We start from the raw sequence: 230,686 nt of genomic DNA on the forward strand, positions 1-230,686 counted from the left end.
GTGGTGAACCATTTGTTCGGACCGGTATAATTTCGTTTTTGCAGCGGTTGGTAGTATTAAACGGACTGGAAGAGATTACCATCACTACCAATGGAACCTTAAGTGACAGGCACCGTTCGGTGCTGAAAGAACTGAGGATCCGCAAGATCAATATCAGCCTGGACGCACTTGATGCCGGACGGTTTTTCAGGATTACCAGGAGGGACAGCTTCCATCAAGTTTATCAGGGAATAATAGAGCTTCTTAAGGATGGCTTTGAACTTAAGCTGAATTGTGTGGTCGCTGAGGGGAAGAATATAGAAGATATTATCCCATTTGTCGAATTAACTAAAGAGCATGCACTGGCCATCCGTTTTCTGGAAGAAATGCCGTTTAACGGTGTCGAAGGCAATAAGCAGCCGTTTTCATGGGACTATAAACGGATCTACGAATATATTATTGCAAGGTATCGGCAGGTGATACCCCTGCTAAATGACAAAAATTCTACATCGATTAATTATCGTGTAGATGGTTATCAGGGAACATTTGGTATTATTCCTTCATTCAGCCGTACCTTCTGCGGGACATGTAACCGTATCCGATTATCGGCGACTGGGGAACTGAGGACCTGCTTGTATGGACCGCCGGCACTTAATCTTCGTGAAATGATACGCGTAAGGATGCCGGGCGATATATTGGAGCAGGCAATAAGAAACGCAGTGAATCTCCGGGCTGGCAACGGCTTCGAAGCTGAAAGATTAAGCGGCGGTCAGGCACATACCTCTATGTCTGCTTTAGGTGGTTAGGCCTCCCAGCAGCGCTGCAGTAAAAGCCTATATGCAATTCGTTTTTTATGAAGATGGACATCATGGCATTTGGAAAAGTTTACGGAGTTAATTGCTGACAAAGCGCCGGACGTAGGATCCGTACAGGAAACGGACGGACTCAGGGATTTTCTGAAGAAATACTATCCGGCGCTTAAAGGGGCAACATATATGCTGGCGGCAGATACAAAGCAGGTGTAATCAAAATATTAAATTGGCAGCCAATGCCATAATAGTTAATATGCCGCCTTTTTCGGGTGGCTGAACAAGGATATGAATGACCGCTACAGCAGACAGATTTTATTAGAAGGCTTTGGTGAGCCAGCCCAGCAGCAACTTGCCGGCGTGTTGAACTCGCCCCGGGGCCTCACTTTGTTCAAATTTCGCACGACGACTTTCATTGCGGCCTTGATACCCGCATCGGTAACATCAAATTCGGTACTTTTTCTAGCCAGCACCTTGCCCTCGGTTAACGTGCTAAACTATATTTTAATCCTCAATCCATGTTTTTATCTGAAATTCTTATAAGGTTCAATTAATCGTATCACACCGCCAACGATTGCTTCAGCGCGTTTAAGCCATTCTCATAAATGCCCTGAAACAGGGATGAAGCTTCCGGTTCTGATGTGTTTACCGGTGTGAATTCGCCAAACCATTCCACCCGCGCTCCCATGCCATCAGCACCCGTTTTGACACGCAAAGTCGAATGATAATCTTTTACCGGGAATGGAGCTTGTAAGATGCTGTAGCTATAACTGCGCTCCTTTTCGTCGAATGCCATTAAACGTTCGATAATAACACCACCATCCGGATTAACCAGGTGACGCACTCTTCCCCCTTCGCCTAATTCCGACTTAGGTATATAAGGAAGCCAATCGGGCAGCGAGTTAAATCCGCCGATCAACCGCCAAACTTTTTCCGGGTCGACGGGTATTTCAATAAATGCAGATGCTTTTGCCATGGTGGATTTTGTTTAATTTTTATCGATTGGAAGCGGAGCTGCGACATTGACCAGGTTATGTGCCCTCAGTTCCTGCCAAAATTTGGCAGGTACAACTGCGTGGAGCGCTTCTATGTCTTCCCCAATGCGACCTGGCTTACTGGAGCCTGGAATAACCGCAGCTACAGCTGGGTTAGCAAGTGCAAATTGTAAACCGGCTGACTTCATGCTCACACCATATTGATCGGCAATAGCTTTAATCTTTTCCACCTTTTTTAATATTTCGGGGGATGCCGGAGCATACTCAAAATTTGAACCGCCAACCAAAACGCCTGAGCTATACGGGCCGCCTACAACAATGCCCAAGCCCTGGGCTGATACTTCCGGCATTAAGCGCTGTAGCGCACGATCATGATCCAGCAGTGAATAGCGACCGGCAAGCAGAAAGCCATCAGGTCGTGCATTTTCAAGAGCAAGGATAATCTCAATAGGTTCCACCCGGTTTACACCTAACCCCCAGGCTTTAATTACGCCTTCGTCACGCAATCGGTCAAGAACCTTAAACGCCCCTTTACGGGCAGTTTCAAACTTATCCAGCCATTCGTCTCCATAAAAATCCTGAGCTACATCATGTACCCAAACAATATCAATATGATCGGTCTGAAGGCGCTTCAAGCTATCTTCAATTGAGCGTAATGTAGCATCGGAAGAATAGTCATTTACCATTTTATTAGGCCGGCCATATTTGAACAGATCTCCCTTTTCGCCAAGGTCTCTCTTGCTCACATCCTCAACTTCATCAAGAATAACACGGCCAACTTTGGTGCTGATAATGTACTCGTTTCTTGGATATTGGGACAGCACATTGCCTAAACGAATTTCGGCCAATCCTGCTCCATAAAACGGAGCGCTGTCGTAGTACCGTATCCCAGCGCTCCAGGCTGCGTGTACAGTATCAGAAGCTTCATGATCAGGTATATTCCTAAACATATTGCCTAACGGAGCAGTCCCAAAACCGATTTTGCCCGGAAGTAATTTTTTGATATTCATAGCGCTACTAATTTGATTATAAACGAAACGGAAATTCGTTTTCCGTAATTCTGTTTAGTGTAAAAGTACGGCGGCAATGAAAACAAAGATAAATTACAGGAATTATAAGTGTTATCAGTATTGTTACAGCTCCGCCCTCTGTGGGCGTGAATAAAACGCTCTTTTAGATCCCGGACCTGAAAGCTGTAACTAGAGTTGACCCATGCGTCGCTTCAACTGGAGTTGTTGAGATTTGATGATACTGTCAGGAGTCTTCAATATTTGTCTGCGGATAAATGTGCATCAGCCGATAATTATCAATGGCCATATTTTTTATGGAAAGGCTGGAGGGAGTTTTGTGTGTTTTTTTGAAGAAACGTCCGAGATAGTTGGGGCGATTGAAATGCAGGTAAGTAGCGGCCACCGAAACTGTGATCAGCTGTCATGCTGCCTATGCCCTCATGGAAACGATTGCTGAGAAAGCGATCCCTAAAAAAGCAGCTACCAGGGATAAAGAATTTGTTTACTTAGTCACGCTTACAGGTTATACCACTGGGCGATGCCTCGATGCAGCGCCAGATCAAAGCGCTCACTTTAGCCGAAAACCTACCGGCTATCATTACAGTTATGACAGACATAATTTAAATGATTTCATATTATTAGTTACTGATCCGATCTTGCTGCAATCTGTTACTGAACAGAGTGCGGGGTTACGGGTACGGAAGAGGCAGGATGTACTGTATAGGACAAAATTGATAATCTTATGCTAAAAAATGCAGCGAGGATTATCGAAATATGACCGGTGTGAGAACCTGTTCCAGAGACCGCCAGGAAGAGGCATGGTAAGAGTTTAGCATAAAAGCTGTGCTCAGCGAAATGCGGATGATTATCAAACAGTATAGGAGATCGATGAACTTATTCCACAAATAGATTAGACGATGCATACAAGCAATAACATAACAGACAAAGGTGCCTCAGTTCAGCCGGTATTCAAAATGCACGCGCTTAATAATGTGAGGGGAAAGTTAGTGTTACAAAAAACAGAAAAAGGTGCTCATGAAATGCTTTTGAGTTATATCCAGCGTTTCAGTAGCAAATCGCTGTCGGAGTGGGAAAAGGATCAGATCAGAAAGGCCTGCAAGATTAAACTGCTCAGGCGTCGGCAATACCTCTTACAGCAAGGTGATATTTGTAAGTGTGTTGGGTTTATCATCCAGGGTGCTACACGTATGTATTCAATCAATGAAAGAGGGCAGGAGGCGATCATCAGCTTCTGTGTCGAGGAAGACTGGGTCGCCGACCAGGAAAGTCTGGCATTGCAGCTACCGTCGCTCTATCATATCGAAGCAGTCGAAGATACAGTCATGCTCTTGATCCCTCTTTCGCACCTCCAGTTATTGTCAGCGATCGTACCTACGGTAGAACAGATGGTGAGCATAAATTATCGTCAGCAATATATCGCTACCCAAAAACGTATTCATGCTGCCATTAGTATGACAGCCGAGGAACAATATCTTTATATGTTAACCTGTAATCCCGAATACATGCAGCGATTTTCACAAAACATGATTGCTGCCTACTTGGGTATTAAACCGGAAACGTTGAGCAGGGTCCGTACAAAAATGGACCATTAAGACTATAGTCTGCCGTCAGATGAGCTTAAGTGAACAAGCCTGGTGTCGTAGGGGCAGTGCTGGTGTTAATGCACAAGTTTTTTTGCATATCAAGCACGGCAATTAAAGCTGGCTTCTTCGAAATCATCCAATCAATGGATGATTTTGCAATTGCTGCCAGAATGCAGCGTTTGGGCAAAGCAAAAAACCCAGGTCATTAGATGGTTAATCATTCAGGTCGGGCAGGACGATTGGGTTTCTGACTGATGCCCGTGCCTTTATGAAACCATAGGCACAATATATCCTTTGGTAAGTTTGCAGCTAAATAGCAAAAACAGGTCGAAACTTTGGAACAAAAATAATAAAAGTCGATGGATCGCAGAATTCAGATAAAGATCCGCCCATATAGTCACCAGCGAATGCCGGTGACTGTTAGGATCGGAAGTGTATAAGGCTGAGGTTAGTTATGGGACATGTTTCTTTATTTTGATAACCACGCGCTTTGAAGCCGGCATATTGCTTTCGCCGACAGTATTATTGATGGAAACCAGCACATTTGTTTCAGGAAAGTAGGTGACGGTGTTGCGTTCAGGGATTGGATAAGCAACGATGATGAATAGTTTAGTGACACGCTCGATACCATCGTCGTAGTTGAATAGATCAACAAGTTCGCCGTTGACAAATCCGCCACGGTCAATATCTTTTTGGTTCATAAACACTACACGCCGCTCATTGTGAATTCCCCGGTAACGGTCCTCAAGTCCGTAGATGGTTGTATTGAATTGATCATGGGTCCGCGTAGTGGCCATCATGTACTCATCATCTGCCAGGTGCGCGTATAACAGGGGCGTTACGGTGAAGGAGGCCCTGGTACTATCGGCTTTGGAGGAAAATTTTCCTTCCCGAGGCAGATTCGGCAGGTAGAAGCCGCCTTTCTGTCGCACCCGTTCATTGTAATTATCAAACCCTGGGATACATTTTTCAATAACATCGCGGATATCATCGTAGCTATTCATGTACCGGTTCCAGTCAATCACGGACCGATCCCTGAGTGTTGCCATCGCCATTCGGCAAACAATATGCGTTTCATTAATCAGTTGATCCGAGATCGGCTTCAAGATTCCCTTCGATGATTGTATTACGCCCATGGAATTTTCTGTACTGATGAACTGTGCTTCGCCATTTACGATGTCCAGATCGCTTCTGGAAAGTGTCGGCAGGATCAGGGCTTCCTGTCCGTGGACCAAATGGCTCCGGTTCAGCTTAGTTGAAACGTGTACGCTTAAATTTAACTTGCGTAAACCTTCCGCGGTATAATAGGTATCCGGTGCCGCTGAAAGAAAATTTCCGCCCATTCCGAAAAAGGTTTTCGCACGCCCGTCATGCATGGCTTTGATGGCGTTGACGACGTCGAAGCCATGTTTTCGCGGCGGTTCGAACCCAAAAACGTCCCTGAGCCTGTCAAGTTGCTCGGTTGTTGGCTTTTCATTGATCAGCATGGTGCGGTTGCCCTGCACATTACTATGTCCGCGCACCGGGCAAACGCCGGCACCCGGCTTGCCGATGCTGCCCTTCATCAGCAGGATATTGACAATCTCTTTCAGCATTTCCACCCCGTTGGGCTGTTGTGTGAGCCCCATTCCCCAACAGAAAATGATTCGTTTGCTGCGGGCGAACAAATCTGCGGCTGCTTCGATATCAGCAACGTGTAAACCGGCTTCTGCCGCGAGATCCGCCAGCTTGAATTTTTCAAACTGATGAACGAACCCTTCGTAACCTACGGTATTTTTGTTGATAAAATCATGATCGAGCACTTGACCCGGGTTGTTTTTTTCTTCTTTAAGCAACAACAGTTCAATGGCTTTTAAAAGTGCCATGTCCGTATTGATCTTCACGGGGAGGTAAAGGTCTGCTAATTGTGCGCCGGTACCCAAAATTCCGTTGAGGTGCTGCGGATTCCGGAAGCCCATCATGCCGGCTTCGGGAAGCGGGTTTATTGCGAGGATTTTCGCGCCGTTTTTTTTTCCCGTTTCAAGGGCGCTCATCATCCTCGGCGCATTCGTTCCCGGATTATGTCCAATGATGACGATAAGGTCGGTATGATAGAAATCTTCCAATTTGACAGTTCCCTTAGCAATACCGATAGTAGGATCCAAAGCGGTCCCGGATGTCTCGTGGCACATATTAGAACAGTCCGGCATGTTGTTGGTGCCAAACTCTTTTGCAAAAAGCTGGTATAAAAACGAAGTTTCATTACTGGTACGGCCGGAAGTATAGAACAAGGCCTGGTCCGGTGATTCCAGCGAATTGAGATGCACTGCGATTTTGGCGAAGGCATCATCCCAGGTGATAGGTTGGTAATGTGTACCGCCTTTGGGCATAAACATCGGTTGCGTAAGCCGGCCCAGTCGCCCGATTTCGAAATCGGTCAATTTGGCCAGATCGAAAACAGAATTTTTGGCAAAGAATTCCGCCGTCACCTTTTTTGTGGTCGCTTCTTCTGCTAAAGCCTTAGCACCGTTTTCACAATATTCGCCGACCGGAGATCGGTCGTCGTCCGGATCCGGCCAGGCGCAACTCGAACAATCGAAGCCACCTTTCTGATTCATGGACAATAAGGCCCGTACTCCACGGAAAGGTATTCCCTCTTCGACGACGTCACTTAAGGCGGCCAGCACTGCAGGAATTCCAGCTGCCCATTTTTTGGGACCGGTTGAGGTAAGTTTCAGTAGTTTAACCGGCGGTTCTGCAGCCGGCAGTTTCTCATTTTCTTCCATATTATTAACATTTTAAAGGATCAGGATGCGGGTAGTTATCACTTTGATCTTCATCGGTTTGATCTATACATACAAAATCCTTTTCCACCAACAGGAAAAGCTTTTCATGATTCGCTTTAAATCCCACTTTATCTGTGTCATTCAATTCCCTGATCATCGCTTCGGGCATAGCTATCTCAATCGTGCCTCCGTTAAATGATGCGGTAAGCAAAGGTGCTCTTGTAACACGTATAGAATAATTGAATTGCATTGAGCCAAAGTCCACCTCTTCTGTTAAGAATTTTTCCTCGGCCAAACGGCTTACTTCCGAACGGCTCAGCCGGTACCGTATGGAGTTTCCTCTAATCCTGATTTTCATAAATTGAAAAATTGATTCTTTTTTGGTGCGTATAAATATTAAACCTGTCGTTTTTCAGAAATCCGATCAGCGTTATGTTGAATTCTTCGGCAAGCGTTACCGCAAGACTTGAGGGAGCGCCGATAGCGGCAACGATAGTTACGCCGCCCATAGCTGCTTTTTGAATAAGTTCAAAACTTGCACGGCCGCTTAATAGCAAGCCGTACCTTTTCAGCGGCAATAAATTCATCTGTAAAGCAGTGCCGATAAGTTTGTCCAGCGCGTTGTGCCGTCCAACGTCTTCTTTTAACAGGATGAGTTCACCTGAATCATCAAAAAGCGCGCAGGCATGTAATCCTCCAGTTTCCTGGAAAATTTCCTGTTGGCGGCGTAATCTTGAGGGCAGCTCCATCAGCGTGTCCAACGACCAGCAGACATATTCATCTTCTGCTGACGGCTCAAAAACACTGACAGTTCTGATGGCGGCGATCGATCCCTTACCGCAGACCCCGCAACTGGATGTGGTATAGAAATTCCGGTCTGCCTGGCTGATGTTAGGCGTTATCGACTCTTGTAAATTTACCTGGATGGTGTTCTCCTTATTTTCCGCACAAGCGAAACCCCGTAATTCGACTGACCGGATATCTGATGCAGCGCGGATAATACCTTCCGTAAACAAAAAACCTAAGGCAAGCTCCGTGTCGTTTCCCGGGGTACGCATGGTTACAGATATATTCCTGATCACCCTTTCTTCTCTCTGGTTGAAGGCCAGGCGAATCTCCAGGGGCTCTTCAACAGCCAGAAAGTCAGCCAGCGGATTAACTTCGTTGCGGGTCATTCTGATGACCTCCAGGGGCATGATGGAAAGGTTACGCGCAGGGATCATTTGTCTACAGTAGATTAATTGCCAGTCATGGTTATCCATCACGAACAAGCTGCACAATAGTAGGATGGTTTTTGACACAAAACATTGATTTATATCAAAAAAATTAGCGGGTTTTGTGAAACTTAATTCAGGAAATGGGGATTCGCAACCCGCAATGTCATTTTCCATTTACATATATCAACGTTTTTTTTTGACTTATGTCATTTCCCCCCTTTGCGCGGGCGCTTACCTTGCATTGAGGTCGGCAGACTGATCTGCAGTTTCTTAAATGCTACAATATATATCAACTAATCAAACGACAATGGATGACTTAACAGCCGCAAGGTCCCAAATGGCGCTTTCCCTGGGATTTCACATTATCTTTTCCTGTATCGGTATGGCAATGCCATTTTTTATGGCTCTGTCACACTACTTATGGCTTACCCGAAAAAAGGATGTGTACCTGCATATTACCAGGGCCTGGAGCAAGGGTGTAGGGATATTTTTCGCCACCGGGGCGGTTTCAGGAACGGTTTTAAGTTTCGAAATGGGACTGTTATGGCCTAATTTCATGAAGCACGCCGGCCCGATTTTCGGACTCCCTTTTTCGCTGGAGGGCGCGGCCTTTTTTATAGAAGCGATCGCACTTGGCTTTTATCTGTACGGCTGGAATAAGCTCAACCGCTGGTTTCATTGGTTTACCGGCTTAATGGTTGGCATCTGCGGAGTGACTTCAGGCATACTGGTTGTTTCTGCCAACAGCTGGATGAACAGTCCTTCAGGCTTCACCTACAGGAATGGTCAGTACCTAAATATTGATCCGGTTAAAGCGATGTTTAATGATGCCTGGTTCACGGAAGCTGTTCACATGACAATTGCTGCATTTGCAGCGACCGCATTTGCGGTTGCAGGCGTTCACGCCTGGCTGATCCTTAAAAAGAAAGCTGTCTTATTCAATACTGCCGCATTTAAAATAGCGATTTGCTTTGGTGTTATTGCAAGTCTCCTGCAGCCGCTCAGCGGCGACAGATCAGCCAAGGGAGCTGCGAAACGGCAACCTGTAAAGCTGGCAGCCATGGAAGCCCACTTCAAAACAGGATCCGAGGTGCCATTGCTTATCGGTGGGGTTCCGGACATGAAAAATCAAACCGTTCACGGAGCCATTGAAATTCCGGGGGGATTAAGTTTCCTGGTTAACGGAGATTTTAAGTCGGCTGTCAAGGGGCTTGACCAGTTCCCGCAAAAAGATCAGCCGCCGGTAGCTGTTGTCCACTATGCCTTCCAACTGATGGTTGGTCTAGGTTTGCTGATGGCTTTCCTGGGACTGCTTTTCCTGATTGCACAGTATTTCAAAAAAAACTGGCTCGACAGCCGCTGGTTCTTCTGGCTGTTTGCGCTGGCTACGCCCGCTGGGTTCCTGGCTGTTGAAGCTGGATGGACCGTAACAGAAGTTGGCCGTCAACCCTGGATTATTCAGGGCGTTCTGCGCACTACGGATGCGGTTACGATTATGCCAGGTATTATCTACTCTTTCTATCTTTATACGGCAGTCTATGTTACCCTGGCCGTTACGGTTATCTTCCTCCTTTATCGCCAAATGAAAATGGTGCCGGTATTATATGACATTTCTATTGTTAATTTATAATCCAGATATTATGTTGACTATTGTTGTAATATTTTTATGGGCCGCTATACTATTGTATATGGTAACCGGCGGAGCGGACTTTGGTGCCGGGATTGTTGAATTGTTTACCGTTTCAGTCAATCGTAAACAACTGCGCGGATTTATGTCCCGTGCAATGGGGCCAATCTGGGAAGCGAATAATATGTGGCTTATTATCGCCATCGTTATTCTTTTTGTAGGTTTCCCATCTTCTTATTCATTCATGTCCACGTATCTGTATATTCCGTTAACCGGAGTACTGCTGGGAATCATTGGCAGGGGTACTGCGTTTGCCTTCAGGAATAACGATGCCGTTATTGATAAACTCCAATTGGTTTACAATTTTATCTATATTACTTCGAGTATTTTAACGCCATTTTGCCTGGGATTGGTGGCTGCAAGCCTTTTTTCAGGTACGATTGACCCGGAGGGTAAGTCTTTCGCCGACGTTTTTGTGTTCGGCTGGCTCAATTGGTTTACGATATCGGTCGGCCTGTTTACGGTAGCCTTGTGCGGTAACCTGGCCTCGCTTTATATGATCGGTGACGCGGACAATGGCCCCGATCGCTTTAAATATGTAAAAACAGCGGCCGGTTTTACAATCATTACGCTGATTTTAGCCGTTAGCGTTTACATGATTGCAAAAAATTTCCGTATCGTTATTTTTAAAGAGGTGATGGCTCAAACGATTGGTCTGATTGGCGTAGTCTTGGCAATCGTTTCATTTATCACCATGTGGGTGTCGATCTTAAGGAAACGAACCGTGTGGATTCGAATCCTTGTTGGTTTTCAGGTCTTTGTTTTGCAGGCCTTTCTATTTTGGCATCGGTTCCCAACCATCATTGTCACCAAATCCGGACTAAAATTTACCGTGTTCGATCCGCTTGTGCAGCCCATGACTATTCATATACTGGGTATTGCCTTATTGGCGGGGGGCTTAGTTATCCTACCCTCCCTGATTTATCTGATATTTGTATTTGAGTGGCACATCGGTGATAGGGAAAAACAACCATTTAAAAGCGATTAGAACGCTGAAGGCGGTGAAATACTATGCGAATTATCGGGTTTTTAACGGCATTTGCAGTGAAATCATTCCCACAGAGCGTCAGCCCATGGTTTAAAGTTCACCGGTCCGGTACGGCTGATGAGCCATTATGAAATATAACGTTTACTTTGATTATTAGTCGCCGTGGAGATCAATATCAATCGTATTACTAGAGGAGGGTGCTTTGCGCAAAAAGACATCGTATACATTTCAACTGCAATCGCCCGGCTGAAGGGCTCAGATAATTTTTTATTACAAAAGACGGCGCTGCATACAATTATTTGATAAAAGGCATGCTGAGACCGTAAGTATTATCTCCGTTTACCCAAGTACTTTTCATCGCTCCTGCACGCGGATCAGGGATGGACAGAACGAAGCACAAATAAGAAAATCTTCGCCTGGAGCCCTTTAATATTGGGATCTGAGCTGCTGAGATGCGGAAATTAAAAGCCCGGAAGTTTAACATGAGTAGACAGCTTACATCTGGTACTAAAATTACGTTAGAATTGAACTACGGTAAGTTGTCAAACCTTTTTCAATAAGCGTAAGATCATTAGGGCATAAATCTATGAGTCACTGTGTTTTGCGTTTTATGCTCCAATCCTGAGCTCAGTCCCAAATCTGCACGGTGTGAAACGGTCTCAGCCGCTTGTTGTATAGATATAGCAGACGAATGGTCAGGAAAATAATTATCAGGATTCCAAGGATGACCATATCGCCCGTGATTTCCTTGGCGGCATTAAGTGAGGCTTGCAACTGGATCGTATCAGTATAGACACCTGGCGCTTGAAACTTATCGCTCTGGAAAACGTTCGCGTCGATCAGGCCGCTTAGGTATTCCAGGTGACGTATTTTTTGCGCATACAGGAAGTAAGTGTAAATCGACGTGAATACGCCGGTACCAAGAAAAGAACGTATCAGTATCCCTGCACCGACTACGGCAAGAACGTTGGGCAGAGTATGTCCGTGGGTGAAATACAGACCTATCGAAGTAAAAAGTATGCTCAGGGACATTCCTTTGAGTATAGAAGGAACCCAAAATTGCTGCATCGCAAAATTAACCCCATAATTGTGATACATAATGGCATAATGACACACACCGAGGGAAAATCCGATAATGATCAGCAAATGCGGGCTGTAAGATCGGTAATACCAGTAATAGCAGATCGTGGCACCTGCAAATATGCCCGGGATCATAAATAAAGCAACCTCCCAGGTGCTGATATTTTCATACTTTAAACCACTGAAAGTGAAAGTATTTTGCAACGTGAGCGGCGTAAATATTCCGATCAGAAAAAATAGGAACAGGCCCAGACGGAAGCTCGGCAACTTAAAAAAGTTCAAATCAAGCAGTGGCCTTTTGAGTCGAAGCTCCCGTTTTATGAACAAAAGAAAACAGATAGTCAACACAAAGATCGCTGCTTTTATCTTGTCCGAAACCAGGCCGTCTTCAACTTTGCTGTAAACAATGACGTAGTTTAAAAGCATACATGCGCTTGCCAGCAGGACTAATCCTGTCCAATCCATTTGGTATAATGGAACTTTGTGCTTCAATGGATGTGCTTCGGCAAACAGGATAGTTCCAATAATGCTGAAAAGTATCAGGACCAGCAAAATTATGTTAGCATACCGCCAGTCATAACGATAAGCGATCTGAGCGGTTAGCCAGGCATTAGCATAGATCCCCCCAAGGGCGGAAAAATAAACAAAGGGATATAATTTGCTGGTGTCCTGGTTCTTGCTCCAGATGTTCAGCCATCTGAAAAAGAGTTCTACTACTCCCGGAACTTTTGTTGCCCCCAGCACAAGGCATGTAAGAACGGTCAATTCCGGGCTATTGGTACTCGTGCAAACAACATTCGTTAGTAACAGCATCACCAAGCTGAACAACAGCAGCCCCTTGTTCGTGAAACGCGAGCGTATACGAAAGCTAATTAAAAAGCCCAGTGCTATACCAATGTATACGGCGTTATAAGAGGCAATATATGGCTCTGTATATACACCTAAATTGCTTGAGGCTGCGATGATATTTCCAGGGTAAACGCCATTGGCAATCAGGAGTAAAGTGTAAGTTAACGTCAGAAAAGATAAGCGGACCCATTTCGGTACCCAGTCATAAAATAACTCGTAAAATTCCATTTCTTTTATTTTGTCAGTTGGCCAGACGGACTTCAACATTCATTCCGGCACGTAGCAAGGGTAATATTTCATTATCACCGCGGTATCTGATGATTTCAATTCTCACAGGGACGCGCTGCCGCACTTTTACAAAATTCCCCGTAGAATTGTCAAGTGGTATACCGGAATAACGTGAGCCGGTTGCCTCCGATATCGCTGTTACCCTTCCCAAAATCTGACGGCCTCCAAGTGCATCAATTTTCAACTTTACTTTCGTGCCAATATGCAGACCCGGCAGCTGGGTTTCCAGGTAATTGGCAGTTATCCATTTGTCATCGTTCCTGACAAATGATAATAAATTCTGGCCAGCCTGTAAAAGCTGGCCTTCCTGTATAATCCTGCGGCCGGTATACCCGCTATAAGGCGCGGTGATGATGGTATAACTCAGGTTTAATTTTGCCATTTTCAATGCAGCAAGCGCATGTTTGATCTCCGCCTCGGCAGTTTTAATCCTGGTTGACGATTCATTTGCCGACAACGCAGCGGTATTCTTTTGCCTGAAAAGCGCTGTGGTCTGTGCCCGAAGTGCTTCATAATCAGATTTTTTAAGGTCGTATTGCTGCTGAGTTGCAGCACCCTCGACCAACAGATTTTCATAACGGTGCAAGTCTTTTGCTGCATTAGTCAACCTTGATAGGCTGGCTGAGACATAAGCTGAGGATACAGCGATATTGCTGGATACCGTCTTAACAGCCGAAACCGCCACATCGCTATCGGCCAGTGCTGAAAGGTAAGCCGCTTCCGCAGACTCTGCCTGGATCTTGTATTCCCGGTTGTCGATGGTGACCAAGGTGTCACCTTTGCGAACCAACTGGTGCTCCCGGAAATATACCTTATCGATATAGCCAGCCACCCTCGTATTTATAGGATTGATGTATTCCTCCACCTGTGCATCGTTTGTATAAAGGTCGTTACCAAGATCAAAATAAGTTGAAACGCCCCATACAATGGCAGCACCGGCCGCCAATATTAGCAGGCTGTTCACCATGATGACCACCCAGTTCTTCTTCGGTGGAGCATTTTCTCTTGTTGTATCGCCCATGTTTTAATATTATAGCGTTCCAATATGGTTTAGCAGCTGACAGTAGATATAAATAACAGTGATCCTAGCGGTCGTAACCTTTATTTCCGCTTCGATTTTTGTGTTGGCTGCATCGATCATGTCTGTCAGCAGTGAAAGCTGGTTGAAATATTTTTTCTCGACGATCCGGTAATTCTCTTCTGCTGAGCGTAGGTCATCGGTTAAGGTAATCAGGTCTTCTTTTGCCTGATTATATTTGATATAATCACCTTTTATCGACACCTCGACATTCTGCCTGGTCAATGCTTCTTCGAAACGGGATTGCTCCAGCACGATCTCTGCACTTTTTATTTTTTTTGGCGACTGGTAGATAGCCGAGATGTTAAATCGAATATTTACGCCCGCCCGCCAGACATTGTAGTAAATGTCCGCTGCAGGTACTGTATTAATGAAAGGGCGCTGGAGTACAGATCCTGCAAACAAGCTGATCTCCGGATAAAGGTCACTTCCCTGTAGTTTAATGTTAGTTTCCTGTAATCGATTTTTAACTTCGGCAATTTTAAGGTCATGGTTAGCACTATTTGCCTGGCTAATAAAATCGGAAAGGGTCCCGCCGGTAGCAGTTCGTTGTAATAAAGCAGGGTCTGGCTCCAGTCTGGCAGAGTCAGGCAGGCCAATGATCATATTGAGTTGTTGATTAAGTATCCGGATATCATTATTAACGCTTCTAAGCGTTAATTGTAGATCAGAAATAGTTAATGCTGTCCGCAAGACGTCGTTTTGGGTAACCATTCCCTGTTTGAACATCGTATTGACGTTTTTTAGCCGTTCTCGCGTCAGTATAATGTTGTTCTCATAAACTTTGGTCGCATTCATGAGCCGGTAAATATCCAGATACCTGGCCGCCACAAGCAGTTTAATATCCTGCTGATTTTTTGCCTGCGCTAAAACTGCGATCTGCTCCTCCAGTGTTGCACTTTTGATTGAGTTACTGATAGCTTTACCTTTAAAGATAATTTCTGAAGTTTGTGCAGTGAGGGAGGTTAAATGATGCGGGATAGGTGATACTCGATGACCAGAAAAGGATGGATCCCAAATATCTGAGTTGCTGACATATCCATATATCAATCCTGAGGCAATTTCCGGTAGCCTTTCCGACCGGGCGATAACAAGCTGCTGATGTGCCTGCTGGGTATTGGTTCCTGAAACTTTTAACTGGTAACTTTTCAACAAAGCGCGTCTGAAAGCATCTTCCAGGGTCAGAGGGCCATGCTTCAAAGAATCCTGTCCAAAAACAAGTTGCATTTGAAGCAACAAGGTGATGATCAGTAAAAGTTTATAAAGATGATTCATAAATTTGTCATCGTCCTAACGCGTAAGTGTACAGAGGCCTAGGGGTAAAGCAAGAGCGGCCAGTTACCGTTCTTAACCGCACCATGGGCCCCTGTTAGTATCAATCACTTCTGTATGTATACCGGACCTCTGTTCTATCTCCAAAATTGGCGCTTAGGCACTTGCCAAAACATGATCTATCGCAAAAAAAAACGTTGACAAAAGTCAATGTTTTGAAGGTAAATCTTTATAGCAGGGTGCTATGCCCATATATTTAAATTTCCATAGCCTTTCAATGCTTGTACGTGGTCCTTATGGTTGGCTTGTATAATCACCATATTACTGATTCAAAAACGTGAGATAGCCTTAATATCACTAGGTTGACCTATCATATTTTTGATATGAGGTATTATTCATGTGATTTTGTTTTAGGCTGTTGCGACTCGAGCTTTGGGTAAGTATTAGAGAAGCCATCATTAATCAATAAATTGTTATATCATGGAATATAGAAAATTGGGCAAAACGGATCTTGAATTATCGGTCATCACTTATGGAAGTTTCGGCATTGGCGGCACCATGTGGGGTGGAACTGAAAAGAAGGACGCTGAAGAGGCAATTGTTGCTTCTCTGGACTATGGTATCACTTCTATTGATACGGCGCCTTTTTACGGCCTGGGTTTGAGTGAAAGAATGATAGGTGATGTGATCAAAGGCAGGGACCGCTCGAAAATCCAGTTGCTGACAAAATTCGGAATGGTCTGGGACGGCAGTAATCGTGGAAGGGGCGATTTCTTTTTTAATGTTGATAATGATGGTAAAAAATACCCGGTATATAAGTTTGCTGGAAAAGACAATGTGATCAAAGAAACCGAAGAAAGCCTTCAGCGCCTTGGAACAGATTACCTTGATCTCCTGCAATTACACTGGAACGATTCTACAACCCCCATCGACGAAACGATGGAGGCGCTACAAAAATTAATCGATCAGGGAAAGATTCGGGCAGCAGGGGTTAGTAATTATACCAAAGCACAAATGGAAGTAGCGGAAAATAGCGTCCTTTTAGCTTCCAATCAGATGCCTTACAGTATGTTAAATCGGGATATAGAAGCCGATGTGATCCCTCATGCCATTCAAAACCAAATCGGAATTATTGCTTACAGTCCTTTAGAACGAGGCCTGCTGACTGGTAAATATTTTGAAGGCGCTCAATTAAGTTCTGACGATCACCGGAACGGCTATTTTGCACAATTTAACATGGGTAAAGTGAAGATCTTTTTAGAGACCATCGAACCGCTGGCAAACGAAAAGGACGCAACATTAGCCCAACTAGTGTTACGCTGGACAACCTTACAACCGGGAATTACCATAGTACTGGCCGGTGCCAGGAACTCCGCTCAAGCCATCAGCAATGCCAGAGCAATGAACGTTGAACTGAGTAGCGATGAATTGGCGTACATAAACCGCGAATTGGCTAAAGTGACGGCTTATACCTAATAGAAACGTCGGACAACAAGAAGTAACGGCTGCTGACCATATTGGCGTAGCCGGTAAAGCTATTGGTTATGAATTTGAAATTAACAGAGATCTCCAGGCTTAGCAAACGTTAGTGAAGGTCTGGTAGTCATGTGTACATAATCTACAATAGCTTTTGCTGGATTTTAACTAAAAGCAGGTAAATGATCCGGCAAAGAGCAGGATGTTCGTATTGTTCCAGAATGTCTTTTAATAATATGACATGGAAAAAGGATTATACGCACTTGCAACCGGTGCCTTTGCTTTGGGCATGACAGAATTTGTGATGATGGGAATCCTGCCGGATGTGGCCAGGTCATTAAATATCAGTATTCCGAGTGCCGGCCACCTGATCTCTACCTACGCCCTCGGTGTAGTAGTTGGCGCTCCCTTGCTTACCTTCTGGCTTCAGCGTATTCCGCCCAGGTGGGCATTGATTATCCTCGCGACCTGGATCATGGTGGGAAATACCTTGACGGCAATAGCTTCAAGTTATTACCCCATGATTTTCCTTCGTTTTTTTTCAAGCATACCTCATGGCGTTTATTTTGGCTACGCATCGGTGGTTGCCGGGAAAATGGTAGATAAGGATAAAGCTGCACAGTCGGTGGCCTTTGTCTTTACCGGGCTGACCATTGCCAATATCATCGGGGTGCCAATTGGGACTTACATTGGAAATCTGAACTGGAGGCTCACCTTTGCAATTGTAGGTGTTTTGGGTCTTCTGACCATAATCGGCGTACGATATAACATTCCGGCGCTCGATGCTGATAGCAGGGGCGACATAAAGAAAGATTTCTCTATTTTTAAAAACGCAGAACTGCTGATGGTTATCGCCATAACGACGATGGGTACCGGTTGCTTCTTCGCCTGGTACAGTTATATTGCACCGCTGTTTACCGAGGTGGCGAAGTTTGAAACCATCAATGTAACCTACCTTATGGTGGTAGCAGGAGCTGGCATGACTGTTGGAAATCTGGTCGGAGGAAAATTGGCGGATCATTACGATCCCTTGAGCGCGGTAATGATCTCTCTTTCACTATTGATGATTGTATTGCTCCTGTTGGTTTTTGTGTCGGCCGATAAGGTCATGGTAACCATTATGACCTTTATAATAGGCGTCGTCACGTTTGCTATTGTTCCACCCGCACAGATCATGATGATGAGGTCTGCAAAGGAAGCTGAAATGTTAGGTTCAGCGATCGGGCCTGCCTGCTGCAATGAATGTAGGCAATGCTTTGGGAGCTTACTTGGCTGGTTTGCCTTTAATCTTCGGATATGGCTACACGGGTCCGGATTTGGTAGGAGCGATCCTGGCATTGATTGGGCTGTTCCTTGCGCTACTGGTTCCTCGTTACCGAAAGACTGCAATGCTGATACCCTGATAAATATATTTACAGTAACAGACCTGATCAAGCCGGTATTGAGACGGCATTGACGCAGATTGTTTTGAAAAATCAAGACACCTTTAAGGCCACAGATGTACTGATGATAGATAAGTGCATTTGTTTAGCCTGATTCTAAAATACGATTATTTATCGCGACTTCGGCTAGAAGGGCCCCGAATTTTTATTAGGTGGTCGAAGTGGTTTGCCCCTGAGCGATTTATTAACCCAGGTGAATGGTTTTGAAAACATCATCTGTGATTTTTGCAGTCCGAAATGTTTTTTCGGTCAATGTTAAAAGTACAGAAATGAAAGAAAAATTAATGATTTTATGGGTGTTACTGATTCCTCCGCTAACCTCACTTGCACAAAAAAATTATGTTATCCGCTCACACGATGGTGTTAACCTGCAGGTTAATGAATACGGCCAGGGAGCACCTGTTATTTTGCTTGCCGGTGGCCCCGGTTTTAATGCCGCTTACCTGGAACCTATTTGGAAAGCGCTGCCAGATTACAGATTTATCGTACCTGATCAGCGCGGCACGGGGCATTCTTCCATGAGCAAGATTGACTCAGGGCAGATGCTTGTTGACAATTATGTTGAAGATCTGGAGCTATTGAGAAAACATCTCAACCAAAATAAGATTGTCTTTGTCGGCCACTCCTGGGGTGCAATGCTGGCATTTGCCTACGCAGCAAAATACCCCGAAAATGTTAACAGGCTGATACTACTTGGACCTGGTGGGGTTACAAAAGACTTTTTTAGCTATTTTAACAGCAATATCAAAATGCGTCTCCGCGAAGATGATTTAGCTGAGGCTAAAGAAGGTAAAACTCTTGCGAATAACCTTAAAGCTATTTGGCCGGGATATTTTTTTAACCGTGAAAGTGCACTTGCTACAAAAAAACTTGTGGATACGAATCTTGCTAACCACAATGCTGCAAAGATAAACAGGTTTACGCTGAATGATTATAATAAAACGAGTGCGTCAAGAGCCGAAAGCCTGCGTAGGTTCAGAGCTCCTGTTTATGTGATACAGGGAAGGCAGGATCCTGTTGGCGAATCAACTGCTTATGAAACGAGGCGTATCATGCCGCAAACCCAGATTTTTTTCATTGAGAAATGCGGGCACCTTCCATGGCTGGAGAATGAAGTGACAGCCGCACGATTTTATGAATTGATCAGAGCCTCACTGCATTAAACAACCCTGTTTTTAGCCTATACCATTGAAATATAAATTGTTTTGAAATTAACGCTATGGATAATAATGAAATATTGTTGCCAGGTTTTAAAATTGCGGTACGATCGCTGGCTGATAAAAACGCCGAACCAGGAGCAATATCCATTATACCGGAACAGTTTGCAGAAAAAATTTCGGACTTTATTAAAACCCGCTTGTTAACAAATGACGAAATAAATGTGCGGCTCAGTATCGAAAACTGGGACGAAACCTTCGAACTGCAAGAATCGAGCTTTAATATTCGACTCGATCTGCCTGCTAAAAATACATATGAATATGCCAGGAATTACTGGATTGAAACAAAATGAAAACAATAAAAATTAATGCTATTATGTCCGCTGTTGCCTTGTTTACTCTTATACAGTCGGCAAGTGCACAATCGGCAAATGAAAGATCGGCTTTACAGTGTAACACCATAACACAGCCTTTTTTAATTATCCAACAACTTGCACCGGTAAATCTTTCCAATACATTCAGCTCAACGCAAAAGTCTGAACTGTTTAGCTTCGACATTCCGAAAATCAAACTATTGTTGCCAGAACTGATCCGCACAGAAACAGTATGGGGGCAAAAAGGAAAGAACAATCAAACGGCGACGAGTAAAGAAACGGTGGATTTCGCCCAATTGGTACCTGTGCTTGTAGCCGCTTTACAGCAGCAAAATGCTGAGATAAACGAACTGAAATTAAAACTCGATCGGCTACAAAAACAATCGAACCCTGGCGAAGCAGCGAAATAGACGAAATGTTTTTCTTTCAAGATAGGCACGGAAATGTATCGATAGAAGCTTTAACAACTCATTTTATAAATTCAGTTTATGAAAAGCGTTGTTTAATTTACAATGGACAGCACTGACTGTCCCTTTATACATTTGTCAAATTACTGTCGTCTGATATTGTAATTCAAATATCATATTATTGATTGGTATATCGTTTTATCAATTTTCTTCGTTGTTGCGCATACGTTATGCCCTGTTTCTGGCATGACAGAAAGAGGAAATTATTTTATGTTAAAGAATATTGATGCGTTACATAATGGCGATAGGGATGGACTGTTTTATCAGCCGGTGTTAAATCATATCGAAAAAAATCTCCCTGTCGATGAAGAAATGATCTCCTTGTTCGCGCAGCATTGTAAACTAGTAAGGTTCGACAAAGGCGAACGTTTATTAAACGTTGGGAAAGTTTGTAAATATATTTATTTTATAGTATCGGGAGAGTGTATGTCATATTATACCGATGCAAATGGAAAAACAACCACCTGGTTTTTTCATTTTAATCGGCCTGAAAGTACGGTCAAAAACCTGTTTGCAGTTGATTATAAAAGCTTCATTTTAAGCGATCCTGCGACTATTTCCATTGAGGCTTTATCAACGGTTACCGCGATCCGGTTTTCAGTTAACGATGTAAAGGCTCTTAGAGAGGGGGCCAGGGGCATTGAGCAATGGGTGAACTGGGTAAATGAACAGGCATACGTCCTAACTTCGGGCAAAGTTGCAACTTTGCTGACACTTTCAGCCCAGCAACGCTATGAAAAACTGCTTGAAACCGAACCGCACCTTTTAAATATGTTTTCAAACTATCTCGTTGCAAGCTATTTGAATTTAGCACCGCAATCGTTAAGCAGGATCAGAAAACGAATAGTTTGCGGAACTCTGTAATTCTTGGTCTTGCTATAAAGGCCAGCTATTTAAACGGCTGGCCTCTATTTGAACATCCTTGAAGTGACTAAGCTAAATAGCAGATACGATAATTTCGATCACCTTCTCCGGAAAACCGTTGACCGGCCAGAGTCTGGTCAAGATTGTTGTTAAACGACTGTTAACGATATAATTCGAAAGCTTTGAACTTGATGTTGTTCTGGTAGCAATACTGGTGCTGCCAATCCATACAATGGAAAGGTTACAGGTAAGTAGTGTGATATAACTTCCTCTTTTTGCAGGACAGCTAAGGTTAATTAAAGGGCATACGCAAGTTGAAATGGTGTAGTCAAATCTTTTTCGACTTCGCCTTACCAAATTCCTGTCGAGGTCATAGGTTTAATTTACCGCGCTATTTGTGCTGTTAGATTATCCTCAAAAATGACTTTGCCTGGTGTATTCCCTTTATTTTATAAGTCAGTTCTTTATTTGGTTATAATTTCAAAGGCTTCACGTCAAACTTCTTCCTTCGGTAGCAGCAATGTCTCACTTTTTGTCGCAGTCACAAAATGAATCATACCTTTTTTCCGGGTTTCCAGTAAATATTTTCATTAGCATCAGCTACCTTCTTATTTTTCAATCATTCATGTTTGAGATCTGATAAATGTTAAACAAGGTTGTCAGTGATGGCCTTTGCCACCATTTCGGTGAGAGAATTCACCTTGAGTTTTTTATAAATGTTTTTGATATGCGCTCTTACTGTTTCTCGGCTGATGTTCAGTTTATTGCCAGCCATTTTGTAGTTGTTTCCCCTGGTTATGACCTGGAGCACTTGTTTTTCCCGGGGCGTGAGTAAGCGATCTGTTGACAGCGGTTTAACTTTGTTGTTATTTTGCAAAGTCGACAGTAATCCCCGTGAGAGTACCGGCATAGATAATTCAGGTCTCAGCTGGAGTATAATGGGCAAAAGGTTGTCCTTTAATTCATCCTTGAACAAGCCGGCGTCCGCCCCGTTACATAGCCATTGAAGAATATTTGCACTATGTATCTTTTCACCGAAAACCACAACCTGAATTGTTGTCGATGCATTCTGAAACATCCCGACTAACTCCTGTTTTTCTTTATCTATCGCACCTGCTTCTGTAATAATCACTGAGGTATTGCCAGGGATTTGATCTGCCGGACCGATTTTCGGGTTGTAGCAACGTATATTGAATTGTTTTTGAATTTTTAATATTTTCAGAACCTTGGTTTGTACTTTCCTGTCCTCGATCAGCACCAATACTTGCATAAGTATAGATCTCTTATTTACGATAATTCCCTTTGGGGATAAGGATGCAGACTTGCTTTACATCCGTTTCCCTGATCGGCTGCTACAAATTTCCTGCTTCCTACGTTTTGAATCATTCACATAGGTTAATAAATGACGACAGGACATAGAATTGTGAGACGAGATTCGACCTGGAAAAGGTAATGCCGTAATGGATGCTTATAAGGAGCGTTGCGATGCAAAATGTTGCCTGTCCCTCTTCCCTTCCGTAGGAATTTAAATATCCCCACTTTAGGTAATTGCGCTGCAATTCTAGACTGGTAATTTTGCGGAATGAGAAAACAATTGATGTTTTATTTAATTTTTATCCTTTTTTCATCTGCTGAAGCCTTGGCGCAGCGGCCTGGCGGAGGCAGAAATAAAAAATTAGCAACGAATAATAAGAATTCCGTGAAAATGACAAAACCAAAATCTCAACTTTTTCAGTATGGAGTAGCAAATGCGTTTATTGAGGGGGTTTACGAAGGGGAGTTGCCAGTTAGTGAGTTATTAGAGGAAGGAGATTTTGGGCTTGGTGCACCAAATCTAATTGACGGCGAATTAACAATCGTCGGCGGCAAGGCTTATCAAAGCAATGCAAAAGGGGAAACTTTTGAAGCTCCAACCAAATTAAACACGCCATTCGCCTTCGTTACGAAATTCAGGCCTGATACTGTTTGTCAGTTGCCTCCTGTGCAAAGCATCGAGGAACTCTTTAGCCGGATCAGGACTTTGTTGCCCAACCCAAATAGTATGTATGCCCTACATATTACCGGTAAGTTTTCTGAAATGAAAACGCGGGCGTTTCCTCCTGTTAAGCAAAAGCCTTTTATTCCCATCGCCCGGCAACTTGACCGGCAGGTTTTTATGAAATTGAATGAAACCGAAGGCGAAATGATTGGTTTTTACATGCCGGTGTACTTATCAGGGATCAATATTGCGGGCCTGCATTTTCATTTTTTATCAGACGATCGTAAAAGTGGTGGACATGTTGTGGGACTCGCTGCGACAGCACTTGCGATTGAAATTGAGGAAGTTAAGGACTTTAATCTGCAAATACCGCAAATGCCCGATTTTAAATCATTTAAATTCATCGGTAACAATAATTTGAACCTGCAAAAAATCGAAAAGGGAACTAATTGAGACCAGCACTCTTGGATGCTGTTTTCGAGCTTGATCATCGTTGTCGATGTTATAAGAATCATAATAGCAAAATACCAGGTGTGTTCTATCGGCTGTTAAGGTAGATGTACAGGAGACTATATTTTTAGTCGATCTCTCAGGAAAGCACCAAATAAAGTGAAATAATCAATGCCATTGTCGCTGCGGCGTTGAAAATGCCTGGAATGAAGACTTGGTTATAATTATTAATTCAGAAACAGACACAAACCTGTTGTAAAAATTGCTATTAAGATGCTCTTATAGATAATTACCAATGTACGATCTTTTCGATTTTCAAAGCTTAAAGCGATAACCCAGTTTTAAAGCATATTGTTGAACACCGCCGCTTATTTTATAAGCATCTTTCTTAATACCTGCCTCAACTCCGTTCGGAAAACTGAAACCTGCGGACAGGGTATACATAAATGTGCTTTCTCCGCTCACCCCGCGGTTGATGCCGCCGGGCGAAGAAGGTTTCGAGAAGGAGTAATAGCTTCGACTGCGCGTTGCAAGGCCCAACCCGCCATCGACATAAAAGGTCCGGAATAATGTGTAGCGCAGCCCGCCGTTAAGCGGAATATAAGTGTACGCGCTACTGTAATAATCTTCTCCATCGGAGTCTACATCATGATGAATTACGGCCGGGAACCTGTTGTATCCGCAGGAAATAAAAGCGCCGAGATTGGATCCAAGGATTCGGTGTAAGGACAAATCGGTCCCTGGGATCAATTGATTACCGGAAGACAAATTATTTAATCCTGCGGTCGCAGCAAGGACGACTAACCATGCATTGCTCTGGGCGTCGTATTGCTTTTCCTTTTTAAATACTGAATGATAGGCAATACCCCCTTCCCATCCCAATGAGGTTTTAAACTTGCCATGTTTTTGTGTATAATAATCGTTGGCGTTGTTGTACTGCGAATAGGCCGAAGGATTGTTCCATATATAAGAGTACCTGTTAAGCGCCGGGCCAGCCAAAATGCTGATATGCTTGCTGATACGGCAATTTATTAATATTTTTGCCTGAATCCACCGTTCATCCCAACTTTGATTGACAGGTAAGCTCACGTTTGTTTCAGCAGAAATGTATATTTTGCTCCCCAACATAAAATCGTGTCCGGCGCCCACTCCCCATGCAACAAGCTTTTGGCCGTCAAACCGCTTGATACGGATCAGGATTGTGGAGTAAAAATCGTGGGTGCCGCTTTTAAAGGTCAAATTTGTACCGGCCATGTTGTTCACGGAGTACAATAGCTCATAAAATCCGTTGTGTACGATATTAATAAGTCCGAGGCTGATTCCCTGTGATGTATCGGCTATATTGACGAGTCCGAATTGTAAGCCTTTAAGATGCCCCGTTGAATTATGAAGCAAGCCCATTTGGACTCCGTTAGCCCCGGCTATCGCACGGTTACTGAATAATGAAAGCTGCACACCCCGTAAAGTGTCTAATACAACATTGCCGGCCCCCGCAATTTGCAGTCCCGTCATATTGCCGCCAACCAGGTTGAAAATACCTGCGAGCTGTAAATATTTTGCTCCTTCCTTGTTGATATTGAAAAAACCGCCGATTTCCAACCCGTTTACGCCGGCGGTATATCCACCTGCCAGATTAAGCGAAAAGGTATTCACCACCTGCGGACTAAACATCCCGTGTGTGCTTAAACCCGGTGTGATCGATATCTGGAAGGGACGTTTGGCAAAGAAATCCGGGATATTCAGGCTTTGAATCTTTTGACGGGCAGAGATCAGCAAACTGCCTAATGCAGTTCGTTCTACGTTGTTTTTTTTATTTAAGGAACTTTTATAGGCTGGATTGTCGTTGGTGATGCTGACAGAAACTGATTGAAGAAACGTCACCATAGTGTCCCGATAACCTAATTTACTTATTGTTATACGGAAGGGGTTATTATTGTTCCGTTTGAGCTTTAACCGGAAATAACCGTGATCATCAGTCAGGGTAGAACTGAGCTGTTGCTTTTCATAAACGCTCGCATTTCTCAGACGTTCTCCCGTGCCTTCATCGGCCACTAATCCGCTGACAGAGTAGTTGCCATCTTCGTCATTAACGTCCGCGTTTAAAAAAGTGAGACGGCGAAGCGCGGGGCTGATGATCAAATAGTTTTTCCTTTCTTCATAAACGAACCGGTTGGCAAAAAGCTGCGTGAGGACCAGCATAATTTTCTGTTTTCTTACTTTTAAACTTACCGTACTATCCCTTGGGAGAAGTTCACTATTGTAGGAAAAAAAGAACTGACCCTGTCTGCCAATTTCGTCAAGTACATCGGCTAAGCGTTGATTCTCTTCGTAAAGCGTAACCTTTTTATCAAGTATAGTTTGTCCGAATAAGGGACGTGTTGGCATGTATAAAAATAGTAAGGTAAAAAAAAAATATACGACTGCAGGATTTCCGGGAGAAGGGAAACCGTAGATCGGGCGCTTTGCCTTATTTAAGTAGAATTGTTTCATTATTTTTAATTACCCTGATTTTGAAAGTCCGGCTGATAATATCAAGAATGTCGTCTAATGATTCATTTTTGAACGTGCTGTTAAGTTTAAGGCTGTCGAGTCTCCGATTTTCAATAATAATCCGGCAGCCATAAGCCTCGTTAAGTATGTTGACCAATTGCGGCAGGGGGGTGTCGTCTGCGACAAACTCCCGTGTTCGATAATATTGATAGAGATGACTGGTGACTTTTGACAAGCGCAAAATCCCTGACTTCGGGTCCATGTCTAATTTCTCGCCCTGGCGCAGGAAAAATTGATGAACGCCGTTAGTAACTGAAACCAGTCCATTTTCTACCAGTACCTCCACAGCGCCCTTTTTGTTCCTGACATTAAATGAGGTTCCTAAAACCTGAATACGGGTCTTTCCGGCATTTATAATAAAGGGTTGATTTGCCCGGTGATTGACATTGAAAAAAGCTTCTCCCTGCTCAAGCCAGACTTCTCTTTGGTGAGATTTAAACCGGAAAGGGTACTTTAAGGAAGTATTTTGATTCAGCGTAATAACAGATCCGTCAGATAATGTATCTGTTTCTACCTCCATTTTCGCTGTCGAAAGCATTAACTGCCTGTTATAACGCTGCTGCAGGAACAGCCATGATGTGCCGAGCGCCAGCAATAGTATGGCAGCCGCTTTTAACCATTTGCCAGGCCTGTTGATGGGAAAGACCTTAGATTGTGCAGCTGCTTCAGCCGGCATTTTTTGCTTGAATCGCGCCAAAGATTCATTAGCGTTCATAGGATGCTTTAAATCCAGTTTTTTGCTTGCCATCCAGATCGTCCTGAATTGTTCCAGCCGGTGCCCGTTTTCAACTCGTATGCTTTGCCAGGCCTCGACCTCTGCAATTTCCCGGGTGCTGGCCTCTCCGATTATATAGCTGATTAATTTTTCATCACTCATTTTAGTAGTAACAATTTGGTAAGGCGTTAAAAAAAGTTGACAAAAAGCCAGGCAATAAATGGCAGGTATTCGGCGAGTTGTATGCGGAGTTTTTTCAATGCCCGACTCATTTGCGTTTCGACGGTTTTTATAGATAAACCCAGCTGATTTGCGATTTCCGAATATTTCAGATCCTCAAAACGGCTGAGTTGGAATATCGTGCGGCATTGTTCAGGTAGTCCGTTAATTGCCTTTTCTAAATTCTGTACCAGTTCGCGATACTGCAATTGATGGCTGGCATCCTCTTCAGGAGCAGTTTCTTCAGCCATGCTGTGTGATTCATAGTTTTGTCGCACTTTTTGATGTTTTAAGTAGTTAAGGCATTCGTGATGAACAGATCGATACAAATAGGCTTTTAATGACGTGTGCACCTTCAGCCCCTCGGATCTTTCTAAAATTTTCCAGAACATTTGGTGGACCATTTCTTCCGCGACTATTTCATTCTGTACTATTGTATACGCGTAGCGGTGTAAAGCATCGAAATATGTCAGATATATTTCGTCAAAATCCCGCCCATCTCTATTCAGTTTTGAATACTCCGGTGTGTTGTTTGGATAGGTTACCAATGGTCTGTTTTATTGAATTCTCACACTATGACAACTTTAAGATCCCGCACCCTGACAAGCCAGCCTTTTTTAATATACAGGGGGCAATGAAAACCTATATTTCCGCACATTTACGAGCATTAGCCTGTGATCACCGGTGAAATCTCTTTAGCCTTATTTATTTATCATCTGACTTCCCGGAAAGACTTCATTGTTCGTGCTGTTATTTCGAAGATTTTCCGTTAGTGTCGATCTAATCAAATGGCAGCCCAAAAAAGTATGCCATTTGCCTGCAAATGGAATGGGTTAAAATTTAAGAATACAACTATCTGCAATTCAGTGTTTTGAAATTTATTTAGAGAGTCTCGGGCTTTTTTAGAGAATAACAGCTCCGAAAATTTCGGAGTCATCAGGCATTAACTCCGAGATATCGGAGTCAATAAACATTAATTCCGATTCATAAAGGAGTTGATATATATCTGTTTAAGAACAGAGGGTGAGCGTATTATCGTTTACAAGCCCTGTTCCGGAATTATTCGGCGATTTGGCGCGCCGGATGCCCGGGATTTTACAGGGCATTCAAATTTCAAAGAACAGGTGCAGGTAAAGCATTAAGGATGGTTTTTTATCTCGATATATCGCATAATCTTTTGGAAATAATTTGTTTAGAAAAGTAATAGTTCCCGTCTGACTGGAATTTTTTCCATTTGCCAACCCTATTCAAGAATTAAAAATTAATTCTGGCAGTAAGGGTATAAGCGGTTAATGATGTCTTAGGGAGACAAAAAAATAATAAACATGATTAAGTATTTCGTATTACCGGTAATTCTATTTTTGTTAATCAATATCAATTCTAAAGCACAGACCTTACCCGATTACAGGCTTGAATTTGGAGTTAACGGGGGGGGCACCACAACAGATCCAGTCCGGGGTATCGCGGGACTGGATATTCGCCTAGAAAAAAGCCTTTCCAGCCACCTAGCAGCCACCATAACGGCAGGGTACGAACATTATTTTGGTCCGAATTATTCGTTTGAAAAACAACGTTACGTTTACAAAGGGGCCTCTAATGTTTTTCCGGTTAAAGCAGGTCTAAAGTTTTTCTTAAATCAGAACATATACCTTGGCTATGAGGCGGGTGCAGCTTTCGGATTGTCCGCCGGATCAAGTTCTTTTCTGTACTCATCATTTGTTGGTTACAGGTTTAAAAACGGTCCAGACCTGAGTCTCAAATATGAAGGTTTTAGCCGTAGCACCGTTGCCGATGGTTTAATGCTTCGTCTGGCCTATGGCATTGACCTCGGTAAGCACGAGGTCCGCAAACCAACAGATGCGGGCGATAATCGGCAAATGGAATTTAGTATTATTTCAGGGACAACCAATAGTCATGACGCGGTATTTGGTGGAGAGATCAATTTTTTCAGACCATTAACCGGTGCCCTCGAAGCCACTGCTTCCCTCGGTGCCTTTCATATTTTTGATGCTTACCGCGTTGATATTACCAACGCGCAAAAAACCTCGGGCCAAACCCTCATTCCGGTTATGGGAGGATTAAGGTTGTTTGCCGGAAATAAATTTTATATCCAAGGTGAAGCAGGAGCTGCATTCGATACGCACGGCAAAGCTGCGTTTGCCTGGGCTCCTTCTGCAGGCTTATTGTTTCGCAACGGGTTTGATGTTTCTCTGAGATATTCAAGTTTCGGCGGGAACCATATACAGGATTTTACGGCACTTAAATTAGGCTATCACTTTAAGCTTTGATTTTTCAAATTGAAAACATTTTGCTGCTTTGGTAAGCGCGAATAAAGGTAATGTCGCACGGGAGGCTTTAGGCTTCCCGTGATTACCTTGAACCGGTAAGTCTTTTGAAAGATATGTCGTCGGTGAAGCCAAAAAGCGGGGCCAAGTATAACTTCTAATTTTGTAGGGTGATGTTCAAATCCACGCGCCAGGTTATATTTAATTTATTATCAGGTATTTAAACAATAAGAAAATAGCTTTTTTAATTCTATTTCGTGTTGCCAAAAGCCCGCCTCCTTCCGCCTATGGGCGGCATTCGGTTTTTGACTCCTTTACCGAGCCGGTTATATCTTCTTTAATAGCAAGTCGGCTTAAATAGGATCGACAAGCCTATAAATGCGAGTCAATGTAAATCCAGCCTTTCTGGAAACTTATTTTCCTTAGCTAGTATGCTTAGTCTTACCAATTATTACTATATAGTTCATCCATTGACAGCTCATCATTTGGCAATTTTTGCCGCATATCTAATTGGGTTGTTTCATTGAGTTCTGATGGTATGAATTTTCACAGCCCAGGATGTTATCCATAATAATTATTATCAGTTTACATTTAGAAGCAGCTTTTATGCAATCAGTAAAAAGGACCATCATTCATTCGAATCTTACCGTATCATTGGGACGACTGTCCATAACTTTGATAAAAAATAAATGGAAACAAAATGGACAGGAAAGTCGCAACTGAATTAATTATTCAAAGCTTCGTTAAAAGCAAACTGAAATACCAAGTGATAACGCTAAAATTTTGAATCCAATCCAGCAACATAAGGCGGATCTCCGAGCATTTTTCAAATCTCTTATAGCGGATGAAACGACGTCGGGTCACGTCTATCTTCTTTTTGAAAGCTGCATTACGGAAAGTAAAATGTTTAAATCGAATGAACTAATAGAAAAATCAAAATTAATAACTTAATAAATTAAAGTCATGGAACAGAAATTTCCCCTACCTCCATACACATTGGAGACCGCATTACAAAAAATACAATTTGCAGAAGATGCCTGGAATTCACAGGATCCCGAGAAAATCTCTAAAGCTTACACAATCGATAGCGAATGGAGAAACAGAGATCAATTCGTAAATGGAAGGGAAGAGATTGTAAAATTTCTCACTGAAAAATGGAAAAAAGAATTGAACTATAAACTTAAAAAAGAATACTGGGCGCATACAGACAACCGCATCGCAGTAAGGTTCGAATATGAATTCCAAGATTTAGAAGGTAACTGGTTCAGAGCATACGGAAATGAAAACTGGGAGTTTGATGAAAACGGTTTAATGGCGAAGAGATATGCAAGTATCAATAACCTAGCCATAACTGAGGGCGAACGGAGAGTAAAATAGCCGATGGTTTTTAAAAAGGAAGTGAAATTTGCAGGCATCCGCCCAGCATGCTAATTTCACTTCCTCTTTTTTAGACAAGCCGTAAATCCGAGTTTTAACTCCAATTTGGCCTGTATTAAATCATCGATAGGGTAGGTTGATCTGGATGTGGTTTTGGATAGTTAGTGAAGCCTATGCCAGTTCGGATTTGCGTGAGACTCTTAGGACCTTCGACATTAAACCTCCGAGTGCTGTTTGTATTTTTATAGAGGTCATCGATGCTTCCTCCTGTCTATGGGCAACATTCGGTTTTTGACTCCTTTACCGAGCCGGTTATATCTTCTTTAATAGCAAGTCGGCTTAAATAGGATCGACAAGCCTATATATGCGAGTCAATGTAAATCCAGCCTTTCTGGAAACTTATTTTCCTTAGCTGGTTTGCTTAGTCTTACCAATTATTACTGTATAGTTCATCCATTGACAGCTCATCATTTGGCAATTTTTGCCGCATAATCTAATTGGGTTGTTTCATTGAGTTCTGATGGTATGAATTTTCACAGCCCAGGATGTTATCCATAATAATTATTAATCAGTTTACATTTAGAAACACCTTTTATGCAATCAGTAAAAAGGACCATCATTCATTCGAATCTTACCGTATCAGAGGGACGACTGTCCATAACTTTGATAAACAATAAAAGGAAACAAAATGGACAGGAAAGTCGCAACTGAATTAATTATTCAAAGCATCGTTAAAAGCAAACTGAAATACCAAGATTTGGCCAAAGCCATCGGCAGCAGTCTAATCTGGACTACCCACGCGTTACACGGACAGGCAACTATGGACGAAGAGGCTGCAACAAAGGTTGGTGAAATGCTTTCTTTGACACAAGAGCTAGTAGAATCACTACAGCAAATCCCTACGAGAGCTTTTGTACAGGCTACGCCTACTGACCCTACGCTTTATCGACTTACAGAAATGATGCAGGCGTATGGTCCGGCAATTAAGGCTGTGATCAATGAAATGTTCGGTGATGGAGCAATGAGCGGCATCGATTTTAAGATGGATGTGGAACGCGTTGAAAATTCGAATGGAGCAAGAGTGAAAATTACGCTAGATGGCAAGTTTCTTCCCTTTAACAAATTCTGATTGATCATGGAAAATCAAAATGAAGCTCATCAAAATTCAGACACTGCTTCACAAAGCTGTAGTTGCTCTCATCATGCGACGGACACTTTCAGTCAAATGATTACAGGAAATTTGAATTGGGCACAGGCGACATCGAAGGAGGATCCTGACTTCTTTAATCAGTTGGCAAAGAGCCAGCAACCTGAGGTGCTTTGGATTGGTTGCGCCGACAGTCGCGCCCCTGCAAATGTTATTACGGGCATAAAGGCGGGGGGATATTTGAGCACAGAAACGTGGCGAATGTCTGTGTTAATTCCGATCTTAATATGTTGAGTGTGTTAGATTATGCTGTAAGAGTGTTAAAGGTAAGGCACGTCATTGTTGCTGGACATCATGGGTGTGGCGGGGTTACCGCTGCCTTAAGTAACAAACGATTTGGTATGATTGACAATTGGCTTAGACACATAAAGGATGTTTACCGCATATATAGTCAAGAATTGGATCAGATTGCAGACGAACAGGATAGGCTAAGAAGGCTCGTTGATCTGAATGTAGTGGAGCAGGTGAATAATGTTAGTAGAACCGCCATCGTGAAGAACGCGTGGAAAGCGGGAGCGGACCTTCAGATACATGGCTGGGTGATGGAGCTTTCCACCGGGCTGATCAAAGATATTGGCGTCACCAAACAGGGCATTGGAGGGAGGTCTGGATGGAATCTATCAGCTAGAAGGACAGAGAATTCAGAGAGGCTTTTTAGTTAAGTCCGTGGTGAGGTCAAACGCAATGTAGCCTGAGGTGAATCGCCGACTTTTGTAGGGGCAGTTAATTGGCCTTTCGTAAATTGCATAGGTTTTGGTAAGGGTGCCGGTGCATTCGGAGGCGGATGGGGCATTACTGGGTTGGTCCTGTGAGACCCATTTGTACGTTTTTTAAAGTGTGATTGGTAACTTTGAAGAGGCCATCTGATTATGAATTTTAAGCCAGGGCTCAATATGAGAAATGAATTTCCAGTTTATGATATTTGCGAATTTTCGCTGAATCAACAGGATGATGTTATTGTAAGCAGGTTTGCCATTTATTTAAAGAATTTGAAAAAACTTCATTTTCCGCACCGGCATGGTTTTTACCATCTTATTTTATTTACACATGGAGGAGGTGGATTTTCTATCGACTTCCAGAATTTTAATATAACGCCTTATCAAATCTATTTTATGGCACCGGGGCAGGTTCATGCATGGAATTTTGAAGGAGATATGGATGGTTATGTTGTAAACTTTTCGTCTAAGTTTTTTAAGTCTTTTTTATTGAAATCCGATTATCTTGATCAGTTTTTATTTTTCAGTGGCAAGGTCCAGGAATCAGTGATATCAATTCCCGAAGATTCTAGGGAATCGATCACCAGACTGCTGGAGGAATGTGTCATTGAGGCCGAGGGCGATAATTATTTTAAGATGGATTCAATAAGGGTTCTAATATTGCGTCTATTTATGTTGGTGGGTAACCTGACTGAAAAAAGGGGAGATCAAGTTTCGAATAGTTATAATATTACCTTTCTGCGGAACTATGAAAAGCTGATAGATATGAATTACCTTGACCTAAGGTTGCCTAAGGAATATGCCGCGCTTCTTTACGTTACCCCGAACCATCTAAATGCCTTATGTAATGACGTCTTGGGAATCTCAGCAGGGGAAGTCATTAGAAACCGAATAGCGTTGGAAGCCAAAAGGATGCTGATCAACTTTAGTTTGACTGTTAAGCAAATTGCCTACCAACTGAATTTCGAGGACAACTCATACTTCTGCAAGTTTTTTAAAAAGCAGACAGGTTTGACTCCCGAAGCGTTTCGTAAGCAGTTTAATTCCGCTAACGCTGCTTTTTAAGGTGATGCGGAGTTTTGGTCTCTAGCTAATAGTAAAGTAAGTGATATATGAAAAATCTTTTATGATTTAAATTTAAAGCTGAGTTAATTTATAACAATGAGTATAGAATACTAAACTAGCCGGAAAACGCAAAAATCGCTTGTGAAAACGAAATGAAAACTGCACCGAATAAAAATAAAAAATCATTGTAATTTACTTAATATCAGCTTGTTACAAGTATTCATGGTAACCGAAAGTGAAAGATTTTCGACCGGATTTGTGGAAGATTTGGAGCGTTTAAGCCGAATTGATAAACTAATCGAGAATTCGTAAATCTTATGGTTACGTGGCATTGTACCGGTGAATCTCAATGAAATTAAAAGATTATGAAGGAGAAACGACAATCACTTTTACATCCATATCATCGTATGCGAAGCGATAAAAACAGAAAACTATATGCTGAGTACTTTAAAACGTAGGGATACAAATATAGAAGCATGGTTCCAAAGTTTTATACATAAAAATATTTCTGATAATGGAACCTGTATATACAATAATCAAGGAAATGTTAACGTAACATTGGCCAATGAAAAAGATACTGTTAAGAAGTTTAATTAACAGGCCTGGTTTTTATTCAGCCAGTTTTTTAATATAGTCGCGCAGCGTGGTTTGGCCACGATGCGGGTTGGGGGCATTGTAGCCGGTTTGCAGCATTGTTTTTGTTACCCGGGTAACGTTTGCCATTGACGTTGCCGCCGGTGCGGAAAACCCCGCCTTTTCGAGTGCATCCTGCCACTCATCTTCAGGTGTGGTTGCTACCGTAACAGTTTTATTAAATGCCTCGCCAAACGCTGCCGCCACATCATCGGGCGAATAGGGTTCGGGGCCTTCTATAAAATGCAGGCCGGTTGCATCGTTCAGCATTAATGTTGCAGCAAATTTGCCGATATCGGCAGGGGCTACCATCGGCAGCTTAAAACCAGGCGGATAAAGTGTTGGCAGCATGCCCGATTCTTTTACGGTTGGCAAAGCCATATCCCAATTGCTCATATAATAGGCACTGCGGATGACGGCCTGCGGTGTTTGCAGCGATGCCAGCTGCTGTTCCATTTGGTATAATACGCCCAGGTCGCCCAATTGCTCGCCGGGTTGTGCGCCGTAAGTGGAGGCAGCCACTATCTTTGTTGGTTTTGTGTCCTGCAGGGCGTTTATGATAGCCGACATGCTTTTGGTTTCTTCAGCAACGGTGTCGGTTGCCGCCGGTGCGGGCGGATTTAAAATAAAAAGCCGTTCGCCGCGGCCGAAAAGTTCATGCAGACGTGACCTGTCCAAAATATCGGCCACTTCAAAGCCTGCGCCTTTTGCTGCCTAGTATTCTGCTTTTTTAGGATCGTGACCTATGATCATTACCGTTTCGCCGGCGCTTAACAGCGTGTCGGCCAGCGCGGAACCGATGTGCCCGGTGCCGCCTAAAATAATATGCCTGTACTTCATAATGAAGTAGGATAAACTAAAAGCGTGCCAATAGAACCAATGAATAACAGTTCCGGTAGGCTATGGCGGTGTCCGGGTGGGATGGAGCAGGAAGTTCCCACAACTTTGTGCGCTGTATACTTAGCGCCAGAAGGGTAACATTTATTGCGATGCCCTTTTTTTAATTTTCTCCTCAACGCTCCTGGGTACAGGCCTGCAGCCACGGTGTACCTGGTGGGCTGTGTGCCATGTAATCCGTTCCTCGAGCGTTGGGTATTTAGGCATCGGGTTTGCCAGGTGCCATGCTATATTTAGTTTCATAGTTTGGAGTCGGGATTAAATGTTTGGTGATTGCTGTATACTGCCGAAGATTGCGATAGGGTATTGTGACCGCGGTGTGTTTTTTTGTTAAAATACCATACGTTAAACCCTGCTACAGTTGCCGCCAGTATGATCACATTTGCTATTGTGCCGAATTTAGCCATACGCCAATATTAAAAATGAGCGACTGCGACAGACACGTGGCCACCGCAGACGGGAGCCACCACCATTCCTTTTGCGATAAAAACATCAGCGCCGCCGAAACAAACAATACAGCGCTGATAAACCACATCCAGCCATAAAGTTTATTAACCGGCTGGCTTAATGCTTTAACCGCAGCCACGTTATACGCCCTGGCCATGCCCATTAGGTGTATGGCGCCATGTGCGAACATAATTACAGCAATAATGCTTTCATTCAAGGTGTTATTTTATACCCAAAGCACGCTTTTTTGCCGCTAACAGATAATGACGGCAGGCAGGTTAAAAGCTAATGGTTATCACTTTTTTGTCATCGGTTGCAGGCGGCCGAATCTAAACTATGCTATATGGCAGCCTTGCTGGTAGTACCTTCCCATTCTTCCTTTAATTTTTTTAACCTATAGATTATTTCCCGATATTTGCCGGGCGCATTAAACCTGTCCACTCGGATTGTGTCTCAGCTATTATATGAAAAAACTTAAACTTATCTATGCCCTTGTGCCTTTGCTGGCATTTACTTCCTGCAAAAAAGATAGTCCGGCCAAGCCGGTAACGCCAGCCAAGCCTGTAATAGCTGCCGTGAGCGATTCTGTTGCTTATACTATAGATGGCGTAACGTATACCGCCGGTGGTCTGTTCCTGAGTAATATATCCTCGGGCACCGAAGATGCTAACCGGAAACTGGTTTACCCGGACAGCACCAACAAATACGCGTATGCGCTTGTCGGCAAACCCGATTCTGTACTATTTTTTGAGAAACACACCATTTTTTCTAAAAGTGCGAACATCAACGTGATCTTCGTGAAGAAATTTTTCAGGCAGCAAACGCCGCTTAATTTACCCGGCCTCAAAAGCGTGCTTACCCTGTTTACTTTGGGCAAACATCCACTTGCGGAAGATTTTGAATGGCAAAACTCGCAAAATGGCATTGCTATCGATGCAGCGATTAGTGATAACAAAGGTTATTCATCTTACAATACTTACCACGGCCCGGCCACTGTGGTGATCCCGCACGGGTTTCAAAAGAATTCGAGCTTCGAGATCACCAGCTTTGTTCATGCAACAGACGGATTTGGCGGCTACAACCTGGAAGCAAAGTTTACCGTTCTGTTATTTAGCCGCAAGGGCGAACAAAAGAAACTGGAAAACGGGTACCTGCGCCTCCATATCGACCCGATGTACGCTGTTAATGGTATGTAAGGATTGGTGATCCGGTTACCTATACCCGGTAGTTAGAAACAACCGGCATAAGTAATCTATACACGCAGTCTAAGGGCAGTGGTGGCACTTCTTCGTGTTAACATATTCAGCCTTAAGATTAATCAATATATTTACCAAATGAATAAACCCTTTTTAATCTTATCACTTTTTTGTATTGTATTTTTTTCCTGCAAAAAAACTGCCACTTCCCCAACACCGCAATACAAACCCAGGGTATTTGTTGTGCTGCTCGACACCATATATGAGCACGAGTTTGTCTTTCCGCGAGTAATGGATACTACAAATTCTAAAGGGGAAACTTATAAATGGGATTGGGGAGACAATTCAACTGATACAGGCTTACATGCGAGACATGAATATTTAGCAGAAGGGAATTATACGATTAAGCTGACAACTAATGGCGGCAGCACATCAAAAAAAAATTTCGTTTATCCAGGGTCGGGAAGCGTTGAATTTGTAAATGGATCGTCAGAGCCGATTACAAAAATAGTGATTAACTCCGAATCACAAACGGATGCACATCCTGTTGGAACACTGCTGCCCGGTGCCAGAACGGGGACTATTTTTATCACTCAACTACCTCTATACAGTAAATGCACAATAAGCGGGTACGTTGGGGGCACGACAAAGAAAACTGTGTTTTTTAAATGGGATGAAAGCTTTCTGCACCCATACTACCACGATGTATTCACCATCCAGGACAACAGTACAGTATATTTCCGAGATAGCTATGGCAACTTTCAGGGTGGTAGCCTTTCTGATTGGATAAACTATGCTTTTTAACGACAATTTAGGCGTTGTATATCGTTAAGTGATATTTATCTTGCCGTCCGAAGTCAGTTTAGGTGCGGTTATGACGGGCGAGGACTAGCGTAAAGGCTACTCGTGACCTGCAAGCTATTATTATGTACCCCATCTGGGGTTCAAATACGCCTTGTGAGAAAAGCGGGGTACCTAAACGAGGGCACGATTTAGTTGGTTCTGTCATCCTGTTTTTCCCTTATTATCCCAGTGATCTTTGAGCAATGTCCCGTCAGCGGCTGCTACGAGACGGCGTGCGAAGCGTTCGCCGCAAATTTCGTAAGTGTCAGCGAGTTTTAATTGTAATTTTTTTAGCACCTAACGTATAATTTGGTTCGGGTCAATAAAAATACGCATATACAATGGCAATATCTATAATCTGTTACTGATTACAGTTTCTAATGTCGATGTCAGCGTGACAAAGTCCATTCTATAGTCTCTTTATTGCAGAAAGCCCCTACGGAGATTACACGTTAAACATGCCAAACTAGATATTTACCTCAAAAATTTAGCTTTCATTTTGATTTGAAAAATGTTGATTTATTTATATATTTAGGTAACAAACGTCCTGAAACAACAGCAAATTGATACCCTGGACGTTCCGGGCATATGTTACACCCTATTCCGTGGCAAAATTGACCACCCGTTTGCTGGCAAAGAGATGCCACATATGCATTGGTAGCATGACCAAATAGCGATTTCGCCTTTTTTTCCATCAATACTCCAATTCAGAATTCCTACTCCGCTGTTTATTAATCGACTTGCCTTGCAACTCAACAACTTTGTTCTCTGAGCTGTTTAGCGAGCCCGCAGTGCCCTCAATTGCCCTTTCCGATGCTATCAACAGTCCAATGGGTCTTCCAGGGCCCGGAGGAGCTTCCTTTTATTTCCACAGTTTCGGGGATTGTCGAGGGTGATCATAACGCGTTAACTGCAAATCAGGGGTGGTCAGTTTGCTCCGGAATACCCTGGTCAGTTTGAACCCGGAATGGGTGGGCATGAGCATCGAAATCACCTGATGCCCAGTGCATTTTTAAGAGCGAAGAACTGGCTTTCGTCGCCAACCTGAATGGCAATATCGACATCTTTGGTTTTCCGTGTGTTGATGTGGTCACCCAACTGTATATCCCACGCAATAGTACTAACCATGTAAAAATCAATATTCAGCGATTGCAGGATCGGTTCGATACGCGCGAGCGAGTAGTTGGGGCCGTAAGACTTCTGACATATCCCCATATTGCAAGGACGTTTCGCATTATTTACTACTTTGGCATTTGTTTTACCGGGTCAAACGGTTGTGCTGCAGGGTCAATTACAACATTCTCGCCGGCATCCATTAACCATTTTCCGTTTTGTTTGACATACACCAGGGTAGCCAGGCCATCGGTAGGCTGGGATAGTTTCCCGTCTGGCAACCGCACAGGCTGCGGGTCGGAAAAGTGCCATACGATGTGGGCGATGGCCACATCTTTCGTTATAAACCGGATCACAACAGACTTTTTCTTGCATACCGTTGTTTTGAACATCGTCTTATGATAAACCTGGTGCGCATATTGGGATTCCTTTTGCCCTTTCCACCACATACCTACGACATTTACCCAATCGATATTTTCGGTAGTATAGTTTTTCCAGTCATCGTAGTTATGATTGTTCCAGCTATATATCATAGCATCGACCTGTTTATTGATGGCCGCTTCATCTTTTGTACGGTCTTGAGCAAAAATGAGCCCGCTGGTTATTAAGAGTGCAATGGTTAACAGTACTTTTTTCATATTTTGGAGGTTTCCGATAAAATTACTGTACCTTTTGGAGGAGAGCATAGTATAAAAACGACATTTTAACAGAAGAGCCTGTTAAAAAATTTCGTCTGTGATTCCAAGAGTTCTTGTTCAATAAGGGAAGGGTTAACGCCGGCAAATTCGCGGAAGTCGCGTATAAGGTGCATCTGGTCAAAATACCCGCATTCATGCGCGATCTTTATCCAGCTTATGCCCGGATGCTGTTCCTTGATGATCCAGGCCTGCGCAAATCTTACAAGACGCGAAAAGTGCCTGGGCGACAATCCTATCCTTTGCTGAAATACTCTTTCAAATTGCCGGGTGCTTAAACAGGCCTCGGATGCCAGCCGGTCTATTTTAAGTAATCCCCGTTGTTTGATCAGTAATGGGAGCACGTGATCAATAGGTAACATTTGTTTCAGCCTGCCTGCCCGCTTAAGCAGGAAGTTTTCCACTATAGTTTTCATTTCGAAAAAAGAAACTGCTTCCCGTAACCGCTCATCCACTTCGTTCATTTCACTCCCCAGCAAATCCAGCCCGTCAAATTCATCGTTACCTAACAGCTCGCTCATTGGAATACCTAAAAAACGGTAAAGTCCCCCTGCCTGAAACCCAACTTTTATCATTAAATGATGACGCCCGGCAACCATAATATGTCTATTCAGATTAGGGCCGATAACGATAGAAGAGGGCATAGGTCTCCTTTCTTTTGTAACAGGATCTTCCACATGCATGGTGTTCCGGACATAAAACATCAGGCAATGTTCAGGAAGCGGCGGGATCGGAAAAGCGCGCGGTATATGGTTCGCATCAAGCTTCACCTCATGGATCATGATATTGTTGACAAACTCTTTTAATGCCGGGTGGGGCTCGTAGAATTGTTGAAACATTGGTTGTAAGGTTATAATTGCCTGACTGCTATTCCGCAACCGGCGACATTCTTTATCCCGCGCCGATTTACTGAGCAATGCTAATATAAGCCAGTTAATATAAAATTCCTAAAGGCTCTAGGTTGAACTCGAGAGGGGAGCAGGATCGAACTGCCGACCATAGGGTTATAAACCCTATGTTTGTTTACGCTTCAGGCACATTTCGCCGTTAGTGCATCGCCATGTTCTTAATTATATCAAAGAGCCCCTTTTTCTTAAAAGTTCTTCCATGTCATCACTCACTTTTTTATCTGTTAACTTGGCATATTGCTGTGTTTGTTTAATGTTTGTATGGCCAAGCATTTTTGATACGGTTTCTATTGGCACTCCGTAATTAAGGGTTATTGTCGTAGCAAATGTATGTCTCGCTATATGGAAGGTCAGTTCTTTGTTGATACCTGCAATAGAGGCGATTTCTTTCAAATAAGCATTCATCTTTTGGTTACTGAGGATAGGGAGTGCCCGATCATTATTAAGGCACTTTTCGTGATTCCTATATTTTTCAATGATTAAAGTTGCTTCAGGTAGCATAGGTACCCTTGTTGATGTACTTGTTTTTTGACGGTTTGTAAAAATCCATTGGCTCTTATTTATTCCTTCGACAATTTCGCTGAGTTTCAATTTTTCAACGTCAGCGTAGGAGAGACCGGTATAACAACTAAATAGAAAAATATCCCTGACCGTAGTCAATCGGTCAGATGTGAATTTTTTCTTTGCCAGCTTTTGTAATTCCTGTTCTGTTAATGCGACCCGCTCAACTTTTTTTTGGGTAAACTTAAAATCGGTGAATGGATCAGTTGCCAGCCATCGGCTCTTAACACAAATCAGGACAATCTTTTTTACGTTAGACAAATATTTCATGGTCGAGTTGTGATTGCACTTTTGAATACTTTTAAACCAAAAGCAGAACTCTGTGATGAACTCGTAATCCAATTTTTTAACGTCAATGTCTTCCTGCCCAAATTTCCAGACGATAAATGCGGCTGTATGGGTCAGGGTTGTTTCGTAACGAGCAATAGTGTTATGGGAAAATTCAGATCCCATCAGGGTTTTCATTTGCTCATTGTGTTTCCTGAAAACAGACAGCAACGTTACTTTTTTTTCATCAGTTCCTGTCATAATGGCCTTGATCGCTTCAACTGTAATTTGCTTTTCAGACTCGATTAATTTCTTTTTTGCCTGGAAAACCGTTTGCTCCAGCGCATCGAGATAGCTGTTTAATTCTTTGACAGACTCTTTTTTCCCCATAGCACGCCCAGATTCGCTGCTCCAGAATGATGGATCACATTTTCGTTTGGTGGAAAGTTCTTTTGAATAGCCATCGACAGTGATTTTTAAATAAATGGGCAGCGGTCCAGTCTGGTAGTTTTTGGGTCTTCTCATGAAGAATAGTAACCCGAAGCTTTTTTCTAACATAATACTTAATAAAAAGGTTAAACAAATGTCGGAAGCCGGTCCCTGTCAATCAAGATGTTCACGAGTTGTACATGTTTGATTTTCAGTCTATTGTGAGGTTTTTATTGAGTCTTTTTTTTGTTGTAGATAACTCAATGAATCACTCAATAGAATTTTGTGTTTATTTGCGGATTTTGAGTGGGTTTTAAAACAAAAAAGCCCCTAAATCATTGATTTAAGGGCTTTTTAAGCGATTTTACGCTGCTTTTGTACTCAGAGCGGGAATCGAACCCGCACTCCGTTTACGGGAACAGGATTTTAAGTCCTGCGTGTCTACCAGTTCCACCATCTGAGCAGGTGTCTAACCTTTTAAAAATAAAACCCTTCTTTCAATCAGGAAGGGCTTTGAGCGAAAGACGAGATTCGAACTCGCGACCCCGACCTTGGCAAGGTCGTGCTCTACCAACTGAGCTACTTTCGCATTGGTATTTTCTCGCTTGAAGTAAGCTTTCGTTTAACCGGCTGCTTATCTCGTTTGCGGGAGTGCAAATATAGGTAGAATTGGATACTCTGCAAGGGAAATTTTAACTTTTTTTAAAATAGTTTATAACTTGCTGTTTTTCAAAATATCAGCTATCAACTCAGCTTCAAATCCGCGGCCCATGGCGTATTGCTGTAGCTTGTACCGGCGCTTCAGGTGGTTCTTCTCGGTTAGGGTCGCCTCTTTTTTTTGTACTAAGTGGGTCAAAGCAGCCAAATAATCGTCAGGGTCAATAGTGAGGAGAGCTTTTTTGATCAATACATCGGGCACCCGTTTAAGTTTAAGCCCTTGTTTAATTTTAATACGTCCCCACACTTTTTGGTTAAATTTACTTTTAGCATAGATCCGTGCAAAGCGTTCCTCGTTAAGGAAATTGCCCTCTATCAATTGGCTTATAATGCGTTCAACAGCGTCAGGCCATAGTCCCCACTCGTAAAGTTTGTCGCGTACTTCCTGCTGGGCGCGCTCTTGGTAGGCGCAAAAGTGCTCGGCTTTTGCAAGGGCAACTTTCTCGTCAGTAATTTTAATTGATTTGGGTTGATCCATTTAAAAACCAAAATTCGTTAAAAATTATTCTATTTGTTTTAATATCTCCAAATTAGCAGCATGCCCAATAACACGTACACCATAAGCGCTATAAAAAAGATCATCAAGGCAGATGGCAACATCGTTGAAGAATATACGATCAGTGCGCTTTTTACCGATAGCCGCCGGATCAACAACCCTGCCGAAGGCTTATTTTTTGCCCTGAGCGGCAGACGCAATGGCCATGAGTTTGTTGCCGAAGCTTATGCAGGCGGTGTGCGCAATTTTGTGGTAGAACATGGCCCGGAGTTTAACCTGCCCGGCGCAAACTTTTTGATTGTGCCAGATCCGCTGGCGGCCCTGCAAATGCTGGCAGCCTATCACCGCAGCCGTTTTAAGCTGGAGGTAATTGGCATTACGGGCAGTAACGGCAAAACTATAGTTAAGGAATGGCTTTACCAGCTGCTTTCGGCCGATAAAAATATTGTACGAAACCCTAAAAGTTATAATTCGCAAATCGGTGTGCCATTGTCCGTATGGCAAATCAACGACCGAAACGAACTGGGGATTTTTGAAGCGGGCATCTCTACCATAAATGAGATGAATAAGCTGGAAGCTATCATTAAGCCCGAAATAGGGGTACTCACCCACATAGGCCCTGCGCATGACGAGGGTTTTGAATCGCCCAGGCAAAAGCTCCTGGAAAAACTGGGGCTATTCAAAAACAGCAGGCTGCTGATCCATAATTACGATCAGTTGCTCGGTTATGAAAAAGACATCGCGGCTAAAGAGACCTTTACCTGGAGCCGTAAGTTTCGTGAAGCTGATCTGTATGTTTTCAGCGAGACGGTGATCTCCAAAAATTATTACTTCCGTGCCCGGTACCAGGGTAAAGAGATAGAATGCCTCGTGCCTTTTACCGACCAGGCCTCGGTAGAAAATGCCATAACCTGCTGGGCTACTATGTTGGCTTTAGGCTACAGTGCTGTAGAGGCCGACAAGCGCATAGAGCGCCTCGCGCCGGTAAGTATGCGGTTGGAGTTAAAAAACGGCGTAAACAACTGCTCTGTTATTGATGATTCATACAATTCGGATCTGCAATCGCTGGAGATAGCGCTTAACTTTTTATCGCAGCAAAATCAGCATCAAAAAAAGACGCTGATCTTGTCGGATATTTATCAATCTGGCCTGCAGCAGGATGTGCTGTACAAACAGGTGGCCGAATTGATCCGGGCCAAAAAGATTGATAAATTTGTTGGCGTAGGGGAGGCGCTGCTCGGCCATCAGCAATATTTTGACATAGCCCAACAACATTTTTATGCAGATACAGCCACTCTGCTGCAACAGTTAAAAGCACTCAATTTTAAAGATGAAACCATCCTGATCAAAGGTTCGCGCAGTTTTGAGTTTGAGCAGGTGAGCCGCGCGTTGGCCCAAAAAGCGCATGAAACCGTAATGGAGATCAACCTGAACTCCTTACTAAACAACCTCAACTTTTATAAATCAAAGCTTAAGCCGGGTGTAAAAGTGATGGCTATGGTAAAGGCTTTTAGCTATGGCAGCGGCACTTTTGAGGTTGCCAATATGCTGCAATATAATAAGGTTGATTATTTGGCGGTTGCCTATATTGATGAGGGGGTAGCTTTACGGCAGGCGGGGATTAACCTGCCCATCAAAGTGCTTAACCCCGAGGCTTCGGCATTTGATAAGCTCACCGAATATAAGCTTGAGCCGGTAATTTACAGTTTTGGTTTATTAGATGATTTTGTGGGCTATGCTTCGGCACAAGGCATTGCCGGTTACCCGGTACACCTTAAAATTGACACCGGTATGCATCGCCTGGGTTTTGAAAATTACGAGATAGAAACCCTGTGCGATATGCTGGAGGTCAACCGTTACGTACGGGTGCAATCGGTATTTTCACACCTGGTAGCAAGCGAAAGTCCGGAACACGACGAGTTTACTAAAAAGCAGATCAGGCGCTTTGAAAAGGCTTTTAAGGAGATAGAGCGTACACTGGGTTATAAGGTGATCAAGCACATCTGCAATACTGCCGGCATTATCCGCTGGCCTTCGGCACACTATGATATGGTTCGATTGGGGATAGGATTGTATGGAATCGATTCGTCGGTATCAGGGGCTGATGCGGGCTTGCAGCCTATAGCCAGTTTAAAAACCAGCGTTGCCCAGGTTAAAAAGATTGGAAAAGGAGACACAATCAGCTACGGGCGAAGCGGGAGCCTTATTAAAGACGGGAAAATAGCTACCGTTCGTATTGGCTATGCCGATGGTTACCTGCGTGCCTTTGGTAAAGGCGTGGGTAAAATGCTGGTGAAAGGCACACTTGTGCCTACAGTGGGCAACATCACAATGGATATGTGTATGCTGGATGTGAGCGGCCTTGACGTGCATGAAGGCGATGAGGTGATCATCTTTGATGAGCACCAGCGCATTGAAGAACTTGCAAAGCAGATAGGCACCATCCCTTATGAAATATTAACCAATATTTCGCAAAGGGTAAAAAGAGTGTACTTTTACGAGTAGAAATCAGGGGCTTAAAATGAACAGGTTAGCGCGGGCATTATTCAGGTATTTTGTAAAAGGGATGTTGGTGGTTGTACCGGTAGGCGCAGCTATTTTCCTGATGTACTGGGCGGTGGCCAGCATTGATAAAGCGCTTAACCTGAGTGATCTTTGGGTTGATAAAACCGGGAAGCACATGTATATCCCGGGCTTGGGGATCCTGAATGTGGTAGTGGTTATCATGATCATGGGGGTACTGGTTACTAATGTAATCACCGAGCCAATTAAAGCCTGGTTTAAACGCTGGTTTGCACGTTTGCCCATCTTCGCGTTCCTGTATTCGTCAATAAAAGATTTGACAGAAGCCTTTGTTGGCGAAGAGAAAAAGTTCAACGAACCGGTACTGGTTGAAGTTAATGAGTTCGGTTTAAAAAAGATAGGTTTCCTGGTTCAGAAAGACTTGGCAAAGATTGGCTTGCCCGGCGAGGTAGCCGTATACTTCCCATATTCCTACTCGTTTGCGGGGCAGGTAATCATCATTGCTGCCGATAAGGTAAAACCGATGGATAAGAGTGCAGCCGATGTGATGAAGTTTGTGATATCTGGCGGGGTGAGTGGGTTGGATTAGCCCAGCCCGGCCCCCTCTAAATCTCCCCCGGTAGGGGAGACTTTTTTGAATTTTCAAAGTCCTCCCTTCCGGGGAGGGTTTGGGTGGGGCTTGCGCGTTCCTATGGCAACACCTCCACCTGTTTTGAATCTGTCACCCCGGCTTTCTTAAAACTCCTTACTGCCAAAAAAACAGCTATCAGCATCAATACAGCCCCCAATATATAAGGCGCGCCCGGAAAATAGGTTGAAGTATTGCGATGGGTGAACAAATGAAACACCGAACTCATTAACAGGGGGCCGATGATCACAGCTAAACTACTGATACTGGTCAATGAGCCCTGCAATTCGCCCTGCTCTTTAGCTGATACCGTACTGGTAATCATACCCTGAAGTGAAGGACCCGAAATACCGCCAAGGCAATAAGGTACCATGAACACATACATCATCCAACCCTGGTTGGCAAATGCTATGAGGCTTAAACCGATGGTATAGAATAGTAAGCCGGCTACGATATTTTTCTCCTGCCCGAATTTGGGGATCGTAAACCTGATCAAGCCGCCCTGTATGGCTACCAGTACTATTCCAATAAAAAAGCCTAAAAAACCAATGCTTTTCAGCGACCAGTCGAATTTTTCAGTTACGTAAAACGATAATACATATTCAACAGCTTTTTGAGCAATGTACACCAAAGAAAATGCGCCTATCAACCCGATTAGGGATTTATAGCGCGAAAGGTTGCGTAAGGAGCTAACGGGATTAGCCTTCTTCCATTCAAAACGCCTGCGGTTTTTGATATTTAATGATTCGGGTAATACAAAATAGCCATATGCCGCATTCAGGAGGGCCAGACCGGCCGCCAGCATAAAAGGGAACCGCACATTTAATGCACCCAAAAAGCTCCCGGTGCCTATGCCAATAATAAATCCAAGACCGGATGCTGCCCCAACTAAACCGAAGTTCGCTGCCCGGTTTTTACCTGTACTGATATCGGCAATGTAAGCGGTTGCTGTGGTATTACTGGCGCCCGCAAAGCCCGCTATGGCACGGCCGATAAATAACCAGGCCACAGTAGGAGCAAAGGCCATAAAAATATAATCTATCCCAAAGCCAATAAGCGAACCTAATAATACAGGCCGGCGCCCGTACCTGTCGCTCAGGTTACCCAGTAGCGATGAAAACAGGAACTGCATGGAGGCGTACGTGAACGTTAAATAGCCATTATATTGCGCAGCGGTACTTACATCCATGTTGCCCAGCTTTTCGAGCAGCGAGGGCATTACCGGTATAATGATGCCTAAACCAAGTACATCAATAAAAAGCGTTACGAAAATAAATCCTAAGGCGGCGGTATGTTTTTTAGGTTTGGCGCTCATTAATAATGATAAAGGTTTAAGCTGATTAAAAGTTTTATTATGGGCTGTTTTACAGTTTGATATTTAATTTATACTTGCGCTTTTGCTATTCTTCGCTGTTGTTATCACCAACTTTGTGACCGGCAATAGTGCATTCATGATATTAAGACATGAGGATCGAAATGATTGTTTGCGACAGCACCAACAACGGCAGGTTGAGGGTGTTTATCTATCAATTTTACAATATGGGCGTTGCCTGCGGCCCGGGCTTTCCGTTACAAGTCCTCGCTTTTCCCGCGCAAGCCCAATCCACGCTCCGGGCTTTTCACTGCAATCCCTAACGCGGCTCCCGCTCATTGTCCCCTAAAATATATTTTAAACAGCATCACGGTTTTTACAGGATTTTCCCTGATGGCTACTTGCAATGACATGGTTTCTGTTTAATCTCCCAATAATTTCATCTTCCAAACACGTATGACAATAATACCAACAACAGCAAAGCTTTAAGCTTTGTGCATTCTGCTTTTGGCTTTTAATGCAAGGTTGCCAGGGCATCCATATCCTTTGCTGAGGTTTTCTTCACGTTTTTGAAATTACGGATAGCAAGCAAAGCACTTATCAACATCAGTATTGCACCTAAAATAAAGGGGGCTCCCGGAAAAAAGAAGGGCCTTTTATCATTGGTGAAATAATAAAATAAAGTGGTCATTACCCAGGGGCCAAAAATGGCGCTCAGGCTCATGAGGCTGGTTAGGCCACCCTGCAGTTCACCCTGTTCATTGGCGGGTACCTGGTTGGTCATGATGCCCTGCAACGCCGGGCCTGCAATACCGCCAAGGGCATAAGGCACCATAAAGGCAAACATCATCCAACCCTGGGTTGCCATAGCAAACAGGATAAGGCCGATGCTATATAGCAGTAAGCCAACCCAAATGCAACGTTCCATGCCCAGTTTGGGCAGGATCAGGCGCATCAGGCCGCCCTGTACAAGTGCTATCATCAGGCCTATAAAGGCAAGAGAATAACCAACCGTATCCTCGCCCCATTTAAATTTTTCGAAAGTAAAATAGGTCCAAACGTTTTGTACGGCCTGCCCGGCAAAATATACCAGGAACAGCGATAGGGCCAAACCAATAACCGACGGATATTTTTTAAGCTGCAGCAATGAGCCAAGCGGGTTTGCCCTTTTGATATCGAAGGGGCGGCGATGGGCCTCATCCAGCGATTCGGGCAGGATGAAGAAACCATAAAGGGCGTTCAAAAAGGCTAAACCTGCGGCAGCGAAAAAGGGATATTGAACATCCATTTTACCTAACACACCGCCAATTGCCGGGCCAATGATAAAGCCGAGACCAAAGGCAACGCCAATCATACCAAAGTTTTGGGCGCGCCTTTCGGGAGTACTCACATCAGCTATATAGGCCGATGCTGTGGTGAAGCTGGCGCCGGTAATGCCTGCAATTGCCCGGCCTAAAAATAGCCACCATATGGATGGTGCAAAGGCAAGGAACAAATAATCAATGCCAAAACCCAGTAAGGAACAAAGCAAAACCGGGCGGCGGCCATACTTATCACTCAGGTTGCCTATCATTGGCGAAAAAAGGAACTGCATTACCGAATAGGCCAGCGTTAAAAAGCCGGCATACAAAGAAGCTTCGCTCAACCCGGCGTGGATCAATTTTTCAATCAGTTTGGGCAGTACAGGTATGATGATCCCTAAGCCTACCACATCAATCAGTAAAGTAACAAATATAAAGCCTAAAGCTCCCTGGGGTTTATTCTTGGCGGACTTATCCATGGCGCAAAATAAATTATTAACGTTAATAATTGTTAAAATAATTGTATTTATAATAATTTGTATTTAACTTGAACTATATAATTAGTTAAACCTATGAAACCACACAAATCAATGCTACTATTGCCGGCACTGCTGGCTGTGCAGATTGTTTTTGCACAAAATAATCATCTTACATTATCTGATAGTTATCCATCGGCAACTGAAAAAGTTCAAATTACTTATGATCCGGAGAGTACGCCTGTTGCCGGTAAAAAGGATATTAGCGCAGAAGTATATTACATTGATGGGAAAGATAACCCCGCAGCCGACATCGAACTAAAACCTAATGGCGCTTTACTTTCAGGCGATTTTACCATTCCTGCCGCAGCGAAAGCTTTTTTTGTAAAGATTTTTAGTAACGGTGACATCGATAATAATAATGACAAAGGGTACATATACTTAATTTATAAAGATAAAAAACCCGTTCAGGGTGCTTATGAAGCAAAAGCTTACATATTGGCGAGTGGTGTTGGCAGTAATTTTGCCAAAATAAAAACCGATTCTGAAGAAGGGCTGGCCTTGTTTAAAAAGGAATACGATACTAACCCGCAGGCCGAAAAGCCCTATCAGTTTAATTATTACTACCTGTTGGCCAAGAAAAAGGACCCGGCTACCTCGGCCATGTTAAACGCCAAGGTTCAATCGCTTGAAAAAAGCACGGTAGAAAAAGATCTGATCCTGGCCGCTAATATCCTGAACTGGCGCAACAAAAAAGCCTCTGCCGATTCATTGGGAGAGATCATCAAAGCTAAGTACCCTAACGGCGAATCCGTAAAAAACGAGGCGGAGTTTGCCATGATACGCGAGAAGGACGTACACAAAAAAGATTCGCTTTATAAAGCATATATAGCCAAATTCCCGGCTATGGCTACTGATAAAGGTTCTCGAATAGATTATATACGAGGGCAGCTGGCTACCGGCTTTTTGACTGATGGTAATACTGCTGCTTTTAATGCTTATGCAGCACAAGTTCAAAACAAATCAAGCATTGCAAACAGCTATAACAACATAGCTTATGGCTGGGCTCAACAAGATGAGCGACTTGATGAGGCTGAAAAGCTATCAAAACAATCATTGGACATCGTTACTGAAAAAATGAAGCATCCCGAGGCTTCGCCGTTTATGTCGGTAAAGAGCATGCAAAAGCAAAACAAGGATGTATACAACATGTATGCTGATAGTTACGCGTTCATTTTATATAAAGAGAAAAAATATGATGAGGCCCTTAAATATCAAAAAGAGGTTTATACAGACAACAAGGATAACGACCCTATTACCAACGAGCATTACGTACTCATTTTAAATGCCCTTGGCAAATATGCTGAATCAAAAGACGTGATTGAAGGCGCATTTAAGGCAGCTAAAGTTTCCCCGGCTTTAACAACCGAGTTAAAAAAAGCCTATGTGGGCTTAAAAGGCAATGAAGCAGGTTACGATCAATACCTGGCCGGTTTATCGGCTATTGCAAAAAACAAAAAGAAAGAGGAGGTGGCTAAACAAATGATCAACGAGCCTGCTGCCAAATTTGCCCTTAAAGATTTTGCGGGAAAAACAGTTTCGCTGGCCGACTTAAAAGGCAAAATTGTTATAGTTGATTTTTGGGCTACCTGGTGCGGGCCTTGTAAAGCATCTTTTCCGGGGATGCAAATGGCTGTAAATAAATATAAGGATGATGAGGATGTGAAATTCCTGTTTATTGATACCTGGGAAAACGGCGATAATTATATTGATGGCGTAAAGAAATTCATTGCAGACAATAATTACACCTTTAACGTGCTGGTAGATGAAAAAGGCAGCGATGGCAGGCAATCAAAAGTGGTATCACAATTTGGAGTAACCGGTATTCCAACCAAGTTCATCATCGATAAAAACGGCAATGTCCGCTTTAAGGTTGTGGGGTTTGATGGCTCGGCTGATGGGCTGGTAGATGAAGTGAGCACAATGATTGACATGGCAAAAGCGCCGGTTGCTGCGGAGGTTGCTGCTACGCCAAAACAAAACATGAAATAGCTGATTGCAACCTAAAACTATATCAAAACAAAAATGCCGCCCTGTTGGAGCGGCATTTTTTATTGTATTGCCTGTTAAAAGTTCGGCTTAAGTACGTATTTGTTATAGAAACGGGTGATGTGCTCAACAGCTTCTTCCGCGGTATCAACCACGCGGTAAAGGTTCAGGTCGTCGGGATTGATATTGTGCTGGTCGTTCAGCATTTTTTCTTCAACCCATTTAAACAGGCCTTTCCAGTATTCAACTCCAACAAAAATGATTGGGAAACGGGCAATTTTACCGGTTTGGATAAGTGTAATGGCCTCAAACGATTCATCCATAGTGCCAAAGCCGCCGGGCAAAATGATAAAACCCTGCGAATATTTCATAAACATAACCTTACGGATAAAGAAGTAATCAAACTCCATGATCTTATCCCTGTCGATATATTTATTGTGGAACTGCTCAAATGGGAGTTCGATATTTAAACCTACCGATTTACCGCCGTTTTCATAGGCGCCCTTGTTGGCAGCTTCCATAATACCGGGCCCGCCGCCTGATATTACACCGTAACCATGCTCGGTAAGCAGGCGGGCGGTTTCTACCGCCAGTTGGTAATATTTGTTATCGGTATGCGTACGTGCTGACCCGAAGATGGATACGCATGGGCCAATTTTGGCCAGTTTTTCAAAGCCGTCAACAAATTCGGCCATTATTTTAAAGATCTGCCAGGAGTCGGTAACTTTAATTTCCTGCCAGTTTTTGTTCTCGAAAGCTTGTCTTATTTTATCTTCTCCTGTCATAGCTTTTTTAGTCCGTAAGTCCGGGAAGTCCGCTGTCCGTAAGCCCGGATGTTTTTTGTTTTAATTAATGCAAAGTACAAAGAAAATGAATTTCGAATAGGTAATTGTTAAGTTTTTAACTTTCGGACTTTCGGACATTTCCGACTTTCCGACTCGAATAGTTTTTAACTTTCCGACTTACGGACTTCCCCAACTTTCGGACTCGAAGTAACCCACAGCCCAATAAATGTAATTAATCCGTTTACAATGATGAGTTCGTTACCAAAAACATATCCGCCTAAAATTGATTTTGATTCGGCATTTAAAAAATAACATATGGCAGGAGAGAGTATGCAAATGAAGGGCACCAGTTTATCCATTACCTGCCTGTTGCCTACAAACAGGCCAAATGAATAAAGGCCAAGCAGCGGCCCATAGGTATACGATGCCACGGTGAATATGGCGCTAACTACAGCATCATTATTAATGGCGTTAAATATGATAATGGTTAAAAACATCAGCCCCGAAAAGGCAATGTGTACCCAATGGCGCACGGCCACCATTTTTTTGCTGTTCACATCCTTGCGCTTGTTAAAACCTAAAAAGTCTACACAAAAAGAGGTAGTGAGTGCTGTCAGAGCAGAGTCGGTAGTGGCAAAGGTGGCCGCTGTTAACCCCAGCATAAATATCATGGCCGGAACCAATCCTAAATATTGCAGGGCTATAGTAGGGTACAGGTAATCGGTTTTGGTAACATTGATACCGTTTTTAGCGGCGTACATGTAAAGCAAAGCGCCTACGCTCAGGAAAAATATGTTAATGATCACGAAAACGCCAACAAAGCTGAACATGTTTTTTTGCGCTTCTTTGATATTTTTAAGGCTGAGGTTTTTTTGCATCAGGTCCTGGTCAAGCCCGGTCATGCCGATAGTGATAAACATGGCGCCTAAAAACTGTTTACCCAAATGCAGCTTGCTGCTCATAAAATCGTTAAAGAAGAATATTTTAGAATAGCTGCTGTTTTTGATGGTTTCGGCTGCCTCGAAAATGTTCATGTGCAGGCTCTGGCAAATAAAATATATCGACAGGAAAACAGATGTTACCAGGAAAAATGTTTGCAAGCTGTCGGTAATGATAATGGTTTTCAATCCTCCCTTAAAGGTGTACGACCAGATAAGCAGCAAACAAATAAGCACCGTAACCGCAAAGGGAATATGGTAGCTGTCGAAAATAAACTTCTGCAGTACGATAACCACCAGGTATAACCTGAATGCTGAGCCAATAACCCGGCTCACCAGGAATATAGCAGCAGCAGTTTTATAGCTCCAAACGCCTAAAGCGCCTTCAATGTAGCTGTAAATGGATGTGAGTTTAAGCCGGTAATATAAGGGAAGTAATACCGTGGCTATGATGAAAAAGCCGGCAGCGTTGCCCAGCACAAACTGGAAATAAGCAAAATCATCGGTGCCAACCTTACCGGGAACGGAGATGAAAGTAACCCCGCTCAATGCCGTACCAATCATCCCGAAGGCAACTAAATACCATTTGGAATTTCGGTTGGCTACAAAGAAGGTATCGTTATCCGAAGATTTTTTTGATGTAAGCCACGAGATGATGAGCAATACCAAAAAATAACCGATGATGAATGACAATAATACTCCTGGCGACATAGGTGTTTTTTTAGTCCGGAAGTCGGTAAGTCCGAAAGTCGGGGTAAGTCCGAGAGTCGGCAAGTCCGGAAGTCCGAAAGATTTTTTATTTAGTCCGGAAGCCGGGTAAGTCCGAAAGTCCGGAGGATTTTTTGCAAAATACAAATACATTGTAAGATTTGCCAATCATAACTTCTCTGCTTTAAATTTTCTAAATATACAAACATCCAACTTCCGGACTTTCCCGACTTTCGGACTTTCCGACTTCCCAGCCTTTCGGACTTCCGACTTAAATTCCCTACCTTCGCACAATGAATTTTTCGTCCAAATTGCTGGAAAATGCTGTAGCCGAATTTGCTAAATTACCAGGGGTAGGTCAAAAAACCGCCCTGCGTTTGGTGCTGCATTTACTTAACCAGGATAAGCAGGATGTTGAACGTTTCAGTACCGCGGTAACCAAACTTCGCAACGAAATACAGTTTTGCCGGGTTTGCCATAATATCTCTGACCAGCCGGTTTGCGAGATCTGCTCATCGCACCGCCGCGACCACAGCCTTATTTGTGTAGTTGAGGATACCCGCGATGTAATGGCTATTGAAAATACCAATCAGTTTAATGGCGTTTACCATGTGCTGGGCGGCTTAATATCGCCGATGGATGGCGTTGGGCCGTCAGATTTGCAGGTGGATACCCTGGTCGAACGTCTTAAGCCAATCACTGATAACGAGGTTAAAGAAGTGGTTTTTGCCCTCAGCGCCACTATGGAAGGTGACACAACCTTATTCTACCTTCATAAAAAATTAAAAAATTTCAATATTACCATCACAACTATAGCTCGTGGCATAGCTTTTGGTGGTGAATTAGAGTACGTAGATGAGATAACTTTGGGCCGTTCCATAGCTACCCGCGTTCCGTACGAAAATTCACTATCTAAGTAAGCATGAAACTATCTATAGTTGTTGTTAGCCATAATACCTGCAACCTGCTCAGAATTGCCCTGAATGCAGCGGTCAGGGCTGCCCAGGACATTAGTCACGAGGTTTTTGTGGTCGACAATGCTTCGGCTGATAAGTCGATAGCCATGTTAAATACTGAATTTCCGGATGTAAAGATAATAGCCAACGATAAAAACGAGGGTATGGCCCGGGCATATAACCATGCACTTAAACTGGCTACAGGCGAGTATGTTTTACTGGTCAATGCGGATACTATTACAGGCAAGAAGACCATAGAAAAGGCTCTTGAGTTTATGGATCTGCATACCGACGCCGGTGGTTTGGGGGTACGTATGATAACTCCTGAAGGTAAATTTTTAAAAGAATCAAAACGCGGGTTCAAAAAGCCCTGGGAAACCTTTTTCAAGCTAACCGGCCTGGCAAAACACTTTTCAAAATCAAGGCTTACCAGCCCGCAAAGTAAAGACTGGGTTGAAGAGTTTCAAACCTCCGAATCGGATATCATCAACGGTGCGTTTATGCTGCTGCGGAAAGAGGCGCTTAACCAGGTAGGAATAATGGATGAGCGTTTTCATACCTATGGTTATGATATCGATTATTCATATCGGATCAGGCTTGCCGGGTTTAAGAACTACTATTTCCCCAAAACATATATCATCAATTTTAACATCCAAAATAAGGTTAAATTTAGCTGGGCACACATTAAAGAATATTATGGGGCGATGATTATCTTCGCGTCCAAATATTTATTTAAGGTGCCCGAACTTAAGGTGGAAGGCATCCCCCAGCTAATTCCTCCTTCGTATGAAGTTAAATGATAAGATTGTAATCATCACTGGTGCTTCGTCGGGCATCGGGAAATCACTTGCTTATGAATGTGCTAAACGCGGCGCCAATGTGGTACTGGCGGCAAGGCAATATGTTACCCTTTGCCAGCTTACCGAACAGTTGGAGCGGGAATATAAAATCAAAGCATTAGCTATACAGTGTGATGTAACCAATGAAGATGATTGCGCTCAGCTTATTAAACAAACCCTTATTACTTTTGATAAAATTGACGTATTGATCAACAACGCAGGCATCACTATGCGCGCCCTGTTTAAGGATGTAAAAGTGGATGTGCTGAAACAGGTGATGGACGTTAATTTTTGGGGAATGGTTAACTGCATCAAATATGCACTGCCCGAAATTACTAAAACCAAAGGCAGTATAGTAGGTGTATCATCTATAGCGGGGTATAAAGGTTTGCCCGGTCGTTCAGGTTACTCGGCATCAAAATTTGCCATGAACGGCTTTTTAGATTCATTAAGGATCGAAAACCTTAAAACAGGGGTACATGTATTAACAGCCTGCCCTGGCTTTACGGCATCAAACATACGCAACACCGCTTTGAACAGCGAAGGTAAACAGCAAGGCGAGAGCACCCTTGAAGAACAAAAAATGATGAGCAGCGATGAGGTAGCCAAACATATTGTTGATGGCATTGAAAACCGGGTCCGCACATTAACCCTCACCGGCCAGGGCAAACTTACTGTAGCCCTGAGTAAATTTATACCGGCATTTTTAGATAAAATGGTTTATAAGCATTTTACCAAAGAACGGGACCCGCTTCTTCGTTAGTCATTCTTTCATCGGGTCATTGAGTCATTGCACTTACGCTGCAAAAAAAAATGACTTAATGACGCAATGACCTAATGAATGATATCATATGCGCTTATCCTGCTCAAATCCAATACAACGCGGCCTGTTTCGTCGCGCTCAAAGGCTGGTTTAAATTTAGCGTCCCATACAAAATCATCATACTGATAAGAGGTGCGCGAATGGACGGTTTGCGAAAAGGTATCGTCGAAAGTTTTCAGGATTACCGAAAGGCCGGCTTGCCTGCGTTCAAGCTCCTCGGGTGTGATATCTTTAATTGGGCTGTTTTCATCAAGCGGGTGAACTACTGTCCAGTTCAGGGTTAAGATACTAACGCGGGTTCGTTCCAGTTCGAGCTGGAAAAATTTACGTACGGTTTTGCCGTTTTCCTCGTCGTTATAGCTGAAAACTACTTCCATTTCCAGGTCGATGAGGATATTTCTGCGTTCGTTGGCCAGGCGAAACATCAAACCTTTACCACCGTCGCGATAGGGCGCGATAAGCACATTGCGGCTATACATGATCTTGGCCGAGGGGCGCGAAAAACGACCGTAAAGTAAACCGGTTGCCAAAGCAAAAGCCAGCAGGCCCATCATTGATTCGAGCGCGGCGATGGTATTGGGAATCATGCCCCTGGGACTGATATGCCCATAGCCTACGGTTGATATGGTTTGTGCCGAAAAAAAGAAGGCGTCCATAAAGCGGTCGAAATCGGTATTGCCGCTTTTGCCGTCAAGCACATCAGGACCCAAGGAAAAATAAATAAACGCGAAAATAATGTTTACTATAAAATAGCAGCTAAAAACAATGAACCAAAACTTGCGCCAGCTCATGGTAATGAGCGAGTGGTAGTTGTTTGATGTAGTAAAAAACGGAAGGCCGGTACGTTTTACATTGATAGTACCATCCTTATTTATAACCGGCTGGCTTTTAATAACCGGCTGGGTACCAAAACCAAGATCATCTTCGGGATTAATTTTCTCTTTATGTATAGCCATGGAGCTAATTACTGAATTATGAGTTATTGAATTATCGATTTTTAGAAAATGTTTACAGTTTACTCTGATCTTCTACTAATTTAGTAGCTAAATCAATAATTCAGTAAATCAATAATTCAATAAATGTACTGTTCTGTTTGTTTTTATAAAAACTATTTACATATTTGTGCCAACAAGTAACAATGACAAAATTAAACAACAATTGGTGGTGGCTTAACGAGTAATCGTAAGGCAATTCCATGTTTGTTTAAAAGATATATTCAAAAAGGGTTGCCATACGGCAACCCTTTTTTTATGCCTCTCTCCCCAAAGCCCCCTAAAGGGGGAAGTGATCTGCAGGGAGGGCGAAAAAAACAATTAAACTATACCAACTCCCCCTTTAGGGGGCCGGGGGGCAAGCAAATGAAACAGATATTAAATCATCTTTTTGAACACAAAACCTTTAGCAGGGAACAATCAAAAGGCATTTTGATCAATATTGCGCAGGGTAAGTACAACAACGCGCAAATGGCAGCTTTCATGACAGCCTATTGTATGCGAAGCATTACCGTTGAAGAACTGGAAGGCTTTCGCGATGCCATGCTGGAACTTTGTCTGCCCGTTAACCTGGAAACCGATGGCCTCATTGACCTTTGCGGTACCGGAGGCGATGGTAAGGATACTTTTAACATTTCAACGCTTGCTTCATTTGTTGTTGCGGGTGCGGGGTATAAGGTGGCCAAGCATGGTAACTATGGGGTATCATCGGGCTGCGGTTCATCAAATGTGATGGAGTACCTGGGTTACCAGTTTACCAATGATATTGACAAGCTGAAACGGAGTGCCGAGGAAGCTAATATCTGTTTTCTGCACGCGCCTTTGTTTCACCCGGCTATGAAAACCGTTGCGCCTATCCGCAGGGAACTGGGTGTTAAAACCTTCTTCAACATGCTGGGGCCTCTGGTTAACCCGGCGAAGCCCGATAATCAATTGGTAGGGGTGTTTAACCTGGAGCTTGCCCGGGTATACGCTTACCTTTACCAAAAATCAACTACAAAATATACTATCATAAACGCCCTGGAAGGCTATGACGAAATCTCATTAACCTGCGATTTTAAGACCTTTTCGGCAGATGGTGAAAAGATCAACAGTGTCGAAGACCTTGGATTTGAAAAGCTTGATCCTAAAGAAATCATCGGCGGCGATACTGTGACAGCTTCGGCAGCCATATTTAGTTCGGTGCTTAAAGGCGAAGGTACCCCAGCCCAAAATAACGTGGTACTGGCTAACGCCGCGCTGGCCATTAAAACCATCGGCCCTGAAAAAACTTTTGGTGATTGTTTTTATGAAGCCGAAGAAGCATTGTTAAGCAAAAAAGCGCTGAGGAGTTTTAATACTTTATTACAAAACTAAACCATGAAAATAAAGGTTTGCGGTTTAAAACATCCTGAAAATATTAATGCGGTTGCTGCTTTACAGCCCGACTATATAGGCTTTATTTTATATGGCAAATCGCCACGCTATATGGCAAACCTGGCGACAGATGCGTTGCAAACTATACCCGCCTCTATCCAAAAAACGGGTGTTTTCGTAAATGAAAGCTCTGAAAATATTGATCGCCTGGTCACTGAATATGGCTTTAACGCGGTTCAGTTGCATGGTGATGAAAGTCCGGAATTTTGCGCTGCTTTTAAAGGTAGGGTAACCGTGATCAAAGCTTTTGGTATTAACGAAGATTTTGATTTTGAACAGTTAAAAGATTATGCCAACAATGTCGATCTTTTCCTGTTCGATACCAAAACAAAAGAATATGGAGGCTCAGGCAAAACTTTTGACTGGGCTATTCTTGATCAATATAAACTGCACATTCCCTTCTTTTTATCAGGAGGGGTGGGGCTTGAAAATATAAAAGAGGTTAAAAACATCACACATTCCCAATTTTATGGGGTTGACCTTAACAGCAGGTTTGAAAATGAGCCCGGCTTGAAGAATATCGAAAAATTAAAAGAGGCATTTAAAATCATCAAAAATAAAACACAACAGATGAAATACGGAGTTAACGAACAAGGTTATTATGGCGATTTTGGGGGAGCATATATCCCCGAAATGTTGTACCCTAACGTAGAGGAATTAAGGGAGCAATACCTCAATATCATAAATGACGATGATTTTAAAGCCGAGTTTGATGATCTGCTTAAAAATTACGTTGGCCGCCCTTCTCCGTTATATCATGCCAAAAGGTATTCGGAAAAATATGGTGCTAACATCTTCTTTAAACGGGAAGACCTGAACCATACCGGCTCGCATAAAATTAACAATGCCATAGGGCAAATCCTGTTAGCAAAACGCCTGGGTAAAAAGCGTATCATTGCCGAAACCGGCGCAGGTCAGCATGGGGTGGCAACCGCTACCGTATGCGCGCTCATGAATATTGAATGCGTTGTTTACATGGGCGAAATTGACATGGTAAGGCAGGCGCCAAACGTGGCCCGTATGAAAATGCTGGGCGCTAAGGTTGTACCCGCCACATCTGGCAGTAAAACGCTCAAAGATGCCACCAATGAGGCCCTGCGCGATTGGATAGGCAACCCGGTTGATACGCATTATATCATCGGTTCGGTGGTTGGCCCGTATCCATACCCGGATATTGTGGCCCGTTTTCAGGCTATCATATCGCAGGAAACAAAGGCTCAGTTGCTTGAGCAAACCGGCAAGGAGTTACCGCAATATGTGATGGCCTGTGTAGGCGGGGGTAGCAACGCTATGGGGATGTTCTATCATTTTATAGAGGATGAGGCTGTGAAACTGGTAGCTGTTGAAGCGGCAGGTAAAGGCGTAAATAGTGGTGAATCTGCCGCTACAACAGCTTTGGGCGATGAAGGGGTGCTGCATGGCAGTCGCACCATATTGATGCAAACCGAAGACGGACAGGTGGTTGAGCCTTATTCAATTTCGGCGGGACTGGATTATCCGGGTATAGGGCCGCAGCACGCACATTTGTTTAAAACCGGCCGCGGGCAATATGTAAGTATTACCGATGAGGAGGCTTTGCAGGCAGGCTTACTTTGCTGCCAGCTTGAAGGGATTATCCCAGCTATTGAAACAGCCCACGCTTTGGCGCAGTTAGAAAAAATGAAGTTTGAAGCCAACGATAATGTGGTGATCTGTATTTCGGGCAGGGGAGATAAGGACCTGGATACGTATATTAATTATTTTGGGTACTAATTGGTTTATAGTTGATGGTCTATAGACCATGGCTGATCAGTGAAAAAAATCAACAATAAAAAATAAAACCATGGACTATGGTCTATCGTCCATAGACAAATAAAATACAATGAACCGTTTAAACAAACTTTTTGCATCAAAAAACAATAACCTGTTATCTATATACTTTACCGCCGGTTACCCAGCGCTGAACACTACAATTGATATTGCCGAAGCCCTTGAAAAATCAGGTGCCGATTTCCTTGAGATTGGTTTCCCTTATTCTGATCCCGTAGCTGATGGCCCGACTATTCAGCATAGCTCAGAGGTCGCATTGGAAAACGGCATGAGCCTTAAAGTTTTGTTTGAAGAGCTTGCCGAACTGCGCAGCAGGGTAAGTATTCCTATTTTGCTCATGGGCTATTTTAATCCCATTGCACAATATGGTGTTGAACGGTTTTGTAAAAAGGCTGCCGAGGTAGGTGTTGACGGTATTATTGTACCCGATCTGCCGATCTATGAATATGAAAAAATGTACTCGTCATATTTTATCGATAACGGCCTGAGCAATATATTCCTGGTAACCCCGCAAACATCTGAAGAGCGCATCCGCAAAATTGATGAACTGAGCAACAGCTTTATCTATCTGCTGTCGTCGTCAACAATAACCGGCTACAACCTGAAACTGAGTGATAGTGTAGAAGAATATTACAAACGCATTACCGCGATGAAGCTAAAGAATCCAACCATTATTGGTTTTGGGATTACCGATAGCAGCAGCTATGCCAAAGCATGTAATTATGCCAATGGGGCAATTATAGGCAGCAAATTTGTGAAGCTTTTAGGTGAGGAGGGGTATATGGATAAGATTGATGGGTTTGTTAAGGGGATAAGGCCGTAAGTCCATTTTCCATCACCTCATTGCGAGTATCCATTAGGGAAGCCTTGAAAAAAATGTAATGACATGTAAAATATATTTTAACGGTGTTGCGCGTGGGCCGCGTTAGGGATTGCAGTGTAAAGCCCGGAGCGCGCAAAGGGGTTGCGGGCAGGAAAGGCGAGGACTTGCAACGGAAAGCCCGGGCCACAGGCAACGCCCATGTTATAAAATCCATCAAGAAAAATATACTTAATAATCAATAACTTACAACCACGTCATTATAAGGTACGAAGCAATCCCCGATTAGCAGAGCAGCTATGCAAGTATCTCTGTAAAGTTTGGGATTGCTTCGTACCTCGCAATGACGGGTGATAATAATTAAAACTACAAATACAACTCCAAATCGCCTTTACCTTCACGCACAATATCAAAGTCGCCGGTAGTGCAATCTACTATCGTTGATGGGATGTTATCGCCATAGCCGCCGTCAATTACAATATCAACCAAATCTTCATATTTCTCGTGGATCAGTTCCGGATCGGTGGAATACTCCACGATATCGTCGTCATCCCTGATAGATGTAGAAAGTATCGGATTGCCTAACACACGCACAATTTCGCGGGCTATATTATTGTCGGGTACCCTGATACCAACCGTTTTTTTGTTGGAGCTGAGCATCTTGGGCACCATATGACTGGCATTGAATATGAATGTGAATGGCCCCGGCAACGCTTTCTTTAGTACGCGGAAAGTAGTATTATCAATCGGTTTGATGTAATCAGAAATGTGGCTCAGGTCATAGCAAATGAATGAGAAGTTAGCCTTTTCGGGTTTGATGTTCCTGATCTTACAAATGGCCTCAATAGCGCGGTGGTTGGTGATATCGCAGCCTAAACCATAAATGGTATCGGTAGGGTATATGATGAGGCCGCCTTTTTTTAACACCTCAACCACCTGCTCAATAGCCTTTGGATTAGGGTTTTCGGGATATATTTTAATTAGCATAAGTATAAGAACAAATATAACGCTACTTAGTTTAAAAATGGCGGTAAAACTGGCTTTAAATCACGTGTTTGCAGTGATTTATCTTATGATACTGATAACTTAGTAAGGTTGGTATGAACTATATTAATAATTTGAGTACTGGAATGTCCGGGCACTTTTAAGATAGAAGTAATCAGTTATTAAACCATCCAGTTCTTTTACGGTTTCAAATAGCTCTTTTTTTTTATCTGATTTTTCGCTTTCGAGAAAATCGCCATTGTTTAATTCATCTGTTATTTGCTGTTTTAATGCATTAATATATAGCATTTTTTGTTTAGTTATATCGTATGATTTATCGTAATAGTAGTTATCTTTTCCCTGATAAATACTGTATTCGGCTTCGCCTAAAATTCTGTTATATTGATGTCCGAAATACGTGCCGCCTTGGGCTAAGGCATCAAAAATGGAATTTATATCACGATAAATTTTAGTTAACGTTTCCCGTTCTGTTTGATATTTCTCCCCTCTATTTTTCTTCTTTAAAAAGTAGGCATATAACAGGTAATACTCGTCTTGTCCAATTTCACTGTTAAAAATATCAACCGGGTCAGATTTATCGATGGTTGAATCTCCCCATATCCCTCGTTTGCCATATGTAATATCCGGATGAACAGGCGTACTATCGTTGAGTTCAGGGTTATGCTTTAAGATCTTTCTTAAATCAACTTTTGAATATTTAAACGTATCCGTTTTAATAGTACTGATGTTTATTGTGTCTGCGCCACCAGCCAATATGCTGTCTTTTTTGGGATGTTGACCCGCATTTTGAATTGTTTGGCTTGTAGGAGCTCGCTGGCTACACCCCAACATTAGTGAAAGAATAAACGGAATCAGAAGGTATCTCATGGGTTTTGGTTTCACCCTAAAACTAACTAATTATAAACTAAAAATCTTCCTAAAACAACAAAGCCATCCCGATTAAATCAGAATGGCTTTGCTATTTAAATTTTAACCTGTTTTGCTGTTTCAATAATGCCGTGTTGTTTGGATCCTTTAACAACAGCGGCATTTTAAAAGTTAAAACACAGCAACAGTATTAAAACAATTAAGCTTGTTTAGTGAACTGGATGTTGATCAACAATTTAATGTCTTCGCCAACTACAATTGAACCGGCTTCGGTTACACCGTCCCAGGTTAAACCGAAATCTTTACGGTTGATTTTACCGCTGATTTCGAAACCAGCTTTAGTATTGCCATAAAAGTCGGCAGCCGAACCACCAAATTCTACGTCGAGCGTTACCGGTTTGGTTTGATCTTTAATGGTCAGGTTACCTTTCAGTTCGTACTCTTCATCATCAGTTTTGGTGAATGAAGTTGATTTGAAAGTGATCTGAGGATATTTTTCGGCGTCAAAAAATTCGGCCGATTTCAAATGCTCGTCGCGTTGTGTCTGATTGGTGTCAATGCTGTTGATATCTAAAGAGAAATCAATTTCAGCATTTTCAAAATCATCATTATCAGTTAATAACTCACCGTTAAAGCTTTTGAAAAAACCACTCACGGTTGAAATAACCAGGTGTTTAACTTTAAATTGTACTTCTGAGTGCATAGGGTCAATAACCCATTTTGTTGCTGTTTCTGTTGCCATGATTTTTATTTCTTTTTTGTTGATACAAAGATAAGCACAAAAATAGATGTTTAAACATGTATTTTTACTTTGTGACTTTAAACCGACATTGAGTAAGTTTCTTAACCACAAATTTGCCCTATTGTTTAAATTATAAATCTATTTTTATCAAACTTAATAGCCGCTTCATATAAAATTAACTATCCATGAGAAAGCTCTTCGTTGTTTCGTTCTTTATCATATTCAGTATGCTTGCCTTGTGGACCGTCATCTGGCCACCCGCTGCATGGTCGTTCCTGTTCATGGGGCCGGTATATCTTATCGGTTTTTATGATATGGTGCAGCCTAAGCATAGCATTGTGCGCAATTACCCGGTGTTTGGCCACCTGAGGTATTTGATGGAAGAGTTAAGACCTAAAATATACCAGTACTTTATTGAAAGCGATACCAACGGTACGCCCTTTAACCGTCAAAACAGGAGTGTAATTTACCAGCGAGCCAAAAAGGTTGATGACACCCGTCCCTTTGGTACCGAGCTTGATGTTTATGATAATGGCTACGAATGGCTTAACCATAGCATCGCCGCTATGGATCACCATCAATTAAATATGGATCCGCGTGTAAAGGTTGGCGGGGCGGCCTGTACGCAGCCTTATATGGCCAGCGTATTCAATATTTCGGCTATGAGCTTTGGTTCGTTGAGTATGAATGCCATACTGGCCCTTAACGGCGGTGCAAAACTGGATAACTTTGCCCATAACACCGGCGAGGGAGGATTAAGCGATTACCACTTGCAACCAGGCGGCGATATCATTTGGCAAATAGGCACCGGCTATTTCAGTTGCCGCCATAAGGATGGTACTATGAACTACGATGCCTTTGCCGAACGCGCGGTGCTGCCACAAGTGAAAATGATCGAGATCAAGCTGTCGCAAGGAGCAAAGCCTGGTCATGGGGGGATATTGCCCGCTGCCAAGGTAACACCTGAAATTGCGCGGATCAGGCTGGTGGAGATGGGGGAGGATGTGGTTTCACCGCCATACCATACCGCATTCACCAATCCATTGGAGCTGATGGTATTTATTCAAAAGCTTCGGGATCTTTCAGGCGGCAAGCCAATCGGATTTAAATTGTGTGTAGGTCATAAAAGCGAGTTTTTAGCTATTTGCAAGGCTATGGTCAAAACAGGCATTACTCCTGATTTTATTACTGTTGATGGGGGAGAAGGCGGCACCGGCGCTGCCCCGCTTGAGTTCAGTAATTCAGTAGGGATGCCGCTGCGCGAGGCTTTGGCTTTTGTTTATGACGCGCTGACCGGGTTCGATCTTAAAAAACATATCAAGCTTATAGCATCAGGAAAAGTGGCCACGGGTTTTGACCTGGTCAAAAATTTTGCCCTCGGCGCCGATATGTGCAACAGTGCCCGTGGTATGATGTTCGCCCTTGGCTGCATCCAGGCGCTGGAATGCAATACGAACACCTGCCCAACCGGTGTGGCTACACAGGATAAAAGCCTGATGAAAGGCCTCGTAGTGGATGATAAAAAAGTACGTGTGGCTAATTTCCACCGGCAAACCGTGGGCAGCGCCATCCAAATGATAGGTGCCGCCGGTTTAAGCAAACCGTGCGACCTGCACCGCATGTATATTTACCGCCGTGTTAACCACAGCCAGATCCTGACTTATGGTGAGCTGTTCCCTTACATCCCCAAAGGCAGTTTGTTAAACACACCTTATCCGGCATCGTTTGAGTTTGATATGGCCATCAGCAGCGAAAATACGTTTGTGCCTGATTATAGCGGGATTACAAATGTTGACTATAGCAATGTGAGTTCGTATTGAAGAAATTTGAGGCTTGGTGATTAGATATTAATTAAAAATGGGGCGATTGCCGGCTCAAGCACGAATGCCTGAACCGGCGGGTTATATTGCGAAAGCCCCGCGCTTAAATAGGGATTGAAAACATTTAACAGATCTGTTAGCATAATTAATGTCCTACACTTACCACCCTCGTCACTTTCCATTGCCCGTCCTTATACTGCCAAATGTGTACAAATTTCATCAGACCGATTACCGGTTGGCCGTTTTCGGTATGTGTGAAACGATGCGTACCCATTTCAATAGCGCCAAAGCCGGGCATGGGGTAAACCTCAAGCGTTTCTTTAAGCAGGTCGCGGCGCAGGTCGGCGGCTTGTTTGTTTTCAAAAATTCCTTTAAAGCCGGCCATGGTGCCTTCATAACCGGTTAAGCCCTTACCATCGTTATAAAATTCAACATCGGGCGCAAACAGCGTTTTCATCACTTCTAAATTACGGCTGTTAAAGGCGTTGAACATTACACTGTCCATGTGTGCGATGGTGTTAAATAACTGCTGGTCTTTGGGTTTAAAGGCCTTGGTTTGCGCTTTGGCAACGGAGGCAGACAGTATTGCGGCAAAGCCAATAATAAACAGGGTATAGGTTGATTTTTTCATGATATGATAGAGCGTCTAATAATTAATTTACATAAAATAATTATATAATGTTAATAAACAGAATGTTAAGTTTTTGGCTTTGTGCGTTCAGTTTTTAGCTTTATATAAATGTATTAAATATATCATCATGACGCGCCACCATGACCGATAGTGACAGTTGTACCGACCATTTTCATGGTGAAAAAAACTGTATAATGCTACTGCAATTCATAATTAAGTAAAAATGCTCCCGATTAACATAATTTAACGGTTTATGCCCGGCGCCGGTGTAATATTTAGACTGCATTTTACGTAACTTTACTTATAAAATTAAGCGCAATGAAAAGGAATATCTTTATGATAGGCTTGATGCTTTTAGGCGGTTTGTTTAGCGGCACCGTAAAGGCCCAGGAAACTGCATCGCTGGTTGCCGATCAAAATCCACGCTACATGGAAAGCCAGGCAAAATATATCAGGGTTGCCGATACCCTGAACAGCCTGCACGGGGTAACTATACAAAATACTTACAAAGCTTACGATTGGTATGAAGCCAAACTGGAACGCCGCCGTCAAAACCGCGCGTGGCGGCATGAGGAACGCATGAACGGATATTATGATTATTCACCGTCATGGGGCTTATATGGCGGCTACTCTTATTCGCCATTTTTAAACTATGGATGGGGCAATCGCTGGGGCGGCTATTATGGTGGCCGCTGGGGTGGCCGTACAAGCATCGGTATCGGTTTTGGCTGGTAACAAATTAAGCAGCATTCAATCTAACACATCATAATTTATAATATACTACAAATGAAATTTAACAGGATTTTAACAGTTGCTGCAATAGCAGTTTCAGGGATTTTTATAGCCTCATGTTCAAGGCAGGTTACACGCGTTAGCACCGACCAAACTATTGATGTTAGCGGCAACTGGAATAACAGTGATGCACGAATGGCAGCCGATGAGCTTACCGGCAAAATTTTAGGTGCTAACTGGATAGATACCCACCTTAGCGAGCACCAGGGTAAACGCCCGGTAGTTATAGTTGGCTTTGTACAAAATAAAAGCCACGAACATATTGATGCCGAAACATTCTTAACCGATATTGAAAGCTCATTCATCCAATCGCAAAAAGTACGTTTGGTGCAGGGCGGTAAAAAACGTGATGAGCTACGTGCCGAAAAGGCCGATCAGCAAACAAACGCTACGGTTTCGAGCATGAAAAAATTTGGCATGGAAAACGGTGCCGATTATATACTGCAGGGTTCAATCAATTCAATAGTTGATTCGCACAAACGCCAAAAAGTTGTTTACTACCAGGTAAATCTGGAGCTTACCAACATTCAGACAAATGAAGTGGTTTGGATAGGCGAAAAGAAAATTGCCAAATACGTTAAAAACTAAAGCTGGTAAACATCATTGCCCTGAACACGGTACGCCTGTGTTCGGGGCAGTTTGCATTTAATAATGATCAATTTACGTACGCATATTCTCCGGGTATTTTCTTTTATCGGGCTGATGCTTTTTTTATCGGCGTGTTCAACCTATAATCAAAGTGTTGCTCCTTATTATAAAAATGTATCGGCCGGTAACTATCCCCAGGCCGAGAAGGAGCTTGATAATAACAGCCTCATTCAAAAGCCCCGAAATAAACTCCTGTACCTGATGGAGAAGGGGAGGATCTGCCATTTAAAAGGCGAGTACGAAAACAGCAACAACTACTTTAACCAGGCCGATCAGTTGCTTGATGAGGGTTTGACCAGCGCATCTGACGCCGCTGTTGGTGTTTTGCTTAACTCGGCATCGCAAAGGTATAAAGGCGAGGATTTTGAAAAGTTCATGATCCATTATTATAAGGCACTCAATTATTTGTACCTGAATAAAACAGAGGACGCTATTGTTGAAGCCCGCCGCATTACTTTACAGGCTCAGGAACAGGGCGATAAGTATAACAATAAAGACAGCCGTTACTCAAACGACGCATTTTCGCTGACGTTGCAGGGGATGTTGTATGAAAGCAACAACGATGTAAACAATGCATTTATATCATACAGGAACGCGGCGGAGATCTATCTTAAAAGTCCTGATAAAGCTTATTACGGTACCCCAATGCCCGTTGAACTGCAGGAGGACGTGATCCGCACGGCAAAGCTGAACGGTTTTACAACAGAAGCTGACCAGTTTGAAACAACCTTTGGCATTAAATATGAACCTGTAAAACCATCGGAAGGCGGTGAGCTGATATTTTTTTGGGAGAACGGCCTTGCCCCGGTAAAAACGCAGGTCGACCTGTTTTTTAGCCTGATCCGTAACAGCAACGGCGACTTGTTTTTTACCGATGCTGCCGGAGGCCTGGTAATTCCCTTTAATTACGACGGCGACAGGAACAGGGTAAACACCAAGTCGGTTGAAAGCCTACGGGTTGCATTTCCTAAATATGTTGCGCAAACGCCATATTATTCAAGCGCAAGTATCTCGGTTAATAACCAGGATGCGTCATTGGTAAAAGCTGAAGATATTAATGAGCTGGCATTTAAAACTTTGCAGCAGCGTGCATTAAAAGAGATGAGCGGGATCCTGTCGCGCCTTGCGGTGAAGAAGATAGCCGAATATTCGATACGTGCAGCTGCCAAAAGTGATGGCAAAACCAACGGGTTATTGGAAGGACTTGGTTACGGCATCCAGCTTTACAGCTTACTATCTGAAAAAGCGGATACCCGCAACTGGCAAAGCCTGCCGGCTTATATTTCTTATGCACGGATCCCTTTGCAAAAAGGAGATAACCAGGTACATATTACCCTTAAAAATGCCCAGGGCTCTACTGAAACCAAAACCATTACTATACAAGGGAATGGCAGGTTGCAGTTTTATAATTATGCTACCTTGCGATAGCTGGCAACAATATTTGAGATTTTTATATAAATAAAAAAGCCATTTGCTGTTAAGGGCAGATGGCTAATTTATATTGATAGGGTTTAGGTTCGATATTTAAATACTTTTCTAAATATTTTTTAAAAATAGCGTTAATATTATCACCTTGAAATACCCCTTTTTCAGTATATTTCGTTATTTTATGGGTTGCGTTAAAAAAAAACTAAAATATCTACTCAATTATCAACGCAGTAATCTTTCGGGCGTATTGAACCATCAATAGTTTTCATCACATATTGAAAGCAGGTTTAAGCCAGTTGTTTTTCTGTTACCGAGATCAGGTTTACCAGTTCGTTCCCGGCAAGTTCAATAGCACCGTCATTTTGTATTTCGATGCAGTTTTCGAGATTGGTATTGAGTTCGGCAGTGCGGGCTATACGATTGGCTATTTCTTCAGCGTTTTCCCGGCCGCGCCCAACCAGGCGACTTGCAATAACTTCGGGGCTCGCCGTTACTAATATCACTATCAGATCGGGGTAGAGCCGCTGCGCAACAGGCAGGTACTCGCGCGATCCGTTAACCACCACATTGAAGCCTTTATTAAGCCAGTTGTTTATTTCCTGGCCTATGCCATAGTATTTATCGTGGCTGCCCCAGCTTAAAGCAAACGTCCCGGCTTTGCTCCTTAATGCAAATTCCTCATTGGTTAAGCTAACGTGGTTCTCATTGCCAGAAAATGGCGGACGGGTAATATAACGGTGTGCAAATACCACATTTTCCGATCCGTTAATTTGCTTGCGGGCGTAATTCATCAAGGTGTCTTTGCCTGCTCCGGATGCGCCGATAACATAAAATAGCTTGCTCATGGTGGTTTTTTATGGATGAAAAGAGCGGATTGTTTGAACCGCTATATTTTGGATGGTAAAATTACCGATTGACGGCAGGTTGTTTATAGTCAATTTATTACAAGTGTTGTGGTGATGCCGAAATGATCGCTCGGGTACAAGCCGGTTTCTTCATCAGGCACGTTTAATACCACTGCCGAATCGATAAACCGCGGGTAATTATCCGTACCAGGGAAGGGCAAAGTAAAGATCTGGTCAACACATACCTGTTTGTTGGCTTTGTAATAGGCGTCCGTAAGGCTGTATCTCGGTTCTGTACCATTACCTTCGGTATAACAATCAGCAGCTTTAGATAATTCCCGGAAAGCCATAACTGCTTCCGAATCGGGTGTAGCATTAAAGTCGCCGCAAATAATGTAGTATGGCTTTGGGCTTTCCTCAGTAACAAAACCCGCGAGGGCTTCGGCCTGGGCTTTTCTTATGCCTTTATGCTGGCCCAGGTGTGTAAGATGGGTAGTGGTAACAGTAACTATTTTTCCCGATGGCAGGTTTACGTTTGCCCGGAAAGCTTTACGGTCGTTATCTTCGGCTACTACGGGTAAATCAAAACTCCCGGTTTCGGTAACCGGGTAAACTGATAATATGCCCAGGCCCGACGTACTGTCAACCACCCTGCCTTCAAACAGGCGTTTTTTCGATCGGCCGGGTAAAAAACAGTAGTTCATATTTAATTCGGCAGCCAAAAATTTCAGGGTATCGGCATTTGCTTCTTCGCTGTAAAAACATTCCTGGCAAGCTATAACATGAGGTTTTAATTGTTTAAGTTGTTTGGCAAGTATGCCCATGCGCACCCGATACTCACCATCACATTTCCATGTATTTATGGTGACAATTTTAACATTTTCCACTCAGGCAATATCAGCAATCTAAATTATACAATCAACATTCGGTAATTATTAACTGATAACACCGGCCTGGTGATACTGACCAGGAGCCTGCCGGTTAACCCGTGTAAAATTTACAGTATAAAAGTTCCAATTGAGCATGGCAAGAGGCAAGGTGTTTTCAGTAAACAGGTTAATAAAACTGGTGGATATTTATTTTACCTTTTTAAACAAAGCAAGTGAAAGTGCATTGCCTTTTAACCTAAATTTTCATTTTTTTTTGAAAGTTTAAAAACTTGTTTATATTTGTGCATGGAATTGGCAGAGGCAAAGTTAAAGTTCATTGAGGCCTGGGGTAAGCTGGGGTCGGAGTGGGGGATTAACCGCACCATGGCCCAGGTACATGCTTTGCTGATGATCTCGCCAGAGGCTTTGACCACTGAAGAAGTGATGACCGAATTAAGTATATCACGCGGTAATGCCAATATGACCCTGCGCGATCTCATTGACTGGGGTTTGGTTGAAAAGCAGCATAAAACCGGCGAGCGTAAGGAGTTTTTTTACGCAGAGAAAGATGTGTGGACTATTGCCCGCCGTGTTGCCGAAGAACGTAAAAAGCGCGAGCTTACACCAATCATTAAGATACTTGATCAACTTGCCGGGGTGAATGGCGATGCAAAAGATCCGGCTTATAAAACATTTAAAACCACGGTTACTGATATAAATAAGCTGGCTAACAACGTGAACAAAACACTTGATACCATGCTCAAGGCCGAAGAGAACTGGTTTTTTGGTTCGATATTGAAAGTGTTTAAATAAATTTTTTTATAAATAAATTTCAATTTTTACTGAAAATTCTAAATAATTAATAATAACTAAATCTTTAACATTATGAACTACTTTATTTTAACCTATGTTATTTACCTGTTGGCAAGTGTAGCATTAACAGTATGGGTGGCCAAAGTGCTGTTTAAAAACGGGCGTATATTTTTAGTGGATATTTTTCACGGCAACAGTGAACTGGCAGATTCTGTGAACAAGCTGCTTGTAGTAGGCTTTTACCTGGTAAATATAGGCTATATGAGCCTGGCCTTAAAGGAGTATGGCAGTATTGCCAGTATGCAGGTAGTGGTTGAAGTACTGAGTTATAAAGTGGGCTGGATAATTTTAATATTGGGCGGTATGCATTTCCTAAACCTTGTCATTTTCTTTAAGCTGCGTAACCGCGCTAAACGGGAAAATGCATTTACTATAAATGCTTAGTTTTTAGTTTTGATTTGACGGGGTAGGCGATTATTTGCCTGCTCCGTTTTTTCGGGAATATATCCCGTATATCAGGCGGCACTTCTTAACTGCCTGTTTATACTATCCAGCAAAACATCAATGTCAAAAGGTTTGGCTATAAAATCATCGGGCGAACCGGCCTGGCTTAGCATACCCGGATTATGGCTTGCCGAAATTAATATTACAGGTATGTTTTTAGTTTCCTGCTGATTTTTAAGGGTTTTGCAAAGTTCACGGCCATCTAAATTGCCGAGCATAATGTCAAGCAAAATTAAATCAGGCTCGTGTTGCTTTATCCGGTCAAACAAGTTTCTGCCTTCAGTTAAGGTATCAACCTCATAGCCTGAATCTTCCAGTATATATTTTATGATTTCTAAAATATCTTTGTCGTCGTCCACCGCTAAAATCCGTCGCATAGGTAAGTTGTTAAAAAGATGTATCAGCAAAAAAAGTCAATGGCGATATGGCTTTATACAATATCGAGAAACACTATGCAATTTTTATACCAAGTATTAGGCGTAACTATCTTAGTTCAAATTTGGATTTTATGAGGCTTTATAAGGGAATGCTCTGTAATTCTGTACTTATAATGATATACAACGGGTATATTGTTGTATACAAATAAGGTCGGGGCTTTAAAATGACAGTACAAGAAGGTTATAAACGCAGATTACCTGCATTTTCTGAAGTAACAGGGTATCAAAACACCAAAGAAAATTGATTAATGGAAAATTATTTGATGAAAACGTGAGCCGGCTTTTTGCACTTTGCGCAAAAATATTTCCTGACCGGTATAAAAAACAGGATGTTTTTCAAAAACCAACTCCTTCGCATCTGGAAATGGTAAGGGGCTCCGCATTTTGAACAATAATATCTTTTCTTTGACTTGGCTTCGTTTTCTTCCACAAACTTAAAATAACAGGCAGCCAAAATACAATATCTATATTATTGGCGAAGAAGAAAAAAAGGAAAAGTACTTTTAAGTAAGTGTTAATTTCTTTTTATGAAATTAATTATCGTAATATGTATCTCTTGCGCTGGCATTTGTAGCACATGTACCTCTTTAGCGGGAGAAAAAACAAAACTTTTTTCACAAAAAAGCCTCTGGGCACACGGTTATCAAGCTCTGATTTACACCTTGGGCATACCGGCGCCTTTTTTACTTCTGTTTTCTCGTGTTCGTTTATTGATAGTACCATAATACAATCAGGGGCTTATTGTATTTAACTAATTATTTTGCTTTAACCTATAAAACAAAGTTAAAATAATTACCAATATTTCAACCGTGCTGTTTAAGTATTGATAATTAATCAATTTATGCGTTAAAAATGTGCTGTATTTATAATGCAGGAAGCTTTAAAGCGCTTTCTTTGCTTTTTTTATAATTATTATCCCGGTTTGGCAGAATAAAGGAATGAAATAAAGGTTAAATGGATAGTGCAAGGGGAGGTAAATTGACCGTTGAGGCAGGGATTACGTTTTTAAAGCAGGTTATTAACCTTTTCAACAAGTTCGGTCAAATCAAATGGTTTGTTGATTATTGCGTCGCACCCGTAGCTGATGAGCTCATTTTCATTGTTCACATAGGCCGAGAATATAATAACAGGAGTATTGCCAAATTTAGGATGTACTTTTATGTTTCGGCAAATTTCGCCGCCATTAGTACCAGCCACCCGGTAATCAAGTATAACAAGATCCGGTTCAAAGCTCTCAATCAGCGGAAGTACATCATTGCTTATTGATGTGCTTTTGACTTCAAATTGTTCATAAGTAAGGGTTTCATGAACAATATCAAGTATGTCTTGATTGTCGTCCAATACTAAAATACGCTTTACCATAATAAAAGTTAAAGAAATAAATGCCGAAAAGGTATTAAAGTATGCGTTAAAATTACAGTATCCTGTAAAGTAGTGGTTTGGGTTTAATCTTATCGGATAAAACTTTAATGCAAAATTAAAACTATTTTTTATAAAATTAATAAAACAATGCTATAAATAGTAACATGTTGTATGTTAGTTACACAAACTGCTTGTTTTTCAAGTACAAATGGCAAAATTAAAAGGCTTATTGATTATTGAGACCGGGTTATCAAAGCTTTTACCATATAAAAACCCTAAACTCAAATTTTGTTATTACTTTAGTTGGCATCAGCAGGTGCCCTATACTGAGGTTGCACGCCCGCTGGCCACACATAACCTATAACTTAATGGTACTGTTAACTATCTTTTTTTGTATTGTTTTACTGGTTTTGTTGGTGAGCCTGGTAAAAATAAACCCTTTTATTGCCTTTCTCATTGTTTCGATAATTGCAGGTTTGTTGCTGGGCATACCCATTAATAAAGTAACCGCTTCCGTTCAGAAAGGCATGGGTGATATTTTAGGTCAGCTGCTCATCATTATTTGCCTGGGCGCTATGCTGGGCAAGCTGGTTGCTGTAAGCGGGGCCGCGCAAAAAATAGCAGGTGTACTTGTAGCCGCCGTAGGCGAAAAATATATTCAATGGGCGCTGGTTGCAGCCGGGTTTATTATAGGTATTCCGCTGTTTTATGGTATTGGCTTCGTGCTGATGGTGCCGCTGATATTCTCGGTAGTTTACAAGTATAAACTCCCGGCTGTGTATATAGGCTTACCCATGCTGGCTTCGCTGTCGGTAACGCATGGTTTTTTGCCCCCGCACCCGTCGCCATCGGCGTTAGTGGCCTTGTTTCATGCTAATATGGCAACCACCTTTATTTACGGGCTTATGATAGCTATTCCGGCTATTATACTGGCGGGGCCGGTATTTGCACAGTTTCTTAAAAAAATCCCATCGGAGCCGCTGGCTACTTTTAGGGCTGAAGAATTACCTGCCGAAAAGCTGCCCGGCGCGTTCAATAGCTTTTTTACAGCTTTATTGCCGGTTTTGCTTTTAATGCTTACCGCGTTTTTTCCATACCTTAACATACAGGATCCGGGTGTAGCAAAGTTCATCACATTTCTTGGCGATCCATCAATTGTTATGCTGATAGCGCTTATGGTTGCCACCTATACTTTAGGTGTAAAGCAAGGTAAAAGCATGGGCCAGCTTGCGGGCAATTTTACTGATGCGGTGAAGGATGTGGCCTTGATATTATTGATCATAGCGGGATCGGGCGCCTTTAAGGAAGTTTTAACCGCCAGCGGTGTAAGCAGCCAGATAGCAGCGCAACTGCAATCGTTTAATTTGCCGCCGCTGTTATTAGGCTGGGTGATAGCCGCTATTATCCGCGTTAGTTTGGGCTCGGCAACAGTTGCCGGACTAACGGCTGCAGGCATTGTTGCGCCGCTGGTTTTGCAAAATCATATTAATCCCAATTTAATGGTATTATCCATCGGGGCCGGTAGCCTGGCATTTTCGCACGTAAACGATTCGGGTTTTTGGCTATATAAAGAGTATTTTAATTTAAGTATTAAGGATACTATAAAATCGTGGTCGTTAATGGAAACGCTTGTTTCTGTTATAGGGCTTGCGGGAGTAACCGTTATTAACCTGTTTATTAAATAAAAATATGCTTGTTATCAAAAAACTATCGGCAAGTTTAGCTCTGTTAATTTTTATGCTGATTACCGGCAATTGTGCATTAGCCCAGCCGGTTACTGCCCCGGGCAGCTATTATAGCTCGTTTGATGGTGTTAAAATCCATTATGAAGTGAAAGGCGATGGCTTTCCGGTGATACTGGTACATGGTTTTTCGGGTACAGGTGAAGGCTGGAAAAAAGGAAAGCTTTATAATGATCTGTTAACGAATGGTTATAAAGTGATCATACTGGATCAGCGGGGCAACGGACTGTCGGACAAGCCCCACGATGACGCGGGTTATGCTAACGATGCCGAAGCTAAAGACATTATGGGCCTGGCTACAAGCCTTGGGCTGAAACGATATGATATTGTTGGATATTCGCGCGGATCGATCATTACTTCGCGCGTGTTTGTGCTGGATAAGCGGATTCAAAAGGCGGTAATGGGTGGTATGGGCGATGCTTACACTAACCCCGAATGGCCGCGAAGGGTTCATGCTTATAAGGCTTTAATGGGCGATACCAGCTTTCATGATGTTGATGGGATGATCAATTATATCCACAGTAACCCTTTTGATGAACTTGCTTTAGCCTATCAGCAAAAGTGGCAGCCATCAACCAGCAAACAGGAATTAGCTAAGGTAAAAATCCCGGTACTGCTCATAGACGGAACCGAAGATCATGATAACGGCGACGAGGTTGCTCTTCATAAACTCATTCCCGGCTCAAAGCTGGTTCACGTTCCGGGCGATCATAACAGCGCCAGCCGCACTCCCGAATTTTCAAAAGCTGTAATGGCTTTCCTGAAATAAACATTGTTGATTAATGTTCAGTTGTTGAATTTTTGTGCCGCTATTTTCGATAATGGTCTGTTATTTGCATGAGTGTTTATGTTAACACTTATAAATACATACCATTATGAAAAAGCTAATGATATATATGTGCTTTTTAATTGGCCTGATGCTATCCATCAGTATCACTGCCAATGCACAAACCACAAAGAAAAAGGGAATAAGTAAACAAGGTAAAGGTGCAATCATAGGTGGAGCAGGCGGCGCGGTTGCAGGCGGGCTTATTACACATAGTGCCGGAGGTGCCTTAGTTGGCGGTGCGCTTGGTGCCGGAGGCGGTTATATTATAGGTAACGAAGCCCGCCGCCGCGAAGAGAAAAGGCAGCGTGCTGCCCGCATTGCCTGGCGCAGGGCACATCCCCATCACCATTATACCACAACCAAAACAACCGTAACTAAACAAACAACCTACCATTAATTTAAATGGTTGTTATAAAGGCCTGTAGGTTTCAATACTTACAGGCCTTTTTTATTTAAATTAAAATTTAGCTAAATTGAAGCGATTGCCCTGTTTTATCCGTTATTAAACTTATTAACAGCCAAACAGCACGGTAATATTTTTCGTTTAAAGTACGATGGTAAAAGGGTTATCTGTAATAGTTTTATGTTTGATTCCGGCAATGGTACTGGCACAGGAGCCAGTTGCAGATACCATCAGCATAAAAAAAGATACAGTACCGCAACGGGATGTTATTGACATTGTACGTTCGCTTTTTAAAATAAAGCCCCGGCAGCAGGCAACTGAGCGAAAGAAGATCTACTTTTCTGTTTTTCCCACCTCAACAACCGACGGGCGGAGCGGCGGAAAAGCATTGTTTACTTCAACAACAGCTGGGTTTTACCTGGGAGATGAAGCTACTACTAATTTATCAAGCTTTACTTTTACCCCTTATTTTAATCTGAAAGGGAGGTATGGCTTGCCGATCCGTTCAAATATCTGGCTTAATAATAACGAGTGGAATATACAGGGCGATACCAGGCTGATGGTTTATCCTCAATATACATGGGGTCTGGGAGGTAACCAGGGTCCCGAAGATAAGTTCCTGGTAAATTATAATTACCTCCGCTTTTATCAAAGCGTGTTAAAGCAGATTAAGCCATACTTTTATGCCGGGTTAGGCTATAATCTTGACTATTACATAGATATTGAAAGCAACGGCGATCAAAACCTGCGTAAGTTTACCGGTTATAAATATGGTACTGCGACCGATCAGGATGCGTTTTCATCGGGTGTAACAGTCAATTTATTATACGATTCGCGCAAAAACTCTATCAATCCGCTGCCCGGAGCTTATGCCAATATAGTTTACCGGGTTAATGCCAAGGCTTTTGGAAGCCATACCAACTGGAGTTCTCTATATATCGATATGCGTAAATATGTGCAGTTAACCAACTCGGGGCCTAAAAACGTGCTGGCTTTCTGGGCCTATTACTGGACAACACTTACACCCCGCACACCTTATCTTAACCTGCCAAGTCTTGGCTGGGAGCCTTATCAGCGATCGGGCAGGGGATTTCCGCAAAGCCGTTACCGGGGCGACAGGCTGGTATATTTTGAAACTGAATACCGCCGCGATATCACCCGCAATGGCTTATTGGGTTTTGTGGTATTTGCCAATGTAAATTCCGTTACCGAGCCCGAGAACCATGCCTTTGTATATTGGCACCCGGCCGCCGGCACAGGCCTGCGTTTTAAGTTCAATAAAAAAACGGGAACCAATATCAGCCTCGATTATGGCGTGAGCAAAAACTTTTCATCAATAAGTCTTAATTTAGGCGAGGCGTTTTGATGCTTCGGTTCATAGGTTATGGATCATGGTTCATAGAATTTTAGCATGACCATTATACTATTGTGCCCATTCACAGCTATGAACTATCAACCATGAACCATCAACTAACTAACACACGTATGACCAAACAAAAATATACAGTACTGATCCTCATATTGGGTTCGCTTACAGCACTTGGCCCTTTTTCTATAGATATGTACCTGCCAGGCTTTAAAGCCATAGCTAAGTACTTGCATACCAGTACCGATGAGGTAGCGCTGTCATTATCGAGCTATTTTATTGGCATCGCCGCCGGGCAATTACTTTATGGACCTTTGCTCGACAGGTTTGGCCGTAAAAACCCATTATACTGGGGGCTTGGGCTTTATATCGTATCATCAATGGGCTGTTTTTTCTCTTCATCGCTCGAAATGCTTATTGCACTGCGTTTTTTTCAGGCGGTGGGCAGCTGCGCTGCAAGCGTAGCCGCTATGGCCATGGTGCGCGATTTGTTCCCGGTTGAGGATAATGCCAAAGTATTTTCGTTGCTGATCCTGGTACTGGGTGCTTCGCCAATGCTGGCTCCAACCGCAGGTAGTTACATTACCGCGGCTTTTGAATGGCAGGTCATTTTCCTGGTATTAACTATTATAGCGGTGCTCATATTGCTGTCCGTAATATTCTGGCTCCCCGAAAGCTATCAGCCCGATCCTGCTTATTCTTTAAAGCCAGGGCCGATTATAGGGCATTTTATAACGGTTTTAAAGGATGCACAGTTTGTAACCTATGCCATAGGCGGCGCGTTCGCTTTCGCGGGTTTGTTTGCCTATGTTTCGTCTTCGCCCATTGTGTTTATTGAGGGCTTTAAAGTAAGCGAAAAGCAGTTCGGCTGGATCTTTGCCGGGCTTTCGGTCGGGTTTATTGGTTCAAGTCAGCTAAACAGTGTGCTGATAAAAAAATACAAAAGCGAACAAATGATAGGCGCATCACTTATTTTAATGGTGATTATTTCCACAGTGTTTTTGGCGGGTTCATTAAATCATTGGTTCGGGATAGGTGGTACTATAGCTATGATATTTGGAGTTTTGTGCTGCGTTGGCATTTGCGCGCCCAATACATCGGCATTATCCCTTGCTCCCTTCTCTAAAAATGCGGGTTCGGCTTCTGCAATATTAGGCGCATCGCAAATGGCCGTGGGGGCCTTGTCATCCATCGGTATTTCGGTAATAAAACAACATAGTTCGCTGCCCATGGCGGCGGTTATGGCGGCGTCATCAATTTTGGCACTTCTGATTGTTTTTATTGGCAAGCGGTTTATAAAAAACAAGGTTGAAGCCAGTGGAGAGGTTGTTGCGGCACATTGAGCCTTGATTTTAGGATTACAGGATAGCGTGATTTCGCGCCGTTGTTGGTGTTGTCACCAACAACTTCCTATTCGTTGCTTTTATTAATTACAAGCTAATTCAGCATTGCAATTGCATAGCGCAGAGTTGTTGGTGACAACACCAACAACGGCGAAGGATTACAGGATTAGCTTGATTTTAAATTACTTGTAAGTGCAGGCCACAAGACAGTACCTTGTGGCCTGCAAGCAAAGAATTAACTGATTTAAAATTTGCTTGCCCGCAAAGCTGTAACCTTTGAGCCTTCGGGGCCGGTACTTTCAAAAACTATCTTATTTTCGGTTAGTTCCGAAACGTAAAAAACGAAATTACGGGTTTTGCCATCAGGGAGTTTCTCGGTTACATTCATGTTGCTTCCATTCAGCGTAAAAGAGCCGTGCGACAGGAATTTGCCGCCCCATACAATCAGGAATTTCATTTCGGGCGTAAACTGAATATAAGGTACGTTGGCATCCAACTCGGCTTGTTTTACGGTATCGGGCGGGCTTGCATTTGGATGCTCAATTTTTATATATTTCCATTTGCCGGTAAGCGTCCTAACCGAAACTTCAGGTTTACATGATGCTATAAAAAGCACCACTACAGCAAACAATAAAAAGCCTTGTTTTATCATAACAGAAAAATGTTTGGATAAAACTATACAATTGCTTTTAAAATTGAAAGCGAAGGGTTAGTCTTTAGTCTAAAGTCATAAGTCTGAAATGCGGTGAGGAAAAAGAGATCTTTTGACATCCGACTTAAGACTATTGACTTTACACTATCTCTTCTTCAAACCTTTATTAGTACGCTCTTCGGCTTGCTTCACTTCGTCTTTTTCACTTAGCGGGCCCTCGGTTTTGATCTCTTTGGCTTTCTGTCCACCCGCTTTTACCGGACTTATCCTGGTACCTTCTTTTTTGATGTCTTTGGGGATACTCATAGCGGTAATGTTAAGTATTCATTAAACAATAGGATACTTATTTAACTACACCTGTTGTAAAATGTTTCCTGAAAATTATTTTAAAATTTACTTTCTGTGTATCAATTAATTACATGAATTTGACGACGCTCCTAAAATATTTTTATGATTTTTCGTAACAAAGCATAATTGCAACTGTCTTAATGACACTATATAGCCAAGGTACTCTTCCAGGTAAGCTATAAGTATTGTGAGGGCCCGCACCTTAAGGGTTCCGTTAAAAAAATCAAAAACAATCTTAAAAAAAATGGACAATCTAATTGTTAGTCTGTGGTGGGTTATACCCGTCATAGTGTTATTGCTGATGTACAAATTTGTTTTGCGCGTGTTTTGCGGCATGGTTATCGTTCCTGACGACCGTATCGGACTGGTGATCAAAAAGTTTGCCCTTACAGGTAATAGCCGCCTGCCCGACGGCCGTATCATAGCTACCCAGGGCGAAGCCGGTATGCAGGCCAAAGCGCTTGCTCCGGGTTTATACTGGAAAATGTGGCCATGGCAGTACACCATAGTCATGCAACCTTTTACCATCATTGAACAGGGCAAGCTTGGCCTTGTGAAGGCTAAAGATGGTGCTCCGTTTGATACTGGTCGTGTACTGGGTAAACCGGTTGAATGTGATAAGTTTCAGGATGCTATCGCCTTTTTAAATAACAACGGCCAGAAAGGCCCGCAGGCCGCTTTCCTTACACCAGGTAGTTACCGTATCAATGCATTTTTGTTTGATATTGAGATGGTGCCTATCACGCAGATCCACGAAAATAAAGTGGGGATTATTACCACACTTGATGGTGAACCATTGAATAAAGGTGAGATAGCCGGCGAATCGGTACATGGACATAAAAACTACCAGGATCCGATAGCCTTTATCAACGCCGGCGGCCGTAAAGGGTTGCAGGAGGATGTGATACTTGCCGGTACCTATTATCTTAACCCATGGTTTGTGAGTGTTGAGCAGGTAGATATGATCTACATCCCTATTGGTTATGTTGGTGTTGTGAACTCGTTCGTAGGCCCCGAAGGTAAAGATACCAGTGGTGATAATTTTAAACATGGTAACATAGTTAAACGTAACGAAAAAGGTGTTTGGGACGAACCACTCGACCCCGGTAAACACCCGGTAAACATCTATACCCACGCTGTTGAAATTGTACCGACCACCAATATCGTATTGAACTGGGCAGATAGCCGCACCGAGTCGCACGAATTGGATAAGAACCTTTGTACCATTACGGTAAGGTCAAGCGATGGTTTTACTTTTAACCTGGATGTGTCACAGATCATCCACGTGCCACGTAACGAAGCACCGAAAGTGATAGCAAGGTTTGGTAAAATGAAAAACCTGGTATCGCAGGTATTGGAGCCAACCATTGCCAACTACTTCCGTAACTCGGCCCAAAAAAGTGATGTGATCGGCTTCCTGGCCAATCGTATCCAAAGGCAAACTGATGCCCGCGAACATATTGGCCGGGTACTGGAAACCTACAACGTAATTGGGGTGGATACCCTGATAGGTGACATCGTACCTCCTGCCGCCCTGATGAAAACCCTTACCGACCGTAAACTGGCCGAAGAGGAAAAGGTTACTTATGAAATTCAGCGCCACGCGCAAATTGAACGTAAGGAATTTGAAAGCGCCCGTGCCGGTGCCGATATGCAGCCTGAAGTAGTAAAATCAACCCGCCAGGTTGAGATTAACACCCAGATGGCCGCTTCAAGGGTTGCCGCATCAAAAGGTGAGGCCGAAGCTAAAACCATCAACGCAAAAGCCGATGCCGAGGTAAGGATTACGATAGCCAAGGCCGATGCCGAAGCCAAAACCGTGAATGCTAAGGCTGACGCTAATGCTACCGAAGTAAATGGTATGGCCGAAGGTGCCAAGATCAAAGCCATAGGTTTATCAGAAGCCGAGGTTACCAAACAAAAAACCGAAGCTATGGGTACCGAACAATATGCTATAGTGCGTGTGGCCGAAGCCTTGGCTGCTGCAGGTATCAGGTTGGTGCCTGAGATATTGGTAAGCGGTAAAGAGGGCGGTAGCGGCGGTATGATTGATGCCTTGATAGGTACCGAAATGCTCAAAAAACTGCAGATCGAAAACCAAGGCAAGGGCGGTGCCACCACTAAAGGCGAATAATTAAAATAAATGCATAAAAATTAAAGGTTGATTATGTAATCCCTTCAAATTATGCATCATGACAAAGGTTTGTGATTAGAGATTTTTGAGGGAGAGTACAGATAACTCAAATCCTAAACCTTTTGTTGAAGAGATCAACGGTTGGAGGTTGGTGGTTAGTCGCTCCCTCCGGCCAAAGATAATACGTTCTTTATACCTAAACCTTTTTTATAGTGATCAGAGGTTGGAGATTAGAGGTAAGTTGCTGTGATAGTATCCGGCTTTATGATTCAACCGCACTGATTTAATTGACGAGGCTTTTAACCTAAACCGATCAATTGAACAAAGGCATCCGCGAGGGATGCCTTTTGTGTTTTTATAAGTTAAAGAATCAACGGAATCATCGAAATCAAAACTAATCAACGGTCATAGGTCGCTTAGTTTAAATGTGTCCTTAACCCTGATGCCTTTTTCTGTTTGCTGTAAAGTGCAGCATTCATTAACCGGGTCGTGCTCAAAATATAGTACGTATTCTTTTTCAAGGGCCTCGTTTAAAAAAAGTTTTTTCTCAGTAAGTGTTTGCAGTGGAAACATATCGTAGGCCATTACATAGGGGATAGGCAGATGTCCTATAGATGGCAGCAGGTCCGCCATATAGAGTACCTTTTTCCCTTTATAATTAATAAGCGGCAGCATCATTGATTCGGTGTGCCCGGATACAAAGCGGATCTCAAAATTTTTCATAAAGTTAATGCCGTCTTCAGTATCAACAAATTTTAGCTGGCCGCTTTCCTGTATAGGGATGATGTTTTCTCTGAAAAAGGAAGCTTTTTCCCGTTCGTTAGGGTTAATTGCCCAATCCCAGTGTTTGGGATTACTCCAGTAGATGGCGTTTTTAAAGGCAGGGAGCAGGTTTTCGCCCTCGCGTACAACCGCACCGCCCACATGGTCAAAGTGCAGGTGGGTTAAAAATACGTCGGTAATATCATTCCTGTGGAAACCAAGAGAGGCGAGCGAAGTATCTAAACTTGCATTGCCGTGAAGATAATAGTGGCTGAAAAACTTTTCGCTTTGCTTGTTGCCTATGCCGGTATCAACTAATATCAACCTGTTTTCATGTTCAACCAGCAGGCAGCGCATGGCCCAGGTGCAAAGGTTGTTTTCATCGGCGGGATTGGTTTTGTTCCAGATGGTTTTCGGAACAACGCCAAACATAGCCCCGCCGTCTAATTTGAAAAAGCCGGTATCAATGGTGTGTAGTTTCATTTTTAGTTCATGGTTTATAGTCCATAGTCCATAGTCGATGGTCCATAGATAATGGGTGTGACTTATAATGTGCTGATAGGGCTAAATTAGAATAATATTTTAAAGATAAGTTGTGGTTATAAAGTATGAAACTAAAAAGCCTCAAACCAAATGCAATGCATTTAATTTGAGCCTTTAAATATTTATTGTAGCTATAACTATCAACCATGAACTATGATCCATGAACCATACCCCATGAACCAAAAACTACAAGTGGATACACTCGCCGTAAGCTTCGGCAGCGGCTTCCATTACGGCTTCACTCATGGTTGGGTGAGGGTGTACCGATTTGATGATCTCATGACCGGTAGCTTCCAGTTTGCGGGCGGTAACTACTTCGGCAATCATTTCGGTAACGTTGTAGCCAAGCATGTGAGCGCCTAAGAACTCGCCGTATTTGGCATCAAATATCACTTTTACAAAGCCATCTTTGGCGCCGGCAGCACTTGCCTTACCTGAGGCTGAGAATGGGAATTTACCAACTTTAACTTCATACCCAGCCTCTTTAGCCGCTTTTTCGGTATAACCAACAGAAGCAACTTCTGGTGAGCAATAGGTACAGCCCGGAATGTTGTTATAATCGAGCGGGTGAGGGTTTTGACCGGCAATTTTTTCAACGCAGATAATACCTTCGGCAGATGCTACGTGTGCAAGAGCCTGGCCTTTAACAATATCGCCAATGGCGTAAACACCTTCCACATTGGTACGGTAAAAATCATCAACCAATACTTTGCCGCGCTCGGTTTTAACTCCGTTTTCTTCAAGGCCGATGCCTTCAAGATTGGTGGCGATACCTACTGCAGAAAGAACGATCTCGGCTTCAAGCACTTCAGTGCCGGTAGCTGTTTTTACGGTTACCTTGCACAGGTCGCCGCTGGTATCAACCGACTCCACATTGGAACTGGTCATGATGTTGATACCCTGTTTTTTAAGAATGCGGTTTAATCCTTTTGAGACATCCTCATCCTCTAACGGAACAATATTATCTAAAAACTCAACTACGGTAACTTTTGTACCTATTGAGTTGTAAAAATAAGCAAACTCAATACCGATAGCACCCGAACCAACTACAACCATTGATTTAGGTTGCTGCGGCAATACCATGGCCTGGCGGTAACCGATAACTTTTTTACCATCCTGTTTCAGGTTAGGTAACTCGCGCGAGCGGCCGCCTGTTGCTAATATAATGTGTTTTGCACTGTAGGTTTTAGCTGTACCGTCGGCGGCTTTAACTTCAACAGCGCCTTTGCTTTTTAATTTACCAAAGCCAACAAGAACATCTATCTTGTTTTTCTTCATCAAAAACTGAACGCCTTTGCTCATGCCATCGGCAACGTTACGGCTTCTTTTAACAACCGCGGCAAAATCAACTTCGCCGGCGCCGTTAATTTTAATACCGTAATCGGCACTGTGGTTAAGGTATTCAAAAACCTGGGCGCTTTTTAATAAAGCCTTGGTTGGGATACAACCCCAGTTCAAACAGATACCGCCTAATGATTCTTTTTCGACAATGGCGGTTTTTAAACCAAGCTGGGAAGCGCGGATAGCAGCAACATAGCCACCCGGACCAGACCCAATAACAATTACATCGTAATCCATATTATTATTGATATACTTTAATTTCGTTTCAAAGGTAAATAAGCTGCGCGGATTTTTGTGGTTTTTCCGCAGCCCCCTATTTTTTGAATGCCAAAGCTAAGGAAAAGGGCTGAAACCAAAAAATGTACTGCCGGTATATATCACCTGCCACGCGTTATTTATATCTGCGCTGTGTCATAAAAGTAAAGGGCGTAAAGCAACCGTTAAGCCCGGGTATGATTTAAACCATATTATTTGTAATATTTTCATTGTTTTTGACGATTGTTTTATGGTTTTTATGCTTATAATGTAAAATGTTGATAAATATATAATAATTGTTAACGTTAACTTAACATTGGTAATTAATTCATTAATTATCTTTGCGCCAATTAATTAAACGTATAATTAAAAAAGCAATTTATGAGGAAGCATTACCTTCTTTTATTCATTTTTTCGCTGCTCACACTAAACTTTGCGTTCGCGCAAAACGTTACTACAAGTAGCATGTCTGGTACAGTGGTTGATGAAAAGGGATTACCACTCCCTGGTGTAACCATTACCGCGTTACACACACCCACAGGTACTAATTATTCAACTGTTAGCCGCGCCGACGGCCGTTACAACTTACCAAACATCCGTGTTGGTGGTCCGTACACTATCAGTTTTAAATTTATTGGTTTTAATACCTTTAGCCAGGATAACATCACGCTATCTTTAGGTCAGGACTTTAAGATCAACGCTAAACTTGCACCTACCAATACCGAACTTAAGGAAGTTGTGGTTTCGGGTGTACAGAACAAGGTTATCAATACTTCAAGAACCGGTTCTCAGGAGATTATTAACCGCGCCCAGATCGATCGTTTACCAACTATCAGCAGGTCAATTTATGATTACACTAAATTAACTCCAACTGCAAATGGTACTTCATTTGGCGGCCGTAACGGTAATGGTAACAACTTAACTGTTGACGGTGCCTTGTTCAATAACTCATTTGGTTTATCAAACACCTTAGGTGGCCAGGCAAACTCACAGCCAATTTCATTAGACGCGATTGAGCAGATCCAGGTTTCTGTATCTCCTTTCGACGTAAGCCAGGGCCGTTTTGCCGGTACCGGTATCAATACCGTAACTAAATCAGGTACCAACGAATTTAAAGGCAGCGTTTACTACTACAAACGTTCGGCTGGTTTATTAGGTTTGCATACGCTTACTACTGATGTTCAAAAACCAACTATTGACTACAATCAACGTGGTATCAGCTTAGGTGGCCCGATCATCAAAAACAAATTATTCTTCTTCGTATCTGGCGAGCAGGAAAGGATTAAAGATCCGGCTACTTCTTATACAGCTTTACGTGATGGTCAGACAGCAGGTGGTAGTATCTCCCAGGCTTCTTATGCTGATTTAACCGCATTGTCTTCATTCCTTCAAAAAAATTATGGATACAATCCCGGAGCATTTGAAAACTACCAGTTACGTACGCAATCAGATAAAATTGCTGCCAAATTAGACTGGAACATTGACAAGAACAACACTTTATCATTGAAATATTTCTATTTGAAATCTTTCCGTGACGTGCCTCCAAGCAGTTCAGGTGCGCCTACCGGCGGCCGTGCGCCAAGCAGCACTTCGTTGCCGTTCTTTTCATCTTACTATACCATCAACAACAACTTCAATATTGGTATTGCCGAGTTGAACACCCGTATTAGCTCAAACCTTGCCAATAAATTAACTGTAGGTTACCAGGCCCTGCGCGATTTCCGCGAGTCTCCGGGCGGTGGTTCATTCCCGTTGGTTGATATCCAGAATCCTAATGGTACTACTTTAACCTCTTTTGGTTATGAGCCGTTTACTGCCAACAACGTATTGAATACTGATACCTGGCAGGCATCTGATAACTTAACCCTTTACAAAGGTAAACACGAGTTTAACTTCGGTTTATCATACGAATCGAACAAGTTTAAAAATGGTTTTGCCCCTAACTATTATGGCGGTTACCGTTTTAAAAGTTTAGCTGATTTTTATGCATCGGCAGACCCTAACAACGGTCTTACAGATGCACAAAGAGCACTTGCTACCCGTTATGATTTCCGCTATTCAGCGCTGCCTGATGGTTCGTTCCCCTTTGCTATCGTAAAATCATATACTATTGGTGCATACGCTCAGGACAAATGGACAGTTAACGATAACTTCAAATTAACTTACGGTGTTCGTTTTGATTTGCCGGTTTATAATACTGACAGCCAGTACAATACCAATGCTGCAGCTTTAACAGGTTTCAGGGATGGTTACAAGATCAATACTGCGCAGTTCCCTAAAACAAATATTCAAATTTCACCAAGGGTAGGCTTTAACTGGGATGTTAACGGCGATGCCAGCACACAAGTGCGTGGTGGTGCAGGTATCTTTACCGGTCCGGTTCCTTATGTATATATATCAAACCAGGCCAGCAACAATGGTGTACAGTTTGGTTCATATAGCATTGTGCCTGGTGCCGGTGGTGTATCAACAACCGACCCTCGTTTGATCTTCAGCCCGGATGTTAACAAAAACAGGCCGCAAGGCGCTGCAGCCAATACATCATACAACCTGGTTGTTACCGATAAGAACTTCAAGTTCCCCTCAAACTTCAGGCTAAACTTAGCTGTTGACCAGAAATTGCCATTAGGTATTATCGGTACTTTAGAAGGTATCTATTCAAAAGATATCAACTCGGTATATTTTGTTAACCTTGCGTTGCCTACATCAGGTCAGGCTTTAAAGGGTAATGATAACCGGATCCGTTACAGCAGTACTACTGTTTATCCTTCAATCCCTGCTGCCCAGGGTGGTAACACAGCGGCGGTACCTAATATTACCGATGCTATCCTGATGAAAAACACCAGCAAAGGTTATACTTACAGCGTTACCGGCCAGTTACAAAGAACGTTTAAAGAGCTTTACTTTAACATAGCTTACACTCACTCTGATTCACGCTCGGTTAATGACGGTGGTTCTATCGCCCAGTCAACCTGGAGAGACCGCGTTGTATCCGGCGATCCAAACGCTGATGTTACTTCATATGCTAACTTCTACCAGCCAAACCGTATCATCGCTTCGGTATCATTCCGTAAGGATTATATCAAACACCTTACTACTTCGGTTGGTTTAACTTACGAAAGCGCTAACAACGGTGTTGCTTCATACACTTATAATGGCGACTTGAATGGTGACGGTCAAACTACCAACGATTTGATGTACATTCCTAAAGATATAAATGACATCGTGTTAGTAAAAGATAATAATAATGATCTTCGTACTACGGAACAGACTTATCAGCAGTTGAACGCGTTTATTAACCAGGACCCATACCTGAGCAAACACCGCGGTCAATATGCTAAGCGTAATGCTTTGGTATTGCCATACTTCCACCTGGTTAACTTTAACTTTACCCAGGACCTGTATGCTTCAACCGGTAAGTTTAAAAATACTTTACAGTTTGAATTTAACATCATCAACCTTGGCAACTTCCTGAACAGGAACTGGGGTAACTTTAAGTTTGTTAACCGTACAAGCCCGTTATCATTTAAAGGTGTTTACGCCAACAACGCTAACCCTAATGATCCTAACATCGGTAAGCCAACATTTTCGTTCCCTTACTTTGATGATAAAAACCAAATCCCGCTTACATCAACTTTTGGTAACGGTATTTCGCAGGTATCACGCTGGCAAGCTCAAATTGGTTTAAGGTATCTCTTTAACTAATTGAATTTACCATATGATTTAAAGCCCCGGTCAATTTGACCGGGGCTTTTTTCGTTAGAAATAATTTGATCATATATTTATATTATTTCATAGTGAGTGAAAGTTAATGTATTGGTTAATAATTATTAATCAATACATTAACTTTGTTTTGAATTATACTTTTATATTTGAATAATACTTAAATTTTATCACCTATGAAAACAAATATCAAAATCATCGCGCTCATCCTCTTTAGTTTTTTAATCGGCTTCTCCATACACTTAGGCTTTACTATGTCAATTGTGTCGTTTGAATTTACGTTATTGAAAGATATATTAAACCCCGGAAATAGCTTTTGGAATCAACTAAATATCTCACTTTTAGTGTTGTTTCATCTTGGATTGTTAGCGCTGCCTTTCATAAGATCATCAAAGTATTATAAAACTCTTTTGATCTTTATTCCGGCGTGTTTTCTGTTAACTGTTTGCACAAATACGGTCATCTTTTTATTAATAGCGCCGGATTTGGCAGTCTCGATCATTCCCTTTATAGTTATGTGGATCATCTGCCTGGTTAAAAAAGATAATTCTAAGCGCATACCATATGAGGTGTCGTTGAACATATAAGCAAGGATAAAATTCAATCTAACCAATTATAGCCGGGAGCATTTGCATCGCCTCCGGCTTTTATTTTTTATAAAAGGTGAGCCTATAAGCTTATTGTTTAAGGCTTATAAGTTTTAAATAACCTATCCCAGATGTTGGTATAAAAGCCGAAATTAAAATCAATTTCCAGGTGATGCCGATGGTGAAAAGATGGCGTACCTAAATATTTAAAAGGAGCCATTTTTCGAACAGAGGCGGGAACGGGCTCAATACCTAAATGGCCCATGATACCGAAAAATACATTGACTGTAAGATAGATCAACACCGCGTAGAAATTGAAGCTATATAAAGCCAGTATTATCAGCCATAGCGAACCAAAGCCTATGGTTTCAACAGGATGGAGAACAAACAGGTCGATAGGGATAGGATCGGCGTAATGATGGTGAAATTTGTGGATCGCTTTATAAATAACTGAGTGGTGGATGAAGTAATGGAAAATGAACATGGCCAGGTCCATCAGCATAAATAAGAGCAAGAAATCAAGAAGGGTGTACCACTTTAACTGGAACGTGAGTGTTATATAGTTGTGCTTAAAAAGCCAATAACCGGCATAGGTGATCGCTGTGTTGATGGCATTGGTTAACATGCATACCAGAATCTCGTTTCGGCTTGCCCGTTTTATTGGTTTGTTGGATAGTTTTAAGATCAACCATCCGAATAGCAGGGCCAGGGTAGTAACAAAAAGGTTTTCGGCTAAAAATATCGCCCATAATTTTAATGGGGGCAAAGTAGCCAAAAACCTCAGCATAAATTTATGTCGTTATTATTTACTCGTACTCAAACACTCCAAACTCCGATGTCACGGTTACTTTCTTAGTATCAGCCTTTTCTACACGGCCAATGATCTGTGTATCAACACCAAAGCTTTTTGAGATACTGATCAGGTCGGCAGCAATAGCTTCAGGTACATAAAGCTCCATACGGTGCCCCATATTAAATACCTTGTACATTTCCTGCCAGCTGGTTTTTGATTCCTCGTGAATGAGTTTAAACAATGGTGGTACAGGGAACAGGTTGTCTTTTATAATATGCAAACCTTCTACAAAATGCAATACTTTGGTTTGCGCGCCGCCGCTGCAATGTACCATGCCATGAACCTGGCTGCGGTAGCCATCAAGTATTTGCTTAATGATTGGCGCGTAGGTACGGGTCGCGCTTAAAACGAGCTTGCCTGCTGTTACGGTTTCACCGTTGCCAATGTCAATAGTGTCGGTAAGGTTTTTACTGCCCGAAAAGATCAGCTCGTAAGGGATGGCCGCGTCATAGCTTTCGGGGAATTTATCGGCAATAGTTTTATTGAAAACATCATGACGGGCAGATGTAAGGCCGTTTGAGCCCATGCCGCCGTTGTATTCTTTTTCATAAGTAGCTTGTCCGTATGAGGCAAGGCCTACAATTACATCGCCGGGCTCAATGCGATGGTTCGAGATCACATCTTCACGTTTCATACGGCAGGTAACTGTCGAGTCGACAATGATGGTGCGCACCAGGTCACCTACGTCGGCAGTTTCGCCGCCGGTTGAGTAAATGCCGATGCCGGCCCCGCGCAGTTCGGCTAAAATTTCTTCGGTACCATTAATGATAGCGGCAATAACTTCACCGGGAATGAGGCCTTTATTGCGGCCGATGGTTGATGACAGCAGGATGTTGTCAGTAGCGCCAACACAAAGCAAATCATCAAGGTTCATGATGATGGCATCCTGGGCTATGCCGCGCCATACAGAGATATCGCCTGTCTCTTTCCAGTAGGTATAAGCTAATGACGATTTAGTGCCCGCGCCATCGGCATGCATAATATTGCAATACTCAGGATCGTTGGTTAAGATATCGGGTACTATTTTGCAGAAAGCTTTTGGGAAAATGCCTTTATCGATATTTTTTATGGCATTATGAACGTCATCTTTGGAGGCTGATACGCCACGCTGATCATATCTTTGCGAAGAAATCATGGGCAAATATAATGCTATTAACCTTAATTTTAAGAAAGAGTGCTACTCCTTATACGGAGTTTAAATTATGAGTGTGACCTGATTAATAAAATTGACCGAAATTGTGTTTCTTTGTAAGAAAATCGACTAATACACGTCATTAGTCTGTTTTATCAGCTTAATTGAAAACAATTCGCGCTCATAACTCTTCATCAGCAGAATTGGTAGTATATACTTCTTATGTTAAAAACGCTTTCCTACAAAATAAACCGCTGGCGGTTAAAACGCAATAGTCAACGTAACTTTTTAATTTATTGCAGCGTGTTTGTAGGTTTTATGGGCGGACTGGCCGCCGTTGCCCTTAAGTTTTTAGTGCATTTAATGGAAGAGTTAAGCCGGAATATCTCTTCGCACCTGTATTATCATATAGCATATGTGTTTTTGCCAGCAATAGGCATTTTGGGTACGGTGCTGTATCAGCACCTGATCAATCGCGATAAGATTGAAAAAGGGATAGGTAAGGTGCTCATCAATATCAAAAAGAACCGCTCAAACATCAAAGCCAATAATATTTATTCGCATTTAATAACCAGTTCATTAACCATAGGCTTCGGCGGTTCGGCAGGGTTGGAGGCGCCTATTGTTTGTACAGGTACTGCCATTGGCTCAAATGTGGGCAAGTTTTTTAAGCTTACACCGTATGAGAAAACAGTACTGTTGGCAGCGGGGTGTTCGGCGGGTATAGCTGCGGTATTTAACAGCCCTATTGCCGGGGTGCTTTTTTCGCTGGAGATATTAATAGGAGAGATCACCATTCCTACTTTTATACCTTTATTGATAGCCTCTGCTACGGGAGTTGTGGTTTCCAAATTATTATACTCGGGGCAATTGTTCCATTTGGTTACCGAAGGCTGGGCAATGAACGCCCTGCCCTTTTATGTGCTGCTTGGCATATTAAGCGGATGGATAGCGATATATATATCCAAAGTAGGGGGTAAACTTGAAGGAGGGATACTTAAAAAGCAAAACCGGTACGTGAGGGCAGTTGGTGGCGGTGTGATATTAGGGTTGATCATTGCTGTGTTTCCTCAATTATTTGGCGAGGGGTATCATTATCTCACCGAAATTTTAAATGGTAATATCAATGTATTAAAGGAAGAAAGCTTTTTTGCCAACTGGCTTTCCGAACCGCTTGTCATGCTGTTATTTATAGGGGCACTCGTGTTTACCAAGATCATTGCTGCGGGTATTACCATTGGTGCCGGTGGCAATGGCGGTACATTTGCACCTACGGTATTTACCGGCGCTTTCCTGGGCTTGTTTGTGGCTTACGGGGTTAATCAAACCGGGCTGATACATTTAAATACGGTTAATTTTATTGCGGTGGGTATGGCGGGGGCCCTGGCTGGCGTATTGCATGCACCCTTAACTGCTATATTTTTGATAGCCGAAATTACCGGTGGATATGTGCTGTTTATCCCGCTCATGATCGTATCAGCTATGTCATACATCATATCGCGTTATTCATCGCCCCATAATATGTACTGGAGCCAGCTGATTCATCATAACAATATTCACCCGGGGCAGGATTATGGCATGCTTAACAGTATAATGCTTGATAGCATCATTAACCGCAAATACACCCCGGTTGATAAACAAATGCCGGTTGGCGAATTTTACCAGGTACTGGCCAAAACCGATGCCAATATTTTCCCGGTGCTTAAAGAGGACGGAAGTCTTGAAGGTGTTGTATTGATAGACGACATTCGCCGGCGCTTGTTCAATAAAGACATCGCGGATGAAAATATAGCCGATATCATGATTGAACCACCGGCTATAATTGATTATGATCAACCGGCCAGCAGCGTTATGGACACCTTTGATGCCATTGACGTATGGCAGTTACCGGTAGTAAAAGATGAGGTTTTTATCGGCTTTATATCCAAATCGGCATTGCTGTCAAAATACAGGGCTGTGATCATTGAACAGCATAAGGCGAGTGATTTGTTTGCGTAGATAGTAAGCTATATAAAATATGAATCAAGGCGACGTGTTTACTTTTTTGGCGGCAGATAATCGGTATAAAGTGATCATCTGTACGAGTATTTACAAAGCGCGGAGCCCGCATTATTACATTTTTGCTGCCTTAACGTATGATAATGAAGAGATCCCTGTAATTGAGGATGCCATCAATAGTGGCTTTTGGGGGAAGGCCGTTTATAAGGACGGTAATTTTAAATATCCGGACTCTCAAATTCAATGTATGTGGCAATATCATCCCGAAATTAAGCCTTATTATTTAGGTAGTTACGGGTTACTTATTTGGCGAAAGGATTTTTTGCAGTTTAAGGATAATATGAAGTTTGTCGGCAATCTGAAAATTATTAATGACTTGGATAAAAATGTAAATAGCAGCATGAATGCAAGCAGTTGGTTAACTTTGCAGCGTTTTTTTAACAGTGAAATTTCAAAGGTATTAACATATCGGTCGCAAAAAGTATTTGAGGTACGTTCAGTACTTTGCCAATAGTGGTGAGGTTATAGTGCTAAAACAAAAATGCCGCTAACGTTTAACATCAGCGGCATTTGTATTTTAAAATCAAAGTTCTATTTAATAAACAACAACTCCCTGAATTTTGGCAGCGGCCATTGGCGGTCATCAACCAGTTGCTCCAGTTTATCAACGTGGTAGCGGATAGGCTGGAAGAATGATTTTACCTTTTCATCGTAATCAATAGCGCGCTGACGAAGGTCGTCAATAACGTTAGCTTTTTTACGCTCTTCAACCATTTGCTCGGTATTGGTTTTAATGAAGTTCACATGCTCGGAGATCCTGTTAATGATGTCCAGCTGCGAAGCATAAGTTGCTTTATCCAGGCCAATGTCTTTTAGTCCTTTTACATTTTCAATCAGTTTGCTTTGATAAGCAATTGCTGCCGGAATAATCACGTTCATCACCATTTCGCCAATTACGCGGGCTTCTATCTGTAGCTTTTTGTAGAAAGCATCAAGCAAGATCTCGTGACGTGCATGCGCTTCACGCACGGTGAACACGCCGGTTTCGGCAAAAAGATGTTCCGACTTATCGTTTATTAAAGCATCCAGCGCTTTTGGTGTGGTTTTAACATTGGGTAAACCTCTTAGCGCGGCTTCTTTTTCCCATTCTTCGCTATAGCCATTTCCCTCAAAGCGGATGTTTTTTGATTCTTTGATGTACTTTTTGATCACCATTAATAAAGCCAGATCTTTTTTCTCGCCTTTTTTCATCAGCTTATCTACATCGTATTTGAATTTTTTAAGCTGATCGGCAACGATAAGGTTAAGAATGGTCATCGGGCTTGCCGAGTTGGCTGATGAGCCTACTGCGCGCAGCTCAAACTTGTTACCGGTAAAGGCAAAAGGTGAGGTACGGTTACGGTCGGTATTGTCGGGTAAAATTTGCGGGATCTTAGGGATGCCCTGCCATAACAGGTTTTCTTCTTTAATTTTTTTGCTGATGCGGGATGTTTCTATCTCATCAAGCACGTCGCTAAGCTGGCTGCCCAAAAATATAGATATAATGGCCGGAGGGGCTTCATTGGCGCCTAAACGGTGGTCATTGTTAACTGATGCAATGGATGCCCTTAACAGGTCGGCATGCTCGTGTACCGCTTTGATGGTATTCACAAAAAAGGCCAGGAACATGAGGTTGTTTTTAGGCGTTTTGCCTGGCGATAACAGGTTTTTGCCTGTATTGGTTATCAGCGACCAGTTATTGTGCTTGCCCGAACCATTAAGGCCTGCGTATGGTTTTTCATGAAGTAATACCTTAAAGTTATGGCGCCTGGCAACACGGTCCATCAAATCCATTAACAGTTGGTTATGGTCGATAGCGAGGTTGATCTCTTCATATATCGGTGCACATTCAAACTGGGATGGAGCAACCTCATTATGACGGGTTTTAAGCGGGATGCCTAATTGCAATGCTTCGGCTTCCATATCCTGCATGTAAGCATACACGCGCTCAGGTATCGAGCCAAAGTAATGATCTTCCAGCTGCTGGTTTTTGGCCGACATATGACCGAATAAAGTGCGGCCGGTTAAATAAAGATCGGGACGGGCATTAAATAAGGCCAGGTCAACCAAAAAGTATTCCTGCTCAATACCTAATGACGCGTTTACCTTTTCAATGCCTTTATCAAAATAATGGCAAACATCAACGGCTGCTTTGTCAAGCACGTTCAGTGCCTTTAATAAAGGTACTTTATAATCAAGTGCTTCGCCGGTGTACGATACGAACACCGTTGGGATACACAGGGTACGCGCCATTAAAAAGGCAGGCGAAGAAGGGTCCCATGCGGTATAACCGCGGGCCTCAAATGTATTACGGATGCCGCCACTCGGGAAGCTTGAGGCATCAGGCTCCTGTTGTGCAAGGGCATCGCCCGAAAAACGTTCTATAGCGCCGCCATCTGCGGTGGGCTCAAAAAAAGCGTCATGTTTTTCGGCCGTAGTGCCGGTAAGCGGTTGAAACCAGTGTGTATAATGGGTTGCGCCTTTGCCTAAAGCCCAGGCTTTCATTGCAGAGGCTATCTGTTCTGCCAGGTCGCGCGGGATCGGCTCACCTTTTTCAATTGAATTTACAATTCCCTGGTAAGCCTCTGATGAAAGGTATTCTTTCATCTTCTTTTTATCAAAAACATTCGATCCGAAATAATCGGAAATTTTTGGTGAAGGCGGTTTTACTTCAGGGATAGTTCTTGAAAGTACATCCTGTAAGGCTTTAAAACGGATATTGGACATATTTTATGAGGTTTAAATAAAGGTTAGTGTTCAAAATTATAACTATCCTTTTAAAATACGGGGTAAAATTAAATGAAATATAACATACCACCTAATGATTAAAAAACTGAGATAATTTAAAGGAAAGTCTTAATTCTTTTAAAATTTCTATCTGAAATTAATAAAATCCTGTTTTTTTAAGGCTTTTATCCGGATTTTTTATTTTAAATTGGATTAATTGATGTTTTAAACTGTAAAAATCAATCTTTTTAATTTTTTTAATGATAGAATTGAATTTATATTGAAAATATCATTTTTAAATAATCAAAAAATGACATTTTAAAAGCCTTGTTTTTGCAATTTTCATAATTTTTTGATTTTTTACCATTAATTTATCATTAATAATTTGTTATTCTTAAAAATACTACCTAATTTCAGAAAATAATTTACGAAAACACACCAATTATTATGCTTTTTATAAAAAAATGAAAAAGATTAGAGGCGGGATTGAGGATTTGGAGGTGAAAAGGGTTTTGTAATTCAGGATAGCAATCAAACTAAATTTAAATACAACAATCAAACTAATTAATTTTTAAAAAACAATCAAACTAAATTAAACGATGAAAGTAGGTTCTACAAAACACAACTTCCTAAGTGCAGTCCGACAGCTGACACGTGAAAAATGGGCGCTGGGAGCAACCATTTTTACAGGGAAAATGATTGGCTTATTGCTGGTGTTTGCCGCAATGATGGTTTTGCCAGGTGTATTTGGCACAAAAGCTAACGCTGCCGAAACGTACACCGCCCATGAAACAGCGTTAATTAACACGGTTAATACTGTTTGGACACTGGTTGCTGCCTTTTTGGTATTTGGTATGCAGGCGGGTTTTGTTATGCTCGAGGCTGGTTTCGCCCGTAAACGCGAAACAGTGAACGTGCTGATGGAGTGTATTTTTGATACTTGTCTTTGTGGTTTACTATTTTATGCTGTAGGTTATGCCTTTATGTTTGGCAACGGTAACGGCTTTATTGGCTGGGGTGGTGCTGATGGCAAAACCTGGTTCTTCCTTCAAAACACACCTGAAACTTATGGTTCAACCGGCATCCCGGTATTGGCACATTGGATTTTCCAGTACGCTTTTGCTGATACCTGCTCAACCATCGTATCTGGCGCAATGATCGGTCGTACCAGTTTCCGTGGCGATATCCTTTACAGCATCGGTATTACCGGCTTTATTTATCCTATCATCGGTCACTGGGCATGGGGTCCGGATGGTTTCCTTGCGTTAATGGGAACTTCAGGCTTCTTTAAATCAATAAGCGCTCAGCCTTTCCGTGACTTTGCAGGTTCAACAGTAGTACATACTATTGGTGGTGTGGCTTCTTTGGCTGGTGCAATGGTATTAGGCCCACGCTTAGGTAGGATATTTGCCCGCGATGATAAAGAAAAAGGCGGTTTGCCTCCAGGTCACAACTTATTGGTTGCTGCTGTAGGTGGTTTTATACTTTGGTTTGGTTGGTATGGTTTTAACCCTGGTTCAACGCTATCGGCAATGGATATGCAGGGTATTGGCCGTGTTGCTGCTAACACTACGCTTGCAGCCTGCGCCGGCGGTTTTGCTGCTATGCTTGCCGCTTTATGGTTTGGTCCAACTAAAGGTAAATTTGATTTGGCCTTTACAATAAATGGATTTTTAGGTGGCCTTGTTGCAATTACCTGTCCTTGTTATTGGGTAAGCCCGCTTGGCGCGATCCTGTTGGGTGTGGTTGCCGGCTTTGTAATATTTGCAGGTGTTTACCTGATCGAGTGGTTCCGTATCGATGATCCGGTTGGTGCGGTGTCAGTACATGGTCTTTGCGGTATCTGGGGTACTTTATCATTGGGTTTATTTGCTTCAGGCCAGTACGGTGCTACAGGCCCAACAGGCGCAGATAACTCTGCTCCGGTAGCAGGTTTGTTCTATGGCGGCGGCTTTGATGTGTTGAAGGCGCAGCTTATAGGTAGCTTAACTATTACCGTTGCTGTGTTTGTAATTACTTATGTGATGATGTTTGTGATCAACAAATTAGGTCATCCATGGAAATTACGTATCGAAGAACACGGTGAAACAGGCGCAGGTGGTATCGACGTATTTGACCACGGTATCGAAGTTTACCCAGTTCAGGATGATGAGATCAGCTTAAGCGGCCTTTTTGATAATGGCGCTAAGGTTGCTTCTGAAGCCTGATCATATAGGAGCTTAATAGCTTAAACAAAGATATTGATGCCTTGTGCGGTTGGAGAGTGGTAGTATTAGCCTATAGTCCTCAGTTTAAAGTCGGGAGTTCATTTCTGACTTTAAACTAAGGTGGTGGCTTAAGACTAAACAGCATTTCATATTAAAACAGCATTAGTTGTTTAAATGAACGTTGCCGTTGCCAATCGTGCAGGGATTTTTTATGCCGACACATAAACTATCCTTTTAACTGCAAGGTGTTGATAATCAAATAATAACAGTGTATTTCCCCGAAAAAAACAACAATTAACAAATAGTTTATCAATTCACAATTAAATCGTTATCATGAAAAAAGTATTTCTACTCTTCTCATTTTTTTCAATTGCGGCCTTTACGGTTAAGGCTCAGGACACGGTTAAAACAACCTCAGATTCCCCTCTGGTGATCTACGGTTCGGTAGATACCTATTATAAATATGATTTTTCTGATAAGGGTTCGCAAATCCCTACCAGCTTTGCAAGTGATCATAATTCAGTATCAATTGGTATGATTGATCTGGGTTTGAAGAAAAAAGTTGGTAAAGCAGCTTTTGTGGGCGAGCTTTCATTTGGTCCGCGTGGCCAGGCCCAATCAATTCCTAATGGTCCTAATGGCGATTCATTCCACATTCAAAATTTGTATGTATCATATGATTTAACCGATAAATTAAACCTTACCGGTGGTTATATGGCTACCTTTATTGGTTATGAGGTTATTAGCCCGGTAGGTAACTTTAACTACTCTACTTCGTATTTATTTACCAATGGTCCGTTCCAAAATCCTGGTGTTAAATTAACTTACGCGTTTAGTGATAAAGTAAGTTTAATGGCGGGTATTTTTAATGATACCTGGAACAATTATACTTCAACGCATAAGGTAAATACTTTCGGCTCACAGTTGTTTGTATCTCCTGTTAAAGGATGGACTGCTTATCTTAACCTTGCTACCGGAAGTACTTCAGGTACCGAAGTTGATTTAACAACCGCTTATCAAATTACTGATGCCTTTAAACTGGGCTTAAACGGCGCTACTTATTCTGCTCCGCATGATGGTGGTGGTTTTAGCGGCGTTGCTTTGTATCCGCAGTTAGCAGTATCAAAAACAGTAACTTTAGGTTTAAGGGGCGAGTACTTTAAAACTAAAAAAGGTGATTTAGTAACTTTAGGCCCTCCTCCGGGACAAAATGTTAAAGCATTTACCTTTACTGCAAATATTAAATCAGGCCCGCTTACTTTCATTCCTGAAATCAGGTTAGATCACGGCTCATCTACTTCATTCCTGAACCACTCTGGCGATCCTTCGAAATCAGCCGGCCAGTTTGCTGTAGCTGCTGTGTACGCGTTCTAAAAAAAATTAATTTAATCTATTTTTATCGCGAGCCGTTCCGGGTTTATCCGGAACGGCTTTTATATTTGTTAAATGAAAAAGATACTATTAGGCTTTGTTGGTCTCCTTTTTTCGTCAGGCGCTTTTGCGCAGAAGGATTCGCTGGCTTTTGATGAGAATAATAAATACATTTATTATAAAACGGTTGACCAGCCCGGCTCCATTGCAGATTCGCTTTATAGCAGGGGATTGTATTTTTTAACTAAGGCCTATCCTAAAAAGGTGCTTAAACTGGCAAAGGCCGATAAGGATGGCAATGCGCTTACCGGTACGGGTATTTTTTTGGTCAACAAAAAAGGCCTGATGGGTAATAGTGAAGGCGGTGAGCTAAGCTATACGCTTAAAGTAGAGGTAAAAGATGGCAAATACCGTTATTGGTTAACGGATTTTGTTTATCAGCCATATCAGCGTAACCGTTATGGTAATGTGGAACATATGCATGGCAAGGATGTAGCCCTGGAAAAGGCGTCGGAAAAATTATCAAAGGTTGATTTTAACGCCTGTTTAAACCAGGTGCTGAGCAATAGCAAGCATGTAGGTGATAATTTAAAGGCTTATATGCTTAAAACCTCGTCGCTTGAAAAGCCGGCGGAAGTTAAAAAAGTAAAAAGGGTATCTACTAAGGAATGGTAATAGTGTTGAGTTTGCAGTTGCAGGTTTGAAGCAGGCAGTAACTAATGTGCAAGATCAAATAAAAGAGCCGCACGCTGTAAAGGGTGCGGCTTATTTTTTATGTTGTTAATTGGGTTAATCAGGTAGGGGTAGGATCTGGTTACAGTTCCTCGTCGTGCTGGCTGATGTCAAGACCTGCAAGCTCTTCTTCTGGTGTTACACGCAGTGTGCTGATCATGTCGGTGATCTTTAATAAGATGAATGAGCCGAAGAAAGCAAAGGCTGATACACCTACAAGGGTAATTAAGTGAATGATGAAAAGGTGTGTTTCGCCGTAAAATAAACCATTGCCGGTTGTATTAGCGGCGTTTACGTTTTGGTGTGCAAATACACCGGTTAATAACATACCAACCATGCCGCCTACACCATGGCATGGGAATACGTCGAGGGTATCATCAATGCTGGTTTTTGTTCTCCAGATCACAACCAGGTTGCTTACAACTGCTGCTATGATACCGATAATTAATGAATGAGGGATGGTTACATAGCCCGCTGCCGGAGTGATAGCCACCAAACCTACAACCGCGCCGATACAGGCACCTAATACACCTGGTTTTTTACCGCGAAGGATATCAAAGAACATCCAGGCCATAGCTGCTGCAGCTGATGCCGTAGTGGTTGTTGCCAAGGCAGTTGCGGCCAATGTACCCGAGCCAAGGGCCGAACCTGCGTTAAAGCCAAACCAGCCAAACCATAATAAGCCTGTGCCTAATAATACATAACTGATCCGGGCCGGATTGTGTGATGTTTCATTACGGCCTTTTAGATATATAGCTGATGCCAAAGCTGCCCAGCCTGCACTCATGTGCACCACGGTGCCGCCGGCAAAGTCAAGTACGCCTTTTCCGAAAAGGAAGCCTTTTGGATGCCAGGTAGCGTGAGCTAAGGGTGCATATATAAACACCATAAACAGGCAAAGGAAGATAACATAAGAGTTGAAGCGGATCCTTTCGGCAAACGCGCCGGTGATGAGGGCTGGGGTGATAACCGCAAATTTTAGCTGGAACATAGCAAATAGTATCAGCGGGATAGTTGGGGCAAGCTCCCAGGTGGCGTTGCCTAATGTGCCTTTCATCATAAAGAAAGTGCCGGGGTTGCCGATAAAGCCACCAAACTCATCTTCGCCAAAGGCAAGGCTAAAGCCGAATATTACCCATATAACAGTAATTACACCCATACAAACAAAGCTTTGCAGCATGGTTGACAATACGTTTTTTTTGCTCACCATACCGCCATAAAAAAATGCCAGGCCAGGGGTCATGATCAGCACAAGGGCAGTACTTACTAATAGCCAGGCGGTATCACCTGTATCAATTTTGCTGTCTTTAATGGTTGTAAGAGTAACTGAAGGGTATAGAAGGGCTAATACAATTACAATTAAAAGTATGCCGAAGGGTATGAATTTTTTCATGTTTTGGGTTTAAGGGAGGAAAAATGAAGATTTGAATAATACTGCCCGGTATCCAATCAAAAATACCGGACAGCATTAAAACTAAATTTTTTTAAAAAACAATAAATCCTGCATGCTTAATCAGAGCATGAGGGTTGGTTTATTGTTTTTTGCCTACCAAAAATCGTGAAACGGAAAAAGGATGAGCTTGCGGAACCTGGAGAGTTTACTTGTATCCAGTCCGCAAATGAAATCAAGGTATTTAAATTTAATGGCGTAGCCGCCGGGCGTTGCTACAAAGGCCTGTAAAGAATGTGCACCCCTATGCTGGTGTATATTAATAGCGGGCGTGAGTGCATTATTGAGTGCGAATTCAAAATTTAACGGGCAATGATGTGGTATTGTAGCGGATACCGTGGTTTTTTTTGTGGTTTTGTGGTAATAATGGTATAATCCACCCTTAGCGGATGCAGTGAGTCCGCTAAAGAGTAAAAAAAATAAGGCGATAAGTTTATAAAGCCTGTTAACCATATCTAAAAGTAATAAAAAAATAAAATAACTGTACTTTTTTTTAAAATATTTTAAGTTTTTGATGATTTATATATAAAAATTGTGTTTAAATGAATGTTTTTGTGCTGTTTTTATTTAATTGATAATAAAAGATGGGCGTGGTTGTCGGTTTTTTAACAAATTATTATGATTTGATGATTTTTGTAAGAAGATGAAAATTTGATGAAAAATTAGACGAAATTATTTTCGATAAATTTAGTTTTACACGAAATATAATATAAGTATATTCGTTATAATTGAAATTTAATTCTGAAACTATGCTTATCACCAAATTTGATTTGTACAATGCCGAGTGGCTCGACCTTGTATTTGCCCATCGCAACAAAAATTACGGCGCTTATGAATTAAGACAAAGCTATGGGCGTACTATGGCAAAATCCATGGGGATCGCCTTTGCGGCAGTAGCCCTTTTATCGGCTGCAGCCATTATTTTTAAGGCAAAGCCGAAGCCAATTGATAATAGCCGGACAATTGAAGTGACACTTGATCCTTCCATCCCCAAACCACCTGTTGAGGCTAAACCCAAGCAGCCAGATGCTCCTGCTCCAATGGAGCATCAAAAGCCGGCTGCCCCGGTTGAAGCAAAAGGTTTCACCACGCCGCACCTGGTAACAACAGAGCCGCCAACAGACCCGCCTACAATAGATCAACTGAAAAATGTTGCCATTGGGCCGGTAGATGCAGCAGGGAAGAGCGGAACAGATAATGTAGCCAAAACAGACGAAGGAACTCCCGGGGGAACCGGAACTGCTAAAGTCGATGATGGCGTTCATACATTAGATGGGCTTGAAGTTATGCCCGAACCTGTTGGCGGTGCTGCAGCATGGGCTAAATTTTTGCAAAAGAACCTGCGTTTCCCGGCGGTTGCCCAGGAGCAGGGTGTTTCAGGCAAAGTTCTTCTGAGTTTCATTATTGAAAAAGATGGCACTTTATCAAATATAAAAGTGGACCGTCCTGCAGGCTATGGTTTTGATGAGGAAGCTTTACGTGTACTTAAATTAGCCAAAGCCTGGAAGCCTGGTGTGCAAAACGGCCAGAATGTGCGGGTTAGGTACAGTATCCCAATAAGCTTTCAGTTAGCGACAGAAGAATAGGTAATAATTTGCTGTGTGTTTTTAATTAAATGTGTGTTATATAGTAGCTAACTGTTTCGGCCCCGCGCAAGCGGGGCTTTTTGTTATTCATCATGCCTCCCGGAAGTTATTTATGAACAGGTAAAAGATTTTTGGTAGAGACGCATCACATGCGTCTCCCATAGGGCAAGCTGGTTTGTAAGTCATTAAGTTCAGGAATTTGCATGCGGGAGACGCATGTGATGCGTCTCTACATAAAAAAACAAAATTCGTCATTGCGGGTAGCCACCCTTGGGAGCCCGGAAAAAATTGCGGTGATGTATAAAATAGATTTTAACGATGGTGCGCGGGGGCCGCGTTAGTGATAGGAGCGGATACCGGCCAATGAGCATAAGGCCTGCAGGCGTATGAGCGTATAGCACGGCCGCAGGCAACGCCCATATTTATAATATTGATCGGGAAAACACATTTAACGATCAGTAACTTACTGTCGCGTTATTTAAGTAATGAAGTTATGAGGCCTTTTTTTATAAAATCTTCATCAGGCTGTTTTTAAAAAGCCTCTTAATACCTCATTATATAAAGACTGTGCCGAGACTATCGCCGAGTATTTTCCACTTTCTGTTATCACAATAAAAGGATCTTCATTTGCAAACAGGGCATTTGTTTGCTGCTCATTATCCCAGTTTTTGTCTATCTGTTTTTTTATCAGTACCGGCTTAAATAAATTATCAAGGTGTACGGTGCTGATATGCTTTGCGCCGCCTGTGCTTTCAATAGTTTGGCCAAGTTCGTTCTGTAAAAGCTGCTCGGTTAATAATTCGTTAGGTAAACCGGTGGTAGTTGAAAATGCCATCCAGGCGTGGCTCAGGGCAAGGATACCCTGCATCCAGGGCGGTGGCGGCGGAGCATTATAATAACTGCCGGGCGGCAAGAGGGCTAACGGACCTAATAATGCCCATTGCGCGGCAGCCGCGCGGGCGGCATAAAAGGTTCTTAAGTATCGGGGGTCTTCTTTTAGCAATTGTTCCAGGAGGTCGCCGGGGCGGGCCCAGCCTAAATAAGTTTGCTCTCTTGCTTCGACAGTTGCTACAAAAACAATTTTATCGGGCTTTTTTAGGCGGTCGGCGCCGGCCAGCAAAACTAATAACCGGGTTTCCCACCAGGCGTGGCCATCTTCAAGGTCGATCACAGCGACGCCCGAAGAAGTAGCTGCGCGCAGTGTTTCGAGGATATTGGAGGTGCCGCTGTCGGCAACATACTGTCCCCGTACCCCAATATTGGCGGGCACGGTAAAACCCGAATTTGACAGTTGCTGGATTTTTGAAAAGTCGATCTTGAGGTCGCCATAGCCTATGCTGCCCCCGCGCTCAATAACTACGTTGAGAATTGCGAGGACGATAGGGAGCAGGCTAAGGATAAAAATTCCGATCAAGACGGTGTTATTGGCCGAGTCGGCAGGCCAGCCTGTATAAACACGGAGCACCCCCGTAAGCAGCAGGAGCACCAATAAAACAACAACGGCGGTAATGATACTCACCTTTGGCGTAAACGGCCAAAAACTATGATCGCGCGGTTTCATTTATTTCGCCAATTGTGCTTGTGTAAATTCTAATTGCTGGTTGGTATGGTTTTATTGTTGTTAGATGAATGAAATTATATATAAATTATTGAAAAACAATGCGTTAAATCACGTTTTAGGTGTGCGGTTTTTACGCGAATGTAAAAAGCGGCGTTATTTTACTGACAGCTGAGCCTGAACAGAATTATTTGCAACTTCAGGAGCCGCCTGTGCCATTTCCCTTATAGAAACCCAACCATAGGGGCTGTTTTTATACCTGACAAAAACGGTCATTGACCGCCCCCGGCCTACAGACGGCTTGCCGCCATTTACCGGGGTTGCCCTGAACGCGAATATGCAGGTTTCGATAATGGTGTTGCCATTAAAGGCGGTACTTTCAACCTGGTTCTGGATTAATTCCATCCTGGATGTACGGAACATGGCCGTTAACTGCCGGGCCAGTTGCGCGCGGCCGGTAACCACATTGCTGCCGCCAAAATATTTAACAATATCAGGATGGTGCAGCGCCACAATAGCCTTTACATCACTATGAGCAAAAGCCGTAGTAAAAGCGGCCTTGGTTTTTTGAAGGGCAAGTTTGTCGGCGGCAAGGTTATCGCTTTGGGGAGCTGACGAACAGCCGCAAAATATTAAAACGATGAAAATAAGGTAGCGCGATGTTTTCATACCGGTTATTGATTTTTGATAACAAAATAGCGAATGCTAACGGTATGGGTTTGATGAATTGATGATTGTGTTGGGATAATTGACGAGATGCGGGTTGGGAGGGATGAAGGGGGCGGAAGTTACGCTATCGGTAAACTTGGGCCAGTGAAGGAGACCTGTGAAGGTAAAACAGAACGGCCATTACTATAAAGTATCGGCTGTTTTAATGAATTTAGGCTTAAGCGCCGGATAGCCCCATTTGCTGCTTAACACATATGAGAGATTGTGCCTTTTAGTGTTCCAATGTTTCCTGGGCTTTTTTGATCCAATCGTCTTTTTCCTGCAAATAAACGGCGGGCTTTATACCCGTTTCATCAATTCCCTGGCCTACATCCACGCGGCGGCTACGAGAGGAAGAATAATGAAGAACGTACGGCATGCAAGAAAACGGAGCTTGTATTACGTTAGAATAATCGAGCGTTCCTGATGTGTTCTGCCCCATCAGCGTAACTTTTTTACTTTGGCGGCTTTGTAGTAAAAACTCTTCGGTAGTACTGGCGCAATTATTATCAATTAATATAACAACCTTAGCCGGGTTGGGCTGTATTTTGTATCCGGTGATGTCAAAATCGTTAGCATTCATTACCATTTTACCCCTGTTTGCTTCAAGCGAGGCAACTGTTTTTCTGAGCGATTGTTTGTTTTCTTCGGATCTGTCATTGTCATTTAATATATTTTTCCAGCCGGCTATATTGGCATCGGTAGACAGCAAATCATTACCTATATGTTTAATCGGGCCGGTATACACCAAATCCATTAAGGGGGTAAAGGTATAGTCGGCGCCGCCGCCATTGCCCCTTAAATCTAAAACCAAATTAGGGGTGTTTGAAAGTATCGCTGTATTTGCCTTAACAATAGAATCAATATTTGTTGCATTTGACGGAGAAAAGGTTGATATTTTCAGATAGCTGGTTTTATCAGATAGTTTACGGAATGCCACCGGTTCGTATTTGGATGAGGCGGACTCAGTAACTGTAGTCCCCTCGCGATGCCAATCGCCATAAATCCGGTTGCCTTTAAAATAAAACCCTTCTACTTTTGGCATCCCGTTAAGTATATATAATACACCACGCCCAATACTGTCATTAACCATTTTAGCTTCCCATTTGATCATGCCTGGTTTCCATCCCGGCAGGTTGGAGCTTATAATCACGGCCATATAGTCGTGCAAGGGTGTTTTATCTTTTATTACCGCTATCTTATATTTGGCCGGATCATGAAAATCATAAATACCCTCAAAGCCTTTGGATTTTCTTAATTCGGCAATTTTTTCTGCTGTTATAGGAACGATCTCCCGGTTTGCTATATACGCCGAATCAATTTTAGTTGCATCAAATTTAACACCAACGGATACATGGTGGTCTTTAAATTTACCAAGATATTGGGCGATGATCAGGAGACAATGTTCATTGGCATGGGGCTTTTTTGCAAGCCCGATATATTCACTGAGCATTTTATCGTAGCCGGCTTTAGTCATCAGTGCCTGCTTGTCCTTAAAACCGGCGTAATTCTTTTCCATAAAGCCGGCGATATATTTTACTTCGGTTTCGCAGTTACAGGTTTGCGAAAAAGCACGGTAACCGATAAGTGTTAAAGTAAATAGTAAGGCGATTTTTCTGATCATTGCGAAAGGCTTAAGTTTTACCGTAAGTTACAATAAAACACTTTACTTCAAAGCAGAATAACAAAATAGTTACTGAAAATATATATGCTATGCATATTTATGACCCGAACGCGGGACACAATCAAAGACGCTTGCGGGAGCCTCGCTTGCATACCTCAGATATGCAGCTTGATATTCATATTTGATGTTGCGCCGTTGCTAAATTTCGACCAGTAAACGATCCCCTCCAAATTATTTTACCGCCATTTTCTTATCATACTCAGCCTGCAGTTCATTTATTTCATCGTAGTAATTCTTCTTATCAGCAAAAACCATCGGATTATAAGGGCTGCCGGGCTTGTGCTTGCTGAGGAGATCAAATTGGATGCCATGGGATGCTAACCAGATATCAAATTTTAAATCCTTCATTGCTTTTAAGGTATACGCATAATCTTTAGCGATGTTAGGGTAAGAAGGTATATCTGTGAACTTTTTATCGGTAACGATAGTGGGCATGTTGGCGATCAAAACCCTGTAGTTTCGTTTATTATCTTTTACATCAAATAAATAGCTGCAAGACCCCTTGGTATGGCCCGGATGGTGAAGTATGGTTAGTTTCATGTTACCCAGCTTAATACTATCGCCGTTGTGTAAAATACGGTCTGCTTTTACAGGGTTGAATGTGCGCACATCCCCTTTAAGATCATAATCGGAAAGCCCCCCGTCGGCTGCTACCGCCGCGTCACCTTCATCTACCATCATTTTGGCTTTTGTGATCTTCTTTATTGCCGCCATCGCACCCATGTGATCAAAGTGTGCCTGCGTTGTTAAAAGAATTTTTGTGTCTGAAACCTTGAAGCCCAGGGTCTTGATATTTGCTGTGATTTGCTGTTCGGAAGACGCAAGCCCGGTATTGATCAGGATATTGCCCGCTGAAGTGGTGATGAGATAACAAGCCAGATCGGCAGTGCCCACATAATAAAGATTGCCCGCGATTTGAAAAGGCGGAAAAGAGCGGGTCCATTCCGGGTGCTTTGCTGCTGATGGTTCCAGTACTCTTTGCGCCTGGACTATTAAAGCGTTGCAGAAAAATAATAACAGGATAAGCGTTCGTTTCATTTCATCAATCTTTTAAAGGTGAAGGGATTTATTTATGCGCGCATGGTGCTGCAACAAAAATGCAACAAACTCAAAAGTATTTGCAACATACGCGTAAGTGTTTTTTTTACCGGTAATGTAGCTTTGTAAGCTAATTGCATTTGCGTTATAGCCCCGGCAGCAAAGCCTGCAATTTACACTAAACCTAATATCCATTAAATACCCTATGAAAAACACTTATCCATTCGGGCTTTATAGCCTATCGTTTAATGCTTTGAAAGTCAGTAAATTAATTACTATTGCAGGTCTGCTGCTTTTTGCCGCCTGCAAAAAGGATGCGCCTTCTGTAACTAAAACAAACAACGGTGCAGATACAACCGGTAAAGGAACGGGTACAGGCACCGGTACAGGTACAGGTACAGGTGGAGGAACGGGTACCATTATTGATACCCTAACCCCCAGTAAAGTTGCTGTTGCCGCTTTAGATGATGAGGTAAATACCTTTATGGCTACTTATGATGTACCGGCTGTATCTGTAGCGATTACCAAAGGCGAAAAGCTGGTTTACCTGAAAGCTTACGGCGTAAGCGATAAATCTAAAGGTACCAAAGCTGTTATTAGCGACCGTTACCGGTTGGCCAGCTGTTCAAAACAATTCACGGCGGTTGCCATCATGAAACTGCTTGAGCAGGGCAAAATAAAACTATCGGACAAAGTATTTGGCGATGGCGCTATTTTAGGTAAAACCTATGGTACTAAAGCCTATGGCTTACACATTACCGATATTACGGTTGATGAATTGCTGCACCACACCTCGGGCGGCTGGGGGAATGAAACAGATGACCCGATGTTCAGTAACCCGACAATGACGACGGCACAGCTCATTACCTGGACTTTAGATAACCGCCCGCTCGATCATGTACCAGGTACCAGGTACGACTACTCTAACTTTGGATATTGCATATTGGGGCGTGTAATAGAAAAAATTACCGGGCAAACCTATGCTGAAGCTGTAAAAACGTTGGTTTTAACTCCAATCGGAATTACGGATATGACCATTGGCGGTAACACACTGGCCGATAAACAGGCCAAAGAAGTTACCTATTACGGTCAATCCGGAGAGGATCCTTATGCTTATAATATTACGCGGATGGATGCGCACGGGGGCTGGGTTGCTACCGCTGCCGACCTGGCCAGGTTCCTTGTTTATATTGATAAATTTCCTGTAAGGCCAGATATCCTTACCTCGGCTTCGCTAACCACCATGTATACCGGCTCAACGGCCAATGCCGGCTATGGTTGCGGCTGGGCCATTGCAGGCGATAGCTATTTTCACCAGGGAAGCTTGCCGGGTACGGCTACAGAACAAGCCCGTTTGGGTAACGGGTTTAATTTTGTGATCCTGACCAACACACGCAGTTTCAAAGCTAATTTCGATTTTGCCCTCGATCAGATCTTCTGGAAGGCGTTCGCCAAAAACCCAACCTGGGCTACAGGAGATCTGTTTCTTAAATAGTTAGTTAATAGTTAAGTGGCTGCAGTCCCTCGCCGGTGGGAGACCGGTGGGGGATGACTTATTTTTGCTTCAGTTTTACAAAGAAGCCGGTAATAGCGCCAATAACCGCGCATGGCGAATTGGCCGGGCAGTTACTAACTACGGGAACATAGAAAATCCTTCGGCTACCGGCTTGCCCGTCGGGGTTTATCTCTACAACATAGGTTTCCTCACTGATGCCGCCGCAATTACATTCCCGCTTGTTGATATTTTCAAAATTTTTGGCGGTCAGCTTGCTCATGAAGTTGTTCATGGTAGCATCAGCTATGTATTTGCCGTTTTCGGCTGATAAAGGTTTGCCTATTTGCACATGCGGCACTTTTTTAAAGTAATAACACTTAGCCGCCAAAAGTGCTATGGCCTTAACCTTATGGTCTTTTTTGTGGTGCGGATTGTACCGGTAAATGATAACCTGCTTTGAACTGATGTTTGACGAGGATGGGCTACCGGCTTGGGCAAAAGCATTCTCTGTGCTTATAATAAGCAACGCTGTCGATACGATTTTTATAAATATTGACATGGGTTTAATTGGTGTTTGCCGGTAGATGCCTTTTGCGTGTGCCTAATAACTCTTCACTATTCTAATCAACATATCCGCTGTGTGATTTGCCTGGCATCAGAAGGGTGGAGATTCTTGTAAGACGTGTTCAGTTTGATAATTGGTTGAATAAAATTAGGGATTTGTTGGGGGAATGGCAATTGTTATTATAGGGCCGAGCAAGCCAAGCTTTTTCCCGGCGCTGCATAATCGCGATAGTGGGTACATGTCTGCCAGTAGAGGAAAATAAGTTTAAATGATCGGAAATATTAAAATATATACTTATGTTTATTAATATTTGTAATTATTGACCTAATTACTTAAACCCAATCATGGCAACAAAAAAAGTTAATGTTCCGTCCAAAGAACCAGACGCGCTAATTATTTCTAAATCTGAATTTACCTCTAAATTATTGAATAGGATAGAAATAGGCCAGAGTCTTTATGATAAAATCATCAGCACGGTAGAACAACTCGAAGCTCATTCAGAAGAATATTATAAATGGGACTCATATAACTCCGAATTGTTGAAAAACTCATTTAATAATGAAGGTAACAGTTATAAGATTAGTTATGATCACGTGAACTTTTCAATATTCGGTGGTGGCTCACACCCAGAGGAGAGGCTTATAAGGCTTAAGCAAGATATAAAAAATAAAGTCGCAAATTTGCAGGACTTATTGGAACGGGTGGATTTACTTAAATCAGACGTCGAGATTACGGCTTTAGCAAAAGATGCTACGCAAGAAGCATATACAGGTCCGGAAGTATTTATTGTACACGGTCATAACACCGATGTATTGAATTCAGTCGCAAGAACTGTCGAACGATTAGGTTTAAAACCAATAATTCTACATGAGCAGCCGAACGCAGGTAAAACGTTAATTGAAAAGTTTGAAGAACATTCTAATGTTGGTTTTTCAATTATACTTTTAACTGACGATGATGAAGGTAAAGCCAAAACTCAAATAGAGCTTAATAAAAGAGCCAGGCAAAATGTAATTCTTGAATTAGGTTATTTTATAGGCAAATTAGGCCGACCAAGAGTGCTGCCTTTATACTCTGCTGGAGTAGAGCTACCAAGCGATATATACGGTTTGGTTTACGTTCCAATTGATGGTAATGGGAATTGGAAATTTGCCATAGTTAAAGAACTTAAGGCAGCTGGTTATAGTGTAGACGCAAATAATATTTTATGATTGGTTACATTTTTGCTGACGCAGATGTATTCCCCAACTGGCACGAGTATGTAGCATCGGCAAAAGCGTAGCGTACTCGAGCCTTTTATACAAGGTAAGTTATAAAATGAGCTTGATACATTTAGAAAAGTCATGAGTACCCGACCGCCGTTTCCCTACGCTGCATACTCGCGCCAGTAAAAGTTTTTAATAAAGAATTTTCTTTGAATTCAATTAGCTTCTTTATTAAAGACGTTACAAGCACATTTGCAAATGCCAATTGTTTGTTGCATTTTGGTTTAAATTAATATTGTATTAATGCCAGCAGCGCCTAAACCCATTCAAAGCTTACAGGAAGTTAAGTTTTATTTACACCATATAAAATTCATTCCTTTTGCAAGCTCTCAAAAGAAAACAAATGATATCCTTTTTGATACGCTTAATTTTTTAAATAAAGAGTTTGTGGCCGGTAAGGCTTATGCTATAGATAGAAATAAGGGCAAGCCTGAAATGGAAAGACGTGAGATGTTCATGAATAATCCGGTTAGGGTTCCTCGTACCAAAAAATTCAAATGTTCTATAGCTCTTTTGAAAGATAAATCTTTAATGGTTAAGCCAAAAGATACTTTTGAATTAGTGCCTTTCGATACAGCTACAGGGCTTATTGCTACAGTAACGCATTTTTATATCGATTATAGTGTAAGTCCAGCTATTATTTGCGCACAGTTTAACAATGATGGACCAAGAATAAGCGATATAGAATTTTATTTTAGGAGTTTATCAATGGAGTTAAGATATTCAAAAGGTTGTCAAACAACAACGTGTTTGTATGCTCCAATAGATATCACGTTAGAACACTTGCAAAACGTTTTAAACTTCGAAATAAAGTTACGCCCTCAAAGCATCGCTCAAATGGATAACGATATAAAAAATGGTTTTATATCTGATTTTGCAGTGATGGCTCAAAGGCTTAAACCAACCTTTATGAGGGTTGAAGCAATGTTTCAAACTCCTGGTTCAAATGTAAAAAGCAAGCTTTTAAATAAAGAAGCGACATCTTTTATCAAAAGTTTATTAAAAAAATGCCAAGATCAACCACAGCACATTGATCAGATTGAGGAGTTTGAAATCAAATTTGTAAATCAAGATGGAGAAGATGAGGTTTTCAATTTGATAAAGGGCAAGCGAGAAATAGTTGTAAAAATTAACAGGGATGAACACATGACAACGTCCAAATATTACAACCTAATTGAAGCTGATTTTGAAGCATTTATTCAAACATTCAATTTATGATTAATTGGTATTTTAAGCATCCTTTACTTATTGACTACTTTGTAGGAAGTGTGATTAGTGGACTGCTATTTGGATTATACCATTTTGACGTTATCAAATTGCCTGAATCAACAAGCAGCATATCAACTATAACAGATTTGTCAACAATTTCATTGACGCTTGCAGGGTTTGTTCTAACTCTACTAACTGTATTGATTACTTTTAAAACTGGAGCAAAATTGCCAAATGGTCAAGATAATGAGGCGGTTCCTTTATTTGATTTATTCTTTTCTACGCATCTCTATTTTCAAACTACAGACCTGCTTAAGGGCTGTATAAAATCACTTATTTTTATTGCGGTTTTAGGGTTCTCTTTAAAATTATTATTACCGGAACGGCTCGCGATTTATGTATTCTTTTCAAACGTACTGGGGTTGGTAATAATAGCAACCACATTATTTAGAAGTCTGATGATACTAACGAGAATTATTAATTTACAAAAGGAAAACGAAACTTAGCCCCCGCTACCGCAAGCAAATTCAAGACTTAGCATATTTACCACAGGGCACAGGCCTGCGGTAGCAAAAAGATTAAAAACGCTGCCGCAAGGCTGTGCCTTGTGGCCCACATGCAAGGTATAAGCCAGCAATGATGAATACGGTAAAAATCAAATGCGATAATTTAACAATTTTAAACCTTAATAATGGTGACGCTATTCTGTCAGTACCATTTGCAACTAAAGCGCTGATTGCAGAAAATCTCCAAAAAACCATAAAAAATGAGTGAAATAAATGGAAGATGAAAAATTGATGATTTGATCCCATTTTTTACTCATAAAAGTTTTATTCGCTGATTATGAGTTATTTAATGGTGTTTCGGGTAAAATGGTAGTTGGTTGATTATTAGCGTGTTTCAATAAAAGGATGTCCCACGTTTTCACATTTAAAATTTGGAACATGCCCATTTTTAAAAAAAGACGCCGGAGATTTTTTTATTTTTTTTTCGGGAATCAAAAAATTGGGACAGCCGCTTTGTTACAATTGAATGCCTTAACTTATGCAATCATCCGCTCGTACCTTTCGCCTTTCAGCTTTTACCTTTCACCTAAACCTAAACTCCCTTTCACCTTTCCGCCTTTTTTCATACTTTTGCGCATCCTTTCAAATAAAACAATATTACATTGGAGCACCAGGAATTAACCACCGTTGAAACCGCTAAAGATCTGGGCCTTTTACCCGAAGAATTTGCACGTATAAATGAAATATTAGGGCGTGTGCCCAACTTTACCGAGCTTTCTATTTTCTCGGTTATGTGGAGCGAGCATTGCTCATATAAAAATTCAATTACATGGCTTAAAACTTTACCAAAGGATAGTCCGCGGATGCTGGCTAAGGCAGGTGAAGAAAATGCCGGTCTGGTTGACCTTGGCGATGGCATAGGCTGCGCCTTCAAAATCGAATCGCACAATCACCCTTCGGCCCTTGAACCTTATCAAGGTGCTGCAACAGGCGTGGGCGGTATTAACCGCGATATTTTCACCATGGGCGCAAGGCCAATCGCACAGCTTAACTCATTACGGTTTGGCGATTTAACCCTCGACAAAACCAAATGGTTAGTTAAAGGTGTGGTTAAAGGTATCAGCCACTATGGTAACGCTTTCGGTATCCCAACCGTTGGCGGCGAATTGTTTTTTGACGATTGCTATAATGTTAACCCGCTGGTTAATGCTATGTCGGCCGGTATTGTTAAGGCCGGCGAAACCGTTTCTGCTACATCATACGGTGTGGGCAACCCGGTTTATATAGTTGGTTCGGCTACAGGTAAAGACGGGATCCACGGTGCCGCCTTTGCTTCTAAAGATATTACCGAAGATTCGGTGAACGATCTTCCTGCCGTACAGGTAGGCGACCCTTTCCAGGAAAAACTGTTACTGGAAGCTACCCTTGAGGTTATTAAAACCGGCGCCGTTGTTGGTATGCAGGATATGGGCGCTGCCGGTATCATCTGCTCAAACTCAGAAATGAGTGCCAAAGGTGAGCACGGGATGCGTATAGACCTGGATAAAGTGCCAACCCGCCAGGACAACATGAAACCTTATGAGATCCTGCTTTCTGAATCACAGGAGCGCATGCTGATCGTTGTTCATAAAGGTCGCGAAAAAGAGGTTGAAGACATTTTTGACAAATGGGACCTTAACTGCGCCATTATTGGTGAAGTTACTGATACCAAACGTTTAGAGTACTTCATGCACGGTGAAAAAGTTGCCGATGTACCTGCCGATGATCTGGTATTAGGCGGCGGTGCCCCGGTTTACCAGCGCGAATACCGCGAGCCTGCATACTTTGCCGAAAACCAGAAATTTAATATCGACGACGTTGCCGAGCCAGCAAACCTTGTTGAGGTTGCCGAGCATTTGGTTGGGCACCCTAATATTGCTTCAAAACGTTGGGTAACCGACCAGTACGATAGCATGGTAGGTGTACAAACCATGACTGCTAACCGCTCATGCGACGCTGCTGTTGTTGCCGTTAAAGATACCGACAAAGCTATCGTATTAACTACCGACTGTAACTCGCGCTACGTATATGCCGACCCATACAAAGGTACTGCCATTGCTGTTGCCGAGGCAGCACGTAACATTACCTGTGCCGGTGGCGAGCCTGTGGCTATTACCAACTGCTTAAACTTTGGTAACCCTTACATTCCTGAAGTTTACTGGCAGTTTGTAAGCGCTATTAAAGGTATGGGTGATGCCTGCCGCAAATTTGAAACCCCTGTTACCGGCGGTAACGTGAGTTTCTACAACCAGTCGGCCGATGGTGGTTCGGTATTCCCAACGCCAACTATTGGTATGTTAGGTGTGATGGACAACGTTGAAAACATCATGACCGCCGACTTTAAACAGCCTGGCGATTTGATCTATCTGATCGGTGAATCGGTTAATGATATCGCGTCATCACAATACCTTGCTTCATGGCATAAAATAACCAAAGCGCCTGCGCCGCATTTCGATATCGATAAAGAGTACGATATGCAGCAAACCGTTAAGGAACTGATCAAACACAAAGTGGTTGAATCGGCCCATGACGTTGCAGATGGTGGGTTATACATTGCCCTGTTAGAGTCGGCCATGCCTAACGGTCTTGGTTTTGATATAGCTACTGATGACAGTATCCGTAAAGATGCCTTCCTGTTTGGCGAAGCGCAAGGCAGGGTAGTGGTAAGTGTTGCACCCGAAGAGGAGGAGCGCTTTGTTGAGGTGATGGCTACCAGTGAGGTTGAATTTACCTTATTGGGCACTGTAACCAACGGTGGTTTAACTGTTGATGAAGAAGCCTTCGGTCATGTTACCGACCTGAAAATGGTTCATGCTAACATCCTTCACGGTATTTTAGGCGAATAATGTTAAAACTTAACCGGGTACATCATATAGCTATCATCTGTTCGGATTATGCAAAATCCAAGCGGTTTTATACAGAGGTACTCGGCTTAAAAATAGTCCGCGAAGTTTACCGCGAACAACGACAATCATACAAGCTTGATCTGGCATTGGGTAACCTCTACCAGATCGAGCTTTTTTCTTTTCCTGATCCTCCCGCGCGCCCGTCGCGCCCCGAAGCGGCAGGTCTGCGGCATTTAGCTTTTGAGGTTGATGATCTGGATGAGGCGGTAGCGCATATCTCATCTTTTGGTGTGGATATTGAACCTATTCGTGTAGATGAAACTACGGGCAAACGCTTTACATTTTTTGCCGATCCGGATGGTTTGCCGCTGGAGTTGTATGAGATCTAATTTAGGTAGTCGTGCCGAATTTATTTCGGCGATCCCACAGGACAAGTCTGCTTCGTTTTTAAATAGCTTTTGTTGGTATTAACAATCATTGGCCCGCTCAATTGCCGCGGGATGGCTGTTACTTTTGTCTTGACACAAAAGTAACCAAAAAGTCAAGTCAGCAGGGAGGCTTCTTTGCCGCACTGGCCTGCCCACTTGCCTTTGCTTGGCATTTGCCCTGCAAACCGGGCATAACCACGGGCTGCAATTATTTTGCCCCGCTTCGCATGTGCCCAATGCTTCTGCAAAAACTTGCTATGCCCCTGCAGCCGCACAAGGCCACCATTGTTCTGCCCGCTTTCTCCCGAAGCTTACCTGCTGACGAGGAGGGGAGGAGATTCAGGACAGTGAGAGCCAAGAAACAAGAAAAGAAATTACGACTTCATGAATGGATGGATCTTTGGGCAAATAAAATAATGTTATAAATCCCAAAACGAAAGCGGGTAAAGGCCCGGCAAAAAAGCGGGCCAGGGAGTATGGCCTGTGGGTTGAAGCATTTTTTTGCCTTGATGTTTGGTTACTTTGCATCTAAGGTAAAGTAACTGGCCCTCGCCCGGCCAAGAGGGCGACGATGTAAGTTATTTAGCAGAAATATCTTGTTTTTCCCCTTAAACTCTAACTTCGCCCTCATGTTCCGTTTCAAACAATTCAGCGTTGACCAAACCGGCTGTGCTATGAAGATCAATACCGATGGTGTATTGCTGGGCGCCATTGCCGGCGAAGGAAATCCGCTAAGCATACTTGATATTGGCACCGGAACTGGCGTAATCGCCCTGATGCTTGCCCAGCGTTTTACCGGGGCCAAAATAGACGCAGTTGAAATTGATGTGCAGGCGGCTATAACAGCGAAAAACAATTTCAGCAATTCGCCATTTAAAAACAGATTAACACTTTATGCAAATGGATTTGAACAGTTTTTTGAAGATTATCCTGGAAAGAGATATGACCTCATTGTATCAAATCCGCCGTTTTATATTAACTCCCTGCAATCACCGGGAGCAAAGACCAATCTGGCCAAGCATGCTGATGAAGGCTTTTTTGAAAGATTGATCATATCGGTGGCAAACCGGCTCACAGAGCAGGGTACTTGTTGGCTGATACTGCCCACAGATACTTCGGTATTGGTGAAAGACCTCGCCTCGCAAAACGGACTTTATCTGCAAGAAACGATCGGTATACACTCCTTTAAGAATGATGCCGCACACCGGGAAATTCTTGCTTTTGGAAAAAACGACACGCAGACGATAGCCGATAAATTTGTGATCTACAACGAGCCAAAAGTATACACAGAAACATACCGTGAAGTGCTAAAGGGTTTCCTGACGATATTTTAGCCTCTATCTTGATTCTTGCATCTTAATTCTTAGCTCTTACTACGTATCTTTACCCCATGACCCGCATAGGCCTGATTTCTGATACTCATAGCTACCTCGACGACGCCGTTTTTAAACATTTTGAAAATTGCGACGAGATCTGGCATGCGGGTGATTTCGGTACTATTGAACTTGCCGACAAGCTTGCCGCTTTCAAGCCCTTAAAAGGTGTATATGGCAATATCGACGATAAAGATGTACGAATTGTTTACCCCGAACATTTACGCTTTAAATGCGAAGAAGTAGATGTATGGATGACCCATATCGGGGGCTATCCCGGCAGGTACAGCCAAAATATCAAAGCCGAGATTTATAGTAATCCGCCAAAGCTTTTTATCACCGGGCACTCGCATATTTTAAAAGTGATGTTTGATAAAAAGATCAATTGTTTGCATATGAACCCCGGCGCGGCAGGCAAGCAGGGCTGGCATAAGGTGCGTACCCTGTTAAGGTTTAATGTCGATGGCGATAAGATCCAGGATCTGCAGATAATTGAATTGGCGTTGTAAAGTGATTGGTTGATTGAGTTGATTAGGTGAGTGGTTGTAATACAATTACACCATCCCCGCCCTTGCATTCTCCGCCTCAAAAACAGAGTCGATAAGCAGGGGAGGACGTTTACCTGCCGCTACAGCCAGTTGATCGCAGCGTTCATTTTCAGGGTGTCCGTTATGGCCACGTACCCAGGTGAATCTAATTTTATGAAGCTTGCTGATCTCTAAATAGCGCATCCACAGGTCTTTGTTTTTTTTGCCGGCGAAGCCTTTGGCTACCCAGCCGTTAACCCAGCGTTTTTCGATAGCGTCAATAACATATTTAGAGTCGGAAAAGATCATTACATTTTGATTGGGCGCTTTCAGCGCTTCCAGGCCTTTGATCACCGCAAGTAGCTCCATTCGGTTATTGGTGGTTTTGCGAAACCCTTCCGAAAGCTCTTTGTAATGTTGTCCAGAACGCAAGATCACACCGTATCCACCCGGTCCCGGATTTCCGCTTGAAGCCCCGTCTGTAAAAATCTCGATCATATTTTAAGTCCATGGACAATAGTTTATAGTCCATGGCAAAAGTAAGAAACTTTAAATCATACGTTGCATTGATCTAAAGCAAATAAAACTATGGACTATGGTCTATCGACCATCAATCTTTTTAATCTTCAACCTCAATGAATTACCTATCACCACTACATCCGAAAATGCCATGGTCAGTGCGCCAACCATAGGATTAAGGAAACCCATTGCCGCCACCGGGATAGCTATGATATTATAGGCAAAAGCCCAGAAAAGGTTTTGTTTTATGGTAAGCAGCGTATGCCTGCTGATCTGCAAAAACTTAATCACCGACTGTAGGTCGGTATTTAATAGTACCACACTGGCCGACTGAATTGCCACCTGACTGGCGTCATTCATAGATATGCCAACATCTGCATGGGTTAGGGCAGGCGCATCGTTAATGCCGTCACCTATCATAATGGTTTTACCTTTTTGTTTATAAATGTCAATCACCTTCAGTTTTTCTTCGGGAAGTTTTTCGCCATGAACCTCTGTGATACCTAATTGATGAGCTACGCTAAGGCAACGGTCTTTTTTATCACCGCTCAACAGTACCGGGATAATACCCATTTGTTTAAGTTGAGTTATAAGCGTGGCGGCTTCAGGTTTTACCTGATCATCGACAGCAATTTGGGCCATCAGTACCTGGTTTTTATATAGCACAATGTTGAAATTGGCCTGATGGTTGGTTTTCGCTGTACCCAAAAAGTAATTATTGCCGTGGATATCTTCGGCACGCATACCCAGGCCTTTTTCTTCTTTAACCGATTTTAAAATGAGCTTTTGCTGAGGTAATCCTTTTAAACCGTTTACAAGCGATTTGGCTATAGGATGATTAGATCGTTCCTCAATAGCAGTGATCATGCCCCTGATGTGTTCTATATCCGCAGCATTCTCAATCCTGATCTCATTAACGGTAAACTTGCCGGTTGTAAGGGTACCTGTTTTATCAAACACTACATATCTGGTATTAGTAACGGTTTCAATCGTATCTCCGCCTTTTACCAGGATGCCGTTCTTGGCTGCCCGGCCCAAGCCAACCATAACAGCGGTGGGCGTGGCTAAACCCATGGCACATGGACAAGATATCACCAGCACAGCAATTGCATTCATGACAGCATGTTGTAAACCCGAACCGCCAACAAAGTAAGTAAGCATAAAGGTGATCAATGCTATCAGTATTACCGCAGGGACAAATACAGCCGCAACTTTATCACCGAGTTTTTGAACAGGTGGTTTAGCCGCTTGGGCTTTTTTCATCAGGTCGATAATTTGGGCGAGGATGGTATTTGACCCAACACGGGTTGCCAACATGTGGAAATTGCCGTTAATTAATATAGTGCCGCCAATAACCTTATCATATTTTTGTTTTTCAACAGGGATGCTTTCGCCGGTAAGCATAGCTTCATCAACCGAGCCTTCGCCCGAAAGGATTTCGCCGTCAACAGGTATTTTATCGCCCTGCTTAATGAGCAGTGTATCACCAGCGCGCACTTCTTTGGCATTAATTACCTCAACGTTGCCGTTTATTATCCGGTTAGCATTTACTTGCTGAAACTTGATCAGATCTTTTACTGCTGAAGTAGTTTGGCTTACCGAGCGTTTTTCAAACACATTGCCCAGCAGTACCAGTGTTATAATGGTGGCACAGGTTTCATAAAACTGGTATTGTGGCCCCAGGTTACGTATTGTGCCGATAAAGCTATAGACAAATGCCGACGTTGAACCCACAAAAATGAGCACATCCATATTAGGAACGCCGCCTTTAAGTGAGCTGATGGCGCTTTTACCAAAATGCAAACACCCAATAATAAAAACCGGCAGGCATAATAACAATTGAATAATGGGCTGATGTAGAAAATGCCAGGGTAATATCATGTGCAGCAAAAGTGGTGCGGTAAAGATGGCGCAGAAGATAAATTTGTTTTCTACCCGTTCGTAAAACGGTACCGAATGGGTGCTGAGATCCTCGACAACTTTAAAACCTAAACTTTCTATCCCTTTTTTTATTTCAGGCAGCCGGGTGTCATCGTTGGTTGAAAATTTTACCTCTTCGCCGGCAAAATCAACCAGGATATTGTGTAAACCTTTTTTTTCGAGGAATTTATGGACGGACATCGCGCAATTATTACAATGCATGCCGGTCACATTTAGTTCTATCAATTGCTCAGCCATTTTACAAAAATACTTATTATGCATAATCATTCTAAATTAAACGGGTAAGCTTAATGTAATTTTAAAAAAGAGTTTGCAATTAACCAGGAGATTTCTATTTTTGCACACTCGAAAAACAAAACGGTAGGCATAGCTCAGTTGGTTAGAGCACCAGATTGTGGTTCTGGGGGTCGTGGGTTCGAGCCCCATTGCTTACCCGCTTTTATAAGCTCATTTACATACGTAAATGGGCTTTTTTTATGCCCGTGGGGCAGTTTTACATGGAAAATTTGATTTAGTCAGGTTGATCGGCTTTGCTCAATTAAACATGGAAAACTGCTCAACTTGACGTAATTGTATTACAAATATATTACAAGAATTACATCAATATGGCAACAATTAGAGAGGTGGTTTTAAAACACCATAAAAAAAGCGATGGTACTTTCAATGTCAAATACCGATTGACGCACAGGGGCAAGCAAGTTTACATTAGTAGCCCTCATTACATTATCGAAAAACAATTAAAAAAAGATTTAACAATCAAAGACAATTTTATATTGACCGAAGTGTCGTTAGATCTCGCATCATATCGCAAGAAATTAAGTGAGGTTGGTTCGATGGTTGACCTGTATACGGCCGAAGAGTTGGCCAAATTATTGAAAAATAAAGGCGAAACCCCATCGGTGGAATTTGTACAATTCAGCAAGGCCTACATTGCTGAACTAAAAAAAGATAACCGAAAGGGTTCGGCCGCGAACCTGCAGACCGTTGTTAATAGCTTGAGTGATTACTTTGGAAGTACCATTATCCCAATTGAAAATATCAATTCACTCATGCTGCCTAAATATGAAGCCTTTTTGCGTGGAGAAAGGAAAATAACCAGACTGAACCAATTCAAAAAGGAAGTTACCGTAATGCATAAGGGCTTATCTGATTCTGGATTACACAATCATATGCGGGATTTAAGGGTTTTGTTCAACGCAGCTCGTGATAAATATAACGACGAAGATCGTGGCGTGATCGCGATAAGGCACTATCCTTTTAAAAAGTATAAAATTATCGATGCACCAGCTACTGCAAAACGAGCGCTTTCAGTTATGGAGATCGCGCGGATTAAAGAATTTAAATGTGAGATCGGTGGACGTGCAGAGCTTGCCAGGGACATGTTCATGTTGTCTTTTTATCTGTGTGGAATGAATGCGAAAGACCTTTATCTGCTCGATGGGATATCAGGAGATAGGATCGAATATAATCGCTCTAAAACTAAGAACCGTCGTAAGGATTCTGCTTTTATAAGTGTCAAAATCATCCCAGAGGCAGAAGAGATACTGGTTAGATATATGGGGAAGTTGAAAGAAAGATATGCGGATTCCAAAAATTTTAATAAAGCGATCAATAAGGGGCTTCTACAAATCGGCGAGAAATGTGGGATAAAATCGTTAACCCATTATTGCGCGAGACATAGCGTTGGATCCCTTGCTCGAAATGTTTGTAGATTTTCAAAAGATGATGTGGCTTTTGCGTTAAATCATATCGATCAAAATAGGAAGACCACAGATATTTACATCATACCGGATTGGAAAATATTGGATGAAGTTCAGGCTGCTGTTGTTAAATTGATTTCTTAACAATTTTCCGATTCCGCTGAATGTTGAGTTCGAAAGTATTTAAACAACAACCAGTTTTTGTAAATAATTTATAGATACAAAACCATAATGTAGGATTTTAGTTGTGTGTTGATGTTGTACAAGTGGTTGTAAGTAAGACTGTTGGTAGTGAACTGTAGCTGACTGTAGACCATTTGTAGGCGGTTATATTTTTAAAGAACTATACAATGGTTTTTCTGCTCTAACTGGAGATTCTGATGAATAAGATATCTGTTCCATATGAAAGCTGCAAAGTGGCGTAAGCATGTCTTAGACCCTGGACAAAGGCTCATTGATTATCACGAGGACCATCCCCACACTTCCGACAGGCGTTTTCTGCTGCCTCGGATGAGCAACGAAAAAGTCAATCAGTATCTCAAAGAGATCATGAAGAAGTTGAAGTGGACCAAGCTATGACCTATCGTACATAATAATATCCGCACCACCCAGCATTATTATGCGCGGGTGACAGATGCCAAGATCCCGACGGATATGCAGCCGCTGAAGATCAAATATGCCGGTCAGCCGCTGACCCTTTCGGAGGAGATCGCCTGACGCCGCACTTACAGAAATTTGTGTATTTTTAAGTCCCAAATTACCATAAAAATGCCTGGGCCGGAAAAGATCCAATACGAAGAGCGTGTAACTGTTTTTATCGACATCCTGGGTTTTAAAGACCTGCTGGCCGAGACCGTCAGCCGGGACGAGGTCCAAAACCAGGCCAAAGTGCAGGAGATCGCCGGCGCGTACCGCATTATGCGGAACGTGTTGGAGGTGGATACCACAGAAAAGCGAAGAGTTGACCTCAAAAAAGACTCCCGGCAGATCACTATCTTCTCGGATTGCGTTGTGATTTCCTTTAAAGCCGACCAGCCGGACGAGATCTTTTTCACCTTGATGGATATTCAGGGAATGATCATTGAACTGGCCGCCAAAGGTATCCTTTGCCGGGGGGCGATCACCCATGGCGCACTGGTACATAAACCGGAAATGCTATTCGGCCCGGCACTTGTGGAAGCTTACCTGCTGGAGTCTAAGGCTGCGCTTTATCCCCGGGTGATCTTACACCGGGATATTATCCGCCTGGCCAAGCTGAACAGTGTCCTGGATAGTGCCGAAGCCTTGCGGGAGTTACTGGTCAAGGATTCGGACGGCATGTATTACGTCGATTACTTCAGCAGCGCGCAGGACGTACTGGATGATCCCGAAGAGGGTTTTCCCGAGTACATCCGCCGGTTGGGCGATAAGATCCGCAGAGGGCTCCAAGGCTCTTCGAGCGCTTTCAAGGCAGATGTCCGGGTCAAATACAGCTGGATGAAAGAGCGCTATAATCAAGTCGTCAAACAGGGGCAATACCCTGCATTTCAGGGCCGATTGCGAAAAAAAGGGCTTGATGATGCGGCCGATGCCTATATGGCCTTAAAAAGGATCAATCCTTACGAATAAGATCTCATGGCTTCTTTTTTTCTTGTTTACGGAATTTGAGGATATAATTGTCGTTGAGCACGGTGAAGCGGTCGTTCTCATTGAACGATTTACCCGGCTGGTAGTTAAACAGCCCGGCAAGCCGGTCGATCTTCAGTTTGGAGACGTCCGATAAATTTCGCAGCAGAAAAAGTTCATGGGATTTTTTGTGCAATTCGCCGAAGCGGACCTCGGTCGAAGAGATATGAAAAGCATCATCCTGAGCCATTACCTTGACCTCGACATAACGGGGCAGCCCGTCCTCACGCGATACGTACGAAATGTCGTAACCGGCACCATTGCCATCTTCGCTCGCCAGCCCGCATTCCTTTGCATATTTGGAAACCCATTGTACACTGCCCGGCACGGCATAACCGCTCTGCAAAAAGTGATAGACGAAGAATTCGCCCAGGAAGCCAGTTTCCTCATGCTGGGCCGGGGTACGGCCGCCGCGTTTAAAAGTGGTCTTTTCGCCCAGCTCTGTCTTTTGCACAGGCGAGCGGTTGATCTTGATATCTTCCAGCGCAATCGCAGAGATATCGATGTCGCTCAGCCTGGTGTCCAGTTGCTGCCGGAGGTCAAAAAGGTCGTCGTATAAGACAGGCTCGCCGTTGAACTGGAGACGCCGGCGTTTGGCCCCGCCGGTCGGGCTGCCACCGCTGCCGTTAGCCGGCCTTGTCCAGCGCATGAGCAGATCAAGTACCGTTTCCACGTCGTCTTCAAAATAAAGAAGGGAATCCGCTTCGCGCTGATCATCCAGAAAGCTATCCAGCAATGCGCGCTGAATACTTTGTGCGGCAGCAAGGGCGGTCAATTGTGCTTTATTGGCCAGATAGCGTTCGTCGGCTGTCGGCGAATCCGGGTCCAGTGCTGGTAATTCTCCAAAAAGCTTGCTGACCGCCTGTTGCAGAAATCGTTCCGCGTCAAATGGTTCGGTCACCTGACCAGGCAGGGTTAATTCGTGGTACCGGTTGATCTCCCGCCGGAAACTCTTGTGAAGTTCAGGCCGTTTCAGGCAGTATTGATAATAACGTTCGCGGTAAATATTGCGTTCCGTTTCCTTCACGGTCCGGAAGCGGGCGGCATATAATGCTGCAGTTGATACGGGCGGATAGCAATACGTATTGAACTGCGATAAACCGATGCCATACTTTTCGAGGAGTTTCAGAACGTTCGCGCAGGTTTGCTCACTGCTGAGATCATCATAATCGATCACATCGAACACGGTGCCGATGACCTGCGCTGATTTGGGAAAGCGTTTGATGAGTTCCGCCAGCATTTCTTTATCGGAGGTCGTTGTCCGGAGGCCTTTGCGGCTCAGACAGCGGGTGAACGCCCGCCAGAAATCGGCTTTGGCATCGACCACCAGTTTAAGATCCGCCCGCGCGGCTGTCAACAACCGGAGTTGCGGGTCGTCGAGTTCCGTACGGAGAATCTCATCCCGGCCGTTCCGGGACCGGGAATACAATTCTCTGATCTGCTGCCGCTGTGCCTCCACATCGATCAGGGCAGAGAATATTTCGCCGACCGCTGAACAAAAATGGATGTCCTCCTTAAGTTCACCGAATTGGTAAACCGTTGCCGGAACTTTGATATAGATTACATCGTCTTTAGGAAGGATCAGGAATTCAAAGTCGGACAGTTCCAGTAGATGTTCCACGCTTTCTTTGACCAACCGAACCTGTAGCTGGCTGACCAGTCTGAAGCGTGCTTTACTGATCGCCTCCCTTTCGGCGCCTTTGTCGGCTGCCCGGCGGAACGCATAGACATAGGGTTTGAACTGCATGATATCCTGGCCGAACTGAGTGTCCATGTCTTGGCGTGCCGGGACGGCCGCTTCCAAACTCATCTGGAGGTTTTCGAGCGGCAAAACGCCGAACAACTTTTCGATCTTGTCTTTTCCGCGCCTTCGGTCGATATAAATGGTATTGAATTTATCGGTTATGCTCTCCCCCAGATGTTTATCGTTCAAATAGAAAACTTCACGGTAAGGTGCCCAGCTGCCATCCCGGCAAAACACCTCCCCCGACTCAAAATAACGTTTGCGGACCGGGTCGTTGCGGTCAAGCCGACGGACCGATTCATCGTCGTGATGCTGGGCTAGCTGGTTATAAATGGCGCGGGCCTTCCTGCCGCTCTCGTCCGCTTTGCGCAAAGTGAGCAACATCTCGTACAACATACCAGTCGAAAAACTGACCACGCTGCGATGTACACCGCAGGCATAAAGCAATTCATCGCTGCGCCGGCTGTCGATCTCCAGTTTTCGCAGCAACAGAGGGTCGAGTTTTGGGCGCTCGATCAGCGGGCTGAACTCCGGGCTGATACTGGCGGCGGTTGTACAGCGATCCGGGATCGCTTTCATGCCGCTTTCGGCAGGCAGCCAGCTAGTCTGCGCGATACGCCAGCGCAGATAGCTGGGTAAGCGCCCGCCGTCAACGTACCGCTCTCTGGAGCGTGGAAGTTTGATGCTGAGATAACTCTTATTGGGTTCCCGGTCTTTGCGCATCGACTCATAAACGACGGTATCCGCATCCAGCCAGGCCAGCAGGTCCTCGGCTTTATTATGAGCAAAGATATCCTCCAGATCGTCGACCGTGAGCACGTAAAGTTCATCGTAGTGATCAAGCGACTGCTTGAACTCCGAAAAGTTATCAAACAGGCGGTCCTCGATGGGCTTTTTATAATCGTAAAGACGCATGGCATGGTCGCCGTACGCACGGAGGTATTGTTCCGGGCTGGATAATCTGCGTCGTGGCAGGCGGGCCACGCCCATCCAGCTCAAATAGCGCTGCCAGGTTTCGCCACCAGGCTGCTGGAAGCGCTCAGGCCCCGCGACCAGTTTGCCGGTATCGTAATGAAAAAGTGTTTCAGCGATACGGCCACCCTGATCTTTTCCAAAATATACCTTGCCGGCCAGGGTCATTTTACCGTTACGGTTCAAGATCGGGATATCGGAGCCGGCCCAGGCTTCCGGTGGCGTTTTTTCCGCGGAATAAAAACTGAAAATATGCTGGTGCAGGGCGGGTAGTTTTTTCACCCGGTCCGGCTGCGCGTTGAAATGAGCGATCAACTCCTCCACGACCTCTTTGAAATGGAACTCCCGCAGGTGAAAACGGCTGAGTTGCTCGGCCAGCACCGCATCACTTTCCGTTCCTAAGACCCGCTTTAATGCCTTGGTGAGGTCCTCATCGAGAATCTGGGCGCCGACATCCGGGGGAAGTGCGTACTGCTCGTCGCCTGTCGGAATAAAGATATGTTTGGGTGGCGAAAGGATGGATCCACTAGCATCATAACAAATGCCCTGGGTAAGCTCCTCCTTGTCAAGGTATTGGGGCAGCGCGGCAATGAGCCGTGCATAATCATCAACAGGAATGATCTTCCGGGCCGCAGCTAGGGCAGCAATAACCTCATTGACATTGTAGGTTGTCGGACCGTAGGCATAGATCAGTTCCCTGATCCCTTGATCGTCACAAGAGATAAGCACATCGCCGAATTCATCGGGCGGCAGGTAGGCCGCGAACTCAGGTTCTGCATAATAGACCGGGGCATCCGCCCAAGTGATATAGGCGCCACTGATCGCCGGGAAAATGCTTTGGGTTTTGATGGCCGCCGCCAGTTTGGCCGCGAACCCGGATGCTTGGATCAAACTGTGTAAAGAACTTGTTTCCACCATCGCTAGCTGGAGCGGCCGGTAGTCGGTCGGCCCGGACAGTTTGGCTGCAAGCTGACCGGCAGCCCCGGCGATGAGCCAGGCGGCTTCGGAAAAAAGCAACTGGTTAAAACCATCACGCTGGCTCAGCTCATTGCGGGTATCGCTGAGTTCAAAGGTGCCGTGCAGCAGACCGGGAAACCGGAAAGACACCGAGGTCTGGAAAAAAGAATACAGTACGCCGGCGGTCAGCCTGGGTTCATCCTGGAAGGCCACGGTCAGCTCATAATTCTTTTCCCCGAGCACCCCCCTTTTGCCATAAAGGGTCCATTCCTCGGGTTGTTCCGCACGGCTGTCCCGCAAGTTCATGGCCCGCAGATAGTGCCCCCCGGCTAAGGATATTTCTTTACCTGGCTGACGCCCAAAATCCCGGTCGTGCCCAGGAACACGGATGCTGACCGTTTCCAGGTTATTGAGAAAAAGCATCATTTCCGCGTTGATCCGTTCATCCAATTGTTCGGTGATCTGCGCAGTGATGCCTGACCTGAGGTCTATCATGATGACGGTGTCGAATCCCTCATAGGCGGCCGGGAGCAGGATCTCGTCCAGCACATCGGGCACACGAAGCACGGAGATCGCCGGGAACAAACGGCCAAAGCGTTTGGTCACGCGCTCCCGTAGTTCGGGGCCTTTATCGCCATCCAGCAGTTCTTCAAATATCTGGTGGCTGAATTGTTCGGAAAAGGCGATCTGCAATGCGCCGCTTTTGATCGTCACCCGCGTTGACCAGTTCAGGATGGAACGAAAGCCAAGTCCTTTGTTGCCGATCTGGTTCTTCTGATTGTATTTCGGGCTCAGGTGACCGCTGAAGATCGAGTCGAGGCCATCAGGGGAAAAGGTTTGGCCCTGGTTGGCGACGATCAACCGGTCGCCTTCCAGGGAGATCAGCATACGTGCCCGTGGTGTACCCTGAGCAGCATCATCTGCATTCTGGATCAACTCCAGCAGTTGACGCCCGTTATATTCACTTGTCGTATTGAATTCAAAGAGATAGTTCTCCAGTACCTGCTTGGGCTGTATGGCATAGATCTGCCGGATCTGATCGAGTTGATCCCGCGCCATTTGCTGGATATCGGTAGGTCCGCTATAATTTATGGCGGAAGACGTTGCGGGTTTAGGTGTGGTGATCATCTGCTCAAGATAAAACAATCGCTATAAACGGCCAAATCCTAAGGGCGGGCAATTGGCGTTCCGGTATTTGTGTCCAGGTGTTAACGGTTTTTACATACAGGTCAATAAACCGTTTCTGCTGATAACCGTTCAATGTATTGGAAGGTTGCATTGAAACTTTAAAGCATGTCTTTATCCGTTTAAAAACGGGTTTTAATTGAGCACTCCCCGTGGCCGAATTATCGATGCGTTCAGCTGCGTCCCCAAATATATTGAAGCTTTTATGTTAGATATCTTTGTAGCCGAGCTGGTTTGGATGTGATCAGAGAAGTCTTGTTAGATCGTTTTCATTTGACGGAAAAATCGCCACAATTGATATCCCGGAATTGAACAGTTACCGGCGAATCGCTTTCATAAGCCAGTGTTGCTAAATTATCGCTATCAAGTCTGAAACTTACAAGTTGTATTGTTTTGGAAGAGTTAATGATATTACGGTTTGTCTGGTGATTACCGTTGAGGCACGGGATCTCTTTAATTCTCTCATCCAGGCCCTGGCCTGTAAGTTTAGCAATGGCTTCTTTGCGTGTCCATAAAAGGATGAATTTATCTGTAGGATTGTCCTGGTTGATGAAACAGATTTCTTCCTCACTAAAATTATCGGCAAGGATTTCTTTATAGGCGAATGACCTGTCGATTTTCTCTGTATCGATACCAACTGCGGTTTTTGATACTGCGAGGGTTACCCATTCGTCCGAATGGGATACATTATAGTTAACTGCAGCTCCCATAGTTTTTACAAAAGGTTTTTTATTAGGGCCAGCCTCAAAGCGGATATCCTGGGGACGCAGGCCCATATATTTGCCCAATATGACCCTTAAGACAGCCCGGCTCACAATAAAGCGCTTCCTGTCTTTTTCATGGTAATACCTTCCTGCCCGGCTTATTTCATCAGGCAGCAATAATTTTGTGAGCTGGCCAATAAATAAAAGATGATCGGCAATTTTAATTTTCCATACATCTGCTTCAGCACCTATAGTAAAGTCGCAGGCAGTAGCAGGCTGCCAGTTAGCTGCATCAAGATATCGGATTTCAACTTTTACCGGACCCATAAACTATTTTTTCCACGAAAGTTAGGTAATTTAGCAAGATACTCGCGAAGATCTAATCATCAGGTGCTTTAATATCGAATTATGTTCTTACATGTTTAACGCGTAAAGCTATAAAACAATGGTCTTAAGTTTATAATCATTGTTTACTGCTTCCGCCGTACCTTTTCCAAACCGCGCCTTGCTGGGTGCTAAAATAGCGGAAAATACCGTCCAGCACTGGATGCTTCATAAAACAAAAATGATGGGGATGAAAAGAATTTATACGGAGCTGCCGTTTTTCCATTATCAGCGCAAACAAGGCGAGGAGATAAACAATAGCTGCGCCAATAAAAGCCCCTATATGACTGTTTCTGACCGCATTGACTCTGACATCGATCGGCTCAGATTTATTGAGCAAACAAAGAGAAGATCATGCACTGGAGCCGTACGCCGATTGGTTTACCGATTACGATCTGATAACAGGCTTCCGGTACGCGGACGCTATTGGTATACGTTACGGATCCGGGGTGCGAATACCGCAAGAATTCAGTTAGAGTCTCCCGTCGAATTTCTTTAAGCTGTTTTACTATACAATGAGGGCCTCGTCAGAACACCATCTTCCTCCTTCTCACGCGAACGCGGTTTCCAGGCCGTAAGCCTTTCAACTGCCTTTCTAATAATTTGTAAGATTTTGTAATTGCGCTTGTAAATAAGATTGATAAATAAATTAGAAAAGTAGAATGAGCTTGTAGGCGCTGAATGATGATTTGGGCTTGATTGTTTGGGTTGACATTTCCACCACTCGACTTAAAAGGTCCTGAATTCAATGAATTGTTAAGGAATTTGCAAGTGAGTTTAACAAACGCTCGGAATCAGCTACCTTTTAATAACAGCATCCAAACGTTTCCCTCGTTAATCTGTAGTAATATTATTACTGACATGGCGGAAAATACAACTCTTATAGTTAGCGCATTCTCCGGTCTCGCTGGTGCTTTAATCAGTCAGGCATTAACCGGCTTATTTGCGTACTTTGGCGATAAAAGAAAAGCCGAGACCGAACTAAAAAAGGAGTATAGAGCAAAGCAGGTTGAGGTCGTGGAGAATTATTATTATGTCACGGGTGAAACAATGGCTATACTTAAGAAAAGCATCCTGCTATGGAAAGGGAGAAACATACAACGTAGTCAGGCAAGTTATAGCTCAATGACCGAGGGTTTAAGAGAGGCCGATGCTCAGCTTAAACAAATGAACATTGACAACTGGAAACATAATTTGATTGGTTTGTATTTCGACGTTGCGTTATCTTATGATGAACTAATTGCCGCCAATAATAAATCACATGAGTTGTATTTGAAAGTATTGGATATCGAAAGTAAATTACGACAGGCTGATAATGATGAAGGTAAAGAGTTATACCTCGGTCAATATAGCGTTGCCATTTTCGATCTGTGCAGTCAATACGATGCCGTCTATAATATCCTTGCAGCTGATATGAATAAGGTTAAAGAGAAGTTATTAAGCACTTTTGTCGTATAGATCAGGTTGAATCTTAATATGTAAAAGGTTGCTGAATCCAATGACTTGACAAGTGAATTGTCAAATAACTATACGGGCCGTCGAAAATCAGTAAGGGCAAAATAAAGTTTAGGGTTATCCTCTATCCATCGGATTAGATTTAGCTGTGCTATTTCATAAAACTTACCTATCGGGAGCTCAGGCATCGTCAATCAATTACGACGCAAATTTGCTAATTAATTTAGCTAAAAGTCAAATAAAGATTTCCACCTGTCATTTGCTTTCATACATTTGCCATATGAGAAAACAAGTACTATCGGTGGCTATGATAGCGATATCGGCTGCTTTAATTTCATGGGGATATAAGGGGCATAGAGCCGTTGCAACAATAGCACAAAAGCATTTAACATCTAATACAGCTTATGCAGTTTCAGCTTATTTAAAGGGTGAAAGCATGGCAGATGTAAGTACCTGGGCAGACGAACATCGTAACCCGACAACGGGCAAATGGCATTTCCTTAATCTGCCTTTAGGTTTGAATCATCAACAGTTTGTCGACTACGTTAATCAGCAAAGCAATGATAATGTATATGGTGCCATCCTTAAAGAGGAAGCTATCTTAAAAGATAAAGCTTCAACGCCCGACCAAATGAACTCTGCGCTTAAATATCTCATTCACTTAGTTGGCGATGCACATCAACCTATGCACATTAGCCGTGCTGAAGATAAAGGCGGTAATACTATTCAAGTACGTTTTGATAATGCAGGTACTAACCTCCATAGCCTTTGGGATAGCAAATTAATCGATCATGAGGGATTGAGTGAGGAACAGATTGCGAAGCAGTATGATTGGGCTAACGAAACTCAAATTAAAAAATGGCAGGCAGCCAGTCCTATGGAATGGCTTTGGGAGAGTTACCAGATCAGTAGTGAACTATATGCTGATATTAAGCCAGGGCAACAAATTGATGAAGCTTATTATAAACAGTACATTCAAACTATTCACCTCCGTATAGATCAGGCAGGCATCAGGCTTGCCGGTGAGCTAAATAAGCTATTGAATAATGCAACTGTTCCAAAAGTTGCAGCAGTTAATCAGACTTCGGATAAAACAACAAATCAAAAGCTTGTTGATGTGCCCGGTAAGCTTCAAAATATGCCTGTACTAATACCTTTGGCTGATGTTGGTAAACACAAAGGTGAATTAATCGCCACAACTGGTAAGGTGTATAGCAGTAAGGATATTGGTAGTATGGTTCTTGTGAACTTAGGGGCGGCCTATCCAAATCAATTGCTAACTATCGTATTAAAAGGCAACGCTAAACAATTAGCCGGTCAAATAACTGATAAGACGATAACCGCACAGGGAAAGGTTATTGACTTTAAAGGTAAACCTGAGATTGTTGTTACAGATACCAAAGCCATTGTTATAGCTAAATAAATTTTCAAAAGAGTTGTAATGAAAACGCCAGGCTGATTAAGCCTGGCGTTTGTGTTTGTTCCTTTCCATAAGAAATTAAAGATGAAAAAATAGTGTTATACAAGTACTCATCGGCTGTACAGCGCATCATGCGCATTCATTTCTGAGGGGCGTTTGGCCTTGCAGGGCAGCCGCTTCGACATCCGGCTAAGTTTCATGTTCACTTCGTTCCCATTACACTACGCCGTATTTACTGAGCCGCTTTCCTGCCTCCACGCAAAAAGCCTGGCAATTGTTAGCTGGTACCGTCCAGGCATTTCGCTTATCCCTGTTGGATCGATTTAATGATTATTGGGCTGAAGTGCCAAATCCTGACCAGGCCCTGCGGGTGCTGCGGCCGGCACCAATACCGGCATGCAGTCATGATTTGCCCCTTCTTTACTGTTCTGTAAATTATTCCTTTTTGTTTTTGCGAATGAATGCCCTCTCGCATCGCTTTTTTCAATGGTGTTTTTTGTTTAATCAGCTTCATTTAGCCTTTGCTGAGGCAAATCTACACCTCTTCATCGGTCAAGGCCATGCTGCGTGCCGCTAAAAAATCTCCACACCTCCGCTGCGCTCCGGGTAGTATTTTTTGCGGCAGCCTTGGCCCGCCAACCCAGCGCGCAAGTGTATTGCCTCTATCAAAGGCCAAATGAGGTACCGCCGAATGGCCTGAAAATACAGGGAAAACTTAACAATAAAGTCGATGGAAGAAACAAAGGAAATGACCACCACCCGGACGACAGCAAAACGGGAAGCAGCGGAAGTGCCGTGCGGGAATGCGCGGACCGGTAAGGTAACCTCATTGCATATGGCAAGGCGCATAGCCATGGACTGGCATGGCGGACAGTGGAGCGCCTTATATGCGCTTGGCTCAAGTGGTTTGTTACCCGAAGGGCAGCGGAATAAATGTTTAGTCGAAGTTACCAACTGCCTTAAAGGGGAAGTTTTATCGCTTTGCCAAGCGCGGCAGCTGCGATTGCTGCAAACATTTATTGTGATCAGGTACGGCGGGGACATCACAACATTAATATAAAAAGCGATATGTATACGATAGGAAACAATATTTATACGCTCGATGGACTGACCCTGGAGGCAAGGGAGTATTCCTCTAAACGCTTTGTGGACATTACGTCGAATCGGATTTCGCCCGGGGGCGACCGGAGGTTGATGCAGTTGCTTCGGAATGGCGAAATTTTACGTTTCGTGAATCCTGTTCGACCGAAGAAAAGGCTGTTTATCCGGGCGCAGGTACTGGTCAAAACCCGGGCCATTAACAAATTCCGTGACCGGCTAACCTCCAAGCCGGAATTGCCCGAGTATTGTCTGCGAGGCGCTGCCGGCTGTCTGGACCGGTATCTCTCCAATTCAAGGGGATCTGATTTTCAGGCGGGAAGCGAGGCCATTGCCGAAACGAACACATCCAATAATTACCATTTTACCATCGCTGGCAGCTACGCCGGGAACCTCGGGAAATTCATAAACGACATAGACATATCCAATGAAAACTAACTTTTTTACCAATATGGCAGAAATGGGATGCCCCGGCCAATGGAGCATTACTGTACTCACTGATGAGAATGGCTTATTTACTGTATCGACGCTCTTTAAACTTCCAGTCAGCGGCGACGCTGCGGCCAAACACATCAAACCTTTTGTCTGCAAAGGCCGGGCTGCTGATTTTGATGCGCAGTATTTTGATATGATAGAGCAGCCGGTAAAAGAGACGGCTGGCCTGCTTCACAATATGGAAGATTACCTCAAAAGCTTGTCCAGGGCAAAAGAGCAATCCAAAATGGTACAGGATACCAAGGGCAAAAATAAGGCCAAAGGCGATACACAATGCGAAAGCCTTGAACTGGCCGATGGAGTGAATGCGGAGGCGAAACGAAAAGCTTATACCGATATCATCCGCAAGGTAGTAGAACTCGATTCGCTTTGCCAGTACACCGATGCTCTTGCCCTCCTGCCAACCGTTGCGGATTATCCCGACAAGGAGGCAGAGATCAATAAGCGCAGGGCGGAACTCGAACGCAAAAAGGAACAGAAAGCTAACCTATTATTTGACATTTAAAATAATCACCATGTTAAGCACGACAATACTGCAAAGAGTTTTTATCCATAAGGAAAACGGGCAGGACATACTGCTCACTGACCCGAATGAGGCCTTGAGCCCCGAAGCGGTCATGAACTTTTATGCCGCAACTTATCCCATTCTGACCAACGCGAGGCTGACCGGTCCCGAAATCAAAAACGACAAAATCCAGTACCGCTTTGAAAGCACGATGGGGACGAAAGGATAACCAGGGCAATGAAAAATGACACACGCAAATTAAGCATCAATAAAGGAGGAAGGCAATGGAAACTATACCAGCAGTTAGGGAAGTTCACCCGCAAACTCAACGAAACACCGGACGCCGCTGCCGTGCAGCTCAACCCGCCCGCATGCGCACCGCAGGCGCTGTCGGACTTGGTTTTCTGAAGCATCGTTTCATGCCCTTCGAGGGCTACAACTTCAGCGACCGGCGCAAGGCGGAAGCTGAAGTTTTCAGGTCGGTACAATATATATGCAGCCTATATGAATTATCCCTGCCTGACACTTCCGGCCTCTGCTTCCCGGCCAATATGGTGAGCGCGCACCGGCAAATATCAGATGCACTCGAAGCTAAAAAGGGGGGCGGCTGCTATATTATGCAGGACAGCAAACGTATGGCGACACTAGCGACGGTTCAGCCTTTTTCCACGGGATTAACCCTTTACTATATCCCTGTCCGGCCTTTTAAAAGGCTCGGGGAGCTGCCGGAATTAAGACCCCTCGCTGATCTCCTGACGCTCATTTGCGCCTATTTATTTCAGGTTACAAAAGTGGAGTATTACCGCTCTTATTGTTATGTCGGCGGTAACTATGAAAGCATTGAGGACTGGCTGAACGAAGATTCGGAGGAAGCAGATTATTTCGACTTGCAGATGGCCGAACTGGTGGAACTGCGAAAGTTTGGTGACAGTTTCCTGCCAGAACTGAAAAAGACGTTTCGGCTCGGGAGTCTTGAACGTTCGCTGAAAACTTACCACCGAAGTCCCTGTTTCGATCCCACCTGCTTTGACCTTGCTGCCGAGTTTGTCAAGCTGATCAAAGATTATCCTAAACGTTCCATTTTTGACTGTATCCCACAGGATTTATACGGGCAGGATGATTATTCGCTGATCGAAGTCGACCAGTACCTCTCGTTTTACTGGGGCGGCTCCGATAACCTCAATGAGTTGTTTTTTGATATGGTCAACAATGACCTTCAGGAAAGCGGCGAACAGGTTTCCCCGGTTGCCATCCAATGGTTCGATACCCCCCCGCAGCGGGAACATTTCAACCATGACTACGAAGCGCGGCTGTTTGCGCTCATTCCCGAACTCAATTACATTTTATACCAATACGACCATGCAAAGGAATATCACCCATAATTTCAGTAATGTCTATACGCCCGTAAAGGCAATACTCATTTATCAGAAAGAGAACAACGAACAAGAGCGCAGGTCCAGCGACGATGAGGTTTATGTGGAGAGCTACGACATCGGCAGGAACGGAAGACCGGTCAATGCACACCCGCTCAGCCTCAAAGAAAGCCTGTATTTCAGCGATATGCTGCGAATCCGGCACGTGACAGAAAACAGCTTCCTGAAATGCAGGGGGATACTCCCGGCAAACCTGCTGTATCTCGAAAAGGAAAGTGACGGTTTTGCGATATGGCATACGCCACCTATGGAGAGGGAATTGTTTTTTGTGCCGGAACTCGGAATCCCCTGCGGGCACATGAAAGTACCGGCGATGCTCTGGAAAGGCAGCGGCGACCAGCTTTCCGTATTCGCTTTGAATGATAGACGGAAACCCATGCTCAACTCGCCGTTATTTCATGCCCCTTATTTCAATATGTACAGTGATGGCAGGGTGTGCATGGGAACAGTAAAGCTGGGTATCCACGGCGATACCTGCCTTGAAGACTTTATCGGCTTGTGGGAAAAATATTTCTTCAGCAGTTATTTCAGCCATACCATCGGCGGTGGCAGTATCGCAGGTATGAACATCGTGCAGCTTTGGCAACAGCAGGCGAAATCAGGACAGAAATTCCCGGGAGGCCATTTGGTCAGGACAGGTAAAACCCTTAAAGACATACTCGTATGAAAATGAAAATAAAAGAGCTTAAGCCAATTGTTCATATGGTGGACAATGAACTGTTACAGCCCCGCAACCGGGTGACCGTTAACCTCATAGGTGCGGGAGGTACGGGAAGCCATGTGCTGACAGCACTCGCAAGGCTGCATTACATGCTCAATGAACTTGGCCATCCCGGCATTGCCGTAACCGTAATCGACAGTGACGTCATCGAAAGGAAGAACCGCCTGCGTATGCTGTTCACAGATGCGGATGTCGGCTTTCCAAAATCAGTTGTGCTGGTTAATCGGGTTAACCGCTTTTTCGGGACGAACTGGAAAGCTGTAACGGAACGGTATGATGAGGATTTTGTCAAAAGTAACCTTGAAATGGCTATGGCAACCATCACCATCAGCTGTGTAGATTCCGTAGCATCCCGGTTCTGTGTTGCCGCCATCCTGAAGGAAATACATCAGAAAGCAGGGTACTCCCGAAATGTTCCCAAATACTGGCTCGACTATGGCAACAGCCGCCATTCAGGGCAAGTCATATTGGCTACGGTAGGGGAGATCGGCCAACCCAAATCAAAGAAGTTTGAGACCGTAGGTTCACTGCCGATGGTGACTGATGAGTTTCCGGGCTTGCTGGCCGAGGCCGAAGAAAAAGATAAAGGCTATAATTGCTCGGCCTCGGTCGCACTCCTGGAGCAGGACCTGTTTATCAATACACCACTGGCCTATATCGGTGTGGAAATACTCAAAAAAATGTTCTGCGAAGGCATGCTGTTCGACAGGGGCTTTTTTATGAACCTCAAAGATTATCGGACGCAGCCGCTGAAAGTAAGCCGAAAGGAGGGCATATGCATATCATAGATTTACACGGCAAGAAAGTCGGGGTCACCGACCTGCAATTGGCCATCATGCAGGCCGACGACTACCGCCATTATCGACTGTCGGGACCGGCCAATCAGAAATTTTACCGCAGGCAACAAACCTATTGGGAGGATTTTTATGTTAAATTGCTCCTGTTGGAGAATCAGTTGAATTCCGTAAACCTGAAACATGAACCATGATAACCTACAAAAATGGAAACCTGCCAGATGACAGCGCAGAGGGACTAGTAAACACCGTGAACTGCGTGGGCGTGATGGGAAAAGGCATCGCCCTCGCTTTCAGGAAAGCTTTCCCTGATAATTATGCACTTTATCGAGCTGCCTGTATTGCAGGCGAAATACAAGTCGGTAAGCTTTGGGTGGTATCGGATTTTAACCTGATCTACGGCCGAAAGGTCATTATCAACCTGCCGACAAAGAAACACTGGCGGGACCCTTCCCGGTATGAATATATAGAGGCGGGGCTGTCCGCACTTGTAGCTTACCTTAAAATAAACCCGCTGCACAGCATGGCCTTGCCGGCCCTCGGCTGCGGCAATGGCGGCCTCGACTGGAAAAAGGTCAGGCCGGTGATCGAAGCGTATTTATCGGAACTGAATATAGATATCAGGGTGTACGAACCGGAATAAACAAGTTGGAATTGCTGAAGGCTAAAGATGCGGCATATGATGTCCGGGGAGGGAGAGGCCAAATAGAACAGCAGGACGCCCCCTGCATCTGCGCCGTTTGCGGGCGGCCCCGGCGGAGCCGGGGCGAATCGTTGTGGCACGTTTACCGCAGGCACCAGTTGATATTTGGTAAAAATAATTTTTGCCGGTGAGTTCCTTAAAAAACTACCAGGACGGGATGTTCAATGGCGTTGGTGTTCCATACAGCAGATATAACCCGGGCTCATCATTTCTGTCTTGAGTAAATTCAGCAGGGGCATTGTGAGGTGTCTAAAAAAAAAGAGCCACGCTTCTCCCGAAACGCGGCTTTAATGTTATTTAATACCCCTATTAAAATAACAAGTATTCATAAATATAACTAAATACTGACATCGAGGACGTGTGTAATATGAAAAATACAAAAAGCCCGTCAGGGGACAGGCTTTGGGCAGATATAGGATATGTAGGGGTACCGAATAATTCTGAAGAGTAACTGATCAAATATAATTTAATAAATCCATACCTGAAGTGGCAATGTTATGAAATATTGGTAAAGATTGGATGGATTTCTTGCGGAATAGAAATGCAAAAGGCTGACTAACCTGACGTGGGCAAGCATTTACTTTACAGGCAATCTTTGCTGCTGTGATAATTTATGGTACAGCTTATAGTTCACCGGCCGCAAGCATAACTGCAGCGATCACGCCGCTTTTCATTTCCATTAAGTTGCCCGCGTAGTTTATCCAGCGTTCCCCCGAGTGCAGGAACGTGTATGGGGTTCCGTACATCATGATCTTCAGCTCACCAGGCTTGCGGCTTTCAATAGTAAAATAGTAAGTGCGGTTCTCATGGTGCGCCGCAAGACGTTCGGACATGGCGCGAAATTAGGAATTTAAAGATATAGCCACGAAAAACATTTGCGAATTAACAAAAATCATCATGATAAATTAAATACGATTTGAAACTTTTAGTTACCCGGTCTTTTGCTAAGGTGCTTTATCCATAGAAAAGGTCATAAAAAAAAATGAAAATTTTTATTCCGGTAAGGCGCGGGTTAACTGTCTTGTCCTGTAAACCGGGTTTTACCGGGCACAGCATATGGATAAGAACGAAATTAAAGACTGGTCCCAAAAATACACCGGGGGAAAACTGACCGAGCAGGAAAAGTCCATGTTCGAGAAGTGGTTCCTGGATACCGGCGAGGAAACCGAATTGCCACCCGATGACAGGATCGAAAATCTGCGACAAGAGATATTGCACCAGCTACCCGGGCATCCGGCCGGGAAATTTTCCGGCGGATTCCTGATAGCGGCAGCGGCTATTGCTTTAATTATGGTATCACTGATCATGCAGCTTGTATTCCACAAAAGCGAGCTGATCATTGGAAACCAAAGCCCGGACATTCCGCCCGGAGGCAACAGGGCAGTGCTCACACTCGCAAACGGCCAAAAGATCGATCTCACGAATGCAGCGGACGGACGGCTTGCCGTCCGCCCGGGCCTGGGCGTGATCAAAAAGGCGTCCGGGCAGATCCAGTACCTGGACGATGGCCACCGCAACAGGAACGACGGGACGGGTGAGGACATGATTTCCACTCCGCCGGGTGGAACCTGGCAACTGCGGTTGCCGGATGGAACGAAGGTTTGGCTTAATAATTCTTCGTCACTAAGATATCCCGGCACTTTTGCGGGGCAAAAACTGAGAACGGTCAAACTTGAAGGAGAAGCTTATTTTGAAGTTGCCAAAGATAAGGCACATCCTTTTGTGGTGAAAAGTACCGGACAGGAGGTCAAGGTGTTGGGAACGCATTTCAATGTTTCAGCTTTTAAAGACGATCAATTTACACGGACTACTTTACTGGAAGGAAAAGTAGCTGTCAATAAAGAGGGAAGTTCCCAGGCCAGGCAACTGGTTCCCGGTGAGCAGGCGAGTTTCAGTAAAGGGAGCTGGACTGTCAGGGTCGTAAACACGGAACAGGCTGTGGCCTGGAAAAATGGCTATTTCAGGTTTGATAATAGCCCGCTGGAGCAGGTGATGCGTGAGCTGTCCAGGTGGTACGGGGTCGAAGTCCGCTACGACGGGCCTCTATCCGGTGAAAGAATGACCGGCCGGATCTCCCGCGCTAAAAATATCAGCAAAGTGCTGATCGCCCTGGAAGCAACCAAAACAGTACATTTTAAAGTTGAAGGAAGGAGGGTGACCGTGATGAAATAAACCAGGAATAAGAATCAGTTAGTTAATAAGCCAGGAAACCGGATCCGACCCCGGTAGCCTGGCTTTAGCTGGCACCCTAAATTAAAAACGATTAACTCATTGCGCTGCCGCCGAATCCTTCAACATGAATAGCTGCAGCGCTGCCAAACTTCAGCCCGAATGTACAATTTTTATAAAGAAAAATTGGTACGGCCACTCCGCCGTTCCTCCCTGGTCCTTAAAGCTTTCCGGCTTGCGGCCCTATTAATGGTGATCCTCAACATGCAGGTCAGCGCGAGGATTTTAATTCAAAAAGTCAGTTTAACCGAGAAAAACAGCACGTTGCTTTCTGTCATGGAAAAGATCAGCAGACAGACCGGTTTCGATTTCATTTTGCCGGAAGGCGTAATCCCGTTTGCGAGGCCGGTTACGATCACCGTCCAACAGGAAGACCTTGCGCTGGTCCTCAGGAAAATATTTGATGAGCAGCCGCTGAACTACGAATTGCAGGAAAAGATGGTAGTGATCAGCCGTAAACTTCCTCCCGCAGCGCAGAAACATGCAATTGCTACACAGGTCAGGGTAAGCGGGGCGGTTCTTGATTCAACCGGCAAATGGCTGAACGCTGCAACCATTCAAATCCAGGCACGGGGAGCCGTAACCTATTCCGATGAGCGCGGAAGGTTCGGGATCACCGGGGAAGCGGGTGACCTGGTCTCCGTTTCCTTTGTAGGGTACCAGGCTTTTGATTTTAAACTTCGTGAAGGTATGCCTTTTCAAAGCATCAGGTTAAAGCCCGTCACGACCTCAATAGCCGAAGTCGCAGTCGTATCGACAGGATACCAGAACCTGCCGAAAGAACGGTCTACCGGATCGTTCGCCCAACTGAATAATGAAATGGTCAGCCGCCGAGTAAGCACAGATATTTTAAGCAGGCTGGAAGGCATCGTGCCCGGATTGTTGTTCAACCGGAATACAAGTGGCTCGTCGAGGGGCGGTAATGACATCAGCATCAGGGGAACAAATACCCTTTTTTCAAACAGTCAGCCCCTGGTGGTTTTGGATGGTTTCCCGTTCGACGGCGACATCAGCAATATCAATCCCAATGATATTGAAAACATCACTATTTTAAAGGACGCAGCCGCAGCAAGTATTTGGGGCGTGAGGTCCGGGAACGGCGTGATTGTTTTGAACTGCAAAAAAGGGAATCGCAATGAAAAGCTTTCGGTGGAACTCAATGCCAACCTGACCGCATCCGCTAAACCCGACCTGTTTTATAATCCCGGTTATCTGAATTCCTCGGATTACATAGATATTGAACAAAAATTATTTAATTCCGGCTTTTTTGACGGGCAGATCGGCGACCCGTTCCAGATCACATCGCCGGTTGTCAATATCCTTGCCGCCCGCCGTGACGGCTCCTTAAGTTCGGAACAGGCAGAAACGCAGATCGGTCAGCTCCGCAAACAGGATACCAGGAAGCAATCGGAGAAATATTTTTACCGGAATGGCATTTTACAGCAGTATAATCTCAATTTCCGGGGTGGCGGCGATAAAAGCGATTACTATTTATCTGCCGGCGAGGATCACCATACGGCAACACTCATCGGTAACCGCAATAACCGCATCACGCTTAACGCCAATTACAATTTCTACCCGTTAAAAGGCCTCTGGCTGTCTGCCGCAGTCAACTATATTCAAACGACTGCAGCAAATAACAGCACTGCGGACAATATTAATCCCGGCGGAAAGTATTATGCGGTTTTTCCTTACGAACAGGTCGCTGACGGGAACGGCAATGCCCTGGCCATTGTAAAAGGTCTGAATTATGAATTTGCAAAAAATGCGCAGCAACAGGGTTACCAGGATTGGCTTTATCGTCCATTGGATGAACTCAGATTTGCTGATAATATCAGTCATTCGATCGAGAACCGGATCAATACCGGTGTACAGTACCGGATCATCCCCGGACTGGATATTGCCCTGAAATACCAATACGAAAAGCAAGTAAGTAATGCCGATAATTATTTCAGCCCGTCAACCTTTTATACCCGCAACCTTGTTAATGAATACAGCCAGCCCAACGTGAGCGGCGGTTTTACTTACCCGATACCGAATTCCGGGATATTACAGCAATCGACCGGCAACCTGACCTCGCATCATGGCAGGGCGCAGGCAAGTTTAGACCGGACCATCGGAAAAGGCCACCGCGTGAATGCCATTGTTGGTGCAGAGATCTCTTCTGCAACGACAGAAAGCAGCGGCGGAACGGTATACGGCTATGATAAGGGTACCAGGAGCAGCTTTGCACAGGTGGATTACGCCACTTATTTTAACCTGAACCCGGAAGGCGCGGCCGCGCAGATCCCAACAAACCTGGCGTTCGAAAAATTTACTGACCATTACATTTCTTATTTTGGTAATGCGGCATACACCTATCTTGACCGTTATACCTTTTCGATCAGCGGAAGGATCGACAGATCAAATCTTTTTGGCGTAGAAACCAATCAAAAATCGGTACCTCTTTATTCTACCGGTCTGGCCTGGGACATGAGCAAAGAATCATTCTTTCATCTAACCTGGCTACCCAATCTGAAAATCAGGGCGACTTATGGTTACAATGCCAATGTCAACAAGACAGCTTCAGCAGTCACTACCCTGGAGCAGCAAAGTAATTCCTATTATTCGGGTTTGCCCTATAACACGATCAACAGCCCCGGAAATCCCGAACTTCGCTGGGAGAAGGTGCGCATCGCAAATTTTGGAATAGATTATGCCGTGAAAGATAACGTGTTGTCGGGAAGCCTGGAATACTATACCAAACAGGGAATAGACCTCTTTGGCAGTTCTCCCTTAGCGCCCTCAGCCGGCTTCAGCTCTTTTTTCGGTAACACGGCCAACACTTCCGGCCACGGTTTTGATATCGTCCTGAATTCGCGAAATTTCTATAAAGATGATTTCAAATGGGCTTCAACCCTGATGATCAGCTATGTGACCGATAAGGTCACCGTTTACGACAGCCCTGCTACGACATTGACTTATCTGGCAGCAGGCGACGGCAACGGCGGGACGATCACGCCATTTGCCGGTCAGCCTGTTTACGGTATTTACAGTTTCAGGTCCGGGCCGCTTACACATGACAATGGTGACCCTCAGGGTTATCTCAATGGTGAGTTAAGTACTGACTACAAAAATATTATTTCAACAATCACGATCGCCGACCTGTATTTTAACGGCCCGTCGAGGCCGACGACTTTCGGCGCGGTTCGCAACACTTTCAGCTATAAGAACTGGACTTTGTCCGCAAATATTATTTTTAAGCTGAACTATTATTTCAGAAAAACTTCAACGGGATTATCCTATGACCAGATTGTCTATGGCAGCGTAAACCGGGACTACGCTGACCGATGGCAAAATCCGGGGGATGAGCTTCGGACCACGGTTCCCTCTATAGCTATGCCACCGGCAAGCAGTGACCGCCAAACATTTTACCAATATTCGCAGGGGCTTGTTGATAAAGGCGACCATGTCCGTCTCCAGGATATCAGGCTCTCTTATACGATCAAACCGTTTGGCAGAACGACGCCGTTATTCAAAAGGATGGAAGTTTATGCCTATCTGAATAACGCCGGTATTTTGTGGCGTAAAAATAAAGACCATCTTGATCCTGACCTGTTTTCAGGTGCTTACCCGCTTCCAAGAACCATATCCTTCGGCTTTAACTCAAAATTCTAACCATGAGAAAAACATTCACCGGCCCATTGTTCGGGTGCATCGTCTGCATCATGGGCATCCTGCTTTACAGTTGTAAGAAACAGGACGAGTTCCTGGATACGAAGCCTAATCAGGCTTTAAAAACACCTGCTACACTGGCGGACCTTCGCGGTTTGCTCCAAAATGAAAGTGTCTTCAATAGTCAGCCTGACCCGGGGCTCGGCGAGATCGCCTCTGACGATTTTATGATCCAGGACGCGATATTTCCCACACTATCGTCTACCGATCGCAATGCATTTACCTGGGCGCAGGTGGTATTCGATGCGGCGACGATACAGAACTCGGATTGGAACTCCCCGTACCAGATTGTTTATTACGCCAATGTCGTTTTAGATGCGCTCCCCGCCATTGTACCTGCGGCAAATGAGAAACAAGCATACGATCAGGTAAAGGCAAGTGCGCTGTTTTACAGGGCATGGGCATTCTATGGCCTTTTACAAACATTTGCGATGCCATATGACAAGCGGACGGCGGCAGATCAGCCGGGCATCATCCTGCGATTGAATTCGGACCTGAATACACATCCACCGAGATCGAGTATAGCAGCTTGTTACGCCCGCGTGATCTCCGACCTCAAAACTGCCCTGCCGGCTTTGCCCCTAAGCCCTGCCTTGAAGACCAGTCCTTCTCAGGCCGCGGTAAATGCCCTTTTGGCCCGGATCAGCCTGGGCATGGCTGATTATTCCTCGGCGCTAAACTACGCTGATGCCTGCCTTGTACAATTTGATACGCTGACTGATTATAACACGTTAACCAAGCCGACTACAACGACGCTTAGCAGCACTTACCTGAGCGAGGATATTTATCACAGCAATATGGTGGGACACGTCGTATACAGTGTGCGCAGGGACAGTTATATAAGTCCCGACCTTTATCAAAGTTATGATATCAATGATCTTCGCAGGTCTAAGTTTTTTGCCATCCTGGACGGCTTGCCTCAATTTCCCAGGTTTGTCGGCTCCTACGACATCAAAGGGCAAAAGTATGATGGCCTGGCCACCGACGAAATCTACCTGATCAAAGCGGAGTGCCAGGCAAGGACAGGGGATGCAAATGGCGCGATGTCGTCTTTGAATACGCTGCTTCGCATGAGATGGAAAACAGGCACTTTCGTACCCTATACGGCGGTGTCTGCGGATGACGCCCTGTTGCAGGTACTCAGGGAACGCCAAAAGGAATTGCTGTTGCGGGGCCTGCGCTGGACGGACCTGCGGAGGTTGAATTTGGAAAGCCGTTTCGCAATAACCCTTAAGAAAACGGTAAATGGTGGCAGCTTTGTTTTGCCGCCGAATGATCCGAAATATGCTTTTCCCTTACCGGATATTGAAGTTAAACTGGGTGGAGCAACCCAAAATCCCAGATAAATGAAAAGAATCAACGTCACCATGAAATTTATTTTTGCGATATTATTATGCCTCTCCTGTGCGGTGCAACTTTGTTCGGCGGAGCCAACGGTGAGGATCGCGGGGCGCGCGGATTTTTTGAAAACGGGAGATACCATTATACTTTCAGTTTCTCCCTATGCCGGACGGCTTAATGAGATAAAGTCCGTTTATCGCTGCGCTGCAGGAGAAGGTACCTTTGAATTTCTAATCCCGGCGCAAAGCAAACCGGTTTATGTCCGGCTTCAGTTTCAAAATGCGAGCGCTAATGATCTGTCGAACCTCCTGCTTTTTCCAGGGGACAACCTTGATCTGCGGATCCAATCCGGGAGTTTGTCATTCGATGGTCCCTCAGCGGCACGATTTGAGGTACAAAAGGAACTTTTATCATTAGGCAGGCAAAGTGCCCGGGAATTTCATACTATTTACCGGCCGGAATTCCTGGCGCAGACATTCGCGCATCTGGACTCCCTTGCGTCCGGTTCGTTGAAAATACTGACAGACCGAAAAACAGCTATAGGTTCGGCCTGCTTCCTGCGTTTATCGGAGGATATTTACATGGCGGCAGCTACTGCGAAATTCAATTTTATCAATTATGGTTGTATGAATAAACCGGCCGAAATTGAGGAAAGCTTTAAGTCGGCTTTTAAGATTTACGGAAAGCCTGTCATTCCCGCAACCAGGGAGATAGTCTTTGATAAATCAGGCAAACCGGTTTCAGGATATGCTACCGAACTCGTTTACCAGCAATACCTGGTCGACTCCTGCATATTTATGCACAGGCCGTTTGACCTTCATCAATGCTATCGTTATGAGGCCGGCAGTTTCTCCGGGGAATTCAGGGATGAACTGGTCATTGAACTGTTTATCATGAAAAGGGCGGCCGCCGGTAGCGTGACAGCAGACATGGATGAAGCTCTTGGTTATTTAACAGATAACAAGTTAAGAGACCTGTTGGCAAAGATCAGATACACCAATACCGCAGGGAAAATTGCTCCGGACTTTACACTGGTCAATGCCATGGGCAGGCAAATAAACCTCAAAGATTTCAGGGGAAAACTTGTTGTGCTCGATTTCTGGTTTACCGGCTGTGGCGCGTGCAGGCAAATGGCACCGGTAATGCAGGCTCTCGAAAAAAGGTTTGATGGGCAACCTGTTGTTTTTATTACCATCAGTATCGATAAATCCAGGACGCTTTGGCTCGAAACTTTAAGAAGCAACATATATACATCGCCGATGAGCATTAACCTGTTCACAGAAGGCAGGGGCGAGTCCCATGACGTTATCCGTAATTTTGATGTACACGGCTATCCGACCATCATCATGATCGATAAGAACGGAGCCTTTTGCCCTAAACCGGACCATAGTGAAGCAGGGATCTCCGGAATGATCGACAAATATCTTTAAGAAAAAAAGACCATCTGCCGAGGCCGGCAGATGGTCTTTTCAATTACAAACTGATATATACCTTGTTGGTAGGGGTGTGGTTCGCAGGAACTACGTTATCAGTGGGTGCCACGCTGGTTGTAATGGTGCAGATGCGGCTGGTCTGCGTTAAACATTGCGCAGTGCCCGGATTCGGAACTGTTTTGGTCCAGTGGAAGCCATTACCGGCTGTTTGCCTGGCGTAATAGGTTGTTGCCAATGGTTTGGGGCTTTGTGCAAATGCACTTCCCAAGCCGGTTAACGCTGCGATGGCCATCAGGCCCATTCTGATTTTTTTCATGGTCTTTAATATTTAGAAATGTTCACGGGTTTTACCACAGGACCCGTATTAACCTGATTTCGCGCGCGAGAAATATCTTGTGCCACTGAGGCTGTTGGTGTTCGTGTTATGTTTTGTAACCGGCGATAGTACCGCAGGCTGATCGCCGCGAGGAATACAAATGCCAGGTTAATTAAAAAGTGCGGCCCCCAGCCAAGTGATTTGATCACGCCGCCACATGCGCAGGGCGCTTTGGGGAAAAGGTGAAGCAGTGCCGCGCCTACATATCCGGTAAAACAGCTCATCATCATAAGGAATGCGTATAACCCTGCGATACGGGTTTTATCACTCACCAGCAAGGCCGCGACGATGATCTCAATTCCGGGCAGCAGGTAGGTCATCGACGAAGTGAGCCAGTCCGGCAGGTGTTGAAATCGCATCGATATTTCAAAATCCTTAAAGTCCAGTATTTTACTGAAACCTGTATAAAGGAACATCAATACCAGCAGGCTGGTAATAAGCTCGTACAACAATTCTTTTTTCATGGTTTATTTGATGAGTTGAATAGGGAAATTGATTTCATTTGGATGCGATAACCGTAGCAGAAAATGGAGCACCCCCGCGTTTCCAGACCAGAAATCTGCTGTCGGTTCAAGTTGTGCGCCGTCGAGCCAGTAACATTGGCCCCGGTCACGAAAACAACTGTTGAGCAATGCGCCCTGGACTGCGCTTGCGCGCAAATGCCACGCTTCCTCGCCGAATACCCGGAAGGCTTCGAGGTAGATTTCGCCAAGGCCCGCAAGCCCGTTGCCAAAGGAACTATAGTTGCTGGTAATCTGAATGGGATGGACGGCAAGAACTTCTGTGGCGATCTGCTTATATTCGGGGACACCAAGTATTTCGTAGGCTTTAATAAAAGTCAGCGCAACGCCCGAAAAACCGTGTTCGAGCCATGGATCGATCGCTTTGTTATCTGCACTTACGGACCAGGTTCGCACCCCGTTCTCTGACCTGCGTTCATTTTTCAGCCATGTTAGCGCGGCATTGATCCGTATGCCTAATTCTTCCGGGCCGTATTTGGCATAGTAACACAGTAAAAAGTAGGTAATACCTGCAACGCCATGGGAAAAACCGGTTACCCGATATCCCTTTCCGTTAGGCGCGACGGGGTTTGTCGTCCAGGAACCATCGGTTTGTTGCATTGTGGAAATTTGTTGTACAATACCGGCCAGCAGCCGCGGATCGTGCACAAGTGCCGGACAGTCGATGAGGTAAAGTAGTTTTAATCCTTTGCCCGAAAGGCCATTGGAAATTGAAGCCGAAAAAGCTGGCTCCGTGTTGTACGACCCGGGAAAATTCCTGCACATAAAATCGGGAGCCCGCTTGGCGCTGTGGCTTTCCATTCCTGAAATTTCTGCGGCCAGCAAGTGTAAGTCAAGTTCCGGAAGTTCGATGAAGCCGGTGGAGTTGAGCAAGGTATTTATGCTTTCAGCCAGAACGTCATCCAGGATTTGCGACTGAGTATATCTTTTGAATAATACCAGAATGGTTAATTCAGCAAGACCAAAAGTTGGCATCAGGGAGCAAAGTGTTTTGAGGCCTTCGATCAGGACGTTCGCCGGTGTTCCCGGGCTGATCGACGGAAATTGATCATTTCCGATATCATCATTCGTAAGCAAAACGATCTCATAAAGCTCCAGAACCTGGCAGATGTCGTTGAGGGCGGGCCGGGATCCGGGATCGCGGTTTAGGCAGGAAACAATCATTGATACCACCGAGCTCGACTCGATAAACCAGGCCAGGTTGATCGCCAGCAGCTCTTTATCGCTGTGGTTTAGCTTATTGGGTAGAACTCCGCTTAGCACAGACATTAGCAAAGCACCCAAACTATAAATGTCGTCTGTTTTCGAGGGTGCCTTGCCTGCCGCCTGTTCCGGCGACATATAACCCGGCGTGCCCAATGTAAAAGGTGGCTCCGGAGCAGCATTCCGCAAATCATAGCATAATTCAATATCAATGGCAAATACCTGTCCTTCGTCTGGGACTATAAAATTTGCAGCTGTTACATCCCGGTGTACAAATCCTTCCTGGTGGAAAATCCCTATTATCCTGACAATCTGTAACAGGTAGCCAATCACCGTTCTTTTATTTTCACGGGACATCGTGCGCCAGGTTTTACCTTCACTTAATTGTGCAGCCCTTTCGATGAGGGAAACAGATTCTTTGTATTCCATCGCGAAGAAACCGTCGCCATGGAGTTCGAAATAAGCTATCGGTTTAGGAAGGATTCCCAGGTCGGCAAGCTGCTGATGGATCCGGTATTGCCATTTTAATCGGTCTTTGGCATCCCGGCCACTATTGTCAAAACTCTGGTGACGCCTGCCCTGTTTCAGTACGCACCACTGCATATTGTAAATACTGTTGAGCTTTAATGCTTTGATGACATTGCCCTTCGGTTCCTTTTTAAATGTTTCTATCGGAATGTATTGCCTGTTAAGCAGGCGACTTTCCTTGTATGGTTTGATCGGACTGGTATCCTGGAACGGCCAGGTTTGACGATTAGTTTTCATTAATGCTATTAGCGAATCTGCAATTGCAGAACCGTAAAAGATTGTTTTTTTGACCTGGCCGGTATTTGAATTTCCTAATAATGGGCCGTAACTTATAGCAATGACACCGGTAAGGTGATAGGCGCATGGCATCGCCGGGCCGAATAAATCCCGGGTAAGATCGGTCAGTTTATTAAATAATCTCCTTAAGTCCTTTTCGGGGCTAACATAGATCGAGATGACCTTGCCGGTGAGCTGGAAACCGCTTGCACCGACCAGTATGTTATTGTGCTGTTCTGCGTCTGCCGGAATAGCAAATGGCAGTTGCTCCAATTGCAGCAAATTCAGGATTGGTTTGATGTACGAATCAAATTGCTGGCGTACGAGCGATATATGGATAAGCCAGCTTTCAATACCGTCAGGTGAGCCTGAGATTAGATACGGCGCGATATGCGAAAATGAAATGCCTTGTTCCCGGAGGTAAAAAGCATATCCTGGTTCCTCTTTTCTGAAGGAGTTGATCGCTGTTTGCGGTGTGGCTTCAACTGATCCTGAATCTTTTATCGATGCTTGTGCCATTTCCTTTGCTTGGTTAAGATTACTTTCTTACGAGCAAAGGAACAGGGTTTTAGAAAGCGAAAACAGTGGGAAAAGGGTGGTAATCCGGCATAAATAAAAATGTCAAAAAAGTAACATGGAAAGTCATATTTTTCATTAGAATGGGCTATTTCGGCTTTCGGATCATCAACTTAAGCTTAAAGTAGAGCAAACGTTTTACCACCCCCAAAATGAAACTTCGATAGCAGGCCGGAAGCAATCTGCCATCACTTAGAAAATGTTTTTAAATCAGATCCCCTGGTAGCATCTAACCTTTTCATGATTGCGGAATTCTCGCGCTGCCCTGCCTGGTCTGTCAACCGCCGTTAAATGATAGACAACAAAAATAAGGCTCGTAGATTTGGCACCGTTTACAGTGCTTCTATTGATCCGAATTTGTGATTAATAAAAGCTTCTCAGTTCACTCATTTGATATTGATTGGTTCGAAGCTAAATGGAATCGATCCGATGACAAAAGGATTTTGTGTCGTATCCTCTACGATCTTGTTACATATGTTAAAATAATCAACATATTGCTCTATTATAAAATAGGATTTTCAATAGTTTACATTTTATTTATATTTTATTTGTTATATCTTTAAGTGTAACAATCAAACCCATTATCACATGAAATACGCACTTGTCTTAGCTTCGGATCTCAATAAAAGAGATTGGGTATGTTATCTGATAGCAGACTCTACAGCAGCCATCAAAAATTTGAACTGTTATAACCCTACGGTCGTCAAACTTCCCAAATCCTCTTATCCTGGTACTGTTGATCCTTCGCCTGTCTTCAAGCAAAGCTGTGTAACGGGGAATAACGCTGAGTTCAGAATAGTTAGCCTACAAAACTTAAATCTAACAGGGGCATTTAATCTGGCATAGATATGAAAAAGCTTGCGCTATTATTAGGTGCCGCCATAGTTATTTCGGCATCATGCACAACGCCCAAAGTAATGCGGTACTACCGCTCTATCGCAGAAACTAAAACGCTTTCTACCAAGACGGAGGTTTCCAAGTATTTTGAGGTAAATGCTTTCATTCTTGATCCGACGGCGGGAGCGAACAAGACAATCACCGATCTTTCTGACCGCGGGCAGGGCTCATTGGTTGAAGCATTAAACACAAAGACAAAAACGCCAAAGGAACTCGTATCAGCGTTGGCTGGCTCACTTAAGGAATCCCAAACTGCTGGTGGGACAAAAGGCACTCTCTTATGGAAGAAACGGATAGTATTAAACGTGTTAAAAGTTGACAAGGAAAGGGCCAACCGACTTCAGCAAATCCTTTTTACAATGGAAATTCCGGTGGCGCTTCAGAATAATGTTGAATTTGTCAGTTGGGATAAAATCGCTACTGAGTCCCAGGTTATTGACCTCGGCAAGATTACTTCTGGCAGTACAACCTCAACCTCTTTCTCTCCCGAAATCACGCTGGCCGGCACGGTGCAGGGTAAAGCACCCGGAGCCTTTTCCAGCAGCAAAACATTCACTGAAGAAAAGTCATTCGCTTCTAAATTCGTAGGATTAAATGCCGCATTAGCTAGTAAGAGTAAATTCCAGGTTGTATACCAGCCACTGCCCAATGAAAGTAACTCAGTCAATATTGTAGTGGAAGTAACACTACGGTCGAAGCTATCCAAAGAAGTAACGGTACTTGATTTCACTGGTTTATACGATGGAACAATCGCTAATACAGATCAGTCAAAAGTAGGCATTACCGGCACAGTTTTGATCAGGCCGGACTTCGGTGCCGGAACTCCAGAAGTTCCCATTGACTTGAGCTACGATTTTCGGTACCGGACAGCTGAAAACGGAAGGCGAACCGAGCCTGAATACGACGATGAAGTAACGTATCTTGATGGCTCCATTTCGGAACCGACAAAATTTAAGTTGTTCGATAAAGAAGAAAGCGAAGCCGTAAAGACATGGGAGATCACCGATGGCGTGAATATTCTTCATCTGTTCAAAGCCGGGAGTGCCGAACAAATATTGTTCGATAATTCAGCCAGCGCTTATCAATTGCTAAACTGGATAAAGCAAACGGGCAGCTTGAAGGTTTCGGACTACGAACTTCGCTCTGGACCATACAATGTGATAACTACAGCAAATATTCCTAACCTGCAAGTTCGAATAACCCCATAATCATCAATTATAGTTTATTTGTGCGAAAAGCGGCCTTCATCGTTGTACAAGCGGGAGCAGTGAATATTTTGCCAATTTGCCCAACAATTCAACAGTGTTGAATGTGATATGTCTTTTGAATTTAATAATCCCACATAGCAATTGTTATCAGATTATAATATCGAGGTTCACTACAGTACCAAAACAGCTGGTGTTCTAAAGAATATAAAAACTACCGAATATGGCCATAGGGTGGGCATTATTTCAATCCGAAAGATCATTGGAAAATATGTATGTATTTACATTGAATGTTGGCCATCGCTAAGCCAGGCGCTTTCTGCTAAAAGAGATTTTCAAGGCTGTAGATATAACCAACAATTCCGAGGAATACACTTAGAATTTCTTCAATCTTATCATCCAAAGGAATAATTATTTGACTTTAAACTAATATTGGAATGCTGAGAATTCAGCTTAAGGTGTAGTTTACCCTTAATTAAATGGCTTATGTTCAAATTTACGTATATTACACATAATCTAAAAATCACAATCATGAAAAAAATCCTGTCACTAACCTTCTTTTGTTTAACTTGTTTTATGGCATTTGGCCAAGCTGACTCTGTACAGTTTAAACTGGGAGTGAAGACCGAAACAAAGTCTTCGTTAATTTCCAAAATTAAGATTAACAATGTCGATGTTGCCACCGACGCCGATAACTCAAAGTATTTCTCTATTAATTCTACCTGCAATTTTAGTATTCCCAAATATTCTACCTTGACTGGCGGCGGAACGTTTGTTTTCCGAAGAATTAAGACAGATGCGCAGGGTAGCCTTAGTGCTTTTGGAAGTTCTCTTTCCTTTGATAAAAAATCAGATTTTTATGTATTTTATTTTGCGAGAAGTAAAAGTTACGAATGCGATGCACTAGGGCAAAAGTCCAACGTCTCCTTTGGAGTAGGTGTTTACGTCATTTTTAAAATAAGTGAAGTTAAAAGTAATATAAAAATTAATACCGTTTATGATATATCGGCAGCGGGACAGCTTGGCTTAGCTAGAATAGAATTAGATGTTAGAACTTACGGTATGACCCCGTCCTTACAAAATGAATTTATACCTGAAAAACTCGCGAATATAGCAATTGAGTCAGCTCAATATTTTGACAAAATAGTCGGGGTAGCAAAAAACTCTATTAACGACACTAACACTGAATGCAACACCTTACCTATAGCAATTTGAAAGGGCTATCGTTATACTAAACGTGTTTCTGTTCGTAGAACAAATTGGACGGAGTAAGCCTTTCAAAAAAGAATTTGAACTGCAAGTATTCCCTTAAAACAAAAAAATTAAAAATGCTTCAACACTAGGAAAACTCTCCCTCGAATTTATTAACAGAATCCGCTTTATTTAAAGCGTTCAAACAAAATTTAATTGAAAAGCTAGTGTGAAAGTCGATCCTACCGTTTTAAAGTTCTTCTTTGTAATGCCTACTAAATATAACACCACCTAATAGAATAATCTGCTAACCGAATCGGACTTTTTCAAAATCTCGAACCACTGATAATTATCTATAGTGCTGACAACACGTTTATTGAAGTTAATAGGCGGTTCGAGGTTAGTCCTGTTCGGGCTACCGAATCGGACAAGCTTGAAAAATCAGGTATTTTCTGATTTTTGTTATGCCTACCTCATTGTTTATTAGCCACATAGGCAATACGCTTCCGTTATCTTGGCGGTTCGATGAACATTTCCGTCAAAACTTAGCTTTTCAGGATAAATCGGACCAATCAATGTTCGCTTTTCTACCGTATCTGATTGATTAAAGATCACATCAATATTAGGACGCCACGTGATAGCCTTGCGAGTGATATTGGATTGATCTTAAAAAACAGCTTTCCCATAAACGCGTCTGCAATCTAAACCAAAAGTGATTACATTGAATTAGAAGCAATTTTAGTGATCTTTAAAGGTTTGCTCGTCGTACCAGATAACTAAGATTATCGATTAACCCTGACCTTAACTGGGTGCAAGAAAAATGATTTCTACTGGTTAGACTATTTTTATTAATTCACTGCAAATCAATTATATGTATTTTAATTTCTCGACTTTATAACTATATTAGATTAGGTGAACGCTATTTAAGTTTTTTGATTACCAAATCGATCACTAATAATTATAGACCTTTCATAATATTAAAAAATTCAAAAACATGAGACATGCAGTAATTATTATCGCTACGATTGCCATAATGTTGACAATTATGGCTTTTACACATTCTAACGACCAAGCAATAGGAGCGATTGGAGATGTAAAGTACTCTGTCCTACCGCCTGACAAGTTCAAAGAAGAAAATGGTAATGGCTGGGCGCTAATGGATGATAAGATTCCACTTCAAGGCTCTGATTTAAACACAAAACACGGAATAACATCTTTACCTGATGCTAGAGGTCTTTTTATTCGTAGTTTAAACTTGAATAGAAATGATGAAAAAGGAGACCCATACGCAAAAGAAAATAAGAGAGCAAGATCAGTAGGAGAATATCAAGGAGATGCTGTAGGAAAGCATACCCATCCAATTGATATGAAAACCGGATACATGCTTAATTTGGGCGCTTTCCAAAATCCTCCACCTGTTAGTATTTTTGTTGGAGATCGACCTGCATACAATAATTCCTACGGAGGGTTAACCGCTACTGACGCGTCGCTCCCAATTATCGAAACGAGACCAAAAAATATTGCACTATACACTTATATTAAGATAAATGACTAATATGAAATACAATACTATCCATTTCGTATGCATCATTTTTTTGCTATCAGGGAATATTGTTAAAGGTCAACAAGTGATTGACAATTATAAAAATTATAACATTAGAAACTCATCCTGTGAAATTATCAATTCGGTCAACATTGAAATGGGTAAGCCTGCTTACAGCAACGCCTTTTCATCACTAAGAAGCGAGGCCCAGGCTGTTTACCCACTACAGAAACAGAGTGACGTTGATGGGTATATAAGGGATTTTAATTTGACTCTCGACAACACAAAAAAACGTTATGAGTCACAAGAATTTCTTTGGAAAACTGGAAGAGAAATTGGAAAATATGGTTTGAGTGTTTTAGGAAGTTATGCCGATGCGATACCTTCAAAATACCTTACCAAATTTTTAACACCGGCGATTCAGCAAGGGTATGAGCTCTATGTTGATCATGAAATTGAGGAGGGAGTCAATGAACATAAGGAAGATATTGACAAACTTATAAAAGACCGAATTAATCTTCTGTATACAAACGGGATAGATGTAAGGACAGCAAGTGACGGAAAGGCCTTTGAAGATATGTTTGCGTTAGCACATGGCGAAATACCAGCGTTGAATCGTGATCAATATGGAATATTTAACAAAGAGCTTACTAAAAGAGCTTACGATTTTATTGCGGCAAATAGAGCTGAGATTCAGTTAATAAATTTAAAGACAACTCAGCAATACGAAGAAGTTAAACAACAAGTAAATACTAAAATCGACGATTTTCAAAAGCAAATAACTAATGAAGTAAACACCAAATTTAAAGAATTAGGTAATTCAATTGCTGAACTTACAGAAAACCAAACAGAAATTTTCAAAACTTTAAACAATATTCAGGATAGAGTAAAAGCGAATGAAACCAAAATCGCTTCGTTGGAAAAGGAGATGGTCCAGTTTAAAGATGATGTTGTACAATTAAAAGCCATACAAGAAGAACATGATAAGTTAATTGCGCAAAATTCATTTCAAATAGACATCTTAAGCGGATATACTTTCCAAAATCTCAACACCACACAAAAAATCAACGCACTTGAAAAGGGGCATTTTGACAACATTTTCAAGCCGGACGAAAAGCAAAAGTTACTTGGAGACCTAAAGGACATTAAGACTAAAGAAACTATAATCAGTGTAGCGAGCGATATCAATAATTATTCGCAAGCTGCCTATGGGGGATTGGTCAATGCTGGAATTCTAAAAGGAAAAGCAGCTCAAACTGTTGGGAAACTGATGAATGTTGTATCAATTGCAACCGGAATCGCGCGTGTTTATGCCGGTGACCTTACAGGCTTGGTAAGCATAGTTTCTGGAATTGGAGGACTTTTTAGTAAACCAACTCCAAGCCCCGAAATGCAAATGCTCACCCAAATGTATGAGGTTATGAACAAAAGGTTTGATAAAATAGACCAACACTTAGATATTATTGAAACAAAGCTGGACACGCTTGCAAGCATAACGATAAATATGTATAAGACAATGGTTTTAGCCTTCCAATTTACGGGAAATCAATTAGACCGCATTAACTGGAAGGTTGATAATCTTAACGTTAAGGCCACAGCCTTGCTATACAACGATTATCAGGCTTGTAAAACATTAAAAGACATTTGGAAATCGCGAAAAGTATCCTTTAATTCCTATTCCGATTATCAGGCATATTACGGACAAGAATGTAAGCAGTGTCTGCAAGGACTTACAGATTTTACCATAGGTAAAAATAATTCTTACTTCTATGTTTCATCAAACGAACAGTTAAAAAATGAAGAGGTTGTAAGAAACGAGATTACGGAAATTTACGAGCCAACAAGAAATCTTTTTACGTTATTTTATAGCCAAAACCTTAACAGTGCAACTTATGCACTCATGTTTCCTTTCGCGTTAACAAAGGATGCAAATAAACCTTTATATTATGTGTCCAAAATAGACAATCTAAAATTATTGGACACTAAACAGGTTTTCGATAACTATTTCAGTTATGAAATGATCAATGAGTTTACAGATTTATTTTTAGTGTTTGGAAATTATTTTCTTATTAAGGGAAGTAATGACAATTTCAAACCTTTAACGATTAATAATTACCTCAGGAGCGATCAAATTAACGGCGTCAACCAAGATCTTTTGGAAACCCGACTAACTAAATTATTGAATATCGTACAATATTCGATATCTCAACAATCTCTGATGTCCGGAAATCTAATGCTTGATCCAATTTATTCGACATTGTTTAACTTTTCCTCGGATGAAAACGCTAAAGATTTGGCCATTAAGACACTCAATAACAATAAGCTTTTGGCAACAAATTTTGCAATCTATTTGCTAAACAAAAATTTGGACTTTACAGACACGCTGAAAGTTAAAAAGCTCTTTAGTGAGGCAGCGACCGACAGCCAATCGTTAGATAACTTAAATTCCCTTGTCTCATTAAATGATATTAAGTTTAGTGTAGACGACAGTAGCAAAAAGCTACAATTATCTTTTGAGCGAAAGGGGCAAACCATAAATATACTTTGTCCTGATTTTACTTCGGTTTTAGAAAACAAAATGATCAACTCAGACGCGATTTATTCGTTGCTTGATAGCCGCCAGAAAATCAATTCAAAACTTATTGACTTGACATTTACAAATAATTTACAATCGACAAGTGAGACGGCAGAAAGATTTAAATACTACTACGACATAACAAAATAATAGGAGCAATCGAAAACCGTTAAGATTTCAGCAATTAAACCATTTGCAGCAATACTCTAATATTACTATCAAGCGGGTTAAATATTCAATACCTCTCGGACTTACAAGATGGGTCCAAGCAAGACAGGATCATTTATAATAAAGCAATTTTTTTAAATCCTCGAGAAGATAGTTCGAAAATTGACCAGCAAGGGCTAATAGCCCTTACTGGACATTTCTCGAACTACTTTCTAGCAGATTGCACCTAGTAGCTTTTTAAATGACATGATAGACAATGTCAGGCAAAAATTTGTGATGACTTCTATTAACAATCATATAGAGAGTGATATTCAATTTCAAACAGGTACTTATGATCCCACGACTCAAGAATTCACCTTTTATGGAAAAAGTGAGTTGATCAGAGGCGAGGTTAAAAAAGATAAGCGTATCCTGAAAATCATCGACGCAACGCATTACAGTGAAACCTACTACGAAATCAATGACGGTAAATCCGAAAAAGTGAGGGAACTTGATTTTGTTGCTACTTATGCACCTCTTTTGCACGGGATACGGATTGCGGAATAAATCCTGTATGCCACATAGCAGGAAATCATTTCAGGATAGCGACGAGCCATTGCGGAAGCTCAACTCAACATGAGATACAAAATTCGGAACGCTTTAAGTAACTTAAGCCGTGTGAATTGTTATATAATCGGTGATGAAAAAAACTTACTGGCGGAAATTCATTTATTGGGCTTGATTTCGATCACGAAAGCTTTTAATTCGGCCATTTTATTATCGCGAAAACTCCAGACATCGCAATAGGCGTAGTCAATTATTTTTCCATCTTCGTCCTTCGTACTGATTTTACCGATTGCTGTGACAAAATCACCTTCTGCTATTAAATTTTCAACATCAAACCTGGGTGGTTTCACGTATACTTCCTTCATATATGCCCGTACGGCTTCTTTTCCTATTAAAGTCTTGTCGCCTACAAAATCCCATTTTATATCTTCGGTACATAAAGACAGAAACCCCTCATTATTGCCTTCAGCAACCAATGCGTTTGCTTTTAAAAGCACATTCTTATTATCTAAATCCATTCTATTGAAAGCATAGTTTTGATTAAAAAGTTTTATTATAAGTTCTAACATATGCGTTTATTGGGGCTTAGACTTGTTGAAATCGTTGGTCTGGCGGATTGCTTACTTTCATGTGTGCAGGGAAAAAGTGGCGGTAATCTATCGCGGTAGGGACTCTGTACAATACTTGGGTATTACCAAGGCATTGGATTTACACGACCAGCTTCCTTGGGAAAACCAGCATTATTTTGTGCGGGAATTAGTCCGTGGAAAATATTTGTTAGAGAATAGCGATTTTAAAGCCGGTTACAAATTACTCGAACGGGGACTATTGGAAGGTTTGGGTAACGCCAAATTTCCGGGGTACCACCTCAGCCAGCAAACAATCAATAACGCTATTGAACAATTAGGTTTCCGAGAACATCGGGATTATCTTTTTGATCTAATCCGACTGTTGCCAGCGACCACAGGCCTGAGTCTAAATTCCTGGGTTGATCAAACTAACCAAGCTCTGAAAGTAGCAAACAAAGATTTAGTGTTGAAGGTAAAAAAAACAAGATCAAATTTACGAATCACCGATATCTTTGGCATGGAGACTCATGGTTCATTTAATTTTCCGTTCACTTTAGGCACGATCCATTCTGTAAAAGGAAAAACATTTGAGGCTGTTCTGCTGATGGTAGGTAAAAAAGCGGGCAACAAATCTAACTACACGACTATGTTGGTCCATGGCTGCAAAGAAGGCGAGCAAGAAGAACTGCGTAATATTTATGTCGGTATCACGCGTCCTCGAAAGGTACTCATTTTGGCGGTTCCTAACGAGTACCTTGGCGCATGGAAAACTTTTATGACCCAACGGGCAGTCAAATAATCTGTTCCTATTTTCGAACCCTTATTTCAAAGATTACCTTGCCATACTTGGACATAACGCTGATATGGTCGGCTATAATTGCAATTATGAAAATTGATGTATAGAAAATACGTCTTCGAGGCAGGATAAATACCGAATGGGGTAGCGTCCAATTGTCGGCCTTTCTCTGTCGCCACTCCATCTAACGCAAAACAAATTCTACGCCGGATCAAAATTTCACATCAAGCTTTCAATACTCCGGTAGTTCTTTCTCTCTAATTGTAATAATTTGGCCATGTGAAAGGTCTGATTATAATCAAATATAAACTAAATACCTCATTGTAAATTTTAATCATACATTAGTTTTCATTAACTTTCACCATGCCTGCTGTTACGATCAATACGCAATATGTTCCTTTACCCGGATTATCCGGCAGTAATTTTCTAAAGGCGGGGGCTCAGGGGGAATTCAGAATAGAAAGTACACTTCAATATTTACCTATAGATGCGGGCGACGGGCTTATTTTTATTAAACCACAAAGCAGAGATCTTCTGTTTACCAATCTTGCTATAGTCGAAAAGGTTGGAGAAAAAAGATTTATTAAAGGGACACCAGGTAAAGGCAACACAATTATCCACAAAGACCATTATGAGCATTATTTTAATTTTGAAGTAGAAAAGACACTGACTAAAAATAACCGATTAAGCGAGTTAGAATACAGTTTGCCTGTCATCGACAATTATCATAAGCCCGAAGTCCATTTTCAATCTCAATTCAGAACACTGCCAGATAAAGACTTTGAAACTATCCTCAATGGATGGGTTTATGCCACAAGAACGGTATTTGGCAAACTGGTTAATGCATTGCCGCGGCAAAATAAATTAGAATTCATGATACAGGCAATGGACCATTTTTCGACAATAGATTTTCGCGAAACAGCTCTTGTAGACGGGCTTGACTTTTTATATCAATACATTGAACGCCGTATATTAAGTCGGGGTAGGTTATTAGTCGCCACTGACGGAATTATAAAGAAAGAACTGGAAGGTTTATTACCGCCGGAAGAAGTCGGGTTCATTGATCCAGAAACAAAAGCTATTCAAAACATTAGCACCCAGGCAAAAATCTTTAAAAGTCTTTTTGATATTGAAAAACAAAAGAGTTTGAAGAAATCACTTCAGGATACTATAAAAAACAATGAAGGTTTGGAAACTAGGTTTCAAAAAATGTTTAACCGCCGTCTTTGGCCAGTTGACCTAGAAAAATGATTGATTTCATAGATCATATTACTAATTACGCATCACTTTTAAAAAGTGGTTCTGTCTGGCACGATTCAACTGAAGTACTCGCTCCAGTACTTGGCGACGATGATAATGACCCAGCAATGAACGATTATATTTATGAATTTTATTGCTACCTAAGTGTCATAGTTGACTTAAAGACTAATTATGAACTAAAATTTGTAGAGGGTGATGGCGAATATAAATTTAATTTCCCCAGAAAAGCTGCACCCAAAAAAGGAAAGCCCTTATTTCATGCATTTGAAAGTGGTAAACTTGCGTTTCAAATATGTGCTGGAACGATGATAAATTGTGATTACCAACGTGAGAAAAATCATCCAGACATTTCATTTCAATTAGCAGATGCATCCGACGACCCAACAGAAGAGGACCTAATTATTATTATGGACGCGAAGTTTACCGAAAATCATAAGTCGAGATTGTCGAAAACCGAGTTTTACAAATTCGGGGGGATCACTGATGTTTTTGATTTGCGGGGAAAGCCGAAGACAATAATTAAGTTTAACAAACTGGCAGATATGTTTGGAAATTGCCTAATCACAAACGGGCGTGCTTATGCTGACCCAACAGACTTGAAATTGTCCAAACGTTGGGCAATCAAAGAGGTTGAACATTTTTCGCCAGGCAATAGAAAAATTTCAGTAATTGGGTAGCGAGAAAATAAATCACTATGATTGATCATTATGATTTTATCAATAAGGTCATCGATCTAAATTTTCTTCAAGTTTAAATGTTCTCGCAAGCAAATAAAGGAAATCTAAAATTATACTCACTTGATCTTCACTGATTTCAACACCGCTACGTTTTAAAATTTTGATTGCCTGAGTAATTGAAATCTTTCTGCTTGAAAACTCTTTAGGTTTTTTGTAAAGTGATGCTTCCATTTTCTATACGTTTTCTGTTTAGGTTTTGATTAGATGAATAAACGATGTTGGTAATAAACGGGGGCAAACCATTTTACATTTCGGGGTAATCGACGATTAACGATAAAGTTTTGTAGAGTTGTAAAGGTTGCAGTCTTTTGTTAAATGGATTTACTCCTGACGGGGTAAACAGATTTATAATTTTACGTTTTCCTTCAATACCTTGATTTATATAAGATTGGAAAATATCGGAGCCGGTTTGTGACCAAACATTACTATTCTTATTGCTATTGACTAATTTGGCAGTAATCGCCCGGCTCTCACTGAAATATGTCATTAAATAAGATTTAATAGCTTTTTTTGATTGGTGACTATTGGTAAATCCTGAAATATGAAGTCACCATCGTGAGTTACAATAGGAATGTCTTTACCATGTAGATAATAAAAGTAATAAAAGTCATTAAAATCATTGTCAGCGTTCAACTGATGAATGATGCTGAAAGGGTCAATTTTTTTGAAGTCATCGTCTTGTATGTCTATGTAATCTTCAAACGCTTGCAAGTCGGAAATTAGGCTTTTAAGCTTTGCACGGTAATCGGCAGACGGGCGGTAATCTTTTTTAAAATCAAAATCTTTATAACGATCTCCATAGTAAAGCTTCATGGCGACCTGACGCATATACGCGTTGATAATTTCCGAAAGCAACAAAGAACACATAACGAACTTAGGGAAATTCTTTATTTTCTTCGCTTGCGGGGTGTCTTTATGCGTATGGGTATTGACGATTGCCTCAAAGAAATCGACGTAAACCTGTTCATATGAATCAACCTTGCCGCTGCCTGTCGATTTAAGGGCTGCAATCCAGGCATTCGCATCAAAAAAATACAATGGCTTGGCGTCGGGTGTATACTCAGAAATTTTATTGATAAGATAGGCCATTATTCAAATAGCTTTGCAATTGCAAAATCGATTTCGGAAGCCTGTTGTGGATTTTTAACCAGGTTAATGGCCTCTTCATATTTTTCTTTCCAATCATCTTTTTTGTCAATGCTTGAAACATTAACCAGTTGGAAAAAATCTTCACCGTATTTTTTATAAAGGTTCCCAATTGAGGCGTGAAAGAATCCCGTCGTCGTATTTTTTAAATTGCTGAAATCTAAAATAACCTGATTGCCGCTATCAATGATTTTTACGGCTTCCTCAAGCACCTGTAAGCCAAATTTTTGAATAATGGCATTAGGAGTTCCGATAAGTTCCGCGATATTGATGACTGTCATGATTAGCTAATTTACGAGAAAAAGGGTGCAAAGTTATATATTATTGTCAATTATTGTAACTAAAAATCAAATGTATTGTTGCGCCAACAAACGGATTTGCAATTTTTGTATTGCTGATTGCGCCATCGTATTGCCAATAGCAATCATCAGAAACGATGTGAAAATGGCCATTGTTTTTCATGCAATAAAACAGGATTTTTTTTAATCCGGTTCCACCTGCCGCCTCCGTTTTTGTTGAATGGCCTTTGATAGCCCAACTGATGGCATCTGCTGCAGTATTAATTTTATCGGTAGTGTTAGTGAATTCCCGGATGTTTTTTAGAAATCCTACGCCAAGGTCTACCAGTGTAAAAATAAGTTTGTTTTGCTGCGGAAATAGCTGGCCACAGGCGAATATTGGCATGGCAGTTTGAGCGTGAATTTCAATGTTGTTAAAGATTTCGAAATAACTGTTTTTTACTTTTTCCTTATCGCCGAATTTCACATCTTCCACACCCCGGTGTTTCAAAAGTTTTTTTTCAATATAGTCCGTAAAACTATCTACATCTGCAATCTTAAAAGCCTTAATTGGTATCGTACTGTCACGCTCGTCCGATGCCTGTTTACCTGTATTAAAGATGTAATGGGCCAATCCGTTTCGCCAAAAAATATTCATACCTCCTTTTAGATCTTCATAATTCAGATAAAACTTCAGGCCCCGCTCTTTTTTTAGCTTATGAACCATGGCCAATATAACGGCAGAAAGGTTGGCATCCATGTAATTCAAGCCTGACCAATCTATGGTTATCCAAACGTTGGTATAACCACAACAGAAATGATAAAAATTAGTTAGCGCCTGGTTTCCCGAAGCATTGGTTCTGATTTCATTGGGGAATTTATAGATTAAGGTCATGGCAAAATCAAATATAATCTTCTTATATCTAAGAAACCATATAATAAATATCATTTATAAAGATATGAACGCTATTCAGCTGGGTCAGCCCTTCCGTTATTGTTAAAATGGCCGTACAGAGGCGAATCTTGGTTGTTCATTTCCAGCCACATCCGGTAATCTGCGGTTGTGGGTTCCCCTAAATTGAGGCAAAACTCGATACCAAATATGACCAAAACTAAATGCCATGCATTTTGCGTGGTTTGAAAAAGCTGGTATTCGTGCAAAACTTGAAATGTATTGGAAATATTTTCTGCTGAAAAATATTTATCTTCTATGTATAACTGCCTCATGTGGTGAGGCCAAAATTTTGTCCCTTTTCCATATCTGACATAATCTCTCAAAGGGGGCAGTCCACTGTTGTAGGTCACCTCCGTTAGTCCTTCCTCGATTTCAAGCCCGATCTTTGCCAATGTCACCGGAGCGACTTTTCCTAAAAACTTAGAAATTTGACTATTATCATCGGGCGGCATCGAGTTAGCGGGTACGATCATCGAAAAAGTTTTTTGCTGAATGAGCCACTGATAAGTTTGTTCATCGAGCAGGTCAATACTTGGATTTTTATAGTTTTCGTGACGCAAATGAATCTTGCTACCCCTTGGCGAAAGCAACATTCCCCAATCTACTGGAACCCGACGTTTTTTATTTTCGACAGCCATACGGTTGCGAGCGCTGATAAAATAAGGTAACTCCAACATAGGGCGTTCTATTTTAGTAGCAAAATAATTATTGCAACGGTCGCATTCGACCCCTTTAGGTAGAATATGTTCTTTGTTGCCCAGTGATTCCGGAATAATGTGTTCAACGCCAATTGCGTTCTCCGAATTTTGTTTACAAAATATACAGACCATTAAAAGCTAAACTTTAATTGGTTGTCTTTGGAATAAGTTTCTACCGGGATAATCGGTGGATAAAAAACACCAATGATCACGAACGGATTTTTAGCCCTGCGGGTATGCCATTCTTTGGTTGTTCCTAAAAAGAAAAACAGATCACGAGCAATAAACTGATCCCAATATTTTTCCTTTACCTTCTGTATGGCTATTTTTTCGTCCCGGTAGGTATTTACACAATTGAAATAAAGTTGTCCTATTTCCCAATCTTCTATCATAAGTCTCGAAATGCGGCCATTGCAATCCTCAAAGCGGTAAAAAAAGCGATAAGGCAGCTTTGGAATGAGTTTCCGCGGTGCTTGATCGCCATTCTGAGGAACAAAAAGCTCTAGCTGATTTAACTGCTCTTTCCACTCCTGTTTCCATTCCCTTTCATCATCTTCGTGATCGAGGCTTAGCAGTTTTGTGGGTTTAAAAGTAATTAACGAAACATTCTTCGGCTCCTGACTATCTTTAATCAGTTGCGTCATATCGGAATATACATTATTTGCACACCATAACTTACGTTGTTTCCATGCATTCAGCTTAGCCTTGTTACCCCCTTTTATTTCAATACTCCCACAAACTGTTAGATCGGAAAAACTGTAATTAACAGGCGAGTGGCTTTCTGGCCGAAAATCCTCAGTTCTGCGGCGTAAATCTAATTCGATCCAGGTGAACTTGTAGGTGTTAACCATCCCATCATTTCGCAGCCCCCTTAAGAATTTAAATGGTACCGGATATATTCTTATCCAAGAGCCGTCTTCACAGATCCCCGCTGTACATACCAATTCGTCATAGCTTCTGGATGGAAGCGGATAGGTTGTAACAGTAATCAATATTTTTTTTCGTGGCATTCAGGCTATAGGTGGCGCAAATCATAAGCCCACCCATCCAATTTTACTATAGCCTCTGCCAGTGGTTTACGGTGGCATTGACAGATGTTTGCCTCAAAGCAGGTAAGCGCGATTCGCTCGTGTTGTTGTAGTAAAGATAGGATAAATTTTTGATTTTCGGTAGTGTTTTGTAACGTGGTTTCACGATAGACCTTAAACAATTGATCATAATCCGCTTGGTTTTTCAAATCCTGCCGATCTTCCGACTGTATACCGACTTGCGGTAAATGCAAGTAATTAATCCCTATGCTACTACAGGCGTTTTCAAGTTGATTTTTAGAAAAGCCGAACTTCATGCTTATGGGATTATTGCGCACGTCACATAATATTCTAACATCGTTTAAGAGTAGCCTGTTGAGATATTCTTCCAAAGTAATGCCTTCATAGCCAATCGTAAAAAGAACAGTCTTACTTTTTACCGGACGGGCTTTTAATACACGTTGATATTGTTCGGGCGATAAGATGTCTTTGGCTATCAAGCTATTGATAGCATAGTAGGGATGAGAGATATAGGTTGATTTGGTTAGCTCTTCTCCGCTTTTGTCACCGTAAGCAATTTTTAATTCACCGATGGCCTTGCGATCAAAAGGTTTCAGGTCCTTTAGATAATCAGTATCGCTGTATTTAATCAGCAACTGGTCGTCTTGACGTACAATGTTGTATTTCGTTAGGGTTTTAAGGTCAGCCACACTTTGAAACGAATAGGATCCATATTTATAAGGAACGAACTCATAACTACGATCCTTTTGGTATCTGCTGAGCAGAAACAACAACTTTTGCAGCCGGGTTCTTTCTAACTGATTCCCGAACGCTTGTAACAATCCTAATAATACTTTCCGTCTGTAATACACAGGACAAAGTTAAGATAATATAATTTATCATTCTAAGAGAGATACAGGCTTGACTCGCGCATTTTATTGAAAATACCACGTATTTAAGAGCGCTTTTCTTGACCAGCACATACGCTCCAACGCCGATCCAAAACTTTTAAGACGGGGATTCCAAACTTTATCTCATAGAAAGAGAAATATTTTTTTCGGATAGTGAAACTTTTCGGCATCCCTGAGTACTATCTCAAAAAAATCAAAATCCGTCTTTCTCCCAAGGTTAAAACCTTCGCGCAGAATTCTCATTGCTTTCGGCGCTCTTAGCATTTGACAACGCTTTGGGGGCATGGTATCACCCTTTTTAAATATTCAAAATGAAAACAATCATTGATCTCGTAACGAGCTTAATCAACTTTGCTGTTGCCTTATTTTCTCTTACTAAACCGAAACGTTCAACCCTAAAAACTCAAAATATGACTGAAAAAATGTTTACGATTTGCGCCATTGTGTTTTTTGGCGTAATTCTTTTAGCCGCGATCTGCTATGTATTTAAACAAAAGTGAATTGAAGATTACCAGCCTTAATACTCCATTCACATTGATTGCTTTATTTTATACCATACTTTTGGCATATTCGTTTGGATTTAAGTATGGCTCCCTCAGTGAATTATAGCGATTCAGAATTACTAGCCTTATTGAAGGACAGCGATTCCCATGCTTTAAAACTCATTTACGAAGGTTACTGGAAACGGTTATACCTTGCCGCTTTTTGGATTATTCAGGATGTTCATCAAAGCGAAGACATCGTGCAGGAAGTCTTATTGCAACTATGGATCAGGAAAAATGATGGTAGTGATCAGCTCACTCAAATCCTGGCTGTTTACCGTAGTCCGTTACAAAGTACTTTCTTACATTTTTTTATCTAAAAATCGCAAGGTGATAGTGGAGCTACATGAGCTGGCAGCTTGCCGGGTTATCCGAGATCAAAGACCGCCTAAACGAAAAGGATATGCAGCAGATGCTGGAATTGGGTATTGCCTTTGCCAGAACATTGCCAGAGGTATTCGTGGTCAGCAGGCAGGGACACCTGAGCAATAAAGAAATTGCAGAACGCATGGGTATCAGCATCAAAACCGTTGAAACGCAGATGACCATTGCACTCAAATCACTGCGTTTATCTATGGGGGCTACCTGTTTTGGGCCTGTGTCATCCTCCCGGCTTTATTCATGTGAATCCCTTTTTAGCAGTACTTTTTCAAGAATAAAGGTATAACGCCTAAACCGCTTTCAGAATCCTGACAGGATTGGTCATCGCACTTCATTCCCTTCCTTCAACACAGAGATCAGTTCAGCCTCCATTCTCATGTTATGTTTCGGCGCAGCCGGGTGGATTGCGGATTTTTATTAAATTAGCGGATAATTAACACTAATTTAGTTGGATCATCGCGGACGTTTTCAGGCACAAGGGAAAGATTTAGAAGCCTCCAGAGGCTGGGCGCAAATGCTGCCGCTGACGGCTGTAGATGGCCTGCAGTTATTAAATGACCTGGAAAAATCCATCCCGGCTAAGGAAGCTAAAATTAGGGCAAGAGGTTTTGCCCAATGCCGGAAGTTCGTTACCGATGCCCAGAAAAATGGTGGCATCCAGGTTGCTGCGATCGGAAAGGTTTTGATGAAGTCCTTTCCGAAAGGATTTAAAGAACGTGTGGATGTGGAAGTTCACGCGGGCACAGCATTTGTATAGATCAGTTCATGAAAGAATTAAGGAGCATATTACGCATTAAAAAATTTACCGGGGACCCGGCCAAATATGCTGTGCTCCAAAAGTTCTGGGCCGGTTTAATTAAAGAGTTGACCGGGACTGAACCGGTGCCTTATGTAGATAATGTCTATGCCAACGGTCAGGAAATCCTGGACGGTAACCCCATACTCACTACGGTCTTTAAAGATCAGAAAGCTTTGCGAATCATCCAACTGGAGAAAGATCCGGAGGAACCGATATTTGCGGCCTGGACTGGCGACATTAAGCTTCAAAATACCGCATTGGAGGAGTTGGTCGTTTCGCTGCAATTGCGGCCGGACACCTACACGGAAGTCCGGAACCTGACCAAATTGTACGTAACCGGTGCGCTCACCGCGTCCATTTTGCAGGGGGTTAACGAAAAATATGAAGCCAACTGGAACTTGGAAAAGTTGGGACATGCCGTACACCAGTCCAATTATGAGCAGTTGTTTAACGAGTTTCTGCAGGTGAATATCGATACACTGCAAAGTGGTCATATCGACTTAGCTGCATTCAAACGCTTTGACCAGTATTATTCCCGGATTTCCTGGCAACACATCATGTTCACGAAGCAGTCGCCATTAAAAAAGACCTATATAAGTTTTTCAAAGAATATTACCGATATCCACGACCTGATTAGCATTCATCAAACCGTCGACCTGCGTCGGGTAAAAAGCGGGCAACGTTATCTGAGGCTACTCAGTTCCACATGGACGCCGAAGCAGTACATTACGAAATTGCACAACTACAGTCAACGGGCGGAAGAAGAATTTGATTACCTAAAAGAGCACGTGCCCGAAGTGCAGGAATAGATTTTATCCCACCTCTTTATTCAGCGCCATGATTTCCATTTTTAGAATCATCCCGCAATAAAAGCGGTAAGGTTAATCCGTTTTCAGACTCCTGACAGGATTAGCCATGGCTGCTTTCAAACTCTGGTAGCTGACGGTCAGTAAAGTGATCAATAACGTACCGCCTGCGGTCAGCGTAAAAATCCACCAGGAGACCTCCATGTGGTAGCTATAACGTTGTTGCCAGCCCTGCATCGCATACCAGGCGATCAGCGAAGCGATCAGCAGCGCAACCCCCACCAGGACGATAGAACCCTTGGATAATAAACGCCATAACCCGGCGACCGATGCACCCAGCACCTTGCATATGCCGATCTCTTTGGTGCGCTGCTCCGCCATACCGTATAAGCCCAGGCAACTGATCAGAATAGCCAGCAGGGTAAAAAAGCCGGCCAGCTGCCCGATGGGATGTCGATGGCGACCTCGGGTTCATCGCCAAGGTCTACGGGAAAACCTTTAAGCATTTCCCGGAGTTTCAGGAGGTATTTATTTAGGACATTTTTATTCTTTACCAAAAGCAAGCAGAACTTGGTTTTGGTAAAGAATAGTAAGCCATGTTTCAGTCATACTAAAACGGCTTGACGGGGTAACGAATCCTTTATAATTCACTTTGTTCAGCATTCAAAAGGAACTATCATAGGCTCTTTGGAGCTTACAGGAAAAGTATCGGATTTTTTTAACGGCCAAATTGGGTTTGTTTTTTCAAAGGTAACAGCGGTGAAAATCGAATTAATTATAAAGTGCAATGTTTTCCCGAACGAGTCAAAGAACTTTCAATTCAGTTTTCTGAAGATGAAACTCAGCAATTGTTAGATCCCTGGGATTTATAGTCAGTCTTTAATTAAATCATATATCATGATTTTTAAACAAATGGACCCATCATAGATGCGATTTTCCATCGTTTGGTTTCACTGCTATCTTCCTGCAAACTCTATAAGCTGATACCAATATTCCTTGATGTCTCAATTTTAATTTCTCACTAATAAGCAGCGTGGTTCCCGATTTAATAAATCTGATATCCGTGAAGCACTTTTAACAATATCTGGTACTGCCTTGCCCATTTATGCTAATACATTTATGCTAATATGTTTTGGTAGAATCTACCGCGATTTGTCGCGAAGATTGCACTATTTAAATCAGCATTGTGAGTTTCTATTATCTGTAATTCTTTTGAATTTCTTTCGCTCTTAACTCGTTTTGTTTTTCCAAAGAGTTCAATTGGAGATCATTAAACAATTCCTTGAAAAGGTCGCCTGGAGTTTTTCCTAAAGCCATCTCAATTAAAATTAGTTCGTGTGCTAATACTATAGCCGTTTTCTTTTTTGAAAGATCTTTTAAACGTTGGAGTGCGATGCCGGTTTTAAGCGATATACCTTTTAATGAATTATCTTCGTAGGGTTTCAAAATGGCACCTAATGATGTTACATCGGTCGAATTTGGCAATCGAGTTATGACACCTTCATTGACCAATTTAAGGTTGCTGTAAGCCCTTTTTAGGAAAATATCTATCGAGATATTGATGGCTAAAGAGATTAAATAAAACTTGTCGGCATTTATTGCAACAATTTCACCGTTCCTTATCCGGCTGATTTCGTAAGATGGAATATTAGTCTTGACTGTTACATCGATATTAGATATACCTTCGTTCACAAAAATCCTTCCTATTTCGTTTACTGGCGCCGCGATCTTCAATTTATCTAATACTTTGCATAAAAGTATGTAGCTGGATATTCACCCCCAATTTTCTAAAGTTTAGTTGTATTTATTAATTAATTTGCATATTAAATACAATTATTTTATATTTGGATATTGTGAATGATTAAGGTTTTATAAATACATTTGCGGATATTTTAAGAATCCGCATACGAGCCGCGCCCACAAATCTGGTAAATTTCACGCGTTGGTAAGTTGAGCAACCATACCCTATTTCAATAGGGCTGGTGCTCGCTTATGCTAATGTGTGAACCATTCCGAAAGGAATGGAGGCTTTACCAGAGCCAGTGGCATTAGACTTGCGAGTACCAGCCCTATTAATCGCGCTGATTTCTCTATATTCTTTTAGGCTCGTTTGTTAAAAAAACATAATGAGCGGAATTCAACATAGATATGTATTAAAATTCCAGCTGAAATCTATTGAATTCAGCGGACTTGTCTTCCGTCATTGCTTATACTTAAGGCATACTGGAAGATGAGTTATGAAGGCATATTCAACATTTTCTGATACCCAACTGCTCGGGCTCCTAAATAAGTCAGATCATTCGGCCTATATGGAGGTCTACTACCGGTATTTTGATCCCGTTTTTCGCCATGCGTTTAAAAAACTGCGTAACGAAGAGGCGGCCAGGGATATAGTACAGGATGTGTTTGTGAATTTATGGGTAAAGCGTTCGACTTATGCTATAGGACCAAATTTGGGCGGGTATTTATTTACCGCTGTGCGTAACCGTATCTTTAATTTCTGGGCACATGAAAAGGTGGAAAGCGCATATTGGGAGTCGTTTATTGATGATATTGGTACGGAAAGGTATGCCGATGCGCCAACAGATCACCGGATCAGGGAGCGGCAGCTGATGGAATACATTAACCGGCAGGTGGAGGCGTTTTCGCCGCGGATGCGGGAGGTTTTTGAATTAAGTCGGAAGCAACATTTATCGCACCGGGAGATTGCTGAACAGTTGAATACAACGGAAGATAATGTGGCTAAACAGATAGGTAACGCGCTAAGGATATTACGTGCGAAAATGGGTATCCTGATTTTTTGGATCCTGATAATCCTGGTAAATGTACACTATATTTTTTTAAAGAATAATGGTTAATCCGGAGCATATCGAATTTCTGGACAAGGTCTTTGTGAGAAGGCCTTATTTTGATGCTGCCGGCTATAAGGTCGGGAAGCTTCAGGAGGTGCTTAAAACGAATGTTTTTAAAAATGCGATATGGCTGGCTTCAACGGAGTTTTACAAAGAACTGGAGAAGAAAGGCTTTGAATATGATTTATTGAATCCGAAAGAACGGTTGACCGCGCTGAAGTTTTATAACCGGATGACCTTCAGGGCTACGCCATTCGGCGCCTTCTCGGAGTTTAGCTTGGCAGATTGGGCGGAGGGCGGAAAGAAAGCCGGAGGTAGAGTGCAAAATGCTGTTTTACATTTGTTGCCGTCCGTGCAATCCGAATTGGATGCATTGGATATGTTGCCGCCCAAAGATGATACATTAATAGCAATTAATCCCACCTTGTACGCGGTTGGTCATGACTGGCGCTTTACTAAATATGATACAGAAAAGTCGGGCAGGCTTTCCTTTTATGTTTACATGCTTCAACGAAATGAAGTGGATGCGCTGTTACTGAAATATTTGAAAAGTAATTCCCAGCCGAAGGCTAAAATAATTGCTTATCTCAAAGAACTTACAGATTGTACCGATAATGACGCATCGGCACACGTTAATGGCCTGTTAGATGAACAGGTTTTGGTGTCGGAGCATGGCTTGAATTTGTTAACCGGAAATTCTGACGGTAAAAAGATCAGTTTGAACTTTGATGAAGATTCAAATATGCTGATAAGCTGCGATCAGGCTCTGGCCGGCACGGGGAACTTGGTTGATGGAAGCTCGATTTACTCCGGCCTCGAAATTAAGGAATTGAGTAGCGTTAGCACGGAATGGCAAGAGGTAATCAGGGATGCAATGGCAGTGCTGGACTTATTGGCGCCAATTTCTTCAAAAAATGACCTGATCACGTTTAAGGAAGCTTTTGAAAAAAAATTCGGGGAGCGTAGCGTCCCGCTTCTTGAAGCCCTCGACCCTGACCTTGGCGTAGCATATGGCAATGCTCAGCAGGCCGGTGTAAACGGGTTAATTCAAGGCTTGGAATTTGCGCAACCGCGAAAACAGTCCGATCAAATACAGTGGACTGCCGTTCACCAATTGCTGTTGAAAGTCTGGCTACAAAATGGTAAGCGAAATGAATGGGAGCCTGTGGTGCTGACAGATGCCGATCTTTCCGCGCTAAAGCCTTCGGGGCTGCCGCTGCCACCTTCGACAAGTGTTATTTGTTCAGTTGCCGGAGATAAGCTGATCTACCAAAATATCGGCGGTTCGACAGCAACGGCTTTGACCGGCAGGTTTTCTGCTTTCAGTGATGATTTTATGACTTTTTGCCGCCATGTTGCCAGCCAGGAAGCCGCCGCAAACCCGGATATCATATTTGCGGAGCTATTACAGGTCAGTCACAGAAAGATCGATAATATCAACAGGCGTCAGCAGGTTTACGATGCTGTTTTGCCGCTGAATACGTTTCCGGTTAATGGCAGCATTTTGCCGGCGGATCTGGAACTTTCAATGCAAGGTGGTGATTTGATGCTGGTACACCGGCCGTCAGGTAAACGGGTAATCCCAAGGTTGCCAACTGCCTTTAATTTCCATCATAATGGCATGCCGCTATTTAAATTTCTTTGTGCATTACAATACCAGTCCACAAGGGCTAACCTGGATTTCGATCCGGAGAAGCTGTTCCCCGGTTTGAATTTTTACCCAAGGATATCCTATGGTAAAAGTATTTTGAGCCAGGCGCGATGGCATATAAGCACGGAGGAAGTTAAAGTGCTAACACAGCAGCCATTATCGATAAGCCGTCTGCACTTGTTCTGTAGGCAGCTCGGAATCCCTGTTAAGGTGTCAACAGGGAGAAGCGACCAACAATTATTTTTCGACCTTTCCAACGATGCGGAAGCGTTATTTTTTCTGGAAAACCTGCGTGGGGCAGGGGAGGCCGTAGTAACCGAGTTTTTGGGATGTACCGGTCCCGGCGAAAAAAACGCAGATCAATACAATACGCAGTTAGTCATCTCACTGCTCAATCGGGCTAAGGTATATCAGCCCGTTCATAACAAATTCAGCAGGGAAACGATTGCGCGTGATTTTCAACCAGGATCGGAATGGGTGTACATGAAAATCTATGCGACATATGAAAGCGCGGAGAATATATTGTTAAATACATTGGTGCCATGGATTGCTGATAATCACTATCGTATTAGTCAATGGTTTTTTGTCCGCTATTTCGATACGGATGCGCATCTCCGGATTCGTTTAAAGGTTGATATTGAAGATGTTAAGCAAATGCAGTTTGACCTTCAGGGGCTGATCGGAAATCTTACGGTTCGTGGTTTGGCGCAAAAGGCCTATTTTGATACCTACCAACGCGAGATCGAACGTTATTCGGCGGACTTAATCTGCCAGGTGGAGGAAGTATTCTTCAGAGGCAGTGAATTCGTTTGTCAAAGCTTGCTGAATAAGCCGGGCAGCGGCAATGACGGGTTTATGCTGTGGCCGGTTAGGCATTGCTATCAAATGCTGCTGGTTTTCTACAGGAACGACCTCGAAAAAGCAATGGCCGTTTGTCAATGGGTTAGTCATGCTTTCTTTATGGAACACGATGGGGATAAAAAGTTAAAGAGGTCAATGGACGACCGTTATCGGGAGATTCGGGCGGCCTTGCTGTATGACGAAAAACAATCATTTGGAGATTGGGAATTAATTACTCATTTGAATGCCTCGTTGAGCGACCTTTCCAATGCATCGGCAGGTAAACCAGAACCCTTTCGTCAAAAGCTGATCGCCGATATTATTCATATGCAGGTAAACCGCATTTTCAAGTCTGAGCAACGTCGCCATGAAACATTTATATGGCACTGCTTACTGAAAATGTTTGTTAGTGCTGTTAAGAGCGGTGTTAAAGTTGGAGAGGGCGCCAGCGTGACTATGGTTGGCGACGTTTGATTATCAGCTGTTCCAGAGTGGCCATAAAACGTTCTTTATATTGCCTGCCGATGGGAATGATCTTTCCGTTTTTGAGGATTACCTGCCCTCGGTCGACCGCGTGTACCTGCTGAAGGTTCACGATGTAGGAATGGTGAATGCGGGAAAATTGTTCCGGTGGGAGCCAGCTGTAAACCTCAGTAAGATTGTGCATGGCTGTTACTGTACCTGAGTTGCTGGTGATGCGGACAAGATTGTCGTTGCTTTCAATGAACACGATGTCGTTCACGGTTACCTGTAAATATTTTCCGCGGGTTTCGGTGCGGACAAAGAAAAAGCTTGGGTTGGTTCCGGTCGTGACTTGTAAGGGTTTCAACTTTCCAACGGCGGCAAGGAAACGCTCATAGGAGAAAGGTTTTAAGAGGTAATCACAGGCTAAAAGTTCAAAGGCTTCCGGCCCATATTCACGAAAGGAGGTCGTAAAGATGATTTGGGTTTTGCCAGAAATAATCCTCGCAAAATCGAGTCCATTCATCCCGGGCATATCGATGTCCAGAAAAGTCAGCTCTGGAGGTTTGGCTCCATTATAAATGCCTATGGCTTCTGCGGGATCTGTGAATGCAGCCCGCAGCGTCATAAATTTTGTTCTTTGAATGTATGAAGAAAGTAAAGTAATAGCAGGTGGTTCGTCGTCAATAATTGCTGCGTTCATAGGCCAGGTTGATCGTTAATTCAAGGGTGAAAAGGTCGTTGGTGTGGCTGATGTCAAGTTGATAATTGTCCTTATAGGCATAATCAAGCCTAAGCCTCGTGTTGATCAGGCCGATGGACGTGGTAGGTTCTTCTTTACCTGGAACTTTGGGGACATTTTTGCCCACAAAGGTCAGGTGCCCATTTTCAGATATCGTTATTTCGACCGACCTGGGTATCATCCGTAGGTCGCCATGTTTAAACATATTTTCAGTTAAGGTTATTAAGACGAGCGGGATGATCTTGTAATTTTGAGGGTTTCCCTTGATCCGATAATCTAATTGAACATTACTGCTGAAACGATAGGAATTCAAGTGGATCAGGTTTTTTAATTGGCTCAGCTCCTTTTCCAAAGGGACCAGTCCCTGGCCGTCGGGTTCTTCGTAGGAGTAGCGCATGATTTCAGAAAGCAGCAGAACTGCTTCAGATTCAGTCGGCGCATTTACGTAAACAGCACTATAGATCGTATTCAGTGTGTTGAATAGCAGGTGGGGATTGATTTGTTGCTTCAAAAAAGCATTTTGAGCTTCGGCATATCTGAGCTGGAGGTCCGATTTGTCTTTTTCAGCAATGGTTTGCATTAACGATGCTTCCATTGTTTTCTTTCGAAATCTATCAAAATTGATTGCTGACCATATAACCGAGGAAATAAACAAATAGTAAAAATTGCGATATAGATCGAGCCCAACGAAAAATTTCAATTTTGTCGCTAATTGTGGTGCGGGGACAATCTTTGATAGCGTGAAATAATCCCAGGCTGCCTTCAAAATGAGAATAACTGCCATTTCTGTAACAATCCAAATGAACAGAAAGACATACCTGACCGGATTTGTCAGTAGCCCGCGATTTAAGGTATTAAAATGCCAATAAAATAGTAAAATATTCAGGCAATAATAAAAGATGTATCCAATAATTGGCGTGTTTCCCAAACCAAAAGCCAATACGTAGAAAGTCTCGTAGCCGATATACACTGTCCAGCATATTATGTGGAAAATGATATGTCGATAGTTACGGTTAATGGCGTAATTCATCGTGAATATTGTCGTTTGCTATCCCAAATACACTGTTTGCAATTTATTATAATATACTTATAAATTACTTATTAATATTAATCTTAATCTTAAAATCAATAATCATGAAAACACAAAAATTGAAATTAACCGAATCAAAAGTTCTCAAAGTGTATGGAAACAATTCAATGTACATAGGAACTGAAACAACAACATCTAATTCAACTACCGGAGATCCGACTACCTATTGCTCTACAGTAACGTCGACAACTCATTTAAAGTAATTGGGATAGCTGGTCTTCCTGACTAATCATGCACGGGTTTAAGGTATTCAAATTTATACTGCTACCGACGTGTTTTTGGTTATTCAACTGATCATGGAGGCCGCAAGATTTGCATTAACCATGTAAAATGGAAAGTAAAATTCTAAAAATTAATGTCGCCGAAAACGCAGGAATCTGCAGCCCGGTTACTTTGAATGCCGGATTTGAAACAGGGGCGCAAAATTCAGGCCCTACAATGTTTTTGTTCAACAGCCGCGACGCCGGCACATGTTTTTAAATTCTAAAATGTTGAAAAACGAGCTTGAGACATTGGCCAATTGCCTGGCCCCGGAGCGGGGTGGAAAAGGTATTGCCAGGACAAAGCTCAGGCCGGATTTCAATAAAATTCTTTCCGAAAGCTGCATGAGGGCCAGGGAATCCTGGGCCTCGGCAGCTTTTTCAAATGAGGCTAATGATGTCATCTATCGTTATTTCGATTTTCATTTCAAGTTTCTTTGCGGCTTGATCTCGGAAAATTCCGGATCTGAAGATGATGCAGCGACCCGGGAACTTTGCCATTTGCTGGATCATTTGTTATTGTACTATAAAGGTTATATCAATTACCAGCAGTTAATACCATCCGAATATATGCGGCACCGACTGCGGAATTGTCAGGTCATGTACCAACAATTTATGAAGCAACTCTATAAGCTAAATTCGGATATAGATCTTCGGGTATGCCTGGAAGAAAGCCTGTCAAAAATTTATTGCTATGTCCCGGCTGAACCTGTCGATTTGAATTCCCTGTTTTACCGGGAAGCGCTCCTGACCGAACTTGCCGGTAAAAGAAATTGTGCGGAACTGATGTCTTCCGAAAGCCTTATTTCAACGTTGATATCGCTAAATTTCAATCACTTCCTGTTTTTGGCATATCTCCGTAAAAAGGTAATCCTTAAACTTGAGCAAATACCGGCTGTTGACTATGACAAGCATATCGCAGATTTGATGGCAGCAACTCCCGTGATGCCGGACAGGGGGCAGTTAAAATTTGATACAAACTGGCCTCATGTGGCTAACATGTATAGGGACTGCCTGAATGATTTCCAGGTAATGTTTGCATTAACCCGTGTGAAGCGCAACCAAGAACCTGTACCAGCGAAAATCCCGTTGAGTATATCGGTTAAACACCTGGCCTGCATGATAAGGGTCTTGTATGAAACTGGTTACTATGGTAACATAAGCCTGACCGCGATTTTCGATCACGCTGCCGCTGTTTTTACAACGAAACGGCAGCAATTTATTTCCCCCGATAGTCTGAGCAATGCCTATTACGAGATCAGCCAGGCTGCGGCTATCAAGATGAGCAGGATGTTTGCGGCTGCCATTGAATTTCTTAAGCCTTACTGTTTCCCTGCATAGACTGCAGGAGATCTAACAACTCCTTTTCTTTCAGGAATTCTATCAGTTCTACCAGCCAGAAATAGCTGAAATGTTGCTTTGCACGTAGGTCTTCGGGCCTTTCCCTTAAAATCGATGCCAGCGTTTCATAGCCCATCTTTTTACAACCTTCGCAAAATACGCTGCTCGCCCCAAGTTCGGCAATCGGTTTTTCAAGAATGGAATCCTTCTTTTCCATATGTTAAAAATAGGAAAAATAAGATAAACTACTATATATAGTGGGTTTTATAAGGGGTACCAAACCGTTTTTCTTTTCTTTTATTTTGAAGTCATGGCTACCCGAAAGAAAGTAAAGCCGGTGACCGAAGCCGAAAAGAAGTATTTAATACGCGTAGGAGAGCGATTAAAGCACTACCGGTTACTGCGCGGTTATACCAATTATGAATCTTTCGCCAACAAATTTGACTTATCGAGGTCAACATATGGGCAATACGAGCGCGGTGCCAATATTACCTTACTTACCCTTCACAGGATTCTCGATGTACTGGAGGTAGATCGCGATGAATTTCACCGCGGCCTATAAGCAAAGTATTCCTGAGCAACATTCTGCGCCTATTTATCATTGGAAGTTTATTGGCTGGTTAGGCAGCTCAATACTTTTTATTAGCAACTCCAATACAGTGTATGCTCTTTGTTATTTTGTTTTTTTGTATGAGTTAAATATGGTAGTGCGGTGATTAATATTAATATTGGAGAGAAATAATTAATAATTATAGATAATTTTATTTCGTTTGCGTATTATTGTATTAGCATTTTGCTTATCATGTATTATTAAACAGTATTTTTCCTAACGCCGAATCAATTCGACGGGCTGAATTTTAAGTCTTGGATAGTTGTGCTTAAACCTTAATGAAGTTTTCATGGTAAAGGAACTTTTGCAGCTCAATGATTTTATTACAGAATCTATAAAACCGGAACGGTTGCTGAATGCAGAATTAACTGACAGCGATTTCAACAAGTGGTCTCAATATATTATTCTCAATACGGATTTGATCAGGGGCCGTCTGCAGGAGACCCTAAATGTCTTAGGCGCCAACAGTAGCCGGAAATTGTTACCCCATTTACGCCAGCTGCTTTACTTAGTCAACCTTAGCCATTCCTACAGGAGTTCTGCCGTTTGGAAAAGTCATGCAAATCCTGGCAGGATTAGGGCATTTTATCGGTTTACCTGCGAGCGGATGGAAGGCCTTTTAACACTCGTTCGCTCCCATAAATCATTTGCCGAACTTCCCGTGTCTGATTTTGCGGTTGGAGAGGTAAGAATGGAATTGAAAGTTTCTCTAAAAAAACTTAACACTTCCCTGCTTGAGAAAACGGGCCATAGCGCGCTTGTTACACTGATTGCCGAAGTCTTTTCGCGGCGGATCAGGAAAAAGGGCCTTACGTGGTCGGAGGTAAACCGCCTGAAGCATACCTTTAACTTTCTTCAACAGGGAGGATTTAACAACGACACCGAATTGCAGGCCGCGCTTATTGATGCTGATTTCAATTATCCTGAGTTTTTCCTGTACTGTGTGCATAACTGGCGCTCCCGCCTGTTAGAATTTTCGGACATGAGGAACCAGGTTGAATTCCTGGTACGCGAAAGGCACCGGGTTCGTGAGATTTGCCTCGGTTCTTCGCACGGCAACCGGCCAGGATTAAATGGCATTGCAGCGGATTTGCTGGGCTACCTGGGAGAACAGCAGGAATTTATTGAAGAATTGCTTGGACTGCAAAGGGCTGCCCTTCAGGATGAAGCTATCAGCAAATCCCGCGAAAGGTTTCCCGTTGGGTTCTCCGTCCCGCTTCTTGGCCTGTTTATCAGGTTGCAGATTGAAAAAGGGATTTTACCAAGGGATAATATCGGCCAACTGTTCGCATTTTTTGCCGCGCATTTTTATACGGCCAATGCCTTATTCATTTCGGCGGACAACCTTCAGAAAAAATCTACCGATGTCGAATTTTCCACAGCTCAAAAAATGAAGGCGCAGCTGATCGGAATGCTAAACTGGTTGAATACCAATTATAATCTCTCCAATTACAGTTGATCCGCCTGGAACTTTTTTAGCAGGTTATGCGCCTGTAGCAGGTCGAGCATATTGGCATACCAGGTGTACGTAAAGTTCGGATGTTTCTTCAGCCGCGGCAGGTTCACGGCCATAACATCAGCGATCGTCTGCAAACCGAGAAGGCGCGCCTGCTGGACAAAAGAGGGGTCCATTCCGAGTTCGGCAAATGTGCTGTTCAATTTAGTGGCTTTAACCATTACTTTAGGTTTGGAAAATTTAGGCTACTTTCTCAGGCAAAAATATAAACATATTACGCAATTGGTACCGCTTTTAGTAAAGTCCCCATTATTTATTGGTATTTTATAAAAATGTATGACAGTAGATATGGAATGCAATTGATGTTGCCATGCACTTTTCTTTCCTGGTATTAAGTTGTTCTGCCCCGGTCCATTTTTTATTCGCAGCTGCCAGCCGGAATCAAAGACCATGCTGTAAGAGGCCTGTACGCTGGCCGATCAGCTCCTTGTATTGCCTAATCGTGTCGTCCGAAAGGAACGATTTGTCGAGCCACCGGAACGCTGCACCGGTATTTTGGATATGCCGGCGTATGGCGTTGCTGACTTGCCGTTCGCTCAATCCGAGCCCTTTGCCAAAATCTTCAAAATGTTTTCTGCCAAGTTTCCTTTTCCTTGCGGCAATAGGCAGGGCTAGTTCCTCCGGATCTTCCGGTATAACCAGGCTGACGTTTAGCAGGTCATATGCGGGCGCCAGTCCCCATTGCCGGTCGTTTAGGATCATCGAGAAATTTTTCAGGTGCATATCATTGTTCCCGGAAATAAAACAGAACAGTGTAAGCTCGAAAAATGCAAGCTGATCAAGTAATGTGTTTTCGGAATAGGCAGCTATAGCTTTGCCAATCCGTTCCATGGATCCTTTGTATTTGTTGAATGCTTCGAGTATCTGGAACATATCCAGCATATGGATTTTTTTCCCGTCCGGTGTACTGTCAATCCGCTTGGTTATATAGGCAAGTTCCCCGGAGGCAAGCCTGACCAGGCTGGACGGTACCGTTTTTATATCGTATGCATCTTCAGCTATGCGCATGGTGACATGTTCATTTTCCGGCATTTCCGGGAAGTGCTGGTTTGGCGGTTTCAGGATATAATCACCTCCTAATGCGCCGACAATTGTCAGCCGGCCGCTGCCATCGTTTTCCAAGGCATCGCTGACCGCGGTCATGGAAAGCTTGGGCTGTACTCCCGGGACTGTAATGCTTCGTTCCACAACGTTTTTGGCGAGTTCTGCCATCTGCCCCAGTGAGTAATCCAGTTTCGGGGGAACCTTCGTACCAAAGAACATCAGGCTGCATTTTTCATGAAAATCCCCGGCTTCGGCAAGTTCGTTATAGCAATATAGGCATCGTTTAATCATTTTTGTTCTCTTTTGGTATCACGCTTACTGCGCCGATACAGTTTTTACAACAGGCAAGCAGCAGGCCCATTCTATCATTGGCGTTGATTTTCCAGCTTTTGGAAGCGATCTCCAGTAGCCATCCCTCCGGGATCAGCCCTTCAAAAAAAGGGAAGAGGCGGTTATCGCGGTAAACTTCATTCCGGACCGGCATGGTGAAGGTCAGGAATTGTCCTGGTGCCTTTTCCTGGTAGGAGGCATCATATTGAAACTCGTACAGCCCCTCGTCCGTTTCGGTTAACAAGCCTGCCAGTGCTTCCCCGTAGTATATTTCGGCCTGTCTCATGGTATCGGATTATTTTGATTATCCAGTTCTTTCCTGCTGACCGGTGCCAGCTCATGGCCAAACATTTTCAATACCTGGTTGACCTTTTCCAGGTTCAGGTTCCCGTGACCCTGTTCGATCTTCCGGATGACGGTCAGGGCAACGCCAGACTTATCTGCCAGTTCCTCCTGCGTGAGGCTTGCCTTCTTGCGCCGTTCCTTAACAAAATCTGATAATGACTTCATGATTATATGCTATTGCATATAACAAATATACTTTATTTAATGATTATATGCAAAAGCATATAATTTAACTGTTTTTAGTAATTTATATGCTTTTGCATATAAATCCCCGCTTTTCATACTTGCTATATGCTTTTGCATATAAAATTCAAATCTTGATCTGAATTCTAAATGCTTAAATTCAGATTCCGGTAACTTTCAATAATTCCTTGATTCCTCACGCTAAGTTCGTTTAAAGCAGCAGTGCCTCCCCTCAAAATTATAGCCGGAAAAAGTTTTGCGATTTATTTAACACCGGTTGTGTTAACATTGATGTTTTCTTTTTTTATTGAATATCAAATAGATAACGATACCAAAATAGCCTGAAAAGAAAGGGGGTGAAAGATTTGTTTCACCCCCTTTCCCTGTTTCAGCATACCCTGAAATCCGTGCTTTGGATCATGAAGCAAACGGAATTAGCAAGCTTTCTTAAACGTGTCACCATTCGAAGTACGGAAAAGGTACTCTCAGAGAGCGGCATGGTTAAACAACTCCTCACGCCAGCAGAGGCTTACCGGCTTTATGGCCGAACCAACGTTGACCGATGGGTGGCAGAAGGACTAATCCGGACTGCCGGCATATCCGGTAAATCTTCAAAACAAAATTTCGACAGGGCTGCCCTGGAGCGGATAGCCGCTGCCAGTAACAGGGGGACATATACCCCTGTGGCAGAACGCTAAACAGGGAATAAGTCTCCCTGGATTAAAGTTCTTTGACGTATTGGGATGAAGCATTATTCCGTACCTAACGGAAAATTTTGTGAAGGTGAGGTTGAAAGTATACCAATAACTGAAAGCACATTGGCAGGCGAAAGCCCGTATCGTAGGATATGACGCTGGTAATCCCGAAATATTAACCGGTACAAATGAATTGACGGGATCGTTACCCGGTGCCGGTTCATGGAAATCTCCACGATACAGTTAGAAAAGTTCATGCAGGATGTTACAGAACTGGCTGCGATAACCACATTGGTCAAAACCGGACTGCTCAAGCCATACCTCAAAAAATCTGAAGCCTTTAATATCTATGGGAGGCGTAATGTTGACAGGTGGCTCGCAAGCGGCTTGTTAACGCCGCGAAAAGACGGTAATTATTCTGCAGCCTGGCGATTAGACCGCGTAGAACTGGAAACTATCGCCAAAGCCATATCAATCAATCAATTCCTCCCTTTTTAACCATTTATCTTATGACAGAATTTTTAAGTGCAGCGGGGCTGAAGGACCAGGCCTCCCTTGTTGATTTGCTGGCCAGACTCGGATTTAAACCCGCAAAAAAGTCAGGCAAGGAGTATATGTATAAAAGCATGCTTCGGGACGATGACGATACGCCTTCACTCAGTGTCGATGACAAAATTGGGGCGTGGTATGATCATGGAACCGGCATTGGCGGCAATATTATTGACTTTGGCCTGAAATACTGGCCGTCCTTATCGTTTAAAAATGTTGTTGCCAAAATCAATGAATTGTTAAGCAGTGCCGCAGTACCGGTGGAGCAGCATCGGGAGCGCCGCAAACGGGCAGACGTTAAAGTTCCTCATTTCGTCGTCGCTGAGATTAAACCTCTGGGAACGCACCCGGCAATTACCAATTACCTGAAGGGAAGGGGGGTATTTGAGGCGGCCAGGAATTTAATGAGCGAAATATATTATTACGCCCAGGGTATTGATAATCCCAAGACCTATTTTGCAGCAGGCTGGCAAAATGAAAATGGTAGCTGGGAAGTGCGCAACCGGTATTTTAAACGCTGTATTGGTTTAAAGGGAATTACCTTTATTGATGGTAATTCCAAGAAGCTTGCTGTTTTCGAAGGAGCAATGGATTATTTGACCTGGCGCATAGATAACAGCGACGACGATCACAGCATTTTGATATTAAATTCGCTATCGCTTATTAACGCCGGACTTGCCAAAGCTAAGCAGTTTCCACATATCGACATTTTTTTTGACCGGGACGGGCCCGGATTGAAATCCACTAAGGAACTGATCGCAGAAATACCCTATGCAGTTGATCGCTCGGAGGCTTATCGTGGGTTTAAAGACTACAACGCGATGCTGGTAGGTTTTATCCGCCAGGCGGATGCGATCGAAGCCGCAGAACTCAATAGCAAAGTGGAAATTGAAAGCGCCCAAAAATCCGGTATCTCCCGTTAAGATCGCGCTAAAGCACTCCTTGAATACCTCTTGGCGGCTTTGATTTTCTAACGGCAAGATGTCTTTTTGTCGGACAAAAAATACCGTTCCGGTCGATTTTTCATCCCTCCAAAAACATCTTGCCCTCCGGGGGAATGGCAAAACTTCGCAACTCGTTTTTCTTATGGATGATCCCGGAAAGCTTAAGGGGCGGCCCTTAATGGAAAATGGTAAACGGAATAAAAAAATTGATGTCAGGTTTTCCGAAACGGAATATGCCGAGATCCTTGCCATGGAAAAGGAATTTGGGATCGCAAGGGCTAAGCTCATTAGGATGCGGGTACTGAAAGATTCGGGGACGATCATTGTTAATTCGAAAGAACTCATCAGCAAACTCGATCAGGTCGCGGGTGAGATCGGGAGATGCGGTAACAACATTAACCAACTGGCCAGGTACAGCAATATTTTGCAGCTGAAGGAAATCCTTGATCCGGAGGTTGGTATTCAATTCAATAAGTTATTGATTGATTATATCAGCGTTCAGGCTTCAGTTGAAATAGCCTTGCGCAAAGTAATCCGTCTGATGGGGAAATGATGCCCCTTGTTCCGCTTAGCGTATTTTATTAGGGAGTTGATATAGAGCTATAACGCTAACTATATAACACCATAGCTAAATGTGCCGGTTCTGCGGTTATAAAGTTATCCTGATTGATAGCGTCTCGATTATTCGTTTAGATTGTTATTGTGCTGCTGACGTATATTGAAACAGTGTTTCCACGCTACCGGGTGATTTGATTATATGGTTCCATTGCTCTGGGGTTATTCTGATAGCAGGTTGCATAGTTATGGTGTTATATAGAAAGATCGCCTGATCGTTATAGTGCTCCGTTGTCATTACGATCAATGGTTAAGTAGTTATATAAATCTCAAGTTATTCTGAAATATCTTTATGGTGATATTCGAACATATCAAATGTCCCCTTCATCGTTATACTTTTCGCGCAGCACCAATCCGATCCTGGGTAGAGCGCCATTGTGAAGGCAGGGTGCTCAATTTATTTGCTGGCAAGACATTACTGAACGTGTATGAGGTACGAAATGACCTTGATCCGGATATGCCGGCAGAGTTTCATCTCGACGCCCTGCAATTCCTGAAAACCTGGAATGGCAAAAAGTTCGGAACTGTTGTGTTGGACCCGCCATATGCCTACCGCAAAAGCATGGAGTTATATAATGGCCACATATGCAGTCCGTTCCGGCAATTGAAGGATGCCATTTGCCCGGTTATTGAACCGGGGGGCCTTGTGATCACCTTTGGCTATCATTCCATAGTGATGGGACAGGGCCGGAAATTTTCCCTGGAACATGTCGCGTTATTCAGCCAAGGTGGTGCCATTCATGATACAATTGCCTGTGTCGAACGATATAATCGTCCGGGCGCCTTGGATGACATTTAACGACAGTTTTGGATCCCTCGTGTATTTTGAGCATTTATGATTGTCAAATTCTTAAAGCCCTCCACATCGTTCGCGGGTGTGTTCTATAATATGAATAAGGTAGATAAATCGCGTGCTGAATTGATGAAAGCAGCAAATTTTCGGGTTTTAGCTGCACTTACATCGCCCAAGCTTCAGGACTATATCAACTACCTGGAAATGATAACCTCAGCAAACGAGCGGATAGCGTATCCGCAATTGCATGTGGCCATTTCAGGTAAAGGCAGGATGTATGATAAACAAGCCTTGACAGGAATAGCGGAAGGTTGGCTCCGGGAAATGGGCTATGCGGAACAACCTTATTTACTCGTGTTTCATAAGGATACCGGTAACAATCATCTGCACATCGTAAGTACCAGGATCGACCGTAACGGCAGTAAGATTTCAAGCGCATTTGAACATCGACGTTCAAAGACCGCAATCAATCAGGTGCTTGGTTATGATACAGCTATGAAATACCATTTCAGCACTAAAGCGCAGTTCCTGATGGTGTTGGAGACGCTTGGTTATCCGGGTAAAGATCCCGATGAAATAAAAGTCCTTGAACGTGCCGGACGCTATAAGCGCGACCTGAAAAGGGCGGCAGTCGTTAGGGCGCTGCTTGAACAACATAAGGCTGATCCGAAGATGAAGCAGGTCATGAAAGAAGTGTATGGCATTGATATTTTATTTCATGCAGCCGAAGGCAAGACACCTTACGGGTACTCTATCGTTGACCACGGGTACAAAATTGTTTTCAAAGGAAGTGAAGTGATGCCAATCCGCGAGCTGTTGTCAGTCAATCCCGGGACGACTCAAGCATGGCTAACCGATGAAAAGCCAAATGTGGCCCAAAAGCTTGATTCATCCGGCTATATACCCGCAATAGTTATAGCCGATGATGTGGACGATCAGGAGATCCACGGCATGCGGAGACGGCGGCAAAAGAAGGCACGGACGAATACCCGTTAATTAAAATTTTATAGATATGACCATATTGATCGCCAACCAAAAAGGGGGCGCGGGGAAAAGTACGCTCGCGCTCATCACCGCCAATTACCTGACAACTGCTAAAAACTGCAATGTCACTGTTGTGGATATGGATTACCAACAGTCCATCTCACAGAAGTTTGACAAAGCGAAAATATTAGAGAATGCGGAACCGTACCAGGTAGTTGCCACAAGTCTTGAAGCCTATCCTGTTTTACGCGGCATCGTCGGAAAAAATAAGGATGATATCGTTTTAATCGACCTGCCGGGAAAACTGGATGACGACGGTTTGATACCCGTTTTTCAGTCTGCGGATCTGGTGATCTGCCCTTTTTCTTATGACGAATTCAGCTTTACTTCAACCATTCTTTTCACGGTAGTATTACGGAAGATCAACCCGAAAATACCGATGGTGTTTATTCCCAACAGGATCAAGGCTAATGCAAAATTCGAGATCATGCAGGAGGTGAACGAGCAGCTTGCCAAATTCGGCAGGATCAGCAGCATACTACCCGACAGGGTAGATTTTCAACGTGTCAATACTTTTCAAACGCCTTTATCACTGTTGCAGCTCATTGTCCCCGTCTTTGAACCCATATTTAACGAATATATCCATGGAAAACATGAAGTCGCTGGCCGACCAGCTTAGGGAAGAGTTAGGTAAACCTGGTGCCGGAAATGCAAAAAAAGGCATGAAATCTAAACCTGCTCGTTCAGTACCGGCGATCCTGCAGGCAATTATGGATTACGATAACAGTGATCATAAAAGTATGGTACATGCCCGTTTTAACGCGGACCAGGTTGCGCTGATGGCCAGGTTTAAGATCGCTACGAACATCGATACCACCAAGCTCGTCGCTTTCGCGGTTAATTACCTGTTCGATCAACACCCCGAACTCAAAAAAGCAATTACACAATTTATGCAAAATTCAAATTTATGAGCTGGATCAAATTTACCTTATGGCTGATCGGAATCTATTCAGCCTATTATTCATCATTAATCTTCTGGGACAGTCGCAATGCAAAAAAAGGTACCCGGGCCCAGGACGGTGATGAACTCACGTTTGCTGAAAATATAGCGCCTGTCAGTACTGATGATACTGATACTCCTGACCTCCTCAAAGTCCCGCCATCACCGGTCGTATCCTCCGGGGGCGTTTCGATCAGGCAGTTGTTCAGCCTTGCCCAACAGGAAGCTATCGAATTTACCCGTCCGGTAAGTTTCTCATGAGGCGGGTTTTCTGCCTTCTCTTGTTTTGCCTCTTACCAGCTTATACATGCGCACAGCCAGGAATTTCCGAAATGGAACAGGCAAGGCGTGACCTCGGTGCAGATTTTTACGCTGCTGCAGACCTCTCATTTGTTATAGCAGGTATCCTGGGTATAACCGCAGGTCTGAAGATCTACAAGCGGATCCAGGATGGAAACAAAGATATCACACCGGAGATATCAGCCTGGTTCTACGCCGCATTGTTCATGTTGCTTTCCGGCCTTTTCCTCAAGGCGTTGTTCGGGATCTGAACGCCTTTGACCAATACAAAGCTGCCTCCCTGCAGCATATAAAAGTTCCCCGTCCCTTTACTTCTTTTTCGGTTTTCTTGTGACCATGGCCGCTGTTATCGCGGTCTTTTTTGGCCCTTGGGCGTATTCACAATGGCATTGCTCGTGATCTGAATGCCTGTTTGCCATACCCGGCTGCCTTCCCCGGCAGCCCTAAAAGATCTCCGCATTAATCCTCATACCTCGATGAATGTTTATCAAAACAAAGAAGTTATGGGCAGCGGCGGTCCTGCTTGCCCTTTCAGTCCCTGCATTTGCCCAAAATGGTGTTAATGGCCTGAACACCGCAACAACAACCCTCAAAACCTATATCGCACCGGTGACGAACATTACGCTCGTGATCGGCGGCATTGTCGGTATCGTCGGCGCCATCCGCGTGTACTCCAAGTGGAATTCCGGTGATCAGGATATTAACAAAGAATTAATGGGATGGGGCGGAAGTTGCGTCTTTCTGGTCGTATCCGCTTTAGTGATCAAAGCTTTTTTCGGCCTGTAAATGCCGCCAAAGTTTGCTGTTTATAAGGGGCTTCAGAAGCCCCTTATTTTCAAAGGCTTCAAAGGAAAGTTCATTTACTGGGGCATTGGTTTCCTGTTGGCTGGCCTGGTACTGGGAGCGCTCACCATGTCGCTCATCAACATGTGGCTTGGCGCAATGGTGCTGATCGGATGCATCGTTGGCGGCCTGGTGTTCACCGCAACGAGGCAAAAAAAAGGCCTCCACTTGAAAACCCGCTCATCAGGCACTTTTATCCTCAATCATTATGGGCGCAAAAAAATTATTTAATATACCTTACGCGGGAATCGACAAAAATGGCCCGTATCACATGCTGATCGGGGAAAGGGGAGATTGTTCTGTCATATTCCGGATGACCAACCCTGTTATACGTTTTTCTGCAGATGCCGCAGGATACGAAGAATTTCAACGCTTACTCATCAATATGATCGGCATTTTGGGGGATGGCTATATTGTCCAGAAATTGGATATCATCAGCAAGGTCGGGTATAATGCTGGGTCCCATACGGAATACCTGCAGCAGAAATACCATGAGCACTTCGATGGCAGGGAACGGTTCGTTGTCGAAACCTACCTGACGATAACACGGCCGCTTAAAAAAGGCAGGCTTTATGTGAAAAACCAGCAGACACAGAAGGAGTTTTTGCAGGCGATTGCTAAAGTCGCTGGGATCATTCCCGGAGCATCTTTATTGCTGGAGCCGGATATCAATTATCTCGTATTGCGATTGCTGAGTATGGATTTTAAAAATGGGAAAGTAACACTTGATAATATCGCGGCCGCAGATGACAGGATCCGGATCGGTAAGCGCCATGTAAAGGCCATTTGTCTCGTTAATACGGATAATGTTGATCTACCACCTGAAGTCAGTCCGTATATTGAGCTTAATCAAAATGAGGCCCTTCGGGGTTTCCCTGCTGACCTGATGTCCTTTTTGTTCAAAGTACCCGGCTTTGAAGTTATTGTGTTTAATCAATTGCTGGACTTGCCCGAACAGGTGATGACCTTGAGGATGCTCGAAGCCAAGAAAAAAAAGCATAGTGGCATACCTGATCCGGTAAACCAGCTTTGTGTAGACGATATTGACCGTTTACTTGCTGACGTGGCGAGGGACAAACAGCCGCTGGTCAGGGCGCATTACAATGTTCTTGTCGCCGCACACGGAGAGCAGTTGACCGCAGCAACTAACTTTATAGAAAATGCCTTATTTCAGCATGGTATTATTTGCAGTGATAACAGCTATAACCAACTGGAACTTTTCAGGACAACCTTGCCGGGAAACGGGGTAGAAGTAAAGACCTACGATTGGTTTTTGACCACTGCGGCAGCTGCGACCTGTTTCTTTTTCAAAGAATCACTGCTCAATGATGAACCCTCGGAATTCCTGATACGGTTTACAGACCGCGACGGCATACCTGTCGGTATCGATCCGGCAGACTTACCGATGAGGACAGGCCGGATCAACAACCGCAATAAGTTTGTATTGGGGCCGAGCGGCTCCGGAAAGAGCTTCTTCATGAACGCGCTGATTGAACAGTACATGTTGTATAATATGGATGTTGTGATCGTGGATACAGGGCATTCATATTCGGGCCTGTGTAAATACTACGAAGGAAAATACATCACTTATACAGACGAACGCCCCATTACGATGAACCCCTTTCGATTTACCAGGGCAGAATTCAATATTGAGAAGAGGGATTTCCTGTGTACTTTGATCGGGGTTTGCTGGAAAGGCGCGGACGGGACCATCAGTACCGTGGAACGTGATGTGATCGCGGATGTTATTTCCGCATATTATGACCAGGCATTTCTTGATGGCAGGGACCTCGGCTTTGATACTTTCTATGAATTTGCGCTGGCACTCATTCCTGGTATCAGGTCTACAGAAAAGATCTCCTTTGATTTTGACGAGTTCAGATATGTGCTTAAAAAGTTTTACAAAGGCGGAGAGTTCGCAAGGATCCTGAACGAAGATCTTGACAGCTCCCTGTTTTCGGAACGCTTTATTGTTTTCGAGATCGACCAATTAAAGGAAAACAAGGTATTGTTCCCAATAGTCACGTTGGTTATCATGGATGTCTTTATTCAAAAGATGCGTTATCGGAATGCGATGCGCAAAGCCTTAGTTTTGGAAGAAGCATGGAAAGCTGTTTCGAGTCCGCTTATGGCTGGTTTTCTGCTTTATTTGAATAAGACAGTTCGAAAGTTTTGGGGCGAAGTCGTTGAAGTTACCCAAGAGGTTGGTGATGTAATAGGTAACCCGATAATAAAAGATAGCATCATCAATAATTCGGATACCATTTGTCTCCTCGACCAGTCCGCGTTTATTGATCGTTACGACGAAATAGCTGCACTGCTTTCCATCAGCGATACAGAAAGAAAGAAGATCTTTACGATCAACCAGTTTGAAAAAGCTCCCGGCAGGAAATTCAAGGAGGTCTACATTCGCAGGGGAACCACGGGCGAAGTGTATGGAGTTGAAGTTTCCCTGGCGCAATACCTGACGTACACGACGGAGAAACCGGAAAAATCAGCGGTTGAATATTATTCCGGAAGGTTTGATTCCTACACCGCCGGGGTGGACGCCTTTATCAGCGATTTAAAGCAAAGCGGTTTATTACTCCATGAATTTATAGCCAAAGTCAATGCGCGAACATCTTTGCTGCAATAATGGTTGCCCTTTTTTTCGCGCAGAAACCAATTTTTCATCCATTTAATTTCAATACCCATCATGAAAATCTTTCTGATTGTCGCGGGCATCTTTTTTGCCCGCACCCTATTCGCCCAGGAACTGGTCGTCGATCCGGCCACTTCCGCTGCTATTGCAGTAAACGCCGGCGTGATCAATGGTCAACTCAATACGACCAACGACAAATTGAACTTCATCGGCCAGGGGCAACTTGCGGTAAGCAGCCAGCTTGTACTGATTAACAACCTCCAGAACAAAATTTATAAAGGCTTGAGTGAAGTGGCCGCGGTGATTAACAACCTGTATACCGTCAAAGATATAGCCGAATGTGGTAAAGGTATCGTTAGTGATGTCAGCGCTGCGGTAACGATGGCCCGGACAAACCCGGCCTTATTGCTATTCGCGGAACAGGGCGCCCGTGATTTTGAAACAAGGGCCGCAATGCTGGCTGCCGACGTCAGCGCCTTTGCCCTGAAGCCGGGCGGGAATAACCTGATGGATTCCGGGGAACGGGGAAAGCTCCTGAACCATATCGCTGACAACATGCGCATTTTACGGGGGATCGCCTTCGGTATGAACCGGGCCATCTACTGGGCGAAAATGAATGGCATTTTTCGTTCCCTTAATCCCTGGTCGGAATGGCAAAGCCAGGACACGAGGATAGCCAATGAAGTGTTAAACAACGCCAAATATCTGCGAAAATGAACTGTTCAGGACTTATAACCCAAAGAGCGACCGTTTTGAGGTTGTTTTTCTGTTCGCTGTTTTTGATACTTCATATTCGTGTATCCGCTCAGCATAAACAATTGAACATTCCGGCCATTCACCAGCTTGTGGAAGAATCGAAGTCGGAAAATAAGCAACAGGTGACAGCTAAAGACAATCAAGCCAAAGCGCTTGCCAACGAGCAGGCGAACCTGACCCTTCTTGCTAAACTGAAGGTTACCTACCGTGATCTTCAACAGCGCTATAACTCCCTGGGAACCGCGATCAGTGCCGCAAATATCGGCGTATATGCTTTACCCATGGTCGAAAGGATCGTCAGCAACCAGGGACAAATCATTAAGGCGGTGGAAAAGAACCCTGCGCTTATGGCTATCGGGTTCCAGTCAGCCTTAAGTTTTGCGCAACAGGCTAAAGCATTATCACGCTATGTCGTCGGGCTGGTTATTTCTATCGGTGATGTCAACCAGATGAAGCCTTCTGACAGGAAGCTCTTATTTGATTTTGTACTCTCTGAGTTGAGCAGTATACAGGACCTTTCAAATAATATGCTGGCCATGTTGCAGTATTCGAGGTTATCGGACCTGCTAAAAGCCGCAAACCCTTTTCAGAATTTCATCGATGCCGATCGCGGGCTTGCATTGGATATCTTACGTAACGCCAAATATCTCCACCAATGAAACATCTGGTCATTATCTTGCTCGGGACGTTTGGTTTTACCGGTGTTCAAGCGCAAAAAGCCGTCTTTGATTCCAAGCAATATCAGTCGGTCATAGCAAATGCCGGTGTCAGAAGCAGCGCTGAGATCACCCATCAGCAATATCTTTCAAGAATTAATACGGATCTCGATGACCTGAATACCAATACGGGATCCGTTGTATTAGCACAGAACATGATCTACCGCGGCCTTTCCAATGTGAATTCCGCTTTAAGAGATGGTATGCAGGTTAAATATATCGCCTCAGTTTCTGTCGACATAACAGCTTATCTAAACGGCTGCCTCGAATTGACGAAGGAAGACCCGTTTCTGCTCGTCTTCGCAAAACCGATGACGGCCGAACTGAGACAGCGGTGTGCCGCACTCCTCAGCGAAGTCTCTGGCTTTGTATTGAAGGAGGGGGCCAATGTACTCGCCGACTATAACGCCAGGGACGAATTGCTGCAAAAGGTCGTAACGCACTTGCAGATCATTGACGGGCTTGCCTATGGTGCCTGGCGGGCGATGTATTGGGCAAAACAACAGGGGCTTTGCAAATCTATGAACCCTTTCAGGGATTTCATCAATCATGACCGCGATTATGTAACCCGGATTATCAGCAACGCAAAATACTTAAGACCATGAACAAAGAAAAACGATTTCAATCGAAATGCATTTTGTTATTATTCATGTTATTCGTCGCTGTCGGCAGTTATGCGCAGCAGAAAGTCAACGATGAAGCGCTGCGTTACCAGCAGCAGCGCATGGTGTTCCAGCAATGGGACCAGAACAAATTCAAACCCTCTTCAGGTTTCCTCGGCCTCAACCCTTTTTACTGGCTGGTCTGGGGCTTCCCGTATCCAAACTACCATAAAAAGGACCTGCGGCCTTTGAGCGCAACCGGTCCCCAAACCCAAAGGCTCGCCCTCGTCAGGGCAATGCAGGCCAGCGACGATAAATATAAACTGCAATCCGACACCGTTCGGAGCACTGCGATCTCCCAAATTGCTTCGCAATCGGGGCTATTTAGTGATGCGGACCCGCTTTGGCTACTGTACTATAAAGATCAGTTTGATCCGGTATTGAAGCATACCAGGACTTCCATTCTTGCTGGTTTATCACCAGCGGTCAGCGCAAAATTGGTTTCCGAGGGATTGTATGATTGGTATGCTGCTGAACTTGACCGCCTGAAAGAACGGATCGATGGTGCCCATACGACAGACATGGATCGGGGCGCCCGGATCATGGCCTATTACCGGCTTTTGCTCGACTATCGAAAAATTGCAGGGGTTTGGGCTATTAGAACGGCTTCTGCGGAAACTTCTATCAGGATGACCGCGCAACAGCGGCAATTGCAGGCCGGGCATCAGGAGGTCACTAACTGGACGCCGCAGACGGACGTCGAGACCGCCCGCAAAGTTTTAAAACATATCCAATGAAAAAGAAAATTCCCTTTTGCACATTAGTTTTTTGCCTTTTTTTTGTAGTCACACCCGCGCAGGCGGCCGATGACGATCACACAAAAACGCTCGAGTTCCTGCAGGGGGACGGGGTTTACGAATCGGGTGTGATGGTGTTTTTGAAAGGCCTGAAAGATTCGATCTGGACCCATTTCGATCTATTTATTACTGACGCCAAAGCTTTGGCGGCGATCTTTATGATCATATTTTTCGCCATAAAATCCTATGAAATGATGGTGGGCGATAAACAATTGGAGATCATGCCACTCATGCGGCCCTTCGGCCTGGCCATGATCATTCTTTGGTGGGGGCCTTTCGCAAAAATGGTCGCATTTCCCACTGATGTCGTCGCGGCACAAACCGAACAAATGTTTAACAGCGAACAGGCTATTGTCAATAAACTACGGGTTCAGCGTTCCGAATTAATGCTCTCCGTGGCAAACTCCCTTTATACCTACCAATCTCAAACCGAAGTAGCTGAGAAGGAAAGTGATACCTGGTACGGCGAAGCATGGGACTCGGTGACGAGTACGGTGAAGGAAGGGATAAGTACCGTTGTCGCTCCGCTGCTTGAGCTCAAGAACAGACTTGCGGTCGGCATGCAGTTGTTATTTACTCAGTTAGTTGAATTGTTGGGTATCTGGTTATTGCGGATAGCAGTTTACGTCATATTCATGCTGCAGATCATTTATTCATCGATACTGATCATACTCGGGCCATTTGCCGTTGCGGCAAGTATATTACCGGCCTTCAGGGACAGTTTCAGCACCTGGATAGCACGTTTTGTTTCTGTGAACCTTTATTCCGGGATTGCTTACCTGATCATGTACCTCACGGGCCTGATGCAGGAATATGCGTTGAGTTCAGAGATCAGTAAATACCAGGAACTGGTAGGAAAGAATGGGACAACAGCGGATATGACAAAGTTTGCCGTATTCGCCGGGAACGGACTGTTGTCCTTCGGAACGGTCATCATCGTTTTCCTCATCGGCGCGATATGTATGTTCACCGTTCCGAGTATTTCTACCTGGATCATCTCAACGTCCGGTATCAGTTCAGCCTCCTCCACCTTTGGCAGAAGTGCAGGAACCGTCGGCGCTGCTGTCAGGAAGGCAGCGATCGCCGTGGTCTGATCAATAATAAATTTATTAATGCTGGCCCTTCGGGGCCTTTTTTGTTTATTTTATGATCATTAAAAATATCGAAGATAAGATCAGGCTGGCAACGATAATTGCTATTGGCAGCCTGATAACCAGTGTCACCATCGTGGCGATCACCAGTTTTTATGCCTACAGGCTGGTTGGCGCATCACAGCGGAACATTTACATCCTGGACAATAACGTTCCTATCTTTGCCAAGCAAACCGATATGCAGATAAACCGCCCGGCCGAGTACAGGGCGCATGTCGACGTATTCCATTCCCTGTTCTTTTCGCTCACACCGGATGACAAATACATGGAATACCAGATGAAGAAAGCGATGTACCTCGTCGACGAAAGCGGCATGCAGCAGTATAACGACCTCAAGGAAAAGGGATTTTTCAATTCCATATTAAGTTCAAGTTCCGTCTTAACGCTGCAAACCGATTCGATCGTGCTGGATATCCCCAAACATTATTTCAGGTATTATGGCCGGCTGAAGATCGACCGGCGCAGTTCGACCGTGATCAGGTCATTGATCACCGAAGGTTATCTCAAAGATATCCCGCGAAGCGATAACAATCCCCACGGCGTGCTGATCACTAATTGGAAGACCCTGGAAAATAAAGACCTCGAAGATGTTGAAAAAAATACGTTCTAACCGCGATCCCAGGGATACGCTGTTCAGAGAGGTGCGCAGGGAGTTCGGCCGCTATTTTTTATATGCGGAAAAGGCGCTTGAACGGAGTTCGTCGAAACATCCGCGCAGGTATTTCTATACGATGGTTTCCGCCATGTTTCTTTCCATGATCCTGTCATTTACCTTTTTTCGAAATCGGGAAAGACTGCGGATCATCCCCGTCGCTAAGATCATCGCTCCCGCATCGGACGGTTTTGAAAGGATCCTGCAGACCACCGGGGAAATCAGGCAGACAATGGCACTGAAAAAAATCATTGACAGTATCGCGTCGAAGAAAACTTTGTCCTCCCGGGATAGCCTGCTGCTGGATAGCGCACTTAACCGATTTAGGGAGATCCACCCCATACATTAACTATAACCCTCATGAAAATAGATTTTAAACAGCCCAAATATGTGCTGCCTGTAATTGTTTTGCCCTTTTTAGTGCTCTTCTTTTATGCCTGGCAAACCGGTTTCGCAAAAAAAGAACCGGCAGCTAAACCCGCAACTGATCTAAATGCCAATGTTGGTGATGTATCATCCTACGTCCGCAAAAAAGATCTTGCAGATAAACTTGACGCTTACCGAAATACCTACAAGGATGCCGATGGACCCTCCGCGGTCAACGTAATACCTAAAGAGCAATCCGGTAACGCAGGTTTTCATAACCTCTACACGAAAAGTGAAAGATTTAAGCTCGATTCGGTTGAAAAGGCCATGAAAGCCAAATATGCCGGAACAGAGTTCCCGCAACATGCGCAGCAGGACCGCGAAATGGCAGCTGCCCTGAATAATTACAATTCAAGGCAGCGAGTCAGCAAGCCCGCGGCTCCTCCGAAGGAAATTGATCCGATGGATGTCTTTAAACAACAAATGGCCTATATGGACAGCATGAGCAAGTCGAATGATCCGGAATATAAGGCCGAAAGGAAGAAAATGCAGCTTGCGGAAAAAACGGCGCGTGAAAAAGTGGCTGTACCTATCCTTACTGTCTCTAAGAACGGTCTCCTGGATACTGACTTCAATAGCATCAGGCCTGAAAGCGAAGATGCCTTCATCACCGCAATGATCGATGAGGGACTTACCGGGTATGCCGGTTCAAGGTTGCGCCTGAAATTACTGGAGGATATCCGTGTGGGCGATAAGCAGGTGGCGAAGGGGAGTTTGCTTTATGCGCAGGTCAGCGGCTTTTCGGAACAGCGGGTGGCGTTGTCTATCAACTCGGTTTTGTCAGATGGGAAAATCCTGCCGGTGAAGCTGGAGGTGTATGACCTTGATGGTTTGCCAGGCCTGTATGTGCCCGCTTCCGCCTTTCGGGATTTCAGTAAAGACCTTGGCGGGAGCTCCGTTCAGGGGGTAACACTCGATGGGACTTCCGGCAGCCAGTTCATCATGAGCTCTGTAAGTAAAATGTTCCAGTCCACTTCTTCCGCCATCGCAGAGCTGATCAGGAAAAACAAGGCCAGGTTCAAATACAATTCCTACCTGTACCTCATCGACCCTTCAGAAATCCAAAAAAATAGATAACATGAAAACTTTATTATTCATGCTGTTGGCCATACTCATGGCCCCGGCACTTTATGCGCAGGATAAGTTGCCGCTTATCTGCTTACCGCTTAACCAAACTATTCATTTTCTTTCCCCTGAACCTATCCGTTTCGTTGATATATCCAGTAAAGGAATGGTTGGTGACCTCCCCTTAAAAAATGTGTTTCGGATCAAAATGCGTGATTCGACTGTCAGTTTTCAGGATGCCGTACTGACCATTATCGGTGAAACTTTTATTGCGCAGTACCGCATTGAGCCGGGTGGGGCAGGAGGTCCGTCCGAAGTGGAGATCGGGCCCGCCGATATGCGGCCGCTCGATATTTCGGGAGTCGGTTTTTCAGTAAATGACCTTAAAAGACTGGCACTTCAGGTATTTGCAGAAAATAGGAAACATCGTGTCACCAGCGCTTCCGCATTTGGGATAACAGGGAAGGTTAACCAGGCATATACGGCGGGAGATTATATTTTTCTGGATCTGAGTTATCGCAACGATTCCAATATTTTCTTCGATATAGAGGATATCCGGTTTCGCATCGACGATAAAAAGGTGACGAAAGCTTCCAATGTTCAATCCGTTGAAGTGGAGCCCGCATTCGTACTATTTGAGGCCCACAGTTTCGCAACGCGATACCGGAATATTTTTGTCTTCAAAAAGATCAGTTTTCCAGGAAATAAAGTGCTGTCTGTTGAACTGTCGGAAAAACAGCCATCTGGAAGGGTGCTCACCCTGAACATATCTTATAAAGATATCCTGAGAGCGGATATCATTTCCAATTAAACTTATGACCGAATCCATCGCCTACGATTATCTGAAAGCGGTACTGGAAGAGGAATTCCGGGAAACCTTTCTTCGGTTCAGCAACAATGGTTTCCTTTACTATGAGCTGACCAATATCCTTGAATTATGTGATCCGCTGATGGAAGGACTTGATGAGGACGACCGCTTTTTACGATACGAGGTGATCGGCACCATTGCCGAATACTTGACGGAGGAATAACCATGGCTTTTAATACTGCTCAAAAGCTGGCCGCCAATATTGCGGCCATTCGCATCGCCCTGGATTTTAACGGACAAACACTTACGCCTGCAGAAGTGCAGCAATTGGGAAACTACGCAGGTTTCGGTGGGCTGAAAGCTATTTTAAACAGGCCGGGAACTTTGGACGACTGGAAGAAAGCGAACATTTCAGAAGCAGATCTTAAACTGTATCCGCAGGTCATGGAAATGCATAATCTGCTGAAAGAGAAGTTTGAGGAACAGCAATACAGGGACACTTTTAATTCTATTAAAGGTAGCAGGCTGACGGCATTTTACACTCCTGCCTTTATCCCGGAAAAGATCTACTCAGCTTTGAAGAACAGTAATATTGTTCCTCGGCGATTGTATGAACCCAGCGCCGGAGCCGGCGTATTTATCGCAAAAGCTGCAGAAACATTTCCCGGAATTGCCGTTAACGCGGTTGAAAAGGACCTGATGACGGGAAAGGTACTTGCTGCATATACGGCCGGTCTCGGTATCGCTGCCAACGTACAGATCAAAGGACTGGAAGAAACCGATGCAGCGGAAAAAGGACAGGCAGACCTGGTCATCAGCAATATCCCCTTCGGTAATTTTGCCGTTTTCGATCCCGCATACCTGGGTAGTCCGGTTGCTTCGAAAATTCACACCTACTTTTTTGCCAAGGGGATGGATAAGCTTGCAGATGGCGGTATACTCGCCTACCTGGTAACGGACGCTTTTTTAAACAGTCCCTCCAACGCCACGGCGCGTAAGTTGCTGATGACATCGGCCGATCTGCTTCATGTATCGGTGTTGCCGGCAAACCTGATGAAGGAAAATGCCGGGGTTGAAGTAGGTACGCACCTTATTTTAGTGCAAAAGAACACGGCTAAAAAAGAAATGACATCGGCCGAAAGCCTGCTGATAGAAACTGTTGAACGCGAAAATGAATTTGGCAAATATTCAGTGAACGCCTATCTGAATGAACGGTTCAACCTGATCTTAGGCGACGAACTCATTGAAGGTCGGAATGCCTACGGAGACGCCTGCCTGATGATATGGCAAAACGGCCGGATGGAAGCGGCAGGCGATACCTTGCTGGAATTGCTCAGCAAAGATCTGCAGGCAAACTTTGACCGGCAGAAGTGGGAGTCCATTGCTTTTAATGAGGCAATCAGTAAGGCTAAGCAGTTAACCTTTCTTCCGGCCCCGGAAGAAAAAAAAGGTGAAGTGACTGGTCAGTTGGGCCTGTTCGACATGGCCCCTAACCATAACCGTGCCGCTGCCTATCTCAGTGATGTCGACAAGGCATTGGTTGACAGTTCTTCTGCAAGGCAGGTTAGCGTAATCAGGACCACGCAAAATCCGCTGCATGATAGCTTGGTCTTGCTGACTGCACGTTCGAAGGCGAATGGCCGCTACCTGTATAAACTATTCAGTAACGTTAAGGAGCTTAAGTTTTCCAACAAATGGTTGAGCGGACAGACGCTGGGGCAGGAACTCGATATCCTTTCAGCTAAATTGAAATATTATTCCCACGACTACGTGTATGAAGGTGACAGTAGCCTGGAACCTGCATTCAAGCTCATGCCTGACCGGCCAAAAGCATTTACCGATCTACGTTCTTTTTATATTGATGGTACATTAGTTGTTTTTGAAGGTCGGATCGGGAGGATCGGCAGCGCGCAAAACGGTGAGGCTCCCTTTGATCCCCTGGAAATCCAGGAAGACGTCCCATTCTACCGTGACTATATCAGGTTACGGGATATTTATCTGCAATTGTCCGGCGATGAGGCGGAATACCTGGTCCAATATCCTGAATTGCGGAAAGATCTGAATTCCTGCTATGACCGGTTCGTTTCAAAATATGGGGAACTCAACAAAACGGCCAACCGCAGCCGGATCTTTAATGACGTAGCGTTCGGCTTCAAAATATTATCATCGCTGGAGTTGCGGTCCGATGAAAAGTACCTGCGCTCAGATATTTTCCACGGGCCGGTTTTTCCGCGGAAAAATTTGCTGCAAACCGATGATCCGGTGGAGGCGCTCGCCATCTGCCTCAATGAATTCGGCAGGGTAGACCTCCCTTATATCTCAGAAACAACCGGTCTTCAGGAAGCTGAGATAATCCTTCAGCTTGAAAAACAGATCCTTTTTAACCCGTGGGATCGGACATGGGAAACAACGGACAAGTATCTTTCAGGAAATGTAGTCGATAAGCTGAAGCGGGCAGAACTGATGTTGCTTGACGAGCCTGAAAATATCCAGATCGCCCGGAGCCTGGCCGCCCTGCAAAGGGTTCAGCCCGAAGTCATACCGTTTGAACTGCTGGACTTCAATCTTGGTGAGCGCTGGGTGCCGATGGGATTTTATAACCGGTTTGCGACAGCTTTCTTTAAGACCGACGTGGATGTTAATTATTTCGCATCAGTTGACACGTTCAAGGTTAGCCTCAAAAACCGGCAATCGGTTGTAGCCGAGGAATATACGGTAGTCCCAAGATCTGGGAATAAAATTTACGCCGCCACATTACTGGAGCACGCACTCGAAAATACCTCGCCCCAGATCACATATCCTGTGGAGCGCGATGGAAAGGTTGTCCGGCTTCCTGATACCGACGCGATACAGTCGGCGCACAGAAAGATCGAAACCATTCGTGAACGTTATGGGGAATGGCTGAAAGGGCTCGATGCCGGTGACAAAAAAGTATTGCAAAGTACCTATAACGAACGCTTCAATTGCTACGTGCTCCGGGAATATAACGGAAGCCATCTGAAGTTTCCCGGCCTTGACAAAGCAGCGCTGAAGATCGACAGCCTTTATCCTTCACAGGAAAATGCCGCCTGGCGAATTATCCAAAACCGTGGTGGTTTGATCGATCACGAGGTTGGCCTGGGCAAAACACTGACCATGATCGTCGCCGCCATGGAAATGAAAAGGCTTGGTGTCATCAACAAGCCCATGATCCTCGCCTTAAAGGCGAATGTAGCCGATATCGCCGGTACGTTCAGAAAAGCTTATCCCAAAGCAAGGATCCTGGCACCCGGAGAAAATGATTTTACGCCCGCGAAGCGCCTGCGGCTGTTCCACGAGATCAAAAATAATAACTGGGATTGTGTAATACTCACGCATGACCAGTTTGGAATGATCCCTCAGGCCCCGGAAATACAAAAGGAGATTCTTGGAACCGAATTGGAAAACCTGGAAAATGACCTCGAAACATTGCGCGATCTCGGCGGGGATATCAGCCAGTCGATGCTGAAAGGGTTGGAGATCAGGAAACAAAACCTCGAAGTGAAACTCGAAGGGATTCTATATGCGATTGAACATAAGAAGGATACTGGTATTAATTTTCAGGAAATGAACGTCGACCATCTATTTGTAGATGAATCACACAAGTTTAAGAACCTCACTTTTACTACAAGGCATACCAGGGTGGCAGGCCTCGGCAATATGGCCGGTAGTCAGAAATCGCTCAATATGCTTTTCGCAGTGCGAACTTTGCAGGAAAAATTTGATGCGGACCTCTGTGTAACCTTCCTTTCAGGCACACCTATTTCCAACAGTCTTACGGAAATGTACCTGATCTTCAAATATCTCAGGCCCCGTGAACTTGAACGCCAGGGCATCAGCAACTTCGACGCCTGGGCGGCAGTTTATGCGAAGAAAACAGTTGACTTTGAATTCACAGTAACCAATGAGATCAAAGCGAAGGAGCGGTTCAGGCATTTTATCAAAGTACCGGAACTGGCTTTGTTTTACAACGAGATCACGGATTATAAAACCGCGAAACATATCAACCTTGACCGGCCGGAATTGGATGAGGAGCTTATTAACATTCCTCCGACCCCTGATCAGAGTGATTTCATCGACAGGTTGATGCAATTCGCAAAAAACGGTGACGCGACATTGCTTGGAAGAGCCCCGCTTTCAAGGGAAGAGGACATCGGGAGGATGTTGATTGCGACCAATTATGCGAAGAAAATGTCCCTGGATATGCGCCTCATTGATGAAAGCTTGTATGATGACCATCCCGGCAATAAAGTTAATACCTGTTGCCGCATGGTGTCAAAATACTACAAAGAAAGCATGGACCATCGTGGCACGCAATTGATATTTTCCGATCTGGGCACGCCCAAACCCGGCGCTTTTAATGTTTATGAGGAGATCAGGGACAAGCTGGTCAGGGATTTTGATATTCCTCGTGCGGAAATATCTTTTATTCATGACTGGCCCGGAAAAAAGCGTGCGGAAATGTTCCGCCTGATGAACTCCGGCTCGCTGCGTGTCATGCTCGGCAGTACCGATATGCTCGGCACAGGTAACAATATACAGGAAAGAATCGTCGTCATGCACCACCTGGATACGCCCTGGCGCCCAAGTGACCTTGATCAGCGTAACGGTCGCGGAGCCAGAAAAGGTAACTGGCTTGCCAAGTTGCATTTTGACAACAAGGTAAAGGTTTTCATCTATGCGGTAGAAAAGTCACTCGACAACTATAAGTTTGGTTTACTCAAGAACAAACAGACGTTTATAAGCCAGATGAAGAATAATGATCTGAGCGTCCGTACATTGGACGAAGGCGGTATGGACGAACAGAGCGGCATGAATTTCTCGGAATATATCGCTATCCTTTCAGGCGACACCTCATTATTAGAAAAAGCAAAGCTTGATAAAAAGATCGCTGTGCTGGAAAGTGCCCGTTCGTCACATTACCGCGAAGTGGCGAGAGCGCGGATGATCCTGGAAAGTCTGGAAGAGGAAAGCCAGGCAACGTCAAAGACGCTCGAACTGATGGCTACCGATGAAGCGGCCTATAAAAATGTGTTGCAGTATGACGGCGAAGGAGCAAAGAAAAATCTTCTCGTGCTGAGTGATTTTCCATCCGCGGATCCCGTTGAGATCGGTAATTATTTCATCAACCTCTATTTGAAGTGGCGGCCTGCCGGCCAGGAAAAGAATGAAATGCGCATCGGCAGCCTCTATGGATTCGATCTTTTTGTACGACATAAACTTAGCGGGATAGGTGATCCCTCCGCTAAACTGGAATTTACCACGAGCCTTTACGCGGAAAGCCCTCTTACCGGCATTAAATACATGCTCAGCAACGGCGCGCCCAATATCGATAATCCGAAGACCGCTGCACGTTACTTTTTAAATGCCATTGACCGGGTTGGCCATCTGGCAGAAAAATACCGGACGACACTTGCCGGAATTTCAGAACGTTTACCGGCCCTGACCGAATTGTCGCAACGAACCTTCGATCAGGAAACGGAATTGATCGGTTTAAAGCTGGAACAGGAGAAACTCGAAGCTGAGATCAATAAAAATATCGCCGAAAAACAGCAACCGAATTCCGACGAAGAAAATCCCGATCAGGATGAGGTTTTGTCTCCCGGTTTAAATCCGGGCGGCCCCAAACGCTGATTTTAATCTTTCCCACCATTTCTAATCATTATTCTATGGAAGAGACCCATGAACAGCAGAAGCTGCATGGCTTCCTCCGATGTGGTATATACCTCTCGGTACTTTTGGAAGCAGCAGTGTTTGTTTATATCGACGCCCCTTTCTGGGGCGTTTTTGCTTTGCCGCTTCACCGGCTTGCTGTACTCGCAGTTTATCACAAACTCATTTACAGCAAGCTGGCCACGATGTTCCTGATCTGCCTCGTCAGCATCGGGACGCTGGCAAAAAAAGAAAGAGAACTCGATCCGAAAAAGCACATTGTTTACCCGCTGGCGCTTGGCTTGCTGCTTTTTTTCGGTTCTATGGTTTATATGGGCCGGGCTTCTCCGGTTTTGCTGCCCTTTACTACCGGGTTTAACCTGCTTTACCTGGTCTGCTCGCTTGCCGGGGCACTCATGATCAGCCTGGCGATGGACAATATTTCCAAAATGATCAAGACTGGTTTGGGTAAGGACAAATGGAATGTTGAGGCCGAAAGTTTTATGCAGCCGGTGAAACTGGAGGAAACACCTTATTCGGTCAATATCCCGATGCTGTTCTACCACGACAAGCGCATCTGGCGGGGATGGATCAACCTTTGCAACGTTTTCAGAGGTACCATCCTGATCGGGACACCAGGAAGTGGGAAATCCTTCAGTATCGTCAATCCCTTTATACGCCAGCTGATCGGTGACAAAAATTTCGCGGTATGCGTGTATGATTTCAAGTTCCCTGACCTTGGGAGGATTGCATATTACCATTATCTGCTGGCGAAGCAGCGCGGAAAAATGAAAGATTTCCGCTTTCATGTGGTCAACCTCGATGACATAGAAAAGAGCAGGCGCATCAACCCATGGCGGTCAGATTATATCAACACCCTCGCGGATGCCGCTGAAACGGCAGAGGCCCTGGTACTGGCGTTAAAAAAAGGCGATAGTTCGGGTGGCAGTGATCAGTTCTTCACGCAGTCGGCAATCAACTTCCTGGCATCATGTATCTATTTCATGAGCAAGCATGATGGTGGTAAATATTCAAGCCTGCCACATGTACTTGCGCTGCTCAACCGCTCCTATGAGGAGATCTTCAACGCCCTGACTTCTGAGCCGGAACTAAAGTCAATGATGTCTCCTTTTATGACAGCCTACAATGCAAAGGCATTCGATCAGCTGGAAGGCCAGATCGGTACTCTGAAGATATTCATCAGCCGTTTGGCGACAAAGGAAACATTTTGGGTGTTTTCAGGGGACGATTTCAATTTGAAGATCTCGTCAAAAGAAAACCCGGGCATACTCGTGCTGGCCAATGACCCCAACACGCAAAATATCAATTCGGCCTGCTATTCGATCGTGATCAACAGGCTCACCAAGCTGATCAATACCAAGGGAAACCTGCCTTCAGCACTGATCGTGGATGAGGTGCCTACGCTTTTCGTTCATAAAGTTGAAAACCTTATAGCCACCGCGAGAAGCAACAAGGTCGCGGTATTGCTCGGCCTGCAGGAGTTGCCTCAGTTTGCGCAACAATACGGCAAAGACACGGCAGCGACGATCACCGCGGTCGTGGGGAATGTGCTTGCGGGTTCGGTACGCAACAAGGAAACACTCGACTGGCTGGAACGGCTGTTCGGCAAATCCAAACAGATCGGCGAAAGCCTGTCCATTGACCGCAATAAAACATCGACATCACTAAATGAAAAACTGGAAGAACTCATTCCTGCTGGAAAAATAGCATCCCTCAATACGGGTGAGCTCGTCGGGATCATAGCCGCTGACGCTGAAGAGAAATTTACCGGTAAATATACAACCTCAGCTATCCATTGCCGGGTAAACCTCGACATGGAACAAATCGCCAGGGAGGAGCGGGAATATAAACCATTGCCGCAGTATTATGATTTTGGGGAGGCTAAGGACACCACGCTCACAAAGAATTTTTTCCGTATCACCCAGGAGGTCCAGGAGATCGTACTCAAATTCAAATCTCCTTCAATCTCCCCTTCGGGTATTATCAAAGGCACCTTTAAATCTAATCCAACTTGAACAACGAAGAATTAATTGGCCAGCATGTCCTGGTCCATCCGGTCCTATGGGATGATCCTGCTGAAAAGAACGGCGAAATAGGAATGATCACTGAAGCCGATCTTGCTGATGATGTCATCCGTGTGAAATTCGAGGACCAGAAATATGGTTTCTATGGCAGTGACAGCCTGCTTGTATTTCGTCCTTCCAACGATATCTACGAGCAACTGAAACAAAATGCAGGTCAGCTCTCCGCTGAACAGTTCAAGGACCTTAAAAACATTGCGCTCATGCTTGATTACGGAAAAGAACCACAGTTGCTGAAGGCGATGGAAATGGTGCGCGAAAACCCAGAATCCTTGGAGGATAGCATGATATCGCTTGAAGATAAACTCAGAAACGCTGAAGTACGTCAGGTTGGCCGCTGAAACTGATCTTAATATGAACATCAAAAAACGAAAGGCATGACATGATGAACAATGAATTATTGGGCACGCTCGCGCTCGTGCACCCCGGTCTCGAAAATGACCCGGCGGAACGGCAGGGAAAGATCGGCGTCATTACCTATGTGGACGCGCTTAAAGAGCAGGTCTACCTGAGCTTTGAAGGCGGACAGGAGGGACGCTACCAGGCGGATGAACTGCTACGCCTGAAGGAAAGGGATAAACTGTTCCCCGACCTGATGAAAAATGCCGGCAGCCTTGATCTGCACGATTTTAAAACCCTGTTCAAGATCAGTAACCTGCAGGATATGGGCAGGGGACAGGACCACTGGCAGGCATTGGAAATTGCCAGGGATAATCCGACAGTTTGGGAAGGCAGCCTGGTGAGCCTGAGCGATAGCGTATCTCAAAAACAGGCACAACCTTTAAGCCGGTGAAGTCAATTTGGCTTTGCGCCCTCATCTGCCTGCCCCTGAAACAGCTGCGTATCACTTCCGGATATGGTTACCGTATCCACCCGCTGTCCGGAAAATATGCCCTGCACGCCGGAATTGACCTGCGCGCCCGCCGAGACACAGTCTATGCGGTCATGGATGGCCGGATCAGCGTAACTAGCTACAATTCAACGATCGGTTACTATCTCCGAATCGATCATGGCGGAATCTCTTCGACCTATGGGCATCTCAGTAAAATACTGGTAATGGCCACTGATACGGTTACCGCAGGACAGCCAATCGCGGTTACCGGGGCGACCGGCCGGGTGACAGGAGAACACCTCCATTTTTCTATTCGGCTGAACGGCCGCAGCATTGACCCCCTCAAATTTCTTTATCAAATCTTAATCAATAAAACTATGGCAAACAATTTTAAATCCTTACCTGAGCTTGTAGCCAACAAGCTCGCTTCTGATCTGAAGAACGGCACATCTTTTCTTCAGAAACCCGTTAAAGACAATGGCAATCCGGCATTTGTGTTGCCTGTTAACGCCAATTCAGGAAAAGGCTACAGTGCCCTGAATGCCGTTAACCTGGCCACGCGCGGCCACGACGACCCGCGCTGGCTTTCTGCAAAAGAGGCCAGCTTCACTGGTTATGTTGTAAAAGCCGGGTCAAAGGCGACCATGATCAGCTTCCTGAAAGACAACGATATCCAGGCAATCCGCGATCATACCGGAGGCAAAATGCTGGATGAGGAAGGTAAGACTCAGGTAAGGGTGGTGGAATATGAAAAGCCCCGCAATGCTACCTTCTTCCTGTTCAATGCGGAGCAGATCAACCGGATCCCACCGCTTGAGGAGTTTCTTGAAAAAAATAAACAGCAAACAGATCAGTCGCCCGTTGAAAAAGTGGAGAAATTGATTGCGGAACGTAAAGCCGTGATTGTCCATGGTGGCCAGGAAGCTTTTTATGATAACGTAAAAGATGAGATCCACCTGCCGGAAAAAGATCAGTTTGAAAATGAAACGGCTTATGCCCAGGCTGCAGTTCATCAGCTTGCACATTGGTCAGGGCACGAAAGCCGCCTGAACCGGCCAATGGAGGGGAACTTCGGATCGCTTGCCTATGCTAAGGAGGAAATAAGAGCAGCGATTGGCGCAGCCATGATCGGCGCGGAGCTGGAGATCGGCCACAACTTTCCGCACCATGCAGCCTACGCCGGTACCTGGGCGAAAATGCTCAAGGATGAACCCTTCGAAATGTTCAGGATCGCCATCGATGCACAAAAAATCAGCGACAAGGTTTTAGGCGTAAACAGGATCCGCGAACAGGAGCAGGCACCGGTCCCGGAAGAAAAGAAAGAATTCAAAAAGGGCGACGAAATAGGCTATAACGACATGATCTATAAAGTCCTTGAAGTGCATAAGAACAGTAACATTAAAGTTGAAGATCAGCAGGGATCGAAAAATGTATTTAAACCAACGGACGGCATTTACAACTCATTGCTGGAGGTGAAATACGCACCGAAGCAAAATGATTTGGATGCTTCGGAATCGCAGGAACAGGAACAAGGTGCTAAAATAGGGAGGTAAGTATGGACCTGGTGAGATTTAAAGAATCCGAGCTCCCAATAAAGGATCTCGAAACGATGGGGCTGGCCGCAGATGGCCGGCTCCTTTTGGAAGAGGCAGACCTGCGAGCTTTGCTGACAGGCCGCCGAACCTCCCTGCTGCAGCTGGAAAACCTCAAAAATGATAAAATAGCCATTAAGGCCCTCGACGCTAAAATTTCACTGCGAACCGCCGGTAACGGCAAAACTGAATTGCTGATCCATCCTGTTTACCATAAACCCCCGACACCGGATTTTCTCGACGATGATGAAGCTGCTCAGCTCGAAAAAGGCGAGGCGGCCAATCTGCAGAAGATCGTTGATGACGGTGAAGGCGGAAAAAAGGAAATGCTGGTCGAATATGACCCGGAAACACGGGAATTCATCGTTTCGGATACCGACAGGATCCTTGCTCCGGATATGGTGAATAGTGAATATCTGACTCCGGCACAAAAAGAGCGTTACCGGAAAGGCAAAGAAGTGGAGATCGATGACCGCACCAAATTCAGCTATTCAGCCGTTGATAAGCACGGTATCCGGGCAAATAAACTGGCGCTGATCGCTTCCATTCTCATGGATGCAGGAATGTCCTATGTTTTATATAAAGGCTTGAACGCGCTTTTTAACAGGAAACATGATCCCATAGATTCGGCGGAATTAAGCCCGGGTTATCACCAGGCCTTAGAACAACTGCAGGCCGATAACGCCGTAATGAACAACAGCCATATTCGTTTCGGCGCAAAGCAAAGATATTTCAGGTAATGAACAGGCTGTTGAACAGTTTGGGCATTCCAAGCGAAATTCAATCTTTTTTCGACATTGAAAATCAACTGCAATTTGATTATGGGGCAGGGATTGAAGTTTTTGATGCCGGATATCATTTCGTGCCATCTGCAGAAACTTACTATTTACGCGGCTCGCCCGCCTCCAGGAAGGTCGTCGTTACCTGTTCTGTTATGGAAGCGATAGCATGGTCGTTTTTTAACCTGCATGACTACCCGGATATGGAGCATCATGCTTTTGCTGCATTGGGTAACCGGCCTGATCTAATCAATTTTCAGGGCCTTACGGCATTGTTTCCCAAACGAAAATTTGTCCTTGTCTTCGGCTGCGATCTCCTGGGACGGGCGACAGATATTTATGTTGCGGCTACCTTAAACCGGCATTTGGTCAGGCTCGATATAATAGATCGCGAAACCATCGGGATCAGGCTGGAGCAGCGCATTTTTCAGTTTGAGCAGGAACGTTTGTCATTGAACGCTTTCCAGAAATCTTTCCGAATAAGAACTGCTTGCCGTACATCGAAACCCAAAGCATATAATTCTTACCTGGATCAATTGATTGCGGGCCACTTTCCACATGAACTATAATATTGAAAAATGAATGATTGGTATGGAAACAAGGTGTCCTTCAGTGGTAGCGAAGAAAATATCCTGGAGGTTCTCGCATTTTTTAAGGAGATCATCTATAATCATAGCGAGGAGTTATCAGGCTATGGCGACTTCAGGAATTTTGGATTTTTGAACGACGGTAGGGTGGTATTTGAGAGTGACGGGAATTCAGGTATTAATGCGCTGAAGGACGTCGCCGAACATTTCCGGGTTGATTTTCGATTACGCTTTTCGAACCGATATAGTTATGGCGAAGCTGTTTTTACAGATGGGCAACTGGACGTGCTGGTACTCGATGAAGATGAAATGCGGTTTCCAGCCTATTATCAGGAACTAAAAGCTTACACTTACGGCAATTTGAAATTTGCGACGCATCTCAAAACATTGCAATATATCCTGGACCAAAAAAGGTTGAAATTATCCGAAGATCGCCAGATAAATCAACCACAAAGAGGCTTCAAACGATAGTTTTCCACGATTTCTTTTGCCAAATGTTAGTTTCTTTTCCGGTTTTATGTGCCTGTTTTCTTGATGCTTACTAAAGAATTTAGTACTTTTAAGGGTTGAATATGATGAAGACCATTTTTTATTTTATTGTAACATCCTGTATCTCAACGTTCGCGTTCTGGGGCGCTCTCGGTGCGAAAAATCCGTTCCCGCTCTACGCGGTCGCTTTCGGGATCTGGGGGCTATTCTTATGGGGCTATAACAACCGCATGAAAAAGGAAGCCGCAAGGAAGTTCAGGGAGCGCGCATTTGAAGATTACATGCGTTCAAGGGGACGCGGGCGCTACCCCTTTTAAGTATGCAGGGAAAAATCGTATATTACATTGTCCATTGGTGCAGGACTAAATGCACCTGTGATAAGGTTTAGGTTAAAATCCCCGGCGGCGAGCGCTTTGGGGATTTTTATTTAATAATCGGTTCCATGCTCTTTTATTTAATCTGACACTTATGGACAAACCTGAGCACGCTTTCTTCAAATCGGAAAGCCGGATCTCGCCTGTAGATATCGTGCTTCGATATGGTAAGATCAACCCCTGGGAACTCTATTTCAAACTTGCCGAACACAAAAATTTTGAGGCAGCGAAAGCGGTATTTGACAGGTGGGACGATGATTTCGTCAAAGAATCGGATCGTTACCTGATTACAAGGTTTGTTCATTCCGAATGGGCGAAAGAAGAAAGACCACTGTATATCGCCCATTGTTACCTGATGAAGCTTATCCGTGACAGGAATGTACGTGACGAATGGGCAGTCGAAGAGGATGACGAAGAGGACGTAAAGACACTGAGACGTCTTTCCGGCATACTCCCTCGTATTGATATCGATGGTCATGATTTCATCGTCGACTGGAAGCTCCGCGAAATGAGGGAAGCCGCTAACCCTGCAAACAAGATTGACATCCGTCAAATGGAAGCAACACGGTTTAACGACGGCTACATGGCGTTCTATCACATGAAAGATAAGGCTTTGGTTACGATTCCCGGGGATATTACCGTGCTGCCGGAGAATGTTATGCTACTGCGGATCCCGCACGAACTCAAACTTGATCCGCTGGCAGCAGCGCTGGACCGCGGATTTGATGAGTTGGCCCTGTTGAATGGAAACCCGGTAAGGGAGTCGCTTAAAGCCGAGTTCTCGGAGCTAAAATATACTGATCTGCCGGAGATCATCGAACGGAACCTTCAGGGAATACGGGCAGGCGGTATCGAAACAGTGCAAGGAAGGAAAAAAAGTATCTGACCAGACATTTAAAACTTTAGAGATTATGGAACAGCCCGAAGACATCCTTTTCAGGACCACAAGCAATATTACCGTGGTTGAGCTCCAAGGGATACATGGTGACCTGTTGCCGGCAGACGTCGTTCTCACAATGGCTGAAAATAAGAATTTCGACGCGGCAAAAGCGGAGTTTGAGACCTGGGACGATATGGCTGTATATGATATGCAGTATTTCCTCAATGTCGCATTTCCACACAAAGAATGGCTCGAAGGATCCGCAGACACCTTTATTGCTCGTGGTTTTGTAATGAAACTGATTGATGAACACAATGGGTGGCCGCGTGAAATCCCGGGACAGCCGCTATCCGCGGATGTATTAACACTTCGGAGGTTAGCAGGATTTCTTCCTCATATCGACATTGCCGGCGAAGACTTTACCGTCGACTGGCGATTAAAGGAATTGCGCGAAACGGCAAAATCATGGAACAGCCTCCAGATCCACGAAATGGAATTGTCTCCGGAAGGAGATGCCTACCTGGCCTTTTACGACAAAAAAGATCATCGGCTCTACAAAGGAGACCCTGCTTCGCCGGAGGCGCAGGATAATGTGGTCATCATCAAAATCCCCAATGAATTATCGCTCGACCCGATCGCCGTTGGATCGGAGTATGGCCTTAAGGACCTGTCACTGCTTGCGGCGAACCCAATACGCGAGAAGCTCATTGCCCAGGTCATACCATTGAATGCATACTTATCCAGAGAAAATGTCGAAAATAAGATGCCGGATGAGAATGATCGAACAAAGGGCGGAAGAGGCAGGCGGTAAACGCGTTTGCCATGATAAAAAATAGGTATTAAATATTGTATCTCGCTGAAAATCATTGTAAATTCAGGTGTACATTTTGCCATTTACCTAAACTCAGCATAATATGCCAGCATCAATACTTCCCGGAATCATCGAAAAAGCACCCGTCGGAAAAAAAGGGTTCGATGTTAATTCGCAACTTTCTGCAATTCATGCCAGTAACATTAAAAACGCCGGTTACGATTTCTGTATTCGCTATATCCCGCGCAAAGCCAGCCTGATCAAAGGCAACATCACCCACCAGGAAGCGCTGGACATTTTGAATGCAGGCCTGGCACTGATGGTCGTGCAGCATGTTGACAATCCAGGATGGGTTGCAAGCGCTGATCTCGGTAAGGCCTATGGGGCTTATGCCGCCGAATACGCGCAGGAAATAGTTGGTTTACCGCCTGGAGTAATGATCTGGCTTGACCTGGAAGAAGTATCGGGATCAGGAGGCGATCAGGCGATCATCGATTATTGTAATACCTGGTATGAAGAAGTAAAAAATGCGGGTTACGAGCCGGGGATTTATTGCGGTTTCGGGACACAGTTATCATCTATTCAACTTTATCAAAAGCTCAAATTCCAGCATTACTGGCGTGCCTACAACGGCCCCGACGTCGCTGTGAGAGGATATCAGCTGCTGCAAAAAACGCAGAAACTCATCGACGGTTTTTGGATCGATCCTGATGAAACCAGGGATGATAACCTTGGTGGAAAAGTGCAATGGCTAACGCTGACAACTTTTAATCCAGTGCCAATTCCTCCGCCTGTTGTGTAACAAGCGGAGGACAATGGTTATATGCTGTTATTAATGCCCTGGCGGAGGCATTAGCAATTGACCGGCTTTTTTGACCTCAATCTCAGATTCCCCCCTTGAAGTCGATCAGTTTGCCCAAGACAATGAGCCTTGTATCTTTTTCTTTGATCTTTTCACCCAAAGCTTTGGCATCCCCCCCTGAACAGAAGGGTAAGCTGCTGGTTAGGATATGCCGCGCCGAGGTTGACCAGTAATATTTCTCCCAGCTCTTTATAATCTGCTACGGTTGCAATGACATTGACTTCCTCGCCGATATGCTTGCTGACCTCTTCCAGCTTAACGGGAGGGTAAGCCTTTTGATCCCGGCTCGCTCTTTACTACCGGCGGTGGGATGCTCTCGGTTAAAGCAGCAACATACTCCTTGCTGAACAGTTCGTTCAACAGGCCAGCCAGCCTGATACCGGCTTTCTCAATACGTTCGTCGACAATAGCGATGTGCGAACGGTAATAATCTTCTCCCGGTTTACTGCCCGGCAGGCTTTCCGGGTATAATTTCGAACTGATCTGGTAACTTTCCCAGATCCACACCAGCAGGCTATCGGCCTGCCATTGTTTGACTTGTTCTGCCGACGCCTTATCAAACTGCGCGGCAATCTCCCCCGCCTTCAATCTCTGCTTATCAATCATCCGGCTGTCCCACAGCGCATGCATATTGGTTCCTTTGTCCTCAAATTGCAGTTGGATTGTATTTTCGCCCTGATCTTCCTTTCTTGAAACGTGCATCGGCTGATGCAAATCCCCCACGAAATGCACAATAAATTTCAATGCATTCTCTCTCTCCTGTTTACCGGCCGCAGGGTTTTTCAGAAAACCGCCGAAAAAGAAGGACAGGCTTTCTATGAAGAAAACAACAAAGCGGCAGGCACACGTTTGCGTAATGCTTTACAACAAATCAAAGTGATAGCCACTGATTTGCGCAAAGATGTTACTAAAAAGAAAAATGCGGAAAAATAATTAACAACGAAGATTGTTTTGGGAAGGGTGCTGCGAAACCGCAGCACCCTTTATTTCAAAAATGCTTTAAACAATTTGGGAATTTCATGCTTATAGAGTTGTAACAAAGCACCATCACAATTATTTTCGCCTTATGTTAGTGCCAGTACACCTCGAAAAAGAAACGCTGATCATTCAATCCTTCGGCGCTGAAGACCTTCAGAAATGGCCGGCAATGGTTACAGATATTTATGCCTTGCTTTCAGATAACCAGACGCTTAAGTATTTGCCTTTCAAGCGGCTCAATTCCATCAATGATGCCGATGTCTTATTGAAAAACGCCCTTTTGAATCTGCACTGCGGGAGAAATTACCTGCATTTTATTCGTAAAAAAAGTGACGGACGTATCATCGGCTTTATAGATGTTATTTCGCCGGAAATGGCCAGGGAACATTACCGACTTCGTCAATATCCTTATTTTATCGAGTTCTGTATCAAGACCGAATATTCGAAAAAAAAGGTGATGTCCTCTTTGCTGCCGGAGTTTTTGAACTCACTGCGGAAGCAACGGATTGGGGATATCGCAGCCGTGATCAACCGCCGGAACATCGGCGCTAAAAAAGTGCTTAGCAAATCGGGCTTCAGTTACTACAGTTTTTTTGACGATCACCAGGATATTTACCAATTTTCTGACAACAGGTCCGCTGTTGCCTGACCTCCGAGAAAACCTGACAACTGTTGGTTATTTCCGAATGCTTTTTAATAATTCTTCCATTTCCCGCTGACAGCCGGTAATCACCGCGGCGACATCTTCCTGTTCTCCGACCTCCAAAAGTTCCCCATCGTAGATCCAGTTATCCTCCTGGTCGAATAACAGCCTTCCCAGTTTCTGTTCTGGTAAAGGTTCGTAAAGCCAGTAACCGCCTGTTGTATCCGGAACAAGCTGGATCCAGCGTCCGGAGCCGGTTTTTACACTTATCGGCTTATCATCGAATAACTTACTTTTCATTAAAAACAAAGGTGGATAAAAAATTGTAAAAAGTATAGTGGTTTGCTAAAAATATTAGTATAGTTTTGTAGTCCCCAAATTGAAACGTTATGGCAGGCGAGAAACAGGCAATCATCGACAAGCTTAGGCAGGATATCCTGGCCTGGGAAGGCTTTAAGCCCGCAGCAACCGAGGGCGCTCATTTCGGCCTCGGTCCGCTCGAAGCAGCATTCCCCAATAAGGTTTTTCCAACAGGGGCGATTCATGAATTCATCAGCGGCCGGCCCGTTGAAACGGCGGCATGCGGTGGTATCATTGCAGGCATACTCCGTGTACTTCTGGAAAAAGGGGGGATTTGTGTATGGGTAAGTTATACGAGGCGGATCTATCCGCCCGCATTGAAACGGTTTGGACTGAACCCTGACCGCGTAATCTTTGTCGACACACCCTTGCAGAAAGATGTACTGTGGGTGATGGAAGAAGCGCTCAAATGCCAGGGGGTAGCGGCCGTGGTCTGCGAAACGCATGACCTGAGTTTCATGGAATCCCGACGCCTGCAGCTCGCGGTCGAGCAAAGCCATGTAACCGGCTTTGTGCTTAGGAAAGATGTCAAAAAAGAAAATACGACCGCCTGCGTTTCACGCTGGCATGTCCAACCTGTCCGGAGCCAGCTCAGGGCAGGAATGCCCGGCGTTGGCCTGCCCCGCTGGCAGGTTGAGCTGACAAAAATCAGGAACGGAACTCCTGGTACATGGACCCTGGAATGGTTTCAGCACCAGTTTCGCACCGTAACGCCTTTTGCCGCACCCGAAAAATTGCACCGGTATGCCTAAACGTTTTTTGTCCCTTTGGTTCCGTTACCTGCTGACGGATTGGAAAGCGGTCCGCCAGCCGGAGCTCAGGGGAAAGCCTTTTGTTTTCGCTGAGCCTGATCATGGACGACTGATCGTTACAGCGGCAACTGCAACAGCGCAACAATTTGGCATTGAAGAGGGAATGACTGTAGCTGATGCAAAGGTGATCGCTCCTGACCTAACCGTTTTTGATCATAAAAAAGGCAGGGAAATAAAATTACTTGGCGGCCTCGCGGAATGGTGTCTCCGCTATTCTCCTTTGATCATGCTGGACCCACCTGATGGTTTATTACTGGATATTACCGGCTGTGCCCACCTCCGGGGAGGAGAGCGCGAATTTTTAAAAGATATGATCGGGAGGCTTAAGGTGATCGGCTACGATGTTCGCCCGGGGATTGCCGATACAATCGGTTGCGCCTGGGGTGTTGCCCGCTGTGCGCAAAAAGGCCTGATCGTTCCCGAAGGAGGTCACCGTAATGCCTTGATGCCACTACCTCCATCGGCGCTGCGCTTACCAATGGACCTGTTAATGAAATTGCAGAACCTGGGGCTGGATAAGATCCGCAGTTTCGTGCATATGCCTCATTCGGTGCTCCGCAGGCGCTTTCAAAAAGAGCTGGTATTGCGGCTTTTACAGGCGCTCGGTCAGGAGGAAGAATTTCTCATTCCGCTGAAAGAAGCGGTGCCTTATACCGAACGGATAGAATGCCTGGAACCTGTCCGCACCCGTGAGGCTATCGAGATCGCGGTTTTTAAATTGTTGGACGCACTCTGCAAACGCCTGTACGGTGAAGGCAAGGGCTTGCGTCAATCGGAACTGATCTGGTTTCGTATTGACGGTAAAAAGGGGCAAATAGCTATTGGTACCAGCCAGGCCAGCAACCGCACCGATCATCTTTTCAAGCTTTTTTCATTGAAGTTTGATCAGATTGAACCTGCACTCGGAATAGAGCTTTTTGTACTGGAGGCCTCACTTGTGGAAGCTGTCAATGATAAGCAGGCAGGCCTTTGGGCCGGAAAGCCGGGGCTGGAAAGCGAAGAGATCGCTGAACTGATCGACAGGATTATGGGGCGGATCGGTAATGAGGGTATCAGGCGTTACCAGCCTTCGGAACATTACTGGCCGGAGCGCGCTGCGGCGCCGGACTACCACGAGGATAACCGCATCGATGGTGAATGGTGGAACGACCGGCCACGGCCTATCCAGTTGCTGGAACAGCCCGAGCTGATCCAGGCGATGGCTTTGACCCCCGATTATCCGCCCAAAATGTTTACGTACCGCGGTAAACGCCATGTGATCGTCGCTGCCGACGGGCCGGAACGGATCGAGCGGGAGTGGTGGCTGGATCCAGGTGAACACCGCGATTATTATGTGGTCGAGGATGAAGAGGGTGGAAGATACTGGTTGTTCCGTTCAGGCCATTATGATTCAAAAGAGTCACAGTTGTGGTACTTACATGGTTATTTCGCATGAGCTACGTAGAATTACAGGTAACCAGCAATTTTAGTTTCCGGCGAGGCGGGAGTCATCCGGAAGAACTTGTCGACCAGGCGGCCGATCTCGGCTATGATGCGATTGGCATTACTGACCGCAATACCTTCGCCGGCTTGGTGAGGGCTTACGTGGTAGCGAAGGACAGGAATATCCGCTTAATACCAGGTGTACGTTTGGATCTTGTCGACGGCCCTTCTTTATTGGCTTATCCGACTGATAAGGATGCCTATTCCCGAATTTCGGCCTTGCTGACCAAAGGTAACCTGCGGGCCGAAAAGGAAAAGTGTTTTATCTACAAAAAAGATGTTTACGAGCACAATGAAGGCAGTATTTTCATCATCATCCCCCCCGGCAAACTGACAGAGGATTTCGAGTTTGAACTGGTATTTAAAACCCATGTTCAGGAATACCGGGCTAACCTGAACGAACTTTATGTGGCAGCCACACGGTCATATCTCGGTGACGACCTTAAACGGCTTTTCCTCCTGTCGGAGTTAAACGTGCCGCTTGTAGCTACAAACGATGTGCATTATCATTCGCCGGAACGTCGCGAGCTTCAGGATGTGCTCACATGCGTGCGGGAGAAATGCACCATATTCAACGCCGGGTACCGGCTGCATCAAAACGCCGAACGTTTTCTCAAGCCGGCTGTAGAAATTGACCGGCTCTTTAACCAGTACCCGGAGGCAGTAGCAAATGCCCGCAAGATCGCGGATGCCTGCACATTTGATCTCAGATCCTTAAAATACCAATACCCGCATGAATTGACTACGGACGGCCGGACTCCCCAGGAACAATTGGAATGGCTGACCTGGAGAGGGGCGGGAGAGATGTATCCGGACGGGATACCTGATAAAGTCCGGGCGTCGCTGAACGATGAACTGAGTATCATTCAGGAAACGGAAACCGCAAATTATTTTTTAACGGTGGAGGATTATGTCCGCTGGGCGCGAGGCAGGCGGATCCTTTGCCAGGGGCGCGGCTCTGCAGCTAACTCGGCAGTGTGCTTCGTGCTCGGTATTACGTCCGTCGCTCCGGATAAATTCAACCTGCTTTTTGCGAGGTTTTTGTCCAGGGAGCGTAATGAGCCTCCTGATATCGATGTCGATTTCGAACACGAACGCCGGGAAGAGGTTATCCAGTACGTTTTTGAAAGGTTTGGGCGTGACCGTGCCGCGATATTACCAACAGTGACGATGCTGCACTTTAAAGGCGCTGTCCGGGACGTTGGCCGTGCGATGGGTTTGTCATCAGATGTGGTCGGCAAACTATCTGATGCATTTGGTGATTTTTCCGAGGAAGATATGGATGCGGGTCAGCTGAGGTCGTTTGGCCTCAATGCCAAAGAGCCCCTGCTCCTGAAAGTGATGCAGCTGACTTCCCAGATGATCGGCTTTCCAAGGCAATTGGGACAGCATACCGGTGGCTTCGTGATCATTGACGGCAAGCTCAGCGACCTTTGCCCGATTTTTCACGCCCGCATGGAAAACCGTACCAATATCGAATGGAACAAGGACGATATTGACGCGCTGGGTTTCATGAAGGTGGATATCCTTGCCTTGGGTATGCTCACCTGTATCCGTAAAGCTTTCGACCTGGTTGAAAAACATTACGGCAAACAGCTTACCCTGGCTAACATTCCGCAGGATGACCCTGCGGTTTACGAAATGATCACCGCTGCTGATACCTTAGGGGTGTTTCAGATCGAAAGCCGTGCCCAGATGTCTATGCTGCCGAGAATGAAACCCAACTGCTTTTATGACCTCGTGATTGAGGTAGCTATAGTCAGGCCAGGCCCGATCCAGGGTGACATGGTGCATCCTTATATCCGGAGAAGAAACGGTGAGGAAGCGGTTGATTATCCTTCAGATGAAATCAGATCGATCCTGGAGCGTACACTTGGTGTACCGCTTTTTCAGGAACAGGCCATGGAACTGGCTATCGTTGCTGCCGGTTTTACGCCTGGCGAGGCCGACCTGCTCAGGCGAAGCATGGCGACCTTTAAGTTCAATGGGTTGGTTACCAAATTTGAACACAAGCTGATCAACGGCATGACCTCCAGGGGATATAGCAAGGACTTTGCGCAGCGCATTTTCAAGCAATTGGAAGGCTTCGGCAGCTATGGTTTCCCGGAAAGCCACGCTGCAAGTTTCGCCCTTTTGGTTTATGTTTCCTGCTGGCTTAAACATTATTATCCGGACGTCTTTGCGGCCGCGTTATTAAACAGCCAGCCTATGGGATTTTATCAGCCCGCTCAAATTGTCCGGAACGCGCAGGAGCATGATGTTAAGATTTTAGAGATTGACGTCAATTATTCCAACTGGAACAACACATTGGAAAGTAAAGACGGACGCTACTGCCGGTTACGCCTCGGCTTCCGTCAGATCAAAGGTATCCGTGAAGAAGAAATGGAGAAATTGGTAGGGGGGAGAATGGTCCATTACACGGAAGTGCACCAACTCTGCGATGCCGGTGTAAGCGTAGCTACAATGGAGAAACTGGCTGATGCAGATGCATTTCGCTCCATGGGCCTTGACCGGAGACAAGCACTGTGGCAGGTGGCGGCATTACACGACCGGCCGGTTGCACTTTATGAAGGGCAGCCTTCCCAAAGTAATTATGAACCACAGATACAGTTACCCCTTATGAGGGATTCCGAACATGTTGTGAAGGATTACGCAACGACCGGCCTCTCTGTGAAAGGACATCCGCTTAGTTTTATCAGGCATCAGATGGATCTGTTGCATATCATCACCGCTGCTCAGGCCAATAAAACAGAAAATAAAAAGGTGATTAAAACAGCAGGACTCATCCTGATCCGTCAGCGGCCGGGAACGGCCAAAGGAGTTTGCTTTATCACCCTGGAAGATGAAACCGGAACCTGTAACCTTGTCGTATTCCCAAAACTGTTTGAGAAATATCGAAGGGAAATACTTCATGCACGCCTGCTGATGGTCGAAGGCATGGTAGAGCAGACCGAGGTAACCCACATAATTGTTCGCCGCTGTTTCGATGTAACCAGGTTATTGGGCGATCTTACTGCGATCCGAAACGAACAACAACCGGTATTGACCTTATCGCGCGGAGATGAAAAGGCTTCATCATTTATCCCGATGGAAAAGCCGCTGAAGACACAATCACCTGAAGATAGCATTCATAAGGGAAGAAATTTTAAATGATTCACTCCCAAGAGCTCAATCGTGAATTATAAACAACCATATGGGTATACTCGCTAATGGTATTGTGGTGTTTTTTCCCTTGATTTCTTCAAATTAACTTGTCTCATTAATTTATATTCAATAAATTAAGTGTTTTATAATCAGTTGTTTATTGATGTTAGAATTGATTTTGAACTCGTTCTGCGTATTTTTAAATTTAATATTTTCAAAACCTGAACGATGCTGACTATTGAATTAATCGAAACGAAATTAAAGATCATGAACCCGGACGGGTTTCACCGTCTATGCGATGCTTATTTATTTTTTGAGGGTGAGGATGAATTCGATAGCATCGCTCCGGTTGGCCAGGTGGAGGGTAAACAAAAAGCAAGAAAAGGAACCCCGGATACAAGGATCAGGCGTGCAGATGGTAGTTATATTTTTATTCAATACACTACACAGGAGGACTACCCGAAAACTGACCTGCTTTATAAAAAGCTGGAAGAAGATTTAAACAACTGTTTTAATCCCCGTAAAACGAAAGTAAGCCTGGCTTACCTGGAATTGGTGATTCTTTGTTTTAACAGCAATATTGGGAACGCCGAGGAACAAAAGCTTAGGGATGTAGCGTGGGCTAACGGAAAAAGGCTACAATTGATAAACCTATCTACGCTGGCACATAAAATAGTAAAGGATTATCCATTTTTAGCTAAAGAGCACCTCGGAATTGAAATAGAAAGTTTTCAATTATTACCTATAAAAAAATTCATTGAAGAATATGAACGTGGGGGGATTGCAACGCCTTTGTCCAACACGTTTCTTTATAGGGAAACGGAAATGGCTGCTATTGAAAGTTCTATAACAGCCAATATGATTACCGTGATTTCAGGAAAAGCTGGAGTTGGTAAAACGAAACTTGTTGTCGAAAACTTAAAAGCTTTTACTAAAGGCCATAGAAATTTCCAGGCTTTTTGCATTCGTAACAAAGATCAGCCCTTATTAATGGACCTCAGGCGTCAGCTGTCAGCGAAGAAAAAGAAGTACCTCATTTTCATTGATGATGCTAATAAAAGCATAGCGCAGCTAAGAGATGTTCTCACTTTTTACCAGGAAAATCAAGCTGATTTCCGGCTAATCTTAACAGTTCGCGACTATGTATTAAAAGATATTGAGCCATTTATCAAGGGGTATCGAAATGGCATTATCAATGTTAAAAATTTTGATAGTCAGCAGATAAAAGCAATTGTAAAAGCCAAACCATTTTCAATTCGGCACCCCTTATTTTTAGAGCGCATCAGAGAGGTTGCCAGAGGTAATCCCCGTCTCGCAATTATGACTGCTATTGCGGCAAAAGATAGGACACTTGAAGAACTTAATAATGTGGCAGAGATATACAAGCTATATTTTGAACGCATCACCGGCGATAACCCGCTATTAGCTTCAGAAAATTATTTACGCGTACTTGGAGTTTTAGCCTTCTTTCGATCCATAGATAAGGATGATCAACGTGTTTCAGAAAAGATCCTGCCGACCTTCGGCCTTGATGAAAATGATTTTTGGACGAAGCTTTACGAGTTAGAAAGAAATGAGATCGTGGATGTTTTTACAGATCGTTCTTCTGCCCGTTTCTCAGACCAGATCCTTGAAGGTTATTTATTTTTCCGTGTGTTCTTTGTCGACAAACTGCTTGATTACAGTATTGTACTTGAAAAATTTTATCCAGATTATGCCGGCAGGGTTAAGTATACTGCAATTGATGCGAACAATACTTTCGGATTTGAAGATTTTGGCAATTTGATAAGGCCTTACATCTATCAGAAATATCAGCATATCACTGAATCCGGAGGCAATGTCAAAGATTATCTGGGAATTTTCTGGTATCATTTACAGGATGAAACTTTGCTATACATCAAACAACAGATAACTGCAATGCCTGATGCAGAGAACTTCGTTCTCGAAAATAGAATAGCTACAGCGAGGTTTAATGAAAAGGTGTTTGGTGTTGCCGGAGACATTACCCTGGATAAAGATGCGAATGATGACTTACTTGAGCTGCTTTCGCCATTTATTTATAATCTAACAAACGATTTTGAACTTGCTGTGCAATTAACATTTGATTTACTTGAAAAGAAACCCATTTTGGTCGAACGGATAGCAAGGGAAATCAAATCTTCATTTAACTTTTCTGTAAAGGACGGTATATATCATTACTATCGCGAGGAGCGATTTGCTAACTTATTGGTTGAAAAAACTAAAACAAACAAATCGGTCTTTTTTTACCTGTTCTTTAAGTTGGTACCTCATTTCCTGAAAACCAGGTTCGATACTTCTTTTTCAGAAGGCCGAAATATCAGTATCAGTTATATTGAACCATCGGCGTCAGAAAAATACCTTAAGATCAGGTCCTTATTTTGGGAAAGATTTAATGAAATATATGGACTGTATCCCTTACTTTCTATTTTTAGCTTTAAGGCGATTCTGGATTCTTTCGGTCCTGATTTTCAAAAGGATGTACGTACATCTGACTGGGCCTTTATTGAAGCAATATTTAACAGGCACTTTAGCTTTGACCATTTTCCGGATGTCTATGCTATCAATGAGTTTGTAAACCGTGGTGCACGTATGGGCCTAGACAAGAAGTTATACACGGAGATTAAAAATAAAGCTCAAACGCCTGATTACAAGAAGTTTTTGGTATTGGACTATAATCAACTACGAAACAGGGAGCGCTTTCCACGGGATGATCAACAATTTCATGACTGGCATAACTGGTTTCTTGAAGAAAAGAAGAAAGAGATCTTAAATGCGTTCAATCACAAAAATATCGAAGGATATAAGGACACGTTTAATTTTATCAATACCTGTATGGAATTACAGTTATGGGATTTTTATAACGTCAGTAATGCAGCGCAGATCCTGTTTAATGCTGCTGTTAAAAAGGGAATCCCAGTCCGGGAATTCTTGGTCTATCTTATCCATTTGCCGAAATTTAATCAGATTTTCAGTTTTGACAGGCTTTTCAATTATCTGAGGGATTTGGCTCCGGCATCTATACCGGAACTGGCGAATATTTTAAGCACAGAAAATTACCCTAATAAATACCATGTTTTATTAGCCTATTATAACAGCCTGGATGACCGGAATATTAATGAAGCCAGTTCCCAAGCCTATCTTAATCTTTTAGAAAATTTTGAAGGTCGATTCTATCTATACTTTAGCAATGTGGCAAGTTACCTGAAAATTGATCGCTTATTTCTAATTAAAGCTTTAAGGGTGCTTATCGCCAATATCGAGTCCGGCAAAAGCGACTATATACTGAATGACGAATTTTTTGAAAATCATGAAAATGATGTCCGGGATACAGGGCTTATGGAAAAGGCTTACCTTCAAATGCTCAAAAAAGAGGATCATTATGATTTTGATGGTAGCGAATTAATGGTCATATTGAAACGCCGTCCATCATTTTACCTCAAGTTTTTAGATCAGTTATCAGACGAACGTTCAATACATCGAAGTGATGATAAAAAAATTGCAAAGGTTTGGGAACTACCAGGTGCATTTAAAATCATTGAAAAAGCTACTAACTTTTTAGCTTCTCACCAACGTTACTACTATCACGCTGAAGAATTACTGGCTGATTTGTTTGAAAACACAATCACAGTCCCTGATTACCGGGAAAACAGGCGAAAATTTTTGAAAGATTATATAGTAGCAAATGCCGAAAATATTAAACGAATGAAAGCTGTATTTAAGGTAATTGGTGGTAAAGTACAGGGAGACTATGATGAATTATTAACGGTTTTTCTTCAATCAAATAAAAGCTTTACTCAGTTTGAAAAGATTCGATGGGATGAAAGAACCATGCGCTTATTAAGCGGCGATGCGATATCCGGCGAAATTGACGAACGGGCATGGCAAAGAGTAAAAGCCGTCCTGGAAAAAATGCAGCCTTCCGGCGATTACCTGGAACACCGGGTTTTTGTGGGCAAACAAATTGCCTACTGCCAGAGAAGTGCGATTCGGGAACGGAAACATAATTTTTTAAGAGATGATTATTAAAGGCAAAGTTAAAGCCCGTAGCTAAATCTAAAAATATTTACAATCATATTCATGCTCAAGTAAATTTCGTACAACACTCTACTTCCCTATATATTAGCATTATGGATCAAAAAATAGTAACCCTTATCATAAGTATTGTTGCCATATTGGCTACCCTTACCAGCAGTTTGGTCGGGCATTATTTTACAGCCAAAGCCCGTACCTCTTCTTTTAAACAGTTGTTATATGGAAGGCAAGTCGACCTGTTGATCAGAATAATGCAAAAACAAGGTAGTTTCAAAATATATGCGAGCTTGCTCATCCCGGGCGAGGTGGACTATCGGGAACAGGCGCGGAAAGACGGTGTCGAAATTCTTAAAGAATATAGCGCTCTATCAGAAGAAGCAGCAGCGATCATTCCATCAGAGTTATGGGGAGGAATCAGAGATTGCTGTCGGAGCATGAGCGATCTGATCGAGCAATTTGACAGAGGCGAACTTAATTCAAAGGATAAACTGTTACCGTTTACGGCAATAAATGTAAAGGTCGGTTTAATGATCCGGTCATTCATCGGCGCTGATAAGCTTTCTTATGAAAGTGTTGCCCTATTTGAAACAAAAAAGGACCTGCAAAGGATCACTAAAATGGAAATCAGTTCCTTTGTAGAAATGCCCAGCAACAAGAACGCAAGTGTCTAACGAAATAAAGGCGGTACACTATACCCAATCGCTTCAGATGGAGCTACCAAATGGTGAGTAAATCATTATAAAATACTTATCTTGTAAACTTAAAGCCATAAACATATTCAACTAAGCCAATACCAGTTCTTCCGGTGGCCAATGGTCGAATTGCAGCACCTCGGAAATATCCAGATAGGTCATATCAAGAGGGGCGAGGTCCGGGTAGCTTTTCGGTATGGCCTCATAGGCGGTGCGGTAATTAGAATCGATTGTGCAAAACTCCATCATTTTTGATGGGATCTGGGTTCGCGCAATTTCTGTAAGCCTTTGTTCGGGCGGATTACCAAGAAGCCACTCGTATGCTAAATCTTCCGGCGGAATTGAAGGCATCCGCATTTTGGTATTATGTACCTGTGTCATCAGCATGTTGGCTTCTGTTGTCGCCATTGCCACCGTATTTACAAATTCGCTCGTACCCGGGTCGAGCCATTCGTTGTATAAACCTGGCATGAAAAAGTACTCCATTCCTTTGACCTTAAGAAAATAGGGGTACTTAATGGTTTCTTTCAGTTCTTGTCCCTTTTTACCGATCTTGGGAATATGACGTGATTCGACGAATCCTGTTGATAGTATAAGACAACGACGGTTTTTGGCAGCGTCGGCCCACATAGAACGTTTACCGTCTTCTTTTACAAAAAGATTTTCTGATTTGAAATTGAGCGTAGTGAATTTTGCCCGGAATATATTTGCTTCTGTCCGGGTTTTTACAAAGCCCGGTACATAGCCCCATTCGGCCTGCACGATCTCAAAATCTTTGCCGTCTTCAGTAGCGACGAGAATGGCACAGGGTGGATAGTTAAAGCCATTGTGAACACCTGTAGTCAGGAAATTATATCTTCGTACCTCTTTTTCCAGGTTCTTCAGTCGAATAAACTCAGAACGGGTGACTTTTTGGCCGTTGTAGTAACACATATTTCTTTTTTCTTATTTCTGATATAAGCAGCAATAAGCTTGCCGACCTGCTCTGCCAGTTCCTGGCGACCTTCCGGGATCGAGGTCCAGAACTTTTTATCATCAGCGTCGCAGGCAACGGTTATGATCAAAGGCTTAATGCCTGGTTCTGCAAAGTCAATATGAAATACCCTGCCGTTTTTAAAGCTATGTTCAGCAACTTTCGCCGCTGAACCTAAATAGGTGATTTCAAATTCCTGTATTGCCGCCATGTTAAAGTTACTGATTGACGCGAAAAAAAACAACTATGCTAAATTAATTAGTATTATTGTATATTCAAAGATTTGTCGCGAAATTTATGTTGGTTTCGTAACTAACATTAGCTATTCTATCTGTAGTAACTGTTTATCATGGAAATGAAGCCTAACCCCGAAGCAAACATTATAGCAAAGCCCCGTTGCCCTGGCTGTGGCAGATCACTTGTTTATGAAGTAAAATTAGGTTGGTTCTACAGGCTGATCAACAGAATTTACCCTGTCCGCAAGTTTTTTTGTGTGAGCTGTATGTCAGGTAAATATATACGCAGTAAATAATTCGCAAATCAGTGGCACTATTAAAAGCTACTCAGCTTCGCGTCGATCTGTTCACCAATCGCATTGACATCGTCCCTGGTCAGATCTAATGGACAATGACGATGTATACACCTTCCGCTGTTTTGCAGATTTTTCCTAAAACAATACTATGCCGGACCAGCTCAAAACAAAGTCCCTTATGTCCGGAGCATGCTATTTCGTTGGCCTCTATACCGCAAAATGTGTACCTCCCCGGCAGTTAATCTTAATTGGGCCCGTAATTTAATCGTGACTTGCTTCAATCTTTGCTGTTATTTTAGCGAACAGCTCATCGTCTAATGGTTTCCCCTCAGTCTGCTGCCAATCTTTAAGATGTTCGATAACTGCGATAAATATTCCATCCTTTTCGATCCCGAAATGTCCTTCGTTGTCCGAGATACGGAAATGGCTCGTTATCCCATTTATGGTTTCCGTAAATGTAATGGAATCAAACGGCTCTTTTTCCCTGATGAAATTGACGATCTGTTCCTGTTCCTCTATGCTGAACCGGTCGCCCGTAAACTCCCAGATCTGATTGTCATCCTGGTGGAAGGCAACTTCTCCAAGTTCGTTCCCGGTCATATCGGTTTCCAGGATACGGTATACCCCTGAAAAAAGCCTGGCTTCGGGCAGGGTGATAAAGATGGGTTCGAGCGTTACGGTGATCCGGGTGCCGTCATCTTTGGATAATGTTAGCGATGAGATATCAATCATAACAGCTGTTTAAAATGTAAAGGATTGAGCATCGAAAATGTTTCAATACCTGCATACATAGGCTTAGATCAGCTTTAGGAAATTATTGAAATAATAATATAGGGCATGGCGCCTATTAGGCTCAGAATATCCATATTTGTCTGCGGTAATAAATCGAAAACCCGGTAAATCAGCCTATGCACTTTGGAAGAAATGACGCGGAAATTTTGAACTTTGATTATCATTTGCCGGCCGATACAAGCCCGACAACAGCTTTGCTGCAGAAATCAAAAAACTCCGGAAACTTTAAAGCTTATGTGGGAGCACCCAAATGGGGCTATAAAAACTGGCTGGGTGGCATGTATCCAAGGAAAA

General features: G+C 43.7%; 213 protein-coding genes and 3 tRNA genes (2 of these 216 cut by a window edge). 135 read left to right on the forward strand and 81 right to left on the reverse strand.

Annotated features, from left to right (window positions below; all coding sequences use genetic code 11):
• Together moaA and FHW88_RS24545 are read left to right on the forward strand one after the other, a co-directional pair.
• A protein-coding gene (gene moaA, locus FHW88_RS24540) for a GTP 3',8-cyclase MoaA (protein ID WP_176628495.1) crosses the window boundary here: on the forward strand, positions 1–785 show its 3' portion. Its footprint begins 211 nt before the window's first position; the window shows 785 of its 996 coding nt (coding positions 212–996); its start codon lies beyond the left edge, outside the window; it ends in the stop codon at positions 783–785.
• A 69-nt stretch (positions 786–854) separates the two neighbouring features.
• On the forward strand, positions 855–1,004 hold the full coding sequence (locus FHW88_RS24545) for a hypothetical protein (RefSeq protein WP_176628290.1): 150 nt from the start codon (positions 855–857) through the stop codon (positions 1,002–1,004).
• Positions 1,005–1,347: 343 nt separating this feature from the next.
• Here FHW88_RS24545 and FHW88_RS24550 read toward each other — a convergent pair whose 3' ends face one another.
• Entirely contained in the window at positions 1,348–1,764 is a 417-nt protein-coding gene (locus tag FHW88_RS24550; RefSeq protein ID WP_176628291.1) for an SRPBCC family protein, read from the reverse strand.
• Positions 1,765–1,776: 12 nt separating this feature from the next.
• Positions 1,777–2,793 (reverse strand): aldo/keto reductase, encoded by a 1,017-nt coding sequence (locus tag FHW88_RS24555; protein ID WP_176628292.1) that lies wholly within the window; start codon positions 2,791–2,793, stop codon positions 1,777–1,779.
• 917 nt (positions 2,794–3,710) lie between these two features.
• On the opposite strand from FHW88_RS24555, the gene FHW88_RS24560 reads away from it, so the two are divergent.
• Entirely contained in the window at positions 3,711–4,406 is a 696-nt protein-coding gene (locus tag FHW88_RS24560) for a Crp/Fnr family transcriptional regulator (RefSeq protein ID WP_176628293.1), read from the forward strand.
• Between the two features lie 443 nt (positions 4,407–4,849).
• Here FHW88_RS24560 and FHW88_RS24565 read toward each other — a convergent pair whose 3' ends face one another.
• From FHW88_RS24565 to fdhD, 3 genes are read right to left on the reverse strand one after another with little or no spacing between them, the layout of a single operon-like run.
• Positions 4,850–7,162 (reverse strand): FdhF/YdeP family oxidoreductase, encoded by a 2,313-nt coding sequence (locus tag FHW88_RS24565; RefSeq protein WP_176628294.1) that lies wholly within the window; start codon positions 7,160–7,162, stop codon positions 4,850–4,852.
• Between the two features lie 4 nt (positions 7,163–7,166).
• Positions 7,167–7,520: a DUF7009 family protein gene (locus FHW88_RS24570; protein WP_176628295.1), complete on the reverse strand. Its 354-nt coding sequence runs from the start codon at positions 7,518–7,520 to the stop codon at positions 7,167–7,169.
• The gene (fdhD, locus tag FHW88_RS24575; RefSeq protein WP_255485425.1) at positions 7,504–8,553 is read right to left on the reverse strand and encodes a formate dehydrogenase accessory sulfurtransferase FdhD; all 1,050 of its coding nucleotides are present in this window, start codon (positions 8,551–8,553) and stop codon (positions 7,504–7,506) included. The genes FHW88_RS24570 and fdhD overlap by 17 nt, the downstream gene beginning before the upstream one ends.
• 133 nt (positions 8,554–8,686) lie before the next feature.
• Between fdhD and FHW88_RS24580 the strand changes: the two genes are divergently transcribed.
• Together FHW88_RS24580 and FHW88_RS24585 are read left to right on the forward strand one after the other, a co-directional pair.
• Positions 8,687–10,009, forward strand: a complete 1,323-nt coding sequence (locus FHW88_RS24580; protein WP_176628296.1) for a cytochrome ubiquinol oxidase subunit I — start codon at positions 8,687–8,689, stop codon at positions 10,007–10,009.
• Between the two features lie 10 nt (positions 10,010–10,019).
• Positions 10,020–11,054, forward strand: a complete 1,035-nt coding sequence (locus tag FHW88_RS24585) for a cytochrome d ubiquinol oxidase subunit II (RefSeq protein ID WP_176628297.1) — start codon at positions 10,020–10,022, stop codon at positions 11,052–11,054.
• A gap of 627 nt (positions 11,055–11,681) precedes the next feature.
• On the opposite strand, the gene FHW88_RS24590 is transcribed toward FHW88_RS24585, so the two are convergent.
• The 3 genes from FHW88_RS24590 to FHW88_RS24600 are packed head-to-tail and all read right to left on the reverse strand — an operon-like array spanning position 11,682 to position 15,624.
• Positions 11,682–13,211 (reverse strand): hypothetical protein, encoded by a 1,530-nt coding sequence (locus FHW88_RS24590; protein ID WP_176628298.1) that lies wholly within the window; start codon positions 13,209–13,211, stop codon positions 11,682–11,684.
• Positions 13,212–13,224: 13 nt separating this feature from the next.
• Positions 13,225–14,292, reverse strand: a complete 1,068-nt coding sequence (locus tag FHW88_RS24595; protein ID WP_176628299.1) for an HlyD family secretion protein — start codon at positions 14,290–14,292, stop codon at positions 13,225–13,227.
• Positions 14,293–14,301: 9 nt separating this feature from the next.
• Entirely contained in the window at positions 14,302–15,624 is a 1,323-nt protein-coding gene (locus tag FHW88_RS24600; RefSeq protein ID WP_176628300.1) for a TolC family protein, read from the reverse strand.
• Positions 15,625–16,101: 477 nt separating this feature from the next.
• Here FHW88_RS24600 and FHW88_RS24605 point away from each other — a divergent pair, with 477 nt between their 5' ends.
• The 6 genes from FHW88_RS24605 to FHW88_RS24630 all read left to right on the forward strand — a co-directional run bounded on the left by FHW88_RS24605 (position 16,102) and on the right by FHW88_RS24630 (position 21,401).
• Positions 16,102–17,097 carry an aldo/keto reductase gene (locus FHW88_RS24605; RefSeq protein ID WP_176628301.1) on the forward strand — a complete coding sequence of 332 codons (996 nt, stop codon included), beginning with the start codon at positions 16,102–16,104 and terminating at the stop codon, positions 17,095–17,097.
• Positions 17,098–17,338: 241 nt separating this feature from the next.
• Positions 17,339–18,553, forward strand: coding sequence for an MFS transporter (locus FHW88_RS24610; RefSeq protein ID WP_218117293.1), 1,215 nt, complete (start codon positions 17,339–17,341; stop codon positions 18,551–18,553).
• Positions 18,554–18,808: 255 nt separating this feature from the next.
• On the forward strand, positions 18,809–19,702 hold the full coding sequence (locus FHW88_RS24615; RefSeq protein WP_176628302.1) for an alpha/beta fold hydrolase: 894 nt from the start codon (positions 18,809–18,811) through the stop codon (positions 19,700–19,702).
• Positions 19,703–19,758: 56 nt separating this feature from the next.
• Positions 19,759–20,049, forward strand: a complete 291-nt coding sequence (locus tag FHW88_RS24620) for a hypothetical protein (protein ID WP_176628303.1) — start codon at positions 19,759–19,761, stop codon at positions 20,047–20,049.
• Complete coding sequence (locus FHW88_RS24625; protein ID WP_176628304.1) at positions 20,046–20,480, forward strand: hypothetical protein; 435 nt, start codon at positions 20,046–20,048, stop codon at positions 20,478–20,480. The genes FHW88_RS24620 and FHW88_RS24625 overlap by 4 nt, the downstream gene beginning before the upstream one ends.
• A gap of 267 nt (positions 20,481–20,747) precedes the next feature.
• The gene (locus FHW88_RS24630) at positions 20,748–21,401 is read left to right on the forward strand and encodes a Crp/Fnr family transcriptional regulator (protein ID WP_176628305.1); all 654 of its coding nucleotides are present in this window, start codon (positions 20,748–20,750) and stop codon (positions 21,399–21,401) included.
• Positions 21,402–22,047: 646 nt separating this feature from the next.
• Here FHW88_RS24630 and FHW88_RS24635 read toward each other — a convergent pair.
• On the reverse strand, positions 22,048–22,671 hold the full coding sequence (locus FHW88_RS24635; protein WP_176628306.1) for a response regulator transcription factor: 624 nt from the start codon (positions 22,669–22,671) through the stop codon (positions 22,048–22,050).
• 312 nt (positions 22,672–22,983) lie between these two features.
• Between FHW88_RS24635 and budA the strand changes: the two genes are divergently transcribed.
• Positions 22,984–23,832 (forward strand): acetolactate decarboxylase, encoded by an 849-nt coding sequence (gene budA, locus FHW88_RS24640; RefSeq protein ID WP_176628307.1) that lies wholly within the window; start codon positions 22,984–22,986, stop codon positions 23,830–23,832.
• A 312-nt stretch (positions 23,833–24,144) separates the two neighbouring features.
• Here budA and FHW88_RS24645 read toward each other — a convergent pair whose 3' ends face one another.
• The 3 genes from FHW88_RS24645 to FHW88_RS24655 form a co-directional block, all read right to left on the reverse strand.
• A complete protein-coding gene (locus tag FHW88_RS24645; RefSeq protein ID WP_176628308.1) occupies positions 24,145–26,214 on the reverse strand; it encodes a carboxypeptidase-like regulatory domain-containing protein in 2,070 nt (689 codons plus the stop codon).
• An 82-nt stretch (positions 26,215–26,296) separates the two neighbouring features.
• Entirely contained in the window at positions 26,297–27,256 is a 960-nt protein-coding gene (locus FHW88_RS24650) for a FecR family protein (RefSeq protein ID WP_176628309.1), read from the reverse strand.
• Positions 27,257–27,282: 26 nt separating this feature from the next.
• Positions 27,283–27,861: an RNA polymerase sigma-70 factor gene (locus FHW88_RS24655; protein WP_176628310.1), complete on the reverse strand. Its 579-nt coding sequence runs from the start codon at positions 27,859–27,861 to the stop codon at positions 27,283–27,285.
• 777 nt (positions 27,862–28,638) lie between these two features.
• Between FHW88_RS24655 and FHW88_RS24660 the strand changes: the two genes are divergently transcribed.
• The 6 genes from FHW88_RS24660 (at position 28,639) to FHW88_RS24680 (ending at position 33,963) form a co-directional block, all read left to right on the forward strand.
• The gene (locus FHW88_RS24660; RefSeq protein WP_176628311.1) at positions 28,639–29,601 is read left to right on the forward strand and encodes a hypothetical protein; all 963 of its coding nucleotides are present in this window, start codon (positions 28,639–28,641) and stop codon (positions 29,599–29,601) included.
• Between the two features lie 960 nt (positions 29,602–30,561).
• Complete coding sequence (locus FHW88_RS24665; protein ID WP_176628312.1) at positions 30,562–30,975, forward strand: nuclear transport factor 2 family protein; 414 nt, start codon at positions 30,562–30,564, stop codon at positions 30,973–30,975.
• A 688-nt stretch (positions 30,976–31,663) separates the two neighbouring features.
• Positions 31,664–32,104, forward strand: a complete 441-nt coding sequence (gene cynS, locus FHW88_RS24670; protein WP_176628313.1) for a cyanase — start codon at positions 31,664–31,666, stop codon at positions 32,102–32,104.
• Positions 32,105–32,110: 6 nt separating this feature from the next.
• On the forward strand, positions 32,111–32,416 hold the full coding sequence (locus tag FHW88_RS30255; protein ID WP_255485443.1) for a hypothetical protein: 306 nt from the start codon (positions 32,111–32,113) through the stop codon (positions 32,414–32,416).
• Positions 32,377–32,844 carry a carbonic anhydrase gene (locus tag FHW88_RS24675; RefSeq protein ID WP_317171389.1) on the forward strand — a complete coding sequence of 156 codons (468 nt, stop codon included), beginning with the start codon at positions 32,377–32,379 and terminating at the stop codon, positions 32,842–32,844. The genes FHW88_RS30255 and FHW88_RS24675 overlap by 40 nt, the downstream gene beginning before the upstream one ends.
• Before the next feature lie 231 nt (positions 32,845–33,075).
• Positions 33,076–33,963, forward strand: a complete 888-nt coding sequence (locus FHW88_RS24680; RefSeq protein ID WP_176628314.1) for an AraC family transcriptional regulator — start codon at positions 33,076–33,078, stop codon at positions 33,961–33,963.
• Positions 33,964–34,572: 609 nt separating this feature from the next.
• On the opposite strand, the gene FHW88_RS24685 is transcribed toward FHW88_RS24680, so the two are convergent.
• The 5 genes from FHW88_RS24685 to FHW88_RS24700 form a co-directional block, all read right to left on the reverse strand.
• On the reverse strand, positions 34,573–35,286 hold the full coding sequence (locus tag FHW88_RS24685; RefSeq protein ID WP_218117294.1) for a hypothetical protein: 714 nt from the start codon (positions 35,284–35,286) through the stop codon (positions 34,573–34,575).
• A 24-nt stretch (positions 35,287–35,310) separates the two neighbouring features.
• Complete coding sequence (locus tag FHW88_RS30050; RefSeq protein WP_218117295.1) at positions 35,311–35,436, reverse strand: NAD(P)-binding domain-containing protein; 126 nt, start codon at positions 35,434–35,436, stop codon at positions 35,311–35,313.
• Positions 35,437–35,577: 141 nt separating this feature from the next.
• Positions 35,578–35,736 (reverse strand): hypothetical protein, encoded by a 159-nt coding sequence (locus FHW88_RS24690; protein ID WP_176628315.1) that lies wholly within the window; start codon positions 35,734–35,736, stop codon positions 35,578–35,580.
• Positions 35,733–35,900 carry a hypothetical protein gene (locus tag FHW88_RS24695; RefSeq protein WP_176628316.1) on the reverse strand — a complete coding sequence of 56 codons (168 nt, stop codon included), beginning with the start codon at positions 35,898–35,900 and terminating at the stop codon, positions 35,733–35,735. Before FHW88_RS24695 ends, FHW88_RS24690 begins: the two co-directional genes overlap by 4 nt.
• Positions 35,879–36,157, reverse strand: coding sequence for a hypothetical protein (locus FHW88_RS24700; RefSeq protein ID WP_176628317.1), 279 nt, complete (start codon positions 36,155–36,157; stop codon positions 35,879–35,881). Before FHW88_RS24700 ends, FHW88_RS24695 begins: the two co-directional genes overlap by 22 nt.
• A 247-nt stretch (positions 36,158–36,404) precedes the next feature.
• On the opposite strand from FHW88_RS24700, the gene FHW88_RS24705 reads away from it, so the two are divergent.
• Entirely contained in the window at positions 36,405–37,136 is a 732-nt protein-coding gene (locus FHW88_RS24705) for a hypothetical protein (protein ID WP_176628318.1), read from the forward strand.
• Between the two features lie 138 nt (positions 37,137–37,274).
• Positions 37,275–37,940 (forward strand): PKD domain-containing protein, encoded by a 666-nt coding sequence (locus tag FHW88_RS24710; RefSeq protein WP_176628319.1) that lies wholly within the window; start codon positions 37,275–37,277, stop codon positions 37,938–37,940.
• Between the two features lie 1,029 nt (positions 37,941–38,969).
• Here FHW88_RS24710 and FHW88_RS24715 read toward each other — a convergent pair.
• The 7 genes from FHW88_RS24715 to FHW88_RS24745 all read right to left on the reverse strand — a co-directional run bounded on the left by FHW88_RS24715 (position 38,970) and on the right by FHW88_RS24745 (position 43,147).
• Entirely contained in the window at positions 38,970–39,194 is a 225-nt protein-coding gene (locus FHW88_RS24715) for a hypothetical protein (protein ID WP_176628320.1), read from the reverse strand.
• 26 nt (positions 39,195–39,220) lie between these two features.
• Positions 39,221–39,730 carry an SgcJ/EcaC family oxidoreductase gene (locus tag FHW88_RS24720; protein ID WP_176628321.1) on the reverse strand — a complete coding sequence of 170 codons (510 nt, stop codon included), beginning with the start codon at positions 39,728–39,730 and terminating at the stop codon, positions 39,221–39,223.
• Between the two features lie 65 nt (positions 39,731–39,795).
• Complete coding sequence (locus FHW88_RS24725; RefSeq protein ID WP_176628322.1) at positions 39,796–40,626, reverse strand: helix-turn-helix domain-containing protein; 831 nt, start codon at positions 40,624–40,626, stop codon at positions 39,796–39,798.
• 231 nt (positions 40,627–40,857) lie between these two features.
• Positions 40,858–42,081: a site-specific integrase gene (locus tag FHW88_RS24730; RefSeq protein ID WP_176628323.1), complete on the reverse strand. Its 1,224-nt coding sequence runs from the start codon at positions 42,079–42,081 to the stop codon at positions 40,858–40,860.
• Positions 42,082–42,330: 249 nt separating this feature from the next.
• Positions 42,331–42,415: transfer RNA gene (locus tag FHW88_RS24735), tRNA-Leu, on the reverse strand.
• Between the two features lie 53 nt (positions 42,416–42,468).
• Positions 42,469–42,541, reverse strand: a tRNA-Gly gene (locus tag FHW88_RS24740).
• Positions 42,542–42,664: 123 nt separating this feature from the next.
• Entirely contained in the window at positions 42,665–43,147 is a 483-nt protein-coding gene (locus FHW88_RS24745) for a regulatory protein RecX (RefSeq protein WP_176628324.1), read from the reverse strand.
• A gap of 60 nt (positions 43,148–43,207) precedes the next feature.
• On the opposite strand from FHW88_RS24745, the gene FHW88_RS24750 reads away from it, so the two are divergent.
• Positions 43,208–45,670 carry a bifunctional UDP-N-acetylmuramoyl-tripeptide:D-alanyl-D-alanine ligase/alanine racemase gene (locus tag FHW88_RS24750; RefSeq protein WP_176628325.1) on the forward strand — a complete coding sequence of 821 codons (2,463 nt, stop codon included), beginning with the start codon at positions 43,208–43,210 and terminating at the stop codon, positions 45,668–45,670.
• Positions 45,671–45,686: 16 nt separating this feature from the next.
• Positions 45,687–46,277, forward strand: a complete 591-nt coding sequence (locus tag FHW88_RS24755; RefSeq protein ID WP_112654514.1) for a DUF502 domain-containing protein — start codon at positions 45,687–45,689, stop codon at positions 46,275–46,277.
• A 100-nt stretch (positions 46,278–46,377) separates the two neighbouring features.
• Here FHW88_RS24755 and FHW88_RS24760 read toward each other — a convergent pair whose 3' ends face one another.
• Positions 46,378–47,631 (reverse strand): TCR/Tet family MFS transporter, encoded by a 1,254-nt coding sequence (locus FHW88_RS24760; protein WP_176628326.1) that lies wholly within the window; start codon positions 47,629–47,631, stop codon positions 46,378–46,380.
• Between the two features lie 511 nt (positions 47,632–48,142).
• Positions 48,143–49,408, reverse strand: a complete 1,266-nt coding sequence (locus FHW88_RS24765; RefSeq protein ID WP_176628327.1) for a TCR/Tet family MFS transporter — start codon at positions 49,406–49,408, stop codon at positions 48,143–48,145.
• 93 nt (positions 49,409–49,501) lie between these two features.
• Here FHW88_RS24765 and FHW88_RS24770 point away from each other — a divergent pair, with 93 nt between their 5' ends.
• Positions 49,502–51,457: a redoxin domain-containing protein gene (locus FHW88_RS24770; RefSeq protein WP_176628328.1), complete on the forward strand. Its 1,956-nt coding sequence runs from the start codon at positions 49,502–49,504 to the stop codon at positions 51,455–51,457.
• Between the two features lie 74 nt (positions 51,458–51,531).
• Here the strand turns inward: FHW88_RS24770 and FHW88_RS24775 are convergent, their stop codons facing one another.
• Together FHW88_RS24775 and FHW88_RS24780 are read right to left on the reverse strand one after the other, a co-directional pair.
• Positions 51,532–52,239 (reverse strand): TIGR00730 family Rossman fold protein, encoded by a 708-nt coding sequence (locus FHW88_RS24775; RefSeq protein ID WP_090533093.1) that lies wholly within the window; start codon positions 52,237–52,239, stop codon positions 51,532–51,534.
• A 164-nt stretch (positions 52,240–52,403) separates the two neighbouring features.
• Positions 52,404–53,888, reverse strand: coding sequence for a sodium:solute symporter (locus tag FHW88_RS24780; protein ID WP_176628329.1), 1,485 nt, complete (start codon positions 53,886–53,888; stop codon positions 52,404–52,406).
• Between the two features lie 290 nt (positions 53,889–54,178).
• Here FHW88_RS24780 and recR point away from each other — a divergent pair, with 290 nt between their 5' ends.
• From recR to FHW88_RS24795, 3 genes are read left to right on the forward strand one after another with little or no spacing between them, the layout of a single operon-like run.
• On the forward strand, positions 54,179–54,805 hold the full coding sequence (gene recR / locus FHW88_RS24785; RefSeq protein WP_176628330.1) for a recombination mediator RecR: 627 nt from the start codon (positions 54,179–54,181) through the stop codon (positions 54,803–54,805).
• Between the two features lie 2 nt (positions 54,806–54,807).
• Positions 54,808–55,641, forward strand: coding sequence for a glycosyltransferase family 2 protein (locus FHW88_RS24790; RefSeq protein ID WP_090533087.1), 834 nt, complete (start codon positions 54,808–54,810; stop codon positions 55,639–55,641).
• Positions 55,628–56,443: an SDR family oxidoreductase gene (locus tag FHW88_RS24795; RefSeq protein ID WP_090533085.1), complete on the forward strand. Its 816-nt coding sequence runs from the start codon at positions 55,628–55,630 to the stop codon at positions 56,441–56,443. Before FHW88_RS24790 ends, FHW88_RS24795 begins: the two co-directional genes overlap by 14 nt.
• Before the next feature lie 71 nt (positions 56,444–56,514).
• Here FHW88_RS24795 and FHW88_RS24800 read toward each other — a convergent pair whose 3' ends face one another.
• Positions 56,515–57,459 carry an ion channel gene (locus FHW88_RS24800; protein WP_176628331.1) on the reverse strand — a complete coding sequence of 315 codons (945 nt, stop codon included), beginning with the start codon at positions 57,457–57,459 and terminating at the stop codon, positions 56,515–56,517.
• Positions 57,460–57,861: 402 nt separating this feature from the next.
• Here FHW88_RS24800 and trpD point away from each other — a divergent pair, with 402 nt between their 5' ends.
• From trpD to trpA, 3 genes are all read left to right on the forward strand, one after another.
• Positions 57,862–58,851: an anthranilate phosphoribosyltransferase gene (trpD, locus tag FHW88_RS24805; protein WP_090533082.1), complete on the forward strand. Its 990-nt coding sequence runs from the start codon at positions 57,862–57,864 to the stop codon at positions 58,849–58,851.
• Between the two features lie 3 nt (positions 58,852–58,854).
• Entirely contained in the window at positions 58,855–60,663 is a 1,809-nt protein-coding gene (locus FHW88_RS24810) for a bifunctional phosphoribosylanthranilate isomerase/tryptophan synthase subunit beta (protein WP_176628332.1), read from the forward strand.
• A gap of 109 nt (positions 60,664–60,772) precedes the next feature.
• Positions 60,773–61,543, forward strand: coding sequence for a tryptophan synthase subunit alpha (gene trpA / locus FHW88_RS24815; protein WP_176628333.1), 771 nt, complete (start codon positions 60,773–60,775; stop codon positions 61,541–61,543).
• 363 nt (positions 61,544–61,906) lie between these two features.
• Here trpA and FHW88_RS24820 read toward each other — a convergent pair whose 3' ends face one another.
• The 3 genes from FHW88_RS24820 to FHW88_RS24830 form a co-directional block, all read right to left on the reverse strand.
• On the reverse strand, positions 61,907–62,527 hold the full coding sequence (locus tag FHW88_RS24820; RefSeq protein ID WP_176628334.1) for an L-threonylcarbamoyladenylate synthase: 621 nt from the start codon (positions 62,525–62,527) through the stop codon (positions 61,907–61,909).
• Between the two features lie 123 nt (positions 62,528–62,650).
• Positions 62,651–63,427 carry a hypothetical protein gene (locus FHW88_RS24825; RefSeq protein WP_176628335.1) on the reverse strand — a complete coding sequence of 259 codons (777 nt, stop codon included), beginning with the start codon at positions 63,425–63,427 and terminating at the stop codon, positions 62,651–62,653.
• Between the two features lie 184 nt (positions 63,428–63,611).
• On the reverse strand, positions 63,612–64,154 hold the full coding sequence (locus FHW88_RS24830; protein WP_090533071.1) for a YceI family protein: 543 nt from the start codon (positions 64,152–64,154) through the stop codon (positions 63,612–63,614).
• A 185-nt stretch (positions 64,155–64,339) separates the two neighbouring features.
• Here FHW88_RS24830 and FHW88_RS24835 point away from each other — a divergent pair, with 185 nt between their 5' ends.
• Positions 64,340–65,974 (forward strand): FMN-binding glutamate synthase family protein, encoded by a 1,635-nt coding sequence (locus FHW88_RS24835; protein WP_176628336.1) that lies wholly within the window; start codon positions 64,340–64,342, stop codon positions 65,972–65,974.
• 145 nt (positions 65,975–66,119) lie between these two features.
• Here FHW88_RS24835 and FHW88_RS24840 read toward each other — a convergent pair whose 3' ends face one another.
• Positions 66,120–66,605: a nuclear transport factor 2 family protein gene (locus tag FHW88_RS24840; protein WP_090533067.1), complete on the reverse strand. Its 486-nt coding sequence runs from the start codon at positions 66,603–66,605 to the stop codon at positions 66,120–66,122.
• Positions 66,606–66,923: 318 nt separating this feature from the next.
• Here FHW88_RS24840 and FHW88_RS24845 point away from each other — a divergent pair, with 318 nt between their 5' ends.
• The 3 genes from FHW88_RS24845 (at position 66,924) to FHW88_RS24855 (ending at position 69,473) form a co-directional block, all read left to right on the forward strand.
• Positions 66,924–67,340 (forward strand): hypothetical protein, encoded by a 417-nt coding sequence (locus FHW88_RS24845; protein WP_090533065.1) that lies wholly within the window; start codon positions 66,924–66,926, stop codon positions 67,338–67,340.
• Positions 67,341–67,391: 51 nt separating this feature from the next.
• On the forward strand, positions 67,392–67,985 hold the full coding sequence (locus tag FHW88_RS24850; RefSeq protein WP_176628337.1) for a penicillin-binding protein activator LpoB: 594 nt from the start codon (positions 67,392–67,394) through the stop codon (positions 67,983–67,985).
• 63 nt (positions 67,986–68,048) lie between these two features.
• The gene (locus FHW88_RS24855) at positions 68,049–69,473 is read left to right on the forward strand and encodes a COG3014 family protein (RefSeq protein ID WP_176628338.1); all 1,425 of its coding nucleotides are present in this window, start codon (positions 68,049–68,051) and stop codon (positions 69,471–69,473) included.
• Positions 69,474–69,760: 287 nt separating this feature from the next.
• On the opposite strand, the gene phnN is transcribed toward FHW88_RS24855, so the two are convergent.
• The gene (gene phnN, locus FHW88_RS24860; protein ID WP_176628339.1) at positions 69,761–70,318 is read right to left on the reverse strand and encodes a phosphonate metabolism protein/1,5-bisphosphokinase (PRPP-forming) PhnN; all 558 of its coding nucleotides are present in this window, start codon (positions 70,316–70,318) and stop codon (positions 69,761–69,763) included.
• Between the two features lie 89 nt (positions 70,319–70,407).
• Positions 70,408–71,205: an endonuclease/exonuclease/phosphatase family protein gene (locus tag FHW88_RS24865; protein ID WP_176628340.1), complete on the reverse strand. Its 798-nt coding sequence runs from the start codon at positions 71,203–71,205 to the stop codon at positions 70,408–70,410.
• A 288-nt stretch (positions 71,206–71,493) separates the two neighbouring features.
• Here FHW88_RS24865 and FHW88_RS24870 point away from each other — a divergent pair, with 288 nt between their 5' ends.
• Both FHW88_RS24870 and FHW88_RS24875 read left to right on the forward strand, forming a co-directional pair.
• Positions 71,494–72,000, forward strand: coding sequence for a GbsR/MarR family transcriptional regulator (locus tag FHW88_RS24870; protein WP_090533055.1), 507 nt, complete (start codon positions 71,494–71,496; stop codon positions 71,998–72,000).
• 72 nt (positions 72,001–72,072) lie between these two features.
• Complete coding sequence (locus tag FHW88_RS24875) at positions 72,073–72,444, forward strand: hypothetical protein (RefSeq protein ID WP_176628341.1); 372 nt, start codon at positions 72,073–72,075, stop codon at positions 72,442–72,444.
• 71 nt (positions 72,445–72,515) lie between these two features.
• On the opposite strand, the gene FHW88_RS24880 is transcribed toward FHW88_RS24875, so the two are convergent.
• Together FHW88_RS24880 and FHW88_RS24885 are read right to left on the reverse strand one after the other, a co-directional pair.
• Complete coding sequence (locus tag FHW88_RS24880; RefSeq protein WP_090533051.1) at positions 72,516–72,881, reverse strand: PleD family two-component system response regulator; 366 nt, start codon at positions 72,879–72,881, stop codon at positions 72,516–72,518.
• Positions 72,882–73,946: 1,065 nt separating this feature from the next.
• Entirely contained in the window at positions 73,947–74,303 is a 357-nt protein-coding gene (locus FHW88_RS24885; protein ID WP_090533049.1) for a response regulator, read from the reverse strand.
• A gap of 368 nt (positions 74,304–74,671) precedes the next feature.
• Here FHW88_RS24885 and FHW88_RS24890 point away from each other — a divergent pair, with 368 nt between their 5' ends.
• From FHW88_RS24890 to FHW88_RS24910, 5 genes are all read left to right on the forward strand, one after another.
• On the forward strand, positions 74,672–75,988 hold the full coding sequence (locus FHW88_RS24890; protein WP_176628342.1) for a gluconate:H+ symporter: 1,317 nt from the start codon (positions 74,672–74,674) through the stop codon (positions 75,986–75,988).
• Positions 75,989–75,992: 4 nt separating this feature from the next.
• Complete coding sequence (locus FHW88_RS24895; protein ID WP_176628343.1) at positions 75,993–76,814, forward strand: alpha/beta fold hydrolase; 822 nt, start codon at positions 75,993–75,995, stop codon at positions 76,812–76,814.
• A gap of 106 nt (positions 76,815–76,920) precedes the next feature.
• Positions 76,921–77,271 (forward strand): DUF456 family protein, encoded by a 351-nt coding sequence (locus FHW88_RS24900; RefSeq protein ID WP_176628344.1) that lies wholly within the window; start codon positions 76,921–76,923, stop codon positions 77,269–77,271.
• A gap of 157 nt (positions 77,272–77,428) precedes the next feature.
• Positions 77,429–78,643 (forward strand): hypothetical protein, encoded by a 1,215-nt coding sequence (locus FHW88_RS24905; RefSeq protein ID WP_176628345.1) that lies wholly within the window; start codon positions 77,429–77,431, stop codon positions 78,641–78,643.
• A 119-nt stretch (positions 78,644–78,762) separates the two neighbouring features.
• Positions 78,763–79,986 carry a multidrug effflux MFS transporter gene (locus FHW88_RS24910; protein WP_090533395.1) on the forward strand — a complete coding sequence of 408 codons (1,224 nt, stop codon included), beginning with the start codon at positions 78,763–78,765 and terminating at the stop codon, positions 79,984–79,986.
• Between the two features lie 244 nt (positions 79,987–80,230).
• Here the strand turns inward: FHW88_RS24910 and FHW88_RS24915 are convergent, their stop codons facing one another.
• The gene (locus tag FHW88_RS24915) at positions 80,231–80,638 is read right to left on the reverse strand and encodes a hypothetical protein (protein WP_176628346.1); all 408 of its coding nucleotides are present in this window, start codon (positions 80,636–80,638) and stop codon (positions 80,231–80,233) included.
• Positions 80,639–80,782: 144 nt separating this feature from the next.
• A complete protein-coding gene (locus FHW88_RS24920; protein WP_175490081.1) occupies positions 80,783–80,944 on the reverse strand; it encodes a hypothetical protein in 162 nt (53 codons plus the stop codon).
• A gap of 286 nt (positions 80,945–81,230) precedes the next feature.
• Here FHW88_RS24920 and FHW88_RS24925 point away from each other — a divergent pair, with 286 nt between their 5' ends.
• Entirely contained in the window at positions 81,231–83,120 is a 1,890-nt protein-coding gene (locus FHW88_RS24925) for an SPFH domain-containing protein (RefSeq protein WP_176628347.1), read from the forward strand.
• 405 nt (positions 83,121–83,525) lie between these two features.
• On the opposite strand, the gene FHW88_RS24930 is transcribed toward FHW88_RS24925, so the two are convergent.
• Together FHW88_RS24930 and lpdA are read right to left on the reverse strand one after the other, a co-directional pair.
• Positions 83,526–84,365, reverse strand: a complete 840-nt coding sequence (locus tag FHW88_RS24930; protein WP_176628348.1) for an MBL fold metallo-hydrolase — start codon at positions 84,363–84,365, stop codon at positions 83,526–83,528.
• A 246-nt stretch (positions 84,366–84,611) separates the two neighbouring features.
• The gene (gene lpdA / locus FHW88_RS24935; protein ID WP_090533040.1) at positions 84,612–86,003 is read right to left on the reverse strand and encodes a dihydrolipoyl dehydrogenase; all 1,392 of its coding nucleotides are present in this window, start codon (positions 86,001–86,003) and stop codon (positions 84,612–84,614) included.
• Between the two features lie 399 nt (positions 86,004–86,402).
• Between lpdA and FHW88_RS24940 the strand changes: the two genes are divergently transcribed.
• Positions 86,403–89,726 carry a carboxypeptidase regulatory-like domain-containing protein gene (locus FHW88_RS24940; protein ID WP_176628349.1) on the forward strand — a complete coding sequence of 1,108 codons (3,324 nt, stop codon included), beginning with the start codon at positions 86,403–86,405 and terminating at the stop codon, positions 89,724–89,726.
• 702 nt (positions 89,727–90,428) lie between these two features.
• Here the strand turns inward: FHW88_RS24940 and FHW88_RS24945 are convergent.
• Both FHW88_RS24945 and FHW88_RS24950 read right to left on the reverse strand, forming a co-directional pair.
• Positions 90,429–91,118 (reverse strand): sterol desaturase family protein, encoded by a 690-nt coding sequence (locus FHW88_RS24945; RefSeq protein WP_176628350.1) that lies wholly within the window; start codon positions 91,116–91,118, stop codon positions 90,429–90,431.
• 19 nt (positions 91,119–91,137) lie between these two features.
• A complete protein-coding gene (locus FHW88_RS24950) occupies positions 91,138–92,319 on the reverse strand; it encodes an AIR synthase related protein (RefSeq protein ID WP_176628351.1) in 1,182 nt (393 codons plus the stop codon).
• Between the two features lie 219 nt (positions 92,320–92,538).
• On the opposite strand from FHW88_RS24950, the gene FHW88_RS24955 reads away from it, so the two are divergent.
• Both FHW88_RS24955 and FHW88_RS24960 read left to right on the forward strand, forming a co-directional pair.
• Positions 92,539–94,314 (forward strand): chloride channel protein, encoded by a 1,776-nt coding sequence (locus FHW88_RS24955; protein ID WP_090533033.1) that lies wholly within the window; start codon positions 92,539–92,541, stop codon positions 94,312–94,314.
• 19 nt (positions 94,315–94,333) lie between these two features.
• Complete coding sequence (locus FHW88_RS24960; RefSeq protein ID WP_176628352.1) at positions 94,334–94,828, forward strand: hypothetical protein; 495 nt, start codon at positions 94,334–94,336, stop codon at positions 94,826–94,828.
• 77 nt (positions 94,829–94,905) lie between these two features.
• On the opposite strand, the gene FHW88_RS24965 is transcribed toward FHW88_RS24960, so the two are convergent.
• Positions 94,906–97,080 (reverse strand): glutamine synthetase III, encoded by a 2,175-nt coding sequence (locus FHW88_RS24965; protein WP_090533030.1) that lies wholly within the window; start codon positions 97,078–97,080, stop codon positions 94,906–94,908.
• A gap of 599 nt (positions 97,081–97,679) precedes the next feature.
• On the opposite strand from FHW88_RS24965, the gene FHW88_RS24970 reads away from it, so the two are divergent.
• The 3 genes from FHW88_RS24970 to FHW88_RS24980 all read left to right on the forward strand — a co-directional run bounded on the left by FHW88_RS24970 (position 97,680) and on the right by FHW88_RS24980 (position 101,333).
• Positions 97,680–99,287 (forward strand): ammonium transporter, encoded by a 1,608-nt coding sequence (locus FHW88_RS24970; protein WP_090533028.1) that lies wholly within the window; start codon positions 97,680–97,682, stop codon positions 99,285–99,287.
• A 333-nt stretch (positions 99,288–99,620) separates the two neighbouring features.
• On the forward strand, positions 99,621–100,661 hold the full coding sequence (locus FHW88_RS24975; protein ID WP_090533026.1) for a porin: 1,041 nt from the start codon (positions 99,621–99,623) through the stop codon (positions 100,659–100,661).
• 72 nt (positions 100,662–100,733) lie between these two features.
• A complete protein-coding gene (locus FHW88_RS24980) occupies positions 100,734–101,333 on the forward strand; it encodes a DUF4468 domain-containing protein (RefSeq protein WP_176628353.1) in 600 nt (199 codons plus the stop codon).
• A gap of 139 nt (positions 101,334–101,472) precedes the next feature.
• Here the strand turns inward: FHW88_RS24980 and FHW88_RS24985 are convergent, their stop codons facing one another.
• Both FHW88_RS24985 and FHW88_RS24990 read right to left on the reverse strand, forming a co-directional pair.
• Positions 101,473–102,783, reverse strand: coding sequence for an ammonium transporter (locus tag FHW88_RS24985; RefSeq protein ID WP_176628354.1), 1,311 nt, complete (start codon positions 102,781–102,783; stop codon positions 101,473–101,475).
• A 153-nt stretch (positions 102,784–102,936) separates the two neighbouring features.
• A complete protein-coding gene (locus FHW88_RS24990; RefSeq protein WP_176628355.1) occupies positions 102,937–103,293 on the reverse strand; it encodes a hypothetical protein in 357 nt (118 codons plus the stop codon).
• A gap of 296 nt (positions 103,294–103,589) precedes the next feature.
• Here FHW88_RS24990 and FHW88_RS24995 point away from each other — a divergent pair, with 296 nt between their 5' ends.
• A complete protein-coding gene (locus tag FHW88_RS24995) occupies positions 103,590–104,426 on the forward strand; it encodes an energy transducer TonB (protein WP_176628356.1) in 837 nt (278 codons plus the stop codon).
• Between the two features lie 520 nt (positions 104,427–104,946).
• Here FHW88_RS24995 and FHW88_RS25000 read toward each other — a convergent pair.
• The 4 genes from FHW88_RS25000 to bla all read right to left on the reverse strand — a co-directional run bounded on the left by FHW88_RS25000 (position 104,947) and on the right by bla (position 109,414).
• Entirely contained in the window at positions 104,947–105,987 is a 1,041-nt protein-coding gene (locus FHW88_RS25000) for a hypothetical protein (protein WP_176628357.1), read from the reverse strand.
• Between the two features lie 153 nt (positions 105,988–106,140).
• Positions 106,141–106,653 carry a YybH family protein gene (locus FHW88_RS25005; protein ID WP_176628358.1) on the reverse strand — a complete coding sequence of 171 codons (513 nt, stop codon included), beginning with the start codon at positions 106,651–106,653 and terminating at the stop codon, positions 106,141–106,143.
• A 271-nt stretch (positions 106,654–106,924) separates the two neighbouring features.
• Positions 106,925–108,316, reverse strand: coding sequence for a S41 family peptidase (locus FHW88_RS25010; protein ID WP_176628359.1), 1,392 nt, complete (start codon positions 108,314–108,316; stop codon positions 106,925–106,927).
• Between the two features lie 231 nt (positions 108,317–108,547).
• Positions 108,548–109,414: a subclass B3 metallo-beta-lactamase gene (bla, locus tag FHW88_RS25015; protein ID WP_176628360.1), complete on the reverse strand. Its 867-nt coding sequence runs from the start codon at positions 109,412–109,414 to the stop codon at positions 108,548–108,550.
• A gap of 205 nt (positions 109,415–109,619) precedes the next feature.
• Here bla and FHW88_RS25020 point away from each other — a divergent pair, with 205 nt between their 5' ends.
• The gene (locus tag FHW88_RS25020; protein WP_176628361.1) at positions 109,620–110,909 is read left to right on the forward strand and encodes a serine hydrolase domain-containing protein; all 1,290 of its coding nucleotides are present in this window, start codon (positions 109,620–109,622) and stop codon (positions 110,907–110,909) included.
• Positions 110,910–110,967: 58 nt separating this feature from the next.
• On the opposite strand, the gene FHW88_RS25025 is transcribed toward FHW88_RS25020, so the two are convergent.
• Positions 110,968–111,468, reverse strand: a complete 501-nt coding sequence (locus FHW88_RS25025) for a hypothetical protein (protein ID WP_176628362.1) — start codon at positions 111,466–111,468, stop codon at positions 110,968–110,970.
• 350 nt (positions 111,469–111,818) lie between these two features.
• On the opposite strand from FHW88_RS25025, the gene FHW88_RS25030 reads away from it, so the two are divergent.
• From FHW88_RS25030 to FHW88_RS25060, 7 genes are all read left to right on the forward strand, one after another.
• Positions 111,819–112,685 carry a TIR domain-containing protein gene (locus FHW88_RS25030; RefSeq protein WP_176628363.1) on the forward strand — a complete coding sequence of 289 codons (867 nt, stop codon included), beginning with the start codon at positions 111,819–111,821 and terminating at the stop codon, positions 112,683–112,685.
• Between the two features lie 297 nt (positions 112,686–112,982).
• Positions 112,983–113,957: a hypothetical protein gene (locus FHW88_RS25035; protein WP_176628364.1), complete on the forward strand. Its 975-nt coding sequence runs from the start codon at positions 112,983–112,985 to the stop codon at positions 113,955–113,957.
• Positions 113,954–114,454, forward strand: coding sequence for a hypothetical protein (locus FHW88_RS25040; protein ID WP_176628365.1), 501 nt, complete (start codon positions 113,954–113,956; stop codon positions 114,452–114,454). The genes FHW88_RS25035 and FHW88_RS25040 overlap by 4 nt, the downstream gene beginning before the upstream one ends.
• Positions 114,455–115,116: 662 nt before the next feature.
• Positions 115,117–117,339: a phosphoribosylformylglycinamidine synthase subunit PurL gene (purL, locus tag FHW88_RS25045; RefSeq protein WP_176628366.1), complete on the forward strand. Its 2,223-nt coding sequence runs from the start codon at positions 115,117–115,119 to the stop codon at positions 117,337–117,339.
• Complete coding sequence (locus FHW88_RS25050) at positions 117,339–117,728, forward strand: VOC family protein (protein WP_176628367.1); 390 nt, start codon at positions 117,339–117,341, stop codon at positions 117,726–117,728. Before purL ends, FHW88_RS25050 begins: the two co-directional genes overlap by 1 nt.
• Before the next feature lie 668 nt (positions 117,729–118,396).
• The gene (locus tag FHW88_RS25055) at positions 118,397–119,101 is read left to right on the forward strand and encodes a tRNA1(Val) (adenine(37)-N6)-methyltransferase (RefSeq protein WP_176628368.1); all 705 of its coding nucleotides are present in this window, start codon (positions 118,397–118,399) and stop codon (positions 119,099–119,101) included.
• A 56-nt stretch (positions 119,102–119,157) separates the two neighbouring features.
• On the forward strand, positions 119,158–119,649 hold the full coding sequence (locus FHW88_RS25060) for a metallophosphoesterase family protein (RefSeq protein WP_176628369.1): 492 nt from the start codon (positions 119,158–119,160) through the stop codon (positions 119,647–119,649).
• A 45-nt stretch (positions 119,650–119,694) separates the two neighbouring features.
• On the opposite strand, the gene rnhA is transcribed toward FHW88_RS25060, so the two are convergent.
• Together rnhA and FHW88_RS25070 are read right to left on the reverse strand one after the other, a co-directional pair.
• Positions 119,695–120,165 (reverse strand): ribonuclease HI, encoded by a 471-nt coding sequence (gene rnhA / locus FHW88_RS25065; RefSeq protein ID WP_176628370.1) that lies wholly within the window; start codon positions 120,163–120,165, stop codon positions 119,695–119,697.
• A gap of 102 nt (positions 120,166–120,267) precedes the next feature.
• Positions 120,268–122,364, reverse strand: a complete 2,097-nt coding sequence (locus tag FHW88_RS25070) for a heavy metal translocating P-type ATPase (protein ID WP_176628371.1) — start codon at positions 122,362–122,364, stop codon at positions 120,268–120,270.
• A gap of 123 nt (positions 122,365–122,487) precedes the next feature.
• Between FHW88_RS25070 and FHW88_RS25075 the strand changes: the two genes are divergently transcribed.
• From FHW88_RS25075 to FHW88_RS25085, 3 genes are all read left to right on the forward strand, one after another.
• Positions 122,488–122,561 (forward strand) — tRNA-His (locus FHW88_RS25075).
• 171 nt (positions 122,562–122,732) lie between these two features.
• A complete protein-coding gene (locus tag FHW88_RS25080; RefSeq protein WP_176628372.1) occupies positions 122,733–123,971 on the forward strand; it encodes a site-specific integrase in 1,239 nt (412 codons plus the stop codon).
• Between the two features lie 624 nt (positions 123,972–124,595).
• Positions 124,596–125,435: a hypothetical protein gene (locus tag FHW88_RS25085; protein WP_176628373.1), complete on the forward strand. Its 840-nt coding sequence runs from the start codon at positions 124,596–124,598 to the stop codon at positions 125,433–125,435.
• A 4-nt stretch (positions 125,436–125,439) separates the two neighbouring features.
• Here FHW88_RS25085 and FHW88_RS25090 read toward each other — a convergent pair whose 3' ends face one another.
• A complete protein-coding gene (locus tag FHW88_RS25090) occupies positions 125,440–130,293 on the reverse strand; it encodes a DUF3883 domain-containing protein (RefSeq protein ID WP_176628374.1) in 4,854 nt (1,617 codons plus the stop codon).
• Between the two features lie 326 nt (positions 130,294–130,619).
• The gene (locus FHW88_RS25095; RefSeq protein WP_176628375.1) at positions 130,620–131,381 is read right to left on the reverse strand and encodes a 4'-phosphopantetheinyl transferase family protein; all 762 of its coding nucleotides are present in this window, start codon (positions 131,379–131,381) and stop codon (positions 130,620–130,622) included.
• A 918-nt stretch (positions 131,382–132,299) separates the two neighbouring features.
• Here FHW88_RS25095 and FHW88_RS25100 point away from each other — a divergent pair.
• From FHW88_RS25100 to FHW88_RS25150, 11 genes are all read left to right on the forward strand, one after another.
• A complete protein-coding gene (locus tag FHW88_RS25100; protein WP_176628376.1) occupies positions 132,300–132,896 on the forward strand; it encodes a hypothetical protein in 597 nt (198 codons plus the stop codon).
• A gap of 145 nt (positions 132,897–133,041) precedes the next feature.
• Positions 133,042–134,316 carry a S1/P1 nuclease gene (locus FHW88_RS25105; protein ID WP_176628377.1) on the forward strand — a complete coding sequence of 425 codons (1,275 nt, stop codon included), beginning with the start codon at positions 133,042–133,044 and terminating at the stop codon, positions 134,314–134,316.
• Positions 134,317–135,043: 727 nt separating this feature from the next.
• Positions 135,044–135,373, forward strand: a complete 330-nt coding sequence (locus tag FHW88_RS25110) for a hypothetical protein (protein ID WP_176628378.1) — start codon at positions 135,044–135,046, stop codon at positions 135,371–135,373.
• 8 nt (positions 135,374–135,381) lie between these two features.
• Positions 135,382–135,849 carry a hypothetical protein gene (locus tag FHW88_RS25115; protein ID WP_176628379.1) on the forward strand — a complete coding sequence of 156 codons (468 nt, stop codon included), beginning with the start codon at positions 135,382–135,384 and terminating at the stop codon, positions 135,847–135,849.
• The gene (locus tag FHW88_RS25120; protein WP_176628380.1) at positions 135,839–136,411 is read left to right on the forward strand and encodes a hypothetical protein; all 573 of its coding nucleotides are present in this window, start codon (positions 135,839–135,841) and stop codon (positions 136,409–136,411) included. The genes FHW88_RS25115 and FHW88_RS25120 overlap by 11 nt, the downstream gene beginning before the upstream one ends.
• A gap of 10 nt (positions 136,412–136,421) precedes the next feature.
• Positions 136,422–136,640, forward strand: a complete 219-nt coding sequence (locus FHW88_RS25125; RefSeq protein ID WP_176628381.1) for a PRTRC system protein C — start codon at positions 136,422–136,424, stop codon at positions 136,638–136,640.
• Positions 136,641–136,695: 55 nt separating this feature from the next.
• Positions 136,696–137,793, forward strand: a complete 1,098-nt coding sequence (locus tag FHW88_RS25130; RefSeq protein ID WP_176628382.1) for a hypothetical protein — start codon at positions 136,696–136,698, stop codon at positions 137,791–137,793.
• On the forward strand, positions 137,771–138,511 hold the full coding sequence (locus FHW88_RS25135; protein ID WP_176628383.1) for a PRTRC system protein B: 741 nt from the start codon (positions 137,771–137,773) through the stop codon (positions 138,509–138,511). The genes FHW88_RS25130 and FHW88_RS25135 overlap by 23 nt, the downstream gene beginning before the upstream one ends.
• Positions 138,508–139,353: a PRTRC system ThiF family protein gene (locus FHW88_RS25140; RefSeq protein WP_255485426.1), complete on the forward strand. Its 846-nt coding sequence runs from the start codon at positions 138,508–138,510 to the stop codon at positions 139,351–139,353. Before FHW88_RS25135 ends, FHW88_RS25140 begins: the two co-directional genes overlap by 4 nt.
• Positions 139,341–139,553: a hypothetical protein gene (locus FHW88_RS25145; protein WP_176628384.1), complete on the forward strand. Its 213-nt coding sequence runs from the start codon at positions 139,341–139,343 to the stop codon at positions 139,551–139,553. The genes FHW88_RS25140 and FHW88_RS25145 overlap by 13 nt, the downstream gene beginning before the upstream one ends.
• Complete coding sequence (locus FHW88_RS25150; RefSeq protein ID WP_176628385.1) at positions 139,550–140,002, forward strand: macro domain-containing protein; 453 nt, start codon at positions 139,550–139,552, stop codon at positions 140,000–140,002. The genes FHW88_RS25145 and FHW88_RS25150 overlap by 4 nt, the downstream gene beginning before the upstream one ends.
• Before the next feature lie 683 nt (positions 140,003–140,685).
• On the opposite strand, the gene FHW88_RS25155 is transcribed toward FHW88_RS25150, so the two are convergent.
• Complete coding sequence (locus FHW88_RS25155) at positions 140,686–140,895, reverse strand: hypothetical protein (RefSeq protein WP_176628386.1); 210 nt, start codon at positions 140,893–140,895, stop codon at positions 140,686–140,688.
• Between the two features lie 295 nt (positions 140,896–141,190).
• On the opposite strand from FHW88_RS25155, the gene FHW88_RS25160 reads away from it, so the two are divergent.
• From FHW88_RS25160 to FHW88_RS25175, 4 genes are all read left to right on the forward strand, one after another.
• On the forward strand, positions 141,191–142,234 hold the full coding sequence (locus FHW88_RS25160) for a FecR family protein (protein WP_176628387.1): 1,044 nt from the start codon (positions 141,191–141,193) through the stop codon (positions 142,232–142,234).
• Between the two features lie 159 nt (positions 142,235–142,393).
• The gene (locus tag FHW88_RS25165; RefSeq protein WP_176628388.1) at positions 142,394–145,948 is read left to right on the forward strand and encodes a SusC/RagA family TonB-linked outer membrane protein; all 3,555 of its coding nucleotides are present in this window, start codon (positions 142,394–142,396) and stop codon (positions 145,946–145,948) included.
• A gap of 2 nt (positions 145,949–145,950) precedes the next feature.
• Positions 145,951–147,351 (forward strand): RagB/SusD family nutrient uptake outer membrane protein, encoded by a 1,401-nt coding sequence (locus FHW88_RS25170; protein WP_176628389.1) that lies wholly within the window; start codon positions 145,951–145,953, stop codon positions 147,349–147,351.
• On the forward strand, positions 147,352–148,776 hold the full coding sequence (locus FHW88_RS25175; RefSeq protein ID WP_176628390.1) for a TlpA family protein disulfide reductase: 1,425 nt from the start codon (positions 147,352–147,354) through the stop codon (positions 148,774–148,776).
• A gap of 43 nt (positions 148,777–148,819) precedes the next feature.
• On the opposite strand, the gene FHW88_RS25180 is transcribed toward FHW88_RS25175, so the two are convergent.
• The 3 genes from FHW88_RS25180 to FHW88_RS25190 are packed head-to-tail and all read right to left on the reverse strand — an operon-like array spanning position 148,820 to position 152,202.
• A complete protein-coding gene (locus FHW88_RS25180; RefSeq protein ID WP_176628391.1) occupies positions 148,820–149,095 on the reverse strand; it encodes a hypothetical protein in 276 nt (91 codons plus the stop codon).
• Between the two features lie 5 nt (positions 149,096–149,100).
• Complete coding sequence (locus FHW88_RS25185; protein ID WP_176628392.1) at positions 149,101–149,619, reverse strand: MauE/DoxX family redox-associated membrane protein; 519 nt, start codon at positions 149,617–149,619, stop codon at positions 149,101–149,103.
• 3 nt (positions 149,620–149,622) lie between these two features.
• Positions 149,623–152,202 carry a lanthionine synthetase LanC family protein gene (locus tag FHW88_RS25190; RefSeq protein WP_176628393.1) on the reverse strand — a complete coding sequence of 860 codons (2,580 nt, stop codon included), beginning with the start codon at positions 152,200–152,202 and terminating at the stop codon, positions 149,623–149,625.
• Between the two features lie 905 nt (positions 152,203–153,107).
• On the opposite strand from FHW88_RS25190, the gene FHW88_RS25195 reads away from it, so the two are divergent.
• The 5 genes from FHW88_RS25195 to FHW88_RS25215 all read left to right on the forward strand — a co-directional run bounded on the left by FHW88_RS25195 (position 153,108) and on the right by FHW88_RS25215 (position 160,384).
• Positions 153,108–154,364, forward strand: coding sequence for a hypothetical protein (locus tag FHW88_RS25195; protein ID WP_176628394.1), 1,257 nt, complete (start codon positions 153,108–153,110; stop codon positions 154,362–154,364).
• A 528-nt stretch (positions 154,365–154,892) separates the two neighbouring features.
• A complete protein-coding gene (locus FHW88_RS25200; protein ID WP_176628395.1) occupies positions 154,893–155,576 on the forward strand; it encodes a hypothetical protein in 684 nt (227 codons plus the stop codon).
• A 970-nt stretch (positions 155,577–156,546) separates the two neighbouring features.
• Entirely contained in the window at positions 156,547–157,107 is a 561-nt protein-coding gene (locus FHW88_RS25205; RefSeq protein ID WP_176628396.1) for a hypothetical protein, read from the forward strand.
• Between the two features lies 1 nt (position 157,108).
• Entirely contained in the window at positions 157,109–159,820 is a 2,712-nt protein-coding gene (locus tag FHW88_RS25210; RefSeq protein WP_176628397.1) for a hypothetical protein, read from the forward strand.
• A 264-nt stretch (positions 159,821–160,084) separates the two neighbouring features.
• The gene (locus FHW88_RS25215) at positions 160,085–160,384 is read left to right on the forward strand and encodes a DUF1579 family protein (RefSeq protein WP_176628398.1); all 300 of its coding nucleotides are present in this window, start codon (positions 160,085–160,087) and stop codon (positions 160,382–160,384) included.
• Between the two features lie 158 nt (positions 160,385–160,542).
• Here FHW88_RS25215 and FHW88_RS25220 read toward each other — a convergent pair whose 3' ends face one another.
• Positions 160,543–160,953 (reverse strand): nuclear transport factor 2 family protein, encoded by a 411-nt coding sequence (locus FHW88_RS25220; RefSeq protein WP_255485427.1) that lies wholly within the window; start codon positions 160,951–160,953, stop codon positions 160,543–160,545.
• Between the two features lie 115 nt (positions 160,954–161,068).
• Between FHW88_RS25220 and FHW88_RS25225 the strand changes: the two genes are divergently transcribed.
• The 3 genes from FHW88_RS25225 to FHW88_RS25235 all read left to right on the forward strand — a co-directional run bounded on the left by FHW88_RS25225 (position 161,069) and on the right by FHW88_RS25235 (position 163,686).
• Positions 161,069–161,752, forward strand: coding sequence for a 3'-5' exonuclease (locus FHW88_RS25225; RefSeq protein ID WP_176628399.1), 684 nt, complete (start codon positions 161,069–161,071; stop codon positions 161,750–161,752).
• Between the two features lie 360 nt (positions 161,753–162,112).
• Positions 162,113–163,000: a hypothetical protein gene (locus tag FHW88_RS25230; protein ID WP_176628400.1), complete on the forward strand. Its 888-nt coding sequence runs from the start codon at positions 162,113–162,115 to the stop codon at positions 162,998–163,000.
• Entirely contained in the window at positions 162,997–163,686 is a 690-nt protein-coding gene (locus tag FHW88_RS25235; RefSeq protein WP_176628401.1) for a hypothetical protein, read from the forward strand. Before FHW88_RS25230 ends, FHW88_RS25235 begins: the two co-directional genes overlap by 4 nt.
• Positions 163,687–163,734: 48 nt before the next feature.
• On the opposite strand, the gene FHW88_RS25240 is transcribed toward FHW88_RS25235, so the two are convergent.
• The 7 genes from FHW88_RS25240 to FHW88_RS30355 form a co-directional block, all read right to left on the reverse strand.
• The gene (locus tag FHW88_RS25240; protein ID WP_176628402.1) at positions 163,735–163,917 is read right to left on the reverse strand and encodes a hypothetical protein; all 183 of its coding nucleotides are present in this window, start codon (positions 163,915–163,917) and stop codon (positions 163,735–163,737) included.
• A gap of 315 nt (positions 163,918–164,232) precedes the next feature.
• Positions 164,233–164,835, reverse strand: a complete 603-nt coding sequence (locus tag FHW88_RS25245; RefSeq protein ID WP_176628403.1) for a hypothetical protein — start codon at positions 164,833–164,835, stop codon at positions 164,233–164,235.
• Positions 164,835–165,173 (reverse strand): STAS-like domain-containing protein, encoded by a 339-nt coding sequence (locus FHW88_RS25250; protein WP_176628404.1) that lies wholly within the window; start codon positions 165,171–165,173, stop codon positions 164,835–164,837. Before FHW88_RS25250 ends, FHW88_RS25245 begins: the two co-directional genes overlap by 1 nt.
• Before the next feature lie 46 nt (positions 165,174–165,219).
• Positions 165,220–166,065: a hypothetical protein gene (locus FHW88_RS25255; RefSeq protein WP_176628405.1), complete on the reverse strand. Its 846-nt coding sequence runs from the start codon at positions 166,063–166,065 to the stop codon at positions 165,220–165,222.
• 71 nt (positions 166,066–166,136) lie between these two features.
• The gene (locus FHW88_RS25260) at positions 166,137–166,955 is read right to left on the reverse strand and encodes an HNH endonuclease (protein ID WP_176628406.1); all 819 of its coding nucleotides are present in this window, start codon (positions 166,953–166,955) and stop codon (positions 166,137–166,139) included.
• Entirely contained in the window at positions 166,955–167,833 is an 879-nt protein-coding gene (locus FHW88_RS25265; protein WP_176628407.1) for a hypothetical protein, read from the reverse strand. Before FHW88_RS25265 ends, FHW88_RS25260 begins: the two co-directional genes overlap by 1 nt.
• A gap of 5 nt (positions 167,834–167,838) precedes the next feature.
• Positions 167,839–168,561 (reverse strand): DUF488 family protein, encoded by a 723-nt coding sequence (locus FHW88_RS30355; RefSeq protein WP_218117296.1) that lies wholly within the window; start codon positions 168,559–168,561, stop codon positions 167,839–167,841.
• Positions 168,562–169,073: 512 nt separating this feature from the next.
• Here FHW88_RS30355 and FHW88_RS25275 point away from each other — a divergent pair.
• The 5 genes from FHW88_RS25275 to FHW88_RS25295 all read left to right on the forward strand — a co-directional run bounded on the left by FHW88_RS25275 (position 169,074) and on the right by FHW88_RS25295 (position 171,293).
• Complete coding sequence (locus FHW88_RS25275; protein ID WP_176628409.1) at positions 169,074–169,262, forward strand: hypothetical protein; 189 nt, start codon at positions 169,074–169,076, stop codon at positions 169,260–169,262.
• An 86-nt stretch (positions 169,263–169,348) separates the two neighbouring features.
• Positions 169,349–169,624, forward strand: a complete 276-nt coding sequence (locus tag FHW88_RS25280; RefSeq protein WP_176628410.1) for an RNA polymerase sigma factor — start codon at positions 169,349–169,351, stop codon at positions 169,622–169,624.
• Between the two features lie 26 nt (positions 169,625–169,650).
• Positions 169,651–169,971 carry a sigma factor-like helix-turn-helix DNA-binding protein gene (locus tag FHW88_RS25285; protein ID WP_176628411.1) on the forward strand — a complete coding sequence of 107 codons (321 nt, stop codon included), beginning with the start codon at positions 169,651–169,653 and terminating at the stop codon, positions 169,969–169,971.
• 162 nt (positions 169,972–170,133) lie between these two features.
• The gene (locus tag FHW88_RS25290) at positions 170,134–170,442 is read left to right on the forward strand and encodes a hypothetical protein (RefSeq protein WP_176628412.1); all 309 of its coding nucleotides are present in this window, start codon (positions 170,134–170,136) and stop codon (positions 170,440–170,442) included.
• 8 nt (positions 170,443–170,450) lie between these two features.
• Positions 170,451–171,293, forward strand: a complete 843-nt coding sequence (locus tag FHW88_RS25295; RefSeq protein WP_176628413.1) for a hypothetical protein — start codon at positions 170,451–170,453, stop codon at positions 171,291–171,293.
• A gap of 72 nt (positions 171,294–171,365) precedes the next feature.
• On the opposite strand, the gene FHW88_RS25300 is transcribed toward FHW88_RS25295, so the two are convergent.
• Both FHW88_RS25300 and FHW88_RS25305 read right to left on the reverse strand, forming a co-directional pair.
• Positions 171,366–171,737 (reverse strand): ABC transporter permease, encoded by a 372-nt coding sequence (locus FHW88_RS25300; protein WP_317171390.1) that lies wholly within the window; start codon positions 171,735–171,737, stop codon positions 171,366–171,368.
• Between the two features lie 750 nt (positions 171,738–172,487).
• Positions 172,488–172,982 carry a hypothetical protein gene (locus tag FHW88_RS25305; protein WP_176628415.1) on the reverse strand — a complete coding sequence of 165 codons (495 nt, stop codon included), beginning with the start codon at positions 172,980–172,982 and terminating at the stop codon, positions 172,488–172,490.
• 545 nt (positions 172,983–173,527) lie between these two features.
• Here FHW88_RS25305 and FHW88_RS25310 point away from each other — a divergent pair.
• Together FHW88_RS25310 and FHW88_RS25315 are read left to right on the forward strand one after the other, a co-directional pair.
• On the forward strand, positions 173,528–174,148 hold the full coding sequence (locus FHW88_RS25310; protein ID WP_176628416.1) for an RNA polymerase sigma-70 factor: 621 nt from the start codon (positions 173,528–173,530) through the stop codon (positions 174,146–174,148).
• A complete protein-coding gene (locus FHW88_RS25315) occupies positions 174,141–177,107 on the forward strand; it encodes a lantibiotic dehydratase (protein ID WP_176628417.1) in 2,967 nt (988 codons plus the stop codon). The genes FHW88_RS25310 and FHW88_RS25315 overlap by 8 nt, the downstream gene beginning before the upstream one ends.
• On the opposite strand, the gene FHW88_RS25320 is transcribed toward FHW88_RS25315, so the two are convergent.
• Together FHW88_RS25320 and FHW88_RS25325 are read right to left on the reverse strand one after the other, a co-directional pair.
• Complete coding sequence (locus tag FHW88_RS25320; protein ID WP_176628418.1) at positions 177,088–177,798, reverse strand: LytR/AlgR family response regulator transcription factor; 711 nt, start codon at positions 177,796–177,798, stop codon at positions 177,088–177,090. The two genes, FHW88_RS25315 and FHW88_RS25320, sit on opposite strands and share 20 nt — an antisense overlap.
• Positions 177,779–178,432, reverse strand: a complete 654-nt coding sequence (locus FHW88_RS25325; RefSeq protein ID WP_176628419.1) for a sensor histidine kinase — start codon at positions 178,430–178,432, stop codon at positions 177,779–177,781. The genes FHW88_RS25320 and FHW88_RS25325 overlap by 20 nt, the downstream gene beginning before the upstream one ends.
• Before the next feature lie 983 nt (positions 178,433–179,415).
• Between FHW88_RS25325 and FHW88_RS25330 the strand changes: the two genes are divergently transcribed.
• Positions 179,416–180,528, forward strand: coding sequence for a hypothetical protein (locus FHW88_RS25330; RefSeq protein ID WP_176628420.1), 1,113 nt, complete (start codon positions 179,416–179,418; stop codon positions 180,526–180,528).
• Here FHW88_RS25330 and FHW88_RS25335 read toward each other — a convergent pair.
• Positions 180,503–180,745, reverse strand: a complete 243-nt coding sequence (locus FHW88_RS25335) for a hypothetical protein (protein ID WP_176628421.1) — start codon at positions 180,743–180,745, stop codon at positions 180,503–180,505. The genes FHW88_RS25330 and FHW88_RS25335 overlap by 26 nt on opposite strands.
• A gap of 93 nt (positions 180,746–180,838) precedes the next feature.
• On the opposite strand from FHW88_RS25335, the gene FHW88_RS25340 reads away from it, so the two are divergent.
• A complete protein-coding gene (locus tag FHW88_RS25340; RefSeq protein ID WP_176628422.1) occupies positions 180,839–181,090 on the forward strand; it encodes a helix-turn-helix domain-containing protein in 252 nt (83 codons plus the stop codon).
• A 655-nt stretch (positions 181,091–181,745) separates the two neighbouring features.
• The gene (locus tag FHW88_RS25345; protein ID WP_176628423.1) at positions 181,746–182,597 is read left to right on the forward strand and encodes a hypothetical protein; all 852 of its coding nucleotides are present in this window, start codon (positions 181,746–181,748) and stop codon (positions 182,595–182,597) included.
• Here the strand turns inward: FHW88_RS25345 and FHW88_RS25350 are convergent.
• From FHW88_RS25350 to FHW88_RS25365, 4 genes are all read right to left on the reverse strand, one after another.
• Positions 182,588–182,815 carry a hypothetical protein gene (locus tag FHW88_RS25350; protein ID WP_176628424.1) on the reverse strand — a complete coding sequence of 76 codons (228 nt, stop codon included), beginning with the start codon at positions 182,813–182,815 and terminating at the stop codon, positions 182,588–182,590. The two genes, FHW88_RS25345 and FHW88_RS25350, sit on opposite strands and share 10 nt — an antisense overlap.
• Before the next feature lie 220 nt (positions 182,816–183,035).
• Positions 183,036–183,989, reverse strand: a complete 954-nt coding sequence (locus tag FHW88_RS25355) for a HipA domain-containing protein (protein ID WP_176628425.1) — start codon at positions 183,987–183,989, stop codon at positions 183,036–183,038.
• Positions 183,982–184,314: a HipA N-terminal domain-containing protein gene (locus tag FHW88_RS25360; protein ID WP_176628426.1), complete on the reverse strand. Its 333-nt coding sequence runs from the start codon at positions 184,312–184,314 to the stop codon at positions 183,982–183,984. The genes FHW88_RS25355 and FHW88_RS25360 overlap by 8 nt, the downstream gene beginning before the upstream one ends.
• Positions 184,311–184,538, reverse strand: coding sequence for a helix-turn-helix transcriptional regulator (locus FHW88_RS25365; RefSeq protein ID WP_176628427.1), 228 nt, complete (start codon positions 184,536–184,538; stop codon positions 184,311–184,313). Before FHW88_RS25365 ends, FHW88_RS25360 begins: the two co-directional genes overlap by 4 nt.
• Before the next feature lie 515 nt (positions 184,539–185,053).
• Here FHW88_RS25365 and FHW88_RS25370 point away from each other — a divergent pair.
• The 35 genes from FHW88_RS25370 (at position 185,054) to FHW88_RS25540 (ending at position 215,871) form a co-directional block, all read left to right on the forward strand.
• Positions 185,054–185,254: a hypothetical protein gene (locus FHW88_RS25370; RefSeq protein WP_176628428.1), complete on the forward strand. Its 201-nt coding sequence runs from the start codon at positions 185,054–185,056 to the stop codon at positions 185,252–185,254.
• A gap of 219 nt (positions 185,255–185,473) precedes the next feature.
• Positions 185,474–185,749: a hypothetical protein gene (locus FHW88_RS25375; protein WP_255485428.1), complete on the forward strand. Its 276-nt coding sequence runs from the start codon at positions 185,474–185,476 to the stop codon at positions 185,747–185,749.
• An 11-nt stretch (positions 185,750–185,760) separates the two neighbouring features.
• Positions 185,761–186,723: a toprim domain-containing protein gene (locus FHW88_RS25380; RefSeq protein ID WP_176628429.1), complete on the forward strand. Its 963-nt coding sequence runs from the start codon at positions 185,761–185,763 to the stop codon at positions 186,721–186,723.
• Between the two features lie 163 nt (positions 186,724–186,886).
• Entirely contained in the window at positions 186,887–187,297 is a 411-nt protein-coding gene (locus tag FHW88_RS25385; protein ID WP_176628430.1) for a plasmid mobilization protein, read from the forward strand.
• Positions 187,298–187,651: 354 nt separating this feature from the next.
• Entirely contained in the window at positions 187,652–188,158 is a 507-nt protein-coding gene (locus tag FHW88_RS25390; protein WP_176628431.1) for a hypothetical protein, read from the forward strand.
• A gap of 90 nt (positions 188,159–188,248) precedes the next feature.
• Complete coding sequence (locus FHW88_RS25395) at positions 188,249–189,148, forward strand: relaxase/mobilization nuclease domain-containing protein (RefSeq protein ID WP_176628432.1); 900 nt, start codon at positions 188,249–188,251, stop codon at positions 189,146–189,148.
• A gap of 16 nt (positions 189,149–189,164) precedes the next feature.
• Complete coding sequence (locus tag FHW88_RS25400; protein ID WP_176628433.1) at positions 189,165–189,815, forward strand: ParA family protein; 651 nt, start codon at positions 189,165–189,167, stop codon at positions 189,813–189,815.
• Entirely contained in the window at positions 189,781–190,107 is a 327-nt protein-coding gene (locus tag FHW88_RS25405; protein WP_176628434.1) for a hypothetical protein, read from the forward strand. Before FHW88_RS25400 ends, FHW88_RS25405 begins: the two co-directional genes overlap by 35 nt.
• A complete protein-coding gene (locus FHW88_RS25410; RefSeq protein ID WP_176628435.1) occupies positions 190,104–190,397 on the forward strand; it encodes a hypothetical protein in 294 nt (97 codons plus the stop codon). Before FHW88_RS25405 ends, FHW88_RS25410 begins: the two co-directional genes overlap by 4 nt.
• Complete coding sequence (locus tag FHW88_RS25415) at positions 190,394–190,687, forward strand: DUF4134 family protein (RefSeq protein ID WP_176628436.1); 294 nt, start codon at positions 190,394–190,396, stop codon at positions 190,685–190,687. Before FHW88_RS25410 ends, FHW88_RS25415 begins: the two co-directional genes overlap by 4 nt.
• A 229-nt stretch (positions 190,688–190,916) precedes the next feature.
• Positions 190,917–191,222: a DUF4134 domain-containing protein gene (locus FHW88_RS25420; RefSeq protein WP_176628437.1), complete on the forward strand. Its 306-nt coding sequence runs from the start codon at positions 190,917–190,919 to the stop codon at positions 191,220–191,222.
• A complete protein-coding gene (locus tag FHW88_RS25425) occupies positions 191,223–191,510 on the forward strand; it encodes a plasmid transfer protein (RefSeq protein ID WP_176628438.1) in 288 nt (95 codons plus the stop codon).
• Positions 191,488–193,914, forward strand: coding sequence for a TraG family conjugative transposon ATPase (locus tag FHW88_RS25430; RefSeq protein WP_176628439.1), 2,427 nt, complete (start codon positions 191,488–191,490; stop codon positions 193,912–193,914). The genes FHW88_RS25425 and FHW88_RS25430 overlap by 23 nt, the downstream gene beginning before the upstream one ends.
• A 60-nt stretch (positions 193,915–193,974) precedes the next feature.
• Complete coding sequence (locus FHW88_RS25435; RefSeq protein ID WP_176628440.1) at positions 193,975–194,637, forward strand: hypothetical protein; 663 nt, start codon at positions 193,975–193,977, stop codon at positions 194,635–194,637.
• The gene (locus FHW88_RS25440) at positions 194,634–195,335 is read left to right on the forward strand and encodes a hypothetical protein (protein WP_176628441.1); all 702 of its coding nucleotides are present in this window, start codon (positions 194,634–194,636) and stop codon (positions 195,333–195,335) included. Before FHW88_RS25435 ends, FHW88_RS25440 begins: the two co-directional genes overlap by 4 nt.
• Positions 195,332–195,997 carry a hypothetical protein gene (locus FHW88_RS25445; RefSeq protein WP_176628442.1) on the forward strand — a complete coding sequence of 222 codons (666 nt, stop codon included), beginning with the start codon at positions 195,332–195,334 and terminating at the stop codon, positions 195,995–195,997. The genes FHW88_RS25440 and FHW88_RS25445 overlap by 4 nt, the downstream gene beginning before the upstream one ends.
• Positions 195,994–196,791, forward strand: a complete 798-nt coding sequence (locus FHW88_RS25450; protein ID WP_176628443.1) for a hypothetical protein — start codon at positions 195,994–195,996, stop codon at positions 196,789–196,791. The genes FHW88_RS25445 and FHW88_RS25450 overlap by 4 nt, the downstream gene beginning before the upstream one ends.
• Positions 196,788–197,945 (forward strand): plasmid transfer protein, encoded by a 1,158-nt coding sequence (locus FHW88_RS25455; protein WP_255485429.1) that lies wholly within the window; start codon positions 196,788–196,790, stop codon positions 197,943–197,945. The genes FHW88_RS25450 and FHW88_RS25455 overlap by 4 nt, the downstream gene beginning before the upstream one ends.
• A 52-nt stretch (positions 197,946–197,997) precedes the next feature.
• Positions 197,998–198,612 (forward strand): conjugative transposon protein TraK, encoded by a 615-nt coding sequence (gene traK / locus FHW88_RS25460; RefSeq protein WP_176628444.1) that lies wholly within the window; start codon positions 197,998–198,000, stop codon positions 198,610–198,612.
• Positions 198,590–199,003, forward strand: a complete 414-nt coding sequence (locus FHW88_RS25465; RefSeq protein WP_176628445.1) for a hypothetical protein — start codon at positions 198,590–198,592, stop codon at positions 199,001–199,003. The genes traK and FHW88_RS25465 overlap by 23 nt, the downstream gene beginning before the upstream one ends.
• Positions 199,004–199,014: 11 nt before the next feature.
• On the forward strand, positions 199,015–200,157 hold the full coding sequence (locus FHW88_RS25470) for a conjugative transposon protein TraM (protein ID WP_176628446.1): 1,143 nt from the start codon (positions 199,015–199,017) through the stop codon (positions 200,155–200,157).
• Between the two features lies 1 nt (position 200,158).
• Positions 200,159–200,956 (forward strand): DUF4138 domain-containing protein, encoded by a 798-nt coding sequence (locus FHW88_RS25475; protein ID WP_176628447.1) that lies wholly within the window; start codon positions 200,159–200,161, stop codon positions 200,954–200,956.
• 4 nt (positions 200,957–200,960) lie between these two features.
• Positions 200,961–201,176 carry a hypothetical protein gene (locus FHW88_RS25480; RefSeq protein ID WP_176628448.1) on the forward strand — a complete coding sequence of 72 codons (216 nt, stop codon included), beginning with the start codon at positions 200,961–200,963 and terminating at the stop codon, positions 201,174–201,176.
• Between the two features lie 2 nt (positions 201,177–201,178).
• Positions 201,179–206,605 (forward strand): helicase-related protein, encoded by a 5,427-nt coding sequence (locus tag FHW88_RS25485; RefSeq protein ID WP_176628449.1) that lies wholly within the window; start codon positions 201,179–201,181, stop codon positions 206,603–206,605.
• A 35-nt stretch (positions 206,606–206,640) separates the two neighbouring features.
• On the forward strand, positions 206,641–208,659 hold the full coding sequence (locus FHW88_RS25490; protein WP_176628450.1) for a type IV secretory system conjugative DNA transfer family protein: 2,019 nt from the start codon (positions 206,641–206,643) through the stop codon (positions 208,657–208,659).
• A complete protein-coding gene (locus tag FHW88_RS25495) occupies positions 208,656–209,066 on the forward strand; it encodes a hypothetical protein (protein ID WP_176628451.1) in 411 nt (136 codons plus the stop codon). The genes FHW88_RS25490 and FHW88_RS25495 overlap by 4 nt, the downstream gene beginning before the upstream one ends.
• Before the next feature lie 41 nt (positions 209,067–209,107).
• Positions 209,108–209,518, forward strand: a complete 411-nt coding sequence (locus FHW88_RS25500) for a hypothetical protein (protein WP_176628452.1) — start codon at positions 209,108–209,110, stop codon at positions 209,516–209,518.
• Positions 209,515–211,110 carry a zincin-like metallopeptidase domain-containing protein gene (locus tag FHW88_RS25505; protein ID WP_176628453.1) on the forward strand — a complete coding sequence of 532 codons (1,596 nt, stop codon included), beginning with the start codon at positions 209,515–209,517 and terminating at the stop codon, positions 211,108–211,110. The genes FHW88_RS25500 and FHW88_RS25505 overlap by 4 nt, the downstream gene beginning before the upstream one ends.
• A gap of 2 nt (positions 211,111–211,112) precedes the next feature.
• The gene (locus FHW88_RS25510) at positions 211,113–211,889 is read left to right on the forward strand and encodes a DUF4099 domain-containing protein (protein ID WP_176628454.1); all 777 of its coding nucleotides are present in this window, start codon (positions 211,113–211,115) and stop codon (positions 211,887–211,889) included.
• Entirely contained in the window at positions 211,889–212,497 is a 609-nt protein-coding gene (locus FHW88_RS25515; protein WP_176628455.1) for a hypothetical protein, read from the forward strand. Before FHW88_RS25510 ends, FHW88_RS25515 begins: the two co-directional genes overlap by 1 nt.
• A gap of 9 nt (positions 212,498–212,506) precedes the next feature.
• The gene (locus tag FHW88_RS25520) at positions 212,507–212,986 is read left to right on the forward strand and encodes a hypothetical protein (RefSeq protein WP_176628456.1); all 480 of its coding nucleotides are present in this window, start codon (positions 212,507–212,509) and stop codon (positions 212,984–212,986) included.
• Between the two features lie 101 nt (positions 212,987–213,087).
• The gene (locus FHW88_RS25525) at positions 213,088–213,321 is read left to right on the forward strand and encodes a hypothetical protein (RefSeq protein WP_176628457.1); all 234 of its coding nucleotides are present in this window, start codon (positions 213,088–213,090) and stop codon (positions 213,319–213,321) included.
• 151 nt (positions 213,322–213,472) lie between these two features.
• The gene (locus tag FHW88_RS25530) at positions 213,473–214,264 is read left to right on the forward strand and encodes a hypothetical protein (protein WP_176628458.1); all 792 of its coding nucleotides are present in this window, start codon (positions 213,473–213,475) and stop codon (positions 214,262–214,264) included.
• Positions 214,265–214,289: 25 nt separating this feature from the next.
• Positions 214,290–215,069 (forward strand): hypothetical protein, encoded by a 780-nt coding sequence (locus FHW88_RS25535; RefSeq protein ID WP_176628459.1) that lies wholly within the window; start codon positions 214,290–214,292, stop codon positions 215,067–215,069.
• 103 nt (positions 215,070–215,172) lie between these two features.
• Positions 215,173–215,871 (forward strand): glycoside hydrolase domain-containing protein, encoded by a 699-nt coding sequence (locus FHW88_RS25540; RefSeq protein WP_176628460.1) that lies wholly within the window; start codon positions 215,173–215,175, stop codon positions 215,869–215,871.
• A 315-nt stretch (positions 215,872–216,186) separates the two neighbouring features.
• Here FHW88_RS25540 and FHW88_RS25545 read toward each other — a convergent pair whose 3' ends face one another.
• Complete coding sequence (locus FHW88_RS25545; RefSeq protein WP_317171386.1) at positions 216,187–216,663, reverse strand: S1/P1 nuclease; 477 nt, start codon at positions 216,661–216,663, stop codon at positions 216,187–216,189.
• On the opposite strand from FHW88_RS25545, the gene FHW88_RS25550 reads away from it, so the two are divergent.
• Positions 216,658–216,864, forward strand: coding sequence for a hypothetical protein (locus FHW88_RS25550; RefSeq protein WP_255485432.1), 207 nt, complete (start codon positions 216,658–216,660; stop codon positions 216,862–216,864). The two genes, FHW88_RS25545 and FHW88_RS25550, sit on opposite strands and share 6 nt — an antisense overlap.
• Before the next feature lie 133 nt (positions 216,865–216,997).
• Positions 216,998–217,558, forward strand: a complete 561-nt coding sequence (locus tag FHW88_RS25555) for a GNAT family N-acetyltransferase (RefSeq protein ID WP_176628462.1) — start codon at positions 216,998–217,000, stop codon at positions 217,556–217,558.
• A 27-nt stretch (positions 217,559–217,585) separates the two neighbouring features.
• Here the strand turns inward: FHW88_RS25555 and FHW88_RS25560 are convergent, their stop codons facing one another.
• Positions 217,586–217,852 (reverse strand): hypothetical protein, encoded by a 267-nt coding sequence (locus FHW88_RS25560; protein WP_176628463.1) that lies wholly within the window; start codon positions 217,850–217,852, stop codon positions 217,586–217,588.
• Positions 217,853–217,941: 89 nt separating this feature from the next.
• Between FHW88_RS25560 and FHW88_RS25565 the strand changes: the two genes are divergently transcribed.
• The 5 genes from FHW88_RS25565 to FHW88_RS25585 all read left to right on the forward strand — a co-directional run bounded on the left by FHW88_RS25565 (position 217,942) and on the right by FHW88_RS25585 (position 228,074).
• On the forward strand, positions 217,942–218,664 hold the full coding sequence (locus tag FHW88_RS25565; protein ID WP_176628464.1) for an ImuA family protein: 723 nt from the start codon (positions 217,942–217,944) through the stop codon (positions 218,662–218,664).
• The gene (locus FHW88_RS25570; protein WP_176628465.1) at positions 218,657–220,159 is read left to right on the forward strand and encodes a Y-family DNA polymerase; all 1,503 of its coding nucleotides are present in this window, start codon (positions 218,657–218,659) and stop codon (positions 220,157–220,159) included. The genes FHW88_RS25565 and FHW88_RS25570 overlap by 8 nt, the downstream gene beginning before the upstream one ends.
• On the forward strand, positions 220,156–223,359 hold the full coding sequence (locus FHW88_RS25575; RefSeq protein WP_176628466.1) for an error-prone DNA polymerase: 3,204 nt from the start codon (positions 220,156–220,158) through the stop codon (positions 223,357–223,359). Before FHW88_RS25570 ends, FHW88_RS25575 begins: the two co-directional genes overlap by 4 nt.
• Before the next feature lie 633 nt (positions 223,360–223,992).
• Positions 223,993–227,397 (forward strand): hypothetical protein, encoded by a 3,405-nt coding sequence (locus FHW88_RS25580; protein ID WP_176628467.1) that lies wholly within the window; start codon positions 223,993–223,995, stop codon positions 227,395–227,397.
• Positions 227,398–227,498: 101 nt separating this feature from the next.
• A complete protein-coding gene (locus tag FHW88_RS25585) occupies positions 227,499–228,074 on the forward strand; it encodes a hypothetical protein (RefSeq protein WP_176628468.1) in 576 nt (191 codons plus the stop codon).
• A 111-nt stretch (positions 228,075–228,185) separates the two neighbouring features.
• Here the strand turns inward: FHW88_RS25585 and FHW88_RS25590 are convergent, their stop codons facing one another.
• The 3 genes from FHW88_RS25590 to FHW88_RS25600 all read right to left on the reverse strand — a co-directional run bounded on the left by FHW88_RS25590 (position 228,186) and on the right by FHW88_RS25600 (position 230,332).
• Positions 228,186–229,028, reverse strand: a complete 843-nt coding sequence (locus FHW88_RS25590; RefSeq protein ID WP_176628469.1) for an SOS response-associated peptidase — start codon at positions 229,026–229,028, stop codon at positions 228,186–228,188.
• Entirely contained in the window at positions 228,977–229,279 is a 303-nt protein-coding gene (locus tag FHW88_RS25595; protein WP_176628470.1) for a hypothetical protein, read from the reverse strand. The genes FHW88_RS25590 and FHW88_RS25595 overlap by 52 nt, the downstream gene beginning before the upstream one ends.
• Positions 229,280–229,861: 582 nt before the next feature.
• Positions 229,862–230,332, reverse strand: a complete 471-nt coding sequence (locus tag FHW88_RS25600; RefSeq protein ID WP_176628471.1) for a hypothetical protein — start codon at positions 230,330–230,332, stop codon at positions 229,862–229,864.
• Positions 230,333–230,508: 176 nt separating this feature from the next.
• On the opposite strand from FHW88_RS25600, the gene FHW88_RS25605 reads away from it, so the two are divergent.
• Positions 230,509–230,686: the beginning of a DUF72 domain-containing protein gene (locus FHW88_RS25605; protein ID WP_176628472.1), read on the forward strand. It continues 716 nt past the right edge of the window; 178 of the gene's 894 nt are visible here — the first part of the coding sequence; its start codon is at positions 230,509–230,511; its stop codon lies off the right edge, out of view.

Origin of the sequence: Mucilaginibacter sp. SG538B, assembly GCF_013376065.1 — a bacterium.
Classification (GTDB): Bacteria; Bacteroidota; Bacteroidia; order Sphingobacteriales; family Sphingobacteriaceae; genus Mucilaginibacter; species Mucilaginibacter rubeus.

What these genes read in the sequence shown, in the direction of transcription:
- FHW88_RS24550 (WP_176628291.1), bottom strand. Translation starts at nt 1,764, where the DNA reads ATGGCAAAAGCATCTGCATTTATTGAAATACCCGTCGACCCGGAAAAA.
- FHW88_RS24555 (WP_176628292.1), bottom strand. Translation starts at nt 2,793, where the DNA reads ATGAATATCAAAAAATTACTTCCGGGCAAAATCGGTTTTGGGACTGCT.
- FHW88_RS24560 (WP_176628293.1), top strand. Translation starts at nt 3,711, where the DNA reads ATGCATACAAGCAATAACATAACAGACAAAGGTGCCTCAGTTCAGCCG.
- FHW88_RS24565 (WP_176628294.1), bottom strand. Translation starts at nt 7,162, where the DNA reads ATGGAAGAAAATGAGAAACTGCCGGCTGCAGAACCGCCGGTTAAACTA.
- FHW88_RS24570 (WP_176628295.1), bottom strand. Translation starts at nt 7,520, where the DNA reads ATGAAAATCAGGATTAGAGGAAACTCCATACGGTACCGGCTGAGCCGT.
- fdhD (WP_255485425.1), bottom strand. Translation starts at nt 8,553, where the DNA reads ATGGAAAATGACATTGCGGGTTGCGAATCCCCATTTCCTGAATTAAGT.
- FHW88_RS24580 (WP_176628296.1), top strand. Translation starts at nt 8,687, where the DNA reads ATGGATGACTTAACAGCCGCAAGGTCCCAAATGGCGCTTTCCCTGGGA.
- FHW88_RS24585 (WP_176628297.1), top strand. Translation starts at nt 10,020, where the DNA reads ATGTTGACTATTGTTGTAATATTTTTATGGGCCGCTATACTATTGTAT.
- FHW88_RS24590 (WP_176628298.1), bottom strand. Translation starts at nt 13,211, where the DNA reads ATGGAATTTTACGAGTTATTTTATGACTGGGTACCGAAATGGGTCCGC.
- FHW88_RS24595 (WP_176628299.1), bottom strand. Translation starts at nt 14,292, where the DNA reads ATGGGCGATACAACAAGAGAAAATGCTCCACCGAAGAAGAACTGGGTG.
- FHW88_RS24600 (WP_176628300.1), bottom strand. Translation starts at nt 15,624, where the DNA reads ATGAATCATCTTTATAAACTTTTACTGATCATCACCTTGTTGCTTCAA.
- FHW88_RS24605 (WP_176628301.1), top strand. Translation starts at nt 16,102, where the DNA reads ATGGAATATAGAAAATTGGGCAAAACGGATCTTGAATTATCGGTCATC.
- FHW88_RS24610 (WP_218117293.1), top strand. Translation starts at nt 17,339, where the DNA reads ATGGAAAAAGGATTATACGCACTTGCAACCGGTGCCTTTGCTTTGGGC.
- FHW88_RS24615 (WP_176628302.1), top strand. Translation starts at nt 18,809, where the DNA reads ATGAAAGAAAAATTAATGATTTTATGGGTGTTACTGATTCCTCCGCTA.
- FHW88_RS24620 (WP_176628303.1), top strand. Translation starts at nt 19,759, where the DNA reads ATGGATAATAATGAAATATTGTTGCCAGGTTTTAAAATTGCGGTACGA.
- FHW88_RS24625 (WP_176628304.1), top strand. Translation starts at nt 20,046, where the DNA reads ATGAAAACAATAAAAATTAATGCTATTATGTCCGCTGTTGCCTTGTTT.
- FHW88_RS24630 (WP_176628305.1), top strand. Translation starts at nt 20,748, where the DNA reads ATGTTAAAGAATATTGATGCGTTACATAATGGCGATAGGGATGGACTG.
- FHW88_RS24635 (WP_176628306.1), bottom strand. Translation starts at nt 22,671, where the DNA reads ATGCAAGTATTGGTGCTGATCGAGGACAGGAAAGTACAAACCAAGGTT.
- budA (WP_176628307.1), top strand. Translation starts at nt 22,984, where the DNA reads ATGAGAAAACAATTGATGTTTTATTTAATTTTTATCCTTTTTTCATCT.
- FHW88_RS24645 (WP_176628308.1), bottom strand. Translation starts at nt 26,214, where the DNA reads ATGCCAACACGTCCCTTATTCGGACAAACTATACTTGATAAAAAGGTT.
- FHW88_RS24650 (WP_176628309.1), bottom strand. Translation starts at nt 27,256, where the DNA reads ATGAGTGATGAAAAATTAATCAGCTATATAATCGGAGAGGCCAGCACC.
- FHW88_RS24660 (WP_176628311.1), top strand. Translation starts at nt 28,639, where the DNA reads ATGATTAAGTATTTCGTATTACCGGTAATTCTATTTTTGTTAATCAAT.
- FHW88_RS24665 (WP_176628312.1), top strand. Translation starts at nt 30,562, where the DNA reads ATGGAACAGAAATTTCCCCTACCTCCATACACATTGGAGACCGCATTA.
- cynS (WP_176628313.1), top strand. Translation starts at nt 31,664, where the DNA reads ATGGACAGGAAAGTCGCAACTGAATTAATTATTCAAAGCATCGTTAAA.
- FHW88_RS30255 (WP_255485443.1), top strand. Translation starts at nt 32,111, where the DNA reads ATGGAAAATCAAAATGAAGCTCATCAAAATTCAGACACTGCTTCACAA.
- FHW88_RS24680 (WP_176628314.1), top strand. Translation starts at nt 33,076, where the DNA reads ATGAGAAATGAATTTCCAGTTTATGATATTTGCGAATTTTCGCTGAAT.
- FHW88_RS30050 (WP_218117295.1), bottom strand. Translation starts at nt 35,436, where the DNA reads ATGAAGTACAGGCATATTATTTTAGGCGGCACCGGGCACATCGGTTCC.
- FHW88_RS24690 (WP_176628315.1), bottom strand. Translation starts at nt 35,736, where the DNA reads ATGAAACTAAATATAGCATGGCACCTGGCAAACCCGATGCCTAAATAC.
- FHW88_RS24695 (WP_176628316.1), bottom strand. Translation starts at nt 35,900, where the DNA reads ATGGCTAAATTCGGCACAATAGCAAATGTGATCATACTGGCGGCAACT.
- FHW88_RS24705 (WP_176628318.1), top strand. Translation starts at nt 36,405, where the DNA reads ATGAAAAAACTTAAACTTATCTATGCCCTTGTGCCTTTGCTGGCATTT.
- FHW88_RS24710 (WP_176628319.1), top strand. Translation starts at nt 37,275, where the DNA reads ATGAATAAACCCTTTTTAATCTTATCACTTTTTTGTATTGTATTTTTT.
- FHW88_RS24715 (WP_176628320.1), bottom strand. Translation starts at nt 39,194, where the DNA reads ATGGGGATATGTCAGAAGTCTTACGGCCCCAACTACTCGCTCGCGCGT.
- FHW88_RS24720 (WP_176628321.1), bottom strand. Translation starts at nt 39,730, where the DNA reads ATGAAAAAAGTACTGTTAACCATTGCACTCTTAATAACCAGCGGGCTC.
- FHW88_RS24725 (WP_176628322.1), bottom strand. Translation starts at nt 40,626, where the DNA reads ATGTTTCAACAATTCTACGAGCCCCACCCGGCATTAAAAGAGTTTGTC.
- FHW88_RS24730 (WP_176628323.1), bottom strand. Translation starts at nt 42,081, where the DNA reads ATGTTAGAAAAAAGCTTCGGGTTACTATTCTTCATGAGAAGACCCAAA.
- FHW88_RS24745 (WP_176628324.1), bottom strand. Translation starts at nt 43,147, where the DNA reads ATGGATCAACCCAAATCAATTAAAATTACTGACGAGAAAGTTGCCCTT.
- FHW88_RS24750 (WP_176628325.1), top strand. Translation starts at nt 43,208, where the DNA reads ATGCCCAATAACACGTACACCATAAGCGCTATAAAAAAGATCATCAAG.
- FHW88_RS24755 (WP_112654514.1), top strand. Translation starts at nt 45,687, where the DNA reads ATGAACAGGTTAGCGCGGGCATTATTCAGGTATTTTGTAAAAGGGATG.
- FHW88_RS24760 (WP_176628326.1), bottom strand. Translation starts at nt 47,631, where the DNA reads ATGAGCGCCAAACCTAAAAAACATACCGCCGCCTTAGGATTTATTTTC.
- FHW88_RS24765 (WP_176628327.1), bottom strand. Translation starts at nt 49,408, where the DNA reads ATGGATAAGTCCGCCAAGAATAAACCCCAGGGAGCTTTAGGCTTTATA.
- FHW88_RS24770 (WP_176628328.1), top strand. Translation starts at nt 49,502, where the DNA reads ATGAAACCACACAAATCAATGCTACTATTGCCGGCACTGCTGGCTGTG.
- FHW88_RS24775 (WP_090533093.1), bottom strand. Translation starts at nt 52,239, where the DNA reads ATGACAGGAGAAGATAAAATAAGACAAGCTTTCGAGAACAAAAACTGG.
- FHW88_RS24780 (WP_176628329.1), bottom strand. Translation starts at nt 53,888, where the DNA reads ATGTCGCCAGGAGTATTATTGTCATTCATCATCGGTTATTTTTTGGTA.
- recR (WP_176628330.1), top strand. Translation starts at nt 54,179, where the DNA reads ATGAATTTTTCGTCCAAATTGCTGGAAAATGCTGTAGCCGAATTTGCT.
- FHW88_RS24790 (WP_090533087.1), top strand. Translation starts at nt 54,808, where the DNA reads ATGAAACTATCTATAGTTGTTGTTAGCCATAATACCTGCAACCTGCTC.
- FHW88_RS24795 (WP_090533085.1), top strand. Translation starts at nt 55,628, where the DNA reads ATGAAGTTAAATGATAAGATTGTAATCATCACTGGTGCTTCGTCGGGC.
- FHW88_RS24800 (WP_176628331.1), bottom strand. Translation starts at nt 57,459, where the DNA reads ATGGCTATACATAAAGAGAAAATTAATCCCGAAGATGATCTTGGTTTT.
- trpD (WP_090533082.1), top strand. Translation starts at nt 57,862, where the DNA reads ATGAAACAGATATTAAATCATCTTTTTGAACACAAAACCTTTAGCAGG.
- FHW88_RS24810 (WP_176628332.1), top strand. Translation starts at nt 58,855, where the DNA reads ATGAAAATAAAGGTTTGCGGTTTAAAACATCCTGAAAATATTAATGCG.
- trpA (WP_176628333.1), top strand. Translation starts at nt 60,773, where the DNA reads ATGAACCGTTTAAACAAACTTTTTGCATCAAAAAACAATAACCTGTTA.
- FHW88_RS24820 (WP_176628334.1), bottom strand. Translation starts at nt 62,527, where the DNA reads ATGCTAATTAAAATATATCCCGAAAACCCTAATCCAAAGGCTATTGAG.
- FHW88_RS24830 (WP_090533071.1), bottom strand. Translation starts at nt 64,154, where the DNA reads ATGGCAACAGAAACAGCAACAAAATGGGTTATTGACCCTATGCACTCA.
- FHW88_RS24835 (WP_176628336.1), top strand. Translation starts at nt 64,340, where the DNA reads ATGAGAAAGCTCTTCGTTGTTTCGTTCTTTATCATATTCAGTATGCTT.
- FHW88_RS24840 (WP_090533067.1), bottom strand. Translation starts at nt 66,605, where the DNA reads ATGAAAAAATCAACCTATACCCTGTTTATTATTGGCTTTGCCGCAATA.
- FHW88_RS24845 (WP_090533065.1), top strand. Translation starts at nt 66,924, where the DNA reads ATGAAAAGGAATATCTTTATGATAGGCTTGATGCTTTTAGGCGGTTTG.
- FHW88_RS24850 (WP_176628337.1), top strand. Translation starts at nt 67,392, where the DNA reads ATGAAATTTAACAGGATTTTAACAGTTGCTGCAATAGCAGTTTCAGGG.
- FHW88_RS24855 (WP_176628338.1), top strand. Translation starts at nt 68,049, where the DNA reads ATGATCAATTTACGTACGCATATTCTCCGGGTATTTTCTTTTATCGGG.
- phnN (WP_176628339.1), bottom strand. Translation starts at nt 70,318, where the DNA reads ATGAGCAAGCTATTTTATGTTATCGGCGCATCCGGAGCAGGCAAAGAC.
- FHW88_RS24870 (WP_090533055.1), top strand. Translation starts at nt 71,494, where the DNA reads ATGGAATTGGCAGAGGCAAAGTTAAAGTTCATTGAGGCCTGGGGTAAG.
- FHW88_RS24875 (WP_176628341.1), top strand. Translation starts at nt 72,073, where the DNA reads ATGAACTACTTTATTTTAACCTATGTTATTTACCTGTTGGCAAGTGTA.
- FHW88_RS24880 (WP_090533051.1), bottom strand. Translation starts at nt 72,881, where the DNA reads ATGCGACGGATTTTAGCGGTGGACGACGACAAAGATATTTTAGAAATC.
- FHW88_RS24885 (WP_090533049.1), bottom strand. Translation starts at nt 74,303, where the DNA reads ATGGTAAAGCGTATTTTAGTATTGGACGACAATCAAGACATACTTGAT.
- FHW88_RS24890 (WP_176628342.1), top strand. Translation starts at nt 74,672, where the DNA reads ATGGTACTGTTAACTATCTTTTTTTGTATTGTTTTACTGGTTTTGTTG.
- FHW88_RS24895 (WP_176628343.1), top strand. Translation starts at nt 75,993, where the DNA reads ATGCTTGTTATCAAAAAACTATCGGCAAGTTTAGCTCTGTTAATTTTT.
- FHW88_RS24900 (WP_176628344.1), top strand. Translation starts at nt 76,921, where the DNA reads ATGAAAAAGCTAATGATATATATGTGCTTTTTAATTGGCCTGATGCTA.
- FHW88_RS24905 (WP_176628345.1), top strand. Translation starts at nt 77,429, where the DNA reads ATGGTAAAAGGGTTATCTGTAATAGTTTTATGTTTGATTCCGGCAATG.
- FHW88_RS24910 (WP_090533395.1), top strand. Translation starts at nt 78,763, where the DNA reads ATGACCAAACAAAAATATACAGTACTGATCCTCATATTGGGTTCGCTT.
- FHW88_RS24915 (WP_176628346.1), bottom strand. Translation starts at nt 80,638, where the DNA reads ATGATAAAACAAGGCTTTTTATTGTTTGCTGTAGTGGTGCTTTTTATA.
- FHW88_RS24920 (WP_175490081.1), bottom strand. Translation starts at nt 80,944, where the DNA reads ATGAGTATCCCCAAAGACATCAAAAAAGAAGGTACCAGGATAAGTCCG.
- FHW88_RS24925 (WP_176628347.1), top strand. Translation starts at nt 81,231, where the DNA reads ATGGACAATCTAATTGTTAGTCTGTGGTGGGTTATACCCGTCATAGTG.
- FHW88_RS24930 (WP_176628348.1), bottom strand. Translation starts at nt 84,365, where the DNA reads ATGAAACTACACACCATTGATACCGGCTTTTTCAAATTAGACGGCGGG.
- lpdA (WP_090533040.1), bottom strand. Translation starts at nt 86,003, where the DNA reads ATGGATTACGATGTAATTGTTATTGGGTCTGGTCCGGGTGGCTATGTT.
- FHW88_RS24940 (WP_176628349.1), top strand. Translation starts at nt 86,403, where the DNA reads ATGAGGAAGCATTACCTTCTTTTATTCATTTTTTCGCTGCTCACACTA.
- FHW88_RS24945 (WP_176628350.1), bottom strand. Translation starts at nt 91,118, where the DNA reads ATGCTGAGGTTTTTGGCTACTTTGCCCCCATTAAAATTATGGGCGATA.
- FHW88_RS24950 (WP_176628351.1), bottom strand. Translation starts at nt 92,319, where the DNA reads ATGATTTCTTCGCAAAGATATGATCAGCGTGGCGTATCAGCCTCCAAA.
- FHW88_RS24955 (WP_090533033.1), top strand. Translation starts at nt 92,539, where the DNA reads ATGTTAAAAACGCTTTCCTACAAAATAAACCGCTGGCGGTTAAAACGC.
- FHW88_RS24960 (WP_176628352.1), top strand. Translation starts at nt 94,334, where the DNA reads ATGAATCAAGGCGACGTGTTTACTTTTTTGGCGGCAGATAATCGGTAT.
- FHW88_RS24965 (WP_090533030.1), bottom strand. Translation starts at nt 97,080, where the DNA reads ATGTCCAATATCCGTTTTAAAGCCTTACAGGATGTACTTTCAAGAACT.
- FHW88_RS24970 (WP_090533028.1), top strand. Translation starts at nt 97,680, where the DNA reads ATGAAAGTAGGTTCTACAAAACACAACTTCCTAAGTGCAGTCCGACAG.
- FHW88_RS24975 (WP_090533026.1), top strand. Translation starts at nt 99,621, where the DNA reads ATGAAAAAAGTATTTCTACTCTTCTCATTTTTTTCAATTGCGGCCTTT.
- FHW88_RS24980 (WP_176628353.1), top strand. Translation starts at nt 100,734, where the DNA reads ATGAAAAAGATACTATTAGGCTTTGTTGGTCTCCTTTTTTCGTCAGGC.
- FHW88_RS24985 (WP_176628354.1), bottom strand. Translation starts at nt 102,783, where the DNA reads ATGAAAAAATTCATACCCTTCGGCATACTTTTAATTGTAATTGTATTA.
- FHW88_RS24990 (WP_176628355.1), bottom strand. Translation starts at nt 103,293, where the DNA reads ATGGTTAACAGGCTTTATAAACTTATCGCCTTATTTTTTTTACTCTTT.
- FHW88_RS24995 (WP_176628356.1), top strand. Translation starts at nt 103,590, where the DNA reads ATGCTTATCACCAAATTTGATTTGTACAATGCCGAGTGGCTCGACCTT.
- FHW88_RS25000 (WP_176628357.1), bottom strand. Translation starts at nt 105,987, where the DNA reads ATGAAACCGCGCGATCATAGTTTTTGGCCGTTTACGCCAAAGGTGAGT.
- FHW88_RS25005 (WP_176628358.1), bottom strand. Translation starts at nt 106,653, where the DNA reads ATGAAAACATCGCGCTACCTTATTTTCATCGTTTTAATATTTTGCGGC.
- FHW88_RS25010 (WP_176628359.1), bottom strand. Translation starts at nt 108,316, where the DNA reads ATGATCAGAAAAATCGCCTTACTATTTACTTTAACACTTATCGGTTAC.
- bla (WP_176628360.1), bottom strand. Translation starts at nt 109,414, where the DNA reads ATGAAACGAACGCTTATCCTGTTATTATTTTTCTGCAACGCTTTAATA.
- FHW88_RS25020 (WP_176628361.1), top strand. Translation starts at nt 109,620, where the DNA reads ATGAAAAACACTTATCCATTCGGGCTTTATAGCCTATCGTTTAATGCT.
- FHW88_RS25025 (WP_176628362.1), bottom strand. Translation starts at nt 111,468, where the DNA reads ATGTCAATATTTATAAAAATCGTATCGACAGCGTTGCTTATTATAAGC.
- FHW88_RS25030 (WP_176628363.1), top strand. Translation starts at nt 111,819, where the DNA reads ATGGCAACAAAAAAAGTTAATGTTCCGTCCAAAGAACCAGACGCGCTA.
- FHW88_RS25035 (WP_176628364.1), top strand. Translation starts at nt 112,983, where the DNA reads ATGCCAGCAGCGCCTAAACCCATTCAAAGCTTACAGGAAGTTAAGTTT.
- FHW88_RS25040 (WP_176628365.1), top strand. Translation starts at nt 113,954, where the DNA reads ATGATTAATTGGTATTTTAAGCATCCTTTACTTATTGACTACTTTGTA.
- FHW88_RS25050 (WP_176628367.1), top strand. Translation starts at nt 117,339, where the DNA reads ATGTTAAAACTTAACCGGGTACATCATATAGCTATCATCTGTTCGGAT.
- FHW88_RS25055 (WP_176628368.1), top strand. Translation starts at nt 118,397, where the DNA reads ATGTTCCGTTTCAAACAATTCAGCGTTGACCAAACCGGCTGTGCTATG.
- FHW88_RS25060 (WP_176628369.1), top strand. Translation starts at nt 119,158, where the DNA reads ATGACCCGCATAGGCCTGATTTCTGATACTCATAGCTACCTCGACGAC.
- rnhA (WP_176628370.1), bottom strand. Translation starts at nt 120,165, where the DNA reads ATGATCGAGATTTTTACAGACGGGGCTTCAAGCGGAAATCCGGGACCG.
- FHW88_RS25070 (WP_176628371.1), bottom strand. Translation starts at nt 122,364, where the DNA reads ATGGCTGAGCAATTGATAGAACTAAATGTGACCGGCATGCATTGTAAT.
- FHW88_RS25080 (WP_176628372.1), top strand. Translation starts at nt 122,733, where the DNA reads ATGGCAACAATTAGAGAGGTGGTTTTAAAACACCATAAAAAAAGCGAT.
- FHW88_RS25085 (WP_176628373.1), top strand. Translation starts at nt 124,596, where the DNA reads ATGCCTGGGCCGGAAAAGATCCAATACGAAGAGCGTGTAACTGTTTTT.
- FHW88_RS25090 (WP_176628374.1), bottom strand. Translation starts at nt 130,293, where the DNA reads ATGATCACCACACCTAAACCCGCAACGTCTTCCGCCATAAATTATAGC.
- FHW88_RS25095 (WP_176628375.1), bottom strand. Translation starts at nt 131,381, where the DNA reads ATGGGTCCGGTAAAAGTTGAAATCCGATATCTTGATGCAGCTAACTGG.
- FHW88_RS25100 (WP_176628376.1), top strand. Translation starts at nt 132,300, where the DNA reads ATGGCGGAAAATACAACTCTTATAGTTAGCGCATTCTCCGGTCTCGCT.
- FHW88_RS25110 (WP_176628378.1), top strand. Translation starts at nt 135,044, where the DNA reads ATGGAAGAAACAAAGGAAATGACCACCACCCGGACGACAGCAAAACGG.
- FHW88_RS25115 (WP_176628379.1), top strand. Translation starts at nt 135,382, where the DNA reads ATGTATACGATAGGAAACAATATTTATACGCTCGATGGACTGACCCTG.
- FHW88_RS25120 (WP_176628380.1), top strand. Translation starts at nt 135,839, where the DNA reads ATGAAAACTAACTTTTTTACCAATATGGCAGAAATGGGATGCCCCGGC.
- FHW88_RS25125 (WP_176628381.1), top strand. Translation starts at nt 136,422, where the DNA reads ATGTTAAGCACGACAATACTGCAAAGAGTTTTTATCCATAAGGAAAAC.
- FHW88_RS25130 (WP_176628382.1), top strand. Translation starts at nt 136,696, where the DNA reads ATGGAAACTATACCAGCAGTTAGGGAAGTTCACCCGCAAACTCAACGA.
- FHW88_RS25135 (WP_176628383.1), top strand. Translation starts at nt 137,771, where the DNA reads ATGCAAAGGAATATCACCCATAATTTCAGTAATGTCTATACGCCCGTA.
- FHW88_RS25140 (WP_255485426.1), top strand. Translation starts at nt 138,508, where the DNA reads ATGAAAATGAAAATAAAAGAGCTTAAGCCAATTGTTCATATGGTGGAC.
- FHW88_RS25145 (WP_176628384.1), top strand. Translation starts at nt 139,341, where the DNA reads ATGCATATCATAGATTTACACGGCAAGAAAGTCGGGGTCACCGACCTG.
- FHW88_RS25150 (WP_176628385.1), top strand. Translation starts at nt 139,550, where the DNA reads ATGATAACCTACAAAAATGGAAACCTGCCAGATGACAGCGCAGAGGGA.
- FHW88_RS25155 (WP_176628386.1), bottom strand. Translation starts at nt 140,895, where the DNA reads ATGTCCGAACGTCTTGCGGCGCACCATGAGAACCGCACTTACTATTTT.
- FHW88_RS25160 (WP_176628387.1), top strand. Translation starts at nt 141,191, where the DNA reads ATGTTCGAGAAGTGGTTCCTGGATACCGGCGAGGAAACCGAATTGCCA.
- FHW88_RS25165 (WP_176628388.1), top strand. Translation starts at nt 142,394, where the DNA reads ATGTACAATTTTTATAAAGAAAAATTGGTACGGCCACTCCGCCGTTCC.
- FHW88_RS25170 (WP_176628389.1), top strand. Translation starts at nt 145,951, where the DNA reads ATGAGAAAAACATTCACCGGCCCATTGTTCGGGTGCATCGTCTGCATC.
- FHW88_RS25175 (WP_176628390.1), top strand. Translation starts at nt 147,352, where the DNA reads ATGAAAAGAATCAACGTCACCATGAAATTTATTTTTGCGATATTATTA.
- FHW88_RS25180 (WP_176628391.1), bottom strand. Translation starts at nt 149,095, where the DNA reads ATGAAAAAAATCAGAATGGGCCTGATGGCCATCGCAGCGTTAACCGGC.
- FHW88_RS25185 (WP_176628392.1), bottom strand. Translation starts at nt 149,619, where the DNA reads ATGAAAAAAGAATTGTTGTACGAGCTTATTACCAGCCTGCTGGTATTG.
- FHW88_RS25190 (WP_176628393.1), bottom strand. Translation starts at nt 152,202, where the DNA reads ATGGCACAAGCATCGATAAAAGATTCAGGATCAGTTGAAGCCACACCG.
- FHW88_RS25195 (WP_176628394.1), top strand. Translation starts at nt 153,108, where the DNA reads ATGAAAAAGCTTGCGCTATTATTAGGTGCCGCCATAGTTATTTCGGCA.
- FHW88_RS25200 (WP_176628395.1), top strand. Translation starts at nt 154,893, where the DNA reads ATGAAAAAAATCCTGTCACTAACCTTCTTTTGTTTAACTTGTTTTATG.
- FHW88_RS25205 (WP_176628396.1), top strand. Translation starts at nt 156,547, where the DNA reads ATGAGACATGCAGTAATTATTATCGCTACGATTGCCATAATGTTGACA.
- FHW88_RS25210 (WP_176628397.1), top strand. Translation starts at nt 157,109, where the DNA reads ATGAAATACAATACTATCCATTTCGTATGCATCATTTTTTTGCTATCA.
- FHW88_RS25215 (WP_176628398.1), top strand. Translation starts at nt 160,085, where the DNA reads ATGATAGACAATGTCAGGCAAAAATTTGTGATGACTTCTATTAACAAT.
- FHW88_RS25220 (WP_255485427.1), bottom strand. Translation starts at nt 160,953, where the DNA reads ATGTTAGAACTTATAATAAAACTTTTTAATCAAAACTATGCTTTCAAT.
- FHW88_RS25230 (WP_176628400.1), top strand. Translation starts at nt 162,113, where the DNA reads ATGCCTGCTGTTACGATCAATACGCAATATGTTCCTTTACCCGGATTA.
- FHW88_RS25235 (WP_176628401.1), top strand. Translation starts at nt 162,997, where the DNA reads ATGATTGATTTCATAGATCATATTACTAATTACGCATCACTTTTAAAA.
- FHW88_RS25240 (WP_176628402.1), bottom strand. Translation starts at nt 163,917, where the DNA reads ATGGAAGCATCACTTTACAAAAAACCTAAAGAGTTTTCAAGCAGAAAG.
- FHW88_RS25245 (WP_176628403.1), bottom strand. Translation starts at nt 164,835, where the DNA reads ATGGCCTATCTTATCAATAAAATTTCTGAGTATACACCCGACGCCAAG.
- FHW88_RS25250 (WP_176628404.1), bottom strand. Translation starts at nt 165,173, where the DNA reads ATGACAGTCATCAATATCGCGGAACTTATCGGAACTCCTAATGCCATT.
- FHW88_RS25255 (WP_176628405.1), bottom strand. Translation starts at nt 166,065, where the DNA reads ATGACCTTAATCTATAAATTCCCCAATGAAATCAGAACCAATGCTTCG.
- FHW88_RS25260 (WP_176628406.1), bottom strand. Translation starts at nt 166,955, where the DNA reads ATGGTCTGTATATTTTGTAAACAAAATTCGGAGAACGCAATTGGCGTT.
- FHW88_RS25265 (WP_176628407.1), bottom strand. Translation starts at nt 167,833, where the DNA reads ATGCCACGAAAAAAAATATTGATTACTGTTACAACCTATCCGCTTCCA.
- FHW88_RS25275 (WP_176628409.1), top strand. Translation starts at nt 169,074, where the DNA reads ATGAAAACAATCATTGATCTCGTAACGAGCTTAATCAACTTTGCTGTT.
- FHW88_RS25280 (WP_176628410.1), top strand. Translation starts at nt 169,349, where the DNA reads ATGGCTCCCTCAGTGAATTATAGCGATTCAGAATTACTAGCCTTATTG.
- FHW88_RS25285 (WP_176628411.1), top strand. Translation starts at nt 169,651, where the DNA reads ATGAGCTGGCAGCTTGCCGGGTTATCCGAGATCAAAGACCGCCTAAAC.
- FHW88_RS25295 (WP_176628413.1), top strand. Translation starts at nt 170,451, where the DNA reads ATGAAAGAATTAAGGAGCATATTACGCATTAAAAAATTTACCGGGGAC.
- FHW88_RS25310 (WP_176628416.1), top strand. Translation starts at nt 173,528, where the DNA reads ATGAAGGCATATTCAACATTTTCTGATACCCAACTGCTCGGGCTCCTA.
- FHW88_RS25315 (WP_176628417.1), top strand. Translation starts at nt 174,141, where the DNA reads ATGGTTAATCCGGAGCATATCGAATTTCTGGACAAGGTCTTTGTGAGA.
- FHW88_RS25320 (WP_176628418.1), bottom strand. Translation starts at nt 177,798, where the DNA reads ATGAACGCAGCAATTATTGACGACGAACCACCTGCTATTACTTTACTT.
- FHW88_RS25325 (WP_176628419.1), bottom strand. Translation starts at nt 178,432, where the DNA reads ATGGAAGCATCGTTAATGCAAACCATTGCTGAAAAAGACAAATCGGAC.
- FHW88_RS25330 (WP_176628420.1), top strand. Translation starts at nt 179,416, where the DNA reads ATGTTGAAAAACGAGCTTGAGACATTGGCCAATTGCCTGGCCCCGGAG.
- FHW88_RS25335 (WP_176628421.1), bottom strand. Translation starts at nt 180,745, where the DNA reads ATGGAAAAGAAGGATTCCATTCTTGAAAAACCGATTGCCGAACTTGGG.
- FHW88_RS25340 (WP_176628422.1), top strand. Translation starts at nt 180,839, where the DNA reads ATGGCTACCCGAAAGAAAGTAAAGCCGGTGACCGAAGCCGAAAAGAAG.
- FHW88_RS25345 (WP_176628423.1), top strand. Translation starts at nt 181,746, where the DNA reads ATGGAAGGCCTTTTAACACTCGTTCGCTCCCATAAATCATTTGCCGAA.
- FHW88_RS25350 (WP_176628424.1), bottom strand. Translation starts at nt 182,815, where the DNA reads ATGGTTAAAGCCACTAAATTGAACAGCACATTTGCCGAACTCGGAATG.
- FHW88_RS25355 (WP_176628425.1), bottom strand. Translation starts at nt 183,989, where the DNA reads ATGATTAAACGATGCCTATATTGCTATAACGAACTTGCCGAAGCCGGG.
- FHW88_RS25360 (WP_176628426.1), bottom strand. Translation starts at nt 184,314, where the DNA reads ATGAGACAGGCCGAAATATACTACGGGGAAGCACTGGCAGGCTTGTTA.
- FHW88_RS25365 (WP_176628427.1), bottom strand. Translation starts at nt 184,538, where the DNA reads ATGAAGTCATTATCAGATTTTGTTAAGGAACGGCGCAAGAAGGCAAGC.
- FHW88_RS25370 (WP_176628428.1), top strand. Translation starts at nt 185,054, where the DNA reads ATGGTTAAACAACTCCTCACGCCAGCAGAGGCTTACCGGCTTTATGGC.
- FHW88_RS25375 (WP_255485428.1), top strand. Translation starts at nt 185,474, where the DNA reads ATGGAAATCTCCACGATACAGTTAGAAAAGTTCATGCAGGATGTTACA.
- FHW88_RS25380 (WP_176628429.1), top strand. Translation starts at nt 185,761, where the DNA reads ATGACAGAATTTTTAAGTGCAGCGGGGCTGAAGGACCAGGCCTCCCTT.
- FHW88_RS25385 (WP_176628430.1), top strand. Translation starts at nt 186,887, where the DNA reads ATGGATGATCCCGGAAAGCTTAAGGGGCGGCCCTTAATGGAAAATGGT.
- FHW88_RS25390 (WP_176628431.1), top strand. Translation starts at nt 187,652, where the DNA reads ATGGTGATATTCGAACATATCAAATGTCCCCTTCATCGTTATACTTTT.
- FHW88_RS25395 (WP_176628432.1), top strand. Translation starts at nt 188,249, where the DNA reads ATGAATAAGGTAGATAAATCGCGTGCTGAATTGATGAAAGCAGCAAAT.
- FHW88_RS25400 (WP_176628433.1), top strand. Translation starts at nt 189,165, where the DNA reads ATGACCATATTGATCGCCAACCAAAAAGGGGGCGCGGGGAAAAGTACG.
- FHW88_RS25405 (WP_176628434.1), top strand. Translation starts at nt 189,781, where the DNA reads ATGGAAAACATGAAGTCGCTGGCCGACCAGCTTAGGGAAGAGTTAGGT.
- FHW88_RS25410 (WP_176628435.1), top strand. Translation starts at nt 190,104, where the DNA reads ATGAGCTGGATCAAATTTACCTTATGGCTGATCGGAATCTATTCAGCC.
- FHW88_RS25415 (WP_176628436.1), top strand. Translation starts at nt 190,394, where the DNA reads ATGAGGCGGGTTTTCTGCCTTCTCTTGTTTTGCCTCTTACCAGCTTAT.
- FHW88_RS25420 (WP_176628437.1), top strand. Translation starts at nt 190,917, where the DNA reads ATGTTTATCAAAACAAAGAAGTTATGGGCAGCGGCGGTCCTGCTTGCC.
- FHW88_RS25425 (WP_176628438.1), top strand. Translation starts at nt 191,223, where the DNA reads ATGCCGCCAAAGTTTGCTGTTTATAAGGGGCTTCAGAAGCCCCTTATT.
- FHW88_RS25430 (WP_176628439.1), top strand. Translation starts at nt 191,488, where the DNA reads ATGGGCGCAAAAAAATTATTTAATATACCTTACGCGGGAATCGACAAA.
- FHW88_RS25435 (WP_176628440.1), top strand. Translation starts at nt 193,975, where the DNA reads ATGAAAATCTTTCTGATTGTCGCGGGCATCTTTTTTGCCCGCACCCTA.
- FHW88_RS25440 (WP_176628441.1), top strand. Translation starts at nt 194,634, where the DNA reads ATGAACTGTTCAGGACTTATAACCCAAAGAGCGACCGTTTTGAGGTTG.
- FHW88_RS25445 (WP_176628442.1), top strand. Translation starts at nt 195,332, where the DNA reads ATGAAACATCTGGTCATTATCTTGCTCGGGACGTTTGGTTTTACCGGT.
- FHW88_RS25450 (WP_176628443.1), top strand. Translation starts at nt 195,994, where the DNA reads ATGAACAAAGAAAAACGATTTCAATCGAAATGCATTTTGTTATTATTC.
- FHW88_RS25455 (WP_255485429.1), top strand. Translation starts at nt 196,788, where the DNA reads ATGAAAAAGAAAATTCCCTTTTGCACATTAGTTTTTTGCCTTTTTTTT.
- traK (WP_176628444.1), top strand. Translation starts at nt 197,998, where the DNA reads ATGATCATTAAAAATATCGAAGATAAGATCAGGCTGGCAACGATAATT.
- FHW88_RS25465 (WP_176628445.1), top strand. Translation starts at nt 198,590, where the DNA reads ATGTTGAAAAAAATACGTTCTAACCGCGATCCCAGGGATACGCTGTTC.
- FHW88_RS25470 (WP_176628446.1), top strand. Translation starts at nt 199,015, where the DNA reads ATGAAAATAGATTTTAAACAGCCCAAATATGTGCTGCCTGTAATTGTT.
- FHW88_RS25475 (WP_176628447.1), top strand. Translation starts at nt 200,159, where the DNA reads ATGAAAACTTTATTATTCATGCTGTTGGCCATACTCATGGCCCCGGCA.
- FHW88_RS25480 (WP_176628448.1), top strand. Translation starts at nt 200,961, where the DNA reads ATGACCGAATCCATCGCCTACGATTATCTGAAAGCGGTACTGGAAGAG.
- FHW88_RS25485 (WP_176628449.1), top strand. Translation starts at nt 201,179, where the DNA reads ATGGCTTTTAATACTGCTCAAAAGCTGGCCGCCAATATTGCGGCCATT.
- FHW88_RS25490 (WP_176628450.1), top strand. Translation starts at nt 206,641, where the DNA reads ATGGAAGAGACCCATGAACAGCAGAAGCTGCATGGCTTCCTCCGATGT.
- FHW88_RS25500 (WP_176628452.1), top strand. Translation starts at nt 209,108, where the DNA reads ATGATGAACAATGAATTATTGGGCACGCTCGCGCTCGTGCACCCCGGT.
- FHW88_RS25510 (WP_176628454.1), top strand. Translation starts at nt 211,113, where the DNA reads ATGGACCTGGTGAGATTTAAAGAATCCGAGCTCCCAATAAAGGATCTC.
- FHW88_RS25515 (WP_176628455.1), top strand. Translation starts at nt 211,889, where the DNA reads ATGAACAGGCTGTTGAACAGTTTGGGCATTCCAAGCGAAATTCAATCT.
- FHW88_RS25520 (WP_176628456.1), top strand. Translation starts at nt 212,507, where the DNA reads ATGAATGATTGGTATGGAAACAAGGTGTCCTTCAGTGGTAGCGAAGAA.
- FHW88_RS25525 (WP_176628457.1), top strand. Translation starts at nt 213,088, where the DNA reads ATGATGAAGACCATTTTTTATTTTATTGTAACATCCTGTATCTCAACG.
- FHW88_RS25530 (WP_176628458.1), top strand. Translation starts at nt 213,473, where the DNA reads ATGGACAAACCTGAGCACGCTTTCTTCAAATCGGAAAGCCGGATCTCG.
- FHW88_RS25535 (WP_176628459.1), top strand. Translation starts at nt 214,290, where the DNA reads ATGGAACAGCCCGAAGACATCCTTTTCAGGACCACAAGCAATATTACC.
- FHW88_RS25540 (WP_176628460.1), top strand. Translation starts at nt 215,173, where the DNA reads ATGCCAGCATCAATACTTCCCGGAATCATCGAAAAAGCACCCGTCGGA.
- FHW88_RS25550 (WP_255485432.1), top strand. Translation starts at nt 216,658, where the DNA reads ATGCACAATAAATTTCAATGCATTCTCTCTCTCCTGTTTACCGGCCGC.
- FHW88_RS25555 (WP_176628462.1), top strand. Translation starts at nt 216,998, where the DNA reads ATGTTAGTGCCAGTACACCTCGAAAAAGAAACGCTGATCATTCAATCC.
- FHW88_RS25560 (WP_176628463.1), bottom strand. Translation starts at nt 217,852, where the DNA reads ATGAAAAGTAAGTTATTCGATGATAAGCCGATAAGTGTAAAAACCGGC.
- FHW88_RS25565 (WP_176628464.1), top strand. Translation starts at nt 217,942, where the DNA reads ATGGCAGGCGAGAAACAGGCAATCATCGACAAGCTTAGGCAGGATATC.
- FHW88_RS25570 (WP_176628465.1), top strand. Translation starts at nt 218,657, where the DNA reads ATGCCTAAACGTTTTTTGTCCCTTTGGTTCCGTTACCTGCTGACGGAT.
- FHW88_RS25575 (WP_176628466.1), top strand. Translation starts at nt 220,156, where the DNA reads ATGAGCTACGTAGAATTACAGGTAACCAGCAATTTTAGTTTCCGGCGA.
- FHW88_RS25585 (WP_176628468.1), top strand. Translation starts at nt 227,499, where the DNA reads ATGGATCAAAAAATAGTAACCCTTATCATAAGTATTGTTGCCATATTG.
- FHW88_RS25590 (WP_176628469.1), bottom strand. Translation starts at nt 229,028, where the DNA reads ATGTGTTACTACAACGGCCAAAAAGTCACCCGTTCTGAGTTTATTCGA.
- FHW88_RS25595 (WP_176628470.1), bottom strand. Translation starts at nt 229,279, where the DNA reads ATGGCGGCAATACAGGAATTTGAAATCACCTATTTAGGTTCAGCGGCG.
- FHW88_RS25600 (WP_176628471.1), bottom strand. Translation starts at nt 230,332, where the DNA reads ATGATTGATATCTCATCGCTAACATTATCCAAAGATGACGGCACCCGG.